Origin of the sequence: Bradyrhizobium sp. MOS003 (genome assembly GCF_003020125.1) — a bacterium.
In the GTDB taxonomy this organism is placed as follows: domain Bacteria; phylum Pseudomonadota; class Alphaproteobacteria; order Rhizobiales; family Xanthobacteraceae; genus Bradyrhizobium.
Window position 1 is genome coordinate 222,240 of record NZ_PYFW01000002.1, and the last position, 226,876, is coordinate 449,115.

Here is a 226,876-nt window from a genome sequence, read left to right on the forward strand (position 1 = left end):
AATCGCGATCGCGACATTGAGGGAGCGTACCGGGCCGACCGCGTGCGTATCAAAGACAACAAAAAGGCAAGAGGTCGAGACGGCATGTCCCTGCTCGAAGGCACTATCGATTCCAGAAGCCATCCGCTCGCGGTGGTCGAGGATATCGCTGCCAGCAACAACTGGCCGTTCGAACGCTCCGGCGAAGACGAACTCACCATTGTCTCGAAGGGACAATGGACCGACTACCAGATCTCCTTCACCTGGATGGGCGAGATCGAGGCGCTGCATCTGGCCTGCGCCTTCGACATGAAGATTCCGGTTGCGCGCCGGGGCGAGGTGCAGAAGCTCGTCGCTGCGGTCAACGAGCAATTGTGGGTCGGCCATTTCGACCTGTGGACCACCACCGGCATGATCATGCACCGCCAGGCCCTGGTTCTGCCGGGCGGCCTCACCGCCTCGACCGCGCAATGCGAAGCCATGCTCGCTGGCGCGATTCACGCCTGCGAGCGCTATTTCCCGGCGTTTCAGTTCGTGGTGTGGGCCGGCAAGACCACCGCGCAGGCCATGGACGCGGCGATGTTCGACACTGTGGGAGAGGCGTAAGGTCTCGCTCACCTCTCCGCCTCGTCCCGGACAAGCGCGGCGCAGATGCGGGACCCATACCGCGTGATTCCTCCTTGGGCACGCGACTTGTTGCCAACACCTTCATCCACTAGAACCGCCTGTGGTGATGGGTCCCCGCTCCCCGTGCGCGATCGCGCACTAGGCGGGGACGGCAGCGAACCTGTGGCAGTAGCGATGACGAACAAACCCCTCCAGAACATCACCGGCACCATCCTCCTCGCCGGCGCCGGCAAGATGGGCGGTGCGATGCTGACCGGATGGCTTACGGGTGGACTCGATCCGCGCCGCGTCGCCGTGGTCGATCCGCATATCTCGCCCGAGATCACCGCGCTTGCCCTCAAAGGCGTCGCGCTCAATCCCGACGCGACGACGGCCGGCCCGGTCGAGACGCTGGTCGTGGCGGTGAAACCGCAGATGTTCCGCGAGGCCGGCGCCAGTCTGAAGCAATTCGTCTCGGACAAGACATCGGTGGTGTCGATCATGGCGGGAACCACGATCGCATCGCTGCAGCAGGTCTGCGGCGGCGCCGTGGTGCGCGCGATGCCGAACACGCCGGCTGCGATCGGCCGCGGCATCACCGTCGCGGTCGCAGCCAACAACGTCAGCGCCGCGCAGCGCGCGGTGGCCGATGCGCTGCTGCGCGCCACCGGCTCGGTGGAATGGGTCGACGACGAGAACCTGATGGATGCGGTCACCGCCGTCTCCGGCTCCGGCCCGGCCTATGTGTTCCTGCTCGCCGAAGAGCTCGCCCGCGCTGGCGTCGAGGCCGGATTGCCCGAAGCACTGGCGACCAAGCTCGCACGCGAGACGGTCGCCGGCTCGGGCGAACTGCTGCACCAGTCGGAGCTGCCCTCGAGCACGCTGCGCCAGAACGTCACCTCGCCCGGCGGCACCACCGCAGCCGCACTCGGCGTGCTGATGGGCGAGCCGGGTCTGCGCGATCTGATGATCCGCGCGATTGCCGCGGCGACGCAGCGGTCGAAGGAATTGGCGAAGTAGGCAGAGCGCGCTTCGGACCCGGCCCCGGGAAGTCCGAATGCGAAGCGATCCTGGCTGTTGCCGACAGGGAGAGCGATCGTGAACCTCTACGCGAAACTTCTCGAACAGCAAGCCGGCGGTCGCCCCATCAGGATCGGACTGATCGGAGCGGGTAAATTCGGTGCGATGTACCTTCATCAGGTTCTGCGCACACCCGGCGTCCATCTGGTCGGAATTGCCGACCTGTCCCCGTCTCGCGCCCGCGAAAACCTGAACCGCGTCGGCTGGCGCCCCGAACAATACGCCGCGGCATCGCTCGAGGACGCCGTCAAGAATGGGACGACCTTCCTGACCGACGACTGGGAAGCGTTGATGACATGCGACGGCATCGAGGTGATCGCCGAATGTACCGGAAATCCCGTCGCGGCGGTCGAACACTGCCTTGGCGCCTTTGCCAACGGCAAGCCCGTCATCAACGTCACCGTCGAGGCCGACGCCTTCTGCGGACCGATCCTCGCGCAACGAGCAAGACGGGCCGGCGTGATCTACAGCCTCGCCTATGGCGATCAGCCGGCCCTCGCCTGCGACCTCGTCGATTGGGCAAGGGCCTGCGGTTTCCCGGTCGTGGCGGCCGGCCGCGGCCACAAATGGCTGCCGCATTATCGGGAGTCGACGCCCGAAACGGTCTGGGACCATTGGGGCCTCTCCGCCGAGCAAGCCGCGCGCGGCGGCATGAACCCGAAGATGTTCAACGCATTCCTCGACGGCTCCAAGCCGGCGATCGAATCCGCCGCGATCGCAAACGCCACCGGGCTGGAGGCGCCCTCGCAAGGCCTCGCATTCCCGCCGGGATCGGTCGACGACATCCCGACGCTGATGCGCCCCCGCTGCGAAGGCGGCATCCTGGAATCCAAGGGACAGGTCGAAGTCGTGTCCTGCCTGACGGCGGACGGCAAACCGATCCCCAACGACATCCGCAAGGGCGTCTGGGTCTGCTTCGAAGGCGACAGCGAGTACATCCGCAACTGCTTCCAGGAATATAGCGTCGTCACCGATCCGAGCGGCCGCTACATGAGCTCCTACAAGAAGTGGCATCTCATTGGTCTCGAGCTCGGAATTTCGGTCGCCTCGATCGCCCTGCGCAAGGAGGCGACGGGGGTCGCAACGACGTTCAACGCCGATGTTGCCGCGACAGCCAAGAAGGATATGCGCGCCGGAGATACGCTGGACGGTGAAGGCGGCTACACGGTCTTCGGCAAGCTGACGCCGGCGAGCACGTCGCTCGCAAAGGGCTATTTGCCGCTCGGGCTTGCTCACAATGTGCGATTGACCAGGGCAGTCGCAAAGGATTCCTGCATCACCTGGGCCGATGTGGCGATCGACGAGACGTTGCCCGCCGTGCGCATCCGAAGGGAGCAGGAAGCGTTCTATTCGTCGCAGGGAGCGCGCTAGAAGTGCCGTAGGGTGGGCAAAGCGAAGCGCGCCCACGATCTGTATCCATCAAAGAAGGAATGGTGGGCACGGCGCTTTGCGCCTTTGCCCACACTACGGCAGTTACGGCAGCACGTCCTTGGCTACGCCCCGAGCCGCTTGTTGAACATCTCGACATTGACAAGCCCGCGCGCGTGGCGGCCCTCGCCGAGCTTGCGCGTGCCCTCGAACGCCTCGACCTCGAAGCGGATGACGCGGCGTTCGACCGTGACGACCTTCGCGGCGGTCCGCACCGTCGCGCCGACGAGGGCGGCGGCGAGATGGCGGATGTCGACCTCGGTGCCGACGGTGACCCAGCCTGGCTGCAGCGCCGAGCGGATCGCATCGCCCGACGTCATCTCCATTTCCAGGATCATCATCGGCGTCGCATAGACGAAGGGCATGCCGGGCACGAAGTGCCCGACCGTGCGCTCCGCCGGGACCACCAGCGTGCGCTCGGCGCTCATGCCGATCGTGATGTAATCGCGTGCGTCCATGGTGCCTCAAACTGCGCTGTCGTCCCGGATCTGCGCTGACGCTTGTCCGGGACGACGGCGATGGTTGCCGCTCCAGCCGAGGCTACTTCTTCGCCGCCGCCGCGCGCTCCACAAAGGTCTTGCCGCCCTTCATCTTGTGGCGGAGCGGGGCTTCGTTGATCTGGATGACGACGGCATCGGCGTCGACTCCGAGATTCTTCACCAGCGCCTGGGTGATGTCGCGCATCATGCCGGCCTTCTGCTCGTCGGTGCGGCCTTCGGCCATGCTGACAGTAATCTCAGGCATTCTGTTCGCTCCCTCTTGTCTCTCCGTCGTGGCCGGGCTCGTCCCGGCCATCCACGGTCTTCGCTATCAAACAAGACGTGGATGCCCGGGACAAGCCCGGGCATGACGCTTGGCGGAATGGCTATCCCCACTTCACGTCATGGCGCGCCAGGACCTCGCGCACTTTCGCAACCAGATCGGCCTCACTGCACGAAAACTGCGCCGGGCGGCTCTCGCGCCATTCCTGGTTGGAGGCGATCGCGGCGGCCGCCTTGGCGCCCTCGACCAGATCCTTGATCTGCACCTCGCCGCGCGCCTTTTCATCCGAACCCTGGATGATGACGCAAGGCGAGTTGCGGCGGTCGGCATATTTGAGCTGGTTGCCCATGTTCTTGGGATTGCCGAGATAGAGCTCGGCGCGGATGCCGGCGGTCCGCAGGGACGCCACCATCTTCTGATAGTCGGCGACGCGGTCGCGGTCGAACACGGTGACGACGACGGGACCGAACTCCGGCTTGGTGTCGAGCTTGCCGAGCAGCGTCAGCGCCGCCTGCAGCCGCGACACGCCGATCGAGAAGCCGGTCGCCGGCACCGGCTCGCCGCGAAAGCGCGAGACGAGACCATCGTAACGCCCGCCACCGCCGACCGAGCCGAACCGCACCGGGCGGCCTTTCTCGTCCTTGGTCTCGAGCAGCAGTTCGACCTCGTAGACGGGGCCGGTGTAATATTCGAGGCCGCGCACAACGGAGGGATCGATCTTGATGCGGTCCGCATCGTAACCCGATGCTGCGACCAGCTTGGCAATTTCTTCCAGCTCGCTCACGCCAGCCTGACCGACCTCGCTCTTGGCGAGATAGGTTTCCGCGGCGGCAATGGCCTCTTTCCAATCGTCGCGCGGCTTGGTGATGGCGAGAACGACATCAGCCTCTGCCTCACTCAGATTGGCGCCTTTCGTGAAGTCGCCCTTGCCTTCTTCACCGCCATCCCATCGTCCGGGGCCGAGTAGTTTTCGCACTTCGTCAGCGGAAAACTTGTCGAGCTTGTCAATCGCGCGCAGCACGATCAGCCTGCGCGCCGCATTCTCCTCACCACCGAGTCCGATGGCTTCCAGAACGCCGTCGAGCACTTTTCGGTTGTTGACCTTCACGACGTAGGAGCCCCGCGCGACGCCAAGCGCCTCCATCGTGTCCGCGGCCATCATGCAGATCTCCGCATCCGCCGCCGGCGTCGCCGAGCCGACCGTGTCGGCGTCGAACTGCATGAACTGGCGGAAGCGGCCGGGGCCGGGCTTCTCGTTGCGGAAGACATAGCCGACGCGGTAGCTGCGATAGGGCAGGACCAGCGCGTCGGTGCCGTAACGCTCGCCGACATAGCGGGCGAGCGGCGCGGTCAAATCGTAGCGCAGGCTGATCCACTGCTCGTCGTCGTCCTGGAACGAGAACACGCCCTCGTTCGGGCGATCCTGGTCGGGCAGGAACTTGCCGAGCGCGTCGGTGTATTCCATCGCCGGCGTCTCCACCGGCTCGAAGCCGTAGAGCTCGTAGACGGCGCGGATTTTCTCCACCATCTCGCGCGTCGCCCGGATCGCTGAGGGGTCGCGATCCTCGAGCCCGCGCGGCAGGCGCGCCTTCAGTTTCTGGGGTTTTTTGGGTTTTTCGGCCATCCGCGGCGTTTACCAGCCGGGGCGCGAAGCGGCAACCGGGGTAACGCAGAACTCGTCATGGCCTGAGGGCTGAGCCCCGTGTCCCTACGGCTGCTCCATCCGCGCCCTTAGCGCGTCCGCGTCCGCTTTCGGCAGCGATTTCAGCGTCGGCTTGATGGTTTCGCCGCCGACGATCTTGCCGTTGCGCATGAACATCCAGTCCGAAATATCGGCCTCAGCGAACTTGACCGCGTCGCCGGCCCGCTTGCCGGGCAGGTCCCGCGGTTCGTTGGCGAACACGCCCGAATAGCCTCCGCCCGGCAGCTTCTTCACCTCGGCGATCCAAATGTGCTCGCCACCCTTGCGGGTCGAGAAGCGCACTTTGAGGGCGTGCCCGGTTTCCGTGGGCTTGGGCGATTCATAAGAGGCCCAGAAGGTGGGCAGCGTGCCGCGGGCGCGCGCGATCGCGGTGTTCATCTCCGGATCGGTGGTGCGCACGTCGACGATCGGCGAGCGGTCATCGGCTGCGACCTCGCGCGTCGGGCCGATGGTCAGGATGCCGAAAACGGAGATGCCGGTGATTGCGGCGAGAATGGCCCATTTCACGGGCTGGGGGAGTCTGGGTGCCATGATCGCGATGCCTCGATGTGTCGAGGCTTTGTCGCGCGGTCGCACAGGTGCGTTCATGAAAGCGACGGGCGATGCGTTGTTCCCCTCGCCCCTTGTGGGAGAGGGTGGCTCGCCGCGCCAGCGGCGAGACGGGTGAGGGGTTTTATCCACGAGTCCAACTCACATTTGAATTCGCGGAGACAACCCCTCATCCGGCGCTTCGCGCCACCTTCTCCCGCAAGGGGAGAAGGAAAGAGGCGATCAAAACACCTTGCGGATCCAGTTGTGGGGATCGTTGGTGCGGCCGTACTGGATGTCGACGAGCTGCTTGCGCAGGCCCATGGCGACGGGGCCGGCGGCGCCGCCGCTGATCTCGAAATCGCCGCTCACCGAGCGCACCTTGCCGATCGGCGAGATGACGGCGGCGGTGCCGCAAGCAAACGCTTCCTTCAGCCTGCCTGAGGCCGCATCCTTGCGCCACTGATCGAGCGAATACGGCTCCTCGCGCACGGTCTTTCCGGCATCGCGGGCCAGCGCGATGATGGAGTCGCGGGTGATGCCGGGCAGGATGGTGCCGAGCGGCGGCGTCGAGAGCGAACCGTCGTCGAACACGAAGAACACGTTCATGCCGCCGAGCTCCTCGATGTAGCGGCGCTCGATCGCATCGAGGAAGACGACCTGGTCGCAGCCGTGCTGGATCGCCTCGGCCTGGGCGCGGAGGCTCGCGGCATAATTGCCACCGCATTTGACGGCGCCGGTGCCGCCGACGGCAGCACGCGTGTAGTTCTCCGAAACCCAGATCGAGACCGGCGCGGGCCCGCCCTTGAAATAGGAGCCGACAGGCGAAGCGATCACCGCGAAGATGTATTCGGACGACGGCTTGACGCCGAGGAAGGTCTCGCTCGCGATCATGAAGGGCCGCAGGTAAAGGCTGCCCTCGCCGCCCGGCATCCAGGCGCGATCGATGCGCACGACCTGCTCGACCGCCTCGATGAAGACGTCCTCGGGGAGCTGCGCCATTGCCATGCGGTCGGCGGAGTCCTTGAAGCGCCGCGCATTGGCGTCGGGGCGGAACAGGTTCACGCCACCGTCGTCGCGCTTGTAGGCCTTGAGGCCCTCGAAAATCTCTTGGGCGTAGTGCAGGACCGCGCCGGCCGGGTCGAGCTGGAAGTTGGCGCGCGCCTCGATCTTCGCCTCATACCAGCCGCCCTTTGCCTGGTTGTAGCGCACGATCGCCATGTGATCGGTGAAGACCCGCCCGAAGCCGGGGTCCACTAGCTTGGCCACGCGGTCCTTCTCGGACGTCGGATGGGATGCGGGCTGGATATCGAATTTCATGCTCATGTCCTTGCCTCCCGCTGCCGGTGGCGGCGCCGTTCCGGCGCCGGCCTGCCCCTTTTCGGGCCCGGCTGGCTTGATTGGTTTTAGGCCGAACCACCGCCAGCCTTGTTACGGCCGGTTTCCGTGGCCAGCATGTCGGGCAGGACATGCTTTTGCGGAAGGCGGAAGTCCAGTATGTTTTGCCGAAACGCCGCTCGACAATCGCACGGTAAGATCTGATCCGGCCATCGTCGCCTGTCCGGCTCTCACCAGCCGCCCTTGCTTCGATGCCACCCCGCGCGAAACGATCTAAAATTTCGTGCTGGTCAATCGTTTTGTAACATTGAACCCAAGATACGTCAATATGACTGACATAAATTTCGCGACTTCCTCACACGACGCCGCCGAGCCTAGGCCGGCGGCAGACGACGGAGGCAATTTGCGCTGGGATATCATCGAGCTACTGTTCTTCGCCTATCGCGACTTCGTCGGCGACCCCGACCAGGAGCTGGAGGCTTTCGGCTTCGGCCGGGCCCATCACCGGGTCATGCATTTCGTCTACCGCTATCCCGGCCTCAAGGTCGCCGACCTGCTCGACGTCCTGCGCATCACCAAACAGTCGCTCGGCCGCGTGCTCAAACAGCTGCTGGACGAGGGCTACATCGTGCAGAAGACCGGCGACAATGACCGCCGCCAGCGCCTGCTCTACGCGACGCCGAAGGGCGAGGCGCTGGTACAGAAGCTCGCCGGGCTGCAGACCACGCGGATCACCAAGGCGCTCGCCGAGATGGCTCCGCAGGATGCGGAAACCGTCAAGCGCTTCCTGCGCGCAATGATCGATCGCGACGATCCGGACAAGGTGCTCGAGACGATCTTCGCTTCCGTCAACCACGACACCAAGGAGTGACCGTGCCGCTTGCAGCCACGCTCGCCCGCCCGCCGGCGCGCCCGGCCGATGACGCCCCGCATCTGTTGCTCGTCGACGACGACCGCCGCATCCGCGATCTGCTCTCGCGCTTCCTCGCCGGCGAGGGCTACCGCGTCACCACCGCCGCGAGTGCCGGCGATGCACGCTCGAAGCTGCTGGGTCTGCATTTCGACCTCTTGATCCTCGACGTGATGATGCCCGGCGAGACCGGCTTCGATCTCGCCCGCTTCATCCGGACGTCCTCCTCGGTGCCGATCGTGATGCTGACGGCGCGCCATGAAGCGGAGGCCCGCATCGAGGGGCTGCAGATCGGTGCCGACGACTACGTGGCGAAACCGTTCGAGCCGCGCGAGCTGGCGCTGCGCATCAACAACATCCTCAAGCGGGCCGCGCCGCCGCCGCAGGCCGCAGCGGTGGAGAAGATCGCCTTCGGGCCCTACATCTATCATCTCGATCGTGGTGAGTTGCGGCAGGGCGAGGAGGTCATCCACCTCACTGACCGCGAGCGCGAGATGCTGCGCATTCTCTCGGAGACCCCGGGCGAGACCGTGCCGCGCAGTGCGCTGACCGGCAACGGCAGCGTCAACGAGCGCGCCGTCGACGTGCAGATCAACCGCCTCAGGCGCAAGATCGAGACCGACCCCGCCAATCCGCTGTTCCTCCAGGCGGTGCGCGGCATCGGCTACCGCCTGGTGGCCTCGCCATAAATCAGTGAAGCCTGACCGATGAGCACGATCGACACCGGCCTGACGCTGCTCCGAAGCGCCGCCGGCCGCGTCTCCGCCGCCAACGGCTGGATGGGCAACGCGTTCAAGGGCTGGATGCCGACCGGCCTCTACGCCCGCGCGCTCCTCATCATGATCGTGCCGATGGTGGTGCTGCAATCGGTCGTCGCCTTCGTGTTCATGGAGCGACACTGGAACACGGTGACGCGCCGCCTGTCGGCCGCGGTGGTGCAGGACATCGCGGCGCTGATCGACGTCTACAAAGGCTATCCGCAGGACAAGGACCGCGACCAGATCCGCCGCATCGCCCAGCAGCGCCTCGGCCTCGTCGTCGACTTCCTGCCCCCCGGCGACATGCCGCCGCCGGGACCAAAGCCGTTCTTCTCACTGCTCGACCAGACGCTGTCGGTGCAACTCGGCCGCCAGATCGGACGCTCGTTCTGGATCGACACGGTCGGCCGCTCCAACCTCGTCGAGATCCGCATCCAGCTCGACGATGCCGTGATGCGCGTGTTCGCGCAGCGCAGCGCCGCCTACGCCTCCAACTCGGAAATATTCCTGTTCTGGATGGTCGGAACGTCGTCGATCCTGCTGATCGTCGCCGTGCTGTTCCTGCGCAACCAGATCAAGCCGATCCTGCGCCTTGCGGACGCCGCCGAAAGCTTCGGCAAGGGCCGCGAGGCGCCGAACTTCAGACCGCGCGGCGCGCGCGAGGTGCGGCGGGCGTCGGTTGCCTTCCTCGAGATGAAATCGCGCATCGAGCGCACCATGGAGCAGCGCACCGCGATGCTCGCCGGCGTCAGCCACGATCTGCGCACCATCCTGACCCGCTTCAAGCTCGAGCTGGCGCTGATCGGCGACAGCCCCGAACTCGACGGCATGCGCAAGGACGTCGACGAGATGTCGATGATGCTGGAGGATTACCTCGCCTTCGCTCGCGGTGATTCCGGCGAGCAGTCGCAGCCGACCGACATGGCGCAGGCGCTCGAGGAGCTGCGCGGCGACGCCGAGCGCCACGGCCATGCCGCGACCGTTGCGTTCAATGGACTGCCGGTGGTGACGGTGAAGCCGGCTTCATTCAAGCGCTGCCTCGCCAACCTCGTCACCAACGCGGCGCGCTACGGCAAGAACATTGCCATCACCGGCCAGCGCGATCACCGTTATTTGACCGTGACGGTCGACGACGACGGGCCTGGCATTCCCACCCATTTGCGCGAAGAAGTCTTCAAGCCGTTTCTGCGGCTGGACAACGCCCGCAACCAGGACGAAGGCGGCACCGGCCTCGGCCTGGCCATCGCCCGCGACATCGCCCGCTCGCATGGCGGCGACATCACGCTGGGCGACAGCCCGATGGGGGGATTGCGGGCGAGCGTGAGGATCCCGGTGTAGGTGCCGCAGCCCGGATGGAGCGTAGCGATCCGGGCCAAGATCCCACGATGACACCTACTTCGGCAGTAGCGCCTTCAGCTTGTCCATGTCGCGCACGTTCATCTTGAAGCCGCCGGGCATCACGATGTCGCCCGGCTTCTGCTCCGGCTTGCAGGCCCCAAGCCACTTCGCTTGGAGCGTCATGGTGCTATCGCGCCCGGCAGCGCCCGCGACGCCGCCTTTCGCGTGGGACGAGGTCTTCACGGTGTAGGCCGAATTGAAATCGCCGGTGATCTCGGCATGCGAGGTCGTGCTGACGCCGGCGACGCTGCACTCGGAATCGCTGACATAGCCGGTCGCGGTCTTCTTGATGTCCTGCTTGGAACAGATCTGCTTCGCCATCGGCGAGACGTTATTGTTCATCTCCTTGTCGACCGTCTCGTCGGTGCAGTGCTGCATGGTCATCTCGGGCATCGGCGAGCCCGTCGTGATCAGCTTCATTTCCCAAAGACCGGCCTTGCGCACCGGCAGGTCGTCGGCGCAGGCGCCGCCCGCCGACAGCACGATGCAAAGGGTCGAGCCGAGCAAAGCGAGTTTGCGCGTCATGCGAGAAGCTCCCGGCTGTGATTGCGGCGTTACGGCAACGCCTCAGTAGAGCGTGCGGATCGGCTGGTCGGCGGCGCCATAGGGTACCCAGCGGCAGGAGAACGAGATGTAACCGCCCTCATACGCCTGCACCGCCAGGAATTTCACGACCTTGCCATAGCGCGCGCAGTGATCGACCGCGGCCTGCCGGGCATCGACCTGGGTGGCCATCGAATAGGCGATGATGCCGCCGGTGTCGTTGCCCTTGAAAGGCGGCACATAGTCGGCGCGCGCCGACTGGCTCGCCATCATACCCGAGACAACCAGGCTGGCGAGAAGACCCGCGGCCGCAATGATTCGCATTCCCGTCACTCCAATTGGCTGGCGGCCAGTTTACGGTGCCGGGAGGGAAGTGAAAAGAACGGAAGCCCTGCCAACCCCGATGTTGTGGTCAACTCCTGGCGAAGTGTTGCCGCGCTGCACTTGACCTCCCCCGGCCTTCACGGCACCGTCCACCCTCAACTTCAGCTGTCCGGATTGACCATGCGCGCCTCCTCCCCGAAATCGCTCCGCTATGCCGCCGTGCTCGGCCTCGTGTTCGGGGCGATGTCGCTCGGCGAGGCCCGGGCCGCCAATCCGCTGGAGCTGAATTTCTGGCTGAGCGGGCCGCGCTATGACGGCGCCGTCGCCGATTGCGACAGGGCGCTGCCGACCATCGCCACCCAGTTCTGGGAAAAAGAAAGCACGTTCTGGAATTCCTCGTTGAAGATCACCGGCTTCTCGGCCGTTCGCGAGACCGCGTTCCGGCCCTGGCAATCCGACAACATTCCGCGCCGCTATTGCACCGCTGACGCCATGCTCAATGACGGCAAGGTACGCAAGGTGCATTACTCGCTCATCGAGGATGGCGGCTTCGCCGGCTACGGCAACGGTGTCGAATGGTGCGTGGTCGGGGTCGACCGCAACTGGGCCTACAATCCGGCCTGCCGCGCTGCCAAGCCCTGATCGGAACGCCCTGATCGGAAGACCCGATTCGGGTCGCTCGAGGCACTGAATAGCGGTCGCCCGAATTTTGTTCTTGAAATGTTCCTATCGCCTGCTAGGCTTCCTTGCACAGTCTAGTTGAGGGGCGCCGCCATGTTTCATTCCAGATTGCATTCGTTTTCCCGTCTCGTGATCTCCGTGACCCTGGCAGCCGGACTAGCCTTGTTCGCCGGCGGCGCAAACGCCCAGGACAAGCGGCAGAACGCGCCCGGCGAATTCGACTTCTATGTGCTGTCGCTGTCGTGGTCGCCCTCGTTCTGCGAGGAGGCGGCCGAGCGTGGCAGCCGCTCCCAGATCCAGTGCGGCGGACGGCCTTTTGCCTTCGTGGTGCATGGGCTGTGGCCGCAATACGAGAATGGCTTCCCGGAATATTGCCAGCGGCCCGCGCCGCGGCTGAACCGCAGCATCGTCTCCTCGATGCTCGATTTGATGCCGGCGCCGGGCCTGATCTTCAACGAGTGGGACAAGCACGGCACCTGCTCCGGCCTCGCCGACCGCAGCTATTTCGAGACGATCCGCAAGGCGCGCGCTGCGATCAAGATTCCGGTCGAATATCTCGATTTGTCGCAGGCCAAGACCGTGGCGCCGGCGGAGGTCGAGGAAGCCTTCATCAGGGCCAATCCGGGGCTGAGCAATTCCGCCGTCTCGGTTACCTGCAACCGGACGCGGCTGTCCGAGGTCCGTATCTGCCTCAGCAAGGACCTGCAATTCCGCGCCTGCGACGAGAACGAACGCCGCACCTGCCGCCGCGACCAGGTGACGATGCCGCCGATCAGGGGCGGATAAGTCGAGGCCTCCGCATCGGCAATCGGGGGCACGCGGAGCGCGAACCCGGAATGACAAGCCGTTACTTTCAGCGCGCGATGTCGTAACTCTGCGCCATGAACTACCACCACGCCTTCCACGCCGGCAGCTTCGCCGATGTCATCAAGCACATCGTGCTGGCGCGCATCATCACCTATCTGCAAGACAAGCCCGGGGCGTTCCGCGTCATCGACACCCATGCCGGCGCCGGCCTCTACGATCTCGACAGCGACGAGGCGCGCCGGGGCGGCGAATGGCTGACCGGCATCGCGCGGCTGATGCAGGCGCGCCTGTCGAACGAGAGCGCGGCGCTGGCCAAGCCCTATCTCGACATCGTCCGCGCCTTCAATCCGAAGGGTGAGCTCAAGGCCTATCCGGGCTCGCCGTTGATCGCGCGCGCCCTGCTCAGGCCGCAAGACCGCCTCGTCGCCTGCGAGATCGAGCCGAAGGCGCGGAAGGCGCTGATCGCCGTGCTGCGTCGCGACGAACAGGCCCGCGTGGTCGACCTCGACGGCTGGGTGGCGCTGCCGGCCTTCGTGCCACCGAAGGAGCGGCGCGGTGTCGTGCTGATCGATCCGCCCTTCGAGGCCAAGAACGAGTTCGAACGGCTGGGCGAAGCCTTCTCCGCAGCCTTCGCGAAATGGCCGACCGGCATCTATCTCATCTGGTATCCGGCCAAGAACCGGCGCGCTACCGACACCCTGACCCAAACCGTGGCGCGGCTCGCAGCTGCAGCAAAACCGCCGGGAAATTGTCTGCGTCTCGAGTTCAGCGTCGCGCCCCAGCTCGATGGCGGGGCTCTCGCCTCCACCGGGCTCCTGATCGTCAATCCGCCCTACACCCTGCAGGGCGAACTCAAGACGATCCTGCCCGAGCTGGAAATGCCGCTCGGCCAGGGCGGCGCTGCCAGATTCCGATTGGAGACACCGAGACCGTAACACTCCGGCATTCTTGGGAAAAATATGCAGGAGCGGTGGTCAATCTGCAGAGAACCGTATTATGCTGTTTCCGTGACCGGCTTTACGTTCCGCTTCCGCGAATGGTTGCGGCGGAGTGAAGGCCTAAGAAAGATCCGGCCGGACCGCCAGCGGTCCGCCCAAGGATGGCCAGCTCTCCCGGGCTTCGTAGCGCCCGGTCATGTCGTGACGTGAGTCTGCGTCGCGACGGAGGAGCAATGAGGGGGAGTTTCCCGATGGCCATGACGGGAACGGTCAAGTTTTTCAACGGCGAACGCGGCTACGGTTTCATCAAGCCTGACGACGGCGGCCGCGACGTCTTCGTGCATATTACCGCTGTGGAGCGGGCCGGACTGAAGGACCTTGCGGAAGGACAGCGCATTACTTTCGAAGTCGAACCGGACAAGAAGGGCAAGGGACCGAAGGCGGTCAATTTAGTGATCCTGTCCTAGCGGGCCTGACGCACGACATTCGGTGCATTACTCGGCGCAATAAATATCTGGCGAAAAAAAAATCCCGGCCGCGAGCGGCCGGGAGGTTGTCGTGCGGTATCTTCTTCTTCAGCTATCAGAAGTGATAGTTCACGCCTGCGCGCACAACGCTGGCGCTATAGCCGTTTGACACGCCTGTAATTGCGAACTGGCTCGACGACAGATCGATGTAGAGATATTCGAGCTTCGCGCTCCAGTTCGGAGCGAAGCCAACCTCTGCGCCGGCACCGATGGTCCAGCCGGCGGTGGTGTGCGACTCCGTCCAGCCGAACGTCTGTGCGCGCAGCTCTCCGAAAGCCAGGCCCGCGGTGCCGTAGAACATGATGTTGCTGAAGGCATAGCCGGCGCGACCGCGCAGGGTGCCGAACCAGGGATTGGAGAACTTCCACGGCGCAAAGGTGTCATCGGCACCGGCGGCCTGGATATCGCCCTCGACGCCGAACACCCATGGGCCGTTCTGGAAATTGTAGCCGGCCTGCACGCCGCCGACGAAACCGGCGGGCTTTGCGGGATTGTTGCTCACCGAGCCCCACTCATAACCGAGATTGGCGCCGAGATACGGGCCCGCCCAGCTATAGGCATTGAGCGGCTGGTTGACGGTATAGGGCGCGCGCTGACCGTAATTCATGTCGGCGGCCTCTGCCGAAGCTGTCCAGCCGGCCGCAACCAACGCGGCTGCGCCCACAACGAACCTCTTCATCACACACTCCCAACGCAACTGTCGCAACCGGTGCGAAGCCTGACGCCGCCGCGAGGCAAACTGCATGGTTACGGAACCACGACCTTTTCGCGTAAGATTTATCGAGAGTTTTAAGTTAAAGGGCTGTTAAGCCGGGTTACCGCGCTGTTAACAGGCTTAAGCAAGCGTTACCGGGAACTGCGCCGCCATCCTGTGCGCGCCGCGTTGCCGGAACTTCAAATCGGCCCCCCCAGCACTTAAATTCGCACCATGGTTCACGATTCCACCGACAACCCGGACGACCGCGCGCGCAAAGCCGTGCGTGGCACCGCACCGGACGTCCCGGCCGAGACGCCGCCCGACCTCGATCCCGCCACCAGCGGCGGCGACGACGAGGACGACGCGCGGCTGCCCGACATCCTCGAAGAGAGCGGCGCCGTCGGCGAAGGCACGCTGGCGACCGGCCACGAGGCGATCGAGCGCGCCGTCCGGCTCGCCCCCACCTCGCCCGGCGTCTATCGCATGCTCAATGCGAATGCCGACGTGCTCTATGTCGGCAAGGCCAAGAACGTCAAAAAACGCCTGTCCAATTATGCGCGCCAGAATGCGCCGCAGCCCGCCCGCATCCTGCGCATGATCGCGGCCACGGTGACCGTGGAGATCGTCTCGACCAACACCGAGACCGAGGCGCTGCTGCTGGAAGCCAACCTCATCAAGCAGTTGCGGCCGCGCTTCAACGTGCAGCTGCGTGACGACAAGTCGTTTCCCTATATCCTGATCACCGGCGACCATTGGGCGCCGCAGATCCTGAAACACCGCGGCGCGCAGAGCCGGCCCGGGCGCTATTTCGGTCCGTTCGCCTCCGCCGGCGCCGTCAACCGCACCATCACGGCGCTGCAGCGCGCCTTCCTGATCCGCTCCTGCACCGATTCCTTCTTCGAGAGCCGCACCAGGCCCTGCCTGCTCTACCAGATCCGCCGCTGCGCCGGCCCCTGCACCCGCGAGATCGACTTTCCCGGCTACACGACCCTGGTGCGCGAGGCGAGCGACTTCCTGTCCGGCAAGAGCCATGCGGTGAAGCAGGAACTCGCCGGCGAGATGGAGAAGGCCTCCGGTGAGCTCGAGTTCGAGCGCGCCGCGCTCTACCGCGATCGCCTCGCCGCTTTGTCGGCGATCCAGTCGCAGCAGGGCATCAATCCGCGCACGGTCGAGGAAGCCGACGTGTTCGCCATCCACCAGGAGGGCGGCTTCTCCTGCGTGGAGGTGTTCTTCTTCCGCACCGGCCAGAACTGGGGCAACCGCGCCTATTTTCCGCGCGCGGAAAAGACGTTCACCCCGGAAGAGGTGCTCGGCTCCTTCCTCGCTCAGTTCTACGACGACAAGCCGCCGCCCAGGAACATCCTGCTCTCGCACGAGATCGAGGAGAGCGAACTGCTCGCCAATGCGCTCTCGCTCAAGGCCGGCCACAAGATCGAGGTCACCACGCCCAAGCGTGGTGAGAAGAAGGAACTCGTCACCCATGCGCTGACCAATGCGCGCGAGGCGCTCGGCCGCAAGCTCGCGGATACCGCCACGCAAAGCCGCCTGCTCGACGCCATCGCGACGACGCTGGGCCTGCCGCATTCGCCCAAGCGCATCGAGGTCTACGACAACAGCCACATCCAGGGCACCAATGCGGTCGGTGCCATGATCGTCGCCGGCCCCGATGGTTTCGTGAAAAACCAGTACCGCAAGTTCAACATCAAGTCGGAAGGGATCACGCCGGGCGACGACTTCGCCATGATGCGCGAGGTGCTGGAGCGGCGCTTCAAGCGCCTGATCAACCCGCCCGAGGAGGGCGCGGCCAAGGAAAACATCAAGGCGAAGGACGATGATTTCCCGCAATGGCCCGACCTCGTCATCATCGATGGCGGCCGCGGCCAGCTCAATGCCGTCCGCGAGATCTTCGCAAATCTCGGCCTGACCCAGGTGTCGCTGATGTCGGTTGCCAAGGGGCCGGACCGGGATGCCGGCCGCGAAACCCTGTTCATGCCCGAACGCGAGGCCATCAAGCTGGAGCCGCGCGACCCCGTGCTCTATTTCATCCAGCGGCTGCGGGACGAGGCCCACCGTTTCGTCATCGGCTCGCACCGCAAGCTGCGCAAGAAGGACATCCGCGAGGCTGGCTTGCAGGAGATCCCGGGCATCGGCCCGTCCCGCAAACGTGCCTTGCTGCATCATTTCGGGACCTTGAAGGAGATCGAACGGGCTTCGATCGGCGATCTCGGCAAAGTTCCGGGAGTGAGCGCCGAGAGCGCCCGCAGGATTTTCGAGTATTTCCATCCCCAGCCGGGATGAACTAAAGGGGCTGTGGTCATATGGTCGTCGTATCCCGCCCCCCATCTTGCGGAGCGGAACGGTTGACCTTCAGGCACGAGCGGTATTGGTAGGACGGATGAACATCGCCACGACACGAGGGACGACCAGCCGCGCGATGTCCCTCCCGAACCTCCTGACCTATGGCCGGATCGCCGCGATCCCGGTCGTCGTCGGATGCATCTATGCGCAGTCGATTCTGGATCAGCCGCTCTGGCTGCGCTGGGTGGCAGTGGCCCTGTTCATCGCGGCCGCGGTCACCGATTACCTCGACGGCTATTACGCGCGGATCTGGAATCAGCAATCGGCGTTCGGCCGGATGCTCGACCCGATCGCCGACAAGCTGCTGGTCGCCTCGTGCCTGCTGATGCTGGCCGCCGACGGCATCATCCATGGCTGGTCATTGTGGGCCGCCATCGTGATCCTGTGCCGCGAAATCCTGGTCTCCGGCCTGCGCGAATACCTCGCCGCACTCCGCGTCAGCGTGCCCGTCACCAAGCTTGCGAAGTGGAAGACAACGGTCCAGCTCGTCGCGATCGGGTTCCTGCTCGCCGGGCCTGCCGGCGATGAGGTGGTACCCGTGGTTTCGATGATGGGCCTCGTGCTGCTATGGGCCTCGGCCATCGTGACCATCTACACCGGCTACGACTATTTCCGCGCCGGCATCCATCACCTCATCAAGGAGGACGAGGGATGAAGGTGAAATATTTCGCTTGGGTACGCGAGCGCGTCGGCAAGGCCGAGGAGACCATCGAGCCGCCGGCGAGCGTGCGCACCGTCGAGGAACTGATCGCATGGCTGTCCGGCCAAAGCGAGGCCTACGCCTACGCCTTCGAGAAGCCGAAGGTGATACGCACCGCGATCGACCACGCCCACGTAAAATCGGATGCCGCAATCGCCGGCGCCCGCGAGATCGCGTTCTTCCCGCCGATGACCGGCGGCTAGGCTCATGACCTCCTCTGTCAGCGTCTGCCCCGTCACCATCCGCATTCAGGAAGACGATTTCGACATCGCGCGCGAAATCGCGGTCCTGACCAAGAGCCGGACCGACATCGGGGCGGTCGTAAGCTTCTCCGGCATCTGCCGCGCCGACGATGACAGCGCCAAGGTCGCCGCGCTGACGCTCGAGCACTATCCCGGCATGGCCGAGGAAGAGATCAGGCGTCATACCGACGAAGCCGTTTCGCGCTGGCCGCTTAACGGCGTCACCGTGATCCACCGCGTCGGCCGCTTCATGCCGGGCCAGAACATCGTGCTGGTGCTGACCGCCTCGCAGCACCGCCAGGCCGCATTCCATGCGGCCGAGTTCCTGATGGACTATCTCAAGACCAGCGCGCCGTTCTGGAAGAAGGAAGAGAGCGACGCCGGCACGAACTGGGTCGAGGCCCACGCCCGCGACGACAAGGCCGCCGCGCGCTGGACCCGATCCTGATGGCAAAAGCAGCCAAAAAGACCGTACGCGGCCGCGCCGCGCCAAAGCTCGCCAAAGTCGGCCCGGGCGAACTTCTCACGCTTCTTGATTTCGTCCGCTATGCGGTGAGCCGCTTTGTCGAAGCCAAGCTCGCCTTTGCGCACGGCACGACCGATCCGATTGCCGAAGCGGCCTTCCTGGTGAGCGAAGCGCTGCATCTCAATCCCGAGCAGTTCGAGATATTCGCCAACGCACGCGTCACCGCGGCGGAAGGCAAGACCATCCTCGACCTCATCCATCAGCGCGTCACCACGCGCAAACCGGCCGCCTATCTCGTCAACAAGATCTACATGCGCGGCCTGCCCTTTTATGTCGACGAGCGCGTCATCGTTCCGCGCTCCTTCATCGGCGAACTGCTGGAGTCGCACTTCGGCGGCGACGGCGAGGCGGGCTCGCTGATCGACGATCCCACCGCGGTCGAACGCGTGCTCGATCTCTGCACGGGATCGGGATGCCTTGCCATCCTCGCCGCCCACCATTTCCCGAACGCTGCCATCGATGCCGTCGACATCTCCAAGGGCGCGCTCGAAGTCGCCACGCGAAATGTCGGCGAATACGGCCTCGAGGACCGGATCAGCCTCTATCGCGGCGACCTGTTCGCCCCGCTCGGCGATGCCAGATACGATCTGATCATCACGAACCCGCCTTACGTCGATGCGGAGGGCATGGCCGCGCTGCCGCCGGAATGCCGGGCCGAGCCGAAGCTCGCCTTCGACGGCGGCACCGACGGCCTCGACGTGGTCCGCCGCATCCTGGCCGAGGCACCCGATCATCTGACGCCGGATGGCGGGCTGATCTGCGAGATCGGCCGCGGCCGGGACCTGGTCGACGAGGCCTTTCCGGAACTGCCACTGCTCTGGCTCGACACCGAGGACTCCGAGGGCGAGGTGTTCTGGATCGCGGCCGCCGATCTGGCCTGATCCGCCACAACACCTTCCGCTCGGGCGGAACAAGTCAAATTCCGCCACGTTCATCCCCGACGAACTGTCTCGCTTTCGGAGGATGTCCAGATGCTCGCGCCATCGGGCGAATTGCTGCGCGCCGGCATGGCGCTGAAACTCAACCATCTCAAGCGCGCCGCCCAGTCCTATCTGCGTGACCGCACCAGCCAGGCCACTGGACGCGTAACGTCCTATATGGTCGCTGCCGGATTGTTCGCGGCGGCCGGGCTGTTTCTGATCGCGACCTTTTTCGTCGGCCTGATCGCCCTGTACCGCTGGGTTGCAATCACCCACGGACAGTTCTGGGGCTTTGGCGCCGTGGCGGCCGTGCTGCTGGTGCTGACCGCAGCCTGCGCCGGCGTGGCGATGGCGATGATGAAGCGGCCGACCAAGACGATCGTGCCGCTTGCCAGCCGGATGCGCGTTGCCATCGCGACGCCGCGGATTCCAAGCGGAACGGTCAAAGAAGCGGTGAAAGAGGTCGCAACCGCGATTCCGCTGGCGCCGCTCGCGCCTGGCGAACGCCGCCACGGCCGACCCGCCTGGCCCCCCAAGCGGCCCGTGCAGCTTGGCCTGATGCTCGCGGCGGTTGGGCTTGCGGGATTCACCGCGGTACGCCGCAGGCGGCACGGCCAAAGATTGGACGCCTGAAATGCCGGTGCGGCGCTCCGAGCAGTTCGACTCATGGCTCCTGGTAGCCGCCACAGCCGTCTTCGTGCTCACCGCAGAGCGCTATCTCCAGGATTCCGGCCTGATCCGTCCGGGACCTCCACCAGACCATCGCAATAACGAGGGCAATTCACCGGAAACTCACCCCGCAGGTGCGGCACTGCAGCCCCGTCGTGGCCGTCATGCTAAGAGCCCCTTCGCGATCCCCTGGGCGGGCTGGAAGGATATCTTCTGGCGCACCTATCAGCGCATCGACGATGATCGCCTGCTTGCGACAGCGGGTGGCGTCGTCTTTTTCGGGCTGCTCGCGATCTTCCCGGCAGTGACGGCGCTAGTCTCCTCATATGGCCTGTTCGCCGATCCCGCGACGATCAGCGCCAATCTGCAGACTCTGGCGACGATGCTGCCGCAAGGCTCGTTCCAGATCGTCGAGGACCAAGTCGCGCGCGTGGTGTCGAACGGCAATACCACCCTCGGTGCCACCTTTTTGCTCGGTCTTCTGCTTGCGATCTGGAGCGCCAATGCCGGCGTCAAGGCGATCTTCGACGCCCTCAATGTCGCCTATGAAGAGCGCGAGAAGCGCAGCTTCATCAAGCTCAACATGATGTCGCTGGCCTTTACGGTCGGCGCCATCGTGGCGCTGCTGGTGATGGTGGGGGTTGTCGTGGCCTTCCCGCTCGCGCTCAATCATCTCGGCATGGCGCCCGAAAGCAAACTGATCGTGGCGCTGGGACGATGGCCGCTGATGTTCCTCATCCTGCTCATGGCGCTCGCGGTGCTTTACCGCTTCGCGCCCAGTCGCGATGCGCCCCGCTGGCAATGGCTCAGCCTCGGCGCAGTCATCGCCGCCATCCTCTGGATTGCCGGGTCGGCGCTGCTATCCTGGTATCTCTCGGCCTTCGCCAATTATAACGCGACCTACGGCTCGCTCGGCGCGGCGATCGGCCTGATGACGTGGATGTGGATGTCGGCCATCGTCATCATGTTCGGCGCCGAACTGAATTCGGAGATCGAGCGGCAGACGCTCAGCGATACGACCACGGGGCAGCCCAAGCCGCTCGGCACCCGCGACGCCGTCTCCGCCGACACGGTCGGCGCCGCCGCGCCGGCCTGACCGCGTCCGAGAGCGGGGCGCTATCCCCTCGAATCAACAATGATGTTAAGGTCTCGCGGCTTGGGGGAGCACGAGGCGCGGCGGGTTCGCACGGCGACCCCTGTTTTCCCGGGTTAGGCAGTCAGCTCTTGAGGCATAACGCGCGGCATGATTCGCATTTCGACGATCTTCATCGCCATCTGCATGGTTCTGGTCGCGGCCTCGCTCGGGCTTGTGCTCTACGCCGTCGCCGGCATCAGCGGGACTGAATCCGGGATCGTGGCGCTGACCGCGCTGACCTTCCTGATCCTCTACAACGCGGTGTCGATGCGGCTGCGCGACCGCAACGACGTCGGCGGCCAGATCGCCGATCTGTCGCGCGGCACCGCCGACCTCGCCCGCCAGGTGGCTGAGTTCGGCCGCCGGCTGGCTGCAATCGAGGGACGCATCGCCTCGTCCAATTCGACCAACTCCGACCGGATCCAGTCGGTGGTCGGCGAGATCAACGAGCTCGGCGGATTGGTCAGGCAGCTCGCCACCACCGTGTCGACCCATGAGGATCTGTTGGCCGGCAATGCGCCGGCGCCCGCTCCCGTTCCCGCTTCGATCGCCAGACAGGAACCGGAAGCCCAGATCGACCTGATGACGGCGTTCGAGGAACAGCCCGTCGCCCCTCCCCCGCTTCCCTCAGCACCGCCGCCGCCGGTGGCGCAGCCGCGGCCCGGGCCGTCGATCCAGGCCCAGACCGCCCCCCCGGTCCAGACCGCCGGACGCAACCAGACTCAACTGCTGGCGACGCTGCGCAACGCGATCGACGAAAACCGCATCGACATCTTCCTGCAGCCGATGGTGACGCTGCCGCAGCGCAAGGTGCGGTTCTACGAAGCGGTGACGCGCCTGCGCGACGATCGCGACCAGCTGATCGCCGCCGAGGAGTTCATCAGCATCGCGGAAGCGTCGGGGCTGATCGGGCGCATCGACAACATGGTGATGCTGCGCTGTGTGCAGGTGCTGCGGCGCCTGATGGTGCGCAACAAGGACGTCGGCGTGTTCTGCAACGTCGCGGCGTCGACGCTCGGCAATTCCACCACCTTCGCGCAATGCCTCGACTTCCTCGAAGCCAACCGGGCGCTGGCGCCCTCACTGGTGCTGGAGTTCAAGCAATCGACCTTCCGCAATCTCGGCCCGGCCGAGACCGAGAACCTCGCCGCACTGGCCCAGCGCGGCTTCCGTTTCTCGATCGACCACGTCACGGATCTCAGGATCGAGCCGCGCGAGCTGGCCGACCGCGGCGTGCGCTTCATCAAGGTGCCGGCCACGCTGCTGCTCGACCCCAGGCAGGCCTCGACCTCGGACATCCATCCTTCCGACCTCTCCGACCTGCTCGGCCGCTTCGGCATCGACCTGATCGCGGAACGGATCGAAGGCGAGCGCGCGGTCGTGGACCTGCTCGACTATGACGTGCGGTTCGGCCAGGGCTTCCTGTTCGCGCCGCCCCGGCCATTGCGGCCGGAGGGGGCATCTGCTACCGGCGGGGCCGCGCCGCCCCAGGCGCAGGACATTCAGGGATCCAATGGCTCCGCTTCCCCCAGCCCAGGCGCGACATCTGCCGCAACCTCAGCCGCGCCTCCGGCACAACGCATCACCGGCAACGCGGCGCTCGCGCGCCGTATCTGATCGGCCGCGCGCATCATGACCACGCTGCATTTCGCCGAAAGCCTGCGCGAGCTCGTGGGCGGCGTCGATGTCGTGCTCAGCGACATCTGGGGCGTGGTTCACAACGGCCTCGAATCCTTCCCCGAAGCCTGCGAGGCGCTGCACACCTATCGCAGCCGCGGGGGTACGGTGATCCTGATCACCAACGCGCCGCGGCCGGCGGACAGCGTGCAGCGGCAATTGCGCAAGCTCGGCGTCGCCGACGAGACCTATGACGCCATCGTTTCATCCGGCGACCTGACCCGGCTCTATGTCGCCGAGCATCCCGGCCGCAAGATGTTCTGGCTCGGCCCCGAGCGCGACAACTCGATCTATCGCGGCCTCGATGCGAAAACCGCGCCGCTTGAGGAAGCCGACTACATCGTCTGCACCGGCCTCTACGACGACGAGACCGAAACGGCGGAAGACTATCGCGGCATGATGCTGAAGGCGCGCGAGCGCAAGCTGACGCTGGTCTGCGCCAACCCCGACATCGTGGTGGAACGCGGCGACCGGCTGATCTATTGCGCCGGCGCCATCGCGGAGCTCTACCGCGAGCTCGGCGGCGAAGTGATCTTCTACGGCAAGCCGCACCGCCCGATTTACGAACGCGCAATGGCGCTCGCCGGTGAACGCCAGGGCCATCCGATCGACCGGAAAAAAGTTCTGGCGATCGGCGATTCCGTCCGCACCGACTTAACCGGCGCGCGCGAATTCGGCATCGACTGCCTGTTCGTGACCCGCGGCATCCATGCCGAGGAATTCGAGGGCCTCGACCAGCTCGACCCGAACTCCGTGATGGAGCTGTTCGGCCACCCGCCGAAGGCGCTGATGCGCGAATTGAAGTGGTGATGGCGCAGCTTAGACCGACGCCAGCCTAGACGAATTGCTGAGCCCCAGTCGCCGCCATGGCCGGGCTTGTCCCGGCCATCCACGCCTTCCTTCTTCCATCCAAAAACGTGGATGCCCGGGACAAGCCCGGGCATGACGGTCTCGATGGAGAATTGTTGATCCGGCGAGGAGCGCGCTTACGCGCTCGCCATGTCCGGGAAGACCGCCTCGATCTTGGTCTTCAGCGTCGCCGCATTGAACGGCTTGACGATGTAGTTGTTCACGCCGGCCTTCTTGGCCGCGATCACGTTCTCGGTCTTGGATTCCGCCGTGATCATGATGAAGGGCGTGGTGGCGAGGTTCGGATCCGCGCGCACTTCGCGCAGCAGGTCGTAGCCCGTCATCGGCTCCATGTTCCAGTCGGAGATCACGAGCCCATACTTCTTGCCGCGCATCTTGTTCAGCGCTGCCGAACCATCGCTGGCATCATCGATGTTCTCGAAGCCAAGCTGCTTCAGCAGATTCCTGATGATACGGATCATGGTGCTGTAGTCATCCACCACCAAAACCGGCATCGACAAATCAACCGCCATCTCGACTCCCCCAACGCAAACCAGGAATATTACGATCAGACCTGCCCCGGCCCGAAGCCCCGGCAGTTCCACGCCCAAGGACTAGCACCAAGGCGTTAAACAGCGCGTTAATTGGGGACGCCCCCCAGGGACTGAAATCGCATTCGATGCGGCCGCCCCCTCCCGCTTGACTTCATCCAGCCGGTCGCGCCACGGTCCCGGCCGGTCCCGCCGGTTCGAGAATTCCCCTGATGGCTCCGCATTTTACCGTTATCCGCGACACCACGCCGGACTCCGCCATTCCCAGGGGGGCCGTGGTCGCCATGGGCAATTTCGACGGGGTTCATCTCGGCCACCGCGCCGTGATCGCCGCAGCCCTGGAAATGGGCCGAGCGCAAGGCCGACCCGCCCTGGCATTGACCTTCGAGCCGCATCCGCGGCGATTTTTCAGCCCCAATACTCCTCAATTCCGCCTGACGGACGAGCGGGCCAAGCTGCGGCTTCTGGCCGGCACCGGGCTTGCCGGCGCCGTGGTCATGAGCTTCGACAAGGCCCGTGCCGGAACCAGCGCGCAAGACTTCATTCACCATGACCTGATCGGGCGGCTCGGCGTCAGCGGGATCGCGGTCGGCTACGACTTCCATTTCGGCAAGGGACGGGTCGGCTCGCCGAGCCTTCTCGTCAACGAAGCGCCCCGGCTCGGCATCGAGGTCGATGTGCAGCCGCATGTCGACTTCGACGAGAGGCCGGTCTCCTCCAGCGCGATCCGGATGGCGCTCGCCGAAGGCCTGCTCGACGAGGCCACCACCATGCTGGGGGCGCCCTGGTTCGTCACCGGCGAGGTGATCCACGGCGAGAAGCGCGGCCGCGACCTCGGCTATCCCACCGCCAACATCCGCCTGGACGCCAATTGCGGGCTGAAGCACGGCATCTACGCGGTGCGTGTCGGCCGCGGGCCCGAGCGGCTCGAGGGGGTGGCAAGCTTCGGCCGCCGCCCGACCTTTGATAATGGCGCGCCCCTGCTCGAAATCTTCCTGTTCGACTTCAAGGGCGACCTCTATGGGCAGAATCTGGACTGCGCCTTCGTCGGCTTCATCCGCGAGGAGCTGAAATTCGAGGGTCTCGAGGCCCTGATCCGGCAGATGGACGACGATTCCGCCCGTGCCCGTGCCATCCTGTCCGCCGCACCGGACGCGTTTCCACGGCTCGGCATCGTCGATTGAGGGCCGAACCCGGCGTCCCCGAACCTTTGCGCTTCCCTTGGCCCCCTGCTATGGAGTGCCCATGTTTGCGCGGCGCATCATAGGGATTAGCGGCCCGGCTTCCGCCTGAGCTTTCGGCTCGGCGCAAGACCGGGATTTTGACGTTTCACCCCGCGATTCCGCATCGCCATCCGTTTCCCGCGCCATTCCGAGCCAGTCAGCCTCATGTCCGAAAAGCCGCAAAAGTCAGACGCCAAAGACTATTCCAAGACCCTGTTCCTGCCGCAGACCGAATTCCCGATGCGCGCCGGCCTGCCGCAGCGCGAGCCGGAGATCCTCAAGCGCTGGTACGAGATCGGCCTCTACGAGAAGCTGCGCCAGAGTGCGAAGGGCCGCGCCAAGTTCGTGCTGCATGACGGCCCGCCCTATGCCAACGGCAACATCCATATCGGCACGGCGCTGAACAAGATCCTGAAGGATCTCGTCACCAAGAGCCAGCAGATGCTCGGCTTCGATTCCAACTACGTGCCGGGTTGGGACTGCCACGGCCTGCCGATCGAGTGGAAGGTCGAGGAAGAACACTATCGCAAGAAGGGCAAGCAGAAGCCCGATTTCCGCGACTCGACCGCGATGATCGATTTCCGGAAGGAGTGCCGCGCCTACGCCACGCACTGGCTCGGCGTGCAACGCGAGGAGTTCAAACGCCTCGGCGTCATCGGCGACTGGGATCATCCCTACGCCACCATGAGCTACCCGGCCGAAGCCCAGATCGCGCGCGAGCTGATGAAGTTCGCCGCCAACGGCACGCTCTATCGCGGCTCCAAGCCGGTGATGTGGAGCGTGGTCGAGAAGACCGCGCTCGCCGAAGCCGAGGTGGAGTACGAGGACCACACCTCCGATACGGTGTGGGTGAAGTTTCCGGTCACCTCGCCCGCGCACGGTGCGCTTGCCACCGCGAGCGTCGTGATCTGGACCACCACGCCCTGGACGCTGCCGGGCAACCGCGCCATCTCGTTCTCGCCGAAGATCGCCTATAGCCTCTACAAGGTGACGGACGCGCCCGCCGACAATTGGACCAGGACCGGCGATCTCCTGATCCTTGCCGACGCGCTCGCCGAAGAGGTCTTCAAGCAGGCCCGCGTGACGACCTTCGAGAAGGTGCGCGACGTGCCCGGCGACACCATGGACGCCATCGAATGCGCCCATCCGCTGAAGGGCCTTGCCGGCGGCTACGACTTCGTCGTGCCGCTGCTGCCCGGTGACCACGTTACCGACGACACCGGCACCGGCTTCGTGCACACCGCGCCCGGCCATGGCCGCGAGGACTTCGATGTCTGGATGGGAGAGGCGCGCGATCTCGACGCGCGCGGCATCACGACGGCGATCCCCTACACCGTCGACGAGAACGGCGCCTACACCGATCATGCGCCGGGCTTTACCGGCAAGCGTGTCATCAACGACAAGGGCGAGAAGGGCGACGCCAACGAGGCCGTGATCAAGGCACTCGTCGAAAGAGGCATGCTGCTGGCGCGCGGCCGGCTCAAGCATCAATATCCGCACTCATGGCGCTCCAAGAAGCCGGTGATCTTCCGCAACACGCCGCAATGGTTCATCGCGATGGACAAGGACGTGGCGCAGGGAGGCACGGCGAAGAGCGGCGACACGCTGCGCGCCCGCGCGCTGCACGCGATCTCCGTGACTCAATGGGTGCCGCCGTCCGGCGAGAACCGCATCAACGGCATGATCGAGGCGCGGCCCGATTGGGTGATCTCGCGCCAGCGCGCCTGGGGCGTGCCGATCGCCGTGTTCGTGCGCGAGAAGGGCGACGGCTCCGCCGAGATCCTTCAGGACGAAGCCGTCAACAGCCGTATCGGCGAGGCCTTCGAGCAGGAAGGCGCCGACGCCTGGTACGCCAAAGGCGCGCGCGAGCGCTTCCTGGGCGCCCGCGCCAATGAAGACTGGCAGAAGGTCGACGACATTCTCGACGTCTGGTTCGATTCCGGCTCGACGCACGCCTTCGTGCTCGAAGACCCCGTGCATTTCCCGGGGCTGTCGGGCATCAAGCGCAAGGTCGACGGCGGCACCGATACGGTGATGTATCTGGAAGGCTCGGACCAGCATCGCGGCTGGTTCCACTCCTCGCTGCTGGAGAGCTGCGGCACCCGCGGTCGGGCTCCCTACGACATCGTGCTGACCCACGGCTTCACCCAGGCCGAGGACGGCCGCAAGATGTCGAAGTCGCTCGGCAACACCATCGAGCCGCAGTCGGTCATCAAGGAATCCGGTGCCGACATCCTCCGGCTCTGGGTCGCGTCCTGCGACTACACCGACGACCAGCGCATCGGTCCCGAAATCCTGAAGAACACCGTCGAGACCTACCGCAAGCTGCGCAACACCGTGCGCTGGATGCTCGGCACGCTGCATCATTACAAGCCGGCCGACGCGGTCGCGCCCGCCGAGATGCCCGAGCTCGAGCGGCTTATGCTGCACGAGCTCGCGATCCGCGCCGCCGCCATCGGCAAGGCCTATCAGGAGTTCGACTTCAAGTCGGTGGTCGCGATCCTGTCCGCTTTCCTGAACAGCGAGCTCTCGGCGTTCTATTTCGACATCCGCAAGGACACGCTCTATTGCGATCCACCGTCGTCGCCGACGCGCAAGGCGGCGCTGACGACAATCGACCTGTTGTGCGCCTCGGTCCTGAAATGGCTGGCGCCGGTCCTCAGCTTCACCGCGGAGGAAGGCTGGCGCATGTACCGGCCCGATGCCGAACCGTCGGTGCATCTGACGCTGTTCCCGACCGATCTCGAAGCCTTGCGCGACGACAAGCTCGCCGCGAAATGGGAGACGATCCGCAACGTCCGCCGCGTCGTCACCGGCGCGCTCGAGCTCGAACGGGCCGCCAAGAACATCGGCTCGTCGCTGGAGGCGTCACCGGTGATCTACGTCGCCGACCGGGACATGCTGATGACGCTGTTCGACGTCGACCTCGCCGAGATCTGCATCACCTCGAATTACGAGGTACGTGAGGGCGAGGCTCCGGCTTCGGCATTCCGGCTCGATGCCGTGCCCGGTGTCGCGGTTATCGTCGAGAAGGCGGTCGGCACCAAATGCGCCCGCTCCTGGAAGATCTCCCCGACGGTCGGCGAAGACGCTGAATACCCCGACGTCACCCCGCGCGACGCCAAGGCGCTGCGCGAATGGAAGGCGTTGGGGGTGGCGGTCTGATCCCCCGGCCATGACCCCGCTCCGCGCCGGCATCCTCGCGGCCCTGGTCACGCTGGTGGCCGACCAGGCCTCAAAGCTCTGGCTGCTGAACGTGTTCGACCTCGCCCGTCTCGGCGTGGTGAAGGTGACGCCGTTCTTCGACCTGGTGCTGGCCTGGAACATCGGCATCAGTTTCGGCTGGCTCCAGAACGACAGCCAGGCGGCGCAGCTGGCGCTGATGGCCGTCAAGGCCATCGCCGTGGTCGCGCTGGGGATCTGGATGGCCCGCTCGCACACCCGGCTTGCCACGGTCGCGCTGGGGCTGATCATCGGCGGGGCCATCGGCAACGGCATCGACCGCCTGGCCTATGGCGCGGTGGTCGATTTCGCCCTGCTCCACATCGAGATTGGCGGAAATACCTATAATTGGTATGTGTTTAACCTCGCGGACGTGGCCATCGTTGCTGGGGTGGCGGCGCTATTGTATGATTCCTTCCTGGGGGTACCCGCCGCAAAAGCGCCCTGATCCCGGCCGATACGGACCGGCAGGTGGAACCCGGCCTTTGCGAGGGTTTGCCGCATACGAGCGGCGATCTGACACAATATGGAACAGGTACTGTGATGCGCAGCTCGAAGACCAGCATGTCGATGGTTCGAGACCCCCGATCGGGGCTTTGGCGGGCGTTGAAATTGTCCGCGGTCGCGCTCGGCATCGGTCTCGTCATGTCGGCCGGCGCAGCCCGCGCCGGTGACGACGACGATGACGATGACGGGATGACCTTCGAAGAGAAGATCATCGACAATCTGATGTCCGGCATCGGCGCCAAGAGCATGGAGAAGAAGGGCATCGAATACCGCGAGCGCTCGCCGCTGGTCGTGCCGCCCAAGCTCGATCTGCCGCCGCCTGCGACCGAAGCCAAGGCTGCGCCGAACTGGCCCAAGGATCCCGAGGAGAAGCGCCGCAAGGAAGCCATCGCCGCGCGCAAGAAGGCGACCAAGGAAACGGAAAACTGGCAGGTCGCCCGGCCGCTGACGCCCGCCGAGATGAAGGCCGGCGAGGTCGCCGCAGCCCCCCGGACAAGCAACGACCCGATCCAGCCGGGCACCAACGGCAATCCGTCACTGAGCCCCGCCGAACTCGGCTTCTCCGGCGGTCTGTGGAATATGATGAAGGGCGTCGGCGGCAAAGGCGAGACCAAGCAATTCACCACCGAGCCTCCGCGCCAATCGCTGGTCGAGCCTCCGCCCGGCTATCAGACGCCGTCGCCGAGCTATGCCTATGGCGCCGGAGAGGACAAGTCGCGGCGGACCTATTTCGACATCATGTCGGGCAAGGACAAGGAACAATAGCGTTCCTGTCCTGCAGACGCGAAACCCCGCGCCGGCGATCATGTACGCCGGCCGAGGTGCATAAATTGCTGATCAGTAACTTGCCACCGCGTTGAGTTCTCTGCTTCGTGACGCGAAGCCTCAGCCGCACGGTGTAGCATGCCGTGCCTCCGAGCCGGACATCCGGACCTCGGTCTTTCCTAAAGGATCATGATGTCCGCAAACCGATCGGCTGCCTGTCTCCTTGCCGCGCTGCTTTCGACCAGTGTCCTGACATCAGGCGCGGCTCTTGCCCAGACCACGGTAACATCGGCCCCGCCCGCCAGCTTCACGCTCGGCAACGGCATGCAGGTCGTGGTGATCCCCGATCACCGCACGCCCGTCGTCACCGAGATGATCTGGTACAAGGTCGGTTCGGCCGACGAAACGCCGGGCAAGTCGGGCCTTGCCCACTTCCTCGAGCACCTGATGTTCAAGGGCACCTCGAAGCATCCGGTCGGCGAATTCTCGCAGACCGTGCTTCGCGTCGGCGGCAACGAGAATGCCTCGACCTCGGTCGACTACACCAACTATTACCAGCGCGTGCCGAAAGAGCAGCTGGCGACCATGATGGAGTTCGAGGCCGATCGCATGACCGGCCTCATCCTCAAGGACGAGAACGTGCTGCCCGAGCGCGACGTCGTGCTCGAAGAATACAACATGCGCGTCGCCAACAATCCGGACGCGCGGCTAAACGAGCAGATCATGGCCGCGCTCTATCTCAATCATCCCTACGGACGCCCCGTGATCGGCTGGCATCAGGAGATCGAGAAGCTCGATCGCGAGGACGCGCTCGCCTTCTACCGCCGCTTCTACGCGCCGAACAACGCGATCCTGGTGATCGCCGGCGACGTCGAGGCCGCCGACATCCGCCCGCTGGTCGAGCGCAATTTCGGCGCGATCCCGGCCCAGCCTGCGATCCCGGCACGGCGCGTCCGTCCGCAGGAGCCGGAGCCGGCCGCGCCGCGCACCGTCACGCTGGCCGACCCGCGCGTCGAGCAGCCGAGCATGCGGCGTTATTATCTGGTGCCCTCGGCGACCACGGCCGCGGCCGGTGAAAGCGCCGCCCTCGACGTGCTCGCACAGCTGATGGGCAGCGGCAGCAATTCCTATCTCTACCGCGCCCTCGTCGTCGACAAGCCGCTCGCAGTCTCTGCCAACGCCAGCTATTCGAGCATCTCGCTAGATCCGACCCAGTTCGCGGTCTCGGCCGCGCCGAAACCCGGCATCAGCTTCGCAGAGGTCGAGCAGGCGGTCGACGCCGTCATCGCCAATGTCGCGCAGAACCCGATCCGCGCAGAGGATCTGGAGCGGGTGAAGACCCAGCTGATCGCGGAAGCGATCTACGCCCAGGACAACCAGGCGGTGCTGGCACGCTGGTATGGCGGCGCGCTGACCACCGGCCTGTCGATCGAGGACATCAGGAGCTGGCCCGACCGCATCCGCGCGGTCACCGCCGAGCAGGTCCGCGCCGTCGCGCAGAAATGGCTCGAGAAGAAGCGCTCGGTGACGGGCTATCTGATCAAGGACACCAGTGCCGCCAAGCGCGAGGAGAAGCGTTCGTGACCTATCCCTTCCTTCGACGCGCTGCATTCTCCCTTGCCACCGGCGCTGCGCTTGCGCTCGCCTCGCTCTCGCCGTCACAGGCCGCCGCAAAGATCCAGCGTCTGGTTTCGCCCGGCGGCATCGAGGCCTGGTTCGTGCAGGACGCAACCGTGCCGCTGATCGCGATGGAATATTCCTTTGCCGGCGGCTCGGCCCAGGATCCCAAGGACAAGTCGGGCGTCGCCAACCTCGTCGGTGACCTCCTCGACGAAGGCTCCGGTGATCTCGATTCCAAGACCTTCCACGAGCGGCTCGACCGCCGCGCCATCGAGCTCTCCTTCAGCGCCACCCGCGACACCTTCCGCGGCAGCCTGCGCATGCTGCGCGACAACAAGGACGAGGCCTTCGACCTGCTGAGGAGTGCGCTGACCTCGCCGCATTTTGACACCGCCGACGTCGAGCGCATCCGCTCGCAGGTCATCTCGGGGCTGCGCCGCGAGACCACCAACCCGACCTCGCTGGCGAGCCGCAAATTCCTGGAGGTCGCCTTCGGCGATCATCCCTATGGCCGGCAGACCAACGGCACCCTCGACAGCGTGCCGACCATCACCGTTGCCGACATGAAGGACTATGTCGGCCGCGTGCTTGCGAAGGACGGATTGAAGATCGCTGTCGTCGGCGATGTCGACCCGGCGACGCTCGGCAAGCTGCTCGACCACACCTTCGGCAGCCTGCCCGCCAAAGCCAACCTCACGCCGGTCCCCGACGTCGAGGCTGCAAAGCCGCCGCAACGCGCCTTCGTGACTCTCGACGTGCCGCAGACCGTGATCACGTTCGGCGGCCCCGGGGTGAAGCGCAACGACCCGAACTTCATGGCGGCCTACGTCGTCAATCACATCCTCGGCGGCGGCGGATTGTCTTCGCGCCTTTATCACGAGGTGCGCGAGAAGCGCGGGCTGGCCTATTCGGTGTTCGAATCGCTGCTCTGGATGGAGCATTCGGCGATCTTCATCGGCAACACCGGCACGCGTGCCGATCGTGCCGGCGACACCATCGACGCCATCGACAAGGAAGTGCGCCGGATCGCGGAAGAAGGTCCGACCCAGAAGGAGCTGGACGAGGCCAAGTCCTACCTCAAGGGCTCGCAGATGCTGGCGCTCGACACCTCCTCCAAGCTGGCGCAGGCGCTGCTGCAGTATCAGCAGGACAGGCTGCCGATCGACTATATCGAGAAGCGCAACGCCATCGTCGATGCCGTCACGCTGGACGATGCCAAGGCCGCCGCCAAGCGCCTCTGGGGCCAGGGCCTCCTGACCGTCGTCGTCGGCCGCGCCCCGCAAGCCGCAGCGCAGCCAACCGCAGCAGCGCCGGCGACGAAGTCGAACTGACGTCCCTTTTCGAATGTTCTGAAATGGCCGGGCTCGCCCGGCCATTTGCGTTTCCACCAGGCACCATTGCCGAACGTGGATGTTCCGCGATATGTCCTGATGACACGAATGGTGCCACCATGCTGCGGATATCCCGCGATCTCGTCATCGACGAGGAAGACATCGAGATCGGCTTCGTCCGTGCCTCCGGCCCGGGCGGGCAGAACGTCAACAAATTGTCGACCGCGGCCCAACTGCGCTTCGACGCACGCAAGCTGACCTTGCCGGAAGATGCAGCGATCCGGCTCGCCCGCATCGCAGGCCAGCGCATGACCAAGGACGGCGTGATCGTGATCCACGCCCAGCGCTTCCGCACCCAGGAACGTAACCGGCAGGACGCCATCGACCGGCTCGTCGAGATCCTGACTGAGGCCATGGTGCGGCCGAAGCCGCGGCGCGCGACCAAGCCGACTTTCGGCTCCAAGCAACGCCGCCTCGAGGGCAAGAAGCGCCGCAGCGACGTCAAGGCCGGACGCGGCGGAGGCCGCAGTTTCGACGACTAGCCGCGTTCCCTCCGAACGGAGGCGATGCCGGTAGATGTGGGCAGCGCGGGCATGCCGCATGCAATTGCGCGTCATCGGGACTAAATTGAACGCCTGATCGCCCTTTCGAGTCCCCCCATGCCCGTCCGCCAGCTTCCAGAACAGGTCGTCAACCGCATCGCCGCCGGCGAGGTGGTCGAGCGTCCGGCGAGCGTGGTCAAGGAACTGGTCGAGAACGCCATCGATGCCGGCGCCAGCCGGATCGACGTCTTCACCGATGGCGGCGGCCGGCGGCGGATCGGCATCACCGATGACGGCGGCGGCATGACCGCGAAGGACTTGGCGCTCGCGGTCGAACGCCACGCCACCTCCAAGCTCGACGACGAGGATCTGCTCCAGATCCGCACGCTCGGATTCCGCGGCGAAGCGCTGCCCTCGATCGGCTCCGTGGCACGACTGTCGATTACGACGCGCCACGCCAGTGAGCCTCATGCCTGGGCGCTTACTGTCGAAGGCGGCGAGAAATCCGAGATCATGCCGGCGGCGCTGGCGCATGGCACCCGCGTCGAGGTCAACGATCTCTTCTACGCGACGCCGGCGCGGCTGAAATTCCTGAAGACCGACCGCACCGAAGCCGAGGCGATCCGCGAGGTGGTCAGGCGCCTCGCGATGGCGCGGCCCGATATCGCCTTCACGCTGGCCGGCGAGGAGCGCGCGCCGGTGACCTGGAGCGCCGCGTTGCCCGGCGCGGCCGGGCGGCTGACCCGGCTCGGCGATATCCTGGGCGCTGAGTTTCGCAGCCACGCTTTCGAGGTCCACGCCGAACGCGAGGGCGTGGTCGTCGCCGGCTATGCTGCGGCGCCTGCGCTGACCAAGGCCAACGCGCTCGGGCAATATCTCTTCGTCAACGGCCGCCCGGTCCGCGACAAGCTGATTCTCGGCGCCGTGCGTGGCGCCTATGCCGACTATCTGCCGCGCGACCGCCATCCGGTGCTGGCGCTGTTCGTCACGCTGGATCCACGCGAGGTCGACGCCAACGTCCATCCCGCCAAGACCGAGGTGCGATTCCGCAACGCCGGCCTCGTCCGCGCGCTGATCGTGCACGGACTGAAGGAAGGGCTCGCGCGCGAGGGCCGCCGCACAGCCGCCAACAGCGGCGAGAGCGCCCTGTCCGCGTTCCGGCCCGCCTTCACGCCGCGTCCCGCAAGCTGGGACTGGCGCGCTTCACCATCCGCGCCCGTTGCGCCGATGCCGTCGTTCGAGGGCGCCGCCGCGCCTGCCTTTGCCGAGCGTTCGCAGGCGGCCTTCGATGTCGGCGCGCCCAGCGCGGACGTGCGGATCGAGTCGCAGCCCATCAGCGATTTCGTCGACCGTCCGCTCGGCGCTGCGCGCACGCAGATCCACGAGACCTATATCGTCTCGCAGACGCGCGACGGCCTCATCATCGTCGACCAGCACGCCGCGCATGAGCGCATCGTCTATGAGCGGCTGAAGGCCTCGCTGGCGGCGAACGGCGTGCAGCGGCAGATCCTCTTGATCCCCGAGATCGTCGAGATGGACGAAGCCACGGTCGAGCGCCTGCTGGAGCGCAGCGAGGAGCTGGCGTCATTCGGCCTCGCCATTGAATCCTTCGGCCCCGGCGCGGTCGCGGTGCGCGAGACGCCCTCGCTGCTCGGCAAGACCAATGCGGGCGGCCTCCTGCGCGATCTCTCCGAGCACATGGCCGAGTGGGACGAGGCGCTGCCGCTGGAGCGCCGCCTGATGCACGTCGCGGCGACCATGGCCTGCCACGGCTCGGTGCGCGCCGGCCGCAGGCTGCGGCCGGAGGAGATGAACGCCCTGCTCCGCGAGATGGAGGACACCCCGAACTCCGGCCAGTGCAATCACGGCCGGCCGACCTATGTCGAGCTGAAGCTGAGCGACGTGGAGAAGCTGTTCGGGCGAAGGTGATCTTGTAGGGTGGATTAGCCGAAGGCGTAATCCACCACGTCTGTTTCCGCGGAAATCAAAGAGGTGGGTTACGCTTTCGCTAACCCACCCTACGATCTCTTCAAAAACACGAACTCCGTGTCGTCATACGCGCGCCGCTCCAATTCCTCGTAGCCTTCCGGCGTCACGAACTGCGCGGCCTTTGCCTCTTCCACCACGAGCAACGCGCCCGGGGTGAGCCAGCCGCCGTCGCGCAAGCTCGCGAGCGCCTTCTCGGCAAAGCCCTTGCCGTAGGGCGGATCGAGGAATGCCAGCGAGAACGGCTCGACGGGATGCGCGGGGCCGAGATCGGTGGCATCGCGGCGATAGACCTTGGTGACGCCGCCTAAGCCCAACGATTCCACATTGTTGCGCAGCAGCGCCCGGGCCTCCGCGCCGTTGTCGACGAACAGCGTGAACTTCGCGCCGCGTGACGACGCCTCGATGCCGAGCGCGCCGGTGCCGGCAAAGAGATCGAGCACGCGCGCGTCCGCAATCGGATCGTCATAGGCGTGCACGAGGATATTGAAGACGGATTCGCGCAGGCGGTCCGCGGTGGGGCGGATGTCGCGCGAGGACGGTGAAGCGAGATTGCGCCCCTTCAAGCGACCGCCGACGACGCGCATCACACGACTCCGTCATGCCCGGGCTTGTCCCGGGCATCCAAGTTTCTCAGCCTTGAACTCAAGCAAAACGTGGATGGCCGGGTCAAGCCCGGCCGTGACGACCTGTTGCGCGGTGTCGGCGTCGCTCCAGGCATTGAGCCTACTCGCCGTCCTTCGGCGTCAGGTCGCGCTTGCCGTGATAGCCGCGCTTGGGACGGCGCGGCGGGCCGTAGCCGGCGGCCTCGGCCTCGTTGCGCTCGCGCGCCTCCTCGCTGCCGGTGCGCTGCACCAGCACGCGGCGGCCCTTGCGGTCAGCGATCACGCCACGCTTGCTGGCGGGCTTCTTTTCGGCTGGCGCATCGTCGACGCGCGCGGATTTCGACGGCGTGTCGAACTGCGCACCCGACTTCTCGATGATCTTCTCGCCGAGCTGGTCGCGAAGCACGCGGGACTTGATCTCCTCGACCTGGCCTTCGGGCACCTCGCCGAGCTGGAACGGACCGTAGGAGACGCGGATCAGCCGGTTCACCTCGAGCCCGAGATGCGCGCAGACATTGCGCACCTCGCGGTTCTTGCCTTCGCGGATCGCGAACACCAGCCAGACATTGGCGCCCTGGTCGCGCTCCAGCGTCGCGTCGATCGGGCCGTATTTGACGCCCTCGATCTCGACGCCGTCCTTGAGCGCGTCGAGCTGCGCCTGGGTGACGTCGCCATGGGCGCGAACGCGATAGCGGCGCAGCCAGCCGGTGTCCGGCAGCTCGAGCGTGCGCGCCAGCCCGCCGTCATTGGTGAGCAGCAAGAGGCCCTCGGTGTTGAAATCGAGCCGGCCGACGCTGATCAGCCGCGGCAGGCCTTCCGGCAGATTGTCGAACACGGTCGGACGACCCTCGGGGTCGTCATGCGTGGTCATCAGCCCGCGCGGCTTGTGATAGAGGAACAGCCGCGTGCGCTCGCGCTCCGGCAACGGCTTGCCGTCGACCAGAACGACGTCGTTCTTGGTGATGTCGAGCGCGGGCGAGTTGATGACGCGACCGTTGACGGTGACACGGCCCTGCGTGACCATCTCCTCGGCATCGCGGCGCGAGGCCAGCCCCGCGCGGGCCAGCGCCTTGGCGATCCGTTCGCCGGCCTTCTTCGGCTTCGGCTCTTCCTCCCGGCGCGGGCGGCGATCGGAATCACGGTCGCGCTCGCGATAGGCGCCGCGGCCGCCGAAGGCGGGGCGCTTCTCGAAGATCCGGCTCTCGTCCTCGTTTTCACGGCGCGGACGATCGCCGAAACGGCCCTCGCTGCGCGGATGCTCGTGCCAGTCGGAACGGCCTTCCGAGCGCTCGCGCGGCCGGTTGAATGTCGGCCGGTCGCCGCCACGTCCGCCGCGGTCACCATCGCCGTCACGGCGGGGCCGGTCGAACTTCGGACGGTCGTCGCGGGGACGATCGAATTTGGGCCGCTCGCGGAACGGACGATCGCCTGACGGACGATCGTCGCGCGAACGCGAGAAGCGCGGACGATCATCACCGCCGCCGCCTTCGCGCTTCTGCCAGGGCTTGTCCCCGCCGCGGTCACGACCACCGAAATCCTTGCGCGGCCCGCGATCGCGATCCGGTGCGCCTCGCGAAAACTTTCGCTCGCCGTCGAACTTGCGCTCCGGACGGTCGCCGCGCGGCGCACGATCACCGCGGTCGAAATTCGGGCGGTCGCCGCGCGGCTTGAACGGGCGCTTCTCGCCATCACGCGAGGAGCGATCGGGTGCGCCGCGCGAGAATTTCCGCTCGCCGTCGAACTTGCGGTCCGGACGGTCGCCGCGCGGTGCGTAGGGCTTCTTGTCGCCGAACTTTCTGTCACCGGTCCGGCCGGCGGGGCGGGACTCGTCGCGATCCCGGCGCGGCGGACGGTCGTCGCGGCCATAGGACGGCCGATCACCGCGCGGCTTGAACGGGCGCTTCTCGCCGTCGCGCGAGGAGCGATCGGAGAAAGGCCGGTCGCCACGCGGCTTGAAGCTGCGCTCGCCGCGGCCTTCGCCGCCACGGTCGTCGCGCTTGAAGTTCGGCCGGTCGCTGAAATCGCGGCGCGGGGCATCGCCGTCCGCGCGGGGGCGGAACGGACGGCTGTCGCGGTCGCCACGGGGCGGGCGGGCGTCGCTCCTGCCCTCGGGGCCGCGCTTGGCGAACTTCTTCTCGGGGCCACGCGGCTTGCCGCTGCGGCCACCCTTGGGAGGGCCTCGCCGGCCGCGGGAATCGTTGTTTTTGTGGCTGTCGCGAGGCATGAATGATCTCACTCGAGGGGGTGGCCATTGGGCATTGTGCGCGCTCGTTGGGAGCCGCAAGCCCAGGCAAAACCGGTAAGCACTTCTGCTGAAGGCGCAGCTACTAGCAGGTTTCTTGCGATGATACGAGGCTTGAAAGCCCCCTCTTTCATGGATTTGGCGCTTCTGGCGGCCGAAAATGCCGGAAAAGCGGGCGAAGTTCCTATCGGCTGCGTGGTGGTCCGCAAGGACGAGGTCATTGCCACAGGCGCCAACCGGACGCTCACCGACCGCGACCCCACCGGCCATGCCGAAATCATAGCGCTGCGCGAGGCGGCGAAAAAGATCGGCAGCGAGCGCCTGGTGGACTGCGACCTCTACGTGACGCTGGAGCCCTGCACCATGTGTGCGGGCGCGATCTCGTTTGCAAGGGTGAGGCGGCTCTATTACGGCGCCGCCGACCCCAAGGGCGGCGCGGTCGAATCAGGCGTGCGCTTCTTCGCCGCGCCGACCTGCCACCACGCCCCGGACGTCTATTCCGGCGTCGGCGAGAGCGAGGCGGCGCGGCTGCTCAGGGAGTTCTTTCGGGAGCGGAGGTGATTGCTCCAAACTCCGCCGTCATGCCCCGCGCAGGCGGGGCATCCAGTACGCCGCGGCTTCTCGGATCAATCATCGCCGTCACGGAGTACTGGATCGTCCGCCTTCGCGGACGATGACAGCTGAGTGTTGGGCGCACAGCGGGGCATCAGCCCGTAAAGAACTCGCGCAGCGCTTTCGCGGTCACGTCCGGATTCTCCTCTGTGAGGAAGTGGCCGGAGTCCACCGGCATGCCCTCCACGTTGGTCGCCCATTGCTTCCACGTGTCGAGCGGCGTCGCGGCGGCCTGCGCGATGCCGGCGTTGCCCCACAGCGCCAGCATCGGGATCGTGATCTTCTTGCCGGCTTCGAAATCGGCCTTGTCGAGATCGTAGTCGAAATAGGCGCCGGCACGGTAATCCTCGCACATCGCGTGGATGCGGGCGGGATCGCGGAACGGGGCGAGGTAGTGTTCGAGCGCGCGCTTGTCGATCGCGTCCAGCGTCTTCGATTTGGTCTGGCTCGCCATCTTGAAGCGCAGGAAGAACTCGCCCTGCCCTGATATCAGCGTCTCCGGCAGCGGCGCGGGCTGGGCCAGGAAGGTCCAGTGATAGATCTTCAGCGCGTAGGCGCGGTTCATCCGTTCCCAGTAATCATAGGTCGGCAGGATATCGAGCACCGCGAGCTTCGACAGCCGGCCGGGATGGTCGAGCGCCAATCGATACGAGACGCGGCCGCCGCGGTCGTGGCCGGCCAGCGCGAAGTGGACGTGACCGAGCCGCTCCATCGCTTCCACCATCGCCTTGGCCATGGCGCGCTTGCTGTAGGGCATGTGCAGCGCATCGCTCTCGGGCATGTCGGACCAGCCATAGCCCGGCAGGTCGGCGATGATCAGCGTGAAGGCCTCCGCGAGCTCAGGCGCCACGCGGTGCCACATCACGTTGGTCTCGGAGAAGCCGTGCAACAGCAGCAGCGGTGGGCCCTTGCCGCCGACGCGGGCGAAGATGCGGCCGAACGAGGTATCGATCCATTCGGACGCAAAGCCCGGATAGAGGTCGGCGAGATCGGACATCTTGTTGCATCCTTGATGGGCTCAGGCGGGGTCGGCCCTCGACCCCAAAAGTGCGAAAACAACCCCATGCACAGTAGCTAAGTTCAACCCCTGCCTGCGTTTTTTTGGAGTGCCGACGGGCACGGCCGAAATGGCGCGCGCGAGCAAAAAAGCCTGTCAGCTCATGGTCTTGTCAGCTCTTGCCCTTCTCAGCCTCCACCGCCTGCCAGCCGATGTCGCGGCGGCAGAAGCCTTCGGGCCAGTTGATGCGGTCGACGGCCTGGTAGGCGCGGGCCTGCGCCTCGGTGACGGTCGCGCCCAGCGCGCAGACATTGAGCACGCGGCCGCCATTGGCGAGGATGGCGCCATCCTTCGCCACCGTGCCGGCGTGGAAGATCTCGACAGTGTCGACCTTCGCCGCGTCATCGAGCCCCTCGATCCGCGTGCCCTTCTGATAGTCGCCGGGATAGCCCTTCGCCGCCATCACCACGGTGATCGCGCTTTCCTTGTGCCAGCGCAGATCGAAATTCTTCAGCTGCCCGTCGCAGGCGGCGAGCAGCGCCGGTACGATGTCGCTCATCATGCGCAGCATCAGCACCTGGCATTCAGGGTCGCCGAAGCGGACGTTGAACTCGAACAGCTTTGGGCCCTGCGTCGTCAGCATGATGCCGGCATAGAGAATGCCGCGGAACGGCGTGCCGCGGCTCTTCATGCCGGCGACCGTCGGCAGGATGATCTTCGCCATGATCGCGTCATGGACCTGAGGCGTCACCAGCGGCGTCGGCGAATAGGCGCCCATGCCGCCGGTGTTCGGCCCGACATCGTGGTCGAACACGCGCTTATGGTCCTGCGCGGAGGCCAACGGAATCGCGGTCTCGCCGTCGCACAGCGCAAAGAAGCTGATCTCGCGGCCCGGCAGAAACTCCTCGATCACGACTTCGGCGCCAGCCTCGCCGAACGCGCCCTCGAACATCATGGCGATGGCGTCCTCGGCCTCGCGCACGGTCTTGGCGACCACGACGCCCTTGCCGGCGGCAAGGCCATCGGCCTTCACCACGATCGGCGCGCCCTGGCTCTGCACATAGGCGCGCGCATCATCGGCCTTGGTGAAGCGCTGGTAGGCGCCGGTGGGAATGCCGAACTCGGTGCACAGCGCCTTGGTGAATCCCTTGGAGCTTTCGAGCTGGGCGGGGATCTTGTCCGGCCCGAACGCCTTGATGCCGGCGGCCGTGAGGTCATCGACGATGCCGGCCGCCAGCGGCGTCTCCGGCCCGACCACAACGAGCTCGACCTTGTTCTGCTTGCAGAAGGCGATCACCGCCGCATGGTCCGCGACATCCAGCGCCACGCACTCCGCCTCGCGCGCGATGCCGGCATTGCCGGGCGCGCACCAGAGTTTGGTCACCAGGGGGGAGGCTGCGATCTTCCATGCGAGGGCATGTTCGCGGCCGCCGGAACCGAGCAGGAGAATGTGCATCGAGGGCTCAGAATGAGGGGTTTTGCTGGGGCGGAGGTCGCATGAATCGGGGTGGGTGTGAAGGGGTCTTGCCCCGAACTCCCCGTCATTCGGGTCGTGCGAAGCCCTTCTACCTTCTCTCCTTGTAGGATCAGGTACCGACCACTGACGGAATTCGCCGCACCGGTGAGGTTTACTGACGCCCAAATAGACAAGGCGCCCGGGTGGCTAACGCCAGGCGCCTACTTTGCTGGTTAGGCAAAGACCAGACCTAGCTAGGGTCTGGAGTGGGGGACCACCCCACAATGTCTATACTCTGCGTGCGGATGCCTCGTTTGGTGGCTGAGCTTATGACTATTCCCCCACGGGGATCCGAAAGCGATGTTTCGGGGCGCCAGTTATCTCAAGACCGTCCAGCAAAGCTCCCTGCGATACAAGCAATCATCAGGTTTACCGTTCCCGGCTCAGCCGGTTTATCGCAAGTGTAATTGCAACTAATGCGTTAGGCAAAACTAAGGCGGATTGGTGGCGAGACTTGGAGGAAATCCTAGGTTAGGACACGCACAAAACCGACTTGGTCGCTCGGAGATCGAGCGCATGCGCTCGCAGATAGGTCGGCAGCGCAAGGGAATCCTCCAGCTCGAGCGTGCCGGGATAGCTGACCTTCCCTGCGCCGCCAGCAGGAGTGAGAACCAAATGCTGAGCTAAAGGCCTGGCTCGTCCAGGAGAAGAATTGCATCCTCAGCGTGGCCGCCCCGCGTGTCTGCCGAAAAGACAGTATAAAATGAGAAGAACCAGCGGAAGCCGCCCCTACAAGCGATTGCGTATCTTCCACAAAAGCTCTTCGTGAGTACCGTACTTGACCTCCCGGCTCTTGACGCCGTTCCAGCCCGTAAGATGGGTTGAGCCCTTGCGAAACCCATCGCACTTGTTTCGTGGTAACGTCGCGTCATGACCGCGTACGCCGCAGCTTCGTACCTGGTGCTGTTTCTTCTTCACCGTCAATCTGGCGGAGCGGAGGCTGGCGTTGTTGACAGATCATGTCGAGGTATTGCGCGAAGCGTTTCGCGAAACGCGCCAGCGCCATCCGTTCACGATCGACGCCATCGTGGTGCTGCCTGACCACCTTCACACGGTGTGGACGTTACCGGAAGGCGATGCCGATTTTGCGATCCGCTGGCAGCTAATCAAATCCAACTTTTCGCGCGGTTTGGCGCGCAACGAGAGGATATCCCAAAGCCGCGCGGCCAAAGGTGAGCGGGGCATCTGGCAACGCAGATTTTGGGAGCATACCATTCGCGACGAAGGCGATTTCGTCCGGCATGTCAACTATGTTCATATCAATGCGGTCAAGCACGGGCTCGTCAATCGGGTGCGTGACTGGGCTTCCTCCTCGTTTCATCGCCACGTCAAGCTTGGCAATTACCCGGTCGATTGGGCCGGCGATCAGTCAGATGACGGCCGCGATTACGGTGAGCAGAGATAGAGAAGCGATGGGTTTCGCAAGGGCTCAACCCACCCTACGAGCTGATCGAGAGCGACAGACTAGCCCGGGCGACAGAAGCGGCTTTCAAGTAGCCGCTAATTGATTTTCGGAGGATACGGGCCGATGGCAATGATCTGAGGTTTATTGCCAAAGACGTACTCGCTAGCAGCCTTAACGGGGGTGCAGCTAGGCTCGATCTTGATGTGCCCAGCCAGACGCTCTTGGAAGTTTAGGATCTTCGCATGCTCCGCAGCGTATTCCTTAAAGACATCGGGATAGGCTTTGGCTCCCTCTTCAGGAAACACGCCGTCTAAAATATCATCGAACAGAGGCTTATAGTGGCCATGATCGACCCAATATCGATCTGGCTTCAATGCGGCGAGGGGCTCTGGGATCGACACCGGCGTCGCAGAGGTCCTCTCGTCTATCTCCTGCAGGCGCATAGCCAACGTCCGCAAGCTGACGCCGGTGAAATTCGTCGCAGGGATGTTGGCAAACCCTTTTCGAAGCTTCGTCGGATCGCTCGTCGTCGCGACCAAGTTGAAAACGTATCGATGGCGACGAGTAATTTCGTCCATCAGCTCGGCACGGTCCTTAATCAAGCCATTCGCGGCCTGGACGCAACTATTTTGAGCTGCGAATGCGGACCCGATCAAACCCAGCGCCCCTCCGAGCACGAAAAGGACAAGGGGTGTATTTAGGAAGGTCCAAGTTTTTCCGGAGCCCGGTCCGGCACTTTGCTCGTCACCCACACCTGCCTCCACCAGAGAACGCCCCAGCATACAAAAGCCGAGGCGTTTCGCTAGTAGGGTATCTGGTCACCCACTTTCTGGCTTTGCACCGCAGGCGTAGTCTCATCACACCATGGTCCTTTTGGAGGAGCCAATCCGCAGCCTGAGAGGCGTTGGATGCGATCGAGAAGATGGCCCGGCTGAACGTAGGATCTATCAAAAACAAAATGCATATCGGCGGCACAACTGCCCGTGGGATGGGTGGAGCGCTTGCGAAACCCATCGCGCTTGTTTCATGATGTGATCGCCTCATAACCGCATACCGCCGCAACTTCGTTCCGGGTGGGTGCTTCTTCTTCACCGTCAATCTGGCGGAGCGGAGGCTGGCGTTGCTGACGGATCATATCGAGGTGTTGCGGGCGGTGTTCCGCGAAACGCGCCAGCGCCATCCCTTGGAAGCATAAATACTGGCAGAAAATCGGTGTGACTTGAGCGAACCCAGGCATCTTCGACCGCATGAAATGGAGCTCGTTTCGACGATGTTAGAGCGCGCACCTGCGGGAGAGAGATTTCTGGCCGCGTTAGGGGCTTCTCTTGTCGAGGACATGCAAGACGGGGATATGGGGAGCTTAAGGTTTAGGCCTCCAGGCTCCTACGATCAGCGTTTCGGAAAACAAATCGCCGAAGCAGAGTTTACCGACTCAGATGGCGTACCTGTGAGCGTGACAATAAACCTCGATGACCGGGGCCATCTGTTCGAACTAGATATATGGAAAATGGACTTCTCGCCGTTGAAGCAATATCCGAGTGCCGGCGAGATTAAGGTCAAATAGCCCGAAGGATCGGTTGAACCCTTGCGTCGGCGGTGGAATGGATTCCGGGCTCGTCGCTTCGCGACGCCCCGGAATGACGGCGGAGGCTGGCGCTGGCTGGCGAAAATCCTTAAACGGGGGGTCTGACCCCACCATGCCGAATCGTCCGATGCCGCCCGCGGAACCCCATAACAACGCCTTCGAATTCACCGTCTCCGAGCTTTCCCAGTCCCTGAAGCGGACGGTGGAGGACACCTATGGCCATGTCCGGGTGCGCGGCGAGATCTCCGGCTTTCGCGGCGCCCATTCCTCCGGCCATTGCTATTTCGCGCTCAAGGACGAGAGCGCCAAGATCGAGGCGGTGATCTGGAAGGGCGTGCACGGGCGGATGCGCTTCAAGCCCCAGGAGGGGCTGGAGGTGATCGCGACCGGCAAGCTGACGACCTATCCGGGCTCCTCGAAATACCAGATCGTGATCGAGGCGCTGGAGCCGGCCGGCATCGGCGCGCTGATGGCGCTGATGGAGGAGCGCAAGAAGAAGCTCGCCGCCGAGGGCCTGTTCGACGAGGCGCGCAAGCAGCTGCTGCCCTGGCTGCCCGAGGTGATCGGCGTGGTGACGTCGCCCACGGGTGCGGTGATCCGCGACATCCTGCACCGGCTGGAGGACCGCTTTCCGCGCCGCGTGCTGGTGTGGCCGGTGAAGGTGCAGGGCGACGGCTCGGCCGAGCAGGTCGCGGCCGCGATCCGCGGCTTCAATGCGCTGCCGGAGGGCGGCAAGATTCCGCGGCCCGACGTGCTGATCGTCGCGCGCGGCGGCGGCTCGCTGGAGGACCTCTGGTCGTTCAACGAGGAGATCGTGGTGCGCGCCGCAGCCGAGAGCATGATCCCGCTGATCTCGGCGGTGGGGCACGAGACCGACATCACGCTGATCGATTTCGTCGCCGACAAGCGCGCGCCGACACCGACGGCCGCGGCCGAGATGGCGGTGCCGGTGCGCAGCGATCTCTTCGTCGAGGTCGCCGATCTCGGCCGCCGCACCCGCGCCTATTGGCAGCGTGCCCACGAAAGCCGCCGCAGCGAGTTGCGCGCCGCCGCGCGCGCGCTGCCCGCGGCCGGCGATCTGCTCGCCATTCCCAGGCAGCGGCTGGATTCGGCAGGCGCGTCCCTGCCCCGCTGTCTCAAGGCCAACACGCACGCGCATTTCCGCAGGTTTACCGCCGCGAGCTCGAAGCTGACGCTGCGGGTGCTGCACGGCCAGATCTCGCAGGCCGACCATCGGCTCACCGTGTGCGGCGAGCGGCTCGGGCTGTCCACGCGCTCGCTGCTGCGGCAACGGCGCGACCGGTTTGCCGGACTCGAAATTCGCCTGCGCGCCTCGAAGCTGTCCAACGCGCAGGCGCAGCGCAACGCCATTGCCCGCCAGCGCGAGCGCACCCATCGCCTCAGCGAACGCGCCGGCCGGGCGATCGTCACGCTGCTGCAGCGGCTGGAGGCCCGCGTCGACAACAGCGGCAAGCTGCTGTCGGCCCTGTCCTATCGCAGCGTGCTCGCGCGCGGCTTCGCGCTGGTGCGGGACGAAGCGGGACATCCGCTGCATGCGGCCGACAGCATCGGGCCGGGCGCACGCCTCGAGATCGAGTTCGCGGATGGGCGTGTGGGTGCCACCGCGGACGCGGATCGTGCAGCTCCAACGGCCAGGCGCGCGCCGTCGCAGCCGAAGCCGGCCGCGGCGGACGCAAAGCCGGCGCCCAAGCGCGTGGGCAAGCCGGTGGATCAGGGTACGTTGTTTTAGGCGCGATGGCGCTTCAATCTCGGTGTCATTCCCCGCGCAGGCGGGGGATCCAGTACCCCGCGGCATCTCGATGAATCACAACCGTCTCGGCGTGCTGGATCGCCCGGTCAAGCCGGGCGATGACGGTGAGCGTATAGAACCGCTGTCGCAATCTCGTCATTGCGAGGAGCTCGCGACAAAATTGCAGAGCAATTTTGCGCTGAAGCGACGAAGCAATCCAGAATCCCTCCGCAGAAAGACTCTGGATTGCTTCGCTGCGCTCGCAATGACGATGTGGAGACAGCCCGGCCTACCGACAAGACAATCCCGCGTCGATCGTGGTCCAGAAGCCGCAATGCTCCGGCGCGCGCTGGGGGGCGCCGGCGTGGGCCTCGTACAGGAAGATCGCGACGGTGAAGACGGCCAGTGCGGAGACGAGCGTGAGACGGTTGCGCATGAGGATTGCGTTTAATCGACATCGTGGTCGAACTAAGGCGCCGCTACCTGCTGAAACCCGCGCCGCGCGCGATCCGTCAATTCCCGGTCGGCCATCTCAGTCCGTGCAGGGCGGTGGTCAATGCGGGGCTGTCCCCGCCTGCCGTTGTTCCTGGGCGGCCCCGCTTGAAGCCCGAAGATAGTCGAATTACCGCGCCAGCCATTGCGCAACGTCCTTCTGCGACTCCGCGCGCGCCTCGGCGTCCGTGCCGAGATGGCCGTGCTCGGGCGCGGCGGGATCGTTGCTGCCGCCGGGTGCGTGCAGCTGCGTGTTGGCGCGGTCGAAATCGTGATCGGCGCCGGGATAGACCACGATGCGTGCGAGCGCGCTGCGGCCATGCGCGCCCTCGACCATCTGGCGGCAGGCCGGCGGCGAGGAGACGTCGTCATTGGCGCCGATCAGCACCAGGGTCGGCACCCGCGTGCTCCAGCCGAGACCGGCGGAGATCCGGCAGTCCGGATAGAACGCGATGGCCGCGCGGAAATCCGGCCCCGGATCGCGCGCTCCGCTTTGCGGTCGCACCGCCCAGAGCAGCGCGCTGGCGCCGTTGGCCCAGCCCATCAGGCTGACGCGGTTGCGCGCCACCCAACTCTGCTTCATCAGCCAGGCGTGCGAGGCCGCGATGTCGATGACGCGCTCACGCCGCGCCTTGACGTGCATCTCCTTGACGCGGCATTGCGGCCCGAGGTCGCGCGAGCCATAGCTGTCCGGCAACAGCACGGCATTGCCCGCCCGGAGCAGGCGCTCGGCCCAATCGCGGTAGCGCGGCAGCACGGGATCGGAATGGCCAGCGAGGCCGCCGCAGCCGTGCAGCGCGATCACCGCCGGAAACGGCCCCGCACCTTCAGGCTTGTAGAGCTGTGCATGCAGCACGCCCGACGCCAGCGGAATCTCGACCGGCTGCGGCGCCGGCGCGGCATGCGCGGCCGACACCAGCAGGGTCAGGAACAAGGCGGTCAATCGAAGGCGCATCGGTGTCTGCCACAGGAGATGCCTGATACAGCGATCCTTCGGCCACGCATTATCACGCTGAAACGGCGGCAAAACATCACAAACCGGTGGGTTTACCGGGCGGACAAGCCACCCTATCTATGCTACATCCCGTCCAACACATCGTGCCCTCCAGGGTTTCCCTTTGAAGTTTTCCTGGCAGCGGCCTTCCACGGAGACTTTCGACCGTGCTGAACAAGTTCGGCCCCTCAGGCCATGGCGAAGCGCAAGTGCAATATCTCGACGGCGACTTCCGCGTGATCTCGCCGGGGACCTTCGTGCGCTGCGCGATCACCGACGTGCGAATCCCGCTCGACGAGCTGAAGTACTGGAGCGTGGATCTGCAGGAAGCCTATTCCACGCCCGCCGCGGTGCTGCAGCGGCATTTTCCCGGCGCGCTGAAGCCGCAACCGTGATCCCGTAGACTGGGCAGTTTCATCGCATTCTCCTGATCGTCCGAAATGGATAGGAGTCTTGCGATGAATGTCGCCTGAATGACCCGCTGCCACAGGCCTACAACGCTCAGCCCCAAGAGCGCGACGAAGCATGGGATGGTGTGACGCGCACCGACGGTGTTCGCGCGCCTGATCCGCCAGCCGCGCATCCGCAATGATCTCGTTCGTGCCGCTGCGCGTTGCATCGGACAGCGCGCGCACCCCGAGGTTATTCAGTTCGCGCTGTGGTTGGATTCTTCATCGCAGTTCGGCGCCCTTAAGTTGTTCGACGAAGTCCGGGTGAAACAAAGGGCTGCTACAGTGCAGATTAGGTAACTGGCCCTGTTCTTTCATCGCACAGACGATCAAGTCAACCCAACAGCCATCGAGCATTGGAATTGGCGCGGTCTGTGAACGGGCTCATATCGAAGAGCCACCCGACGGGCTACGATCACCTTTAAATTTCGCGGTGGAATTTCTGGAATCGAAAGTCAATCCATGGGGGTGATCATGCCCGCCATTTTCGACCTGCTCTATCGTGAATATTGCCGCGCCCGTCTCGCTGAAATGCGCAAACAGCTTCTGATCACCGTTGAGCGCACTGAAGCCATCGCAGCAGATCATCGTTCCGCGACGCAAGCTGACGATGAGAGAACGGACGCACACCGCAAGACCGGTCACAGCATGCAGAATTGAAGCGGCTCCAAGGCCGGCGATCACTCCCGCGTAGCAGTGACCAAGCAACTGACACGGTTTGGGAGACCGCAATGAATACACCCGAATGCTACACCGTCGTCGTGGCCTGCATGTCGTGCCTGACCATCATCGGATTGATGGCTGCCGGCGCGTGGTGAGCATGCCCCCTCGCCTCGCCGCAGACATGATTCCGGCTTTGACATGAGTACAGCCGCCGCGTCGTCCGACAACGGCGGCTGCGCTTATGACCCGGAAATCAGCTTCCCGGCGGCGAATACGAAGGACGCAGCTTCGCCGCGTTCTGGCGGACCTGCTTGATCTCGTCCTGCGTGAACAACCGAACCAGCTTCACGTTCTGCAGCGTGCCGGCCGTCACGGTCAGGCCGGAAATGGCCGGAGCAGCGGTGGGATCAGGCACATCGAAAATCACGAGGACGCCGGGGCCGTCGGCCGCGACGCTGTACATCGAGACCAACTTTCCGCCGGCCGCTTCGATGAGCTTTCGAGCTGCCTCCTGGCGATTGGTCGCGGGATTTTCCAAAATGGCATTGAGAGCCGCGTGGCGTGTATTGTCCGGTGAGGCAAAAATGCATGGCAAGTTCTCCTCTGAACTGTTGGCAATAACCTCCGGGCCGTTCCGAACTGGTCGTGACGGCCGCTGCACTCGACGCGATGAAGATTCCTTGCCCGCCGTGGGCATGAACGCCGTCGATGATTTCCAGGAGTTCGGCACGTCCCGGTGACGGCTCTCATGCAAGGCTACATCAACTCCCGAACTCGCGGAAGAAGATTCGCCGGCAGCAACATTTCGCGTTTCGCGACTAGGGCAGCGACGTTGCCTCACGTTGCGAGATCAGCGCCCACTGAACCTTCGCTCGCGCGCTCTGTACAGATGATCGCTGATCAATTGCCGCAGCTTTGCCGGCTCATCGAACTCGAGCTGAACGGCGAACGGCACGATACCGTCAGGCACGCCTTCGCGGCCGCGCAGGCGCGCAAGGTCTTTTTCCGTCGTCACCGGCGTGAGCTGCTCGCGCTGCGCCTCCGCTGTGAGCGCTGCGATCTCGCCTTCCGAAAACATGTGGTGGTCGGCGAAGGCCCGCGCGCGCGCGACGTCGATCCCGCTCGCACGCAGGGTGCGGAAAAAACGCTCGGGATCGCCGATGCCGGCAAAGGCGAGAACGCGCTTGCCGAACAGCTGCGCGAGCGAGCCTGCATCCGGCTTCAGGCGCGCGCGCAACTCCGGCTTGTCGCGCCTGGCGAGCGCGGAGGCGACATCGTCGGCGGCATGGCCGTCGCCGATCAGCACCAGCGCATCGGTGCGCTCGAGCTGTGCCTTCAGCGGCGCGCGCAGGGGACCGGCGGGAAACACCTGGCCGTTGCCGAGACCGCGTTCGCTGTCGATCACGATCAGCGAGGCGTCCTTGAGCAGGCGCGAGTTCTGAAAGCCGTCGTCCATCAGGATGACGGTGGCGCCTTGCGACTTCGCCAGCGCAACGCCGTCGAGACGGTCGCGCGCAACGGCGACGGGCACGTCGCGCGCCATCATCAGCGGCTCGTCGCCGATGTCGGCCGCGGTGTGGCGTGTGCGGTCGACCATCACCGGACCCGTCAGGCGCCCGCCATAGCCGCGACTGAGCACGACAGGCGTTTCGCCGAGCTCGCGCAGCAGTCTGGTCAGTGCCAGCACGGTCGGCGTCTTGCCGGCGCCGCCGACGTGATAATTGCCGACGCAGATCACGGGGATGCCGGCGTCCGCGCCCTTGCGCAGCATGCGCCGTTCGGTGATCGCGCCGTAGAGCGCTCCGAGCGGCCATAACGCGTAGGACGGGAGGGAACGTGGCCGGTACCAGAAGGCCGGCTCACGCATTGGCGGCTCCCATCTCGATCCGCAACTGCAGCAGATAGGGTTCGAGCGCGGTCATGGTGCGGTTGAGCGCGCCGCCGAGATCCTCGACCACGCCTGAGCCTGCACGCTGCATCTTGTCGCGTACCGTCGGCTCGGCCAGCAGCAGGCCAAGCTGCTTGACCAGCGCCTCCTGCGTGTCGGCCTGGCGCGCACCGCCGCGCGCATCGAGCGCCTCGTAGACATCGGCGAAGTTGAAGACGTGCGGACCATGCACGATCGCGGCCCCGAGCTTGATCGCCTCGATCGGGTTCTGGCCGCCATGGCGGATCAGCGAGCCGCCCATGAATACGATTCCCGACAGCCGGTAGAACAGGCCGAGTTCGCCCATGGTGTCGGCGACATAGACGTCGGTGGTCGCGGTCGGCAGTTCCTCGCGCGAGCGCAATGCCGGCTTCAGGCCCGAGGCCGTGATCAGGCCCGCGATCGAGGAGCCGCGGTCGGGATGGCGCGGCACGATCACGGTGAGGAGCTGCGGGAAGAAACCGACGAGGCTGCGATGCGCCGCGACCAGCATCTCGTCCTCGCCCGGATGGGTCGAGGCCGCGACGATGATGGGGCGCCCGCGGGTCATCGCCATCAGCCGTTCGAGCTTGGCGGGATCGGCCGGCGGCGCGGGCACGTCGAGCTTGAGATTGCCCGTGGTGACGACGTCGCGGCCGCCAAGCGTGGAGAAGCGTTCGGCATCGGTCCTGGATTGCGCGAGGCAGATGTCGAAGCGCGACAGCAGCGCCGAGATGGTGCCCTGCATGCGGCGCCAGCGCGGGAACGAGCGCGGCGACATCCGCCCGTTGATCAGCACCATCGGCACCCGGCGCGTCGCGCCCGCCAGAATCAGGTTCGGCCACAGGTCGGATTCGATGAACAGCGCCAGCGACGGCTGCCAGTGATCGAGGAAGCGCGCGACATAGCGCGGCGAGTCATACGGCACGTATTGATGGATCACGTCGGGCGGGAACCGCTTTGCGACCACATTGGCCGAGGTGACGGTGCCCGAGGTGAGCAGGATGCGCAGATTGAGATCGCGCAGGCGCTCGATCAGCGCCGCCGCGGCCAGCACCTCGCCGACGCTGGCGCCGTGGATCCAGACCAGCGGACCATGCGGCCGCACGTCCCGGGACAGGCCGCGCCGCTCGCCGACGCGCGCGGGATCCTCCTTGCCCTGTTTCAGCCGCCGCCTGATCAGGGCGGGCGCAAGCGGCACCAGGCCGGACGCAAGGCGACGATACAGCCGCAGCGTCAGCGGCAGGGAGCCAGGCAACGACTTGGGCAACGACTTGGGCAACTTAGGCATCTTGAGGCCCAGGGCGGCCGAGTTGCGCATAGGCGCGGCGGGTCGCCTCGTTCAGCGTCTCTTCCAGCTCCAGCCGCAACGCTTCCATCATGGCGGCGTCGGCATCGGCGGGAACGTGGATTTCCTTGATGCCGACCAATGCGCCCCGCCCGAATGGAAGATTGATGGTGGTGCGGTCCCAGTTCTTGAGCCGGACGAAGCGGCTGGTCGCCATCGCGAAAGGCATGATCGGCCGCCCCGATTCCCGTGCCAGCATGATAATGCCGAGCCCGGCCACGCGCGAGCGCTTGGGGACATCGGCGGTCAGCGCGACATTACAACCGGCCTGGAGCGTGCGCACCATTTCCTTGAAGGCGCCGACCCCGCCCTTGCGGTGGAAAGCGCCGCCATGATCGCCGGAACCGCGGATGGTACCGATGCCGAGCCGCTCCGCGGCGATCGCATTGAACTCGCCGTCGCGGTGGCGGGAGATCAGCACCTTGGCGCGGTAGGAGGCCTTGTTCTGGTTCTTGATGAAGGGCGTGAGGAAATGCTGGCCGTGCCAGAACGCGAAGATCGCAGGGAGCTGCGGCTCAACCTGGGCATAGACGTCGGGCGGATCCAGCGTGAATTTGTTGGTCCGCCAGACCAGACGCAGATATTCGGCCGCCAGAACCCCGACGGCACGCTGAAACCAGCTGCTTCGCAGCGTATTGCGAAGCAGCTTTTTCAACGCGCCGGTTCTTGATTCGGGTCGAGCAGCCGGTGGAGATGGACGATGAAATAGCGCATCTGCGCATTGTCGACCGTGCTCTGCGCCTTGGCCCGCCAGGCGGCATGGGCGGTCGCATAGTTCGGATAGAGGCCGACGATCTCGACGTCGTCGAGATTCTTGAACGTGTTTTGCGTGAGATCGACGAGCTCGCCGCCGATGACGAGGTGAAGCAGTTGTTGCGGGGCACTATCTGGCATGAGTTCTGTTCCTAACGGGCTGCCCGGCAAAGCAGTGTTCGAGAAGCACGACGAAAAGCGCTTTAGGCCAAGGGACGGTTTCGAAAATGCGCGACAATGCCCGCATGACGATCGCGTCCCGCTGCCACCAGCACCCCGTGCGCCACTTCCCGGCGGTTATAGAGGATGGGTTCTCCGGAGAGGTCACTCATCCTACCATCGGCTTCCTGCACGATCAAATCTGCCGCCGCAAGGTCCCAATCATGGCTGTTGCCCCCCGCAAAGGCCGCATCCAGCGCGCCATGGGCGACCCGGCACAGCCGCAGTGCGAGCGAGCCGATTCGCGGATGCAGCTTGATCTCGCCGCCCGAGCTGTTGAGCCGCTCGACCATCGGCTTCGGGCCGGCGACACGGGAGAAGTCGAGCGTGGACCCGGGCGAAGCCTGCACGGCGGCGCCGTTGAGCGTGGTGCCCCGGCCGCGTGCGGCGAAGAAGAACTCGCCGCTCACAGGCGCGAACACCGCGGCCAGCACCGGCGCGGTATCCTGGACCAGCGCGACGCTGACGCACCAATCGTGGTGGCCGTTGAGGTAGTTGCGCGTGCCGTCGATGGGATCGACGATCCAGGTCAGCCGCCGCGACAGCCGCGTCGCATCGTCGGCGCTCTCCTCCGAGAGCCAGCCATAATCCGGCGTCGCGCCGCGCAGGCGCGTTTCGAGCAGGTCGTTGACGGCGATGTCGGCTTCGGACACCGGCGAGGACGCGCCCTTGGTCCATGTCTTCAATTCGGTGCGGAACATCGACTGCGCCAGCGCACCTGCTTCGCGCACCGTGTCCTGCAGCAGCGTCGCGTCGCGCGTCAGGATGGATTCGCCCGGGGCGTTCGCCTCAACGTCCGCCAAGCGTCAATCCCTCGATGCGCACCGTCGGCGCATTGATGCCGTAGCGGAACTCGAGATTGTTCGCGGGCTGCATCGACTTGAAGATCTCGAACAGATGGCCGGCGATCGTCACCTCGCTGACGGGATAGGTGATCTCGCCGTTCTCGATCCAGAAGCCGGAGGCGCCGCGGCTGTAATCGCCGGTGACGCCGTTCACGCCGGAGCCGATCAGATCGGTGACGTAGAAACCCTGCTGGATGTCGGCGATCAGCTCGGCGGGCGTCGGCGTGCCGGGCTCGAGATGCAGATTGTACGGCCCGGGCGAGGGCGACGACGAGACGCCGCGATGGGCGTGGCCGGTGGTGGCGAGGCCGAGCTCGCGCGCGGTGGCGCAGTCGAGCAGCCAGGTCGTCAGCACGCCCTCGTCGATCAGCGCGATCTTCTTCACGGCCACGCCCTCGGCGTCGAACGTCTGCGAGCGCAGGCCGCGCTTGCGCAGGGGATCGTCGATGATGCGGATGTTCTTCGCAAACAGCTGCTGGCCGAGCTTGTCCTTGAGGAAGCTTGTCTTGCGCGCGATCGAGGCGCCGTTGATGGCGCCGACGACGTGACCGACCAGCGAGCCCGCGACGCGCGGATCGAACACGACAGGCACCTTGCAGGTCTCGACCTTGCGCGGATTGGAGCGCGCCACGGTGCGCTCGCCGGCGGAACGGCCGACGATGCCTGGCGACAACAGGTCGGCACCGTGCGGCGCCGAGGTGAAGTCGTAATCGCGCTCCATGCCGGTGCCTTCGCCGGAGATGGCGGTGGCCGAGATGCCCTGGCTGGAGCGCAGGTAAGAACCGTGGAAGCCGGTCGAGGTGACCAGCACCATCCCGCCCATGCCCGCGGACGCCGAGGCGCCGCCGGATTTGGTGACGCCCTTCACCGCAAGCGCCGCAGCCTCGGCTTCGAGCGCGCGGCGCTCGAGCTCGGAGGTTGCGGGCACATCGGGATCGAGCAGATCGAGATCGGGGAAGTCGCGCGCGAGCAGCGACGGGTCCGCGAGGCCGACATATTTGTCGTCGGGCGCGACGCGCGCCATCGCGACCGCGCGTTCGGCAAGCTTGGTCACGGCATCGCCGCTGACGTCGTTGGTCGAGACCACCGCCTGGCGCTGGCCGACCAGCACGCGCAGGCCGACGTCGTCACCCTCGGAGCGCTCGGATTCCTCGACGCGTCCGTCGCGCACCTCGACGCCTTGCGAGACGCCGCGCACCGCGACCGCGTCGGCTGCATCCGCGCCGGCGCGCTTCGCCGCCTCCACCAGCCGCTGCGCCAGATCCGACAAAGCGGACTGGTCGAACAGGTCGCGGCTGGCCTGTGACCCCTTGTTAGACCCCTTGGAGGAATCCTTGGACGAAAGCATCGAGCTTGCGGATGGTGAAGAGTTCACGAACGAAATCCTGTTGGGGCGGGGGTTCGGGACCGGAACCCACAGATGTGCCCTGATCGCCCGGACTTCAAGCATTTTCAGCCTGCCAGAAGCTCAGATTCGCACCTTTGACGCAACGTCTCGTCAATCATGCGTGCCAAGGTCTTGTCAATCATGAGCCACAGTGACGGTGGGTTAACCAGCCTTTTTAAGCGGTTTCGGAAAGCCGCGCGCTAAGGTCCTCGCATCGACCGGGAACATAATCCCGGCGGGGAGAACTAAAGCCGTGAGGCGTCAAACAGCAACATGCGGGATCGCTCCCGCCGGGTCGAGCCGCTCTCTGCGGCTCGACCCCCTTTCCCTTCCGGTCCGCTTCGATGCGCACGATCCGCGCGCCGATGGATACACGAGGCAGATCGAGCTTCATCGCGAACGTGTCGTGCTTCGCCGTGCCGTTCGCGGCATGCGGATGGCGATCAACGTCCGCGTCAGCGATTTCACCGGCGTCGCGCTACGCGGCAATGACGAGGCGCAGGCCATCGTCCTCGTGCATCGCGATCCCTCGCTCTCCGTTCCGCTGCTCGTCGGCGCCGACGGCGACGAGCTCGTCGAGGCCTTGGCGATCTGGAGCGAGCTGTTCGCGCTTCCGCAGCTCGACGAAGGCGCGCGCAAGCCCGCCGCCCGCCGCCGCCGCGCCAATGCGATCCGCGCCCGCCGTCCGAAATTCCTGATGCGCCGCCGCATTGCGATGGCGCGGGAATTGTCGGTTCATCGCGAAGAACGCGAGATCATCGCGCGGAACTAAGTGTGATCCAGTAGGGTGGGCAAAGCGACAGCGTGCCCACGCCTTCTATCCATCATTGAGAGATCGTGGGCACGGCGCAAGTGTGCCTCTGCCCACCCTGCGAGACCTACGCCCGCATCACCGCGTCGGCGAGCAATCCCGCAAACAGCAACAGGCCAGCTTCCCTGTTCGACTTGAACAGGCGCAGACACAGCTCGGGATCCTCTATCCGCAAGCGCACGATCTGCGAGGCCAGGTGCACGGCGAAGGCGATCAGCCCGAGCCAGGCCGGCCAGCGTGCATCGGCGGAGGCGAGAGCGACGCCGATCAGCATCACAGCGAGCCCGTAGAACAGGACCAGCGCCTGGTGCGTATGTGCGCCGAACAGGCGCGCGGTGGACTTGATGCCGATCAGCGCGTCGTCCTCGGCGTCCTGATGCGCGTAGATCGTGTCGTAGCCGATCACCCATGAAATCGCGCCGGCGTAGAGCACCATCGCGGTGACGTCGATGCGTCCGAAGGTGACGGCAAATCCCATCAGGGCGCCCCAGGAGAACGCAAGGCCAAGCACGATCTGCGGCCACCAGGTGATCCGCTTCATGAAGGGATAGATCGCGACGATCAGGAGCGAGGCGATGCCGGTCAGGACCGCGAAGCGGTTGAATTGCAGCAATACGATGAGACCGGTCAGGGCCAGCGCGATCATGAAGGCCAGCGCCTGCTTCGTACTCACCTGTCCCGAGGGCAAAGGCCGCGAGCGGGTGCGCTCGACCTTGGCGTCGAGGTCGCGGTCGGTGATGTCGTTCCAGGCGCAGCCCGCCCCGCGCATCACGAAGGCGCCGATGAAGAACAGCACGATGGCGAGCGGCAGTCCGCGGACGTCATGCGCCATGCCGCTGGCGATGGCCGCCGACCACCAGCACGGCATCAACAGCAGCCAGGAGCCGATCGGACGATCGAAGCGGGACAAGCGCAAATAGGGCCGCGCCCATTGCGGCGCGCGCGTATCGACCCAGTTGCCGGTGGAATCGGCAACGCGGGCGGATGTATCGCTCATCGGGTCAGGACGTTGCCGTTGAGCGTGTCGAAGGTGCTGCCGCCCTTCTTGCCGGCATTGGCCTCAGGCGCCGAGCCCGCACCCAACACCTCGCTCAGCGACGGGCCGGCCGGACCGCGTGGCTGGTTCTGCATTTGCTGAGCGACGTTGCAGACCTTCGTCGCCATGGCCTCGGTGTTCTTGTGACCGGACTTCATCTGGTCGCCGATCTGCGGCGGGATTCCGCATTTGGCGGCGTGGGTCTCGATATACTTGATCATCTTGGTCTCGGCCTGGCTGAAATTGCGGATCAGCTTGCAGGCCTCGTCCGGGGGCGCGTGACGGTCGCTCGCGGCCTTGATCAGTTTGCCGCGCTTCTCGGCTTCCTCCCGCAGGGGAATGAAAGCCTTCATGCAGTCCTCGCCGGGGCCGCCCTGGGTCGGCGGGGCCGCGCTGAACGCGCCGGCGCCGCCGACGGGCGCGGCGCCGTTCACGGGAAAGGACGATTGCGGGGCCGTGCCGACCGAAGCGGTCGGCGCCGAGCCGTTCACGGGGGGAAACGCGGAACTGGTAGCAGCCTGGTTCGGCAGCGGCGCCGGGAAGGCGCTTTGCGCATAAGCGCCCGCGGCGCCCATGATAATCATAGGGATGGTGATCATGGCGGCAGTGATCGGAACCATCAAATGACGGATCATCAAGATAGTCTCTCCGGCAGGAGCTACGGGGTTCGGCGCCTTCCCAATTGAAGCGCAACCAGCGTGTTCGCGTTTTTACGATTCCCGCCGACGCTTAACAACCCGTTGAATAGGGCAAGAGCGCGGCGCGGGGACGCACCGTTTCGGCAATATTTACCCCCGGAATGGCTGCTTTCGGTTAAGAACGGCCCCAAAATCGGACCCTGAACGATGCCCTCCCACGATTTTCGCAGCCCCCGCCTATTCGTCGACGCTCCTCTGGCCCAAGACGCCAGGATCCCGCTCGACCGCGACCAGAGCAATTATCTCGGCAATGTGCTGCGACTTGCCGCCGGAGCCGAGGTTTTGGCCTTCAACGGCCAGGACGGCGAGTGGCAGGCCGCCATCGAAGGTCGCAAGCGGCCGGACGGCCTCGTGATCCTTCAGCAGACCCGGCCCCAGGACAGGCTGCCTGACGTCGCCTACGTTTTCGCCCCGCTCAAGCATGCCCGGCTCGACTACATGGTCCAGAAGGCCATCGAGATGGGCGCCGCCGCCCTGCACCCGGTCCTGACCCGGTTCACCCAGGCCTCCCGGGTCAACACCGAGCGGATGCGCGCCAATGTCGTCGAGGCGGCCGAGCAATGCGGCATCCTGAGCATCGCCAGCGTTGCCGAGCCGGTGCCACTGGAGCGGTATCTCGGTCAGCGGCCCGCCGATCGCCTGTTGATCTTCTGCGATGAGGCGGCGGAGGTGCAAAACCCCGTTCTGAGCCTGCAAAACGCCCGCAAAGCCGGACGAGGTATCGACGTGCTGATCGGCCCCGAAGGCGGCTTTGCCGAGGAAGAGCGGGCACTGCTGTTGCGGCAGCCGAAAATCCTGCGGCTGGCCCTGGGTCCCCGGATCATGCGGGCCGACACCGCCGCGGTGGCGGCGCTGGCGCTGGTGCAGGCCGTATTGGGCGATTGGGGCGGCGGAAGCGGCTAGATCGTTTCCCGCATCGCGCGGTGCAAGGTCTCAGACGGCAGTTCACCGAAAGCCGCCTTGTAGCTCGCCGCGAACTCGCCCAGATGCCAGAAACCGTGCGCAATCGCGCAGGCCTTCACACTGCGCCGTCCCGCACCGATTCGCAGTTGCTTGCGCACCGACCAGAGCCGGAGAATCCGGCCATAACGATGCGGGCTGATGCCGCAAATGGCCTGTGTCGCGCTCTGGAGCGTGCGGACGGACACCCCCACCTGCTCTGCGAGTTCAGGCGTCTTGTGCGAGATCGTCAGATCCTGCTGGATGAGCCGTTCCATCTCTGCGACGATGCGGCGATAGCCCTCCATCGCGGGCGACGCGGGTCCGCCTTTCGCGCTGGTGGTCAGCGCAGCTTCCATCGTGCTGAGCAACGATTGCTCGACGACGCTCAGCGATATCGGCCCGTTCAGGACGCCCGGATCATGCGCTGCGGTTTCCAGCGTGACTGAGACCAGACGGCGCAATGAGGCAAGCGCGTCCGATGTGGGGTTCACCAGGTGATAACCATCATCCAGTTGCGCCCAGGGTTCGCGGCGGGGCGGAGTGAAATACACGACGGCTATCAACCGGCCCTCCGGCTCATGGACCAGACAATCGGAATTGCCTTTCAGAATGATGATCGAACGACCAACCGATTGCCCGTTGATGCGGGCCGAGGTGACGTGATCCATCGGCAGCGCGACGGCGATGGCATTCGTCAGTTGATAGCCTCGCACGATCCGCGGAAAAGTCTTCACCAGAGACAGGGTCAGGGTCGGCAGGCTGAGCCGGGCGCGCATGATGGCCGTGGTCCCGACCGCCAGCGGCATGCTGGATGCGCCGGCATATCTCTCGGTCTCGCCGAAATGGTCGATGTCGTACGCCTGGAGCTCGAGGGCCGACGATGGCTTGAGCCCCTGGAAGGACATCGAGCGGTCCGCCGCCAGCGTTTGCGCTCCGTCGCGCGCAGTCTCGAAATGGCCCTGATCCATGTCGTGCCGCTTACTTTGCCTTCCTTGCAGACGTGGCCGCCCTGGACGCGCGCAGATCGTCCGGCCCGTTGATGCCGGCGCGCTTGAGATCGCGAAGCAGCTTCGTCAGCAGCAGCATGTTGGTCTTCTGCAGTTCATGGTTGTTTCCAAACCTGAATGCGTTCTGCTCGGTCACGATGAGTCCTGCTTCGGTCTCTTCGAGAATCTTCCGCCTCTTCAGCCCGGTCACGCGACGGCGAACCGTCTCGAGCGGCAGGCTGAGGAAGCGAGACAGTGCCGCGCGGGAGACCCCCTGCTTGATCACATCCGGCTCGACGTCGTGAATGCTGGAGAACTTCTCGTCCAACACCGGATCGTTCATCACGTGGATGACATTCGCGTTCAGGACCGCGTGAACGATGAGAAGGTCCAGCGGATCGAATTCATCGTAGTGCCGAAACAACTCACTCATCGAAAACAGCATATAGGCCAGCGTGTGTCGCGAGACCGTGCGGATGATGTCTGAAGCATTGCGCATGAATCGAATTCCAACATTCATGTTGTAGACGACGAACAGTGCGAACGGATCGTCCGCCATACCCAAAATGAGTATGCGACGACTTGCCAGCTGTTCTCAATTTCTCATTGTGAAGCTCGGCCTCGGCCGCAATCGCTCGCCGACGCGTTCGCGCCGCGCCATGACAGTCGGGCCTCGACATGCTGCGGAAGCGATGGCCGACAGGACGTTGGCGAACGATCGCGGGTTCAACGGTGCGATGACGGGGCGGGTCGAGGTGGCGCGCGATGGAAGGCGTGACGATGGACCATGATGTCGCATCCGACGCGAGGGCACGCGAAGAGCTGCGGCTCATCAGAGCGTTTCTCCGCCTCAGGGATCCCGGCCGAAGGCGAAGGATACTCGAGCTGGCGGAGAGGCTGGCGGAAGAAGCCGGGTCCGCTGCGACTGGACCGGCCGTGCCGGCGCATCATCCGTCGAGCCTGCTGGAGACGTCCCCCAGCCAAGCCGGATGATGCCGTCCAGCCCCGTTTCCAAGCACTGGCACGATGAGGTATTTAATTACCTCTTTTGGCGCGACGGCGAGTATCGGTTTTTAGCGGCTGACCGGCGGGCAAGGCTCGCTTCAAACTCGTTAAGCGATTGATCCTTTGGAGGTCGAAACCACTTTCGGGCCATGCTAAGGGCAGCGCAACTCGCTCGCCTCTCCTTGCCCTGCCCGGTTCCACCGGGACAATGGACCCAGTTATGACCGCGACTGCCACCTCAAATGCTGCCGGCTCCGCCGCCTGGGCGGATACGCTGCTGCTGTCGTTCGCGCAGGCCGGTTATGTCAGGGCCGAACCCGCCATCCTGCAGCCGGCCGAGCCGTTCCTGGACCTCTCCGGCGAGGACATCCGTAAGAGCCTGTACCTGACCACGGACCTCACGGGCGAAGAGCTCTGCCTGCGCCCGGACCTGACCATTCCCGTCGCGCGCGACTATCTCGCCTCCGGTCGTGCCGGCCAGCCGGCGGGGTTCAGCTATCTCGGCCCGGTGTTCCGCTACCGCAGCGGCCAGGCCAGCGAATTCCTGCAGGCGGGCATCGAATCGTTCGGCCGCCAGGACCGCGCCGCGGCCGACGCCGAGACGTTGGCGCTCGGGCTCGAAGCGACCGCGGCCTTCGGTGTCCGCGACGTCGAGATCCGCACCGGCGACGTGGGGCTGTTCAACGCGCTGCTTGATGCGCTGAACCTCTATCCGGTCTGGCGCCGCCGCCTGGTCAAGGATTTCAACCGCAAGATCAGCCTGGAGCAGGATCTGGAGAAGCTGGCGGCTGCGACCACCGCGAGCCCCAGCGAATATCAGGGCGTGCTCGCCGCACTCGCCGGCTCCGACCGCAAGGCCGCGCTCGCCTTCGTCACCGACCTGATGTCGATCGCCGGCACCACCAATGTCGGGGGCCGCACCACCGCCGAGATCGCCGATCGCTTCCTCGAGCAGTCGACGCTGAAGGGCGGCGCGCTGTCGCGCGAGGCGATTGCCGTGCTCAAGCGCTTCCTGACGATTGCAGGCAATCCGGACGATTCCATCGCCGAGCTGCGCGCGCTCACGGCCGACGCCAGGCTCGACCTCACGGCTGCGATCGACCAGTTCGAGAGCCGGGTCGGCTTCATGGCGGCGCGCGGCATCGACGTGAAGCAGACGCGCTTCTCGACCGCGTTCGGGCGCGGCCTCGACTATTACACCGGCTTCGAATTCGAGCTGCATCACCGCGGCAACGGCGCCGAGCCGCTGGTCGCCGGCGGCCGCTATGACGGGCTGATGACCCAGCTCGGATCGGCTGAACCGATCCCCGCGGTCGGCTTCTCCGTCTGGGTGGATGCGCTGACGAAGATCGGCCGCAAGGTGGGAGCTTAAGTCATGAGCGCGCCATTCGTCCTGGCCGTTCCCTCCAAGGGTCGCCTGCAGGAAAACACCGAGGCTTTCTTCGCCCGTGCCGGCCTCAAGCTGTCGAAGGCCGGCGGCGCCCGCGACTATCGCGGCACGCTTGCAGGCCTCGACAATGTCGAGGTCGCCTATCTCTCGGCCAGCGAGATCGCCTCGCAATTGTCGCGCGGGTTTGCCCATCTCGGCGTCACCGGGGAAGATCTGGTGCGCGAGAACATCGCGGACGCCGACAAGCGCGTGTCGCTGATCGATGGGCTTGGCTTCGGCTATGCCGACGTCGTGGTCGCGGTGCCGCAGGCCTGGATCGACGTTCGCACCATGGCCGATCTCGACGACGTCACCACCGGCTTCCGCGAGCAGCATCACATGCGGATGCGGGTCGCAACCAAGTTCGTCAACCTCACCCGCGCCTTCTTCCAGAGCCACGGCATCACCGATTACCGCATCGTCGAGAGTACCGGCGCGACCGAAGGCGCGCCGGCGGCCGGCAGCGCCGAGTTGATCGTCGACATCACCACCACGGGCGCGACGCTCGCTGCCAACGGCCTGCGGGTGCTCGACGACGGCGTGATCCTGCGCAGCCAGGCCAATCTCGTGGCGTCGAAGGATGCCGACTGGTCGCCGCAGGCGCGAGAGACCGCGCGAATCATCCTCGATCACATCGCAGCAAGGGCGCGGGCCAACAAATACCGCGAGGTCCGCACCCGCTTCCGGCAATGCGACGCCGCCCTGCTCGGCGAAGCCCACACCCGTTTCGGTGTCGTGGCACCGTTCGGCGGACCGACATCGTCAGGCATGCTGACACTGCACTGCCCGCCGGGGCAGCTCTATGCGCTGGCAAGCTTCCTGCGCGAGCACGGCGCCGAGACCGTCTCGGTGGTTTCGCTCGACTACGTGTTCGACCGGGAGAACCCGCTGTTCGCCAGGCTCGAGGCGTTCCTGCGGCAGTGAGCCTCAGGTCCGCCCGGCTTGACCGTTCAGCTTTGCGACAGCAAACGACAGCTACCATATGCTGTTGAGATGACTTCGAACGCCTCTGGGACTTGATGCGATGACGCTGGGCTCTGACGTTTCCGGCATGACGACCACCGCAGCCACCGCCGCGGCGAAGGGACTGTCGATCGTCGTCCCCGTCTACAACGAGGCGGCGGGCCTTGTCGGTCTGCATCAGCGCATCTGCGATCTCGCAAAGACCTTGCGGGAGCGCTATCGGCTGGCTTGCGAGGTCGTCTATGTCGACGACGGCAGCAAGGATGCGACGCTGGCGATCGCCCGCTCGCTGCCGGCCGACGCGATCGACGTCCAGGTGGTGTCGCTGTCGCGCAATTTCGGCAAGGAGGCGGCGCTGATGGCCGGCCTCGATCATGCCCGGCTCGGCGCCGTCATGTTCATGGACGGCGACGGCCAGCATCCGCCGGCCCTGATCGAACAGCTGGTGCGGCACTGGATCGACGACGGCTACGACGTCGTCTACACCGCCAAGGCGCATCGCGACAACGAGCCGTTCTTGCGCCGGATCGCCGTGCACGGCTTCTACGCGCTGATCAATTGGGGCGCACGGCAGAAGATCCCCGAGGACGCCGGCGACTTCCGCCTGTTGTCGCCGCGCGCGGTCACGGCGCTCAAGCAGCTGCCCGAGCGCAACCGGTTCTTCAAGGGTCTCGCCAGCTGGATCGGCTTCCGCCAGATCCGCGTCGATTATGAGCCTTCGGAGCGCGCCCATGGCGTCACCACCTTCAACGCCGCAAGCCTGCTCGGCCTGTCGATCGAGGGCCTGACCTCGTTTTCGGTGGCGCCCTTGCGCTTTGCCAGCCTGCTCGGCGTCATTCTCGCCGGCGGCGCCTTCCTGTTCGGCCTTTCGATCCTCTGGGAAGTGTTCACGACCGGCAAGCAGGTGCCCGGCTATCCCTCGCTCGTGATCGGACTGATGACGATCGGCGGCGTGCAGCTCATCATGATCGGCATCGTCGGCGAATATATCGGCAAGATCCTCTCCGAGATGAAGGCGCGCCCGATCTACTTCGTCGCCGAGCACAGTGAAAAGCACTTCGACGCCGACAAAGCGGACGACGCCGCGAAGAGGACGGCCGCCGAATGAGCGCGGCCGCGGGCCTGCGGCGGATCTGGCTCTGTGCCGACGATTACGGCATCAGCCCGGGCGTCAACCGCGCCATCCGCGACCTGATCGAACGCGGCCGCCTCAACGCCACCTCGGTGATGATGGTGGGCCCGGCGGTCGAGCGCAGTGAGATCGAAGCGCTGCAGGCATCCGCGAAGGTCAGCCCGCGCTGCGCGATCGGATTGCACGTGACGCTCTCGGCGCCGTTCCGCCCCCTCACCATGCATTTCCGGCCGCTCGACGGCGACATGTTCATGCCGTTTCCGAAGCTGCTGCGCGCAGGCGTCTTGCGACGGCTCGACCGCGAATTCTTCCGCAACGAGGTGAAGGCGCAGCTCGCCGCCTTCGCCGAAGCGTTCGGTCGGGTGCCCGACTTCGTCGACGGCCACCAGCATGTGCAGCTCTATCCGCAGGTGCGCGATGGCTTTGTCGATGCGGTCGCCGAAGTCGCACCAAACGCCTGGGTGCGCCAGGGCGGCCGCGACCTGCCGCTCAGGCAGCGCCTCGCCTCACCCAAGGCGATCGTGCTCGATGTTTTCAGCGCGCAATTCCGCCGCCGCGCCGGCAGCGCCGGCCTCAGCTTCAACCCCGGCTTCGCCGGCGCTTATGACTTCACGCGGGCGGCCGATTTCGGCGAACTGATGCGGCAATTCCTGGAAGGCTTGCCGGATGGCGGCCTCGTGATGTGCCACCCCGGCTTCGTCGACGATGTCCTCGCTGGCCTCGATCCGATGACGGACGTCCGCGAACGCGAGCACGCTTATTTGGCCGGAGACGCCTTCGCGCGTCTGCTGGCGGACAGCGGCGCCACGCTGGGATGAGACCTGCGGAAAGCAGGCCGCGAGGCAGCTTGTCGCATACCGAAATTTAATCCGGCCGGCACTGTTGGGGCCACAATGGAACCCTACATCTCCTGCGCGCTTGGTTTTGCGCGAAGGAGACAGATCATGACGCCGCAGGAACGCCAGCTCGTCGACGACCTTTTCGACCGGCTCTCGAAACTGGAAAATGCACCGCGCGATCCAGATGCGATCGCCGCGATCTCCGACGGGTTGCGCAAGGCGCCCGGCGCCGTCTATGCGCTGGTGCAGACCACGCTGCTGCAGGACGAAGCGCTGAAGCGCGCCCACAACCGCATCCAGGAGCTGGAAGCGGCCCACGCGCCCGAGCAGGCGCAGTCCGGCGGCTTCCTAGACACCATGCGCGACACGCTGTTCGGCGGAAACCCTTCGCGCGGCTCGGTTCCGAACGTGCCGCCGCGTGACGCGCGGCCGGTCTGGAACAGCGGCGGCGCGATGCAGCAGACCCAGCCGGGCTACGGCCAGCCGCCTTATGGACAGGCTTACGGCCAAGGTCCCGGTCAGGGCCCGGGTCCGGGATATGGCGCACCGCCGATGGGCGGTGGCGGCGGCTCGTTCCTCGGCACGGCGGCGGCAGCTGCCGCCGGCGTCGTCGGCGGCTCGCTGCTGCTCTCCAGCATCCGCGGCATGATGGGCGGATCGCATCAGCAGGCCTTCGGCGACACCAATGCCCTCGGCGACCGCGGCGCTGGTGGAAGTCCTTGGGGCGGCAGCGATCAGTCCGGCGGCTCGCTCGCTCGCGATGCCGGCCTCAACGACATCGGCTCAAACAGCGAGTCCCGCCAGGGCTTCTCCGACCAGGCGAACAACGATCATAACGACAACGATCAGAACTACGGCGACAACCACGACGACGGCAATATGGACGTGGCCGACGACAGCGATTTCGGCGGCGACGATGATGGCGGCAGCGATTACGCGTAAGGCTGCTGTGTCGCGCTACGAACAACAACGGCCGCCCAAGAGGCGGCCGTTTTCATTTCAGGGTCCTTGGTCATCGCCCTTCCTCCGCCCGTTGCGGAGAAAGTGAGCGGCGAACGCCCGGTTACATCACCACGACCTTGGTGCCGACATTGACGCGGCCATAGAGGTCGATGACGTCTTCGTTGCGCATGCGGATGCAGCCGGAGGAGACGTTGGTGCCGATGGTCCAGGGCTCGTTGGAGCCGTGGATGCGATAGAGCGTCGAGCCCAGATACATCGCGCGGGCGCCGAGCGGGTTCTCCGGACCGCCTTCCATATGCCGGGGCAAATCGGGGCGGCGCGCGATCATTTCGGCCGGCGGCGTCCAGTCCGGCCATTCGCGCTTGGCCGTGATCGATTTCACACCGGACCAGGTGAAGCCGGGACGCCCGACGCCGATGCCATAGCGCATCGCCCTGCCATTGCCCTCGACGAGATAGAGGAACTTGTTCGGGGTATCGACCACGATGGTGCCGGCACTTTCCTTGCCGCTATAGTCAACAGATTGTTTCTCGAACCTCGGATCGAACTGACGCTGCCGCGGGTCGGCCGCCTCCTGCTGAATCGCGCCTTGCTGATATCCACCCTGCTGCGGCACGCCGATCGGCGGCAAGCGGCGCTGGTCGTAATAGCCGGGCTGCTGTTGATAGACCGGCTGGTCAGGCGCGTAGGCCGGACCGCGGCCCGGACCGTCGCCGAACAGGAACTCGATGAAGCCGCCGCCCATGTTCGCATTCGAGGCGACGCGCACCGGCGCCGGCGGCACCTGCGGCTGGTAGAGCACCGCGGGCGGATCGTTCGGCACCGAATTGTCGAAGGCGCTGGCACTGTTTGCGCCGGCAATGAAGGTGCAAGCGCTGCCGAGCAGCGCAACAGACATTTTCTTGAACATCGACGTACTCTGTACTGTTTCGTCTAGATCACATGCGCCGTGGGGAGCTGATGGCTGATCGGCGTCCGCGACGTGGTCAATAAAAAGCAAAAGGCGTTTCGTTTGGTAAACGGAAGCCGCGTTTTGATTCACCACGTCGCGAGCGAGGGGCCAATTTGCCGATCAGCGTTTATTTTCGATGAACGCCGCACGGCCATGGTTAATCGCTTCTTTGCACGCCGTCGCCTGCAACCGCACAACAGTTCCGGCCGTGAACTTCGTGTTAAATCGCTTCTGCCTACAAAGACGCGTGAGTGAGGTGGGGGGAGTATCCTGATGGCTGTTCACCGCAAACGTTTTCGCGTCGAGGATATCGCTGGTGGCAGCGAGATGCCGAACTTTGACGTAACTGAAGAGGCAATCCCGATGCATAGCGAGATCATGGCGGAGCTGCGCGCGATCCGCGCACAGATGGCGAAGGGCAGCATGCCTGCGCCGTTGTCCGGCAGCGCAGCCATGGCGGCGATCGACGCCTCCACCGCCCACGAGCTCGCGGAAGCTCGGACCATGCTCGAGACCTATCGGGCCCAGATCGAGCAGTGCGAAAAGCTGAAGGTCGAGCTCGATCTGATCCATGACGCCATCGACCGCACCAAGCGCGAGATCGCGACGCTGCACGGCAAGAGCTTTGACGGCGGCGAAATGGCCAAGGTCAATGGCGAGCTCGGCGCGGTGGTCGGCGGCACCGAGCAGGCGACCCAACAGATCCTCGAAGCCGCGGAATCGATAGACCAGGCCGCCAGCGCAATGTCCAAGGTGGACTCGGTCGACCAGCAAAAGCGGCTCGCCGACGACATCCAGGAACGCGTCATCTCGATCTTCGAGGCCTGCAACTTCCAGGACCTGACCGGCCAGCGCATCAGCAAGGTCATGACCACGATGAAGTTCATCGAGCAGCACATCAACTCGATGATGGACATCTGGGGCGGCGTCGACGCGATCAAGGCCCACGTCGTTCCGCAGGCCGACAATCGCAGCGAGGACGACAAGCTCCTCAACGGCCCCAAGCTCGCCGGCGACGTCGGCCACGCCTCGCAGGACGACATCGACGCGCTGTTCGACTGAGCGGACGCGACAGACAGAAAAACAAAACGCCGGCCCTGGGGCCGGCGTTTTTTTGTTTCCGTCATTGCGAGGAGCGAAGCGACGAAGCAATCCGGTCTGGCTCCGGAGAGACAGTCTGGATTGCTTCGCTCCGCTCGCAATGACGAGTGGTTAGCCCAGTGCCCTGATCACGCCCGCGGCGCGCAGCGGACGTAGACCATGTTGCCGTAGCGGGTGGCGGCGTCCTTGTCGATGAAGCGGGTGATCAGGACGCGGCCGTCGAAGGAGACGATCTCGCGGTCCTGCTCGCCGGGCGTCGGGCCCGCCGGTCCGATGTAGTTCTTGCCGCTCGGCGAGCCCTTCAGCCGCAGTTCCTGCGGCGTTGCCTGGTCGGCCAGATGCATGATCACGCCGCCCGAGGAGCCGGCGGTGATCACGTAGGGATTTTTGCACTGGGACCGGGCGGCAGCCTCGGTGCGAGCGCGGTCGGCCGGGTTCTGGAACGATGCGAGGCCCCAGCGGCCGACGATCTCGTCGGCGCGAATGGTCGCAGGCATTTCCGGGCCGGTGCCGGGCTCGGCTTCGGGCGGCGGCGAGGACGACGAGAAGGACGGCAGGCTCATGCCGCCGCCGCAGGCGCCCAGCAGCAGCGCCAGACAAGAGGCGGCGGCCAGATTGGCAACCGTGCGCGCGTGAGCTGAACTGATCATGGCATTCCCCCGGACAAGACCATGGCCGCACCCCTCCTGCAGCCAAGCGTAAAAACGCTGCCGGAGCAATGACGTCCTTTGATACGCCGGCGCCCCGAACAAGTTTCCAATACCACCATCCTATATCCGCCTCACCAATCGCTTAACCACCTTTGCTTGACAGGATCGCGGCCAAGCCATATTTCCGGAACCACTATTAGCACTCGGAAAGCCCGATTGCTAAGCGCGCCGTTCGATCCCTGGGCTAGGGGATGGGCGGAAGCGCCGCCCACCCACTTCCACTACCTCCGAAGCGAGCCTCCAAAGGGAAACGTCATGGCTAAATCCAAATTTCGTCCGCTGCATGACCGTGTCGTGGTCAAACGTATCGACGCCGAGGAAAAGACCAAGGGCGGCATCATCATTCCGGACAGCGCCAAGGAAAAGCCGTCCCAGGGCGAAATCGTCGCCGTCGGCCCCGGCGGCCGTGACGAGGCGGGCAAGCTAACCCCGATCGATCTCAAGGTCGGCGACCGCGTGCTGTTCGGCAAATGGTCGGGCACCGAGGTCAAGATCGACAACGAAGACCTCCTGATCATGAAGGAGTCGGACATCATGGGCGTACTGGCCTAAGGCCACCCGTCTGAACAGCCGCTGAATGTCATGCCCGGATCGCCCGATCCGGGCATCCATCATTCCGCCGGCCACAACAAGACACATCACGAAACACGAAGGATTGCAGAAATGGCTGCCAAAGACGTCAAGTTTTCCGGAGACGCGCGCGATCGCATGCTGCGCGGCGTCGACATTCTCGCCAACGCCGTCAAGGTGACGCTCGGCCCGAAGGGCCGCAACGTCGTCATCGAGAAGTCGTTCGGCGCGCCCCGCATTACCAAGGACGGCGTCACCGTCGCCAAGGAGATCGAGCTCGAGGACAAGTTCGAGAACATGGGCGCGCAGATGCTGCGCGAGGTCGCCTCCAAGACCAACGACCTCGCCGGTGACGGCACCACCACCGCGACCGTACTGGCGCAGGCCATCGTGCGCGAAGGCGCCAAGGCGGTTGCCGCCGGCATGAACCCGATGGACCTCAAGCGCGGCATCGACAGCGCGGTCGCGGCCGTCATCAAGGACATCGAGAAGCGCGCCAAGCCCGTCGCCGCCTCATCCGAAGTCGCCCAGGTCGGCACCATTTCCGCCAACGGCGATGCCGCCATCGGCAAGATGATCGCCCAGGCGATGCAGAAGGTCGGGAACGAAGGCGTCATCACCGTCGAGGAGAACAAGTCGCTCGACACCGAGGTCGACATCGTCGAAGGCATGAAATTCGACCGCGGCTATCTCTCGCCCTACTTCGTCACCAACCCCGAGAAGATGACCGCCGAGCTCGAGGACGCCTACATCCTGCTGCACGAGAAGAAGCTCTCGGGCCTGCAGGCCATGCTGCCGGTGCTGGAAGCCGTGGTGCAGTCGGGCAAGCCGCTCGTCATCATCGCCGAGGACGTCGAGGGCGAGGCGCTGGCCACCCTGGTCGTCAACCGTCTCCGTGGTGGCCTGAAGGTGGCCGCGGTGAAGGCACCGGGCTTCGGCGATCGCCGCAAGGCCATGCTGGAAGACCTCGCGATCCTCACCGGCGGCCAGCTGATCTCCGAGGACCTCGGCATGAAGCTCGAGAACGTCACGGTGAAGATGCTGGGCCGCGCCGGCAAGGTGGTGATCGACAAGGAGAACACCACGATCGTCAAGGGCGCCGGCAAGAAGCCGGACATCGAGGCCCGCGTCGGCCAGATCAAGGCCCAGATCGAGGAAACCACCTCCGATTACGACCGTGAGAAGCTCCAGGAGCGCCTCGCCAAGCTCGCCGGCGGCGTCGCGGTGATCCGCGTCGGCGGCGCCACCGAGATCGAAGTCAAGGAGAAGAAGGACCGCGTCGAGGACGCGCTCAACGCCACCCGCGCCGCGGTGCAGGAAGGCATCGTCCCCGGCGGCGGCGTCGCGCTGCTCCGTGCCAAGAAGGCGGTGGGCCGTCTCACCAACGCCAATCCCGACGTCCAGGCCGGTATCAACATCGTGCTGAAGGCGTTGGAAGCTCCGATCCGCCAGATCGCCGAGAACGCGGGCGTGGAAGGCTCGATCGTCGTCGGCAAGATCCTGGAGAACAAGTCCGAGACCTTCGGCTTCGACGCCCAGAACGAGGATTATGTCGACATGGTCGAGAAGGGCATCATCGACCCCGCCAAGGTGGTCCGCACCGCGCTGCAGGACGCCTCCTCCGTGGCCGGCCTCCTGGTCACCACCGAAGCCATGGTCGCCGAGCTCCCGAAGGAAGCTGCGCCCGCGATGCCGGCCGGCGGCGGCATGGGCGGCTTCTAAACCTCCGTTCCATTGCAGTGTTGCGAAGGCCGCCTCCGGGCGGCCTTCTTTTTTGCCGACCCTGCCCCTCCGCTTTCCGATTCAACCGACGGCCGAAACCAACTACGGTGACGCGCCGATTCGAATTGTTTGGGCATGATCCTCCCGGAAAACCCGCTTCGCACTTTGCGCTAACGCGGCCCTCCGGGTTCGGATCATCCCCGTTCCGCGAGGATTTCATCGATGCGTGCGCTTCTGGTTTGTTCGACAGCCCTTTTTGCGGCTCTGCTTGCAGCTTCTCCGCAACCCGTTTCCGCCCAGATGAAGCTGTCGCCGAAGGCCACGACGCCCAGTGGTCCGGAGACACGCTATTTCACCTCGATCGACGGGCTGATGGACGGCAACGCCGACGTGATCCTGAAGGAGACGCGCCAGGGCAAGACGGTGACGGCTGCGGTGCTCGACGTCTGCTATCCCGTCGCCAAGAATTCCGACCGCAAGGACCGCTTCGTCGTCAACCTCCAGGTCGCGGGCCAGACCCTGACCGGCACCACGCAGAGCGTCGGCGAGAAGGCGCCCGTCAGTGTCAAGCTGCTGCGCAAGCAGAGCGGCGATACGTTCGAGTTTCGCGGCCAGATCAGCGTCGGCCAGGTGGTGACCGAGGTGACTTCGCCCGACAATTCCGATCTCAGCGAGAAGGAATTTCAGGACAACCAGACCTCCGACGACGGCATCACGCCGCAGCCGAAGGATTTCACCGACGTTTCGCCGGAAGCGATCGCGGTCAAGGTCAAGCTCGACGCCGCGACCGACTTCCTGAAGAGCCTGAAGGGCCAGGCGGTCGAGGTGACGCTGGCGAGCCTCACGGTCGGCTGCGATGCGCTGCGTGCGGGCGAGCAGACCATCAACATGTCGGTCGACCCCGAGCGCGCCGGCGCGCTACTGGCGAAGTTCAAGGCGATGCCGGGCGTCACCGCCGCGGGCTGGACCGCGGGCATGACCGAGATGGACCGCACCATCCGCTTCGCAGCAGCCGACTGGCGCGAGGGCGACAAGATCAGCAAGGACAAGCTCGCGGCCGCCGTTGCGAACGTTTTGAGCCGGACGCTGGCGGCAAAGCCGGTGTCGCAGAGCTTCAACCCCGCCACGGGCAAGCTCAAGCTGGTGTTCAAGCGGCCGAACCCGGATTTCCCCGCGCTCGATCTCACCGACACGATCGAGGTCGCAGGGCTCGTCTCGCCCGACAAGCCAGGCACGACCGACAAGCTCATGCTCTGGATCGGCAGCCCTGCGACGACGACCACTGACGAGAGCAGCGGCGCCAAGCTCAATCTCTCCGACGACGCCTCGGTCGACGAGGAAGGCGATCAGCCCGACGACAACGGTTCGATTGAAGCGCTCGCCAAGGAGCTGAAGGGGCAGCGCTGGGACGCCGACAAATCGGCGTGGAAGTAGGCTCTCCTGCCCTGGACGGAGCGCGAAGCGCTGCGAGCCGGGGCCCAGAGGCAGCAAGCGAAGTCGTCGAAAGATTTCTGGTCCCGGCTCTGCGCAGCAGCGTTACACGCTGCAGCGCGTCCGGGACACGAGAGCAGTGCTAGTTCCCCGTCGACCTGAAGCGCAGCGGCTTGGGGCCGATCAGCGTCAGCACGTCGCCCTGGCGCTTCCAGGTCTCGACGCTGCTCAGCGCTGCAACGAGTTCGTCGTCGGCCTGCGCTCTTGCCGTCGGGCAGTTGCGGTCCTGGATCTGGCCGGGGACGAAGATCACGGTGTTGCCGGCGACCGAGAACTGACCCTTTCCGCCCTTGCACCAGAGCTCCAGCACGACCTCGCCATGGTCGCCGATCTCGATGTTCGGAATTCGCTTCGAGCCTGCTTGCGGCAGCGCTTCCAGCGTCATCTCGGTGCCGAACGGAAAACCGTCCTCGGCACGCGCGACAATGGACATCGCGAGCATTGCAACCGCAGCACACACCAACCGCTTGAGCGAAACCATGAGACCTCTCGACCGACCTGATTTGCGGCACCTTCTATAAGACTGCGGGCTCATTGAGAAGGTTCGCTCGCACGCAAAAATCCCCGCGGAGACCTCCGCGGGGATTTGCATCGAAACCGGACGTGGCCTGTTACTTCAGCACCATCGCCGTGAACGGATAGACATAGGCCTGCAACGTCACGAGCACACCGACGAGACAGGCCAGCACGATCGAGTGCCAGAACACGAAGCGCAGGATCGTGCCCTCATGGCCGTACCAGTTGGTGGCCGTGGAGGCGACCACGATCGACTGTGCGTCGATCATCTTGCCCATCACACCGCCGGACGAGTTCGCGGCGGCCATCAGGATCGGCGATATGCCGAGCTGCTCGGAGGTGATCTTCTGCAAATTGCCGAACAGGATGTTCGACGACGTATCCGACCCCGTCAGCGCCACGCCAAGCCAGCCGAGCAGCGTGCCGAAGAAGGGATAGAGCACGCCGGTTGCGGCGAAGGCCAAACCAAGCGTCGCGTCGACGCCGGACAGGCGCGTCAGCGTGCCGATCGCCAGCATCGCTGAGATCGTGATCAGCGAGATCGCGCAGAGGCGGATGGTGCGGCCGTATTCGCTCACGAGCTTGCCGGGACCGACGCCCATCAGGAAGCCGGAGATGATCGCCGCGATCAGCATGCCGGTGCCGGTGAACGACAGATAGGTGAATCCGAATACCGCTCCCTCCGGCGTCGGCTTGGCCGCCACCGGCGGCATCTTGTTGATCATCTGGTGCAGCTCGGGAACGGGATAGTTCCAGACGAAGATCGAATTCGCCCAGGTCTTGAAGCCGCCATTGCCCCAGATCAGCATCACGATACAGACGATGATCCAAGGCAGCAGCGCGCTGAACAGCTCGCTCTGCGTCAGCGGCGTCTTGTCGAGCGGTTTTGCCGGGGCCATGGTGGAGGCCGATTCATCATTGCCGCGCAACGCCGGCGACAGCCAGAGCTGCTTCGGCTGCCAGACCTTCAGGAACAGGATCAGCGCGCCCATCGAGATCAGCGACGCGCCGATGTCGACGATCCAGGGATTGATGTAGTTCGAGATCACGAATTGCGGGATGGCGAACGACACGCCGGTGACCAGGATTGCCGGCCAGACGTCCTTCATGCCTTTCCATCCGGCAAAAGCCCATATCACCCAGAACGGCACGATCAGCGAGAAGAACGGCAGCTGCCGTCCAACCATCGCACCCAGGATGTAGGGATCGAACCCGGTAACCGAGGCAAGACCCTGGATCGGCGTACCCAGCGCGCCATAGGCGACCGGCGCGGTGTTGGCGATCAGCGACAGGCCAGACGCCGCAAGCGGCGAGAAGCCGAGGCCGATCAGCACGGCACCGGTGATGGCGACCGGCGTGCCGAAGCCGGAGGCGCCCTCGAAGAACGCGCCGAAGGAGAACGCGATCAGCAGCAATTGCAGCCGCCGATCCTCGGTGACGCCGCCGATGGCGCGCTTGAGCAATTCGAAGCGTCCCGTGCTCACCGTCACCTGGTAGAGGAAGATGACGTTGAGCACGATCCAGCCGATCGGGAAGAAGCCGGTCACGACGCCCAGCACCGATGCGCGAATCGACATGTTGGCCGGCATGGTGAAGACGAAAATCGTGATCAGATTGGCCACGATCACGGCGATGACCGCCGCGATATGCGCCTGGACGCGGCCGCTGGCGATCAGGACCAGCAGCGTGACGACGGGTACCGCCGCCGCAATCGTCGACAGCACTGGGCTGTGCAGCGGGTCATAGACTTGATTCCACATGGTCTTCCTCCCCCACGCATGTTTGTGGCAGACGGCCCGCGTGGAGAGCCGAGCTGCTTGACGCTGGAACGATAACCCCCGAGCTGGACGCGAATTTCTCGCGAATGCGGCGGTTCCCGTCCTGCTCACAAGCTCGCGAAATCGCAGAGCACCCCACCCCGCGCCGTCGAACCCCATGCTAGGGTTGCGGGGTGCGACAAGACAACGCAAATTGCAGCACTTGCGACTTTAGTCTAAGCGCGCCCATTTCCGCCATTGCCTCAAACCCTTGGCACAGGGCATTTGTGCACCCCCCTCAGGAGACAGAGCTCTGTGAAGAACATCAGCGCCACGCTCGCGATCGTCTGGCGAATCGCGATCCCCTATTTCCGGTCGGAGGACAAATGGGTCGGCCGCGGCCTGCTCGCCGTCGTCGTCGCGATGGAGCTGGTGCTGGTCGCGATCAACGTGCTCCTCAATCAGTGGCAAAACCGGTTCTACAGCGCCCTGCAGGCCTATGATCTGCCGGAATTCGTCAAGGAGGTCTGGATCTTCCTCGGCCTTGCCTTCACCTTCGTCGCACTGGCCGTCTACAAGCTCTACTTGAACCAGTGGCTCCAGATCCGCTGGCGGCAATGGCTGACGCAACACTATCTCGGCGAATGGCTCGACGGCGCCACGCATTACCGCATGCAGCTCAAGGGCGACGCCGCCGACAATCCGGACCAGCGTATCACCGAAGACGTCAAGAATTTCGTCGAACAGACGCTGACCATCGGCCTTGGCCTGTTGTCGTCGATCGTGACGCTGGCCTCGTTCGTCGTCATCCTCTGGGGCCTGTCCTACAAGGCACCTTTGTACATTTACGGCACCGATATCCTCGTCCCCGGTTTTCTGGTCTGGTGCGCACTGGCCTACGCGATCGTCGGTACGGCGCTGACGCACTGGATCGGCGCCCCGCTCATCAATCTGAATTTCGAGCAGCAACGCTTTGAAGCCGACTTCCGCTTCAACCTGATCCGCGTGCGCGAAAATTCCGAGCAGATCGCCCTGTTGAAAGGCGAGCACGCGGAACGGGGGCGTCTCCTGCACCGCTTCGGCTTCGTCATCGGCAATTGGTACGCGATCATGAGCCGGACCAAGCGCTTGACCGCGTTCACGGCAAGCTACGGCCAGGCTGCGACGATCTTCCCCTATGTGGTGGTGGCGCCGGCCTATTTCGCCAAGCGCATCCAGCTCGGCGACATGATGCAGACCGGCTCGGCGTTCGGCAGCGTGCAGGACGCGCTGTCCTTCTTCGTCACCGCCTATCGCTCGCTCGCAGAGTGGCGCGCGGTGATCGCCCGTCTCGATGGCTTCGAGATGTCGGTCGCCTCCGCCGCCTCCGGCACAGCGCTCGAACCGAGCATCGACGTCGCGCCGTCGAACGGCAAGGCCATCACGCTCGAGCAGTTGCTCGTGAAGCTGCCGAACGGCGCTCCCCTGGTCACAGCCGATGCCTTCACGATCCAGCCGTCGGAGCGGGTGCTGGTGACCGGCCCGTCGGGCTCGGGCAAGTCGACACTGTTCCGGGCCATTGCCGGCGTCTGGCCGTTCGGCACCGGCACGATCGCGATCCCGGAGACGGCAAAGCTGATGATGCTGCCGCAGCGGCCGTATTTCCCGATCGGCCCGCTCGGCGACGCCGTCATCTACCCGGCCGAGCACGGCTCCATCCCGCCCGAGAAGATCCGCGACGCGCTGATTGCCGTCGGCATGCCGCGGCTGGCGGCCCGGCTCGACGAGGACGGTCACTGGAACCGGACATTGTCGCTTGGCGAGCAGCAACGCCTGGGGCTTGCCCGTGCGCTGCTGCACGTGCCGGACTATCTCTTCCTCGACGAGGCGACTGCCTCGCTGGACGAGCCGTCCGAGGACCGGCTCTATCGGCTGCTGACGGAGAAGCTGCCTCAGGCCACCATCGTCTCGATCGGCCACCGCTCGACACTGGACGCCTTCCACACCCGCAAGGTGGCCCTGGTGGCGGACGGCGAAATCCACGCCCTCGGCAAAGCCGGCGAGCCGGCCGGGGCGGAGCCGACCACGGCGCGCTGAGGCTAGCCGGGGACGTCATTGCCGGCGAGCATCTCAGCTCTCTTGCCCCGGACGCTCGGCAGCGCTCCTTCAGCGGTGCGCTGCAGAGCCGGGGTCCATTCCGTCGATGGAAATCGATGTTGTTGAACTGGGTCCCGGTTCTGCACAGCAGCGCTGACGCGCCGCAGCGCGCCCGGGACACGAGAGTTGAGCGCGCGCTGCAGCCTGCCATCCCACAATTTGGGTCTCGGCCTCGCATTGCGCTGGTCACCCGGCACCAAAGTAAAAGGGGCGGCAGATTGCTCTGCCGCCCCCAAACAAGTCGTTCCGCGAGGAACTTACTTCAGGTTGGTCATAGCGGTCAGGTCGACCGACAGCTTGGCGACGCCAGCAGCGCTGCACCAGTTGGAGCCGAATGCAGTGGCCGCATTCGCACCGCCATTGATCGGCGTCACGAAGCCAGGGCTGGAGTTGGTGGCCGAGAAGTCGCTGGTGAAGGCATTGCAATTGCCCTTCGACAGATCCGTGTCGTAGTAGCGCAGGTCGAGGGTAAACACCTTGTAGGTGAAGCCGACACCGAGATTCCAGGTGTTGTAGCTCGGCTCCTTGATGCCGTTGGAATACAGGGGGTCACCCGCAATGCCGTAGAAGATGTCGGACGTGCCGAGCCACTGCCGGCCGAACTCACCCGATACGTACATGCCGATGCCGCTGGCACCGAACGTCGTGCTCGGCGCGGTCCACTTGGTGGTGATCGAGGCGTAGTTGCCCCAGGCGCCGATGTTGAGGAAGTTCGGCGAGTAATATTCGTTGAAGCCGACGACCCACTGGTCGTTCACGTTGATGGCCAACTTGGCATACACTTCGTAGAAGCTAGCGTCTTTCTTGGCGAAGTTGCCATTGATCGGAAGGCCGATCGCGCCTTGGGAGTTGTCGAGGCTCGTGCCGCAATTGCCCTGAGCGAGGGTGCCCTGCGAACCGAAGCAGCTTCCACCCGGATACAGGTAGCCCCAGATACCGAAGTCGAAGGCGAACATGCCGAAGGTCGGGCGGATACCGCCGTAGATGTCGACCTCAGCCGCGGCGCGGTTCGGGAAGGAGATGCTCGACGCGGACGTACCGACGTAGAGCTGGAGGTCCTTGTTGACGTTGTAGCGCGGCTCGAAATAGGCCGAGACCGACGGATTATGGTTCGACTGGGTGATACCGCGGAAGATGTAGTCGTTGGTGATACCGGCGCCGAAGGCGATATCCCAGGGGTCGAAGGCGGGCGGCGGCGGGGCCTTCAGTGCTTTGACTCGCATATCTGCCGCGAAAGCCGAACCCGTCGTCACCATTGCCAGCGCCGTTGCCAACAAAGCCAGTTTTTTCATTTCGATCCCCATCGCCAGTTCTTACCCAGTCGGATCCCGGAAGCCCCCCGGGGCAAACGACCTGTCTGCAAAATTGCGTTACCGCGACAATCTGGATTGAGGGGCGGTAACCGTGAAGCAAAAATCACGGGCATCTGCCGACTTTTTAGGCGTTTTGACGATTCCACGAAAGGTTGTCGGGCTGTGTGTCTTCTCGACCACATTATTTGCATTCCAAAGTGCGCGAAGAGACCGGGCAAGTACGGGAAGGCAGATAAGCGTGGCAGCCAAGCTACGAATCAGACGGCTTTCGGAGGTCCTGCGGCGATGCAGAAAGGCCGCAGCGTCACCGCAGCGGCCTTCCCTGTTGGCGATCGCGCTCGCTGGATGGGACCTAGCTTTGCCCCTCGGCGGGTGCGGCTTCCGCAGAAGACGAAGGCATCGCCCAGCTCGTCTCGGCGGCCGGCGCGGGAGCCGGAGTTGCCGCCGGCGCTGACGGCTTCGGCGCGGGAGCTGCCTTCGCCTTCTTCGGTGCCGCTTTCTTCGCGGCCTTCTTCGGTGCAGCCGACTTGGCCGCCTTCTTCACAGCCTTCTTCACAGCCTTCTTGGCGGCCTTCTTCGGCGCGGCCTTCTTCGAAGCTTTCTTGACAGATTTCTTGGTAGATTTTTTGGCAGATTTCTTCGCGGACTTCTTGGCTGCCTTCTTCGCGGATTTCTTTGCCGCTACAGCCTTCTTCGCCTTTTTGGCCGTCTTGCTTTTTTTCTTCTTCGCTTTCGCCATCGTGGTCCTCCTGTTGTCGACGAACAATGGTCGATCGGGCGTCGTTCCAGCGCCGCCTCCGGACGAAAGCTCGGGCTTGAAAGCTCAAACTTGCGCGTTCAATGCCGGTCGCGACCCGCCCGTAGCCCAATCGAGAAGCTCAATCGTGTGTACGACCGGAACTGACGTGCCACTGGCAATCTGCACCATGCAGCCGATATTGCCCGCGGCAATCATGTCCGGCTTGACGCTCGCGATGTTGGCGACCTTGCGATCGCGCAACCGGCCCGCAAGCTCGGGCTGGAGAATGTTGTAGGTCCCCGCCGAACCGCAACACAAATGGCTCTCCGGCACATCTTTCACCACGAATCCATTCTTGGAAAGCAATTCTTTCGGAAGCGTCGTGATTTTCTGCCCGTGCTGCAACGAACACGCTGAGTGATAGGCGACGACGATGTTGTCCTGTCGCGCAGTCGGCTCGAGTCCGAGGCCGGCGATGTATTCGGTGATGTCCTTGGCGAGCGCGGACACTTTCGCCGCGTCGGCGGCAAACGCCTTGTCCTCACGCAGCAGATAGCCGTAGTCCTTGATCACGGTGCCGCAACCCGAGGTCGTCACCAGGATCGCGTCGAGCCCCTCGCCGGCCGCTTCCCTTTGCCAGGCCGTGATGTTGGCGCGCGCCCGCGCCAATGCATCCTGATCGTTGCCGAGGTGATGGGTCAGCGCGCCGCAGCACTGCTCGTCCCGGACCAGGACGACCTCGATGCCGTGGCGGGTGAGGAGACTGATGGCGGCCTGGTTGATGCGCGGCGCCAGCACCTGCTGGGCGCAGCCTTGCAGCAGCGCGACCCGGCCGCGCTTCTTGCCGAGCGCCGCGAACACGCTACCCGGCAGCGCACCCCGCGGCGGCAGCCGGTTGGGCGCCAGCGCCAGCATCGCCTTGAGACGCTGGATCAGGCCGGGTGTCGCCGAGGGCCGCGGCGTCGGCAGCAACACGGCAAGCGGACGGGCGAGCCGCGCCAGCACCATGCTGATGCGAAAACGCTGTGGATCCGGCAGGACGAAGGCCAGCACCTGACGCAGCAGCCGCTCGGTCAGCGGCCGCTGATAGCGCTCTTCGATCCTGACCCGGGCCTGGTCGACGAGGTGCATGTAGTTCACCCCTGAGGGGCAGGTCGTCATGCAGGCCAGGCACGACAGGCAACGGTCGACATGCTTGACCACTTCGGCCGTCGGCGCCTGGTCCTTCTCCAGCATCTCCTTGATCAGATAGATCCGGCCGCGCGGGCTATCGAGCTCGTCGCCGAGCAGCACATAGGTCGGACAGGTCGCGGTGCAGAAGCCGCAATGGACGCAGGCGCGCAGGATCTTGTCGGCTTCCGCGATGTCGGGGTCGGCGAGCTGGGCGAGTGAGAATTCGGTCTTCATGCCACAGCGCCTCGGCTCAAGCGGCCCCGGTTGAGAACGGCCTTTGGATCGAAACTGGCGCGCACCCGCTCGCTCAAGGCGGCGACGCCTGATGCCTGCGGATGGAAGACGTCGACATTGCGCCTGACGTCCTCGGCCGCCCGGATCAGCGTGGCGTGGCCGCCGACGGCATTGGCACGCATCCGCACCGCCGGTGCATGCGCGTCGTCCTTTGGCGGCAGAGCCGCCCAGATCAGCCCGCCGCCCCAATCGTAGATCACGTCGCCTCCCGTCTCCTGCGCCAAAAGCGTGCCGAGCGCCGCGCCTGATGCCGGCGGGCAGACGATCCGCCAGACCGGCCGGGCGCCGAGCGCGCCGCCGGCCGCGAATGGCAGCACGTCGCGGATGGTTGCCCACAGCGCGGCCGATGCTGCGTCTTCGATGAAGGTCGCCGCTCCGAACGGCGCCAGCAATTCCCGCAGCGAGTTGGCGCGGTGGGCGGCCGAGGCCGTGATGCCTTCGAGCCGCAGCACGGTCAGCGCCTCGCTTTGGCCTGCGAGATCGCCGAGTCCGTCGGTCCCGGCCCGGACCGCCTGATACGGCAGGTGAGCCGCACCGGAAACGTCGAAGGGCGAGCCGAGCGCCGCGGTCATCGCCTTGTTGGCGGCGGCATCATCCAACCCGCGCAGCAGCAGCGTTCGCTCGGCCTCGGGCTTCGGCATCACCTTCAGCGTGACCTCGGTCATGACGGACAGCGTGCCCCAGGATCCCGCGAGCAGCTTGCAGAGGTCGTAGCCGGTGACGTTCTTCACCACCTTGCCGCCGGTCTTGAAACTGTCGCCGAAGCCGGAGACGGCATGCGCCCCAAGCAGGTGGTCGCGCGCCCCGCCTGCCCTGATGCGGCGCGGACCTGCAAGCCCGGCTGCGATCATGCCGCCGATGGTTCCGAGCGCCGGCGTGCCGAGCAGCGGCGCCGTATTCATCGGCTCGAAGGCAAATTGCTGGTTCTTGGCATCGATCAGCGACAGCACGTCGGCCACCGGCGCGCCGGCCTGGAGCGTGACGATCAGCTCGTTGGGCTCATAGGCGGTGACGGCATTGAGCGCAGAGAGGTCAAGCACGGCATTGGTCGCCATCGCGTGCCCGATGCCGCGCTTTGAGCCGTGACCGATGATCTCGAGCGGCTGCTCATTGGCAATCGCCGCGCGCACCACCTCTTCGACGTCTTTGGCGTCTCTGACTTTAAGCGTATCCACGACTGAGCCGGTATCCAAGTTGAGAGCGGAAAGCAAATTTGGGGCGTTGCGGCGAAGGCGCAGCGACCGACGCTAGAACCGTGGCAAATCCGGGAATGCCAGCTTGCCGGCATGCACATGCATGCGGCCGAGCTCGGCGCAGCGGTGCAGGGTCGGAAACACCTTTCCGGGATTGAGCAGGCCCTGCGAATCGAAGGCGCATTTCAGCCGCTGCTGCTGGTTGAGGTCTACTTCCGAAAACATCTCCGGCATCAGGTCGCGCTTCTCGATGCCGACGCCGTGCTCGCCGGTGAGCACGCCGCCGAACTCGACACAGGCGCGCAGGATGTCGGCGCCGAAGGCTTCCGCACGCTCGATCTCGCCGGGCTTGTTGGCATCGTAGAGGATGAGGGGGTGCAGATTGCCGTCGCCGGCGTGGAACACGTTGGCGCAGCCGAGCTGGTATTTTTCGCCGAGCTCGCGGATGCGCGCCAGCGCCTTCGGCAGCGCGCCACGGGGAATGGTGCCGTCCATGCAGAGATAGTCGGGCGAGATACGCCCGACCGCGGGGAACGCGGCCTTGCGGCCGGCCCAGAACAGATTGCGTTCGGCCTCCGAGGTCGAGATCTGGCAGGTGGTCGAGCCGCAGCCGTTCGCAATGGTCTCGACGCGCGTGATCAGCTCGTCGACCTCGATCTTGGGGCCATCGAGCTCGATGATGAGCAGCGCCTCGACATCGAGCGGATAGCCGGCATGGACGAAGGCTTCGGCGGCGTGGATCGCAGGCTTGTCCATCATCTCCATGCCGCCGGGGATGATGCCGGCGCCGATGATCCGCGCCACGCATTCGCCGGCGGCCTCGACCTCGGCGAAGCCGACCATCAGCGCGCGCGCCGTCTCCGGCTTCTGCAGGATGCGCACCGTGATCTCGGTGATGACGCCGAGCAGGCCTTCGGAGCCGGTGATGACGCCCATCAAATCGTAGCCGGCGTTCTCGCATCCCTTGCCGCCGATGCGCAGGATCTCGCCGCTCATCAGCACGATCTCGCATCCGAGCACGTTGTTGGTGGTCATGCCGTATTTGAGGCAGTGCACGCCGCCCGAATTCTCCGCGACATTGCCGCCGATCGAGCAGGCGATCTGCGAGGACGGGTCCGGCGCGTAGTAGAAGCCGGCATGCGCGACCGCCTGGCTGATGGCGAGATTGGTGACCCCGGGCTCGGTGACGACGACGCGGTTGTCGAAGTCGATCTCGCGGATGCGCTTGAACTTGCCGAGCCCGAGCAGCACGCCGTCCTCGAGCGGCAGCGCGCCGCCGGACAGCGAAGTTCCGGAGCCGCGCGGCACAACCTTGATGTTCTGCCCTGCACAATATTTCAGGATCAGCGAGATCTGCTCAGTCGTTTCGGGCAGTACCACGACCATCGGCGGCTGCCGATACGCCGTCAGCCCGTCGGACTCATAGGCGCGCATCTCGGCAGGCGTATCGATCACGCCCTCGCCGGGCACGATCGCGCGCAATGCAGCAACGATCTCGGCGCGGCGCGCGAGCACAGCCTGGTCGCTCGCAGGCATCATGATGGCCATATCAGATCCTTCATGGCATATTTTTCCGGCTCACGCCGCACGATCAATTTGTCTCGGCAAATCAATCACGTCCGCAGGGGTTTGGGTAGGCCATCCGAAAGTCGAATCGACCATCTTCCGCCAGTTCGCTCTGGGACAAGTCGGAAATGATGAAACCTGTCATGGTTTGGTGGCTTGTCCAAGCCGAGCAGGCCTGCCAAAACCGGCAGGTCGGGCGATTGCCGATCCGGCAAGAGACTGACAGCCCAGACCCACCAGGGAAGAGACGAAGAGCACCCGATGAAAAAACTGATTTTTGGCGCACTGACGATCCTCACCGCGATTGCCACCGCACCCGCCGCGATGGCGCAGGATGTCGCGGCCGGCAAGACATCGTTCAACAAATGCCTGGCCTGCCACGCGATCGGCGAAGGCGCCAAGAACAAGGTCGGCCCCGAGCTCAACGGCCTCAACGGCCGCAAGTCGGGCACGGTCGAGGGCTATAGCTACTCGGACGCGAACAAGAATTCCGGCATTACCTGGGACGAGGCCGTGTTCAAGGAATACATCAAGGACCCCAAGGCCAAGATCCCCGGCACCAAGATGGCGTTCGCCGGCATCAAGAACGAGACCGAGATCAACAATCTCTGGGCCTATGTGTCGCAGTTCGACAAGGACGGGAAGATCAAGCAGTAAGCACGTAGCAGACAGTCGCTGCAGCTTCGGTTCCGATCGAGTCGGGATCGAAGCTGCGGCTTTGTTTTGACGCCCTCTCCCAGAGCATCATTGCAATGCTCCCGTGCACATCCCAGGGACGGTGCCGTAGGGTGGGCAAAGGCGCATAGCGCCGTGCCCACGATCTCCATTCATAAGCAACAAAGACGTGGGCACGCTGCGCTTTGCCCACCCTACGAGGAAGGCCGGGTGCCGGCTGGCACCCGCGGTCCGCTGCGCGAAATGCACACGCAGAAAGAACCGCACAGCAGCATACAGGTGTCGCCGATCACTCGGCCTTCCCTGCGCGATGGCTGGACGGCTTATGCCGTGATCTCCCGGGAGCCGACCATTCCTTCTGGTCTCCCTCGCCCCGCGAATTTGGATGATGCAGTCTGCCCGGTTGGGCTCGCTCGCATCTTCGCGAAAGACTTGACCGTAGCAACGACGGCCAGGACCACACGGTTTTGCCGTACGCACGGCCCGCCATGTCGCAGCAGTATTCCCGGGCCCCGTCGACAGAGCCGGAAACTTACAACGAGACGAAGCCTGACAGCGCCGTCGTCCGCACGAAGCCTCGGGCTCACAGGGACTACCCGCCCTGCCCGCACCTCTCGTGCCGACGCTGCCGCGTCCACCGCAAGCCCGGCTCGCGAACATGACGACTTCACGTCGCCCCTCTTGGTGAGCCGGGATGAGCGACACATACGCCGAAACCGAATTTCGGTAAAGTGGAATATTTTCGCGCGCGTGGATTGACACGCGGCGACACAGGCACGGTGCCGTAGCCCGGGTGAGCGGAGCGATACCCGGGAGCGGTGCGGCCGGCACGGAGGCCCCGGATGTCGCTTCCGCCGTCGCTCTTCGAGCTGTGGCGGACAAGTCGCTCCATCCGGGCTACAGAGAAACGTCTAATCCGCCGCCGCCTGCGCCGGGGCTATCTTCCCGATCATCGTCCCGATTTCCGTCTTCACGAGTTCCGGCACGGCGTTCTGCACCATGTGGCCGAGATCGGGCAGCACGATCAGCTTCGTATGCGGCACCATCGCCGCGAACGGGCGCGCGTGGATGTTGGTCTTCACCGTCTTGTCGGGCTCGCCGGCGATGATCGTGACCGGCGCCGTGATCTCGCCGTACCGCGCGACTTGTGCCGTCACCGCCTGCTTCAGCGTCACCAGATCATAGGCATTGGCGATGAACTCGCGCGGGCGCAGCAGCAGCGGCGTCGCGGAATCCTGCACGAATCCGTCCGGCATCATCTGCGGCAGGAACACGCTGCGCGCACCGGGCTCGGCCAGAAAGTAGCCGAGCGGCAGGGTGATGGTGTAGGCGAGTAGCGGACCGATCACCGGCATTGCGATGATCTCGTTGTAGCGGCCGACGCCGCCGCGCCAGGGATGGGTAACGGGGGCGAGCATGACGAGACCGGCGACGCGGCCGGGATGATCGAGCGCAATCCGCGCGCCGAGCGCACCACTCCAGGAATGCACGACAAAGACCGCGCGATCGATTCCGAGCTTGCCAAGCGCATCATTGATCATCCGCGCCTGGATCTGCGGCGTGGAATCCTGCCGCCGCGCGCGCGTGCTCCAGCCATGGCCGGGACGGTCGACCAGAATGACGCGATGGTCCTTGGCGAGGAGGTCGCCGAGCGGGCGCCGCATCGCTTCGAGATTGGAGCTCGCACCGTGCAGCATCACGATCGGCAATCCTGCATCGCGGGGGCCGATATCGACGACGTGAAGCGTCGCGCCGTCGACCTCGACCATCCCGCCCTGCGGCGGAAAGGCGCGTTGCACGGCGACGATTCCAGCCTGCGTGACCAGCGCCAGCAGAACCAGCGCCGTCACGACTGACATCACGATCATGGAGGGAATCCGGGAGATCCTGGGCACAGGGCAGTTACGGCTCTCGCGGGCAACAGTTTCGCTCCGCCGGCTTTCCGTGCGTCCACAAAAAAGGCTGGGGCTGTGGATATGTGCATAATTGCAGAACGCGAAAACTCAATGGAATCAACAACATTCCGGGCGGACACGCAAGCCTCGTAACAGCTTCATGCAGCCGTCATCGCGGCTTCCTTATAATCGCCACGGTCGGTTCCGCCATCTAGACGCGGGTGGGCGCCGATCCTCCTCGCAGACCCCTGGGCGGACCTCAGGGGATACGGGAAAGACCGGCAGGATTTGTCCTGACTTGAACCGGAGGATTTTCGATGAGCTTCAGATCGAACGACACTGCGATCGACGAGATCGTGGCGAACTGCAACGGCGATCTGCGCGGTGCCGTGCGGGCGCTGCTGCTGATCAACGAGCACCTGGAAACGGAGCTGGCAAAGGCTTACGCCGCAGCCATCGATCGCGGCCTGGTCGAACGCGGCGGCAACGCCCTGCATTGAACGGCTCGACTAGTTCGTGCCGTCCTCTTCCTTTTCCTCGTCCGGCGTGGGCGCGGGACAGGCGCGGATGGTCGAGCGGGCAAGCTTGGCATCGGCCCTTGATTTGTAGGGACCGTCGCCGAACCAGATATCGCCGATGATGACCGGATTGCTGGTCACGATGTTGCATTTTCCGGTGGCGCGGTTGCCGACCACCCAGAACAGTCCGTCGGCGAGGCTCACCGTCCCCGATGCCAGCAGCAACACACCTGCAAAGATCGAACGCTTCATGGCTTTTGCTCCTGCCATGCAGGTAGGCCTGCGGCGGCGCCGGCAATAGTGCTCACGATGCCGCGCTTCCGATCGTGGTTAATCCGAAGCGGCCGCGTTCACTCAAGACATGATCGAGTTCGAGGCTAAATATCCCGGCCTTCGACCTTCTCGGTCAGCGATTTGACCTGGTCGGGGATCTTTTCGAGGTGCGGGTTGACGGCGAGCGCCTTGCGATAGGCATCAAGCGCGCGCTTCTCGTCGCCGACCTCCTGCATGATCATGCCGAGGCCTGCGAGCGCGCCGAAATGGCGCGGCTCCCGGATCAGCACCTGCTGGATATCGGCGAGCGAACGGCCGTAATCGTTCTGCATGTAGTAGAGCGTGGCGCGCCGGTTCCAGGCCTCGATGTAGTCGGGCCGGAGCTTGATGACGGAATCCAGAAGCTTGATCGCGACATCGATCTTCTTGGCATCGACTGCGGTCTTCGCCCGCGACATCAGCAAGGACGCGGTGTCGCTCGGGGTTTGCAGCCAGATTGCCCAGATCCGCGCCTCGACATGCTTGGCGCTGGCTTCATCGGGCGCCGCCTTCAACGCGCCGAACAGGAAATCGAGATTCTTGGTGCGATCGACCTTGGGCAGCTTGGCCGGCGCTTCCGGGAGCTTCTTCTGCTTGCCGGGCGGCGTCGGAGGATCAGCCTGCGCCAGCGCCGGAGCGAGGCCGGCTGTTCCCAGCACGAGGGCCAGATACAAAGTGCGCGCGAAAAGGAATCTCACTGCCATGGTCAAAGTGTAAACGCGTAAAGCCGCCGTTGCAAAGCAAAGGCGGCGTCAAACTCGTGTGAGCAGTGGTCTTCGGGGGCGCGCGAAAGGCCCCCGGCAGGGATCAGCCGTGAAGCTGATCAGCCTTGGCGAGCCTTGAAGCGGCGCTGCACCTTGTTGATCACATAGACCCGGCCCTTGCGGCGGACCAGGCGGTTGGCGCGATGGCGACCGCGCAGCGACTTCAGGGAGTTACGGACCTTCATGGCAGAATCCTGAACGTTCGAAAGGCCGTGTTCGGCACTACCGTTTCGGCACGCGCGAATGTGGCAAAATGAGATTTTTCCCGCCGGCGGACGACCGCCCGGGACGGGGCGGTTCTTAAGGCATCGCGGGAGGGGATGTCAATGTTAACTGGCCCGTTCCAACCCGGCAAAATCTCGAAAACAACCCCATCCACCGGAGAAGCGGCCGGACCGGCCCGATTAATCGCCAAGGACATCGGGGTCTTTCGACACGCCTTGCCAAGTTCGTTATATCATATAATCAATTCGGCAACCCGTCGGGAGGAAACCCATGCCGAAGCTGAAGCTGCCAGATATCGACAAAGTCGTCGCCATCGACATCCACACCCATGCCGAGGAGCCCTGCGGCTGCCATCCCGACGACGGCTATGACGACTTCCAGGCGCAGATGGCGGAGTACTTCAAGTCGCCGAACAAGCATCCGCCGACCGTGCCGGAGACCGCGGCCTATTACCGCTCCAAGAACATCGCCGCGGTAATCTTCCCGGTCGATGCCGAGCGCGAGACCGGCTTCCGCCGCTACAACAATTACGAGATGATCGAGGCCGCCTCCGACCATCTCGACGTCCTCATCCCGTTCGTCTCGATCGACCCGCACAAGGGCAAGCTCGGCGCGCGCGAGGCGCGCAAGCTGATCGAGGAATACGGCGTGCGCGGTTTCAAATTCCATCCGACCATGCAGGGCTTCTACGCCAATGACCGCATGGCCTATCCGCTCTACGAAGAGATCAACAATGGCGGCGCGGTCGCGCTGTTCCACACCGGCCAAACCGGTGTCGGCTCGGGAATGCCGGGCGGCATGGGGATGCGGCTGAAATATTCCAACCCGATGTACATGGACGACGTCGCGGCCGATTTCCCCGACCTCAAGATCATCCTCGCCCACCCCTCCTTCCCCTGGCAGGAAGAGGCGCTGTCGGTCGCGACCCACAAGCCCAACGTCTATATCGACCTCTCCGGCTGGTCGCCGAAATACTTCCCGCCGATCTTGGTGCGCTACATCAACTCGATCCTGCAGGACAAGATGCTGTTCGGCTCGGACTGGCCGGTGATCACGCCCGACCGCTGGCTGTCTGACTTCGCCAAGATCGAGATCCGCGACGAAATCCGGCCGAAGGTGCTCAAGGCCAACGCGAGGAAGCTGCTGGGGATCTAGCAACAGCATCTTCGTCGACTTGGAGGGCTTCGATCTCGAAGACCGAAGCCCTCTTGTTCGCTCGGAGCCTCAGATCTGAGCGAGGCCGCCGTCGACGAAAACCTCGCTTCCGGTCATGAAGCTGCTGTCCGACGACGCCAGGAACGCGGCGACCGCGCCCGTCTCCGACGGGGCCGCCACGCGGCCGAGCGGCGTCGTGCTGCCGAGCGCATCGAAGGCTTCCTCGCCGACGATCTCCAGTGCAAGCTCGGTCTTGGTCGGCCCCGGCGACAGCACGTTGACGCGGATGCCGGTGCCGCGCAGGTCCTGCGCCCAGCTGCGCGCCAGATTGCGAACCGCGGCCTTGGTCGCGCTGTAGATGCTGAATTGCGGCGTCCCCATCACCCCAGTGCTCGACCCGGTCAGGATGATCGACGCGCCTTTCGTCATCAGCGGCAGCGCCTTTTGCACGGTGAAGACCAATCCCTTCACGTTGACGTCGAAGATGTGATCGTAGTGCTCGGGCGTGATCTCGCCGAGCGGCGCAAACAGCCCGGTGCCGGCATTGGCGAACAGAATGTCGAGCGCGCCTCGTTCTTTCTTCACCGTCTCATAGAGACGGTCGAGGTCGGCCAGATCCGTCACCGAGCCCCTGATGGCGCGCGCCGAAGATCCAAGCTTCGCCACGGCGGCGTCGAGTTGCTCCTGCCGCCGGCCGAAGATGTAGACGAACGCGCCTTCGTCGATGAAGCGCTTCGCCGCTCCAAATCCGATGCCGGTTCCGCCGCCCGTCACCACTGCCGTCTTGCCTTGTAGTCTGCTCATGATGTGCTCCTTCACTGAGGTTGCACTGAGCTGGCGGCGTACCCACCTATCGACAAGTATGCACCTTTTGGTAAGTACCCAAAAAATGTCAGACACGACCTTCCCGCCTGCACAGGCGCCAACACCGGTCCAGAGCTGCACGCCGACTTTGCCCGGCTTCACTTGCGGCCTGGATGCAACCTTGCGGGTCATCGCCGGCAAGTGGAAGCCGCTGATCCTTTACTTCGTCGCCCAGGACGGCCCGACCCGCTACGGCGAGCTTCGCCGCGCCATCCGCGACGTCAGCGACAAGGTGCTGATCCAGCAGTTGAAGGAGCTGGAGGCCGACGGGCTCGTGAAGCGGACCGACTACAAGGAGGTGCCGCCGCGGGTGGACTACAGCCTCACCCCGTTGGGCCATAGCCTGGCCCAGGCTCTGGTGCCGCTCTGCACGTGGGGCACGGAGCACATGGCGGAGGTCAGCCAGGTCTTCGCAGAGCGGGCGACCTGGACGCGGCGAGAACGTGAGCCGATTGTCTAGACTGGAAGGACAGCCGATGAGCATCAACGCCGTCGTCTTCGACGCCTACGGAACGCTCTATGACATCCAGTCGGTCGCCGACATCACAGAGGATGCGTTTCCGGGCTATGGCGAGATCATCACGCAGGTCTGGCGCATCAAGCAGCTCGAATACAGCTGGTTACGCTCGCTGATGGGACGATACCAGGACTTCGCAGCGGTCACGCGCGACTCGCTCACCTATACGCTGCGCATGTTGGGACTTGCTTACGAGAGCGAGGCATTCGAGCGCGTGATCGAGAAATATCTGCACCTCGAACTCTATCCGGATGCGATGAGCGCGCTTGCAGCCCTGAAGCCGCGAAAACTCGCCATCCTCTCCAACGGCAGCCCGGACATGCTGAATGCACTCGTGCGCAATTCCGGCCTCGATCGTCTGCTCGATGCCACCATCAGCGTCGATGCGAAGAAGATCTTCAAGCCGAGCCCGGCAGCGTATGAGCTGATCGGCGAGGAGCTCGGCACCGCGCCTGATGAGGTCCTGTTCGTCTCGTCAAATCCCTGGGACGCGGCGGGGGCAAAGTCGTTTGGACTGAATGTCGCCTGGATCGAGCGGGTAACGCCCGAAGCCATGGCGCTGGCTTGCGTCGAGAGCGAACTCGTGGCACCGCTGACCCTGTTTAAGGCGATCCGCACCCAGATGGACGAGCTCGGCTTTGCGCCGGACCACCGCGTCCGTTCGCTGTCCGAGCTGCCGGGGATCGCTTAGCATCGCCGCCGCCCGCAAGTTTGAAAATGAGCTGACTGGAATGAGCCTGGAATCCGTTCGCGCCTTTTTCGCCGAGAAAGCCCCCGACATCTCCGTCATCGAATCCGAGGTCAGCTCGGCCACAGTGCCGCTGGCCGCGGAAGCCTATGGCGTCGAGCCCGGAATGATCGCCAAGACGCTGAGCTTGCGCGTCGGCGATCGCGTCATCCTGATCGTCGCAGCCGGCACCTCGCGGATGGACAACAAGAAGGTCAAGGCGCAGTTCGGCGGCAAGCCGAAGATGCTGGGGCTGGAGGAGGTCGCCGACATCACCGGACACGAGGTCGGCGGCGTCTGCCCGTTCGGCCTGAAGTCGCCGCTGCCGATCTACTGCGACGTGTCGTTGAAGGCGTTCGAGGTGGTGGTCCCGGCCGCGGGCTCGACCCACAGCGCGGTGCGCATCACGCCGGAGCGGATGGCCGAGCTCACCGCCGCCGAATGGGTCGACGTCTGCGAGGTCCGGCCGTAAGGCGGCACCGCATACGATCTCTGGTGCATTTGCCGCTCAGGGAGGCTAGCATGGCGCCGATGACCGACGACAAGGTGAAACGACGACTGACCACCGTGCTGTGCGCCGACGTCTACGGCTATTCGCGTCTGATGGAAGCGGACGAGACCGGAACACTGGAGACGCTCCGCCGCTACCGCACGGCCATCGCGCGATTGGTCGAGCGCCATGACGGCCGCATCGTGAATACCTGGGGCGATGCCGTCATCGCCGAGTTCGCCAGCGTCGTCGAGGCGGTGCAATGCGCCGTCGAGATTCAGCAGGAAATCGCAAGTCAGGCGTCGAACGCGCCGCAGGCGAGCCCGATGCAATTTCGCATCGGCATCAACCTCGGGGACGTCATGGTGGACGGCTCCGACATCTATGGCGACGGGGTCAATATCGCTTCGCGGCTGCAAGAGCTCGCTGAGCCCGGCGGCGTCGTGATCTCGAGCTCCGTCTACGATCAGGTGCACAACAAACTGTCCGTTGGCTTCGACTGCCTCGGCCAGCGTCCGATGAAGAACATTGCTCCCTTGACCAGTTATCGGCTGACCCTGGGCGGCCAGACCGCGGTGCCGGGAAGCTTCCCGATCGAGGCGAGTGCAGAGCGATCGCGCGCTCCGCGGATGGACGACAGGCGCGAGCCGTCTTCGGCGCCGAATGTCGTCTCGGATTGGCTCGCAAAGCTGCCTCGCCCGCTAGCAGCGGCCCTCACGGTGTCGGCCTTCCTGATTCTGATCAATCTTTTCACAGGCAGTAAGATCTGGTTCCATTGGCCGGTCGCAGCCATTCTGTTCGGTGTCGTCCTGCGGATGGCGCTTGGACATCGACCTGAATCGGACAGCAGGACGGAGCGCTGAACGAGGCGCACGTCCGCATCGTTGCGCCTGGAGCTCCGCATATTTTCGGGATCAAGCGCTCATCGGAGCTTAATCGTTGTCATCGTCATAGGGACGCGGCTGCGCTTGCGGAGGCGGCAACGCATCGTCGTAGCGCGGCGGCGGTGCGGCGCGATTGCGTGGTACCTGCTGCTGCGGCGGCATCTGGTTGTTGGACTGGAACACGGCGCGGCAGCCGCTCGATAGCTGCGGCGTATTCTGCCGCAGGCAGGCGGTGATCCGGCCGACGTCCGGAATCTGATTGCTGCAAAGACGCCAGACGTCAGGCGTGCAGGCCATCTGCTGTTCCATGGTCCCGCGATATTCTTCGGCGAATGCTGCGCCCGGCGCCACCATGCCACCGATCGCGAGCACGACACCCAGCGCAATTCGCTCTGTTCGCATGTCCCGATCCTTCTCGATTCCCGTCTTCGATTTCTCTGGATTCTCATCAGTCAATGAGGCGGGAGCCGGTTCTGGACCAACAAAAAAATGTGAAAACGGGCCTGGAACCTACACTACTCCACCTTGCCGATCTTCTTCACAGCCGCAATCAGCCGCGTGCTGTCGGTCGCGACGAATTGCGCGAAGGCCGGTGCATCCTGATAGGCGACGAGGCTGCCCGAGGTCTCGAAGGCCTTGAGCACGTCGGGACTCGTCATCACCTGCGCCATCGCCTCGCGCAGGCGGGCCGCGATCGGCGCGGGAAGAGAACTCTGTGCGAAGAGTCCGGCCCAGATGTACATCTCGACGTCCTTGTAGCCGAGTTCCTGGAAGGTCGGCACGTCGGGGAAGCTCGCGATGCGCTGTGCGCCGCAATTGCCGAGCACGCGCAGCTTGCCGTCGTCGACCTGCGGCTTCAACGTCCCCGGTGCGGCTGCGATCGCCTGCACGGTGCCGCTGAGCAACGCGGTCAGGGCCGGGCCGGCGCCGCGGAACGGCACGTGCAGCAATTTGATGTCCGCGCTGTTGGCAAACATCTCCATTGCCACATGCAGCGTGCCGTAAGGCCCCGACGAGCCGTAGGTGATCTGACCCGGGCGCTTCCTGGCATCCTCGACGAACTCCTGCGCCGTCTTCCATGGCGCAGAGGCCGGTACCGCCAGCAGCGTGGGATCGGCCAGCACGCGCGCGATCGGCATGAATTGCGAGACCTCGTAGGCGACGGGGCGGTCGAACAGCCGATCGGCCTCAGGCAGCACCGCGAGCGAGGACAGCGTCATCAGCAGCGTGTAGCCGTCGGGTTCGGCGCGTGCCGCCGCGGCATTGCCGACCGAGCCGCCGCCGCCTCCGGCCCGGTTGTCGACGATGACGGGCTTGCCCAGGATCCGCTCCAGCGCCATCGCGACGGGACGCGCTGCGAGGTCGGCCTGGCCGCCCGCCGGAAACGGCACGATCATCGTGATGTTGCGCACCGGATAGGTTTGCGCGAAGGCCGGACCTGGTAACGCAGCGCGCAGCAACGGCAATGCAGCAGCGGCGCGCAGGATATCGCGTCGGTCCATGGCAGCTCCCTCCCCCGATTTTTTCTTGGTTCGGCCCCAGCCTAGCGTGACGATCGGCAAGAACAAGACGTTAACGAAACGTTAGCCATGTTGCGCCCGCAGGCCGGAACGCCGCACCAAAGCCACCGTTGCCTTCCCAGATCCGCTGGTCAGGGAGTGTGCCATGGGAAAGCTTGCGACCATCGACGTAGCCCTCGACGAGATGCTGGTGAATCTCGCAGCGATTGTCCTACGGCTTTCAAAGCCCGAATTGACGCGAACCCCCGAAGCGCGGCGCGCCTTGGCGCAATCGGTCCATCAATACGCGGTGTGCGCGGCGCGTTCGACCGATCCGCGCGTGCACGAATTGAAATCGCAGCTGGAAGAGACGCTGAAGCCGAGCCTGCGCGTCGTTGCAAGAGACGGACTGAAGGTGTCGTAGTCCGGCCACGCCATTGCGAAGAGCGCGGGCTACGAAGCAATCCAGAATCCCTTGGCGGAGACAGTCTGGATTGCTTCGCTTCGCTCGCAATGACGGAGGTCGTTGAGGCCACTCGCTATGCCCCCTTCATCTTTCCGCGCGGCCGCCGCTTGCAGGTGCCCGGCAACTTCGCCGCGAGGAAATCGCCGAGCGCCTCGACGCGGGCGGGGCGCGGGCCGCCGGGCGGGGTCACGAGATGCACGGCGCCTTCGGCCTGTTTCCAGTCCTTCAGGATTACTTCGACCTCTCCCGAGGAGATGGCCTCGCCGACGATGAATTCCGGCAGCTCGGCAATGCCGAGGCCGGCGATCAGCGCCGGCATCACGGCTTCGCCGTTGTTGACGCGAAGCTGTCCGCCTGGACGCACGCTGGCCTGCTCGCCGGCCGAATTGGTGTAGTGCCAGACATTGGGCGTCGAGAGATAGGCGTAGCTGAAGCATTTGTGCTCGGCCAGATGCATCGGATGCGTCGGCCGTCCGTGCTTCTTCAGATAGGACGGCGCGGCCACGGTGAAGCGCGGCATGGTGAAGAGGCGTCGTGCGATCAGCGAGGAATCCGGCAGCCGCGCGATCCGCACCGCCATGTCAAAGCCCTCGCCGATCAGGTCGACGGTGGCGTCACTCAGATGCAGATCGACCGAGACTTCCGGATAGGTCTCGAAAAACTCCGGCAGCAGCTGCGCCACTGCCTTGATCCCGAACGTCATCGGCACGGCAAGCCGCACCAAGCCGCGGGGCGCGACCGATTGCGCCAGCGCCTCGTTCTCCGCGGCCTCGCCGTCGACGAGCAGGCGCGTGGCGCGTTCGGCGAGCTTGTGCCCGGCGTCGGTCAGCGCAAGCCGGCGGGAGGTGCGGTTGAATAGCCGCGCGCCGAGCCGCTCCTCCAGCCGCGTGACGGCCTTTGAGACCGTCGCCTTGGACATCGCCAGCTCGCTTGCCGCCCCCGCAAACGACCGTAATTCCACGACTTTTGCGAAAATCGCGAGCGCCTCGAAATCAGGGAGTTTTGCCATGGGAGCCGGTCCGTCAGGGGCTAATTGGGAAACAATGCGTTTCAACAGTTTCTATTTCTATACCACAGGCGGAGGCTTATCCAAGGGTCATCAGAAATTCAGGACTGGAGAAATCCAATGACCAAGAGGCTCTCAGGAAAGGTTGCTCTCGTCACCGGCGGCTCGCGCGGCATCGGCGCGGCCTCTGCCCGCGCCCTCGCCGATGAAGGCGCCGATGTCGCCATCAGCTATGTCGCCTCGCCCGACAAGGCCGAGGCCGTCGTCGCCGAGTTGAAGGCTCGGGGCATCAAAGCCCGTGCCTTCAAGGCCGACCAAGCGTCAGCCAAGGACGTCACCAAGCTGGTCAACGATGTTGCCAGGGAATTCGGCCATCTCGACATCCTCGTCAACAATGCCGGCGTCGCTGCTGGCGGTGCGACCGACGATGCCAATGCCGACACTGGCGCGCTGGAACGTCAGGATCAGGTCAACGTGCACGGCGTCATCGCCGCGATCCGCGCCGCTTCGCAGTTGATGAGTGAAGGCGGCCGCATCGTCACCGTCGGCTCGATGCTGGCCGACCGCGCCTCGTTCCCGGGTCTTGCCGACTACGTCGCGACCAAGGCGGCCGTCGTCGGCTACACCAAGGGCGCGGCGCGCGATCTCGGCCCGCGCGGCATCACCGTCAACGTCGTGCAGCCCGGCTCGATCAACACCGACATGAACCCGGATGACGACCGCGACTTCGCCGAAGCCCAGCGCAAGCAGCACGCGCTGCAGCGCTTCGGCCGTCCCGAGGAAGTCGCAGCCGGCATCGTGTTCCTCGCGAGCCCGGACGCCTCCTTCATCACCGGTACCGTTCTCAACGTCGATGGCGGCTTCGGCGCCTGAACGAGGTGCCAACCAACCACACAAGGATGACGCAAATGATCGAACTCAGACCTTTCGACAAACTCGGCGGCGCCGATCACGGCTGGCTCAAGGCCAAGCATCACTTCTCGTTCGCCAGCCATTATGATCCCGACAACATGGGCCACGGTGCCTTGCGGGTGTGGAACGACGACGAGATCGCACCCAACACCGGGTTTCCCGCCCATCCCCACGCCAACATGGAGATCATCACCTATGTGCGCGAGGGGGCGATCACCCATCAGGACAGCCTCGGCAATCAGGGCCGTACCGAAGCGGGCGACGTGCAGGTGATGAGCGCCGGCAGCGGCATTCGCCACTCCGAGTACAATCTGGAGCCGGGCAAGACCCGGATCTTCCAGATCTGGATCGAGCCAACGCTGCGCGGCGGACAGCCGACCTGGGGCTCGAAGCCGTTTCCGAAGGCCGATCGCTCCGGCAAGCTCGTCACCATCGCGAGCGGGATCGAAGGTGACACGGACGCGCTGCCTATCCGCGCCGATGCGCGGGTGCTCGCCACCACGCTGAAGGCCGGCGAGAGCGCCGAGTACGCGCCGCAGAAGTCGCGGCATCTCTACCTGGTGCCTGCGGCAGGCGCAGTCGAGATCAACGGCGTGCGCGTCAACGCCCGCGACGGCGCCGCAATTCGCGACGAAGATCGGCTGAAGATCACCGCGCTGGAAGATACGGAGCTCGTGCTCGTCGATGCGGCGTAAGCGCGACCCACACACAACCCGTCATGCCCGGGCTTGACCCGGGCATCCATCACCTTCGCAAGAAGCTTTTCCAAGCTTGATGGATTGCCGGGCAAGCCCGGCAATGACAGCAACTCAACCCATCACCAAACGGAGACCACCATGACCAAAGTTCTCGTCCTCTATTATTCCGCTTACGGCCACATCGAAGCGATGGCCAACGCCGTCGCCGAAGGCGCGCGCGAGGCCGGCGCCACCGTCGACATCAAGCGCGTGCCGGAGCTGGTGCCGGCCGAAGTCGCAAAAGCCTCCTATTACAAGGTCGATCAGGCCGCCCCTGTCGCTGCGATCGACGATCTCGCCAATTACGACGCGATCATCGTCGGCACCGGCACCCGCTTCGGCCGTATGGCCTCGCAGATGGCGAACTTCCTCGACCAGGCCGGCGGGCTCTGGGCCAAGGGCGCCCTGCACGGAAAGGTCGGCGGAGCCTTCACCTCGACCGCGACCCAGCACGGCGGCCAGGAGACGACGCTGTTCTCGATCATCACCAACCTGCTGCATTTCGGCATGGTCGTGGTCGGCATGAACTATGGCTTCGCCGGCCAGATGAAGCTCGACGAGGTCACGGGCGGCGCGCCCTACGGCGCCACCACGATCACCGGCGGCGACGGCAGCCGCCAGCCCAGCGCCAACGAGCTCGCCGGCGCGCGCTATCAGGGTCGCCAGATCGCGGAGACCGCCAAGAAGCTCCATGGCTAAAGTGCACGGCTGACGCGGGCGGCATTCCCGTTCGGGAGTGCCGCTTCAGCGTAGTCCCTTGCCCATGGCCCGCGCTGCAAGGGCTGCGGCCGCGGGATGGCGGCGCAGGCCCTGCGCGGCATGGTCGCGCCACGCAAAGGGAGCGCCGCGCCAGGACAGCGCGACGCTGACGTCGGTCAACGGCATCCTCTCGGCGCCGAAGCGCCGCTTGTAGTCCTGATTGCCGATGCTGAGGTCGAAACGCCGCACGCCCTCGGCATGCAGCGCCGCCATCGTGCGCTCGATGACGAGCAGCCCCGGCGAGCAGCTCGACCATGAAGTGCCGGCGTGGCTGATGCGGAGGAGGTAATAGGTCGCGCCGGATCTGACGCCGAACGCGGTGGCGACGGTCCCCTCGTCGCAGACGAGCGCCGTGACGACGGCATAGCCTTCCGCGACGCCGCGGCGGGCAACCTCGCGGTAAAACCGGGCATGGGCGTCGTCGTTGAGGACGAACCGCGAGCCGAGCTGGCGCATGCGCGCCTGCTGCTGCACATCCATGACGTCGAGGAGCTCATGCCCGCGCGCAAAGTCCGCGGCGATCTCGAACCGCGCGCCTTCGTGCCGGTCGAAGACGCGCCAGCAGCGCGGCATCTGCATGCGCTTGATCGAGGCCTGATAGTCCGCATAGTCATCGCCCATCAGCACGACATTGCCGTTCAGCGACGACGATCCGATCCGCCCCATCCCGACAAGCGGATTCGGCTTGCCGTTGACCTGGGCCGGCATCTTCCTGAGGCGAAGCAGGTCGAAGCGGTCCGGCAAGGCGCGCAACGCCTCGACCAGCGCCTCGCCGATCGCATCCGTGGCCGCCGCGTCCAACGCGGCATCGAGCGCCAGGATCGGCGCATTGTTGTCGGAGACGCCGAGATCGGCGAATTCGACGATGCGGATGCCGCGCCTGACATGGCTGACCATCGGCACCACCGCGATATCCTTGGCCGTAGTGGCATCCGAGATCACCGCGATCAGCGGCGCAAAATCGTGAAACGCCTGATACCAGGCATCGAGCCAGTAACGATGCTGGAATGCGGTGTGATGCCCGGCGCTCAGTCGCGGCGCAGCCTGCCGCCAGTCACGCACGAAATCGATCGCGATTTTCGACGTGCTGGACACGAGATCATCTGGTTGCTCGACGCTGAGGAACGTCATCTGCGGGGCATACGATTACGGACTGTTTCGAGATGGATTGGGTTTTGTCGCACACCACAAGAGACGTAACCGTTCAATCGTTAAGCCGATGCCACCATCGCGCCGGCTGCGACAAGCTGTCAGCGTTCCGGTCCATCTGCTCGACGCATTGGAACCTGGCAAGGAAGTGCAGGCCGGCCGCCGCGAGCGCAAACATGAACCAGATCGGGTTTTGCCGCTCGAGCAGGAAGGTCTCGGTCGCACCGTAATACAGGCCGAACAGCCATATGGTCAGGAACAGCTTTGCCAAAGCGCCGCTGCGGCTGTGGCCCTGGGCCGACTGGAAATTGCCGAGCGGCGCGAGCACGAAGACGAGGATCACGAGCAGCAGTCCCGGCAGACCGATGGTGACCGCGAGGTCGAGATAGCTGTTGTGGCTATGCGCCGCCGACGTCGCCCATTCGGCGCCCTGCGCCGTCTGCCGCGCCGTGACATCATCCCAGAAGGCCGCATAGCCGTGACCGATGATCGGCTTCTCGGCGACCGCGGCGAGTGCGAACTCCCAGATCGCGGAGCGGCCGGTGAAGGTCGGATCGAGCGGCAGCAGGCGCGTCATCGCGCCCAACGCAGGGCTCAAGACACTGCCGACCGTCAGCAGGTTCATCACGATCAGCGGCACGAAGCAGATGATGCGCTTCAGCCACAGGCTCGGCGTCACGTAGACCAGTGACGCCAGCGCGTAGACCGCAAGACACAGCACCGACGACGTCTTGCCGCCGGTGAAGATCAGGAAGATGCCGGCCAGCGCGGCGATCGCGGGTCCCATCACGAACGAGCCGACGGCGGTCAGGTAGACCCCGACATAGACCAGGATGGTCATCACGGGCGAGGCGATATTCTTGTGGCCGAAACTGCCGCGCCAGTCGCCGGCGAGCTGCGGCTCGCCGATATCGAGCGCGGTGTGGATCGAATAATGCGGCGCGAGGAAGACGCCGAGATAGCACAGCGCGAGCAGCACGAGCGCAGCTCCGCCCAGGCACAGATTGAAGCTGCGCTGCGTCGGCGGCAGCAATGGCAGCAGGACGGCGAGCGACGTTACGCTTGCGGCGAGCACGAAGCGCTGGATCGAGACGCCGCGGCTTTCGGAGAGGGCGATGTTGATCACCAGCCAGCCCACGAGGCAGAGGTGAAACGGCGTCACCAGGGTTCTCAGCGCGGGCGCATCCGTGGTGGCGACGAGCAGCACCGCGAACGCAGCGAGCAGCCCCCAGGCAACATAGGTCAGCGCCATTCGTCCGCCGACGACGGCGGCGGCATCGGGATTGCGCAGGTCCGGGAAGGGATCGAGCGTCACCAGCACCAGCAGCAGCGCTGCGACGGCGACGAGGCAGCGCGCCGCCTGCACGGCATTCAGCTCCGCCAGGCCGCTGCGGAAGGCGGCGCTGAGCGATCGGGCCTCGAGGTCGGTGATGTCGGCGGCGCTGCGGTTCATGGATCAAGACACTTGCTGACGCCGGTGAGGCGCCAGGCCCGGGCTCAACCCCGTTGAGAGTCCGTCGCCAGGCCTTTCGGACGCCTGCGCCGCCGGCCGCACGATGCTGCGCGCGATCTCGTAATATTGCAGCGCCCGTCGCTCCAACGTGAGACTGTCCAGAACGTAACCGCGCGGATCGAACGCGCCCGCGGCACACCCGTCCCAGAAGCTTTGCCAGCCCGCCTCGAATTCAGCGACGTCGGCGAACTTGGCGCCGCAGCGCTCATCCCAATACGGCACCGACGACACCGGCGCGAACTGTACGCGGTGCGGATAGTAATCGGGGTCCCGCCATGGGCCGCCCGGATCCCAGGCGAAAACAGGCACGCCGCACGACAAGGCCTGCTGATAGGCGATGCCCTGGCTCTCGTTCTGGCACAGGAAGATCATCGCGCGCGAACGCGCCAGCGCTTCCTGATAGTCTTCTTCCTTGTAGCTGCCATAGCGCAGCTCCGTGAACGAGCGGCCCTCTTTGCGCAGACGGGCGCGGACGGGTTCGATCAGCTCCGGCGCATAGCGCTCGCGATCCCAATGGACCTTGTCGTAGATCAGCAAATCGACCGCCTTCTGCGAGGCCTGCGACGGCGCCCACAGATCGGTGTCGATGCCGACCGGCCATGCCTCCGTTTCGGGCCAATAGGGCCGATACATATCGACGTACCAGGGGCCAGGCACCACGACCTTCTTCACCGGCAGGCGCTTGAACAGATCGGGATCGTCGAGCGGATGATTGTGGGCGGCAACGCCGAGCAGGATCGGGTTCTTCCACGCGAACTTGTCGAGCAGGAAGGTGCGGCCGATGATGCAGGCGAGCTCGTCGGGATGCTGCGCGATGTAGCCGTAATCGTTGACGCGGTAGCGGATGCCGAGCCGATCGAGTCCCGCACAGAGATTGAGGAACACGCGTAGCTGGCCACTCATGCGCGGCTCGCCGAGCAGCATGCGGCGCGCCATGCGCCGCAGATGCCGGTCGCCGGGAAACCAGCGGTCATCCTTGTCCTCGTAGAAGAGGTTGAGGATCATCGCATCGGGGTCGTGTTCGAACGTCTTGGCGGGCACTGGATCCATCCGCGGCAGCAGGTAGCGCATTCTCGCATGGGACCGGCTGTCGCACTCTTCCAAATTTACCTCAGGCTTAATGCCAGCGGCTTAACGCTAACTGACGAAACCCGCGCCGCGCACACGTTCGCGTCAACGATCCGACTGTAATGCGAGTATCATTCGCGGGCATGCCATGTTGCGATCGATCGCATCATCCGGTCAGCCGCATGCGCCCTGGTTAACAGACTCTTAAAGGCGAGCCGTGGCTCAGATCACCGCCGAAGACGTTCTCGATTTGCCGGCCACCACACGCCTGGTTCCGGCGGTTCGCCAGCCGCAGCCGTCGAGCTCGACCTGGTCGGTGTCCGTCATCATTCCCGCTAAGAACGTTGCGGCTTATGTCGGTGAAACCCTCGCCAGCGCTCTGGCGCAAGGCGAGGTGGGCGAAGTGATCGTCGTGGACGACGGATCGACCGACAACACCGCCGCCATCGTCCGCGGCATTCGCGATCCGCGGCTGCGCCTGATCACCAATGATTCCGCCGGCGTGTCGGCAGCGCGCAACCTCGGTGCGCGATATGCCCGCGGCGACTGGCTGCTCTTCCTCGATGCCGATGACCGCCTTCGCCCCGGCGCGGTGGCGGCGCTGCTGGCGGCCGCACGCGAGGCTCCGCGGGCGGTGCTCGTCTATGGCGATTACAACACGATCGACAGCGAAGGACACCAGATCGGCCGACGCGGCCTGCTGAAGGGGCGCCGGAAGCCGTCCGGCGACGTGCTGACGCGGCTCGCCGCCGGCAATTTCATCGTCAATGGCGGCATCGCGCTTGCGCGCGCCGAAGCTTTCCGGGCCATCGGCGGCTTCGATACGTCCTTGAGATATTGCGAGGATTGGCATTGCTGGTGCCGCCTTGCCGCGATCGGCGAATTCGAGTTTGCGCCAAAACTGCTGCTCGATTATCGCCTGCACACCGCCAACACCATGAACGCCGCGGTTCGGACGCCAAAGGATTTCTTCCCTGCCATCGCGCGGGTCTTCGACGACGGGCTGATCCTGGCACGCCTGCCCGAGGGCACGGCGGCCGGACTGCGCCTCGCTGCCGAACTTCATCTCATCACCTATTCGGCGATGCAGGCGGTTCGCTTCGGCCGATATCGCCAGGCGTTTGCCTATCTCGGAATGGTCGGCCGGCGCTCGCTCAAGGCGTTGCCGCGCGCCGCGGCCAGGACTGCCCTTGCCCGCTTCGGCATCTGATCGTCACGACACGATCTTCGAGGCCTCATAGGGCTTCGGCTCGATCCCGAACGCGGCAAGCATGGAGCCGAGCGCGACCATCAGGGGATGCACCGCGACGACGGCTTTCGACGACGGCAACAGGCCTGCAGAGCGGACCAGCGAGAGCGGCAGCCGCCCGAGCATCCGTAAGAACACCCGCGCACGCGCCGATGCGCTCTGCGCGGCCTTGTACTGCACGCGATAGTTGATCGCGCCGATGCGCAGGCCGCGCTTGGCGATCCAGCCGAGGCTGGTGCGGCTCTGCGGCACGGTCTCGGTGATGACCGCCTCCGCCGTCCAGTGGAACACCATGCCGGCATCCCGGCACCGCACGAAGAAATCGCAATCGCCACCGCCGAGGAAATTGAAGCGCAGGTCGAAGGCGGGGCGATCGAACCGCTCGAAGGCGGACCGCGTGATCAGACAATTGCCGCAGCCATAGATCAGCGGCACTGCGCCGGAATAGTCATAGGCGGGACAGAAGGCGGGGTGACGCGACAGCCAGGGCTTGCTGTCGTCGTCGAAGTCAGGCAGCACCGGACCGCCGACCACGTCGGCGCCGGTCGCCTCCGCGGTGCGAACCATCAGCTCGAGCCAGTCGGGTGAGGCGATCTCGTCGTCGTCGATCATCAGGAAGCGGGTCGCGGCAGGAAACAGCGCCTGCGCCGTCTCGAACGCAGCGTTGATCGCCTGGCAATTGCCCTGCCGCTTCTCGACGAGGCAGACGCCCTGCAGCCTGCCGACGGCCAGAAACTCTGCGGCAACCGGCGCGCTCTCGCGCTGCGCGGCATCGTTCTCGACCATGACGACGGCAAAGGAACGCGGGGTCCGCTGGTTCGCCAGCGATTCCAGCGTCAGCCGCAGATGCTGCGGACGGCGGAAACAGGGAATGCAGACCACGATACCGACCGACAGGTCGATGACCCCGGAGCTCGCCACGATCTCCCGGTTGGGATCGCGCACGGCATCCGAGATGCGCGTGGCGGACAGGTTTGTCGGGATCAATGTCATGACGTTCTCAATGTCCGAGATGTGTTGAAAAAGCCCTGCTTCAATCACGCATTCCCGTGACGGCACACCGCCGCGGGACATATTCGTCCCGGAATGAACAGCCGATCGATGGCGCGTGCCAAGACCTCGCGCCCGTTTCCCGGCCGTCCCAGGACAACATCATGCGCTTAACCGCTTTCGCCTGTTTCTCCCGCGAAACCATGTGCGCGTGGTACTGCAATTCGCGGTCCATGCGCCGATAAACACCCAACATGAACAATGCCGTAGTTAATGGCTATGCGCATTAACCCGACCGAAAGCACTGCGACCGGTGAGAGGGCGCGGCATCAGATTTGCTCTTCGGGCTCGCGAGTTTTTTCCTGTAAATTTGAATAGAACAAGCGCGGTCAGAAAATATGAACAAGCCAGCCACGATCGATTTTGCGACAGCCACGGCGATCCGGATCCCCGCGGCCGCCGCACCCGTCCAGGCGCTGCACGATCTCGTCCCCGGCGAAGCGCGCGACAGCCTGCTCGCCGTTCACGACGTGCTGCGGCGCGAACTGCCGCAAAGCCGGCTCGCCATCTATGAAGCCGGCGGCGGCTCCTGCAGCGTCCTGCCTCCGGAACTGCCTGGCCGCAGCAAGGTCACCGTCGTCGACATCGACGAGGACCAGGTCCGCAACAACACCTACGCGGATGAGGCGATCCTCGGCGACGTGCAGACCTATCGTTTCGCCCGCGAGACCTTCGATCTGGTGATCTGCTACAACGTGATCGAGCATCTGCCCCATGTCGACGCCGCGCTGCTGAACTTTCGCGATGCGCTCAAGCGCGGCGGGCTGATCCTGATCGGCGCGCCCAATCCCCGCTCGCTGTCCGGCATCGTCACCAAATATTCGCCGCACTGGTTTCACGTCTGGTTCTACCGGCACATCCGCGGCATCAAGGATGCCGGCCTGCCCGGCGAGCCGCCGTTTCCGACCTTCTTCCATCCGCTGGTGACGCTGCCCCGGCTCGAAGCCTTCGCGACCGCCAACGGGCTGGAGATGATCTACCGCCGTGAGGTCGAGAGCCCGCGCTATCCCGAGATGCGCCGGCGCAAGCCGCTGTTCGCGGCGCTCGTGGACGCCGGCGCGGCCGTGCTGAACACCATGTTGTCGCGTGGGACCGACGTCCGGCGCGGCGACTATCACGTCATCCTGCGGAAAAGCTGAGCACCATGACGCGCGCGCGGCCCATTGCAGAACAGGCGGAGCCTCGCGGCCATGCCGTGCGCGGTAACGAACCGTTAATCTCCCGGGAGCCCCGGCATCCCGGGCGTCACGAGGACGCGCGGCGAAGTGGCAAACGCTTAAACGCTTTGTTTGCCATTTCGTTGAATAGTCCCTCAATGAGTATGGTTAATTTTCCCTGTTGCGTTGATTGGGCACCTATATCCCGGGTGCATGGCGTAGAGCGAAGAGAAGCCCCTCAGCCTGCGGCACTTGGAATGAAAGCTGGGGATCATGCTTGACTATAGTCAGCCGATAGATCGGGCGAGACCCGAGCCCTCGCAACAGAAGTCTCAGGCCGGCTTCAACGTGCTGGAGCTCGCCAATTTGCTCTGGCGGCGCAAGATCGCGATTGCCGCGACTGCCCTGCTCGGCGCAACACTTGCCGTCACCATCGGCAAGAGCCTGACGCCGCGCTACACCGCCACCGCCCAGCTCTATGTCGATCCGCGCGAGCTTCAGCTCGTCGATCGTGAGCTCACACCGCGCGCGCAGGACGTCTCCGGCATGTCCATGGTGGTAGAGAGCCAGGCGCGGCTGATCACCTCCAACAGCGTGCTGCTCAAGGTGATCCAGCAGGCGGGTCTCGACAAGGACCCGGAATTCGGCGGCGGCGGTGACGGCCAGAGCCTGATGTCGTCGCTGTTCGGCCTGATCGGCCTGCAGCCGCGCGCGCCCTCCGCGGCGGACAACAAGGAAGTGCAGCTTGCAGCGCTCGAGGCGCTGAACCGGCACATCACGATCCGCAAGACCGAGAAGAGCTTCATCGTCGACATCGAGGTCTGGTCCACGGATCCGGCGAAGGCGGCGATGCTCGCCAACACGCTGACCAATGCCTACCTCGCCGAATCCCGCAACTCGCAGGCTTCGGCCGCACGGCGCGCCACCAACGATCTCTCCGGCCGCCTCAAGGAGCTGCGCGAGCGGCTGCGCAATGCCGAGACCACGCTCGCCACCTACAAGGCCCAGAACAATTTCGTCGGCACCCAGGACGCGCTGATCAGCGATCAGCAGCTCTCCGCCAGCAACCAGCGGCTTTCCGCGGCCCGCGCGGCGACGATGGATGCGCAGGCGCGGCTCGACCAGATCGAGGCGAGCCGCCGTACCGCTGCCGATGCCGGCGCGATCCCGGAAGCGCTGCAATCGCCGACGATCGCGAACCTGCGCGCGCAATATGCCGATGCGCGCAAGAAATACGCCGAGCAGGCCGGCGAACTCGGGCCGCGCCATCCGGCGCTGCGCCAGACCGAGAAGCAGGTCGAGGATCTCAAGCGCACCATCAGCGAGGAGATCGACCGCTTCGCCCAGTCCGCCAAGAACGATCTGACGCGCTCCCGCGACTACGAGGCCTCGCTCAACCGGGCCATGGAAGCGCAGAAGCGGCAGAGCGTGCAGCTCAGCCAGGCCGCCGTCCGCCTGCGCGAGCTCGAGCGCGAAGCCGATGCCAGCCGCGACGTCTACCAATCCTTCCTCAAGCGCTCGCGCGAGACCGAGGAGCAGGAGACGCTGAACACGTCGGCCGCCCGAATCATCGGCGAGGCGACGGTGCCGCAGCGGCGTTCGTTCCCGCCCGCCATGAGCATGTTCGCCATGATCGGCTTCATCTTCGGCGCGCTCGCAGCGTCGAGCTGGTTCGCCGCGGCCGAACTGCTGCTCGTCGGCGCGCCGGCGCCCGCACCGGCCAACCGTGAGCGCAAGCCGGCGCCGGAGAGGACGCACGCTCCCGAGGTTTTGCCGGCCCCGGAAGCGCCGCAGCCTCCCCGGGTTTCGCGACATGCGGAAGTGGCGCAGGACCTGCCCGAACTTGCCGCGCCGTCGCTGCAGCCTGCGATGGTCGAAAAGCCCCTGATCGAAAAGCCGCTGATCGCGCGCCTCCAGGAGGCCGACGTCATCCACACGCTTGGAGCCATTCTTGCCACCGGCGGCGGCGTCGACCTCACCCGGCTGGGCTGGCCGACGTTGCGGCCCGGCTTTCCCCTGACGAAACTGCTCAACACCTGGCGCGACATGCGCACTGCCGTGGCCCGGCGCGCCGGCGACAAGGCAATGCCGGTCATCGCGATCGTCGGTGCCGGCGAAATCAGCGGGCGCAGCGTGAGCGCGCTGAATTTCGCGCTCGCGGCGGCGCGCGACGGCGCCCGCGTGCTGATGATCGATGCCGACCATCAGGCGCACGCGCTCTCGAACAAGGTCAGCCGCCCCGGCAAGAGCGAGCCGAGCAGGCTCGGCTGGCTCTCGATCGGCAGCAAGGCCGCCCGCGAGATCAAGACCGTCAACGGCATTTCGGTGCTGCCGGTCGGCGAAAGTGACGCCGGCAAGGCCGCCGACGCGATCCGCAAGGCGATTGCGCAGGCGCGCGCCGCAGGCGGCTATGACCTCGTGATCCTCGACGGCCCCCCGATGCCGCTCTCGGCCGGCGGCCGCAAGCTACTCGACGACACCGACGCGCTGGTGGCAGTGCTGCCGACCAGCCTCGACATCAACGACAGCCTGGAAGAAATCCTGACCGCGCTGGGCCGCGCCGAGCGCAAGCTCGTCGGCGTCGTGCTGGACGAACTCACCCCGGCACTCCAGACGCGCCAGCGAGGCAGACAATATGCTTGAACGTCGCGTCAACATCGATGGACGGGCGGCAACGGTCGACGTGCCCCGCATCACCGTCGGCGGGCTTCGCATGGCCGCGATCGATCTGGAAGCGACCGCCGATTTCATGATCGAAGCGACTGATCCCGACAATCGCATCGGCCGCCCCTTGTTCCTGACCTCGGCCAATGGCGAGGTGCTGGCGCGCTGCTCGACCGAGCCGCAGACCGAGCGCCTGTTCCGCGCCGCTGACCTGATCAACGCCGACGGCCAGCCGCTGGTGGCGGCCTCCAGGCTGCAATCATGGTTTCCCCTGCCCGAGCGCGTCGCGACCACGGACCTGTTCCACGTCGTCGCGCGCAAGGCGGAAGCGGTCGGCCGTACCTTCTATCTGTTCGGCGCCAGCGAGGCCGAGAACATCGTGGCCGTCGAGAACGTCCAGAAGATGTATCCGGACCTCAAGATCGTCGGACACAGCCACGGCTATCTGCGCGGCGAGGCGCTGCGCGCCAAGGTCGAGGAGATCAACGCGCTGGCGCCGGACTATCTGTGGGTCGCGCTCGGCGTGCCCAACGAGCAGGCATTCGTGGAGGAATTCACGCCTTACCTGACCAATGTTGGCGTTATCAAGACATCGGGCGGCCTGTTCAACTTCCTGTCGGGCAGCCGTTCCCGCGCGCCGCGATGGATGCAGAAGATCGGACTCGAATGGGCCTGGCGTACCTTGCTCGAGCCGCGCCGCCTGTTCTGGCGCTATTTGACCACCAACCCCCGCGCGCTCTATCTTCTCTTCAGCCGTAATAAACCCCTCCGCTAAGAGAAGAAGACGACATGACCGACCGACCGACCGTCCTCGTCACCGGGGGCGCGGGCTATATTGGCTCGCATGCCTGCCGCGCATTGACCGCCGCCGGCTACCAGCCCGTCGTTTATGACAATCTCTCGACGGGTCATCGCAGCTTCGTTGCCGGCCCGCTGGTGACCGGCGATCTGCTCGACGGCCCGGCGCTGGCACGCGCCTTCGCCGACCATGAGATCACGGCGGTGATGCATTTCGCCGCGGCGAGCCTGGTCGGCGAGTCCATGACCGATCCGCAGAAATACTACATCAACAACGTGCAAGGCACCTTGTCGTTGTTGCAGGCGATGCGCAACGCAAACTGTCAGCGCATCGTGTTCTCCTCGACCGGCGCCGTCTACGGCAATGCCGATTCCAAGGAGCTGCCGGAAGACTTTCCCTGCATGCCCATCAATCCCTACGGCGCGTCGAAATTGATGATCGAGCGGATGCTCGCCGATTACCGCTCGGCCTACGGCTTCGGCGCGTTCTGCCTGCGCTATTTCAACGCCAGTGGCGCCGATCCGGCCGGCGGCATCGGCGAGCTGCGCGACAATGAAACCCACCTCATTCCCCGCGCCATGATGGCGCTGCAGGGCCATGTCGACTTCGCAGTGTTCGGCGACGACTACGACACGCCCGACGGAACCGCGATCCGCGACTATATCCACGTCACCGACCTCGCCGCGGCGCATGTCGCGGCCCTGAAGCTCCTGGAAGGCGGGCATGCCGGCGGCAGCTTCAATCTCGGTACCGGCTCCGGCTTTTCCGTGCGCCAGATCCTCGACGCCATCAGGCAGGAGACCGGCCGCGAGGTGCCGCACACCGTCAAGCCGCGCCGCGCCGGCGATCCGACCTATCTGGTCGCCGATCCCTCCGCGGCGCGAAAGGTGCTGAACTTCGTACCTGGCCATTCCGACCTGGCGACGATCATCCGCACCGCCTGGGCCTGGCACCAGAAGGCGCATCCGTTCAGGCAGCGCTAGCCGATCAAGGCGACCGTGTCTTGCTCCAGCGGCGGCGGACCGCACCCGCGGCCGTCAGACGACAGCGCGTTTCAACCGTGACGCCGCGGCTTCCGTGGCGGCAACGTCCAGCTCCGGCTGCAGCGGCGGGGCGACAGGCAGGACCATCGGCCGCAGCAGCTCGGCCATCTGCCTGGCCGGCAGCGGCTTCGAGATCAGGAAGCCCTGCATCTCGTCGCAGCCATGGGTTCGCAGGAACGCCTCCTGCTCGGCGTTCTCGACGCCTTCGGCGACGACGGTCATGCCGAGCGCCTTGCCCATGCTGATGATGGCCTGTGCGATCGCCTGGTCCTCGGAATCCTGCGGCAGGTCGCGCACGAAGGAGCGGTCGATCTTGATGGTGTCGATCGGGAAGTGCTTCATCAGCGACATCGACGAGTAGCCGGTGCCGAAATCGTCGATGGCGAGGCGGATGCCGCGACTCTGGATGGCATCGAGCACCTTGAGCGCGCGGCCGACATTGCGCATCATCATGCTCTCGGTGACTTCGAGCTGGAGCAGCACCGGGGACATGCCGCTGGCCGCCAGTGCCTCGTCGACGTCGTGCAACAGATGCTCGTCGGCGAACTGCCGCGGCGACAAATTGACCGCCATCGACAACGGCAACAAGCCGCGGCGCTGCCAGGCCATGGCCTGCGCGCAGGCTTCCCTCAGCACCCAGCGGCCGATCGGCACGATCAGGCCGGTCTCCTCCGCGAGCGGGATGAACTGAGCCGGCGAGATGTTGCCGAGATCGGGATGCGCCCAGCGCAGCAGGGCTTCCACGCCGGTGATCTGGCCGGTCGCCATGTCGACCTTGGGCTGGTAGTTCAGCGAGAACTGCTCGCGCTCCAGCGCGCGACGCAGCGCGCTCTCCAGCGACAGCCGCTCGATCGACTGCGTCGTCACTTCCTTGGAGAAGAAGCGGTAGCCGTTCTTGCCGTCCTCCTTGGCCAGGTACATCGCCATGTCGGCGTTCTTGGTCAAGGTCTGCGCATCGGAGCCGTTGGCCGGATACATCGCTATACCGATCGAGGCCGTGGTGTGGCACTCGTGTCCGGCCAGCTCCATGGGCTCGGCGAGTGCCGCGAGCAGCCCCGTCGCAATGCGCTGAACGTCGTCGATCTCGCCGCATCGGTCGAGGATGACCACGAACTCGTCACCGCCGAGCCGCGCCACCACGTCGCTTTCCCGCAACGCGCCGCGCAGGCGGTTGGCGACTTCGAGCAGGAGCAGGTCGCCGGCCTCATGGCCGAGCGAATCGTTGATGACCTTGAAGCGGTCGAGGTCGATGAACAGCACCGCAAAACGATGATCGTGACGCTCCGCCGTATCGATCGCCTCGCGCAAGAGCCCGTTGAAAGTCTCGCGGTTCGGAAGGTCGGTCAGGCTGTCGTGCGAGGCGAGATACTCGATCCGCTCGTCCGCCTCGTCCTTGGCGTCGGCGCGATCGAAATTCTCCATCGCAAAGGACACGTTGTCGGCAAGACGCTGCAGCAGCTCGACGAACTCGGTCGTGAAGGTGCCGGGCTCCGTCGACATGTAGATCATGACGCCGACGGGCTGATCGTGCGCGATGAGCGGAAATGCCGCGCCCGAGCGCGCCCCGTCGTCGCGGACGACCGCATGGAAGGCGCGGACGCGATCGTCGTTGAGATAGTCGTTGCTGATGCAGGGTTGTCGCGTGCGGAACGCCGTACCGCTCATCCCACGCCCTTCGGGCCGTTCGGGATCGACGGAGAGGCGAACGCTCCGCGTTGTATCGGCGGACGGGCCGGCGGCAGCGACGATTTCGAGCTGGTCCGTGCCGGCCCTGGCCAGCGCGATCGTGGTCGAGGTGAACTTGGCGCCGTTCGATGCCGCATGGCACACGAGATCGAACATCTCGGCGCGCGACTTCGCCCGCATGATCGCCTCGTTGGTTGCGCTCAGAGCCGCGAACATGCGCGTCAGGCGCTCCTTCTGCGCCTCGGTGCGGGCCTTTTCCTCGGCACGATCGAAATTGTCGAGGGCGAAGGAGACGTTTTCGGCAAGGCGCCCGAGCAGCTCGACCAGATCGGGCGTGAATGTGTTCGCTTCGGGTGCGAGGAAAAGCAGAATGCCGATCGGTTCCTGGCCCGCTTTCAGAAGCGGGAAGCATGCGGCGGCCCGCGTTCCATCCTCGATCGCCTTCGTCCGCCAGTGGGCCGATCGCGGCTCGTTCAGATAGTCGTTCATGACGCTGGGCCGGCGGGCACGGAGCGAAGTGCCGATGATCCCCTGGCCTTCGGGATGGTCGGCGGAAATGATGCAGGTCCGTCCGACCATTTGCTGCTGCAGCCGCCCCTTTACCGCGACGACGCGAACCAGCTCTTGTTCCTTGTCGATGATACCGATCGTGACCGACGCGAACACGTCACCGAGGACGGCCGCCCGGCACGCCGCCTCGAACAGGTCTTCGCGCGTCTTGGCGCGCATGATCGCTTCGTTGGTTGCGCTCAGCGCTTCGAACATTCCGCTCAGGCGGCTGCGCAGCTTGTTTGCGCGTGCCCTTTCCTCGGCGCGGTCGAAGCCCTCCAGCGCGAAGGCGACATTGGCCTGCAGCTTGCGCAGCAACTCGACGAATTCGGGTGTGAACGTGCCGCACTCCGGAGAGTTGAACAGGAACACGCCCTCGACCTGATCGCCGTTGAAGAGCGGCAAGGCCGCGGAGGACGCGATCCCGTTGCGGCGCGCGCTGGCGTGCCACGGCGCGATACGTTCATCGGCGAGCACGTCGTTGCTGACGGCCGGCCGGCGCGTACGGAACGCAGTGCCGGTCAACCCCCGCCCTTCCGGAACATCCTCGGAAATGGAGAACTTGAAGTTGCGAACCTGGTCGGCGTTCGGCCCGTAACAGGCGACGACGCGCAGCAGCTCGGCGTCGCGGTCGACCATGGCGATGTTGGCCGACGTGAACTTGGCGCCCTTTGCCGTCGCCTCGCAGACGAGATCGAACAGTTCGGCGCGCGACCGCGCGCGCAGGATCGCCTCGTTGGTGGCGCTCAGCGCGGCATACATGCGCGCGAGCCGCTCCTCCTCGGCCGCGATTTGAGCCTTCTCGGACTCTCGACCGAAATTGTCGAGGGCAAAACATACGTTTTCGGTGATCCGGAACATCAGCGCGACGACTTCTTCGTCCTTGGCCCACGAGCTGCTGATGAAAGACAGCATGACGCCGACGCTTTGCCCATGCTTGATCAGGGGAGCAGCCACACAGGCGACGACGCCACTGTTGACGTTGGCCTGCTCCCAGGGCGTGCCCTTGGTGCGGCGGGGCAGATCGTCCTCCAGGCATGGCTTTTGCGAGCGAAACACCTCACCTGAAATGCCGCGGCCATGGGGATTATCCGGATCGATGGAGTACCGGGCCTGAGCGACCAGCTCCAGATTCTTGCCCGTGCCGGCGACAGGTTTCAGCCAATCGGAATCCTGTTCCTTCAGCAGGACGTAGGTCGCGAGCGATTTCCCTCCGTGGACGGAGGCGTCGCATACGAGCTGATACAGCTCCTGCTCGGTCTTGGCGCGCAGAATGGCTTCGTTGGTGGCGCTGATGGCGCTGTACATGCGGTTGAGCCGCCGCACCGTCCGCTCGCTGGTCTGCCGCGCGGTCTCACGCGCGAAATTGTCCAGCGCATAGGAAATGTTGGCCGACATGCGCTCTAACAGCGACACCATCTGGTCGCTGAGCGAATTCGGATCGCTGCGGGTCACCAACAGCACGCCGACACATCTGCCGTCGCAGATCAGTGGCAGCGCAGCGGCCGCGCCTATGCCAGCCGCAGCCGCCCCCTCGCGCCACGCCAGCGAGCGCGGATCGTTCAGATAATCGTTGCTGATGCACAGCTTCTGATCGCGAAACGCCTCGCCCCCGACGCCAGAGCCTTCAGGCGTGCCGGCCTCCGTCGTGATCAGGATGGAGCGCAGTCGCGGAATGTCGTCGCCGCAGCCGGCCGCAAAACGAAGCCGTCCGCGCTCCTGTCCCACCAGGAACACGGCAACGGCCAAGAAATCCCCACTCGAAAACCCGGCGTCGCAGACCTTCTGGTACAGCTCATCCGGCGATTTCGCGTAGAGGATCGCTTCGTTAATGGCGCTCAACGCCGCAAAGGTGCGCGCGAGTGTCGTCGACACGATCTTTAGCTCCCGGGCATTTCTGCCTATTTGTCCCGGGTGACCTTATGACGGCCATCGCCTAAGTGGTCGTTATTGCGCACCGCAAACAATCGATCAAAGTGAACGAGCTGCGAACGACCCCGGCAAAACCATCGAAAATACCGCCGCACGGGACGAATCCTCAGCGAGAGGCGCAACCTCTTTACGAATTTGCAGCCCTGTATTGGTTTGCGAGAGATTGATATCGCCGCTGCGCTTTGAGACGATGGCCTCCAACAAGTGCCCGCCAAGGGCAAGGACCCGGGGAACGCCATGCCGATCGTCACGGCCGATCGCCTCACGCGCGTCAGCGCCGCGCTGCTCCGCGCCGCCGGAGCCTCCGAGGAAGAAGCCGACGCCGTCGCGGTCGGCTGCGTCAATGCCAATCTGGCAGGCCATGATTCCCACGGCGTGATCGCCGTTCCCACCTATATCGACCGCATCAAGGCCGGCCACATCGTTCCCGGTGCCAAATGGACCGTGGTCCAGGAATCGCCGACCACGACCGTGATCGACGGCCACTGGGGCTTTGGTTTCCACGTCAACGCCAAGGCGATGGCGCTGACGATCGAGAAAGCCAGGACGGCAAATGTCGCGGCCTGCACCGTGTTCCGGCAAAGCCATGTCGGCCGCCTCGCCGCCTACCCCTTGATGGCGATGCGCGCAGGCATGATCGGGATTGCCACGGCGGATTCCGGGCGCTCGCCGAAACATGTCGCCCCGTTCGGCGGCAAGGAGGCGCGGCTCGGCACCAACCCGATCTCAATCGCGGTGCCGTCCGATCTCGACACGCCGTTCTATCTGGATATGGCGACCTCGGCGGTGGCGGCCGGCAAGATCCAGCTCGCGGTCGCGCGCGGCGAGGAGATTCCGACGGGCTGGATCATCGATGCCGACGGACGGCACACCACTGACCCGACGCAATACCGCAAGGGCGGCGCGCTGCTGCCGCTCGGCGGCACCGAGGGCTACAAGGGGAGCGGTCTTGCGGCCATGGTCGAGGTGCTCTGCGGCCTGCTCACCGGACTCGGCTTCGGCGTCGAGCCGACGGGGCGGCACAACGACGGATGCTTCATGGCGGTGTTCAACGTCGCCGCCTTCCGGCCGCTGCAGGAGTTCAAGCGCGAGGTCACGGAGTTCGCGCATTATCTGAAATCGACGCCGCCGTCCGAAGGCAGCAAGGGCGTGTTCTATCCCGGCGAGATCGAAGGCCTGCGCGAGCAGCAGCGCCTGCGCGACGGCATCGAGATCGAGGATGCCACCTGGGAAAAGCTGCGCGCCCTGGCGCGCGAGTATAGGCTCGACACAGTCCTCGCTCTGGCCTGACGGCACAGGAGAACAGCGGCATGACGAGACAGATGGTCCTGGTCGGCTTCCTCCAGGCGCAGAACTGCACCAACCTGCCGAGCTCCTGGCGGCATCCGGACTCGCGCGCCGATTCGATGTCGGCGGACTATTATCAGGAGATCGCCAGGATTCTCGAAGCCGGCAAGTTTCACATGGCGTTCTTTGACGACCGGCTGGCGATGCCGGACCGCTACGGCAACGACCACGCCCACACCGTCGAATACGGCATCCGCTGCGTGAAGATGGATCCGTTGATCGTGCTGACCACGATGGGCATGGTGACCGACAAGCTCGGGCTCGGCGCGACCTGCTCGACCACCTATTACGAGCCGTTCGACGTCGCGCGCCGCTTCGCGACGCTCGATCTGATGTCGGGGGGACGCGCGGGCTGGAACGTCGTCACCTCGCTCAATGACGGTGAAGCGCTCAACATGGGGCGCGACTCTCACCCAGAACACGATTCCCGCTACGACAAGGCCGACGAGTTCATGGAGGTCGTGCTCGGTCATTGGGACACCTGGGAGGACGGCGCCCTCATCATGGACAAGCAAAGCGGCCGCTTTGCCGATCCCGCCAAGGTGAAGCGGCTCGATCACAAGGGACCGGCTTTCAAGTCGCGCGGGCCGTTCACCGTGCCGCGTTCGCAGCAAGGCCATCCCGTGATCATCCAGGCCGGGGCATCGGGCCGAGGCCAGCGCTTTGCCGGGCGATGGGGCGAGGTGATCTTCACCGCCGCGCGCAACCTTCAGGGCGCCAAGGACGGCTACGCGTCCGTGCGCAACGAGGCCGCCAAGGCTGGTCGCGATCCCGATGAGATGTTCCTCTGCAATTTGACGACGCCGGTCTGTGCCGCGACCAAAGCCGAAGCCGAGGACAAGATGGCGCTGATCAACAAGCTGCCGCTGCAGATCGACGCGCTGTCGTTGCTGGCCGAAGCGCTCAATTACGACTTCGCCTCCAAGGATCTCGACGAGCCTCTGACGACGGACGAGTTGAAGAGCATGCAGGGAATCCTGGGCATCCGCGATGGCGTGCTGAAGAATTCGGGCAAGAGCAATCCGAGCGCGCGCGACTTCGTCACCTTCTCCGGCCGCGGCCAGGTGCAGGACGCCATGGTCGGCGGCCCCAAGGAGATCGCGGACAAGCTCGAGGAAATGTTCGTCGAGCGCGGCTGCGACGGCTTTGTCATCGCCGCGACCTATGTGCCCGGCTCCTACGCTGATTTCGTGCAGCATATCGTGCCGGAGCTGCAGCGCCGCGGACTGTTCCAGAAGGACTATCGCGGCAAGACATTGCGGGAAAACCTTGGGCTCAAGCGACCGGCGGCCGGCGCCTGGAAAGTGCAGCCGCGCGATGCCGCGGAATGATGGCGGGTACATGACATGCGCTGGTTGAAATTCACGGAGACAAGCAAGTCCTCGTGGGGAATTATCGAGGGCGACAAGGTCATCGCGGTCGACGGCGATCCCTTCGGCGAATGGCAACGCAGCTCGCGCACGCATCCGCTTGGCGACGTCAGGATCGAGCTGCCGCTGATCCCGCGCACCTTCTATTGCGTCGGGCTGAATTACCTCAAGCACCTGAAAGAAGCCGCCGACAAGGCCGGCACGGTGCCGGCCGTGCCCGACCGCCCGGAGATCGGCTATCGCGCCCAGAACGCTCTGATCGCGCATGGCGAGGACGTGGTGATCCCGTCCTTTGCGACGGAGAAGATCCACTATGAGGGAGAGCTCGTCGTCGTCATCGGCAAGAAGGTGAAGCACCTCACCGCAGAGAACGCGATGGATTGCGTGTTCGGCTACACCATCGGCAACGACGTCAGCGAGCGCAGCTGGCAAAAGGCCGACCGCAGCCTGTGGCGCTCGAAGAACGCCGACACGTTCAAGCCGATGGGGCCGTGGATCGAGACCGAAGCCGATCTCGACAAGATGGAAACGATCGTCCGGGTCAATGGCCAGGAGAGCCGCCGACATGATCTTCGGGGTGGTGCCGTTCCTGATCGAGCTGACGAAGTATTTTACGCTGTGGCCGGGCGACGTGATCTGGATGGGCACGGACGGTGCCTCGCCCGACATCAAGCATGGCGACGTCGTGGAGATCGAGATCACGGGGGTCGGGACGTTGCGGAACAGGTTCGTGCGGGAGGGACGGTAGCTCTCGTAGGGTGGGCAAAGCGAAGCGTGCCCACCACCTCTTTCGATCATTGAGAGATGGTGGGCACGGCGCAAAAAGCGCCTTTGCCCACCCTACGGTATCTCTCTCATCTCAAAACGGCAGCGCCACGCTCGACTTGATCTCCTTCAGCACCACGTTGCTGCGGACGTAGCGGATGCCGGGGATGCGGAACATGAACTCGTCCAAAAATCGATTGTAGGCCGCCATGTCCTGCACGACGACGCGCAAATGATAATCGGCGTCGCCCGTGGTCGCAAAGCACTCCAGCACCTCGCGCCGCTTCGTCACCCGCGCGACGAATTCGTCGACGAATTTGGCGTCGTGCCGCTCCAGCGAGACGTGGAGGACGGCCGACATCGCAAAGCCCGCCTGCTCGCGCGCGACCAGCGCCGCGTAGCCCTGGATGATGCCGGCGTCCTCCAGCGCGCGCACTCTGCGCCAGCAGGCCGAAGTGGACATGCCGACCGCGTCCGCCAGTTGCTGATTGGTGGCACGGCCATCCTTCTGGAGATGAGCGAGAATGCGCACGTCCTGGTCTTCAATCATGGAAACTCCCGATCTGATAAATATCTACCAAAAGAGACCACAATATGCAAAATCCTACCGATATCGTCTTCGATGCCGGATGAATAGGTAAGACCTACCAGCGGCCCGGGCATAACCTTGCGTCATTCGGCAGGATGCCGCGCGAGGTCCGCCATGGACGCCGTTCCGTCACTCGACACGTACGAACTCTCCGACCGCTACGATCGCGAGGAGGGCCGCGTCTTCCTCACGGGAACGCAGGCCATCGTCCGCATCGCGCTCGATCAGGTCAGGCGCGACCGGGCCCATGGCCTCAACACCGCCGGTTTCATCTCGGGCTATCGCGGCTCGCCGCTCGGCGGCATCGACCTCGAGCTCTGGCGCATCCAGGAGCGGCTGACGCGGGACCGCGTGGAATTCCTCCCCGCAGTGAATGAGGACCTCGCCGCGACCGCGGTGCTCGGCTCGCAGCAGGTCGAGACGCAAGGAGATCGCGAGGTCGATGGCGTGTTCGGGCTCTGGTACGGCAAGGGGCCCGGGGTCGATCGTTCCGGCGATGCGCTCAAGCACGGCAATGCCTACGGCTCCTCCCCGCATGGCGGCGTGCTGGTGGTCGCCGGCGACGACCATGGCTGCGTTTCCTCCTCGATGCCGCATCAGTCCGACGTCGCCTTCATGAGCTGGTTCATGCCGACGCTGCATCCCGCGAGCGTCAGCGAGTATCTGGAATTCGGCGAATATGGCTATGCGCTGAGCCGCTTCTCCGGCATGTGGGTCGGCTTCAAGGCGATCTCGGAGATCGTCGAGTCCGGCGCCTCGGTCGCGCTGCGCGCGCCGCGCGTCTTCCGCACACCGGACTTCACGGCGCCGCCGGGAGGCCTGCACTACCGCTGGCCGGATTTGCCGGGCCCGCAAATCGAGGAGCGCCTGGAGGCGAAGAAGCACGCGGTCTACGCCTTCGCAAAGGCCAATCCGATCGACCGCCGCATCTACGACGTTCCGGATGCGACCTACGGCATCGTCACCACCGGCAAGGCCCATCTCGATTTGATGGAGGCGTTGCGGCTGATGGGTCTCGATGAGGCCGCCTGCCGCAGCATCGGCATCGATATCTACAAGGTCGGCATGGTCTGGCCGCTGGCGCTGCATGACGCCATGGATTTCGTGAGGGGCAAGCGCGAGATCCTCGTGGTCGAGGAGAAGCGCGGCATCATCGAGAGCCAGTTCAAGGAGTATTTTTACGATTATCCCGGCAGCAAACCCGAGCGCATGGTCGGCAAGCACGACGAAACCGGCGCAAGGCTGATTTCCTGGATCGGCGAGCTGTCGCCCCGCGCGCTAGCTGGCGTGCTGGCGCGCCGGCTTGATCCGATGTTTCCAGGCCTCAATCTCGCCGCACGCGCGGCCGCGTTGATGCCGGAGGCCGCACGCACCATCAACGTATCGGGCGCAACGCGCACGCCCTATTTCTGCTCAGGCTGCCCGCACAACACATCGACGAAGGTGCCTGAAGGCTCCAAGGCGCTGGCCGGCATCGGTTGCCACTTCATGGCAAGCTGGATGGACCGCGAGACCTCGTCGCTGATCCAGATGGGCGGCGAAGGCGTAAACTGGGCGGCGTCGTCGAAATTCACCGGCCGCAAGCACGTCTTCCAGAATCTCGGCGAAGGCACCTACTACCATTCCGGCTCGATGGCGATCCGGCAGGCGATCGCGGCCAAGGCCAATATCACCTACAAGATCCTGTTCAACGATGCCGTCGCGATGACAGGTGGGCAGCCGGTCGACGGTCCCATCAGCGTGCAGGCCATCGCCCACAGCGTCCGTGCCGAGGGCGTGAGGCGCATTGCGCTGGTGTCGGACGATCCCGCACAGTTCTCGCCTGCTGATTTGCCAGCCGGCGTCACCCTTCATCCGCGCGAGGAGATGGATGCCGTACAGCGCGAGCTGCGCAATATCCCGGGAGTCTCGGTCCTGATCTATCAGCAGACCTGCGCCACGGAGAAGCGACGCCGGCGCAAGCGCGGGCAGATGGCCGACCCCAAGCGCTTCGCTTATATCAACGATCTCGTCTGCGAAGGCTGCGGCGACTGCTCGGTCGAGTCAAACTGCCTCAGCGTCGAACCGAAAGAGACGCCGTTCGGCCGCAAGCGTCAGATCAATCTGTCGGCTTGCAACAAGGATTTTTCCTGCCTCAACGGCTTCTGCCCAAGCTTCGTCACCGTCGAGGGCGCCACGCGCCGGAAGAAGGGCGCAAGCCAGATCGACGCGATCGGCCGTGCGGCGACGCTTGCCCTGCCCGCTCCCGCAACGCTCGACCGGCCCTACGACCTGCTGGTGACCGGCGTCGGCGGCACCGGCGTGATCACCGTTGGCGCGCTGATCGGCATGGCCGCGCATCTGGACCATCGCGGAGTCTCGGTGCTCGACTTCACCGGCTTTGCGCAGAAGTTCGGGCCCGTGCTGAGCTACATCCGCCTCGCCTCGAGCCCCGAGGCGCTGCATCAGGTCCGGATCGACCAGGGCGCGGCCGATGCGCTGATCGGCTGCGATCTCGTCGTCAGCTCCTCGCCAAAGGCATCCGGTACCTACCGCCGCGACACGCGCGCTGCCGTCAACACCGCGGAGATGCCAACCGGCGACGTCGTCCGCTTCCGCGACGCCGATCTCGCCTCCCCCGCCCGCCTGCGCGCGATCGGCCAGGTCATCGGCGAGGGCAATCTCGGTACCATCGATGCCAACGCGCTGGCCGAACGGCTGCTCGGGGATGCCGTCTACGCCAATATCATCATGCTCGGCTTTGCCTGGCAGCGCGGGTTGGTCCCCATCTCGCTTGCCGCGCTGCTGCGCGCGATCGAGCTCAACGGCGTCGCGGTCGAGCGCAACAGGCAGGCCTTTGCCTGGGGCCGGATCGCGGCCGCCAATCCCCACCTCTTGAAAACGGACGACGCGCCCAAGGCCGAAGCGCTCGACCAGCTCATCGACCGTCGCGCCGACTTCCTGACCGCCTATCAAGATTCCGCCTATGCCGCACGCTACCGAACGACAGTCGCAAAAGTCCGCAATGCCGAAGCTGTCCTGAGCAGCGAGGCTCTGACCGAAGCGGTCGCGCGCGCCCTGTTCAAGCTGATGGCCTACAAGGACGAATACGAGGTGGCACGGCTGCACATGCAGAGCGGATTCCTCGACGAGCTGAAACGCGAATTCGAGGACGGCTTCAGCGTCCGGTACCACCTCGCACCGCCATTCCTGCCATCGCAGCGCGATGCACGCGGGCGGCCGCGCAAGCGCGCCTTCGGCCAATGGATCCAGATGCCGCTCGCCATGCTCGCGCGGCTGAAGGGATTACGCGGAACGCCGATCGATCCGTTCGGCTACGCCCGGGAACGGCGGACCGAGCGCGAACTGATCACATGGTATGAAGCTCTGATCGAACGGCTGCTCGGCGAGCTCGGTACGGCGCGTCTTCCGGATCTCGTCGCGATTGCCAAGGCGCCGATGGAGGTCCGCGGTTATGGCCCGGTCAAGGACGCCGCGATCGGGAAGACGAAGGCCGAGGTCGAGCGCTTGTTTGGCGAACTCCACACGTCGTCGCCGCCAAAGATGCGCGCCGCCGGTTGACGCGGAGCCGGCGAGGCTTCAGCCTCCATGCTCGGGAGGGCGCCCTGATGGCTGCCCGCCAAGAGAGTGACGCATCATGGATTTCGACCAATTGACCCTGGGCCGGGCCGCAGCCGGCCTCCGCGCCGGGACCGTCACGAGTATGGCCCTCACGACGGAGGCTCTTGCCCGCGCCAAGGCCAACGCCGATCTCAATGCCTTCATCACCCTGGACGAGGCCGGCGCCCTGAAGGCCGCCGCGGCATTCGACGCCAAGGGCGACAAGGACAAGCCGCTCGGCGGCGTGCCCATCGCGATCAAGGACAACATCGAAGTCGCGGGACTGCCTTGTAGCGCCGGCACGCCCGCCCTCAGAGACTACATTCCAAGGGCCGATGCGCCGGTCGTGGCAAAGCTGCGCGCGGCGGGCGCGATCATCATCGGCAAGACCAGCATGCACGAGCTGGCCTTCGGCATCTCCGGCTACAACACCGCGTTCAGGACCGGCGCCGAGTTCGGCGTGCGCAACGCCTATGACCGCACCCTGATCGCCGGCGGCTCCTCGTCCGGGACCGGCGCTGCGATCGGCGCGCGGATCGTCGCAGGCGGGCTCGGCACCGACACCGGCGGATCGGTGCGCGTGCCCGCCGCACTGAACGGATGTGCCTCGCTGCGCCCGACCGTCGGCCGCTATCCGCAACAAGGCATCGCCCCGATCTCGCATACCCGCGACACCGCGGGGCCGATGGCCGCGACCATGGCCGATGTCGCGCTGCTCGATCGCGTGATCACAGATGGCGCGGCGGTCGCACCGGCCGATCTGAAGCAGGTGCGGATCGGCATCGTGAGGACGATGTTGACCAATCTCGACGTCGACACCGACACCGCCTTCCAGGCCGCCATCGTGCGGCTGAAGGCACAGGGCATCACGGTCGTTGAGGTCGAGATGCCGAAGCTCGCCGAGCTCAACGGCCAGGTCGGCTTTCCCGTCGCGCTGTATGAAGCCTATGACGACATGGTCGGATATCTCGCCCACACCGGCACAGGCCTCACCATCGAAGCGCTGGCGATGGAGATTGCCAGCCCCGACGTGAAGGGTACCTATGACGGCCTGGTGATCCCGCGCAAACTGCCGGGTCCGGACGATACGCTGCTCGATGCCGGGCCGATCTACGACGCGGCGGTCAAGACCGCGCGACCGGCGCTACAGGCGCTCTACAGCAAGATCTTTGCTGACAACCGGCTCGACGCCATCGCCTTCCCGACCACGCCCCGCGTTGCGATCCCCTCCAATCCCGAGTCCAGCACGCTCGAGAATTTCGCTCTTTTCATCCAGAACACCGACCCCGGCAGCAACGCCGGCATCCCTGGAATCCAGATCCCGATCGCGCTCGGCGCCAGCAGCAAACTGCCGATCGGGCTCGAGCTGGATGGCCCCGCAGGGAGCGATCGTCGCCTGCTCGCGATCGGCATCGCGCTCGACGATCTATTCGGCCGATTGCCGGCGCCGACGCGCTAGCCGCTGGAGCAGGGTGGAGGCCGAGGCCCCGATCCCGGTATTTCGATCGGGGTGGGCGCACCTTCCTTGTCGCCGTCGAACACGATCAGGACACGCAGTCCGGTTGACGTCTTGTCCAGCAGCAGGATCCCCTCCGGCTTGCGCTTCGGATCAAACGGCAAGTCCTTCAACAGCTCGACGGATTCTGATGCGCCGTCCCACGCGTAAACGGCGTATGATCCGGGTCCATCCGCCACCGGACCTGCGAGGACGAGAATGCGGTCCCCGAAGGATGCGAGGTCGCGCACGCCACGACCGTCGCCGAGCGGCAGCTGGTAAAGGTGGTGGTCCAAACTCTTTGTATTGCCAAACAGGGAAGCTACCTCCACCGACAGAACGACGGCGCATTTGCCGTTCAGCACGGGGCCTCGGAATCCTGCGAGCAGCGTCCGATCGTCCTTGATCGCCACTCCCTCGATGGTCAGGCCGTTCTTCTCCAGCCGGACATCCATGAAGTCGCGAAGAGCAGGTTCGGCCGCGATGACCTCTCGCAATTGCGCCGTACGCTCGAGCCCCGACGCATTGCCATCTGCCCCCGTCGTGCGGAATCGGACGATCTGGCTGCTTGCGGCGATCTTCGCTCGAATCTTATCGGCATGTTTCTCGGGATCGAGCTTGTGGTCCTTGTCCCGCGGATGGCCGTGCGAGCCGATGACGTAATAATACCCGTAGTCCCCTTTGGAGAAGGCGACTCCCTCGCCATCGAGCTCCAGCGCTTTGTCGTTGAACGTGTTGTCGATCAATTTGACCGGGCTGCCGGCGACAAGCTTGCCGTCGGTCAGCTCGATGAATTGAGCGTCCTGGAGGTTGTCGTCGATGACGAGGCACGAACGGGGAAATCCGTCCGCGGTTGTGCAGGCGATGCCGCTGACGTCCTTGGACTTGTCTCCGTCCTCGCCGATCAGTCTGTTCTTGACCGGCCACGCATCGTCGCTGGCAGCAAAAGAAGGCTGCACACCGCTCGCCGCCGTGAAGCCGAGCAGCAAGATCGCAAGCCATCCCGTTCTGGCGAGGGTCATCGAAGCCTCCTTCAGCTGCAGTCGGGCCAGATATGGTCAAGCCGTCCAGCTTCACCGCGATATGATGCCGCCAATCCCCTGCGAAGCGGGCACGCCATCGAACGTTGATCGGCCTGCCGCCTGTCGATGCGTCAGAGATGGAAGAGCAAGAGATCGAAAAGCAAGAGATGGAGAAACAAGAGATGGAGAAGCAGAAGCCGAAAAGCCGGCTTGAACGAAACGTCACATCGAAGAAACGGGATCGGGCCGAACCATCTCGGTCCAAAATAGATCACTCATAATCTTAGGTTGCATTGTTCCAGATACCCAGCTGATGTCAACTCACTTTCTGGCGGACATGGCGCCGTCGGCGAGAGGTCTCATGAATACGGATTGATCAGCTTTTGCTGCTCGGCGCTGTGCTGCGCGAGCAGGTCGATGAAGGTCCTGACCTTCGCCGACAGATGATGACGGTGCGGATAGACGGCGTTCATGGAGAGCTCGATCGTCCGCAATTCAGGTAACAGGCGCACGAGGTGGCCGGCTTCGAGGTCGTCCTGAATGAGAAATCCCGCCATCAGACAGATTGCGGCCCCCTCCAGTGCGACCTTGCGCAGCGCTTCCCCGCTATTGGTGACGAAGCTGCCCGAGATGCGTACGGAGGCGGGTGTGCCTTTGCGATCGAGGAAGCGCCATTCATCGCCGAACGGATAGTTCAAGTGCCGGCCACAATTATGCGCGGCGAGCTCGTCGAGCTTCTGCACCCGGCCGTGCTTCTCGAGATAATCGTGCGAGCAGCACAGCACGTGACGCCAGGTGGCGAGGCTGCGGACGATCAGGCTCGAATCCGGCGGCGAGGTCATGCGCAGGGCGACGTCGTAGCCTTCCTCGATGAGATCGACGTCAGCCTCGCCCATGCGCAGATCGACCTTGAGCTCCGAATAGGTCGACAGCAGCTTTGCCACCACAGGCGCGACGAACTGCACCATATGCGTGGCGACGTGGATGCGCAGCGTGCCGCGGGGCACCGACTGCAATTCGCTGGCGATATCGTCGGCCTGTTCGAGATCGGCCAGGATCTGGGTCGAACGGTCGTAATAGGCCTTGCCGATTTCGGTGAGGCTCACCTTCCGCGTGGTGCGGTTGAGCAGGCGCACACCGAGCCGATCCTCCAGCGCCTGCACATGGTTGCTCACCATGGTCGTCGACATGTTGAGCCGGCGCGCGGCGGCGGAAAAGCCGCCGTTCTCGACGACGTGGATGAAGGCGGTGAGGCTGGTAAAGCGATCCATGGCTCGGATTATCCACTCCTGATGGATAATGCTTCAACTTATTCCACGATTATCACAAGGGCCGCGACGGCACATCTTACCGGCACCCCACAAGGCACCTTCCAACGGTCCGCCTGGGGATTTCCGAGGATGCCATGTCGAACGCCACTTATGTCACTGAAACAAATACAAAAATCGGCCTGCGCCCATCCCGGCAGGCAATTGGGCGTGCAGCTATCGGGCTGGCGCTGGCGCTCGGCGTCGCGACGTCCGCCGACTATGGCTACGACTATTTGAAAACAGGCCGCTACCTCGAGACAACCGACGACGCCTATGTGAAGGCCGACTCCACGATCATCGCCCCGAAAGTCTCCGGTTACATCGCCAAGGTGCTGGTCAGCGACAACGAAAAGGTGAAAGCGGGCCAGGCGCTGGCAAAGATCGATGATCGGGACTTCAGGGCGGCGCTCGACCAGGCCAAAGCCGACGTCGCCGCCGGCGAGGCCTCGGTGCGCAACATCGATGCCCAGATCGAACTGCAGCAGCCGATCATCGAGCAGAGCACGGCCGATGTCGCTGCCGCCGACGCCAATTTGAAATTCGCGCAGGAAGAGCGCGCCCGCTACGACGACCTCATGAAGACCGGCTCCGGCACGATCCAGCGCGCCCAGCAGACCGACGCGGCGCTGCGCGCAAGCAGCGCGCAATTGCAGCACGCGAAATTTGGCCTGCTGGCCGCGCAGCGCAAGATCGACGTGCTCACCACCCAGCGCGCCCAGGCCGCGGCCCAGTTCGAACGGGCCCGCGCAGTCGCGCAGCAGGCGGCGCTGAACCTGTCCTATACCGAGATCACCGCGCCGGTCGACGGCACCGTCGGCGCCCGCTCACTGCGGGTCGGCCAATACGTTCAGGCCGGCACGCAATTGATGGCGGTGGTGCCGCTCGACGCGGTCTATGTCGTCGCCAACTTCAAGGAGACCCGGCTCACACATGTGCGGCCGGGTCAGCCGGTCGAGTTGCATGTCGACAGTTTTCACAATCGCACGCTGCGCGGCCATGTCGACAGCCTGTCGCCGGCGAGCGGGCTTGAGTTCGCGCTGCTGCCGCCCGACAATGCCACCGGCAATTTCACCAAGATCGTGCAAAGGGTCCCGGTGAAGATCGTGCTCGACGACCACAGCCTCACCGGCCTGCTGCGCCCCGGCATGTCGGCGGTGCCGACGGTCGACACCAAGCAGGCGGTGCTGGCCGAGCGCGAGACGGCGAAGCGGCTGGCGGACAACACGTCCCGCCACAACGGCGGCTGAAGCCATGAGCACGCTCCAACCCACTGTTGACGCCGCCACGCGTCTTCCAGCGCCCGCTGCGTCAGCCGCGCCGGCGATATCCGCAAAGACCTGGGTCGCGGTGATCGGTGCAACGCTCGGCGCCTTCATGGCGGTGCTGAACATCCAGATCGTCAACGCTTCGCTCGCCGACATCCAGGGAGCGATCGGCGCTGGCATCGACGACGGCGGCTGGATCTCGACCTCCTATCTGATCGCGGAGATCGTGGTGATCCCGCTCTCCGGCTGGCTGGCGCAGGTGTTCTCGATCCGGATCTATCTTCTGACCAACGCGGTCCTGTTCCTAATTCTCTCGGCGGCCTGCGCGCTTGCGCAGGATCTGTCGCAGATGATCGTGTTGCGCGCCGTGCAGGGATTTACCGGCGGCGTGCTGATTCCGATGGCGTTCACGCTGATCATCACGCTGCTGCCGCGCGCAAAACAGCCGGTCGGCCTCGCGCTGTTCGCACTGTCGGCGACGTTCGCGCCCGCGATCGGCCCAACCATCGGCGGCTATCTCACCGAGAATTTTGGCTGGGAATACATCTTCTACGTCAACCTCATCCCCGGCGCGGTGATGGTCGGCATGCTCTGGTACGCGCTCGACGCCAAGCCGATGAAGCTGGCGCTGCTGCGCGAGGGCGACTGGGCCGGCATCGTCACCATGGCGATCGGCCTCTCCGCGCTCCAGACCGTGCTGGAGGAAGGCAACAAGGACGACTGGTTGGGCTCGCCTTTCATCGTCAAGCTCAGCGTGATCGCGGCCGTCGCGCTGACTGCCTTCCTGATCATCGAGCTCACGGTGAAGAAGCCGCTGCTGAACCTGCGCCTGCTGGGCCGCCGCAATTTCGGCTTCGGCATGCTCGCCAATTTCCTGCTCGGCATCGCGCTGTACGGCTCGGTCTTCATCCTGCCGCAATATCTGTCACGCATCCAGGGCTACAATTCCGAGCAGATCGGCATGGTGCTGGCCTGGACCGGATTGCCGCAGCTCCTGCTGATTCCGCTGGTGCCGCGTCTGATGCAGAAGTTCGATGCGCGGATCATCATCGGCGTCGGTTTCGTGCTGTTCGCGGCTTCCAACTTCATGAACATCCATATGACCAACGACTACGCCGCCGACCAGCTGCTGTGGCCCAACGTCGTCCGCGCCGTCGGGCAGGCGCTGGTGATGGCGCCGCTGTCGGCGGTCGCGACGGCGGGCATCGAAGCGGAGAACGCGGGCTCGGCCTCCGGCCTGTTCAACATGATGCGCAATCTCGGCGGCGCCGTCGGCATCGCGCTGCTCCAGACCGTGCTGACCAAGCGCGAGCAGTATCACTCCAACGTGCTGACGCAGTCGGTCTCGGTGTTCGAGCAGGCCACCCGCACCCGGCTGGAACAGCTGACGCAATATTTCGTCAATCACGGCATCCTCGACCGTGCGGACGCGGCGCATCGCGCCTACGTCGCGATTGGCCATACCGTGCAGAAGCAGGCCTATATCTTCGCCTTCAGCGACACGTTTTATCTGCTCGGCGTGGCGCTGATCGTAGCGCTCGCCGCGGTCCTGTTCCTGAAGAAGCCCGGCCAGACCTCAGCCGGTGGCGCTCACTAACCTCACCCCCGCAAGCAAGGAGAACGACCATGAAGCCCCGCATGAATTTCTACCAGGCCGCACCCGACACGATGAAAGCGCTGATGGCGCTGGAGACGCAGATCCAGTCCACGGGACTGGAGAAATCGCTGATCGAGCTCGTCAAGATCCGCGCGTCGCAGATCAACGGCTGCGCCTTCTGCATCAACATGCACACCGAGGACGCCCGCAAGCGCGGCGAGACCGAGCAGCGCATCTATTTGCTCAATGCCTGGCGCGAGTCCCCGCTCTACACCGACCGCGAACGCGCCGCTCTGGCCTGGACGGAATCGGTCACGCTGATTTCCGAGACGCATGCGCCCGATGACGTCTACGAGCAGGTTCGTGCGCAGTTCTCCGAGGAAGAGACGGTGAACCTGACTATGCTGATCGGCGCCATCAACGCCTGGAACAGGATAGCGATCGCGTTTCGAGCGGTCCATCCCGTGAAGGTGAAGGCGTCGGCGGCGTGAGGGACGGCGCGCACCCCTCAAGGGTTGTCTTGTAGGGGGGCAAAGCGACGCGTGCCCACGTTCTTCCAACATGCGAGAGAGGACGTGGGCACGGCGCAAGGGCGCCTTTGCCCACCCTACGGCAGCGAAGTGCGCGGCTCAGACCGCCGTCGCCCTGGCGAACTCCACATAGATCTCGCGCAGGCGTGTCGCCATCGGGCCGGGCTTGCCGTCGCCGATCTTCTTGCCGTCGACGGCCACCACCGGCTGGACGAATGAGGATGCGCTCGTGATGAATGCTTCCTTGGCGGCGTGCGCTTCGGCGACCGTGAAGGAACGCTCCTCGACGCGGAGCTGACGTTCCTCGGCGAGCGCGATCACGGCCTTGCGGGTGCAGCCCGGCAGGATCGCGTTGGAGTTCTGGCGGGTGACGATGACATCGTCCTGGGTCAGGATGAACGCGGTGGACGAGCCGCCCTCGGTGACATAGCCATCCTGCAGCATCCAGGCCTCGCCGGCGCCGGCCTCGGCCGCGGCCTGCTTCGCCAGCACCTGCGCGAGCAGTGCGACGCTCTTGATGTCGCGCCGCTCCCAGCGGATGTCGGGCACGGTGATCACGTTGATGCCGGTCTTTGCGACCGGAGTGTTGATGATGTCCTTCTCCGAGGTGAACATCACCAGGCTCGATTTCACGTCAGCCTTGGGGAACGGGAAGTCGCGGCCCTTGTCGGCGCCGCGGGTCACCTGGAGATAAACCAGGCCGTTCGCGACCTTGTTGCGCGCGATCAATTCCTTCTGAATCTCGGTGATGCGCTCGAGCGTCTCCGGCAGCTTCAGCTTGATCTCGCCGACCGATCGCTCCAGCCGCGCCAGATGCGAGGCATTGTCGACCAGCTTGCCGTCGAGCACGGCCGAGACCTCATAGATGCCGTCGGCGAACAGGAAGCCGCGGTCGAGCACCGAGATTTTGGCGTCCGAGAGCGGGACGAATGAGCCGTTGACGTAGGCGATCGGGTCCAAGGCAGGTCTCCTGGAGGAAGGAAAACTTGCTCGTCCCTATACGGGATTTGTTAGTGCCACGAAACCCTCAACCCGTCATTCCGGGGCGGCGCACAGCGACGAGCCCGGAATCCATAGCCACCAGCCGGGGTTATGGATTCCGGGCCTGCGCCTTCGGCGCATCCCGGAATGACGGCGGGAATTAATGCGACAAGATCTTCGACAAGAACTTCTGTGCGCGGTCGCTGCGCGGCTTGCCGAAGAAGTCCTCCTTCGGCGCGTCCTCGACGATCTCGCCGCGGTCCATGAAGATCACGCGGTTGGCAACCTTGCGGGCGAAGCCCATCTCGTGGGTGACAACCATCATGGTCATGCCCTCATGGGCGAGGTCGACCATGACGTCGAGCACCTCGCTGACCATTTCCGGGTCGAGTGCCGAGGTCGGCTCGTCGAACAGCATGACGATCGGATCCATCGCAAGCGCACGCGCGATCGCAACACGCTGCTGCTGGCCGCCGGACAGGTTCGCGGGATATTTTTGCGCCTGTTCCTTGAGGCCGACGCGCTCCAGCAGCTGCATGCCTTTCGCCATCGCCTTGTCGCGCGACCGGTCGAGCACCTTCTGCTGCGCGAGGCAGAGATTGTCGATGATCTTCAGATGCGGGAACAGCTCGAAGTGCTGGAATACCATGCCGACGCGCGAGCGCAGCTTGGGCAGATTGGTCTTGGGATCGTTGACCTTGGTGCCGTCGACGCTGATGTCGCCGCTCTGGAACGGCTCCAGCGCATTGACGCATTTGATCAGCGTCGACTTGCCCGAGCCCGAGGGGCCGCAGACCACCACGACCTCACCCTTGGTGACGCTGGTTGTGCAATCGGTCAGCACCTGGAAGCTCGGGCTGTACCATTTGTTGACGTGACTGATTTCGATCATGACCGACACGCTCTATCGAATGATGGCGATGCGCGCCTGAAGGCGACGGACGCCGAAGGACGCGACACAGGAGATGGTGAAGTAGACGATCGCTGCGAACAGGTACATTTCGACGAGGCGCCCGTCGCGCTGCGCGACCTTGCTCGCCGCGCCCAGGAAGTCCGTGATCGAGAGGACGTAAACCAGCGAAGTGTCCTGGAACAGAACGATGGTCTGCGTGATCAGCACCGGCAGCATGTTGCGGAAGGCTTGCGGCAACACGACGTAGCGCATGGTCTGGGCGTAAGTCAGCCCAAGCGCGCTGGCCGCGGCCGGCTGGCCGCGCGAGATCGATTGGATACCTGCGCGCATGATCTCGGAGAAGTATGCCGCCTCGAACATGATGAAGGTGATGAGCGAGGATGCGAAGGCGCCGACGCTGATCGGGCGCGATGCGCCGGTCACCCATTGCCCGATATAGGGCACCAGGAAGTAGAACCAGAAGATGACCAGCACCAGCGGCAGCGAGCGCATGAAGTCGACATAGACGCCGGCAACGCGGCCAAGGATCTTGAAGCCGGAGAGCCGCATCAGGGCCAGCGCCGTGCCGAAGACGAGGCCGCCGAGGGCCGCGAGCGCCGTCAGTGTCAGCGTGAACGTCATGCCCTCAAAGAACAGATAGGGCAGCGCACGGCGAATGACGTCGAAATCGAGGTTGGAAAACATTGCGCTATTTCCCCGTGATGTAGCCGGGGATCGCGACCCAGCGTTCGAGGAAGCGCATCGCAGTCACGACGACGACATTGACGAGAAGGTAGAGGATCGTCGCGGCGGTGAAGGCTTCGAACACCTGGAACGAAAATTCCTGCATCGAGCGCGCCTGCCCTGTCAGCTCGAGCAGACCGATGGTGATCGCGACCGCCGTGTTCTTGATGGTGTTGAGGAATTCGGAGGTGAGCGGCGGCAGGATGATGCGGAACGCCATCGGCAGCAGCACGTAGCGATAGGCCTGCACGGTGGTGAGGCCAAGCGCAGTGGCCGCCATCTTCTGCCCTCGCGGCAGCGAACCGATACCGGCCTGCAGCTGAACGGCCACGCGGGCCGACATGAAGAAGCCGATGCCGATCGCGGCCGTCCAGAACGGCGCGTTCGGGAGTTGCTTCATCCAGGTGCCCGCAGCCTTGGGCAGCAGCTCCGGCAGCACGAAGAACCACAGGAACAGCTGCACGAGCAGCGGCATGTTGCGGAAGAATTCGACATAGGCAAAGCCGAACCAGTTCGCCCCTTTCGACGGCAGCGTTCGCATGACGCCGACGAGCGAGCCGGTGATCAGCGCGATGACCCAGGCTAGCGCCCCGGTCTTCAGAGTCAGCACCAGGCCCGACAGCAGCATGTCGAGATAGGTGCCGGTCCCCATCGGGTTCGGCTGGAAGAAGATTCCCCAGTTCCAGTTGTAGTTCACGTGTCCCCCGCGCGAACGCGCCACTGATCAAGATTGTCCCGGCGCCTATGCAAATGTCCGGCCACCCCTGTGTCAAGAGTGGCCGGACATGATCCCGATCGAAAGATCGAGGTTGTATCTTACTTGTAGTCGTCCGGGTTCGGCGAGTCCGAGGGCTTCGCGAACTCGTTCTTCAGCTCGGCCGAGATCGGCGTATTGAGGTTGAGGCCCTTCGGCGGGATCTTCTGGGTGAACCACTTGTCGTAGATCTTCTGGGCTTCGCCGGACGTATAGAGCGCAGCGGTCGCCGCATCGACCACCTTCTTGAAGGCGGCGTCGTCCTTGCGCAGCATGATGCCGTAGGGCTCGGGCTTGGAGAAGGCGTCCTTGGAGACGACGTAGTCATCCGGCGACTTCGAGCCGGCCACGAGGCTCGCGAGCAGGATGTCGTCCATGACGAAGGCGACCGCGCGATCGGTCTCGACCATCAGGAAGGCTTCGGCGTGGTCCTTGGCGGGAATGATGTTGGCGCCGAGGCTTTTCGCGACATTGGCCTCGGTGAGCTGCTTGATGTTGGTGGTGCCGGCGGTCGAGACCACGGTCTTGCCCTTGAGGTCGTCGATCGACTTCAGTCCGCTCGACTTCTTGAAGACGTAGCGGCTGGCGGTCAGGAAGTGGGTGTTGGTGAAGGCTACCTGCTTCTGGCGCTCGGCGTTGTTGGTGGTCGAGCCGCATTCGAGGTCGATGGTGCCGTTGGCCATCAGCGGGATGCGGGTCGCCGACGTCACCGGGTTGAGCTTGACCTCGAGCTTGTCGAGCTTGAGCTCCTTCTTCACGGCATCGACGATCTTGTAGCAGATGTCCATCGCAAACCCGACGGGCTTCTGGTTGTCGTCGAGATAGGAGAACGGGATCGAGGAGTCGCGGAAGCCCAGCGTGATGGCGCCGGTGTCCTTGATGTTCTTCAGCGTGCCGGTCAGCTCCTGGGCTCCGGCCTGGCTGACGGCGAAAGTCGCGGCGAGCGCGAGGCCGATGCTACGGAAATGTTTCACTTTTTTGGTCCCCTTTCAGGATTGTGCAGCGGGATGCAAGCACAAAATGGATCGGATTAGAATGTGACTTTCGGCGGGATCGCAGCTCAGGTTAACGGCCGCGGGAGTTCTCCCAAATCCCAGAACAGCCCGGCCATCACCGTCAAGGCTTCTTCCGTCAATGGCAGCAGGATGTGCTCATTGGGCGCATGCTGGGAGCAGCCGGGATAGGAGTGCGGGACCCAGATCGTCGGCAGACCCAGGATCTCGGAGAACACGTCGTTGGGCAGCGAGCCGCCGAAGTTCGGCAGCACCGCCGGCGGCTTGCCGGTGGTCTCTTTCACCGAATCCGCCGCCCATTTGATCCAGGGGCTGTCGAAGTCGGTCCGCGAGGCGGCAAAGCTCTGCGCCGCCCGCACCTCGACCATCGGAAAGCCCTTCTGGACAAGATGCGCGCGGATCGCCTCGATCAGGCCGCCGACCTCGGTGCCGACCACGAAACGCAGTTGCAGCACGGCATTGGCATGGCCCGGAATGGCGTTGGCCGGCTTCTCGATATTGCCCGACGACATCGCCAGAACTTCCAGCGTATTCCAGGCATAGAGCCGTTCGGCCGCCGACAGCCCCTCCTCGCCCCAGTTCTCCGCCAGCGCCGGCTCGTCCTCGGTCGGGACCACCTGCACGTCGGCGAGATAGGAGCGGATCTGGTTGGTGAGGCGCGGCGGCTTCAGCGCGTCGAGCTGAAGCCGGCCGTGGCCATCGACCAGCGTGGAGATCGCGTTGACTAAAATGGTTGCGGGGTTGGCCAGTACGCCGCCCCAATTGCCGGAATGATGGCCGCCATCGCGCAGGTTCACATCGAGATGAATGCGGATGCCGCCGCGGCATCCCAGGAACAGCGTCGGGCGGTCGGCGGACAAACGGGGCCCGTCGGAGGCCATGAACAGATCGGCCTTGAGCGCGTCGCGATTGAGGTCGCAGACCTTGCCGAGATCGGGCGAGCCGATCTCCTCGCCCATCTCGATGATGAACTTGGCGTTGAAACCGAGCTTGCCGCCACGGGCGTCGCGCACCGCGCGGAGTGCCGCCATGTTGATGCTGTGCTGGCCCTTGTTGTCGGCGGTGCCGCGGCCATACAGCCGGTTGCCCGCAACCGTCGTGCGCCAGGGATCGCGGCCCTCGCGCCACTCGCCCTCCATGCCGTCGACGACGTCGCCATGGCCGTAGATCAGCACGGTCGGTGCTGAGGTGCTTTCGAGATGCTCGGCGAACAGGAACGGCGCCTTGCCGCTGGGGGACTCGACGATGCGGCTGGTGAAATCCAGCGCGGCAAAGGACGGGATCATCTCCTGTTCCAGATAGGCGCGCAGCTCGGCGCCACGCGACGGATTCTGGCTTTCGGTCTGATAAGCGACGCGGCGGTCGAGTTCAGCGAGGAACGCGCCGGATTTGAAGTCGTCCCGGGCGCGGGCGATGGCGTCGGCTCTGGTCATTGCTATTCGTCTTCAAGGTCTCGAGGCGGGCGAACCTAGCGGGCTACACTGGCCGTCGAAAGTGGCGGGGACTTGGATAGTTCTTTTAGTTCTCTTGTAGTTCTCTTGGGATTTCGTTCTTGCTCTCTTGAGATTGGCTTGCCAAAGGGCGGCAGCCCGCTGATTTTGGCCTTGCCAAGCGCAGCTTATATGCAAGAACTTCGCCAAGTTCGGGCGCACATTTACCATTGGAAGAGCGCTCGGTATAGAGCGCCGGGGAACGATCATGGCCAAGCAGATCAGGCTCAACGCCTTTGCGATGAATTGCGTCGCGCACCAGTCGCCGGGCCTGTGGACCCATCCACGCGACCGCACCGCCGAGTATAACCGCCTGCCCTACTGGATCGATCTCGCCAAGACGCTGGAGCGCGGCCGTTTCGACGGCTTGTTCCTGGCCGACGTGCTCGGGGTCTACGACGTCTATGGCAACAGCCCCGACGCGGCCTTGCGCAACGCGGCGCAGACGCCGTCGAACGAGCCGCTGCTGCTGCTCTCGGCAATGGCCGCGGTGACGAAAAACCTCGGCTTCGGCGTGACCAGCAATCTCTCCTTCGAACCGCCCTATCCGTTCGCGCGGCGGATGTCGACGCTGGACCATCTCACCGAAGGACGGATCGGCTGGAACGTCGTCACCGGCTATCTCGACAGCGCAGCGCGAGGTGCCGGCAAGGACAAGCAGACCGGCCACGACGACCGCTACGACATCGCGGACGAATACATGGAGGTCGTCTACAAGCTCTGGGAAGGGAGCTGGGAGGACGACGCCGTGCTGCGCGACCGCAAGCGCGGCATCTTCACCGATCCGAGCAAGGTTCACCGCATCAATCACGAGAGCGCGAACTACCGCATCAACAACACTATCCATCTCAGCGAGCCGTCGCCGCAACGAACGCCAGTGCTCTACCAGGCCGGCACCTCGCCGCGCGGCCGGCAGTTCGCGGCCAAGCATGCCGAATGCGTTTTCATGTCGGGACCGTCGGCCAAGATCATCGCGCCGCGCGTCTCGGCGATCCGCCAGGAGGCCGCCGCACTCGGTCGCGATCCCGCGGAAATCCTGATGTTCAACATGATGACGATCATCCTCGGCAACACCGAAGCCGAAGCGGCGGCGAAATATGCCGACTACCGCTCGCATATCAATCCGGAAGGCGCGCTGGCGCTGATGTCGGGTTGGACCGGCATCGACTTCTCCGGCTACGAGCTCGACCAGCAGGTGCGCCACGTCCAGAACGATGCCGGTCGCAGCGCGCTCGACAACGTCACCCGCGGCGATCCGGACCGGGTCTGGACCGTGCGCGACGTCATCGAGCATGTCGGCATCGGCGGCGCCGGCCCTGTCGTGGTCGGCACGCCGGAGATGGTCGCGGACAAGATCGAGGATTGGTTCGAGAAGACCGATGTCGACGGGCTCAACGTGGCCTTCGCCGTCTCGCCCGGCGATTTCGAGGATATCGCCGACATGCTGGTGCCGGAGCTGACGAAGCGCGGGCGATACAAGCCGGAATATGCCAAGGGCACGCTGCGCGAGAAGCTGTTCGGCGACGGCCGCGCAAGGCTCAATGCGCCGCATCCGGCCGCGGGGTATCGGGTGGGGAAGAAGGGGTAGATCCCCCCGTCATTGCGAGCGAAGCAATCCAGAATCCCTCCGCGGGGACAGTCTGGGGTGCTTCGTCGCAAGTGCTCCTCGCAATGACGGTGGAAGCAGCGACCTACACCTTCCCGTCCACCATCACCTCGATCAGCTTCGTGCCCGGCCGGTTGAACGCCGACGCCAGCGTTGCCTTCAATTCGCGTGGATCGCTCACCTTGATCGCCTCGCAGCCCAGCGCCCTGGCGACGCCGGCGAAATCCACGGGCGGATCGATAAAATCCATGCCGACGTAATTGTCGTCGCCATGGAAGGCGAGCAGGCGCTGCTTGATGATGCGGTAGCCGCCATTGTTGGCGATGACGACGTTGAGCGGCAGCTTGTGATGTGCCGCGGTCCACAGCGACTGGATCGAATACATCGCGCTGCCGTCGCCCGAGAAGCACACCACGGGACGATCCGGATTGGCGATGCTCGCGCCAACCGAGGCCGGCAGGCCCCAGCCGATGCCGCCGGAGGCAAGCCCGTGATAGCCGTAGCGATCGCGATGTGGTCGCAGCGCCGTCACCTGGCGGCTGGAGGTGAGACCCTCGTCAACGAGGATCGCGTTGTCGGGCATGGCCTCGACCATCTGCAGCACCAGATAGTCCGGATCGATCGGGCTGCGACCGGCGCTCTTGCCGATCTGCTCGACCAGCGCTGCGCGGCGCGCGGTCCAATTCTGCGGCGCCAATGCGGCGAGGCGCTGCTTGGCGCGGCTTGCGAGCGCGGCACCACCCATCTCCTTCAGCACGGGGATCAGCGCGCGCAGCGTCTCCTTCAGGTCCGCCTTCAGCGCGATCTCGGCGCCATAGTTCTTGGCGATCTCCCAATCGACCAGACCAATCTGCACGATGCCGAGTCCGTCCGGCAGCGCATCGACCTCGCTGTAGACAGACATCCGCAAGGGATCGCCGCCGAGCGCAATCAGGAGGTCGTAGGGCGCCAGCGTATCGCGCGCCACCTTCTGCACGCGTGCCAGCGTGCCGACGAAGCTCGGGTTCTCCGAGAGGAAGTGCGAACCGTAGGGTGTCGAGGACTGGTAGGCGGCAGCTCCAAGCAACTCGGCGAGTTCGGCCGCCTCCTTCAGCGCGTCGCTCTTCACCACCTCGTCCATGGTGACGATGACGGGGCGCTCGGCCTTCAGCAGCCGCGCGGCAAAGGCCTTCAGTGCCTCGTCCGATGGTTTCGTGCGCGCGTCGATGCGGGTGGAGCGGCCGAGATCGATGCCGGCTTCGCTGTTCAGGATGTCGCCGGGCAGCGAGATGAACACCGGACCGGTCGGCGGCGTGGTCGCGATCTTGGCGGCACGGCGCACGATGCGCGGCAAATCCTCCAGCCGCGTCACCTCCACAGCCCATTTCACCAGCGGCTCGGCCATTCGCACCAGCGGGCCGTAGAGCACCGGTTCCATCAGGCCGTGGCCCTGCTCCTGCTGGCCGGCGGTGAGGATCATCGGCGTGCCCGTGAAATGGGCGTTGTAGAGCGAGCCCATGGCATTGCCGAGGCCGGGCGCGACATGGACGTTGCAGGCGACCAGCTTGCCGGAGGCGCGGCTGTAGCCGTCGGCGATCGCGACCACCAGGCTCTCCTGCATCGCCATCACATAGGTGAGATCGGGATGGTCCTTCAGCGCATGCATGATCGGCAGCTCGGTGGTGCCGGGGTTGCCGAACAGATGCGTGATGCCCTCGTCCTTGAGCAGCGCGAGAAAGGCGGAGCGGCCGGTGATCTTGTTCTTCATGTTTCCTCCAGGAGCGGACGTTGCCGCAAGGACGGAAGGCATGATGGACGAAGTCGGAGGCGACGCGCAAGGAAGCGCGCTCATGGCTGCGTTGCGTGGGCGCGCAAACTGCGCTCTCGTGTCCCGGACGCGACGCAGCGCCATAGCGCGTCGAAGACGCGCGCGAACGCGCTTACGGCGATGCGGCGCAGAGCCGGGAGCCAGCTATCCCCCGGGTTTGACACAACATGGGCCCCGGCTCAGCAGTGCGGCACTGCGCGCCGCGCTGCGTCCGGGCACGAGAGTGGGGTTACATCTCGTCCCGTCCCATTTCGAACGGATCCTCGCCACGCGCCCGTTTCTTCTTTTTCGAGCGTTGCCAGACCACGCCCGGAAAGCCTTTCAGCGGCACCAGGGGCTCGCCGGTATAGGCCCATTCCTGCAGCTCCTCGATCGCGATGTGATAGAGCGGCTGGCGGCCGGTGCGCTCTTTGAACAGCGCACGGGGAATGTTGACCATGTGCGGGCCGCGCGGACGTTCATAGGCAATCGGCGTGCCACACTGCGAGCAGAAGCTGCGCGTGGTCTTGGTCGCCTTGTCCTCGTAGCGAGTGAGAGCAGTCTTGCCGGATGTGATGCGAAATCGCTTTTTCCAGCTGCCGACATAGGTGGCGTAGGCGGCACCATGAGCGCGGCGGCTGGCAGCCGAATGATCGTGCCAGGCCCAGCGCGCGGGCACGTCGATCTCGAAGGTGACCTTGCCGCAGAGGCATTGCCCGGTGGCGATCCCTGCGGCGGTGGCGGCTTTGGCCATTGTCTGTCCCCGTCGTCATTGTGGGGACAACAATACATGATTGTCATTCCGGGGCGCGACGAAGTCGCGAGCTAATAGTGCGCAATTGCGCACCTGAGAATCCATCACGCAGCAAACCAGGACGTGAAATGGATTACGGGCTCGACGCTTCGCGTCGCCTCGGAATGACGGAGGGACCTACGCCGGCGCGAGCTCGTCATAAACGGGATAGTCCGTATACCCCTTCTCCTCGCCGCCGTAGAACGTCGCACGATTGTACGGCGTGATCGGATAGTCGTGCTGCAGGCGGCTCGGCAGATCGGGATTGGAGATGAAGATCCGGCCGAAGGCGATGATGTCGGCGTGGCCGTCGGCGATCGCCGCGTTCGCGGTCTCGCCGGTGAAGCCGCCGGCGGTCATCAGCACGCCGCTGTAGAGCGGACGGAACAGCACCATCGCCGACGGCACGTTCTGCCAGTTGACCTCGGCGCGACCGGAACCACTCGAGCGCGGCTCGATGAAATGCAGATAGGCGAGGCTGAGCTTGTCGAGCGCCTTCACCACGTGGGTGTAGAGCGGCATCGGATCGGGCTCGCCGGAATCATTGGCGATGCCGTAGGGCGACAGCCGTACGGCGACGCGGTTCGCACCCCATACGTCGATCGCGGCTTGCGTGACTTCGAGCAGCAGCCGGGCGCGGTTCTCGATCGAACCGCCATATTGATCGGCGCGCTGATTGCTGCGCGATTGCAGGAATTGCTCGAGCAGATAGCCGTTGGCGCCGTGGATTTCGACACCGTCGAAACCGGCGGCAAGTGCGTTCTTCGCGCCCTGCCTGAAGGCCTCGACGATACCCTTCACTTCATCCGTCTCCAGCGCGCGCGGCGTCTCGTAGTCCGAGATCTTGCCGTCGGCGGTCATCGCCTTCATGCCCTCGGCCTTGATCGCGATGGCCGAGGCCGAAACCGGCAACTCACCGCCGTGAAAGGAGGAATGCGAGACGCGGCCGACATGCCAGAGCTGGAGGAAGATGATGCCGCCCTTGGCGTGCACGGCCTCCGTCACCTTGCGCCAGCCGGCAATCTGCGCTTCCGAATAGATGCCCGGCGTCGCCGGATTGCCACGGCCGTGCGAGAGCACCGGCGAGGCTTCGGCGATGAGCAGGCCGCCCTTCGTCGCGCGCTGGCCGTAATATTCGGCGTTGAGCGGCCGCGGCGCAAAGCTCTCGCGTTCGGCCCGCATGCGCGTCAGCGGCGCCATCGCGACGCGATGCGCAAGCTTGTACGGACCGACCTGCAACGGCTTGAACAACGCTTCGAATTTCATGTGATCCCCGGAATGATCGATGAGAGAGCGCGGATCATATGAGAAAGAGCGGCAGCCCGGAAGCCGCCTGGGTGGATGGCTGGCCAGCCTAAAGCTGCGACAGACGCAAAAAAGCCCCGGGCCTGGCCCGGGGCTTGCTGTCCATCCAGAACGGCGGATCAGTATTTTGCGACGACCGGACCGGGACCGAACTTGTAGTTCAGGCCGACCCGCGCGATGTGACCGGTGAAATCCGCGGTTGCGTCGAGGCCGCGCGCCGGGCCCGGAGTGAACGGGAACAGCGGATTGAAGATGGTGTATTTCTCGCTGCCGAGATCATAATAGAGATATTCGAGCTTGACGCTCCAGTTCGACGCAAAGTGATACTCGCCGCCACCGCCGACGGCCCAGCCCACGCGCCAGCTTTCCGACGTCCCCGCACTACAGATCACGTTGAGGCAGGGCGTGCCGGCCGCAAGCGTGGGATCCACGATCGAGGTCGACGCCTTGACGTGTCCATAGGCAAGACCGCCGGTCGCGTAGAGCATCAAGTCGGGTGTCACGATGGCACCGATCCGGCCGCGCACGGTCCCCAACCAGTCGACCTTCTGCTCTTGCCTGGTCATGATGTCCGGGAAAACCGGCAGGGTTCGGGAGACCGTCGAGCTGCCCTTGATTCCGGCAGCAGCGATATCGGCTTCGACGCCCCACACCAGGGAGCCTGTCTGCAAATTGTAGCCGGCCTGCACGCCGCCCAGCACACCGCGGGGGTTCGTTGCCAGCGAGGGCGGGATGAGGCCGCCGGCGAGGGCCACGTCGAGCACACCCGCAGTGAAGACTGGATCGTGCGGCGCGAGCTTGATCGCATCATCGCTCCAGCCATAGCCGACATTCACGCCGGCGTAGAAGCCCGACCAGTTGTAGGCGACCGGCAATTGCGGCGCCTTGTAGAGCGGCGCACGTGCGGCCATATCGGCTGCGAACGCGGGCTGCGCCGCGGCGACGCCCAGAGCCGCGAGCATGATCGAAGCGAAACGGAGCATTCCTGATATCCCAACCCGAACCTTGACGTTGACCAGCACTAACCGGCCGACGTTCGAAATGGGATAACAATCCTTGCGAGATCGCGGACGACGGCCGTTTCGAAATCGCTTGTAGCGTCCGGGCAACAACTTGTGGTCGTCGCAAGCAGACTCTCGTCGCCGCAAGCAAACGAGTCGCTGAAGCCCGGACGCGATGGCGCGTCAGGCCGTCTTGATCCAGACGGACTTCACGTTGAGATACTCCTCGACATGCTGCTTGCCGGACTCGCGGCCGTAACCGCTCATCTTGTAGCCGCCGAAGGGCACGGCCGGGTCCATCGCCTGGTAGCAGTTCACCCACACCGAGCCGGCACGCAGCGACTTTGCAACCGCATGCGCCTTGCTGACGTCGCGCGTCCACAGTCCAGAGCCGAGGCCAAAGGTGGTGTTGTTGGCTCGCTTGACCAGCTCGTCCATGTCCTTGAACGCGATCGCGGAGATGACGGGGCCGAAAATCTCCTCCTGCGCGATGCGCATGTTGTCCTGCACGCCCGCAAACACGGTCGGCGAGACGAAGAAGCCCTTCGACAGCGCGCCTTCGGTGACGCGGCCGCCGCCGGCGAGCGCCTTCGCGCCTTCCTTCTGGCCGATGTCGAGATAGCTGGTGACGCGCTCGAGCTGCTGCTCGGACACCAGCGGACCGATCTGGGTGTTGGGATCGAGGCCGTTGCCGATCTGCAGCTTCTTGCCGAACTCGGCGACGCGGCCGACGAACTCCTCGTAGATCGACTGCTCGACGAACAGCCGCGTGCCGGCGCTGCAGATCTGGCCCGAATTGGCGAACACTGCCATCGCCGCACCCGGCACCGCGGCGTCGAGATCGGCATCCGCGAACACGATGTCCGGCGACTTGCCGCCGAGCTCGAGCGAGACACGCTTGAGGTTGCCGGCGGACGCACGGATGATCGACTGTCCCGTGACGTGCGAGCCGGTGAAGGCGACCTTGTCGACGTCGTGGTGCGAGGCGAGCGCGGCGCCTGCGGTCTCGCCATAGCCGGGCACGACGTTGATGACGCCGGGCGGAATGCCTGCCTCCATCGCCAGTTCCGCGATGCGCAGCGAGGTCAGCGGCGCCTCTTCGGCGGGCTTGAGCACCACGGTGCAGCCGGTCGCGATCGCCGGTCCGATCTTCCAGATCGTCGCGGTGAGCGGGCCGTTCCAGGGGATGATGGCGCCGACGACGCCGATCGGCTCCTTCAGCGTGTAGGAGAAGATCTCGCCGGGCAGCGAGTTCTCGATGGTCTCGCCGTGGATCGCCGTGGTCTGGCCGGCATAATAGCGCAGCATGCCGACGGCGCGCAGGCGATAGGCGCGGGTGCGGCTGAGCGGCGCACCCATGTCGAGCGTGTCGAGCTGCGACAATTCGTCGAAATTCTTCTCGACGAGGTCGGCGAGCTTGAGCAGCAGATTCTGCCGCTCGAACGGTTTGACCTTGCTCCAGGGTCCCTCGAAGGCGCGGCGGGCCGCGGCGACCGCACGATCGATGTCTTCCTTGTCGCCCTCGGCGACGGTTGCGAGCAATTCGCCGGTGGCAGGGTTGTGAGTCTCGAAGCGCTTGCCTGAGGCGGCATCGATCCATTTGCCGTCGATCAGCATCTGCTTGTAGGACCCGTTGGCGAACGGATGACGCGTGATCGGAATAGCCTGCGACACAGCCATGGCTGCACTCCCTGTCAGGTGTTTGATTGGTTCGATCTGGGCAGGATCGTTGGACTGGAGGATACAGCCGCGCCGGATAGGCGTAAAGGCAGCGTCGAACGAAGACCTCCCATGCCGACTTGTGCAGGGCCGGACTGCTGCCATGTTATAGCTCGACCGAGAGTTCTTGCCCGGAGACCATCCATGCCACATCCCGCCATCGCCAAAGACAATGTCGCCGTGATCACAGGCGGCGCATCCGGAATCGGGCTGGCCGCCGCGGCTGCCTTCGCGCGCGCCGGCATGAAAGTGTGCATCGCGGATGTCGACCGCGAACGGCTGGCGGACGCCGCGAAAAAACTGTCATCCGTCACGTCTGCCACAAACGTGATGACCTCGCTCGTCGATGTCAGCAGCGCGGAGAGCGTGAGGGAACTGGAACGCGACGTGAGCGCGCAGTTCGGCGGAACGGACCTGCTGATGAACAACGCCGGCATCCAGCCGGGCAGCACGCTGTTCGGCGAACCCGACAATTGGCAGCGCATCATCGCCGTCAACATGTGGGGCATCATCAACGGCTCGCGCATCTTCGCGCCCAACATGATCGCGCGCGGCAGATGCGGCCTCATCGTCAACACCGGCTCGAAGCAGGGCATCACCACACCGCCGGGCGACCCCGCCTACAATGTCTCCAAGGCCGGCGTGAAGGCATTTACCGAAGCGCTGCAGCACGAGCTGCGCAACACGAAAGACTGTCGCCTCACGGCACATTTGCTGATCCCCGGCTTCGTCTTCACCGGCCTCACCGCGAAGGGGCGCACCGAAAAGCCGGCCGGCGCCTGGACGCCGGAGCAGACGGTCGATTTCATGCTGGCGCGGCTGGAGGCCGGCGATTTCTACATCCTGTGCCCGGACAACGACGTGCCGCGCGCGCTCGACGTAAAGCGCATCCAATGGGCCGCAGGCGACATCGTCGAGAACCGCCCGCCGCTGTCGCGCTGGCACCCGGATTATGCGGATGCGTTCAAGAGATTTGTGGAGGGTGGCTAGGACGCACTCTCTCGCTCCCTCGCCCCGTTCTTAAGGGAAGAGGTTGGGATGGCGGGAACAGTCGTGAACGACTACAATGTCTCTTGCTGGTGTCCGCAATTCTTGCAAGCGAACTTGACCCGGGTCTGGCCTTTTTCCGCCTGGACCCGATTCGGCGCGCCGCACTTGCCGCAGACGGCCTCGATGCGGGTCGCGCCCTGCTTGACGACGATGGTCTTCTTTTCCATCGATTCGCGGATCAGGCGCTCGGCCTCCTCACGCAGCGATTGTTTCGACAAAGCTCGTCTCCGCCTCTGGAAAGCGCGAGAGCCATATCGCACCTGCGTTCGAAGTACAATGCGGGATGCGGATCGGAAGGCCCGATCCGAACGTCATTCCGGGCGGACGCGAGAGCCGCGGCGCGTCGCTCCGCGGCCCTCTTGCTCGTCGTCCGGATTGACGCAAGGCACATTTCTCAAGCCGCCTTGGAAACCTCCATCAGCAGCCGTTCGGCCTTGGCATCCTCGATGCGGTTCACCAGCCGGCTGCTCTCGTGATTGTCGCGCACGGTCTTGGTCAAGGTGATGCAGGTCTGGATCAGCATGACGATGCCCATGGTGAGGTAGCCCTTCATCCAGAAGTCGATCGGCAGGAAGAAGATACCGATCGCGATGAGGAACGCGGAGGCTGCGAAGGACGCATAGGTGAAGGTCACCCAGGCGCTGCTATGGGGTTGGCCGTTCTGGTTCATGATGGTCTCCTGTTGGTCGAACGATGATGGGGTTGGGATCAGGCGGTCGGCGCGCGCTTGGACTTCAACCGGACCAGCACGTCGTCTGCAGTTGTCTTCAGCCGTGGGCCAAAACCCTGCTCGGCGAGTCTCTCGGCGGCGGCGAGCGGTCCGGTGGCCGCATCGAGCTCGACCAGCGCATCATCGGCGGCCTGGGTTTCCATCTGCCGCTCGCGCAGGCGCCGCAGGGTGCTCTCCGCCTCCGGCAGCGTGGATTCGTAAGGACGTGCCGCCTCGATGCCGCTGCGGCGAAGCGAGCGCACCGCCTCCGAGGCTCGGGCGACGCGGCGGCCGCGATCGAGCTCGGTGATGCGGGCCTGCGCGGTTGCGACGTGCCGCTTCAACCTGATGATCTCGGTCGCGAACAAGGCGCGGGCCGTCATCGCCGCATCGCGGTCGGCCTCCAGGCCTGCGATGGCGTCGGCGGCGTCCCTGGCGAGATCCTCGCGGCCGCCGTCGAGCGCCGCAACCGCGCGCGTCTCGAGATCGGCGATGCGGGCGACGGTCGCTTCGAGCTTGCGGCCCTCCTGCTGGTCCTGCGCGATCGCCAGCGCCAGCGTCCGCTTGCTGCGCTCGACGGCGGCGGCCGCATCGCGCATCTGCTGGTCGAGAATGAGGAGGGCCGTCCGGTCCTCGAGCTCCTCGCCGGCGGCGGCTACGCTGCCCCGGAAGAGTGTTACGACGGTCTTGAACATCTGCTGCTCCCTGTTTATGAGCGTTGCTCACAGACCGTTTGTAGCAACAACCCTGAACATTGTTCAATACAAATTTGAGCAACGCTCAAAATTTGATAAATGCATGTCTAAACCCTTACAACGTCGAGAGAAACTTCGAGCCGACCTCATCCTGGCGGCGGAGCGAATCATCGCCGAGCGTGGCTTATCGGGGCTAAAAACCCGCGATCTCGCCCGCGAGATCGGCTGTGCCAATGGTGCGGTCTATAATCTCGTGGCCGATATGGACGAGCTGATCCTGCGGGTGGGCTCGCGCACGCTGCGCCGGCTCGACGAGGCGCTGAGCGCGGCGGAAAGCGCGGGCGCCCCCTTGCCGCAGGAGACGCTGGTCCGCATCGCCCTCGCCTATTGCGATTTCGCGGCGGAGAATCTCCAGCTCTGGCGCGCGCTGTTCGAGCACCGCATGGAGGCCGACAAGGTCGTTCCCGACTGGTCCGTCGATGACCAGATGCGGTTGTTCCGCCACATCTATCAGCCGTTGGTCTCGCTGTTTCCAAAACGCGGCCCGGAAGAGCTTGAAATCACCGCGCGCAGCCTGTTCTCCGCGGTGCATGGCATGGTGGCGCTGGGATTGGAGCAGAAGCTGGTCGCGGTGCCGCTGCCGGCGCTGCGCAAGGAAATCGCAGGCCTCGTGCGCGCGATGATTGACGGACTGATCGCGCCAGCCGGACAGAACCGCGCAGCAGCGGGATCGTAGGATCTCGCGGGCATCAACGAACGCGACCCGCTCTGCGTCGCCCAATCTGAATCTCGACGAGAACTAGGAACGATCATTCCGAGGGCCTGTTGACGCGCATAGTTTCCCTCAGAGCGCGAGCCCTCCCATGTATCACCATGTCAAGAAACTGATGTTCACCGTGCGTGTCGACGAACCCGATCCGCGCTTTGGCAATATGCTGCTCGAGCAGTTCGGCGGCGCCAATGGGGAACTCGCGGCGGCGATGCAATATTCGATTCAAGGTTTGAATTGCGAGGATCCCGACCGCAAGGATCTCCTGATGGATATCGGCACCGAAGAGCTCAGCCATCTCGAAGTCGTCGGTTGTCTCGCGCGCATGCATCTTGCGCCCTCGAAGAACGACCGCCAGGCAGCAGAAGCCGATCCGCTGATTGCGATCGCCGGCGGCGGCGGCGTCAATCTGTTCAATTCACAAGGCAATCCCTGGACCGCCGACTATCTCAAGATCACCGGCGAGCTGGACGTCGATCTCCGCAGCAACATCGCCGCCGAGGCGCGCGCGAAGATCGTCTATGAACGGCTGATCAATTTCTGCGACGATTCGGGCAGCAAGGACGCGCTCCAGTTCCTAATGACGCGAGAGATCACTCATATGAAGGCGTTCGCGCGCGCGCTCGAAAGCCTGTCGAAGCCGGCCTTCACCATCGGCAGACTCGCGCCGACGCCCGGCCTCGTGAACCAGTACTTCAACGACTCCACCGGCAGTGGCGACCACGGCGAAATCGACACCCGCGGTCCCTGGAACGAGGGTGAGGACTGGGTATTCACGGAATCGCCTGCTCTGCAGTCCGCCGATGCCGGCGCCGGCACATCCATCGTGGCGGAGAGCTCATCGCCCGTGGACGAGACGGGCCTGACCGAACTCCTCCTCCATGAACTGCGCGACATTCTCCATGCCGAGAAGCAGTTGACCAAGGCGCTTCCCAAGATGGCGCAGACCGCCCGCTTCGACCAGCTGCGGGAATTGTTCGAACTGCATCTGGCCGAGACCGAGAATCAGATCGAGCGCATCAACGAATGCTTCGAGCTGCTTGGGGAGACCGCACGCGCCAAGCCCTGCAAGGGCATGATGGGCCTCATCGAGGAAGGCCAGGAGGTCATGAAGGAAGCCGCAGACAAGGAAGACGCTGCCGCCGATCTCTCACTGATTTCTGCGGCTCAACGCGTCGAGCATTACGAGATGTCCGGCTACACCACCGCGCGCAATCTGGCGCAGCAGCTCCGGCATAGTGCGGTGGTCGCGCTGCTCTCCAAATCCCTCGCCGAGGAAGAAAATGCCGATCTCCTCCTCAATCAGGTCGCGCGATCGCTGATGTCGGTTGCGAAGATGCCTGCCGCAGTTGAGCAGGCCGAATAGGAAGCGCCTGGCGCAACGCACAGACAATGCCGCCTCGCGCCGTCGCGCGGGGCGGTTGGCCACGGATACGGTACGCTGGTTCGTGCCCGGTGGCACACACCTTGCCTCTCGATGCCGGATGATTGCCGGACAGGAGGCCCCCATGAGCCGTTCACCCTTCCATATGAGCCGACGCAGCGTGATTGGCGGCGTGGGTGCCGCCGGCATCAGTGCCGTCGCTCCGCCCCTCGCCTGGGCGCAGGGACGTAGCGAGACGCTGCTGGTGGTGCAGGAGCTGGGTCCGAACTCGCTGGACATGCAGGGCGTCGGCTCCAACCAGACCGTGAACGGGCTATCGTGGAATTGCTACGACCGCCTGCTTTCCTACGCTTCCAGAACGCTGCCGGACGGAACGCTGTCGTATGATCGCGAGAAGCTCGCACCCGAACTGGCCGAGAGCTGGGAGGTCGCAGCCGACGGCATGTCCTGCACCTTCAATCTTCGCAAGGACGCGAAATTCCACGACGGCACGCCGGTCACCGCCAAGGATGTCAAATGGTCGTTCGACCGTGCAGTGAAGGTCGGCGGCTTCCCCACCTTCCAGATGTCGGCGGGATCGCTGGAGAAGCCCGAGCAGTTCGTGGTCGTCGACGATCAGACCTTCCGCATCGACTATGTCCGCAAGGACAAGATGCTGCTGTTCAACGTCGCCGTGGTCGTACCCTTCATCATCAACTCGGAACTGGCGAAGAAGAATGCTAGTCCGGAAGACCCCTGGGCATTGACGTGGCTCAGGAACAACGAGGCCGGCGGCGGCGCCTACAGGATCGAAAGCTGGAAGCCCGGCAGCGAGACCGTGCTGACGCGTTTCGACGACTGGAAGAGCGGACCCTTGCCGAAGATCAGGCGCGTGATCGCACGCGACGTTCCCTCCGGCGGGACGCGCCGCGCCATGCTGGAGCGAGGCGATGCCGACTTGTCGAGCGGCTTTGCGCCGCGCGATTTCGACCAGCTCATTCGGGAAGGCAAGGTCAAGGTATCGGGCGTGCCGATTCCCAATGCGCTCTGGTACGTTGCTCTGAATACCGCAAAGCCGCCGTTCGACAATATGAAGCTGCGCCAGGCCATCCCCTGGGCGATGCCGTATGAGCAGATCCAGAGCAGCGCGTTCTTCGGCCGTGCCGTTCCGATGTACGGAGGAGCGGCAGAGGTCTCAAAGCCGGTCTGGCCGCAGCCGTTTCCCTATGCCACTGACCTGGACAAGGCCAAGGCCTTGATGAAGGAAGCAGGCTTCGAGTCCGGCCTGGAGACGACCCTGTCGCTCGACACAGGCACCGCGACCGTCGGCGAACCCACGGCGATCCTGATCCAGGAGAGCCTCGCCAAGATCGGCATCAAGGCATCAATCGAAAAAATCCCGGGCGCAAACTGGCGCACGACGCTGAACAAGAAGGAGCTGCCGCTAGCGCTCAACCGGTTCAGCGGCTGGCTCGACTATCCCGAATATTACTTCTACTGGAATTTCCACGGCAACAATTCGATCTTCAACATCTCCTCCTACCAAAACAAGGAGATGGACGCGCTGATCGAAAAGGCCCGCTTCACCGCTGATACGGCCGAGTACGACAAGGCGGTTAAGGATTTCATCGCGCTCTGCATTCGCGACGTGCCGGTCGTTCCGCTCAACCAGCCGATCCACGACGTCGCCATGCAGACGAGCATCGCCGGCTACGAGTTCTGGTTTCACCGCGAGCCGGACTACCGTCAATTTTCGAAGGGCTAATGCCGCTCGACGACGCGGCGCACATCTGACGCCGCCCGCGCCTGCTCGATCGGAAAACCTCGCGTCAGCCGGGCCTCGCTCGCGCGCAGCGCCGCTGCATCCAGCATGCCTTTCCGCGAGCCTTCCAGGGCGCAGGCGAAGACGCGGTAGAATTGCGCGCCATCATAGGCGACCAGCAGCAGATCGACGCCGGCATCGATCGCCTCGACCACGGCCTTGCAGACGTCGTGCTGGTAGATCGCACCCATCACGAGGTCGTCGGTCATCACCACGCCCTGATAGCCCCATTTGCCACGGATGATGCCATCGACCACGCGCTTGGAGTGCGAGGCGGCGCGTTCGGGGTCGACCGCGGTAAGCGTGACATGGCCGACCATCAGTGCGCTGCGCGAATGCGACAGTACCTCGCGGAACGGAAGCCAGTCGGTTGCTTCCAACTCCCCAACCGGCGCGTCGAGATTGGCGCTGAAATGATGCGTGTCGGTGCGGATGCGGCCGATGCCCGGAAAATGCTTGAGCGTGGCACCGACGCCGGATTCTTCCAGCCCGCGCACATAGGCGCTCGCGATCGTGCCGACGACGGCCGGATCGGTTGCGATTGCGCGCTGGCCGATCAGCGTGTGGAAATCGAGGCGGTTGCGCCGCGCCGGCGGCTTGAGGTCGAGCACCGGCGCGAGATTGAGATTGACGCCGAGGCCCGCAAGCTCTCGCCCGTGGATACGACCGAACTCTTCAGCCTTGGCTTGCTGGTCGTCGGGAGCAAGACCGGCGAGCGTCGCCAGCGCCGGCACCTTGGTCAGCGGCGGCGCCAGATGCCCGACGATGCCGCCTTCCTGGTCGGCGGCCACGACCAGCGGCGGCAGGCCCGCCGCGCGCCTGATATCCTGGAGCGCTGCGATCTCGGTCCGCAGTGCCGCGACGCTCCGGCCCCGGATGTTGTGCCGGGTCACATAGACGCCGCCGATCAATCCCTGCTCGGCCAGCCGTGCGACCTCGAGAAACGAGGAATAGCCAACCATGAAATGAGGCCCGAGCTGGCGCGCCTCGGCGGCACTTGCGCCGAGGACGTCGTGCTTGCGCAGCTCGAACTTCAGATGCGCGGCGGACATCAGGACCGGCGGCAGGCACCAGAGCGTAACCAGCAGCTTGCCCGCGATGGTCCGCCAACGCCGTCTGCGCAGCAGGAGGAGAACAATCACGATGCTTGCGACGACAAGCGCGATGTTTCCGGCGCCGCGCAACGGGACCAGATAGGGATCGTTCTTGTTCGCGGCCGCGAATGCGACGGCGGGCGCGGCAAGCCAGAGGAGAATGAGACCGATACGACGGAGGAATTGCATGATGCGTCACGCGCTGGGAGGGGCGAATGCTTCGCACCTATCAAAGCAACTCACGCCGGACGAGAGGCAAAAGCGCGCCTGCACGAAAACTGCAAAAGACTCCTGAAGCCTTGCAGACGATGATCCCGGCTTCTGCACAAGCACCGTTCAGACTTCGTGATGCCACCCATCACGAAAGGTCTCTTCGGATATGACAAGCCTGGCTTCGACGATCGCAAGGGAAATCAAGCCGATCGGTCACGCCTCGATCCCCGCCAAGATCGGCCTCGCGCTGGTGCTGGCCGCACTCGCCGACTGGCTGTTCTACGGGCAGCGGATCGGGCTCTCGCTGACGCTTTTTGCGATCGCGCTCGCCGGCGTGTCGGCGCTCTGCAATCGTGACGCCCTGGACTTGCGTCGCGCCCTGATCGGCTCGGCCGTCCTCGTCGCTGGTCTCGTGCCAATTATCGAGGAGCTCAACACGCTCTCGTTTCTGATCCTGATCGCGTCGCTCGCGATTGCGTTGCTGCTCGTGACCAATTCGGAAACGACCGGGCTCGCCGACCGCGCCCGCGCGTTGCGTAACTTCGTCCTGTTTGGACCCTTCCGGTTCTTCCTCGATGCGCCCCAGGCGTTCAACGCGTCGGCGCTGACCCGCGGCATCGCGCGCTGGCTGCTCCCTGCGGCACTCAGCACGGTCTTCGTCGCGCTGTTCGCCGCGGCCAATCCGGTGATCGAGCAATGGGTGTACCTGCTCAATCCGAAGCTCATTCTCCAATATGTCAGCGTCCCCCGCCTGCTGTTCTGGGCCTTGATGCTGGCGCTGGCCTGGCCGTTCATCCATGTGCGCTGGCGGCGCAAGACGATCGTCACCACCGCCGTCACGGACGGACCTGTGCCGCCGCCGCTCCCGCCGCTGGTCTCGGTGGAGTTTCTTGGTCCCACCACCATCCTGCGCTCGCTGATCCTGTTCAATTTGCTGTTCGCGGCACAGTGCTTTCTCGACGGGATCTATCTCTGGGGCCATGTGGCGCTGCCGGAAAATCTGACTTATGCGGGCTACGCACATCGCGGTGCCTATCCGCTGATCGTGACCGCCCTGCTCGCCGCGGCCTTCGTGCTGGTGGCGATGCGCCCGGGCGGGCCGGCCGAAAACTCGAAGGTGATCCGGCCGCTGGTCTATCTCTGGGTCGGGCAGAACGTGCTGCTCGTCGCCTCCTCCATCCTCCGCCTCGACCTCTACGTCGACATCTACATGCTGACCTACTGGCGAATCGCTGCCTTCATCTGGATGGGCCTTGTCGCGCTCGGACTGGTCCTGATCGTCGCCCGCATCGCCCTCAGCCGGTCCAACCAATGGCTCGTCGGCGTCAATCTGACCGCGCTGGCGATCGTGCTCTACGGCTGCTCGCTGGTGAACTTCGATGCCTTCATTGCCGACTATAATGTGGCTCACAGCAAGGAAGCTTCGGGCAAAGGCTTGCAGCTCGACACCAATTATCTTCTCTCGCTCGGGCCGCAGGCCCTGCCCGCGATCGACAAGGCGATCGAACTCCTGGCCAAAACCAAGGAGAGCGATCTTTCGGCGCGAGGCTACTGCCTTGTGTCGCGCCGCGACCGCCTTGTAGAACAGCAGCGCCAGGATCTGGCGTGGCGGAGCTGGAGCTTTCGGAGCTGGCGGCTGCAGCGCAGGCTGGATGCGCTGGCGAAAGATCAGTCCGGCAACCCGCCGGCAGGGTGAGCGGAGAGTTTCTTGGCGCATCGCATTCTCATCGTCGACGACGAAGGCCATATCCGAGAGGTCATCCGCGTCGCCCTGAGGAAGGCCGGCATGGACGTGATCGAGGCGCGCGACGGCAAGGAGGCGCTCGCCCGCTTTGCCGCCGACAGGCCCGACCTGATCGTGCTCGACATCGGCATGCCCGAGTTCGACGGCCTCGATGTCTGCCGCGAGATCCGCAAGAATTCCGACGTGCCGATCCTGTTCCTGTCGGCGCGCGACGAGGAGATCGACCGCATCCTCGGCCTCGAGATCGGCGGCGACGACTACGTGACAAAGCCGTTCAGCCCGCGCGAGCTGGTGGCGCGGGTCAATGTCATCCTGCGCCGGCTCAGCCCGCGCAATGGCGAGGCCAAGGCGGGTCCGGCCGCGCTGTCGCAAGGAGGCCTGTTGCTCGATCCCGAGCAGCATGTCGCGACCTTCTCAGGCACGCCGCTGAAGCTGACCGCGATCGAGTTCGGCATCCTGCGCGCGTTCCTGGCCCGGCCGACTTCGGTGTTCAACCGCGAGCAGCTGATGCGGGCGGCCTATCAGCTCAACATCCAGGTCTCCGACCGCACCATCGACAGCCACATCCGCAACATCCGCGCCAAGCTCGCGGCGCTGAATTGCGACAACGTCATCGAGACCATCCACGGCGTCGGATTCAAGCTCGGGCGCTGCGAGAAGGCGGCATGAGCGCGGCACCAGAAAAATGGCGGCCGTCGCTGGGGCTCGTCATCTTTGCGGTGCTGACGACCGTTGGCGTGCTGCCATTGGTCGGCCTGTTCTTCTTCCGCCTCTACGACAACCAGTTGATCCGCCAGACCCAGGCCGAGCTGATTGCGCAAAGCCGCGTGCTCGCGACGATTTATGCACAGGAGGTCACCGCCAGGCTCGACGGCGGGCTGACGCTCGGCGCCGAGGTGCCGCCGAACGTGCTGCCAGACCCCGGCGACCAGGTCACGCCGATCCGCCCCGCGCTCGACCTCACGGCCAACGATCTGCTGCGGCGGCGACCGGATGCGCAGGCCGCACCTCATCCCGCGCAGGCGGCCTATGTCGAGATCGGCGCAAGGCTGACGCCGATCATTCGCGAGACCCAGAAGGTGACGCTGGCGGGCTTTCGCATCCTTGATCCGCAAGGCGTCGTGATCGCCGGGCGGCAGGAGGTCGGCCAGTCGCTCGCCCATATCGAAGAGGTCGCCGACGCGCTGCACGGGCAATATCGCGCCACCTTGCGCAACCGCGTGCCGGACAAGCCGCCGCCGCCGATCTATTCCTTCAGCCGCGGCCTCGGCGTGCATGTGTTCTCGGCGATGCCCGTCATCGTCAACAATCGCGTCGCCGGCGTGATCTACACCACGCGGACACCCAGCAACATCTTCGACCATCTCTACCAGGAGCGGGGCAAGTTCGTGCTGGCGGGGCTCGCCGTCATCCTCGGCACCATCGCGATCGGCCTGGTGTTCTCGCGCACCATCACGCTGCCGATGCGCGAGCTGATCGACCGCGCAGCGCGGATCGGCCGTGGCGACCGCGAGGCATTCCAGCCGCTCCGGCACTACGGCACGCGTGAGTTCGCCCAGCTCTCGCACAGCTTCCTCGGCATGGCCGAGCAGCTTGCGCGTCGCTCCGACTATATCGCGACCTTCTCGGCCCATTTGACCCACGAGCTGAGATCGCCGCTGACCTCGATCAAGGGCGCGGCCGAGCTGCTGCAGGATTCATATCAAGGCAAGTCCGAGGGGCTGACGCCGGCCGAGCAGAAGACGTTCATCGCCAACATCCTGTCCGACACGAAGCGGCTGGAAGCCATGACGCAGCGGTTGCGTGAGCTCGCCCGCGCCGAAAGCCTGCCGCAGAACGAGCGCACCGAACTGGCGCCCGTGATCGCCGACCTCAAGAACCGGTTTCCGGCGAGTTCAATCGAGGCCGGCGGCAGCCTGGACCGGGCCATCGGCATGTCCAGCGAAAAGGCGCTGATCGTGCTGTCGCATCTCGCCGACAACGCGATGCGGCACAAGGCCGGGACAATCAGGCTGGAGGCCGTCGACGAGCGCACGACCCTGCGTCTGACGGTAAGTAATGACGGCGAACCGATCTCGGCACCGAACCGCGACAGGATTTTTGATGCGTTCTTCACCACCCGCCGCGACCAGGGCGGCACCGGGATGGGACTTGCGATCGCGCGCGCGGTGATGGCGAGCCATGGCGGCTCGATCAGGCTCAAGCCGACCGACGCGGGGGCGGCCTTCGAACTCCAATTCCCGATCGCCTAGATCGCGAACACCCAGGCGGCGACGATCGTGCCGATGGTGACGAGACCAGCGATGGTCCAGCCTGCGGCATATTCCAGCTCAGGATGACCGGTCGCCCGCATGATCTCTGCCGGATCGGCCATATGCTTCTCTGCCATGACAGCCTCGCACGTTTTTCTCCGCGTCATATGTAAGTCGCTTGGGGCTACAAAAGGTTCCGTCACGGAAATGCGAGGAATGACGCAGCTTGGCTTGTTCGCCGTCCCTGACGAAGGTCCCGCCGGCCTTCGCTACACGGACAATTTTATCGAATCCGCCGTCGAGCAATCCTTGATCGGCCGCATCGCAGCATTGCCGCTCGAGCGCTTCCAGTTCGGGGCGTTCGAGGGCAACCGCCGGGTGGCTTCGTTCGGCTATCGCTATGACTACACGCTGCAGCGGCTCGCGGAGGCGGAGCCGATCCCGGACTGGCTCATGCCGATGGCACGTCAGGCCGAGGTCTGGGCGGAGCTGCCGGAAGCCAGCGTCCGGCAGGTGCTCTGCACCGAGTATGAGGCCGGCGTCGGCATCGGCTGGCACCGCGACAAGCCGCACTTCGACAAGATCCTCGGCCTGTCGCTCGGCTCGGCCTGCAAATTCCGCTTCCGCCGCCGCAGCGGCGACAAATGGCAGCGCCACACGCTCGAGGCCCGGCCGCGCTCGCTGTACATGATGGAGGGCGAGGCGCGCTCACAATGGGAGCACAGTATCCCGCCGGTCGAGGCCCGTCGTTACTCCATCACGTTCCGGACGATGAAGCAGGCGTAACGGGGCCGACAAGCAAAAAATGCGAAAACAACCCCATGCAAAGTAGAACGCCCGTTTTGCCCGAGGCGCGGCCACGCCGCGCAAGGTTTTGACACATCGGTGCAAAACCGCCGCCTCGCGCAATCTCGCAGGCTTGCCGTCTTGCCTTCCGAATCCGGTTGCATGCTAGATTGGCACGCATTCCACGGCAGGAGGGAAGCATGGCCGACAACCGGGCAAAGCGCGGCGGGACCGATCGGGCGCTGATTGCGCTCACAGAAAAATATGAAGTCGCCTACTGGTCGAAGAAGTTCAAGGTGACCCCGGCCAAGCTGAAATACGCCGTCAAGAAGGTCGGCCGTTCCGCCAAAAAAGTCGAGGCGTATATCAAGCTTCAGAAGCACCGAGCCTCCGACAAGAGCCGGATCGCGCTGAGCGAGGCCTATGAGGTCCGCTACTGGTCGAAGAAATTCAAGATCACTCCGGCCAAGCTGAAGGCCGCCGTCACTGCTGCCGGCCATTCCGCAAAGAAGGTCGGGGCCTATCTCGCCGCCCAGAAGGCGGCAAAGAAGGCCAAGACGACCAAGAAGACAACCAAAAGGGTGGCCAAGCGCAAGAAGGCGGCCTGAGATTTCCGGTCCATGGAGACAAGCATGCGGTCCGGTCGATTTATCTTCAGCTGCACCCTCGCTCTTGCGAGCCTGTCCGGCATCGCCGGGGCCTCCGGCGCCACGCCGGCAAAAGTCTCGGGCGCGACGGCGCTGGCGCTCGCGGGCGTGATCGCGCCGCTGTCACCGGATCTGTCGGGCGCCGAGAAGAAGGCGGTTGCTATGCTGTTCGCCGGTGGCAGCAACGTTCCCTACAAAAAGGCGATCGTAGTCACCGCTGACAGGATCGTCTGCCGTACCGGCAATGTCGATATCACCGTTCGCAATTGCGAAGTGACCTTCGGCAAGAAAACGAGGACCGTGAACGGCTCCACCGCCAACGAGATCTTCGCCACCGAGGCGTTGGCCGGCATCCCGCCGGACGGAGCCGCGGGATCGAACTTCGAGAGCCTGACCCGGCTGAGCTGCACGATTGATCCCAACGCGATCAGGCGCAAGGACGGCAGCGGAGCGGACTGCACGTTCCAGCCGGGAAACTGAGCTTGGCTTGGTTTGGCTTGAAGCGAAGTTCGGCGGACGAACCAAAGGCGCCGCGAAATCGCCTCAAGGCGAACGAATAAGGCGAATTGAAAAGACAGGCCAAACCTGCGAACCAATATGAGGGGCGCAAGGCCGGCATCGAAATGAAGAATTACCTCGCTTTTTTCCTGTTTCTGACCCTCACGACCGCCTCCGCACATGGCCCTGTGCCGGCGCGGTTGACGGCGCCCTCCAACCTCGTTCGGACAGGCCTGACCGATTCCGACACCACGGCTGGCGGTACCGCGCGGCTGTGCGAGCAGGTCACCTTCTCCCGAGGCCTGCGCTACGGCGAGAGCGAGGCCAACGTGCTCGACGTCGCCACCAGTACGACCAAGGCGGATACGCCGCGGCCGGTGCTGGTGTTCGTGGCCGGCGACACCTTCACCGGCGACCGCGCCGCGCCCGAGCTGTCGCGCCAGATCCAGGACCAGGTCATGTGCTTTGCCGCCCGCAACGAGATGATCGGGGTGCGCGTCAATTATCGCCTGGCTCCCGGCGCGACCTGGCCGATGGGAGCAACCGACGTGGCCGCAGCGCTGTCCTGGGTTCACGGCAATATCGACCTGTTCAACGGCGATGCCCGCGAGATCGTCGCGATCGGCTACGGCGCCGGCGCGTTCCACGTCGCAACCCTGCTGGCGCATCCCGAGCTCCAGGCCGACCGCGCCGATGTCGCTGCCGTCGTGCTGGTGTCCGGCATCTACCGCGCCGGCAAGGACGCCAGCGACAGCGAGAAGGCCTATCTCGGCGTCGACGCCAGTAAGTACAACACCCGCTCGGTCTTTCCCGGCATCCTCAATGTCGATGTGCCGATCGTGCTGGCCTGGGCCGCGGACGATTCCGCCGGTGTCGTGGCGCAGGGCGAGACCCTGAAGAAGACCCTCTGCGGCGCCGGCCACTGTCCGCGCGCGTCGCTGCTGCGCAGCCGCGACGGCATCGCGAGCGCCTTCGGCCTCGACGGCTCCGGCGACAGTCTTGCCGAGCCGACCATGCTGCTGGTGAAGCAGCTGGAGGCGCGGGGGCTGCCGTAGCGGCGGCGGCCTCCGAGGATCGTTAGCCGAAACTGTAGGGTAACTGCGCTAGATTGCCTGCTTTCGCGCGTGGCGATGGCATATGATCGGCTGCTTCGGCAAGCTGAGGACTCTATATGTTGGCCCCTTCCGAAATATCATCAACGTCGGAGCAAGAACGGACTATTTCGATATTCAGATTGGGGATGCGTTTGTTGCCCAATTTCGTGAGCTCAAGACGGGACCGAACAAAAGAACTAGCATCGGAATTCAGCGGCTAATTGATGACGTAAAACGAATATTTGAATTCGACAGCCTTGCTATCGACCCTTCGCACGACAACCAATCGCTACATATTACAGTCAATGGTAAGCCCTTCAAGCAACACGAACTTGGATCCGGTTTGTCGCAATTTATCATCGTTCTAGCAAATGCTGCGATAAGGCAAAGGATGTAAGCCCTCGCTGGGGGAAGGCCCAAAACTGGCAGCTTGTTCCCGCATCAGCTGTCGAAATCGATCATACCGATCTCGGACAGTTTATTGATGAAATTTAGCGTATCCTCCGCAGCTGGGACAGCCTCGCCGAGCCGACATTGCTGCTGGTGCATCAGCTGCGAAAGGGCTGCCGTAGCGACACTGTTATCGGCGCTGCGCCTGGTATTCCAACCTTTGTTGAGCCAACCCTCTGCACCTCCGGAAGAGGGGAAGAAAGTCCTCACGCCGGCTTCAGCGCAGCCAGCGCGTTCTCCAGCAGCGAGCGCACGCGGGCCGCATCGCCGGATTTCACCACGGCCGGATCGAGATAAAGCTCGAGGCCCGGCGCGCGTTCGGTGATCACGCCGCTGCGCTCGGCCGCCGCGTCGTTCAGCGCGTCGACGGAATAGGGAATCACCTCGCGGCTGATGCCCTTCATGGTGATCGCGGGCAGCGCGTGGGCGCGGACGATGTCGCTGACCAGCGCGAAGGTCTCGTAGCTCAGCACGATGCCGCCGGGTTCGGCGATCGATTGCAGGCGCGCGGCGAGGTTCGCCTCCGCACCGATGATGGTGTAGTCCATGCGGTCGCTGCTGCCGAAATTGCCGACATTGCAATAGCCGGAATTGATGCCCATGCGCGAGCGGAACGGCTGCTCGATGCCGGACGCCCGCCATTTCGCGTTGAGCTCGCCGAGACGCTGCTGCATGCGCCAGGCCATCTGCAGGCAGGCCTGCGCATCGGCGCGATCGCCCCTGGTCTCGGGATCGCCGAAGAAAATCAGCATGGCATCGCCGATGAATTTGTCGACGGTGCCGCCGAATTCATGGGCGATCGCGGACATCTCGGTGAAATATTCGTTGAGGAGCTGGGTCAATTGCTCCGGCTGCAGCCGCTCGGCGGTCGCCGTGAAATTCTGGATGTCGGAGAAGAAAATGGTGAGTTTCTTGCGCTCGGTGTGGATGGTGACGTCCTTCTGGCCGGAGAAGATGCTCTTGTAGACCTGGGGCGGGATGTAGCGCGAGATCTTCATCGACAGCGACGCCAGGAAGTCGTTGGCGGATTCGAGCTCCTTGTTCATGCCCTTGATGCGGCTCGCCTGACGACGCTGGAGCGAAAGGAACGACAGGCCGCTGCCCGCCGCGATCAGGAAATAGGCCAGCAGGAACTTGAACGAGAAGATGTTGGCGGCGATCGGCTGCGCGATGATCACCTCCTGGATGCCTCTGACGTCGCCGACCTTCCAGTCCTTTTTCGGGCTCTCAGGATGGCTGTTGTGACAGCTCACGCAGGCCGGGCCCATCGTGACGGGGGCGACGAGGCGGACCTTGTCGTTGAACAGCGAGGTCTCGGTCTCCACGATCTTCTGCTCGGGATCTTTCCGCAGCGCATCGAGCGCATCCTTCTCGAACTTGTCGAGCTGGTGCGGAGCGCGGTTCTGGAACGGGAAATCGGAGACGAAGCGATAGGTGATGTTCTCCTGCTGCGCGCCGATCACCCGTCCGAGTTCCAGCGACAGCGTCGCCGGGATCGGGATCGCACCGGGGACGGATTCGTAATTGTGCACGACCTTGGTGGTGCCATCGGGGTTGGCCAGCACGCGCCCGACCACGTTGGAGGCGTAATAGCTGCGCACGCTGGTGATGACCGAATTGAGATCGACCGCCTGCCGCCGCAGCGCCGTCTTGCTCAGCTCGGCCAGGTCCAGCCACACCGCGAGCGGCAAAGCGAGCAGGAGGAATGCGATCACGATGCCCGTGAGCAGGCCGCTCTTGCGCTGTTCTTCGGAGATCTCTCGTTTCACTCTGCGGCTCCGTTGTGAGCGATTTGTCGCACATCGCGCGGAATATGCGACAAGGAATGCGGCGGCACAGAGCCAATAAACGACGGCCGGCGCAACCCCATTCTATGGTGGTCGGGCGAGACGGCTTTTCGTTTGATCACGGATGCTTAAGATCGGGGCCGACCTGCATCCGCCCCGCCGGGAGAAACCCATGACCGAGACCATCCGCATCAAGCGCTTCAACGCCCGGCCCGTGATCGTGCCGATGAACCTGCCGCTGCAGACCTCGACGGGCTCAGTCGCCAGGGCGCCGCTGGTACTGATCGACTGCGAAACCGACCAGGGCGCGGTCGGGCACGCCTATCTGTTCTCGATCACGCCGTCGGCGTTGAAACCGCTGACGGCGATGGTCACGGAAATGTCAGAGCTGCTCGCCGGCGACGAGCTGCTGCCGTTCGAGATCGAACGCAAGCTGACCCAGCGCTTCACCCTGCTCGGCCTCGCCGGCCTGCAGCGGCTGGCGCAATCCGGCATCGACATGGCCGCCTGGGACGCGCTGGCATGCGCCAAGGGCCTGCCGCTGGCCCGGCTGCTCGGCGGCGCGCCGAAGCCCGTCAGGGCGTACAATTCGAAGGGTCTCGGCATCATGCCGGCGGGGGCCGCGGTCGAGGAGGCGCAGAAGCTGCTGGCCGAAGGATTCCAGGCCGCCAAGATCCGCGTCGGCCGGTCCGATGCGCGCGAGGACCTCGCCGTCGTCCGCGCCGTGCGCAAGGCCGTCGGCGATCATGTGACGCTGATGTGCGACTACAACCAGGCGCTGACGGTCAGCGAGGCGATCCGCCGGGGCGAGATGCTCGACGACGAGGGCCTCACCTGGATCGAGGAACCGATCCGCCACGACGACTACGCCGGCAACGCCCGCATCGCGGATGCGCTGCGCACGCCCGTCCAGATCGGCGAGAATTTCGACAGCGCGTTCTCGATGCAGACAGCGCTCTCCGCTGAAGCCTGCGATTACGTGATGCCCGACGTGCAGCGCATCGGCGGCGTCACCGGCTGGATGCGCGCCGCCGCGCTCGCCCATGCCGCCGGCATCGAGATGTCGACGCATCTGTTCTCGGAAGTCAGTGCGCATCTGCTTTGCGTGACGCCGACGGCGCATTGGCTGGAATATGTCGATTGGGCCGACGCGGTGCTGTCGACGCGGCTGACGATCAAGGACGGCTTTGCGCTGCCGAACGAGGAGCCCGGCAACGGGATTGCGTGGGACGAGGCGGCGGTCACCAGATATCTCGTGACGTAAAGCGCCTGCTACGACCGAACGGCGGCGATCATGCTCAGCTCGACCGGAGCGTCCCGCGGCAACTCGGCGACGCCGACGGACGTGCGCGTGTGACGACCGCGCTCGCCGAGGCATTCGATCAGCCGATCGGAGGCACCGTTCATGACCTGCGACTGCTGGGTGAATCCGGGCGCTGAAGCAACGTAACCAACGAGTTGCAGGACCTGGACGATCCTGTCCTCGCCGCCTGTTGAATGGTTGATGGCGGAAATGCAGAGATCGGCACAGAGCGCAGCAGCTTCTTGCGCGGACGCGACATCGACGCCTGCTCCGACCTTGCCCACGTACAGCAGCTCTTCGCCGCGACGTGGCAGCTGGCCGCTGACATACGCGAGTCCGCCATGGATGATGACCGGCAAATAGTTTCCGCCGGGCTTGTTCACGCTGCTCATCTCGGTCACCTGTCTTCTTTGCTCTTTGCGATGGTGGACGGCCGGACAGTGGCAGGCGGGGAGTCGCTGATCAAGACTGCGCATTGCACGGCGGTGGCGTGCGCTATAACGATCCTCCATGACCACATGGCGCCCGCATCCCCACATCCGTGTCGTCGCGATCGGCCTGCACTGGCGCGACGGGCGGCTGCTCGCAGCCGAGGTGCGCGACGATACGGGCCGGATCAAGGGCGTGCGCCCGCTCGGCGGCGAAATCGAGTTCGGCGAGAGCTGGCAGGCGGCTCTCATCCGGGAGTTCGACGAGGAGCTCGGAATCGACGTCAGCATCACGAGCGAGCCGCTGGTGATGGAGAACATCTTCGTGCACGAAGGCGCGACCGGCCACGAGGTGATGTTCATCGTGGAGATCGCATTCCCGGATGGTGCGTTCGCCGGCCAGGACCGCATCGACTTCCGCGAGGACAATGGTGAAGAGATCATCGCGCGCTGGTTCGACCTCGCCGATCTCGACGCCGAGGGTGGACCGTGCCTCTATCCGACCGGATTGAAGGGCGTGCTACTCAAAGGCAAGGACAGGTGAGGGTTTCGACCTTCGAGCTGCGCCTGACACGCTTGAGAGGATTGGATCGTGGCTTGCCGAGCCGTAGCTCGCGGCGGCAGCCCGCCTGCGCCCCCTATGGGGCTGGCTCAACTTATTCGATTGTAAGGACTAAGACGCACCAATCCGTCTTCGCTCTGCGATCTACGCCGGACACGCTTCGCCGCCATTAGTTGGGCTGTGCCACGCGAAGCCGTAGGCGAAGCGTGGTGGGCGCGACAGGGATCGAACCTGTGACCCCTACCATGTCAAGGTAGTGCTCTCCCGCTGAGCTACGCGCCCTAATAGTCCACTTGCGTCGGGTGGGGTCCCTATAACGGACGAGGGGACCCTGTGCAAGGACGGAACAAGGCCGATTTAGGCGGCCAGCATCTTGTTCACTTCGCTGACCAATTCGCGCAGATGCACGGGCTTGGACAGCACCTTGGCGTTCTTGGGGGCGTCCGAATCCGAGTTCAGGGCGACCGCGGCGAAGCCGGTGATGAACATGATCTTGATGTCAGGATCGAGTTCCGAGGCCCGGCGGGCAAGCTCGATCCCGTCCATCTCCGGCATCACGATGTCGGTGAGCAGCATCTCGAACGGCTCTTCCCGCAGCCGTTGATAGGCGGCCATGCCGTTGTCATGGGACGAGACCTGAAAACCGGCGTTTTCCAGCGCCTTGACCAGGAAACGGCGCATGTCGTTGTCGTCTTCGGCGAGCAGGATCTTTGGCATGGCAGGAATCGTCGCATCCCCAGAGGATATCAGCAGAGATCACTAAGCCCGACAGTGGGTAAATTTGGGGTGAAAATCTTTACCCTGAGCCGGCCGCGCTGCCAGACTCTTGTGAACCGGAAAACCGCTCGAAGCAATCTAGCCACGCCGGCCCATCCCCGCCTCCCTGCCCAAACGGTTAAGACGTGTTCCAATGACCATCACATCTTTTCGCTTGGCAGAATGGTTGCGATTCCCGACAATGACGACACATAAGAGCCGCTCGATCGGCCGAATCGATGCGGTCTGGACACTGCCAGATCCCGGCGCGAAGGGACGAAGCCTGAGAAGATGACCCGGTTTGACGGCGAGATGTCGCCAGCCTTCGAGATCTTTGAGCCCGCGCAATGGCGCGCGCCCGTCATCTTCAACTCGCCCCATTCCGGCTCGACCTATCCGGACGAATTCCTCGCGGCGTCCAGGATCGACCTGCCGACGCTGCGGCGGTCCGAAGATTCCTTCATGGACGAGCTGATCGGCCATCTCAGCGAGCGCGGCTTTCCGACCGTGCGGGTCAACTTTCCCCGCTCCTATGTCGACGTCAACCGCGAGCCCTATGAGCTCGATCCCCGCATGTTCAGCGGACGGCTGCCGAGCTTTGCCAATACCCGCTCGATGCGGGTCGCCGGCGGCCTCGGCACCATTCCGCGCGTGGTCGGCGATGGCCAGGAGATCTACCGCGAGCGCCTTCTGGTCGACGATGCGCTGGGGCGGATCGAGACGCTGTACAAGCCCTACCACCGCGCGCTGCGCCGGCTGATCAACAAGGTGCACCAGATTTTCGGCACCGTGGTGCTGGTCGACTGCCATTCGATGCCTTCGGTCGGCGTGAGCAGGGACGAGCCGCGCCGGCCTGACATCGTGATCGGCGACCGCTACGGCACGAGCTGCACCCCGCTGCTGCCCGACCGGGTCGAGGAGACCATGACCGGGCTCGGCTATTCGATCGGCCGCAACAAGCCCTATGCCGGCGGCTTTATCACCGAGCATTACGGCAATCCCGCGAGCGGCCTGCACGCGGTGCAACTCGAGCTCAACCGCGCGATCTACATGGATGAGCGGCGGCGCGAGCGGGGTGCGCGCTTTGCGCAAGTGGCGTCCGACTTCGGCGTTCTCGCCGACGTGCTGGCGACCACGATTCCGTTCGGCGACCTCGGCCCGTTCCAGGCCGCGGCGGAATAGTCGGCCGGCTTTTCTTCGTCAGCTCGTGTTGTGTTCGACCGGCACGAACGCGCCTTCGCTCCGCTTTCGCGGCGCACTTCGAAACGAAAACACTGCCGGAAAAAATAGAAAACCTGCGCCAAGAAAAAAGGGCCGCTTCTTATGAAGAAGCGGCCCAAGTCTAGGGAGGAAACGCCCAAGGAGGGCAGCGGTAACGCAAAGCGCTACCGCACCGCAACAATATGCGACCGCGCCGCACAAAGTGCAAGGGCTTTTGAGCCGTTTCCCATGCAATAAGCACATGGCTCAATTGCTCCCACGGAAACCCAGATTCAGTTTCTTTGATCAGGAAATTCAATGGGTTGATAATCATTTGCATACGAACAAGGCATAGTCGGAACTAAGTTTTCAACTCTGTGATCGATATTTGGCCAGCAGATGACTTCGATGGGGCAGCGAGCTTCGGCATCCAAAATACCAGGGTGCAAATTCAAGACAGCGCTGCACGCGGGCTGCGAATTGAGCTAGGCAATAGGAAGCTTCATTCCACTTTCGCTTTGAGGATTCGGCCTGTGACGGTGATCGACTTCTCCGCCTTCATCGGACGGCTCGCCACCGCCTCCGGCGAAACCATCCTGCCGTTCTTCCGCACCTCGCTGTCGATCGACGACAAGAGCAAGACCCGGGAATTCGATCCGGTCACCGAGGCCGATCGCGCCGCGGAGGCGGTGATGCGGCGGCTGATCAAGGCCAACTTTCCCCAGCACGGCATCGTCGGCGAGGAATTCGGCAACGAGCGCGAAGACGCCGACTATGTCTGGGTGCTCGACCCCATCGACGGCACCAAATCTTTCATCGGCGGCTTTCCGATCTGGGGGACGCTGATCGCACTGCTGCACAAAGGTGTGCCGGTGTACGGCATGATGCACCAGCCCTTCATCGGCGAGCGTTTCTCGGGCGACAATGGTTCGGCCATTTACAATGGCCCGTCCGGCGAGCGCCGGCTCCAGGTCCGCCGCTGCGCCTCGCTTTCGGAGGCCACGACCTACACCACCAGCCCGCTGCTGATGAACGAGCGCGATCGCGCCATTTTCAGCCGCATCGAGCAGGGCGCGCGCCTGTCGCGCTATGGCGGCGACTGCTATTCCTATTGCATGCTGGCGGCAGGCCATGTCGACCTCGTGGTCGAGACCGAGCTCAAGCCTTACGATATCGCGGCGCTGATCCCGATCGTGACCGGCGCCGGCGGCGTCGTCACCACTTGGGAAGGCCAGCCGGCCCAGGGCGGCGGCCGCATCGTCGCGGCCGGCGACGCCAGGGTTCACGAAGAAGCACTGAAGCTGCTCAACGGCTAATGAGCGGGGAGCCTGCATGAAAAGTCGCCGCACGCTCCTCCTCGCATTCCTTCTTCTGCTTCCGACGCTGGCATCCGCGCAGAATTTTCCCAGCAAGCCGATCAAGCTGATCGTGCCGTTCCCGGCCGGCGGGCCCAACGACATCATCGCGCGTGTGATCGGCCAGCGCATGTCGGAGCTGTCAGGCCAGCCGGTGCTGATCGACAATCGCGGCGGCCAGGGCGGCGTGCTCGGCACCGACGCCGTCGCCAAGGCCGCCCCCGACGGTTACACCATCGCGATTTCCAGCGCCGGCGCGCTTGCGATCAGCCCGAGCGTGGAGAAAGTGCCTACGACACCTTGAGCGATCTCACGTCGGTGACGCTGGTCGCGACCGTGCCGGAAATGCTCGTGGTCGCCACCAATTTGCCGGCGAAGGACATCGGCGAGCTGATTGCGCTGGCCAAGGCGCAGCCCGGAAAGCTCAACTTCGCCTCCTCCGGCCCCGGCAGCCTGCCGCATCTGGCCGGCGAATTGTTCAAGCTGACGGCCAGGATCGACATCGTGCACGTGCCCTATCGCGGCGCTGCTCCCGCGGTGAACGATCTGCTCGGCCAGCAGGTGCAGATGACGTTCCTCGATCTCCCGGTACTGCTGCCGCAGGTCAAGGCCGGCGCCTTGCGGCCGATCGCGATTGGCTCGGCCGCGCGCGCGCCGACGGCACCCGATGTGCCGACTCTCTCGGAAGCCGGCTTTCCCGATCTGCGCGTCGAGAACTGGTACGGCATGGTCGCGCCGAAGGGCACGCCGAACGAGATCGTCACCGCGCTGCATGCTCTCGCCACCAAGGCCATGGCGGATCCGGCGGTGAAGGAGAAGCTCGCAGCGCAAGGCGCGACGCTGGTCGGCGACGAGCCGGAGCATTTTCGCGCATTCATCGCGGACGAGACGAAGAAGTGGGCCAAGGTGATCAAGGACGCGGGCGTCGAGACGGCGAAGTAGCGCCCTCTCTTACCCTCCCCTGGAGGCGGTGAGATACGCGATCCTCACCCTCACACCGCCTCCGCCCTCAAATGCTCAACCAGCATTTTGGCCGGCCGCGGCAGCGCCTTGAAGCTGCGTGCGCAGATCACGAGGCGGCGGTTGGCGAAGGCATCGCGCAGGCGGACGATGGCGAGCGGCATCAGCTTCGCGCAGCGGCGGGCGGCGGCTTCGGGAACGAGGGCAACGCCGACATCGGCGGCGACCATCTGGCAGATAGCGTCGAAATCGCGCAAGCGCGCGCGGAAATGCGGGCGCATGCCGAGCCTCGCCGCGTGCTTCGAAATATGCATCTGGAGCGCGGTGGCACTGGTCAGGCCGACGAAGTCGCAACTCCCCGCTTCCTGGAAATCGATCTGGCGGCGGCCGGCGAACGGGCCGCGTTTCGACGTCACCAGCGCCAGGCGATCCTCGCTGAACAGGAAGCGCTCGATGTGGTCGGGCAGTGCGTGCTCGGCGGCGAAGCCGAGATCGGCGGCTCCGGCCGTGATTGCGGCAGCGATGTCGGTGCTCTCGCGCTCCTCGATGTCGACTGCGACATCGCGATGCTCGCGCAGGAAGCCGGCCAGCGCCTTCGGCAGATGCTCCGACAGGCCCGAGGTGTTGGCGAGGAAGTGCACGCTGGCGCGCACGCCCGAGGCAAAGCCGGCGAGATCGCCGCGCATGGCGTCGATCTGATGAATCACGAGCCGCGCATGGTCGAGCAGGCTCTCCCCGGCCGCGGTCAGTTCGACGCCGCGCCGTCCGCGCTTGAGCAGTGCGACGCCAAGCGCGTCCTCCAGCCCCTTGATGCGCGCGCTGGCCGAAGCCAGCGCCAGGTGCGACCGCTCCGCGCCGCGGGTGATGCTGCGCTGGTCGGCAACCGCGATGAAGAGCTGGAGGTCGACGAGGTCGAAACGCATGGCAGGTCTCCGCAGACTTCGTCTCAAACGAAGGCTTACTCCGTAACCTCCAGATTGTGCGCCGACGCGGCTTCGGTCAATGTGCGGCGATGATCGACCCGCTTCTCATTATTATCGCCGCCGTCTTCCTCGTCGCCGGATTCGTTAAGGGCGTGGTCGGCCTCGGCCTGCCGACGGTGTCCATGGGCCTGCTCGCGGTGAGCATGACCCCCAGCCGGGCGATCGCCATCGTCATCGTGCCCGCCATCGTCACCAACATCTGGCAGACCTTCGTCGGCCCTTATCTGCGTGACATCCTGAGGCGGCTGTGGCCGCTGATGATCGGCACCGTGATCGGCTGCTGGCTCAATGCCGGCGCCCTGACCGGCCCGCATGCCCGTTACGGCACGATCGTGCTCGGCGTCCTGCTGGTGATCTACGCCATCATCGGGTTGAACAAACTCCAGTTCCACGTCGCGCCCAGGAACGAGAAATGGGTCGGCGGCGTGGTCGGTGTCGTCACCGGCGTGATCTCGGCCTCGACAGGCGTGCAGGTCATCCCCTCGATGCCGTTCATGCAGGCGATCGGCATGGAGAAGGACGAACTGGTGCAGGCGCTCGGCGTGTTCTTCACGACAGCGACGCTGGCGCTCGCCTTCAACCTCACCGCCAGCGGATTGCTGACGCCGGCCAATGCCGTGCCCGGCGCCGTCGGCATGGCCATGGCCTTTGCCGGCATGTTCATCGGCCAATCGGTTCGCGCACGAATGCCGGCCGAAGCATTCCGCCGCTGGTTCCTGATCGCGATGATCCTGCTCGGTCTCTATCTCGCCGGCAGCGCGCTGGCGAAGGAGTTTGCGTAGAGCGTTTGCAGGGCGACTTACACGACCCCAGCTCCCATCATTCGTTCGAATGAGCCTACCGCGTCTCCATCATGGCGACGCGGATGCCGAGATAGATGAAGAGGCAGCCCAAGCCGCGGTTGACCCAGGCGATCGCGCCTTCGGACTCGCGCAGGCGGTGGGCGGCTTTGGCCGCGAACGCGGCCAGCACCAGGCACCACAGCGTCCCTGTAAAGATGAAGATCAGGCCGAGCGCCAGGAAGGCGAGCGGCTTGTGCGGGGAATCGGCTGCGACGAATTGCGGCAGGAAGGCCAGGAAGAACAGCGCGACCTTGGGATTGAGCGCGTTGGTGAAGACCCCCTGGAGGAAGATCCGCCGCAGCGAGCTCCGCACCGGCTCGTCGAGCGCCGCCGCCAGCACCGGGCGTGACCACAGCATCTGAAGCCCGGTGACCACGAGATAGGCCGCGCCGACCAGCTTCAGGATCGAGAAGGCGGTCGACGAGGCCATCAGCAGGGCCGAAAGGCCGATCGCAGCGGCCGCGACATGGACAAAACAGCCACAACTGATGCCGAATGCGGCCGCGGCTCCGCCCCGCCAGCCCATCTGCATGCTGCGGCCGATGACGTAGACGGAATCAGGCCCTGGCGTGATGTTGAGCAGCACGCCAGACAGGATGAAGAGCCAGATTTCGTGAATGCCCAGCATGCGAGGTGCCTCTGCCGCCGCCCGGACGGTCAGTTCCGCTTAGTCGGTTCACCCCTCCCCGTCCACCATCGGGATTGCGGAGGATTTACCTCGAATTTGCAAGGCGGATCATACTTCCGCTCGGCCGCATCTGCTTTATAAAGGCTGGTTCTTGGAAATGCGGGATTCGAGGCGACCACCACGCTGGGGTCGGTTTGCCTTCCCTTGGAGCTCCGGACTATGGAAAGACGTCTGGCTGCCATCGTCTGCGCCGATGTCGCCGGCTATTCGCGCATGATGGGCAGCGACGAGGCCGGCACCCATGCTGCCTTCAAGGCCCATCGCAGCGCGATCCATCCCATCATCCTCAATCATGGCGGCCGCGTCGTGAAGAACACCGGCGACGGCTTCCTGCTGGAGTTTCCCTCGATCGTCGGCGCCACCGAGGCCGCCATCGCGATGCAGACGCTGATGGCGGAGCGTAACCGCCATCTGCCGGCCGACCGCACCATGCAGTTTCGCCTCGGCATCCACATGGGCGACGTCATCGCGGACGAGGACGAAGTGTTCGGTGACGATGTCAACATTGCCGTCCGCCTGGAATCGGTGGCGAGCCCCGGCGGCTTTGCGATCTCGGCCAAGGCCTACAAGGAGGCGAGCAAGCATCTCACCGTGCCGCTGGTCGATGCCGGCAATCATCGCTTCAAGAACATCAAGGATCCGGTCGGGGTATGGACCTGGACAGCCGAGGGTGCGCCGGCGCTGGCGCCCGAGTTTCGGGAGGCGTCCGCCCTCTCGCAACAGTACCGCACCGCGATCGTCGGCGTGCTGCCCTTCGCCAATCTCAGCGATGCCCAGGACGAGTATTTCTCCGACGGCCTCACCGAGGATCTGATCCACGCGCTGTCGCTGCAATCCTTCTATCGCGTGCTGAGCCGCAACTCGACCTTCGCCTTCAAGGGCACGAACACCAGCACCCGCCTGATCGCACGCGAGATCGACGCCACTTATCTGGTCCAGGGTTCGGTGCGGCGCGCCGGAGCCAAGATCCGCGTCACCGCCGAGCTGATCGCGCCGGAGACCGGTGAGCAGCTCTGGACCGGCCGCTACGACCGCGACATCGGCGACTTCTTCGCGATGCAGGACGAGATCACGACCAATCTGTCCGCCGCCATCGCCACCGAGATCGTCCGGGCGGAAGCCTCGGCGCCCGCGCGGCTCTCGACGGACGTCACCGCCTGGGATCGCTTCCTCAAGGGACTGTCGCATTACTACCGGCAGACCAAGGAGGACCTGACTGCCGCCGTCGACCTGTTCCGGGAAGCCATCAGGGTCGATCCCAAACTGTCGATCGCGCACGCCTATCTCGCCACGATCCAGATCCAGAGCATCCAGTTCGGCTGGGTCAAGGGCACGCGCGAGATGTGGGCCGAGGCGATGAACCTCGCTGAGACCAGCGTCCGGCTCGATCCGCGCTCGTCCTTTACGTTCTCGATCCTGTCCTGGGCACATGCCATGGAGGGGCATTACGAGGCGGGGATGGACGCGGCCAAGCGCGCAGTCGCGCTCAATCCCTACGACATGGGAGCGCGCGGCGTGCTCGGCATCTGCCATTTCGTCATCGGCGAGCACCGGGAGGCGATCGAGCTGTTCTCGATGGCCGCGCAGCGCGACAACAGCGACCCGCGTTACCAATGGGCGGCGCTGAACGCCTTCAGTCATTATCTGTTGCGCCAATATGACGCGACGCTGTCATGGGCGCGCGAGCAGCTCTACATCAACCCGAACCACATGCAGGCGCTGGCGATCCGCGCCGCGGCCCTGGCACAATTGGGGCGGACCGCCGAGGCGAGCGAGGCGACCGAAGTGCTGATGGGCAACTACCCAACCCTCAATGTCGATCGTCACTTGCGCAACTTCCACTGGAAACGGCCCGAGGATCTCGCCCACTATCGCGAAGGGCTGCTGAAGGCCGGCGTGCCGCTCGCCAAGCTGACCCTGATTCAGAGCGACGTCAAACGCGCCGCCGAGTCCTGACGGGCAGGCCGCGGGCCCCCCGCAGCCATTTCCTCAGGTCTTTGGCCAGACCTGCCTGCTCTTGTTGACGGGACAGTGAATTGGGCCACACTTCGCCACACGCTGAAGTAGTATAAGCAGCTGTCGGTTTGTTAGGACTTTCCGCGCTTGATCGGCGCCTCATTTCACGATTCGCTGTTTTCAGGATTTTGGGCCATGCATGACCCCGCTTCGAAGCCGCCGCTCGACCCCTCGATCCAGGTCTCGCCGAACAATCCCTGCCCATTTCTGCGCGGCCTCGTCGGCGAGGGCTTTGTCGAGGGCGGCACTGTCCCGCTCGGCAAGCTGTCGGAGACGATCGCGAACGCGACCGGCGAAACCGGGCTGAAGAAGGCGTCTGCCCGGCTCCAGGTCCGCGGCGTGGCGCTCATCGCCAACGGTCTCGGTCACATCCTCAAAAGCATCTTTTCGGGCGCACAGCTCGATGCGCTGCGCGGCGGCCCGCTGGACAAGCGCGGTGCCGGCTCGCGCATCCTCGGCGTCGACGGCAAGGTCAACGAGGACGAGATCGCGCGGTTCGCGAGTTTCGGCCGGACGTACACCGATCCGAACGGCGGCTCCGAGCCGGGCCTCAACGCCTCGGAAATCGCGATCTTCATGCGCGACAACCTCAAGCGCGCCGGCAGTGCCGCGCGCTGGTACTACCCGCTGCTGATGAAGTTCGAATGGCCAATCCTCCTGAAGATCATCGGCAAGGGCACAGGCGAGGATCGCTATCTCAGCGTTGCCGACGTCCGCACGTTGTTCAACGAGCGGCAACTCCCCGCGCGGATCAACCAGCGGCTCGTATCGCAACCGATACTGTCGACCTGCCAGCGCGTGGTGCGGGGTGCCCTCAAGCTTGCGGCCCTGATGATCGCCATCGGCCTCGTTACCCTCGTCGCGGTGGCCGAATTCCCCAATCAGGTTCGTGCCGTGCTGCCGCAGAAGGGAATTCTCGTAAATCTCTTGCCGCCGCCCTTGCCCGCGGTCCCGGAGACAAAGGCCGCCTTCTGGCTCGAACAGAACTGGTCGCTGAAGGACCGGCACTGGTTCCATCACGCCAGCCAGGGCACCGCGACCTTCCCGGTGCCCTATGAATGGTTCATGGCGCTGGAGCAGCCGCGCCTCCATCTGTTCTCGAAGCCGGGCATGATCAAGGAGAGCGCCTATCTCGAACGCTTCGGCTTCATCCCGAGCCCGCAATCGATCCAGACCGACACCACGACACTGCGCCGCTTCGGTTACGCCAATGTCTACGAGACGACGCAGGCGCCGGACTGGTCGAGCAGATGGACGCCGGCGGAGAACGTCGACGGCCTGCCGGTCGGCTTCGCACGGATGACCGGCGTCGTCGATCCCGCCACCGGGCGTCGCGAGGAGGACAAGATCGGGCTGACCTGCGCGGCCTGTCACACCGGCCAGATCCATTATCAGGGCGTGGACGTGCGCTTCGACGGCGGCCCGGCCATGACCGACCTGAAGAAGCTCGAGCTCTCGACCGGCCTGTCGATCGCCTACACCCTCTATGTCCCGTTCCGTTTCCAGCGCTTTGCCGATCGCGTGCTCGGCCCCGATGCCAGCAAAACGGACCGCGCTGCGCTCAAGCAGAAGCTCAGCGCGATCGGCACGTTCCTGATCGACTGGGCGAAAACCCAGCAAAAGACGGTTGAAAGCAAGAAGACTTGGAACGGCAGGCAGCAGCAGGACACGGAGGAAGGGTTCGGCCGCCTCGACGCGCTCAATCGCATCGGCAACCAGGTCTTCTCCCAGGATCTCGCGCTGAGCGGGATCAAGGGATTCGAGAAGAACCTGCACGCCCAGGACGCACCGGTCAGCTACCCCGCGATCTGGACCGTGCCCTGGTTCAAATTCGCCCAATACGACGCCTCGATCGAGCAGCCGTTGATCCGCAACGCCGGCGAAGCGCTCGGCGTGACCGCGCTGCTCAACCTGTCCGACGCTTATCCGGAGGAACGGCTGTGGCGGTCCTCCGTGAACATCAGGACACTCGGCTGGATCGAGGACATGCTGAGAGGCCCCGATCCGTTCAAGCCCGCCGATCCTTCCGCCGGCCCGAAGTTCGGCGGCCTGCTCGCGCCGAAATGGCCTTCGCAGATCCTCGGCGATGCATGGCGGTTGAAGCCCGATCGCGTCGAGCGCGGCCGCGCCATCTACGCCGAGATGTGCTCCGGGTGCCACCTTCCGGCCATGGACACCCCAGCCTTCTGGTCATCGAAGCATTGGGAGCCGAACGGCGACAGCAAGGTGCTGAACGCGGTCACGATTCCCCTCAAGGAGATCAACACCGATCCCGAACAATCCCTCGTTCTCAGCAACAGGATCGTCGACGTGCCCGGCTTCCTGAAGGTGAATACGGCGGACCTCCAGACATGGTGGCAGTGCGACATCCCGACCGCGAGCAAATCGCCCAATGAGATGGTCTACGCGCTCGGCCTCATGACGGTGGTCGACCTCGTCGCCCGCAAATGGATGGACGACGAGAAGGTCCCGGACGCCGAACGGGCGAAAATATGGAATCTCGCGCGCAAGAATTGTCTCAATCCGGCGCCCGACCCGCGCTATCGCGCGCGGCCATTGAACGGCATCTGGGCAACGGCGCCTTACCTGCACAACGGTTCGGTACCTTCGCTGTATTGGTTGCTGAAGCCGGCGAGCGAGCGCCCGACCCAATTCTGCATGGGCCGCCGCGACTATGATCCCGTGACCGTCGGCTTTGCGGTGACCGCGAATGAGACGTGCAAGACGGGCGAAACGCAGTTCTCGGCGGGGTCGGAGAAGGACCCGATCCAGGGCAACAGCGTGCTCGGCCATTCCTTCGAGCGCAAGGAAGGCGAACCGAAGCGCGACGGCGTGATCGGCCGCATGTTCAAGGACGATGCCGAGCGCTACGATCTGATCGAATATCTGAAGACGTTGTAGATGATCTAACTCGCCCCGCTTGCGGGGAGAGGGAGAACACCCCCTCACTTGAACAGCGGCGTGCCCGGCACGAAGGCGTCGAAGGCGGCCCAGAATTGTGAGCGGTAGCGGTCCTGCTCCTGGAGGATCTCATGCTTGGCGCCGGCGATCACGAGGTGGGAGCCGGCGCGCAGATGATAGGCGAACTCCTCGATCGCCGCGGTCGAGACCACGGCGTCGTTGGACGCCGCCAGCATCAGGATCGGCTGGCGGATCTGCGAGGGGTAGTTCACGCGCTTGAAGGTGTGCATCGCGCGGAAGGCGGTATCGGCCCAGGCAACGGTCGGCGACGCCAGCCCGAGCGTCGGATCCTCCTCCAGGATCGCGGCATTGCGCGCGTAGCGCACCGGATCGCTGGTCACGGGATTGTTGATGAAGGGATCGAGCCCGGTGAGGCGGTCGCTGCCGCCGGGGACATAACGGCCGCCCTGCCCGAGCAGGCGCATGGTCTTGAGCAGCGCACGCACCGGAAGCGAGGTGGTGCGGCCGGGCAGGTCGATCATCGGCGCCGACAACACCATGCGGTCGAACCAGCGCTTGCCCGCATGCGCCACCCGCAGCATCACCGTGCCGCCCATGGAGTGGGCCAGCGCGAAGAACGGCGGCGGGCAATCGGGCAGCACGACCTGCTGCACGAAGGCCTCGACGTCGACCTCGAAATCGGAGAAATCGCGCACATAGCCCTTACGCGGGTCGCGCAGGCGGCGGGAGGAATGACCCTGCCCGCGCCAGTCGATCATCGCCACCGCAAAGCCGCGGTCGCGCAGATCGCGCACGGTCTCGAAATATTTCTCGATCTGCTCGCTGCGGCCGGTGAAGACGCAGACCGTGCCCTTGCGGTTCGCCGGCGGCGCCCAGCGCGCAAAGCGCAGCTCGGCACCATCGGGCGTCTTGATGGTACCGCTGACGACGTCTTCGGGGACGGGATTGGACGGGATCGAGACCAGCGTCATTGGGGGGCAGAAGGCTGCAAATCAAGGGGCGGGAGCGCCGAAAAGGCGCCATTACCGCCCTCTTGAACGCCGTCTCGTTTCACCCATATCACTTTCGTGCAGGCCGCTACCAGTGTTTCGGAACCGGAACATCAGGCTGCACACAGACGAAAGCCCGGCCCGATTGGCGGGCGGGTTACCCAACAGTCGCTCAAATGGAGGACTTGACCATGCGTAGCTACGACCTCACCCCGTTCTATCGTTCCACCGTCGGCTTCGACCGCCTCTTCAGCCTGCTCGACCAGGCCGGTTCGGATGGCAGCCCCGGTTATCCCCCCTACAACATCGAGCGTACCGGCGAGAACGCCTACCGCATCACCGTTGCGGTCTCTGGCTTTGCCAAGGACGAGCTCTCCATCGTCGCGAAGGAAAACACGCTGACGATCAAGGGCGAGAAAGTCGCCAACGAGAACAGCAAGGCCGAAGTGCTCTACCGCGGCATCGCCGCGCGGGCCTTCGAGCGCGCCTTCCAGCTCGCCGACTTCGTGCAGGTGAAGGACGCCTCGCTTGAGAACGGTCTGCTTCACGTCGACCTCGTCCGTGAGATTCCAGAGGCAAAGAAGCCGCGCCAGATTGCGATCAATACCGGTGCGCAAGGCGCACAGGTGATCGAGAGCTCGGCCGCGCAAGTCGCCGCTTAATCGCACACGCCACTCCAGGTTACGAGAACGCCCCGGTGCCCCGGGGCGTTTTTATTTTGCGCCGCATCACAGAGCGGTGAGGACGCGTAACTTCGTCGCCGCGCGCTCCGTCCTTTGGACATCGCATCAGAAGAAGACGGAGAACGATCATGACACTTTGGCGCAGCCTTTTCGTCGCCGCGAGCCTGCTGACGGCCCCCATCAGTTTTGCCCATGCGCAGACGCCGCAAACGGTGAAGGCGAAAAACGTCGTGCTGGTGCACGGTGCCTGGGCCGACGGGTCGAGCTGGTCGGAGGTGATCCCGATCCTCCAGGCCGCAGGCCTGCATGTCACCGCCGTGCAGAATCCGCTGTCGTCGCTCGCGGACTCGGTCGAGGCGACCAAGCGCGCGCTGGCCGAGCAGGACGGGCCGACCGTGCTGGTCGCGCATTCCTGGGCCGGCACCGTGATCAGCCAGGTCGGCACCGATCCAAAAGTGACTGGCCTCGTCTATGTCGCCGCCCGCGCGCCCGATGCGAACGAGGATTTCGTCGCGCTGTCGAAGCAATTTCCGACCGGCCCGGTGCGCGCCGGCGTCGTCGAGCGCGACGGTTACACCAAGCTCTCGGAAGATGCCTTCCTGAAATACTTCGCCAATGGCGTGAAGCCCGAGCAGGCCAAGGAGCTCTACGCCGTGCAATGGCCGACCGCGGCCTCGATCTTCGCCGGCCGCACCACGGAAGCGGCGTGGCATTCGAAGCCAAGCTGGTACGCGGTGTCGAAGAACGACTACACCATCAATCCCGATTTCGAACGCTTCCTCGCCAAGCGCATGAACGCGACCACCGTCGAGCTCGATGCCGGCCACCTCTCGCTGGTATCGCATCCGAAGGAAATCGCGAATTTGATCCTGGACGCGGCGGGATATCCGCGGAGCTGAGCATCAATCGCCGCCCTGCAAGAAGCGCTCGATATCTTCGGGCGCTTTTTTGGGTTCAGATCTAATCCAGCCCCTGTGCCGCAGGCATCTCCTGCGTGGGCAGGATCGCCGGAGCAGGCTTGGCCTGTCCGACAGTTGACGCAGCGGCCTCGGCCGGCTTGGCCGCCGCCGTAGCGGCCTGCTGCACAGGTTGTGCTGTCGGTGCTTGGGCCTGCTGAGCCACAGGCTCGGCCGGCTTGGCTGCGACTGGCGTCTGCCCGCGCTGCGGGGCGGCCCTCGGCAGCGGAACGGTGCGGCTGGCCACGTGCGGGATCAAGGCCGGCGGGCGAGGCGGGCCGGCGCGGATCACGGTCGGCGGCGGCAGCGCGCTTTGCGGGCCATAGGATCCGATTGCGGGCTCCTTGACGGCGGGGGCCATGCCGTAGGCGTCGGCGGCCGGCATGAAACGGATGATCCGCCCGTCGCGCGCATCGATGACCAGCCGGCCGTCATCGCCGCGACGGTCGATCACCGCGATGGTGTAGACGCTGCCGCGCAGGCGCGGGATGCCGAGCGGCGAAAAGCCGTTTTCGCGCAAGACCGCATAGACTTCGGTCGATGGCAGCAGCGCCGGGCCGCGCTCGTCGTAGCCATAGCTGTAACCGTAGCCCTGTCCGTAACGCGGCGGCATTGGTGGGGCGGCTTCGGGCGGCGCGTAGGGTCCGTCAAAATCCGACACCGCGATCACCGCCCCTCTCGCGATACCGTTCGCGGGAACTTGCGCCAAAACCTGCCCGTGCCCGGCACTGATGGCGAGCACCAGCGTGGCGGCAGCCACACACCCTGTGAAAAACTTCATGGTCGACACGCTCCTGTCAGGCCCCCGAAGGCGTCGCGCTCTTTCGCTTCTTGTGGCGTGGCGCACCTTTCGAAGGGTTGATCCGAAGCTTCATTCGGGATTTCGGCGCCCACAGGGCCGGATCTGGGCGCGTTTGCTTCAAAACAGGGGCTGCGCAACTTTCGGAAAGCGATTGATTGACATATCGGGAATCGGGACTTCCGCGCGCTTGTGTGATAGACAAAAATTTGGCAAGGTGGCGGTTAGGACAGGAAGACTGTCTCAATTTTGCTTGCGGTTCCGGCATAGGGATTGCAACGAAAGTCGGTGCTTTCGAGCGCCATAAGGCAACAGGCAAAGCCGTTCTCGGGGACGAAGAACGCCTAGGCCTGAATTTAAGAAAATGCGGCTCGCAGCGGACGAGCGGTGACCCAGAGGCGGGTGCCGCGGACCGCCCAAGGTGCGCCGAAGGTGGCGGTGAGGCAGCTTGCCGCATGGAGAGGATTGGAACAATGAACGGGTCGCAATTCGAGAGCGCAAGCATCGTGGCAGAACAACTGTCGGCGACGGTCGCTTCGAAAACGACTGATCCGATCACCGCACCGATTCAGGAACACAATTCGCGCCCGCCAGCCGTTGGCCTCTACGATCCGAGTCTGGAGAAGGATTCCTGCGGCGTCGGCTTCATCGCCAATATCAAGGGCAAGAAGTCCCACGAGATCGTGGCGGACGCGCTGAGCATCCTCTGCAACCTCGAGCACCGTGGCGCCGTCGGCGCGGACCCGCGTGCCGGCGACGGCGCCGGCATCCTGGTGCAGATCCCGCACGCCTTCTTCAGCCGCAAGGCCGGAGAGCTCGGCTTCGCGCTGCCGGCGCCCGGCGAATATGCCATCGGCGCGCTGTTCATGCCGCGCGACACCGCATGGCGCAACGTCATCAAGAGCATCATCGCCGACCAGATCAAGGAAGAGGGCCTGACCCTGCTCGGCTGGCGCGACGTGCCGACCGACAATTCCTCGCTCGGCGTCACCGTGAAGCCGACCGAGCCCGCCTGCATGCAGGTGTTCATCGGCCGCAACGGGACCGCCAAGACCGAGGACGATTTCGAGCGCCGGCTCTACATCCTGCGCAAGTCGATCTCGCAGGCGATCTACCAGCGTCGCGACCGCGGGCTTGCAGGCTATTACCCCTGCTCGATGTCCTGCCGCACCGTGATCTACAAGGGCATGTTCCTCGCCGACCAGCTCGGCAAGTACTATCCCGACCTGCACGAGGCGGACTTCGAGAGCGCGCTGGCGCTGGTTCACCAGCGCTTCTCGACGAACACCTTCCCGGCCTGGTCGCTGGCGCATCCCTATCGCATGATCGCGCATAACGGCGAGATCAACACGCTGCGCGGCAACACCAACTGGATGGCGGCGCGCCAGGCCTCCGTCAGTTCCGAGCTCTACGGCAAGGACATCAACCGGCTCTGGCCGATCTCCTACGAGGGACAGTCGGACACCGCCTGCTTCGACAACGCGCTCGAATTCCTGGTGCAGGGCGGCTACTCGCTGCCGCACGCCGTCATGATGATGATTCCGGAGGCGTGGGCCGGCAATCCGCTGATGGACGAGAAGCGTCGCGCCTTCTACGAATATCACGCAGCCCTGATGGAGCCGTGGGACGGCCCCGCCGCGATCGCCTTCACCGACGGCCGTCAGATCGGCGCCACGCTCGACCGCAACGGACTGCGGCCGGCGCGCTATCTCGTCACCAGGGACGACCGCATCGTGATGGCGTCCGAAATGGGCGTGCTGACGATCCCCGAGGACCAGATCATCACCAAGTGGCGGCTGCAGCCCGGCAAGATGCTGCTGGTCGACCTCGAACAGGGCCGTCTTATTCCCGACGACGAGATCAAGGCCGAGCTCGCCAAGAGCCACCCCTACAAGGAATGGCTGGAGCGAACCCAGATCGTGCTGGAAGAGCTGCCGAAGGTTCCGACCACAGGCGTGCGATCCAACCTGTCGCTGCTCGATCGCCAGCAGGCGTTCGGCTACAGCCAGGAAGACATCGCGATCCTGATGACGCCGATGGCGGCCACGGGTGAGGAAGCCGCCGGCTCGATGGGCAACGACACGCCGATCTCGGCGCTGTCGGACAAGGCCAAGCCGCTGTTCACCTACTTCAAGCAGAACTTCGCGCAGGTCACCAATCCGCCGATCGATCCGATCCGCGAAGAGCTGGTGATGAGCCTCGTCTCCATCATCGGGCCGCGACCGAACCTGTTCGACCTGCAGGGCATGGCCACGACCAAGCGTCTCGAAGCGCGCCAGCCGATCCTGACCGATGCGGACCTCGAAAAGATCCGTTCGATCTCGGACGTCGCCGACACCCACTTCAAGTCGCGTACGCTCGACACGACATTCCACGCCGGCCTCGGCGCGGCCGGCATGGACCAGGTGCTGGATGAGCTCTGCGCGCGCGCCGAAAGCGCGGTGCGCGAGGGCGTCAACATCATCATCCTGTCCGACCGCATGGTCGGCACCGACCGCGTGCCGATCCCGTCGCTGCTGGCCTGCGCCGCCGTGCATCATCACTTGATCCGCACCGGCTTGCGCACCTCGGTCGGCCTCGTCGTCGAATCCGGCGAGCCGCGCGAAGTGCACCACTTCGCCTGCCTTGCCGGCTATGGCGCCGAGGCGATCAATCCATACCTCGCGTTCGAAACCATCATCGCGATGAAGGACCGCCTGCCCGGCTCGCTCGACGACTACGAGATCGTCAAGCGCTACATCAAGTCGATCGGCAAGGGTCTTTTGAAGGTGATGTCCAAGATGGGCATCTCGACCTATCAATCCTATTGCGGCGCGCAGATCTTCGACGCGGTCGGTCTCAAGGCCGAGTTCGTCGGAAAATTCTTCGCCGGCACGCATACCCGCGTCGAGGGCGTGGGCCTCGGCGAGATCGCCGAGGAGGCGGTGCGCCGCCATGCCGACGCGTTCGGCGAGGCGCTGGTCTACAAGAGCGCGCTCGATGTCGGCGGCGAATATGCCTATCGCAGCCGCGGCGAGGACCATGCCTGGACCGCCGAGTCGGTCGGGCTGCTGCAGCACGCCGCGCGCGGCAATTCGCTGGAGCGCTACCGCGCCTTCGCCAAGATCCTCAACGAGCAGTCGGAGCGTCTGCTGACGCTGCGCGGCCTGTTCCGGATCAAGAACGCCGACGAGGAGAAGCGCAAGCCGATCCCGCTCGACCAGGTCGAGCCGGCCAAGGACATCGTCAAGCGTTTCGCCACCGGCGCGATGAGCTTCGGCTCGATCTCGCGCGAGGCGCACACCACGCTCGCGATCGCCATGAACCGGATCGGCGGCAAGTCGAACACCGGCGAAGGCGGCGAGGAAGCCGACCGCTTCAAGCCGCTGCCGAACGGCGACAGCATGCGCTCGGCGATCAAGCAGGTCGCCTCGGGCCGCTTCGGCGTCACCACGGAGTATCTCGTCAACTCCGACATGATGCAGATCAAGATGGCGCAGGGCGCCAAGCCCGGCGAAGGCGGCCAGCTGCCCGGCCACAAGGTCGACGCGACCATCGCCAAGGTTCGGCACTCGACGCCGGGCGTCGGCCTGATCTCGCCGCCGCCGCATCACGATATCTATTCGATCGAGGACCTCGCGCAGCTCATCTACGACCTCAAGAACGTCAACCCGACGGGCGACGTCTCGGTCAAGCTCGTCTCCGAGATCGGCGTCGGCACGGTCGCGGCTGGTGTCGCCAAGGCGCGTGCGGACCATGTCACCATCGCGGGCTTCGAAGGCGGCACCGGCGCTTCGCCGCTGACTTCGATCAAGCACGCGGGATCGCCGTGGGAGATCGGCCTCGCCGAAACCCACCAGACGCTGGTGCGCGAGCGGCTGCGCAGCCGCATCGTGGTCCAGGTCGACGGCGGCTTCCGCACCGGCCGTGACGTCGTGATCGGCGCGCTGCTCGGGGCCGACGAGTTCGGCTTCGCCACCGCGCCGCTGATTGCGGCCGGCTGCATCATGATGCGCAAGTGTCATCTCAACACCTGCCCGGTCGGCGTCGCGACCCAGGATCCCGTGCTGCGCAAGCGCTTCACCGGCCAGCCCGAGCACGTCATCAACTACTTCTTCTTCGTCGCCGAGGAAGTCCGCGAGATCATGGCCTCGCTCGGCTTCCGCAGCTTCAACGAGATGATCGGCCAGGTTCAGCTGCTCGACCAGACCAAGCTGGTCGCGCACTGGAAGGCCAAGGGGCTCGACTTCTCGAAGCTGTTCGTCAAGCAGAAGGAAGAGAAGGGCCAGAAGATCTATCACTCCGAGCGCCAGAACCATCATCTGGAAGCCGTGCTCGACCGCACGCTGATCGAGCAGGCCAGGCCTGCGCTCGACCGCGGCGCGCCGGTGAAGATCGAGGCCAAGATCAACAGCACCAACCGCTCCGCGGGTGCGATGCTGTCCGGCGCGGTCGCCAAGATCTACGGCCATGCCGGCCTGCCGCACGACACCATCCATGTCGGCCTCAAGGGCACCGCGGGCCAGGCCTTCGGCGCCTGGCTTGCCCACGGCGTCACCTTCGAACTCGAGGGTGAAGGCAACGACTATGTCGGCAAGGGCCTTTCGGGCGGCAAGATCATCGTCAAGCCGCCTGCCAACAGCAGCATCGTGCCGGAAGAAAGCATCATCGTCGGCAACACCGTGATGTATGGCGCGATCCAGGGCGAATGCTACTTCCGCGGCATCGCCGGCGAACGCTTCGCCGTGCGAAACTCGGGCGCGGTGGCCGTGGTCGAGGGCGCGGGCGATCATTGCTGCGAATACATGACCGGCGGCATCGTGGTCGTGCTCGGCAAGACCGGGCGCAACTTCGCGGCCGGCATGTCGGGCGGCATCGCCTATGTGCTCGACGAGGCCGGCGATTTCGACCGTCTCTGCAACTTGGCGATGGTCGAGCTGGAGCCGGTGCTGTCGGAGGAGATGATCAACGCCGACACTTATCACGCCTCCGGCGACCTCGAGGCGCACGGCCGGGTCGACGTGTTCAAGAACCTGCTCGCCTCCGACGTCGAGCGGTTGCACGTGCTGATCTCGCGCCACGCCAAAGCCACCGGCTCCAAGCGCGCCGCCGACATCCTGGTCAATTGGAAGGAATGGCTTCCCAAATTCCGCAAGGTGATGCCGGTCGAGTACCGGCGCGCGCTGCGCGAAATGGCCGCCAACGCGGACGCCGAGCCGAAAATCGCGATCGGGGCGTAAGACATCACACCCCGTCATTGCGAGCGCAGCGAAGCAATCCAGACTTTCTTCCTTGATGCAGACTGGATTGCTTCGTCGCTTCGCTCCTCGCAATGACGACGAGAACAAGCAAGACGAATTTAAGCGGCAGGGACTTCGGGTTTAATGGGCAAGATCACGGGTTTTCTCGAAATCGAACGGCATGACCGCAAGTACACCCCGGTCGCCGAGCGCGTGAAGCATTACAAAGAGTTCGTCGTTCCCTTGACCGAAAAGGAAACGCGCGACCAGGCCGCGCGCTGCATGAATTGCGGCATTCCCTATTGCCACGGCACCGGTTCGGTCGCGCCGGGCACGCCCGGCTGCCCGGTCAACAACCAGATCCCCGACTGGAACGACCTCGTCTACCAGGGCAATTGGGAAGAAGCCTCGCGCAACCTGCACTCGACCAACAACTTCCCGGAGTTCACGGGACGTATCTGTCCGGCGCCGTGCGAAGCGTCCTGCACGCTCAACATCGACGACAACCCTGTCACCATCAAGACCATCGAATGCGCGATCGTCGACCGCGCCTGGGACAATGGCTGGCTGAAGCCCGAGATCGCAGCCCACAAGACCGGCAAGAAGGTCGCCGTGATCGGCTCGGGCCCGGCCGGCATGGCCTGCGCCCAGCAGTTGGCGCGCGCCGGTCACGACGTGCACCTGTTCGAGAAATACGCCAAGGCCGGCGGCCTGCTGCGTTACGGCATTCCCGACTTCAAGATGGAGAAGGGCGTCATCGACCGCCGTGTGGCGCAGATGGAAGGCGAAGGCGTCACCTTCCACTACAACAGCCATGTCGGCACTGAGGGCAATGTCGATCCCCGCGAGATGCTCAACGAGTACGACGCGGTCGCGCTGACCGGCGGCGCGGAAGCCCCCCGCGACCTGCCGATTCCCGGCCGCGAACTGTCAGGCATCCACTACGCCATGGACTTCCTGCCGCAGCAGAACCGCCGCGTCTCCGAGGAGCCCCTGAACGGCGTCCAGGAGATCCTGGCCGGCGGCAAGCACGTCGTCGTCATCGGCGGCGGCGACACCGGAAGCGACTGCATCGGCACCTCGCTGCGCCAGGGTGCGCTGTCGGTGACCCAGCTCGAGATCATGCCCGCCCCGCCCGAGCGCGAGAACAAGGGCCTGACCTGGCCGAACTGGCCGTTGAAGATGCGGACGTCCTCCAGCCAGGCCGAAGGAGCGATCCGCGAATTCGCCGTGCTGACGCAGAAGTTCTCGGGCGAGAACGGCCAAGTCAAAAAGCTGCACTGCGTGCACGTCGACGACAAGTTCAAGCCGATTGCCGGCACCGAGTTCGAGCTCGATGCCGATCTCGTCCTCCTCGCGATGGGCTTCGTGCATCCCGTGCACGAGGGCCTGCTCAAGCAGCTCGCGGTCGAGCTCGACGCCCGCGGCAACGTCAAGGCCAACACGCTGGACTACCAGACCTCCCGCCCGAACGTGTTTTCGGCCGGCGACATGCGTCGCGGCCAGTCGCTAGTGGTCTGGGCCATCCGCGAGGGCCGGCTGTGTGCGAGGTCGATCGATACGTTCCTGATGGGGAAGACGGATCTGCCGCGGTAGGTCGTCATTTCGGGGCGCGCGAAGCGCGAGCCCGGAATCCATTCATCCACAAGCCCCGACGCCCGATGGATCCGGGTTCGCGCCAATTGGCGCGCCCCGGAATGAGGCTCTGAGAGAGCTGCGCCTTCACGCCTCGTCTCATGCGGCGTGCAAGGAAGCCGCCTCAATTCTGCAGCCTCACCCCCACCAGCATCACCGTCCCCTGCGAGCTCGAGCCCGGCTGGTTTGAATCCAGGATGTCGTGGCGCACCGTGCCCTTCACCCAGATGTTGCGGTTGAGCTTGTAGATCAGGTTGCCTTCGAGCGAGTAGGTCTTGTCGTTGCGGTTCTGGCCCTGGTAGTCGTACGTGCCGTAGGTGAACTTGCCGACCGCGGTCAGCCAGCGGCGGAAGTCGTGATCGACTTCGGCGGCGTAGGTGCGCACCAGGACGCCGGATGAGCCGGGGATGGTGGTCTCGGCGATCTGCGTGTCGGTGAAGAATTTCACCGTGGTGAGACCGCTCGCGTTCCAGATCAGCGAGCCCGAGGTCAGGAAGCCGGCGAGCTGGCTGAGGCGCGGGTCGGTATAGTTGCGCGCGGAATAGCCGACCGAGATTTCGCCGATGAGGATGCGCGAGAACTCGAAGGACGTACCGGCCTTGGCGTAGCCGCCGTTCGAATCGCGGAAGAAGCCGTTGCGATCAGCGGCCTGGTCGTGAACGCGGGTGTCACCCTGGATCTCGACGAACGGCTTCAGGCCCGGCTTGAGGTCGTAGGAGAAGCGGCCGATGCCGCCATACTGATTGAAGTCGCGGTCGCCGTTGCCAAAGGTCGTGCCGTCGGTGAGCTTGGAATCCGTGTAGGCGGTGCGATCGACAGTGGCGCCGGCGGCGACCTGGAAGCGGTTGAAGGTCTGGTCGAAGCCCACAGTGGTGCCGTAGGCGGCGTAGACGGGATATCTCTGCAGGCCGGCCTGCACGTTCGGGCTGCCGGGATTGTCGGTGGCGAGCCGCAGGCGCAGCTGCGAGGTCAGCTTGAGATCGCGGCTGACGTCGAGCCGGCCATCGACGTGGCCGGTGAAGTCGGGGCGATCGGCTTCGACCGGCGAAGGCGAAGCAAAGCCGTCGATCGTCGCCGGCATGTTTTGGGTGTAGCCGGAAAACGAGCCGCGCAGGTCAGCCACCAGCGCGTGGCGCTCCCAGTCCGAGGCCACGAGGAGATCCGGAGCGACGACATAGACCGGGGAGCCGACCGGCTTGTTCAGACGCGTGGGATTGGTGTCGTAGCCGGTGGAGAGCTCGAGCCCACCCTTGATCAGGAAACTGCCCGCGTAGTCGCCGACGGCGCCGAACGGATCGTCATCCGCCTTGAGGCGACGGCGCAGCGGCTGTCCGGGGACGGTGCCCGCCATCGCCGCCGGCACCGGCGCCTTGTTGGCGGAGGCAGAGGGCGGCGGGGCAATCTTCGGCAGGCCGAGCGTCGGCGGCGGCGGCGCCGTGGTCGGCGCCGGCGAGCCGGGACCGGCGGCGCGCTTCGGCTTCGGCTGGCCCGGATAGAGCTTGGGCTGCGTCCGCTTGCGGTTGAGCGAATCGTAGCCGGAACTGCTCGCGCCGGTGGCGGCAGGCAGGCCGTAAGTCGGGACCTGACCGATGCGCGAGTTCGCCGGCTTCTCGCGGGCCTTGCGCGGATCGGCATTGGGATCCGGCAGCGCCGGCAACGTATCCGACGGCGCCTGCGGCACGCCCGCCGTGCGGCGCGTCGGCAGCGTGTCAGGCGAGGCGAAGCCGCCGCGGTTGGGATTGAACAGGTCGGGCGTGAGGCTTTGGGCGGCCGCGGGCGCACTCCCCAGGGCGGTCAGCGCAAAGCACGGCAAAGCCGCACGCAGGAATAGCGCGCGTTTGCTCCGGCCCATGCCTGGAGACGACCCCACGATGGAAGAACTCCAACGAAATCAAACACTTTCGGGATGACCTCCGCCGGCTGGCGGAAACCATCGTTAATGGAGTTAAAACAATTATGGTTAACGACCGGTTGAGGGCTCTGGCGCGCTCGTCGCCTCGGCCGCCGCGGCGTGCTAATGAGGCGCCGACCGGGCGAACGCCCACTCCTCCCTGGACCAGAACATGCCGAGTTCGAAACCGCTGATGACCGCATCATCCGGCCCCATCCCCGACAGCGTCGAATCCGCGCTCCGCACGCTGGAGACGGAGAGCGGCGGCATCAACGCACTCGCCGCCGCCCTGCGCGGCCCGCTGGGCGCGACATTCGCGAAAGCCGTCGATCTGATCCGCAACGCCAAGGGCCGCGTCATCGTCACCGGGCTCGGCAAGTCAGGCCATATGGGGCGCAAGATCGCGGCGACGCTGGCCTCGACCGGCACGCCGGCGTTCTTCGTGCACGCCGCCGAGGCCGGCCACGGCGATCTCGGCATGATCACCACCGACGACGTCATCATGGCGTTGTCCTGGTCCGGCGAGCAGCCGGAGATGAAGAATCTCGTGAACTACTCGGCGCGCTTTGCGATTCCCATGATCGCGGTGACGTCGAACGCGGCCTCCTCGCTGGGACAGGCTGCCGACCTCGTGATCGAACTGCCAAAGGCGCGCGAGGCCTGCCCGCACAATCTGGCGCCGACCACCTCGACCCTGATGCAGGCCGCGATCGGCGATGCACTCGCGATCGCGCTGCTCGAAGGCCGCGGCTTCACCGCGTTGGAGTTCGCGCATTTCCACCCCGGCGGCAAACTCGGCGCGATGCTGAAATTTGTGCGCGACTACATGCGCACGGGGGCGGAGATCCCGCTCAAGCCGCTCGGCACCAAAATGTCAGATGCGGTGATGGAGATGTCGGCCAAGGGCCTCGGCTGCGTCTGCATCGTCAACGACGCCAATGAGGTCGCGGGCATCATCACCGACGGCGATTTGCGCCGCCACATGCGTCCCGACCTGCTGACGGCGTCGGTCGACGACATCATGACGAAGCAGCCGAAAACGGTGCCACCCTCGATGCTCGCCACCGAGATGATCGAGGTGCTGAACACACGCAAGATCACGACGCTGGTCGTGACCGACGCCGGCAAGGTGGTGGGCATCGTGCATCTGCACGATCTGCTGCGCGCGGGCGTGGCTTAGGTCTCTCCACCGTCATTGCGAGGAGCGAAGCGACGAAGCAATCCAGCGTCGCTCCGCAGAGACACTCTGGATTGCTTCGCTACGCTCGCAATGACGGCGGTTAGAGCGGCGCCGGAAACCGCGCCGCCGTCTCCTCCAGCGGCAATCGCAGCCCGTTCGCCAGATACGACACCGTGCGGTAGAAGCCGCACAGCAGCATGATCTCCAGTATCTGCGCCTCGTCGTAATGCGCCGACAGCGCGGCAAACTCTTCATCGCTCAACGTCGCGCGATGATGCAGCGCATCGACCGCTGCGATCAGCGCCTGCTCGCCCGGTGACCAACATGACGACGCGGCATCACCCTGCACTGTGGCATGCACCTCGTCTTCGGTGAGCTTCGCCGGCCCGGCAAAGGCCGCGACATGCACGCCCCATTCATACTCGCATCGGTTCAGCGCGCAGGTGCGGTCGATGACGATCTCGCGCTGGCGCAGGGACAGCGGGCCGGGGTCGAGCAGGCCGCCGGCCCGAAGCTTGTCCCAGGCACGGCCGTGGCCCGCGATCACCCGGAACAGCAGCAGCGGCGGCGCGCCGCGCATGATGCGGTCGAACTGCGCCTGGATCTCCGGGGGATAAGGCGGGGTGAGTGGGGCAATGCGGGGCGTGGATCGGGACATTGGCCGCCTCCTTTGCTACCTTTATTGTAGCAATATGCTACACTATCTGTAGCACGACGCAAGGGGAGACGATGGCAAAGCAGGCGGCATCAGAGCGCGTCCGCGGCTCACGCAGCGGACGGCCGGTCATGGCGCTGCTGGACCTGCTCGGCCGGCGCTGGAGCCTTCGAATATTGTGGGAGTTACGCGGCGAGCCCCTCACCTCCCGCGCATTGCGCACCGCTTGCGACGAGGCCTCACCGACGGTGCTGCAGGCGCGACTGACGGAGTTGCGCGAGGCGGGGTTCGTGGAGCTGGGCGATGGCGGAGGCTATGGGCTGACCGCACTCGGGCGGGAGTTGTGCGAGATGGTCATGCCACTGAACCGGTTTGCGGAGAGGTGGAAGAAGTAAGCGTTCGAGAAGCAGCCAAGCGCGCTAGCTTCCTTCTCCCTTGCGGGAGAAGGTGGCGCGAAGCGCCGGATGAGGGGTATCTCTCCGCAAACTCAGTTTGGCATTTGAGGAGAGATACCCCTCACCCGTCTCGCCGCGAGCCACCCTCCCCCACAAATGGGGAGGGAAAAAAGCTACGCCGCCGCCACGGTCAGGTTCGCGCCGTCCACCTGCACAACCTTCACCCGCGTTCCCGCCGGTGTATCCGGACCTGCGACGCGCCACACCGTATCGCCGATGCGCATGGTGCCGTTACCGTCGACGATCGGCTTCTCCAGCGTGAATTCGCGGCCGAGCAGCGCATCGGCGCGCTTGTTGAGGAAGGGGCTGGCGCTTGCATCCGACTTCGGTCGCGCAAGGCGGCGCCATATCGGCACGGCGGCGGCGGCAAACAGCGCGAACATCACGAGCTGGATCTGCCACGATAGGGCGACGGTGAACGAGATCAGGCCGACGAGCAGCGCGGCGAGCCCGAGCCAGAACAGGAAGATACCCGGCGCCAGCACCTCCAGCGCCATCAGGACGAAGCCGAAGATCAGCCAGTTCCAGGTGCCGAGCGTTACGAACATGTCGGTCATGACACGACCTTCTATCATGGTGCATGCCCCTGTCGAAGGGACATGCGCCGGTGACTATCCCTGCCGCGGCGGCACCGCCGGCGGCGTGCCGCCTGACGGCACCGAGCTCGGACGGCGGGCGGCGGCGGAGGCCGCGCTTTCGCCGAATGTTGCCTTGGCGATCTCGCCGATGCCGGCGAGCGAGCCCAGCATGCTCATCGCCTCGACCGGAAGCATGATGACTTTCTGGTTCGGCGAGTCGGCCAGCTGCCCGAACGCCTTGATGTATTTGTCGGCGATGAAGTAATTCAGCGCCGCCACGTCGCCCTTGGAAATCGCTTCGCTGACCATCTGGGTCGCCTTGGCCTCGGCCTCGGCAGACCGCTCGCGGGCTTCGGCATCGCGGAACGCGGCTTCCTTGCGGCCTTCGGCCTGGAGGATCTGACCCTGCTTGGCGCCCTCGGCGCGCAGGATCTCGGACTGGCGCTGGCCTTCGGCGGCGAGAATGTCGGCGCGCTTGACGCGCTCGGCCTTCATCTGCCGGCCCATGGCTTCGACGAGGTCGGCCGGCGGCACGATGTCCTTGATCTCGATGCGGTTGACTTTCAGGCCCCAGGGCGAGACCGCGGCATCGACCACGCGCAGCAGGCGCTCGTTGATCTCGTCGCGGTGCGACAGCACCTGATCGAGATCCATCGAGCCCATCACGGAACGGATGTTCGTCATGGTCAGGACGGTGACGGCCTGGGTCAGGTTGGAGACCTCGTAGCTCGCTTTGGCGGCATCAAACACCTGGTAGAAAGCGACGCCGTCCACCGTCACGGTGGCGTTGTCCTTGGTGATGACCTCCTGCTCCGGGATGTCGATCACCTGCTCCATCATGTTGATCTTGCGTCCGACGCGATCGAAATAGGGCACGATCAGGTTGAGCCCAGGGCTCAGCGTCTGCGTGTATTTGCCGAACCGCTCGATGGTCCAGTCATAGCCCTGCGGCACCGTCTTCACGCCGGCGACCAGCGTGACGATGACGAGCAACACCAGAACAATCGCGAAAATGTCGAAACCGCTCATATTTCCTCCAAGGCAGGGAAACGACCTTCCCGCGCCGTATGTTGGTCGGTATCGCAACCCTACCGGTTCAGCGGTCGCAATTCACGTCGGTATCGGCTCAATTCTGCACAAGTCGTCCAGGCAGGGAATAGTCACGATATGTATTTGCGAGGGGCCCTTGAAAGCTTGCAGGCGTAAGCCTAGCGGCGGAAATTAACGAATCCGAATCGGCTCGTTGGACGATGTCATTCGATGACGTCATTCGCGAGGGCGATGAGGCCCGGGTGAACTGTCACGCCGGACTCCCTGGCGGTCTTGAGGTTGACCGCGAGCTCGAACTTGGTGGGGTTCTGCACTGGCAGGTCGGCTGGCCTCGCGCCCTTCAGGATACGATCGATATAGTCCGCGGCACGGCGGAGCTGCTCGGCGCTGTCGGTGCTGTAGGACATCAGCCCACCCTCATCGACGAAGGTGCGGCTCCAGAACACCGCGGGCCCGCGCGCCTGCGCGATTGCGGCCAGGAGCTGGCCGCGATTGGCCATGGTGAAGAAGTCCGGCAGGATCAAGAAGCCGCCGTCCCGCCGCGAAGCCAGCACGGCGATGGAAGCCGCGTCATGTACCGGCGCGGGCTCGACCGCCACATGGAGCGCCCGCGCCGCGTCCTCGATGGTGCGCAGCATCAGGGGCGCGAACGGCGCGGTGGCGGGATTGTAGACGACGACAACGCGGGACGGTTTCGGGGTGACCTGCGTCAGCATCTCCAGCCATTTGCCGGCCAGCGGGCCGTCATAATCGGTGAAACCTGTGACGTTGCCGCCGGGATGCGCGAGGTTGTCGACAAAGCCCTGGCTGACGGGATCGGTGACGACGGCGAACACGATCGGGATCGTCATGGTGCGCCGGCGCAGCTCCTCGACCGAGGGCGTGCCGAGCGCGAGCAGGACGTCTGGCTTAAGCGCGATCAGCTCGTCGGCGAGCTGCGCGATGCGCTCGCGGTCGCCGCCACCGCTGCGCCAGTCGATCTCGAGGTTGTCGCGCTTTTTCCAGCCAAGGCCGGCGAGCGCCTCGGCCAGGCGGGCCTGGCCGATCACGTCATCGGAGGCAATGACGGAGAGCACGCCGAGCCGGCGTGCGGTGCCCGGCTGCTGCGCCAGGACCGGGACCGGCAGCGCCGCGATCGTCCCAAGAAGCGCCACACACTCACGGCGGTTCACGGGATGCCCATCAGATCCAGCCCTGGAGCTCGCGCAGCACGAGGGTGCGGATCACGTTCATGCCGGGGTCGCTGTCGTTGAGGCAGGGGATCGCGGAAAACTGCTCACCGCCATTGTGCTCGAAGATCTCGGCATTCTCCTGCGCGATCTCCTCCAGCGTTTCCAGGCAGTCGGAGGAAAACCCCGGCGTCACCACCGCAAGGCGACGCACGCCTTCCTTCGCGAGCCGCTCCATGGTCTTGTCGGTGTAGGGCTGCAGCCACTCGTCGAAGCCGAAGCGCGACTGGAAGGTCAAGAGCAGCCTGGTCTCGTCCATGCCGAGCCGACGGCGCAGCGCCGCCGTGGTGGCGATGCAGTGACTCTGATAGGGATCGCCCTTCTCGACATAGGATTTCGGCATGCCGTGGAACGACGCCACGATCAGCTCCGGCTTGAAGGACAGCGTCGAAAGATGCGTCTCGATCGAGATCGCGAGCGCGTCGATATAGGCCTCGTCTTCGTAATAAGGCGGCGTGACGCGGAGCGTTGGCTGGTTCCGCAGGCTGGCAAGCACGCGGAAGACCTCGTCGCAGACCGTTGCCGAGGTCGAGGCCGAATATTGCGGATACAGGGGAACGGTGAGGATGCGCTCGCAGCCCTTGGCGATCAATCCGTCGATGCCGGCCTTGATCGACGGATTGCCGTAGCGCATCGCCCAATCCACCACGACGTGAGCGCGGTCCGACAGCGCCGCGGCGAGCTTGTCGCTCTGCGAGCGCGTGATGGTCTTCAGCGGGGATTCGTTCTTCTCGGTGTTCCAGATCTTGAGATAGTCGCGCGCCTTGGCCCGCGGCCGGGTGTTCAGGATGATCCCATTGAGCACCACCTTCCAGATCAGCCCCTGGTCCTCGATCACCCGGGCGTCGGAGAGGAATTCCTTGAGATAGACCCGCACGCCCCGGGCGTCGGCCGTATCGGGCGTACCGAGATTCACCAGCAGCACGCCGACGCGCGGCAAGGCGGATTGGGCGGCCGGTCTCGCGGCCTCGATGGGAACGACACTGGTCATGGCTCTGTGGGTCGCGCGTTGGCCCGAACTTGTCAAGATGAGGCCGGTTTCGTTAGGGTTGCACCCAGGCTGGGGAGGAAAGATGACACTCGCGGAATGGTGCGTCTTCGGAGCGCTGCTGCTCTATCTATCTACGATCGCCGCGATCAAATGGATCAGGTTTCGGCGCTTCGATAATGCCCGGCCGCGCGACCCCGCCTTCTACGAGGACGCGCTCTCGCAGCGCGCGCTCGGCGCGCACCAGAACGGCATCGAGACCTTCCCGTTCTTCGCCTTCGCGGTACTTCTCGCCGAATACCGGGACTCGCCGCAGCGGCTGATCGACGAACTCGCGGCGCTGTTCCTCATCGTCCGCCTCGCCTATGTGCTGACCTATCTCGGCAACCGCCCGACGCTGCGCTCGATCCTCTGGACCATCGGCTTTGCGATCAATCTCGGGATCTTCTTCATGCCGGCGCTGAAGCGGTTCTTGCCGGTGTGAGCCCCGCGGGGCACGAGTGTGCCTAGAAACACGTCGTCCGTTCAGCCGCGATGTAGCCCAACAAGAGACCTGTTCCGAACAGCAACACGACTCCCGCGGCCGCGAATTCGATGCCGCGCATGAACAGCGCACCGCCGCCGTCGCGTCCTGCGCTGAGGCGGGCGGCGATGTCCTTGGCGGAGACGGCGACGACCGCGATGGCCGCGACCGTGATCGCGGTGCCGAGCCCCATCAGCAAGGTCGCGGCGATGCCGGCCCAGAACAGGCCCTGGGCCAGCGCGAACACCAGCACGAGGATCGCGCCCGAGCAGGGGCGGATGCCGACGGTGAGGATCGCGGCGAACCCGCGCCGCCAGCCGCCGGGGCCGGCGAGCTCGCTCGGCGTGGGGCCATGGGAATGGCCGCAATGTTCGTCATGGACGTGGTCATGCCCGTGATGGGCTTGGGCGTGCGCATGATCATGATCGTGCCGGCGATGATCATGTCCGTGATCGTGATGATCGTGGGCATCATGATGGTGGTGATGACCGTGAGCATGATCGTGCGGCACGCCGGCGAGCGCCGGCACCGGCTGGGCCGCTTGCAGCGCCCTGATGAACATGCGGCCCTTGACCCACACCAGCCGCAGGCCGAACAGCGCAATCAGGCCATAGCTCGCGATCTCGATCACGCCTTCCGCCTTGCACATGGTCTTGGCGGTCGCATTCAGCACCCAGGCCGAAATGCCGACGATCAGGATCGCCACCAGGGACTGCATCAGCGCCGAGGCGAACGACAGCGCAATGCCGCGCCGCGCGGTCTCGCGGTTGGCGACGAGGTAGGAGGCGATCACCGCCTTGCCGTGACCGGGACCGGCAGCGTGGAAGATGCCGTAGGCAAAGGAGATGAAGAGCAGCGTCCACACCGCCGAGCCGTCGGACTTCGCGGCGCGGATGGTCGACGACATCTGGCGATAGAATTCCGACTGTTTTGCCAAGAGCCAGCCGATGATTCCGCTGGCCTCGGGTTCGGCCGCTTGCGCCGGCTTCGGCGCGCCGAACGGATTTTGAGCGAGGACATCGTGAAGCGCGGCATCGGCCACCGACAGCACGGCGACAAGCGCGGCGCAGGCAAGAAGCCCGCGGGCCAGCGGGGAGAGCTTTGGCTTCAAGGGCAATCCACCGTGATCTTGTTGGCGAACATCATGCCGAAATTGCTGTTCTCGCCGTTCAGGAACGTCTGCTCATTGAGCTTCTGGGCCGTGGCCGAGCCGTCGCTGGGGCGATCGAGCTTCATCTGGCAGCCGGCGGGCGCACCGACCAGCTTGACCGGATTGTCCTTGGCCATCTGGAAGTCGATGAAGTAGGAGCGGTCGAACACTTCGAGCACCAGTTGCTTCGGCTTGACCGGGTTCTTCAGCGGCAGCGTGAAGTGCAGGGTCAGGACCGTATCCTTGTAGTCGAGGAAATAGTCGACCGGCTCCTGGAAACGCTCCTTCTTGCCGTCGGCTCGCGCAAAGGTGAAGTAGGCGTATTCCTTCAGCGACTCGACATTGGTCTGCGCCAGCGGCCCGAGCTCCTCGCGGGTATAGGAGCCCTTGGTCTTGCTCTCGAGCCCCTGCACCGCATAGGCCGAGAACATGTCGTCAAACGTCCAGGCGTGGCGGACGCCGGTGATCGAGCCGTCGGCAGCGTAGAGCAGCTCGCTGGTCGCGGTGATCCAGACATGCGGATGGGCATGCGCAGTGCCGGCCGCGAGCGACAGGCCTACGGCGAGCAGCAAGCCGAACAGGGCGCGCATGCCCATCAGGCGGCCTTCGCGTCGTCGAGCAGGCCGCGGCGCCGCAGCAGCGCGTCGGGCTCCGGCGGGCGGCCGCGGAAGGCCTCATAGGCGGCTTCCGGATCGAGCGATCCGCCACTCGAATAGATGTCGTCATGCAGACGCTTGGCGACGGCGGGATCGAAGATGTCGCCGGCCTCCTCGAACGCGCCGAAGGCGTCGGCGTCCATCACCTCCGACCACATGTAGCTGTAATAGCCGGCGGCATAGTGGTCGCCGGTGAAGATGTGGCCGAACTGGGTCGGACGGTGGCGCAGCGCGATCTCCTCGGGCATGCCGATCTTCTCCAACTCGCGTCTCTCGAAGGCGCGGACATCCTGCGCGGCGGCGGCCGGCTGGGTGTGGAATTCGAGATCGACCAGCGCCGAGGAGACGAACTCGACCGTGGCAAAGCTCTGGTTGAATTTTCGTGCGGCCAGGAAGCGCTGCAACAGCTCGTCGGGCAGCGGCTCGCCGGTCTGGTAGTGACGGGCGAATTTCTGCAGCACCTCGGGCCGCTCCTGCCAGTGCTCGTAGAGCTGCGACGGCAGCTCGACGAAGTCGGTGAACACGGACGTGCCCGACAGCGACGGATAGGTCACGTTGGAGAGCATGCCGTGCAGGCCATGGCCGAACTCGTGGAACAGGGTGCGGGCATCGTCGGGCGACAGCAGCGAAGGCTCGCCGCCGGCGCCCTTGGCGAAATTGCAGATGTTGAGAACCAGCGGCGCGACCTCGCCGTCGAGCTTCTGCTGATCGCGCAGCGAGGTCATCCAGGCGCCGGAGCGCTTCGACGGCCGGGCGAAGTAGTCGCCGTAGAACAGCGCCTTGTGCTTGCCGTCCGGCCCCTTCATCTCCCAGACCCGGACGTCGGGATGCCAGACTGGAACGTCCTTGCGTTCATCGAAAGTGACGCCGAACAGGCGCGTGGCGCAGTCGAAGGCGGCGGCGATCATGTTGTCGAGCGAAAGATACGGCTTGATCGCGGAATCGTCGAAATTGGCGCGCTGAAGGCGTAGCTTTTCGGCGTAGAAGCGCCAGTCCCAGGGGGCGAGCTTGAAATTGCCGCCCTCTTCCGCGATCAGCGCCTGCATATCGTCGCGGTCGGCAAGCGCCCGCGCCCGCGCCGGCTTCCAGACCCGCTCCAAGAGGCTCCGCACCGCGTCCGGCGTCTTGGCCATGGAGTCCTCCAGCCGGTAAGCGGCGAAGGTTGTATAGCCCAGCAGCTTGGCGCTCTCTTCGCGCAGCTTCAGGACCTCGACGATGGTTCCATTGTTGTCGTTGGCATTGCCGTTGTCGCCTCGCGCGGTGAAAGCCTTGTAGACCTTCTCGCGCAGATCACGCCGGGCGGAGCTCTTCAGGAACTGTTCGACCGAGGAGCGGGACAGCGTGACGATGGCCTTGCCTTCCATGCCGCGCTCTTCTGCCGCAGCCTTGGCGCTGGCGACGAAGCTCTCCGGCAGGCCCTGGCGGTCGGCCTCCCCCAGCTCCATGACCCAGTCCTGCTCGTCGCCGAGCAGATGATGGCTGAAGCTGGTGCCGAGCTGGGCGAGCCTCTCGTTGATCTCGGCCATCCGCGTCTTGGCCTCATCGGAGAGGCCGGCGCCGGCGCGGTGGAAACGGGTATAGGTGCGCTCCAGCAGGCGAAGCTGCTCTGAAGACAGATCGAGATTGGCGCGATTCTCGTGCAGCTGGGCGATGCGGCCGAACAGCACGGCGTTCATCATGATCGGATTCCAGTGCCTTGCCATCCGCAGCGAGACCTCCTTGTCGATCTCCAGGATGGCCGGGTTGGAATGCGCCGACACGAGGTCGTAGAACACGGCCGCCACCTTGCTCAGCAGCTTGCCCGAGCGCTCCAGCGCCGTGATGGTGTTGGCGAAGTCGGGCGCAGCCGGATCGTTGGTGATCGCCGCGATCTCGGCGGAATGGTCGGCGAAGGCCTGCTCGAAGGCCGGCAGGAAGTGCTCCGGCTCGATCTCGTCGAAGGGCGGGGTCGCAAACGGCGTCACCCAGGCCTTCAGCAGCGGGTTGGTCTCGGAGTCGGTAATTTGGCGGGGTTCTGACATCACAAGTCCCAATTTCATGGCTCAATTGTTGCGGCCAGCTATAGCACGCGATGGGGCTTTTTTGGGCCATTTGCCCTTGCCCCCGGCCGCCTTTTCGAGGAGATTGCGGCCCTCGACAGACCCTGGACCCCTGAGCTCATGAACGCGCCTTCCTCCTCTTCCCGTCAGATCGTCTGGCCAAGCGTCATCACCGTCATCAGCGCCGCCATCCTGATCGGCGCCGAGGTGTTCGGCGCGGCGTTCGCCGGCGGCTGGGCGCTCGCGATCCTGTTCGGGCTCGGCGATCAGGGCACGCACATCCTGCAGGCCGTTCTGTTCGCGCTCGGCGTGCTCGTGATGACCGCATTCATCCGCGCAGCTCAGCGCGTCGAGCCCTTCACGAAGCGCGGCTGAATTTGCTCGCGCGAGTAACGCGCACTGAGCTCAAAAACTTAACGCCCGTTCATCTTCCGCGTCGCGCGCGCAACACTGCGCAAGCAGATGTTAGGCAATTCTGTTCTCAGCCTAAAAAAATTCTTGCGAAGCAGAGTCAAAACGCTTATGTGCGCTCTTGCCCAATTTCGCACGTGCCTGTGGTCGTGTGTCAGTCGGTAGGTATCCGGACAAGAGGCCGGACAGCCGCCAAGGGGTGAAGAAGCCGAGGGGCTCTTCGGAAGTGCGGAAGTCAAAGACCGAAGGTCGCAAGACCTGAAGGTTGGAAGGCGAAGCAAACCCGGAGCGTCCAGCATCTCTCTCAAGAGATGCCTTGTCGAAGGTGACTTCACTTTTTGCAACCGTGACTGGCAGCCGGAGGCGAACCGGCGCACCCCGCTCTCAACGGGGGACGCGACTTAAAGCAACGACGGATCGGGCTTTTTTGGTCTCTACCGGCATTCCAACGCCGGCGCGGGCTACTGAAAAGGCTTGTCCTTCATTGCCAGGTGTGCGGGCGGGAAATTCCCAACCAATCCACGGCAGCACAGTCTGATTTGAGTCTTTGGCTCGTCGCGCCTCCATCGCGCGATCTGGCCGGGGCGCTTATCCGACGACATTTTTTGAACGGATCCCCGTCGCTGGGCCGTTTGGGAGAGTGCTATGACCGAACGTATTCAGGAATTCCTGCGCAACCGCCGCAGCGAGGGCCAGGACACCGAGCCTTGCCTCGTGGTCGACCTCGAAGTCGTGCGCGACAATTACCAGACCTTTGCCAAGGCGCTGCCCGACAGCCGTGTGTTCTATGCCGTCAAGGCGAACCCGGCGCCGGAAGTGCTGTCGCTGCTCGCGTCCATGGGCTCCTGCTTCGACACCGCGACGGTCGCCGAGATCGAGATGGCGCTGGCCGCGGGTGCGACGCCCGACCGCATCTCTTTCGGCAACACGATCAAGAAGGAGCGCGACATCGCGCGCGCCTTCGCGCTCGGCATTCGCCTGTTCGCTGTCGATTGCACCGCCGAAGTCGAGAAGATCGGCCGGGCCGCTCCCGGCGCGAAGGTGTTCTGCCGTATCCTCTATGACTGCGCCGGCGCCGAGTGGCCGCTGTCGCGCAAGTTCGGCTGCGACCCGGAAATGGCCGTCGAGGTGCTCGACGCTGCCAAGCGCCTGGGCCTGGAGCCGTGCGGCATCTCCTTCCATGTCGGCTCGCAGCAGCGCAAGGTGAAGGCGTGGGACCGTGCGCTGGCGATGGCCTCGCAGGTGTTCCGTGACTGCGCCGAGCGCGGCATCAACCTGACCATGGTCAACATGGGCGGCGGCTTCCCGACCAAGTACCTGAAGGACGTGCCGCCGGTGGTGACCTACGGCCGGTCGATCTTCCGCGCGCTGCGCAAGCACTTCGGCAACCAGATTCCGGAGACCATCATCGAGCCGGGCCGCGGCATGGTGGGCAACGCCGGCATCATCGAATCCGAGGTCGTGCTCATCTCGAAGAAGAGCGACGAGGACGAGGTGCGCTGGGTGTACCTCGACATCGGCAAGTTCGGCGGTCTCGCCGAGACGATGGACGAGTCGATCCGCTATGCCATCCGCACCCGTCACGACGGCGCGGACATGACGCCGTGCGTGCTCGCAGGCCCGACCTGCGACAGCGCCGACGTGCTGTACGAGAAGAGCCCGTATCCGCTCCCGGTCACGCTCGAGATCGGCGACAAGGTGCTGATCGAAGGCACCGGGGCCTATACGTCGACCTACTCGGCGGTGGCGTTCAACGGCATCCCGCCGCTGAGGACGTACCACATCTGATCCCCGCCTCCTCCTCTGAGGCCTGACGAACCCGGGAGCCGGCTTGCCGGCTCCTCCCCTGACATTGCCATTCTGATGACGCTTGAGCCCGCGCGCCGGTGGCGCACGGATTCAAGCGGGGACTGACGCGCCATGACTGCTCCTCGGAAGCCACAGATCGCCCTCACCTCGAAAGCTGCTCCGTTCGTGATCCGCGCGGAGCGTGCTGCCGACGTCGCTGTGCGTGAAGCGCTGCTCGATGCCTGCTTTGGCGAGAACCGCCACGGCCGCACCTGCCAGCGCCTGCGCGACGGTCGCGCACCTGCCGCGGGGCTTGCCCTGTCGGCGGTGCGCGAGGGCAACCTCGTGGGAACCGTGCGGCTGTGGCACGTCAGCGCCGGAGGCAGGCCCGCTCTGGTCCTCGGACCGCTGGCGGTGGATCCTGCCTGCCGCGAGCTCGGGATCGGCGCCGCGCTGATGCATCAAGCGCTGGCCGCCGCCCGGGCGCGCGGGCATGAAGCCGTCATCCTGCTCGGCGACGCCCCCTATTATGCCCGCTTCGGCTTCTCGGACGAGAAGACGGCTGAGCTCTCGCTGCCCGGCCCCTTCGAACGCGACCGTCTGCTTGCGATCGAATTCACCGGCGGCGCGCTCGACGGCGCCGAGGGGATGATTGTGCCGACCGGCGCGCCGCTGTCCAAACGGAGGTCGGTTCGTCCCCTCCAGGCGCGCGCGGCCTGAGGGATTGCCATGATGGCGACGACCGAGCCGCGTAAAGCGGCAATGGCTAGTTGCGCCCGGACTGACGCCCGTTCTTTCGGGGTTGCGTGAGCCCCGGAAACGCCCTTTAACCCCGCGAAACACCCCCTTCAGTCGAGGTCCAAAACATGTCCCGTCGCCTGATCTCCACCGGCTCTCCGCTAGAGAAGACCGTCGGCTACAGCCGCGCCGTGATCGACGGCGAGTTCGCCTTCGTGGCGGGCACCACCGGCTATGACTACACGACGATGACGATGCCATCAGACGTCACGAGCCAGTCACGCAACTGCTTCAAGACCATCGCAGCCGCCCTGAAGGAGGGCGGATTCGAGATGGCCGATATTGTCCGCGCGACCTACTACGTCACCGACGCCAGCACCATAGACGCTCACTTCGCTGTCTGTGGCGAGGTCCTGGGTGACATCAGGCCGGCGGCGACGTTGCTGGTCGTCAGCGCCCTCGCCAAGCCCGAGATGAAAGTCGAGATCGAAGTCACCGCCAAGCGCCGCGGCGTCTAAAGCGCCGCAGCGCCTGATCCATCCCCTCGCCATTGTTTGCCAGCACGTTCCGGAGAACCATCCCATGAGCCCCGCCTCGCAGATCTACGCGAAGATCACCGGTCCCATCGTCATGGTCGGCTTCGGCTCCATCGGCAAGGGCACGCTGCCCCTGATCGAGCGGCACCTCGACTACGACAAGTCGCGCGTCACCGTGATCGATCCCAAGGACGAGGGCCGCAAGGCGCATTGCGAGAAGCAGAATGTGCGCTTCATCCAGAAGGGCGTGACAAAAGACAATTATCGCGAGTTGCTGACGCCGCTGCTCACCGAAGGCGGCGGCCAGGGCTTTTGCGTCAATCTCTCGGTCGATACCGGCTCGACCGACATCATGGAGCTCTGCAACGAGCTCGGCGCGCTCTATATCGACACCGTCAACGAGCCCTGGCTCGGCTTCTATTTCGATGCCTCCAAGGGCCCGGAGGCGCGCTCCAACTACGCGCTTCGCGAAGCGACGCTGGCCGCCAAGCGCGCACGCCCCGCGGGCTCGACGACGGCCGTCTCCTGCTGCGGCGCCAATCCCGGCATGGTCTCCTTCTTCGTCAAGCAGGCGCTGCTCAATGTCGCCGCTGACCTCAAGCTCAACGCCCCCAAGCCCAAGACCAAGGCCGAATGGGCGGATCTGATGCGGCAGGCCGGCATCAAGGGCATCCACATCGCCGAACGTGACACCCAGCGCTCCAAGAGGCCGAAGGAGCCCGACGTCTTCGTCAACACCTGGTCGGTGGAAGGTTTCCTGTCGGAAGGCGTGCAGCCGTCCGAACTCGGCTGGGGCACCCACGAGAAATGGATGCCCGAGAATGCGCGGACCCACGAAGCCGGCTGCGGCGCAGCCATCTATCTGATGCAGCCCGGCGCCAACACGCGCGTGCGGACCTGGTGCCCGACCCGCGGCGCGCAATATGGCTTCCTCGTCACCCACAACGAGTCGATCTCGATCGCCGACTATTTCACCGTGCGCGACGCCTCGGGCAATGCGGTCTACCGGCCGACCTGCCACTATGCCTATCATCCGGCCGACGATGCCGTTCTGTCGCTGCACGAAATGTTCGGCCGCGCCGCCAAGATGCAGGAGAAGCACCACATCCTCGACGAGAACGAGATTGTCGACGGCATCGACGAGCTCGGCGTGCTGCTGTTCGGCCACGACAACAATGCCTATTGGTACGGCTCGCAGCTCTCCATCGAAGAAACCCGCAAGCTCGCGCCCTATCAGAACGCCACCGGCCTGCAGGTGACCTCCGCCGTACTCGGCGGCATGGTATGGGCGCTGGAGAACCCGAACGAGGGCATCGTCGAAGCCGACGAGATGGATTTCGATCGCCTGCTGGAAATCCAGCTGCCCTATCTCGGCCCGGTGAAGGGTTTTTACACCGACTGGACGCCGCTGACGGACCGGCCGGGCCTATTCCCGGAGGATATCGACACCAGCGATCCCTGGCAGTTCAGGAATATCTTGGTGCGGTAATCACCGCCGTCATGCCCGGGCTTGTCCTCGGGCATCCACTCGACTCGCGGCACGCCAAAAACATTGATGGCCGGGACAAGCCCGGCCAAGACGCTGCTAGCGCGAACTCCCTACTTCTTCTCGATCGGCGGCGCGATCTTCTCGGCCGGCGCCGGAGGCAATGCCGGCTTCGCCGCGCCCTGCGTCTGCGGATCGGGACGCGCCGGTTCTGGAGCCGGCGTGGTCGGCCGGTCGCCGCCGGGCTTGGCTTCGGCAGGCTTGTTCTGATCGTCGGACGGTGTGCCCTGGAGCGGCTGCGTAGCCTGCGCTAGCTCCACGCGACCTTCAGCGCGGATCTGCGCGATCGATACCCCTGATATCACGACGCCGGCCGCAAGCATCGAGCAGGCGATCATGAAGTCGAGTTTCAGTCTGCGCTTGTCATTGCCGAGCATGTCGATCACCGCCTTTGTCCGCGATATCAACGAAGTCGCCGGGCCGCGGTTCCGTAACAGCTCAAGCGGGAACCGCCCGTTCGCGCGCCAAAACGCCGCGCTCAGTCCGAGGTGCTGACTTCCCAGGTGGCGTGGCGTACGCCCGGCAGGTGCTGGAGAGCGGTTGCAGCCGCGTTCAGCTCGTTCGGATCGACCGCCGTTGCGACCAGCTTGGCCACGATCTCCAGATTGTCTTCGCCGATCTCGACGACTTCGATATCGGCCACCGGATATTTCGCAGCCTCCAGCTTTTCGACGAGACGATCACGCATATCGGGGAGCGCCTCGGTGGCGACCGCGAGCTTGAAGTAATAGGTCGCCTCGGAGGCCTTCTCGTTCAGCGGGATGCGGTTGATGGCGTTGACCAGCGGACGCAGCATGGTGTTGCCAGCGATGACGAACACGGTCAGCGCAGCCGCCTGCGCGACCATGTCGGCGCCGGCGCAGGAGCCGACCGCAGCCGAGGCCCACAGCGTCGCCGCGGTGTTGAGCCCGCGCACGTCCATGCCTTGCTTCATGATGACGCCGGCGCCGAGGAAGCCGATGCCGGATACGACATAGGAGATCACCCGGACCGCGCCATCGGAGCCCGTCAGATGCATGGCGAGATCGACGAAGGCGGCCGCGCCGACCGCGACCAGCACATTGGTGCGCAGGCCCGCGGTGCGCTGCCGGTATTGCCGCTCGGCGCCGATCAGCGTGCCCAGCACGAAGGCCGTCAACAGGCTGACCAGCGTGTCGGCGAAATCGGCGAACTGGAACGTCGTCAGAAACCGCATGGTCCCCCTATACGGTCAGAACGATGACAGATTAAAGCTCCAGCAGCCCGCCGTCCCCGTTTTCATCCGCAAACGCCAGCAGGGTGCCCTTGGCGTTCCAGGCGAGCGCGGCGACGGGCGGCGTGCCGTTGCGGCGCACCAGGATTTCGGCGCCGTCCTCCAGCCGCACCATCAGCACGGTGCCGTCGCTGTAGCCGGCGGCGAAGATGTCGTTCTTCGGATGACAAGCGACCACGGACACGCGCGCCTGCAGCGGCGCCAGCATCGCGGGCTCCTTGCCCATCGGGCCGTCCTTGCTGGCGAACGGCCAGACGATGACGGTGTCTGCGCCCGAGGTCGCGAGCCCCTTGCCGCCCGCGCTCCAGGACATCGAACGGACGCGGCCGGGATAGCCGGTCATGCGCATGTGCCTGTTATCGGCGAGGCGCCAGCCGTGCAGCGCCGACTCGTGCATCGTGGTGACCAGGAATTTGTTGTCCGGGCTGAAGGTGACGCCGAGATGCGAGCCGGCCCAGGGCAGGAATTCAGCCGAGTCCGCCATGTTGGGAAACCACAGCGTCGCGCCGTTGTAATGCGCGATCGCGAGGCGCAGCCCCTTGGGCGCGAACGCGAGGCCGCCGACGGTCGAGGGCACCTCGAGCGACTTCTCTTCGTTCTTGCCACTCTTGACGAAAGCGAACTTCCCGGCCGACCAGGCATAGGCACCGTCGGGATGCAGCGCCACCGCGTCGATCCAGCGCCGCTTCGGGTCGGTCGCGAGCAGCGTCACCTCCCCCTTGGCGTCGAGCGCGACGACCTTGCCGTCGTCGCCGCCCATCACGAGGCGCTTGCCGTCGCAGGCGGTGGAGAGAATACCGCCACTGTGAACAGCGACCGTGCTGATCTCGCCCTTGTCATCGACGAACGCGACGTTCTCCTCGCCGCCGACGAAGACGGCGCGATCTCCGAGGAAATGCGCCGAGGTCACGCCCATGCCGAGCGCAACGGGCTTGACGCGATCGGTGACGGAGACGATCGAGGCGGAATCGGGGGCCGGCGTAAACTCTTTCATCACGAGACGATGCAGCTCTCGAAACCCTCGCGGATGGCCTTCTCCGGCAATTCGCGGCCGATGAAGACGAGGCGGCTCTGGCGCGGCTCGCCATCCTTCCACTTCCGCTGATGGTCGCCCTCCAGCATCATGTGGACGCCCTGGAAGACGTAGCGGTCATCGTCGTCGTGGAAGGAGAGGATCCCCTTGGAGCGCAGGATCTTGCCGCCCTCGACCTGCACCAGGTTCTGCAGCCAGGGCATGAACACGTTCGGATCAAGCGGCTTGTCGGTCTTGAGCGACAGCGACTGCATGTCCTCGTCGTGATAGTGCTTCAGACCGTGGCCGTGATCATGGTGGTGATGATGGTCGTGGCCGTGATGATCATGGTCGTGGTCATGATCGTCGGCCTCGAGGAAATCCGGTTCGATCTCGAGGATGCGGTCGAGGTCGAAGGCACCGCGGTCGAGCACGTCGGCCAGGGCCACCGAGCAGCGCTCGGTGCGGTGGAGTTTCGCATAGGGGTTGATGGCGCGGATGCGGGCCTCGACCTCGGCGAGCTCGCCCTTGCTGACGAGATCGGTCTTGTTCAGCACGATGACGTCGGCGAAGGCGATCTGGTTCTTGGCCTCGGGCGCGTCCTTGAGCCGGTCGGACAGCCATTTGGCGTCGGCCACCGTGACCACGGCATCAAGCCGCGCATTCTTCTGCACGTCCTCGTCGACGAAGAAGGTCTGGGCGACCGGCGCCGGATCGGCGAGGCCGGTGGTCTCGACGATGATGGCGTCGAACTTGCCCTTGCGCTTCATCAGGCCGTCCATGATGCGGACGAGGTCCCCGCGCACGGTGCAGCAGATGCAGCCGTTGTTCATCTCGAACACTTCCTCGTCGGCGCCGATGATGAGGTCGTTGTCGATGCCGATCTCGCCAAATTCGTTGACGATCACGGCGTATTTCTTGCCGTGGTTCTCCGACAGGATGCGGTTGAGGAGCGTGGTCTTGCCGGCACCGAGATAGCCGGTCAGGACGGTCACGGGAATTTTCTGGGACGCTTCAGACATAACAACTCCGACATCGGGCTTTTTCGCGCGACGCGAGGCGGGGTGGCCCCTGCCCTAGTGGTCAAGCGCGCTGGTCAGGGCCTTTATATTGTGCCTGACCATATCAATGTAAGTGGGTGCAGGCCCCTTTTCGCCCGTCAAACCGTCCGAAATCAGGGTCCCCCCGACTTTTGAGCCGGTCTCCGCCGCGATCCGCCGGATCAGCCGGTCATCGCTGATATTTTCCAGGAACACGGCCGGTATTTTTTGGGCCTTGATCTGGCCTATGATGGCCGCGATGTCCCGGGCGCTCGGCTCGGTTTCCGTGGAGACCCCCAAGGGGGCGATGAACCGGACACCGTATTCGGCGGAAAAATAGCCGAAGGCGTCATGGGTCGAGATCACCTTGCGCCGGTCCGGGGGGATCCTGGCCACGGCCTCGCGGACCTCGCGGTCGAGGGTTTCGAGCTTTTCCAGATAGGCTTTTGCCTGGGCCCGGAAGAACTCCGCATCATCAGGGGCGGCCACGGCCAGCGCCTTGGCGATATCGGTCGCGTAGACCTTGGCGTTGGGGACGGACTGCCAGGCATGGGGATCGGCGGCCGCGCCGAGCTTCAGCGGCGTGATACCGGCGCTCGCGGTGACGACTGTTGCCTTGCTGCCGGAGGATTGCACGAGGCGCGGCAGCCAGCCTTCGAGACCGAGCCCGTTGACGACGACAAGCTTCGCATCAGCGATCCGCTTCGCATCGCTCGGCGCTGGCGTGTAGACGTGGACGTCGCTGTCGGGGCTGACCAGCGTCGTGACGTTGACCCGGTCGCCGCCGATGGTGCGGACGAAGTCGCCGAGGATCGAGAAGCTCGCGACGACGTTGAGCCGCTCCGCGGCGCGCAGCGGCGAGGCAGCCAGCAACAGCACACAAAGCAGGATGAGCCGCATCGCCGTCACGCTTCCAGATGCCGGCCGGGAAACAGCTGCCGGACGATGCCGCCGACGCGGCCGAACAGCACGGAGACGATGTAGAGCATGGTCGCCACCAGGATGATCGCAGGGCCCGAGGGCACGCGGGTCTGGAACGACAGCACGAGGCCGGCATAGCCCGAGATCGCAGCCGCGACCACCGCGATGCAGATCATAACGGTGAGATCACGCGACCAGAACCGCGCGATACCCGCCGGCAGGATCATCAGGCCGACCGCGAGCAGCGTGCCGAGCGCCTGAAAGCCGTTGACGAGGTTGACCACGACCAGCGCCAGGAAGGCGAGATGCGCGGGACCTCCGGCGCGGCTCACAGTGCGCAAAAACAAGGGATCGACACTCTCGATCACCAGCGGGCGGTAGATCACCGCAAGCACCAGCAGCGTCACCGTGGCGTTGAAGGCCACCACCAGCAGCGTCTGGTCGTCCATCGCGAGGATGTTGCCGAACAAGACATGGAGCAGGTCGATGTTGGTGCCCTTGATCGAGACGATGGTGACGCCGAGCGCCAGCGAGGCCAGATAGAAGGTTGCGAGCGAGGCGTCCTCCTTCAGCCCGGTCGAGCGCGCGACCACGCCGGCGAGGATCGCAACCGCAAAGCCGGCGATCAGGCCGCCCGCCGTCATCGCGAACAGATTGAGGCCGGAAAGCAGGAAGCCGACGGCGGCGCCCGGCAGGATCGCATGCGCCATGGCATCGCCAACGAGGCTCATCCGCCGTAGCATCAGGAAGACGCCGATCGGCGCTCCCGCCAGAGACAGCGCGATCACGGCGGCTAGCGCGCGCCGCATGAACTCGAATTCGGTGAACGGGCCGATCAGCGCGTCATAGAGCATCGGTGATCACGCCGCCCGCGAGCTGATATCGTCGCCTGCGCAGGCCGCGGCGGTGTCGTCGAACGCCTCGCACATCCGCATCGCCACCAGCAGGTTTTCCGGCGTCAGCACTTCCGCGGTCGGGCCCCACGCGACGGGGCCGCGCGCCAGCACCAGCGTCTCGCTGAAATGGTTGCGTACCATCTCCATGTCGTGCAGCGCGGCCAGCACGGTGCGGCCCTCGCCGTGCCAGTGCTTCACCAGCGCGAGCAGGTCGGTCGTGGTCTTGCTGTCGATGGCGTTGAAGGGCTCGTCCAGCACGATGAGCGAAGCGTCCTGCAACAGCACGCGCGCGAACAGCACGCGCTGCATCTGGCCGCCCGACAGCGTGCCGATCGGGCGGTTCTCGAAACCGTTGAGGCCAACGGCGCCGATCGCGCCCAGGATCTTCCCGCGCGCGGCCTTGCCGATGCCGCCGAACAGGCCGGTCCCGCGCCACAGCCCGGTGCCGACGAAGTCGAACACCGAGATCGGGAAGCTGCGGTCGATCTCCGCGCTCTGCGGCAGATAGGCGATATCGCGGGAGTCGAGCCCGCCGAGATGAATGCTGCCGTCGAGCGGCCGGAGGATGCCGACGATGCCGCGCAGCAGGGTCGACTTGCCGGCGCCGTTCGGCCCGATCACGGCGACCAGCGCGCCCCGCGCGACCTCGCCGTTGAGATGATGCACGGCCGGGTGCCGATCGTAGCCGAGCGTGACATTGTTGAAATGCAGTGCTGCCACGGTCACCTCATCGCCAGCAAGACCACGCCCCAGAGCACGGCACAGACGGCGAGCGCCGCGGCGAGGCGTGCGGCCATGGTCATGCGCAGGATCGACCAGTGCGCCGTTTGGGCGGGATGCGGGGAGGCAGCGTCGTGGACATGGGCGTGGCTGTGGTCGTGCCCGTGTGCATGCACGTGGCCGTGGGAGTGGCCGTCGGCATGGTCATGATGATGGGTGTGAGACGCGGCGGGAACCATGCCAAAGACGTTATATTATAACATTACCCCTGTCCACGCCGGGCTCAGGGCTTCCCGATCACCATCGCGATGGCGGCCGCCACGAACGGAAATGGCCGACACCGCACAGCGGAACCAGACGAAACGGGCCGGCATGAACGGGATTTCCCACAAGATCACCCGCTGGAAGGCAAACAGGGCCCAGGCGACGACATAGGCGACCACCTGCGGCACCCCGCCACCCGACTTCAGTGCCACAGTGCCGATGGAGAAGCCGATCACGGGTCCGCCGGGCGTGGCCGCGCCGGCGATCACGGCGGTCGCGACACCCAGCCAGCCACTGTCCGGGCCGAGCCAGCCGGTGATCACCTCCTGCGGGATGATGGCGGCGATGTAGCCGGAGCCGATCACCCCGAGCGCGATCCGCGGCACGATGTTGATGAAATCCATCGAGCCTTCGCGCAGCGAGGCCTTGAACACCGGAGGTCCGCGGCGAAAGGCGATCAGGCCGACGCCGAACACCGAACCCCACAGCAGGATGTCGATGAAAAGCGCGGCGCTCAAGTCTCGTTGTCCTTCGGCTCGGGCTGCGGATACAGCCGGACATAGACGAAGCGGCCGAGCGCGCCGGCGAGCACCGGCAACGGCAGCGAGATCAGAATCCGCCACAGCGTGAAATCGGTGCCCATGATCGGGATTTCCCAGGCCACCGCCCGGCCATAGCCGATCAGGGTCCAGCTCACGACCATGGCGATGGTGGCGCCGAAATCGGCGCCGACCGCGAGCAGCGCGCTCGCCACGGGATAAGCGGTGAAGGGCCCGCCCGGCAGGATCGCGCCGAAGGCGGTGCCGATCAGAAGTCCCTTCAGGCCGGATTTCGGCCCGAGCGCGCGCGAGACTTTTTCGTGCGGCAGGATGCCTGAGAACAGTGAAAGATCGTGAGTGAGAATGTCGAGAACGCCGTCGGTGCCGTCACGCCGCCAGACCAGCGCCGCGCTCACCGCGACCAGCGCTGCGATGACGATGGTTGACCAGCCGATCGGCTTGCGGACCCGGCCGGGCCGCGGCTCGGACTCCGCGTCCTCGGCAGGCGCCGGGTTCTTCGGGGAATGTTCTGACAACGGGCTCGGGTCGGATCGAGGGTGATGCCCGTCCTGATTAAGGGCGGCGTCCGTTCGATGCAAACGGTACCATCACAGGCTGATGCGCGTACCGTGCAGGACTCGTTCAATCAATTCCGCACAGCAAAAGGGCGGCCGCGCATGCGACCGCCCTTTATGTCATTCCAGGGCGGCGAAGCCGAACCCGGAATCCATGTATCCGCTCGGGCTGACGCCCGATAGATTCCGGGCTCGCGCTTCGCGCGTCCCGGAATGACGCTTACGCCTTCTCGAACAGGGACTCGACGTATTCCCAGTTCACGAGGTTCTCGACGAACGCCTTGAGATAATCGGGGCGGCGGTTGCGGTAGTCGATGTAGTAGGAGTGCTCCCAGACGTCGCAGCCGAGAATCGGGGTGGCGCCGTGCACCAGCGGATTCTCGCCGTTCGGGGTCTTGGAGATCTCGAGCTTGCCGTTCTTGACCTGGAGCCAGCACCAGCCGGAGCCGAACTGGCCGACGCCGGCCGCCTGGAAGTCTGTCTTGAACTTCTCGAAGCCGCCGAGGTCCTCGTTTATTTTCTTCTCAATCTTGCCCGGCAGCTTGGTGCCGCCGCCATTGGGCTTCATCCAGCTCCAGAAGTGGATGTGGTTGTAGTGCTGGCCGGCATTGTTGAACACCGCGGGGTTCTTGCCGAACGAGCCCTTGACGATCTCTTCAAGGGACTTGCCTTCCCATTCGGTGCCCTTGAGCGCGTTGTTGCCGTTGGTGACGTAGGCCTGATGATGCTTGTCGTGGTGGAATTCCAACGTCTCCTTCGACATGAACTGGCCGAGGGCGTCATAGGCGTAAGGGAGGGGGGGCAGCGTGAAGGTCATGGGATGTTGTCCGCGACTGATGGGGAACTGGCTTAACGGGGACTCTTATAGAAGGTTCCGGCGCCGTTAAATACCGCCAATTTGCGAAAAGGCGCGATGGGACGGCTTGGCCGGATTGCACAACTTCGCCGCACAGAGCGGCGATCAACCCAAGCCGGTCAGCCGGCGCAAAATCTCATTGCCTTTGAAGCGGTTATGACAGAACGAATGGACCGCGCAGCCGCGTTGCGAGAGACAGAGCCATGAGCATCGAGATCGACATTCTGAACGGCGACGCCTCGTGGCGAATCGCGGAGCCGCTGCATCAGGCGGTCTGGGGTCCGCAACAGATTGCGAACAAGCCCTGGGCCCACGTCAAATGGGCCAATGCCGATTTGCGCGTGCTGATCGAGACGCCCGAGGACGGCCTCGTCTGCCATGTCGGCATCTATTTCCGCACCGTCACCTGGAATGGGCAGAAGGTCCATATCGGCGGCATCGGCGGGGTCTGCACCCGCGAAGACCGGCGCGGCCGCGGCTATGCGACCGTGGCGATCGACGCGGCGGTTCATACCATGCGCGCCAACGAGGCGGTCCGCTTCGCGCTGTTGTTCTGCGAACCCCACAATTTCTCGTTCTACCAGACCCGGAGCTGGCTGCCCTTCAACGGGGAGGTCTACTGCGAACAGCCGGAGGGGCGAATCCGTTTCACCGACATGGCGCCCTTTGTCTTCAACATCGTCCGCGCGCCGACGCTGGGCACCATCGACCTATGCGGCCTGCCCTGGTGAGCCCTGCGTGAGCGAGGGCTGCGCGGGCCGCCTCATGCCCTATAATATGTCGGTCATCATCCAATATTCCGCCCGGTGAACATGACGATCGACGCCCCCTTAGACGCCGTCCCGCCGCTTGCGCCGGTCGCCTCCCCGATCGCCAGCCTGCTGAGCGCGCCGATCCTGCCGACGCTGCTTCGGCTCGCGATCCCCAACATGATCGCGATGGTCGGCAGCACTTTGGTTGCGATCGCCGAGACCTCCTATATCGGCCGGCTCGGCACCATTCCGCTGGCCGCGATCGCGCTGGTGTTTCCGTTCGCGATGCTGACGCAGATGATGAGCGCCGGCGCGATGGGCGGCGGCGTCTCGTCCGCGATCAGCCGCGCGCTCGGCGCCGGGGATCGCGACCGCGCCGCGACGCTGGCGCTGCATGCCGCCATCATCGGCCTCTGCGGCGGGCTGTTCTTCACGGTGATGATGCTCGCCTTCGGCCGCTCGTTCTTCGCGCTGCTCGGCGGACGCGATCGCGTGCTCGAGGAAGCCAGCGGCTATTCCCAGGTGCTGTTCTCCGGCGCGGTCGCGATCTGGCTCGTCAACACGCTGGCCTCGGTGATCCGCGGCACCGGCGACATGCGCCTGCCCTCGATGACACTGATCGGGGCGAGCGTGCTGCAGATCGCGCTCGGCGGCACGCTGGGGCTCGGCCTGTTCGGCGTGAAGGCGTTCGGCATGCCGGGCGTCGCCAGCGGCCAGCTGATCGCGTTCACCTGCGCCGCGATCTTCTTCCTCTGGTATCTCGCGTCCGGCCGCAGCCGGCTGCCGCTGAATCTTCGCGCATTTCATTTCGAGCGCGGGATGTTCCTGGACATCCTCAAGGTTGGTGCGGTGGCCTGCCTATCGCCGCTCCAGACCGTGCTTACCATTCTGATCTTCACCAAGATCCTCGCGACTTTCGGCACCGAGATGCTGGCCGGCTACGGTATCGGCTCGCGGTTGGAATTCTTGCTGATCCCAATCACCTTCGCCTTCGGCATCGCCTCGGTGCCGATGGTCGGCATGGCGATGGGCGCCGGACAAGTGAAGCGCGCCCGGCGTGTAGCCTGGACCGCCGCTGCAGCTTCCGGATTGACGGTCGGTCTGATCGGGCTCGCTGTCGCGCTCGCTCCATCGCTGTGGGTCGCACTCTTTACGCGCGATCCCGGCGTCACCGCCGCCGCGCACAGCTATTTCCACTGGGCCGGCCCGACCTTCGTGTTCTTCGGCATCGGCGTATCGCTCTACTTCTCCTCGCAAGGCGCCGCGCGCGTCGGCGGCCCCGTGCTCGCTTCCACCGCACGGCTTCTGATCGTCGCCATCGGCGGCGTAATCCTGATGACGGCGCAGGCGCCGGCCTGGACCTTGTTCGCGCTGGTCGGCGGCGCCATGGCGGTGTTCGGCCTGTCGACTGCGGCCTCGGTCGCCTTCGCGCGCTGGGACAAATGATCGCAGGTCAATGAACGCAGGCAAAGGAACGCAGGAATGTGATTCCTGCCGGCGTTGCACTATCCCGCCGGGCTGCTATGGAGGCGCTCCATTTTCGAGGCCTTCTCCATGACGTCCAGATTCGCCGCTCTCATCATCCTTCTCGCTGCGCTGCTCGGCGCGCCGGCCGCGCATGCGCAGAGCGCCGATGGGACTTGGCTGACCCAGGCGGGCGATGCGCGCGTCAAGATCAGCAAGTGTGGCGGCGGTATCTGCGGCGTCGTCGCCTGGCTGCGAGAGCCCTACGATACCGCGACCGGCCAGCCCGCCACCGACAGCAAGAATCCCAATCGCGAGCTCGCCCGACGCCCGATGATCGGCTTGCCGCTGTTCAGCGGCATGCAGCCGTCCGGTCCGAACAAATGGTCCGGCCAGATTTACAATGCCGACGACGGCAGCACCTATGCCAGCAGCATCTCCGTGACCGGAGCGGATTCGCTGCGGGTCGAAGGCTGCGTCGGCGCGCTCTGCGGCGGCGAGACCTGGACGCGGGCCGGGCGCTGAGTTCGATTCACTCTCGTGCCCCGGACGCAGCGCAGCACGTAGTTATGCGCTGCAGAGCCGGGGCCCATTGCTGTGTGGGTCCCGGCTCTGCGCAGCGTCACTGCGTTCCGCGGCGCGTCCGGGACACGAGAATGTTTCACGCCATCATCGCCTTCAGCGCCGTCGCGGCCGAGGCATAGCCGCCTCGTGCGCCGTCGATGAAATGGACATGATCGCTGCGCAGCACCGACGGCGTGAAGCAGGTCATCATGGCGGCGTCCTGCTGATGGAGGCCGTAGCGCACGATACCCTCGCGCGCAGCTGCCGCCAGACGATCGCTCAACGCGCGTTCGAGCTGCGGCGTGCAGTCGAGGATCATGCGCAGGCCATCGTCATATTTCCTGAAGTCCGAATTCTCGACCACCTGCCGTTTATAGACATTCGGCACGAAGCCGCCGACGTTGAGGTTGAAGCGCATGACCAGATAGATGAACATGGTGTAGGCCAGCACGGTGGCGCGGCGCGCGAGCAGCGGACCACCGCGCCTGGTGCGGGCTTCGTATTCCAGCCCCTGCGGCGGCCATTTCAGCGGCGGTCCCTGCGACGGCACCGGGCGCGCGCCGTCCGGGCTGCGTTCGACGAGATGAACGATGTCCTCGATCACCTTGCGGAAGGCATGCGGGTCGGCGCCGCGCGCCGGCATCACCAGAACCGACAGGATCAGCCCACGCGAGGCCGGCATCACCTCGAAGCGGCAGGACAGGCCCGAGAGATCGGGCTGCGTGCCTGCCGGGGCTTCCGGCACGGCAAACTCGCCGCGTTTCATCGCGGCATCGGCGAAGGCGAACCCGCCGCCCGAGAACATTGCATAGGACAGGTTCGCGGACGGCCCGAAGCGCGCGACGCGCACGTCGAGGCCCTGCGCGCGGATGGCGCTGACCGGCACCAGCGCGACGCGCATCGTCAGATCGAGATCTTCCCGCACCCAGGTCGCGGTTGCCGCCAGCGCCTCGCGCGCGGATTCGAGATCGCCTGGCGCAACCGCAAAGCTGGCGCCGTCGCCGCCGAACACGAAGGGGAATTCGCGGCCTGCCAATGCATTCGTCACAGCCGCAATCACGGCGGCGCCGGCCATGTTCACCGCCTTGTAGCGCTGCGCCGCGATCGCCTTGGTGGAATCGACGATGTCGGCAACGCCGATGCTCCAGTCGTCCGGCAGCGGCGCATAGAGCGCCGGATCCATCAGGCTGGTGAAGCCGCGGAAGACCGGAATGCCGCCATAGAAGGATTCGCCTGAGGTCATCCGGGATGCCGTATGGTTGGAATGCAAAACAAATACGTAGCGGGATCGATCCGGGTCGCCGGCCGCGGGCTTCTGTAATCATTGGCCGAAACGGGCCAGGACAACAAGATGCGGCAACGACAGGACGCGGCCGCGTTGCAATGCCGCAGCGTGTCATTGATCGGCATCAAGCGACCGGCCGGGAAGAGCGGCTATCGTCCTCAACTCCAAGGGTTGCATGGGATGATCGAGGTGTCCGACTTCGGCAACAACGACTCCGCCTCTCCGGTCCGCCGGCGCACGGGCATCGACCCGATCAGCGCGGTGAAGATGCCCGAAAAACTGACGGCAGCCGTCGATGCCTGGGCTGAGTCACATCAGCTGACCCGCTCGGATGCAATCTGTCAGCTGATCGAGCTGGGTCTGAAGACGGCGCCCTCGGTCCTCTCCTTGGCGCACCCGATCGCATCGGACGCCACCAGGATCGAAGAGATCGCAGTCCACGAGATCAAGGCGCTGCTCGATCCGGCATTGCCGGCCGACGAACGCGAGCGCCGCATCCGCCGCCTCACCGAAGGGCCGCCGGAATTTTCACACGAGCGAATCGACCTGCCGAAGGACCCGCCGAAGCACCGGACGTGAGATAGCTAGTGCAGCTTCTCGTCCTGGCGCTTGCGCAAGCTATCGAGAGCCGCATCGTGGCAGCCGACCAGGCGTACGAATTGCTGCGGATACATTTCGTGGCCGTGATCACCGGAATTCTGATGCGTCATCGGCGGGCAACGGACGTCGTCCGGCTTGCCGCGCGATTGCTCCGTCCGGCCCTGACCTGAAGCGGTTACGTTGGGCATGGTCATGGACTGCTCCCTGTCGATTAGGGCAGATCGATTGACGTAACCCAATCGATTGCGGGGCATCTTATGACCAAATCCGGCTGAGTGTCATTGTGCCGGATCAATTCAATTGTGGCGGCGGGGTTCCGCTTACGCCGTGTTTCCCGCATCGATGGTGAAGACGGTCCCGGTGACGTTGCGACCGCCCTCTCCCAGGAGATATTCCACCATGCGCGCAACGTCGTCTGTCTCCGGCAGGCGGCGCAGCGCGCTGCGGCCGGCGATGCGCTTGCGCGCCTCGTCGGACAGGCTGTGCGTGAGCTCGGTGTCGATGAAGCCCGGCGCGATCGCGTTCACGGTGATGCCGAGCTTGCCGACCTCCCGCGCCAGCGAGCGGGTGAAGCCGGTGGCAGCCGCCTTGGTCGCGCCGTAGACGGACAAGCCGTTGTAGCCGGTGGTCGCGATGATCGAGGAGATGTTGATGATGCGGCCGGCGCCGTCGGCCATCATCTGCCGCGCGACGTATTTGGTGAGGATGATCGGCGACAGCACGTTGAGCTGCACCAGCGCCTCGATCTCGGAATTGTGCATGGTGGCAAGCAGGCCTTCGGTGCCGAGGCCGGCATTGTTGACGAGGCCGTAGGTCGGGCCGAATTCGTCGCGCACGAGTTTTGCGAACGCCGGAATGGCGTCGATCACGGCAAGATCGCAGGCGCGGAAATGCAGGCGCCCGCTCGACTCGGCAATCGCCGCCTTGAGCTCGTCGCTCTCGCGCCGCGCCGCCGCGATCACGTTGTAGCCGGCGCCGACCAGACGTCTGCCGATCGCAAGACCGATGCCGCGGCTGCCGCCGGTGACGAGGACATTATGCATCGGTGCGCGCCAGTTTTCCGGCCGGGGTGACGTCGAGCGTCTCGACGAAGCGGATCACCGCCGGCACTTTGTGAGACGCGAGCTGCGCGCGGCACTGATCGAGGATCTGCTCGCGGATCTCCTTCGCGCAGGCGGGATCGGTGCCCTCGGCGAGAATCACGTCGGCGACGACGATGCCGCCGGTGATCGGGCTCTTGCGCGATTTGGCCCGCGACATCCGCACGTCGGAATGGCGATTGATGACCGCTTCGATCTCTTCGGGATGGACCTTCAGCCCGCCGATATTGATGATGCCGCCGCGGCGGCCCACGAAATAGTAGCGATCGCCGCGCAGCTCGACGATGTCGCCGCTGTCGACAAATCCATCGCCATCGGTGAGCGCGGCGGCATTGCGGCCGACATAGGCATGTGCGGTACGCGTCGAACGGATACGGAGCGAACCGTCGACCACTTTCATCTCGACGCCATTGCGATTGCCGAGATAGTCGGCCGGAAAGCCTTCCAGCCCGTCATTGACGGCAAAACCGACACCGGCTTCGGTCGAGGCATAGGCATGACCGACGGAGGAATTGGGGAATGACGCCTTCAGCCCGTCGAGTACCGCCTGGTCGGCGATTTCGCCGGAGAGGCGGACATAGCCCGGTGTGAACTGCGCGGCCGAACCGCTCATCAGGAGCTTGCGCCAGTGCGAGGGGGTGCCGGAGATGTGCGAGACCCCGCGCGCCTTCAGCCGCGCGACGTGATCGCCGAGCGCCTCGTGCGGGTCGGACAGCACCATCGAGCCGCCGGAAAGGACGGCGCGGAGGAATATCTGCAGGCCGCCATAGCGGCGGATGTCGTAGAACGTCGCCCAGACCGGCGCTGGTCCCCGTGCGGGGCCTTCGGCAACGATCGCACCGGTCAGCGCGTCCAGCGTGTGGCCGACGATCTTAGGCACGCCTGAGGTGCCTGAGGTGAGCATCAGCCATTCCGTCGCGCGTTCGGTCTTGGCCGGCGCGGTGGCTTCGAGCGGCAATTGCGCGGTGACGATGAGCGGGACGCCTGTGCCGGCCCAGCGATCTGGCTCGTCGGTGAAGACGGCGTCGATTCCGGCATCGGCGATCAACGCATCCAGATGCGCCGGATTCAGGTCGGGCGGGCACAGCAGCATGCGACGGGCGATGCCGTCGAGCTCGATCATCGCGAGGCCCGACCGCAGCTGATCGGACAATTTGAGCAGCACGGAGCGGCCGGACAATTCGCGCAGGCGGCCGCCCAGGACCGTCTGCGACAGGATATCGGTCAGCGACACGCAGACGTTCGCGTCGGACAGCGTACGGCCGGTCAGCTCCGCGCCGAGATGGTCGCGAAGCGCGAAGATCTCACGCGGGGACATTTTCGTAGGCCCGCACGAAATCGCCCACCGTGGCGGGAAACGCTGCGTCCTCGGAAATGGTGAAGGGATCGACGCCGGTCTCGTCCTCGAGACGCGCGACCAGAATGGCGAAGGCGAGCGAGTCGAAACCCGTCTCGTGCAGCGACAGATCGTCCGAGAGTGCGGGAAGCGTGACGTGCTGCTCTTTGGCGATCTGCTGGATCGCCTCGATGACCTTAGACCTTACCGACATGGCTGGCTCGCTTTATTATCGTTGGTGTTGCGGCGGCTCTTGCTGGCCGCCTCCCCATGGGGCGCTTGTTTACCCGAGAGAAGTAAATGGCTTCTTGGACAATTCAGATAAAATTGGACCTATCTGCGGATTTTTGGCGAGATCTACAGCCTGATCGAGCCGTCCACGATCCGCCCATGGGCCTCCGTATCCAACGCCACATAGGCCGCGGACTTCGGGTCTGCCATGAATAGCGGATCGGACATCGCGGCAGGATCGAAGCCTTCCCGTGCGAGGTCGCCCTTCTTCTGCTTGAACGTCTCGGTCGCATCGATCTCGCTGGAGATGCGGATGAAGACCGGGCGCGCATAGGCCGGCAGGCGTTGCGCCAGATATGCGGGCAATGCCGCGATGTCGAAGCCCTCATTGACGACGATCGCGCTCATGCCGGCGCGGCCGTCCGCCCCGGGAATGCTGACGCCGTAGGTGGTGGCGTCGACCACGCCGGTAAAGTCGCGCATCGCGTCGTTCACCTCCGAGGTCGCGACGTTCTCGCCCTTCCAGCGGAAGGTGTCACCGATCCGATCGACGAAATGGAAAAAGCCCTTGTCGTCGATCCGCATCAGGTCGCCGGTACGGAACCAGGCATCGCCCCACGCGAAGACATCGCGTAGAACCTTCTTCTGGGTCTCGCCTGCATCGGTGTAGCCCTCGAAGCGGCCGCCGCCTTCATCGGCGGTACCGATGCGGCCGATGGCCTCGCCAGCCTCACCGCGGGCGCAGGCGAGGCAAAACCCCTCTTCGTTGCGCAGCGGCACGCCACTGTCGGGGTCGAGCCTGACGAGATTTGCCGGAAAGCGATGCGCCAGCAGCGGCGGGATGCGGCCGATCGCGCCCGGCTGTCCCTCGACGTTGAACAGCGAGAAATTGCCTTCCGTCGCCGCATAGAATTCGAGGATACGCGGAATGGCAAAGCGCGCCTGAAAGTCTTCCCAGATGTCGCCGCGCAGGCCGTTGCCGCAGACGAGGCGGAGACGATGCCGGTTCTCATATTCCGAGGGTGCCGCCTTGAGCAGATAACGGCAGAGCTCGCCGATATATTGAAACAGCGTGCAGTCATGCCGCACGATGTCGGACCAGAAATGCGAGGCCGAGAATTTCTCCGCGATCACCACCGAGCCGCCGGCGGCGAGCATGCTGCACGGCGCGACGATGCCGCCGACCGAGTGGAACAGCGGCAGGCAATCGTAGAGCCGGTCTTGCGGGCTCGCGCCTGTGAGACCGGCGAACCAGAAGCCCCAATTGAGAATGCGGCGGTGGCTGATGCTGGCGGCTTTCGGCAGGCCTGTCGTGCCCGAGGTGTAGATCAGCAGCGCACGGTCGTCGATGGTGACGTCACCGCGTTCCTCTGGCGACATGGGAGCATCGTCCAGCGCCGCGAGGGCGACGTCGATGGCGCGCTCGCTGCGGGCATCGCCATGGGTCCAGACCTTGGCCTGCGTCTTCAAATGCGGCGTTGCAGTCTCCAGCATCTCCGTCAGCTCATGCGCCACGATGATATGCGAGGGCTTTGCGACATCGAGGCAATGCGCGAGCGAGGGTCCAACCAGCTTGGTGTTGAGCAGCGCGGCCACGCCGCCGATCCGGCTGATGCCGAGCCATGCCGCGACATAATCGATGCCGTTCGGCATGATCAAGGCGACCGTATCGCCCTTGGCAACGCCGGCCGAGCGCGCCCAGCGCGCGTAGCGGTTGATGCGCTTCGACAGGCCTTCGTAGTCGAGACTTGCGTCGTCCGTGACCAGCGCGACGCGGTCGGGCTGGCGCTGTGCCCAATCGTCGATGACGTCGGCGAACAGACGTCCCGGCAGCGTCTCGATGCGCGCGGTGAGCTCGATGGCCTTCAGCCAGATCTTTGAAGCCGAAGGCGCACGCGCGGCTTTCGAGCGCTCGATGATACTGGTCGTCATACCGTTCATGCTTTCGGGGCTGTCTGCTCTCTTCCCAAGCTTAGCCCGCGCGCTTTGCCCAGGTGTTAAGAGACAGGGTAAAACCCGGTTAGTACGCGATTAACTCTAGCGATCCTTTACCAAGCCGGCGGGATCGGCGTGCGCGGTTGCGTGATTTTTGCGATAGCAAGGCGAGAATGGGATGCAGACCATGATCGCCAGACGACATTTCCTTCAGACCGCCGCCAGTGCCGCAGCCGCGCTCGCCGCGCCGCGCGCTTTTGCCCTCGGCAACCCCTCCTATCCCTCGCACAGCGTGAAATGGGTGGTGCCTTATGCGCCGGGCGGCGCCACCGACGTGCTGTCGCGGCTACTCTGCCAGCGTCTGTCCGAACGGCTCGGCCAGACCTTCGTGGTCGAGAACAAGCCGGGTGCCGGCAGCAATATCGGGACGCAGGCCGTGATCACCTCGGCACCCGACGGCTACACGCTGCTGCTGACTTCGACCGCGAACGCGATCAACGCCTCGTTCGATCCGGCGCTGCCGTATGATTTCGCCAAGAGCATCGCGCCGGTCGCCGGCGTCGCGCGAATTCCGCTGGTGCTGGTCGTCAACAACGACCTGCCGGTCAAGACCGTCGCCGACTTCATCGGCTACGCCAGGGCCAATTCCGGCAAGATATCGATCGCCTCCTCGGGCATCGGCACCTCGCTGCACCTCTCGGGCGAATTGTTCAAGTCGATGGCCGGCGTGCAGTTCACTCACGTCCCCTATCGCGGCTCGGCACCGGGCCTGACTGACGTGATGAGCGGCCAGATCCAGGGCATGTTCGACAATGTCACCTCGTCCTTCGAGCTGGTGCGCGCCGGCAAATTGCGCGCGCTCGGCATCACCACGCGCGAGCGCTCCGAGATCCTGCCCGACGTGCCTCCCATCTCCGACACGCTGCCCGGCTATGAGACGAGCTCGTTCTACGGCGTCGGCGCCCCGCACGACACGCCGCGCGAGATCGTCGACCTGCTCAATCGCGAGATCGACGCCGCGCTGTCCGATCCCGCCATCAAGGCCCGCATCGCCGAACTCGGAGCTGTCCCGCTGCACGGCACCGCCAATGAGTTCGGCGGCATGCTGACCGACGAGACCGGTCGCTGGCGCAAGGTCGTGGAGCTATCGGGGATCAGGAAGGAATAGCGTCTCCCGTAGCGCAGACCACGCGCGATTGCTCAGCAGCGCGCAGCCTCAATCCGCCGTGAATTCGAGATTGAACCGGATCGGATTGATCGGCTTCGTGACGAATCCGACCGTCTTGCCGTTCAAGCCGGCGAACGGGCCGGATGCGAACTTGACGATTCCCTTGCCCAAGGATTCGACCCCCACGAGCTTGCCGTCTTTCATCACGGCTTGGGCGGAGCCTTCGGTCAGCTGTGTCACGAGGCGTCCGCCGGGAATGCGGTGCACGCCGCCCCCGATCACCATCGTCGCCTTGGTGCCCTCCCACTCGACGACATTCGACGCGGAATAGACCGCGCCCTTCAGCAATCCCTCGACGCCGACGCAGACATAATCCTGCGCCACCAGATTGTGATCGGGACGGTCGCCAATCGGCTCCTGGGTGAAAAAGCCGGCAAGGCTGCATTCGTAACGCGCGATCACGTCCGCGCGGGCGGGCTGGAAAGCGATCATGACAAGGGTCGAGCCAATGAGCGCCGTAAGGGTGCACCTGTTCATGGAAATCTCCTCGCGTCGTGCGCCCGATCTGAAGGCCGGCATGATGCCGGACTCCTGACGTCGGGCTGCGCGCCGAAAGTGTCCGGGAACGCAGCTGCACGCGTTGACCTGGCTCAACCTTCGTGGCCGACGGGAAGCTCGAGGGCTAGCGGCCGCGCGTCTTGGGGAAATGGTACGATGCCGGCACGTGGGCCGGATAATACGGGTTGAGATCGCAGATCGCGGAACGGCCGGAGGCCGTGGCGCGGCACTGCGGTATCGAGGTGAAGGAGCAGTCGTACCACTCCCCGCCTCCCCCATTCGCACCTGAGTAAACGTGCATGCAGACGGGGTACCGCGGATCGAAGGTCTGCGCATGCGAGGACGCGGGCGTGAGCAGCGTGCCGGCGATGATGATCAGGCCGAACGAGAAGCGCATGAACAATTTTCCGATACCCTGCATCGCGGGCGTTAATGCTGCTTCTTGTGACGCCGGCGCGGCTGCTGCGGCGGCTGGTCGAAGCGGTAGTAGGGGTTGACGTCGCAGCTTGCCGAACGGCCCGACGCGGTCGCACGGCACTGCGGCAGCGAGGTGAAGGAGCAGTCGAAATAGTCGCCGCCGCCACCGCCGAAGCCGCCGGGCGTGTAGACGTGCATGCACACGGGGTAGTTCGGATCGTAGGTCTGGGCGCTGGCATCTGCCGCGACGAACAGCGCGGCAATCGCGGTGAGAGTCAGAATCGGCAAGCGCATGGACTTCATCCTCGAATCGACGGCCCGGCTGATGCCGACGGCCTGCTATGGCATAACACGAGGCCGGCGGCGACTGTTCCTGGGACAGATGACGGCAAGGTGAGTGCTTGGACCGCGGCGCTAGGTGCCGAGGCCCTGCAACACCAGCCGGTTCAGCCTCGCCGCAAACGCGGCCGGATCCTCCGGCAGTTCACCGTCCAGGATCTGCGCCTGCTCGAGCAGGAGCAGGCTGAGATCGTCGACCGCCTTCGAGCCGGCTTGCGCCTTGGTGATCGCGCCCACCATCGGATGGCGCAGATTGATCTCCAGGATCGGCTTGGTCTTCATGCCGCGGTTCTGCTGCGACAGGATGCGCTCGAGTTCGCGGCTCGGGCCCTGGCTGTCGGCGACGAGGCAGGAGGCCGAGCTGGTGAGGCGCGTTGAGGCCTTGACGTCGCTGACACGCTCGCCGAGCGCGGCCTTGATAACGGCGATGGTGGCCGCTTCGTCGGCCTCCGGCTCGTCCTTCTTTGCCTCGTCGGGGTCGTCGACGCGCGGAATCAGGTCGAGATTGAGATCGCCCTGGCTCAGCGACTTCAGCGGCTTGCCGTCGAACTCCGACGGCATCGAGGTCCAGAACGCATCGACCGGATCGGACAGCAGCAGCACCTCGATGCCGCGCGCGGTCGCAGCCTCCAGCCGCGGATTGGATTTCAGCCGTTCGATGCTGTCGCCGACGAGATAATAGATCTCGGTCTGGTTCGGCTTGAAATCGGCGATAACCTGCTTCAGCGACCGTTTCTCGCCCGATGTCGTCGTGAAGCGCGACAGTGCCAGCAGCTTTTCGCGGCGCTCGAAATCCTCATAGATGCCTTCCTTGAGCACCGCGCCGAAGGCGTCCCAGATCTTTGCAAAATTCTCCGGATCCTTCTCGGCCAGGCTTTCGAGCTCCGACACGACGCGGGTCGCCACGGCTTTGCGGATCTGCGCCAGCTGCGGATTGTTCTGCAACATCTCGCGGGAGATGTTGAGCGGGAGGTCCTCGCTGTCGACGACGCCGCGGATGAAGCGCAAATATCCCGGGAGCAGATCGGCATCGTCCGTGATGAAGACGCGGCGGACGTAGAGCTTCACCCGGCCCTTGCGGTTCGGCTCGAACAGGTCGAACGGCTTCGTCGAGGGCGCGAACAGCAAAACGGCGTAAGAGTAGCGGCCCTCGGCGCGGTAGTGCAGCGTCATCGCGGGATCGTCGAAGGCGGATGCGATCTGCTGATAGGCCTTCTTGTAGTCGTCCGCCGTCAGCTCGGATTTCGAACGTTGCCACAACGCGCTCGCCGAATTGATCTGACGCGGCTCGCCTTCTTCCGGCACCAGCTCGATCGGGAACAGGATGTTGTCGGAATAGGCACCGATGATGCGCTCGATCTCGAAAGCCTCGAGATATTTCTTGGCGTCGTCTTTCAGATGCAGGACGATCTCGGAGCCGCGCGTCACCCGCGCCGCTTCCTCGTCGCTCGCACGTGCGATCTCGAAGCCGGAGCCGCCGGAGGACGTCCAGGTCCAGACATCGCTCTCGCCGGCGCGGCGGCTGACCACGACGATCTTCTCTGCGACCATGAAGGCGGAATAGAAGCCGACGCCGAACTGGCCGATCAGGCCGAGGCCGTCCTTGGCCTCCTTCAGCTTGGACACGAACGCCTTCGTACCGGAGCGGGCGATGGTGCCGAGATGGTCGATCAGCTCCTGCCGCTCCATGCCGATGCCGTTGTCGGCGATCGTGAGCGTCCCGGCCGCCTTGTTCGGGATGATGCGGATTTTGAGCGCGTCGCCCTCGCCGAGCAGGGAAGGATTTGCAATCGCTTCGTAGCGCAGCTTGTCGCAGGCGTCCGAGGCGTTTGAAACGAGCTCGCGCAGAAAGATGTCCGTCTCCGAATAGACGGAGTGCACCATGAGGTGCAGAAGCTCGGAAACCTCGGCCTGGAAGGGCTGCGTATGCGCAGCCGTGTCTGACGTCGTCATGCGTTTACCCGGTCAAGAATAAGGAGGAACCCGGGGTATAACGCGATCGGAGATGGGATCAAGAGGACGTGAACGGTCCCCCTTCCGGCGGACGAGCGGATTGCCCATGGAGGGCCATGCGGATCAGGTCACGCAGCGGCCGGGCTGGAGCAATTTGGCCACTTCGGTCAGGGAGCTGACCATCGGCTCGCAGGCGATGGTCGGCTTGTTTCGGCCCTGCTTCTGCAGCGTGAGCGGCGGCTTGGCGCTGCCGGTCTCGATGACTGCGGGGACCCGGAGCAGCACTGACGTAGAGGGAAGGTCGTTCAGCCGCATGGAGACGGTGCGGGTGGGAACGCCCTGCTTGATGTCGGCGAGCCGGTCGGACTTTCCGGAGCGGTTGATATTGTGGCCGGGCTGATCGGCTTTGTCGGCGACCGTCTTCCAACGGTCGGCCAGATCGTGGCCGGAGGCCAGTTGCGCAGCCCCGAGCGCGAATGTAATCGCGGCGGCCCCGAAAATTGCTTTGTAAATCTGTGACATGGCTGTCGATCCCTCGCCCCATGGCGATCGGGGGAACAACGCCGGTGAAGGATCAGGGGTTCTCAGTGGTTACGATCACTTAACCGTGTCCTATATCCGGGACAGCGTGCGCAAAATATTTCGCACGGCGTGGAACGTCTCGCGCAGGCGGGAGTCGTCTCAACAGCCGGCTATTCCCCCCTGCCCCATAAGCCGGCGACGTAGGGCGCGACTGTGGTGATGCCAGTCGCGCCCTGCTTTTTTCTAAGTTACATCAATGCCTTAGAAGAGCTTTTTGCACCCAACCCCACCTTCTACCCCACCCGCAAATTTCCCAGCTTGGCACTGCGTTGTGGAGAACCACTAGGCGGGCCGAATTCTTGGCGATAGTCTTTCCTGACTCGCGGGCGGCGACTCCACCTTTGCAAGTAGAGCCGCCGCCTTCCGGGGAGCCATTGGAGCGGGAGCCGGTGTCATCGTGCGGACGGCATGGCTTCCGCTCCTAGCGCTCACATCGTCGCGAAGCCGTTACGAATCGCCGTGAGCACATGCCCGGTAGTGTCAACATGCCGGGTAAGACTCGCAACGCACATCCGCCTGCAATGCCCCGCTTTGTGGAATCTGTGGACGGGGTGTGCATAGCCCGCCGCGCGCCTTGACGGACTGCGCGCGGTCAACGCGTACGCGAACGGCAGGACCGTCTTTAAGACAGTGGCGCGCTCCACCACCGCCCGTCCGACAGGTTGGGCGCGACACAATCGGGGAAACTTCCGCGAGCGATCTTGCAACCGTAGGTCTCAGGCCCGACAATCGCGATTTATTGCCGGGGGACATTGATGACTTTGGTTGAGACGGGCTTCAGCGAAACGGACGAGCGGCCCGCATTTCTCTTCGACCTGCGCGGACGGGTGCGAAACCTTAGCCTGCCAGCATCCCCTGCAAACGCGTTAATTCCACTATTCGAAGCCATTTCGAACTCCCTTCATGCCGTTGAAGCCCGTTATGGGGACAACTTCCCAGACGCTGGAGAAATTGAAATCGAGGTTTTACGATCAGGGCAGCAAGAAGACGCGGCTGTTGTCGGCTTCGTGGTCCGTGACAATGGAATTGGGTTGTCCGACGCCAACATGAAGTCTTTCCGCACGTCGGATTCGCCCTACAAAATATCCAAGGGCGGGAAGGGCGTCGGTCGGCTTACGTGGTTGAAAACTTTCGGAGACTGTGAAATCCGGAGTTGGTTCGAGCGCGACGGCAAGCCTATGCAACGGTCCTTCAGCTTTTCTCTGAAACAAGAGAACCCCATCGCAAGACACACTGTAACAGTCGCCCCTCACAGCTTCAAATACGGAACAGAGGTAAAACTCGCTCCGTTTCTCAGTCCATACGATGCGCATTGCCCCAAGCGCACCGGGACGATAGCGGCAAAGGTCGTGGGCCATTTCTTGAGTTATTTCGCGGTGGGCAAGCTACCTCGCATCACCCTATCCGACGCCGAGACAATCGACCTGAGAGCATTCTACACGGAGAATCAGAGTCGCAACGATGTTGAACCAGTGTCTCTCCCGCTGCCTCTTGGCCTGGACGAGCACTCCGAATTTGAGATCTTTCACGTCCTCTTGAAGAAGCAACTGCGTTTCCACGATAGCGGCGGATTGCATTGGCTTTTTCAAGCGGGGAACGGGCGCGTTGCTAAGCAAGAGCCCATCGATAGCCAACTAGGATTAAAATACGTCGGTGAAGATCGCGACTGCGTCTATGTCGGCCTCGTTGTGGGCAAATACCTTGACGCGCATGTTAACCAAGAGCGTACCGGCTTCACCTTCGGCGACGAAGGCGGAAAGCTGATTCACAAGGCCGCTGTGGATTCTGCTAAGCGGTTTCTATCTGAGTACATCGTTGAAATTCGAACTCGCCAGATGGAGACGACAGACAGATTAATCCGAGCAAATCCGCAATTTCTCCCCTTCCGCGACTCACTTGGCGACTTCGTAGAAAACAATCTGAGCCTCGGAACGCAAGGTGAGGAAGACATTTTCTTGGAGTTAAGTCGGCGGAAGCTACGCGCAAAGCGGAAACTCGACAGCGAAATCACTTCACTGAAGAATGATGGAGTGCAACAGCTAGAGCAAGATATCCAGCGCATCACCAAGGCCCTCAACAACGAGAAGAAAAGCTCCCTCGCTGAATACGTGGTGCGCCGCAAAGAAATATTGGAGCTCCTAGATTCATCCCTTGCATTCGCTGATCAAGAAAAGCAACGGTACTACAAAGAAGAATACATCCACGAACTCATTGTGCCGATACGCTCAAGCTCAGAAGAGCTCGATTACAATCAGCACAATCTATGGATTTTGGACGACCGCCTCGCCTTCTATACGTTCTTCCGTTCGGATAAGCCGTTCAAGACATATGTAGATGGCTCCGACAGCACCAAAGAACCCGATGTTGCGATCGTCTTCGAACGCGCTCTTGCATTCCAGCGGGAAGGCCGTGACGAGCCAATCGTAATTGTTGAGTTCAAGCGTCCCGGCCGCGATGACTACGATGGCAACAGCAGTCCGGTTGCTCAAGTATTGGACTACGTGGACGTTTTCAGGTCGGGGACCGCTGTCAAAGATCGCGCGGGGAAAATCATTAAGCCGATTGACCTATCTACCCGGTTCATTTGCTTTGTAGTTGCCGATTTTACAGAGACCTTAAAGAAGGTTATTCGAACTTCAGTCGCCAACAACCCGACGGCGGACGGCCAGGGGTTCTTCGGCTACTCGCGCGAACACAATGCCACCGTAGAAGTCGTGCCCTATGACAAGGTGCTGCACGATGCGAGAGTGCGCAACGAAGCGTTCTTCTCCCGCCTCGGTCTCTTGTAAGCGCTGCGTACCAACAGCGCAGCCTGTGATCCGGTCAGGTCGAGTTGGGAAACCGGCTAACTGATGGTTTGCGTCTATGAAGCCGGGCCTGCGGCGCGCGCCCGATCTTGCTTGCGGCCGCGCGCCGCTTTCTTCTTGGCCTTCTTCGCCATACCTCAGTCCTCCGTCGCCGCG

General features: G+C 64.6%; 210 protein-coding genes, 1 tRNA gene and 4 pseudogenes. 107 read left to right on the forward strand and 108 right to left on the reverse strand.

Translation table 11 applies throughout. The annotated features are described in order from the left end of the window. The first annotated feature begins 84 nt into the window (after positions 1-84). The 3 genes from C7G42_RS11480 (at position 85) to C7G42_RS11490 (ending at position 3,036) form a co-directional block, all read left to right on the forward strand. The gene (locus C7G42_RS11480; RefSeq protein WP_106949108.1) at positions 85-585 is read left to right on the forward strand and encodes a type III secretion system chaperone family protein; all 501 of its coding nucleotides are present in this window, start codon (positions 85-87) and stop codon (positions 583-585) included. Positions 586-780: 195 nt separating this feature from the next. After that, positions 781-1,605 (forward strand): pyrroline-5-carboxylate reductase, encoded by an 825-nt coding sequence (gene proC, locus C7G42_RS11485; protein ID WP_106949109.1) that lies wholly within the window; start codon positions 781-783, stop codon positions 1,603-1,605. Positions 1,606-1,683: 78 nt separating this feature from the next. Then, a complete protein-coding gene (locus tag C7G42_RS11490; protein WP_106949110.1) occupies positions 1,684-3,036 on the forward strand; it encodes an NAD(P)H-dependent oxidoreductase in 1,353 nt (450 codons plus the stop codon). Between the two features lie 122 nt (positions 3,037-3,158). On the opposite strand, the gene C7G42_RS11495 is transcribed toward C7G42_RS11490, so the two are convergent. From C7G42_RS11495 to C7G42_RS11515, 5 genes are all read right to left on the reverse strand, one after another. Further along, complete coding sequence (locus tag C7G42_RS11495; protein WP_106949111.1) at positions 3,159-3,551, reverse strand: thioesterase family protein; 393 nt, start codon at positions 3,549-3,551, stop codon at positions 3,159-3,161. An 82-nt stretch (positions 3,552-3,633) separates the two neighbouring features. Next, a complete protein-coding gene (locus tag C7G42_RS11500; protein ID WP_008144861.1) occupies positions 3,634-3,837 on the reverse strand; it encodes a tautomerase family protein in 204 nt (67 codons plus the stop codon). A gap of 121 nt (positions 3,838-3,958) precedes the next feature. Beyond that, positions 3,959-5,479, reverse strand: a complete 1,521-nt coding sequence (hisS, locus tag C7G42_RS11505) for a histidine--tRNA ligase (protein WP_106949112.1) — start codon at positions 5,477-5,479, stop codon at positions 3,959-3,961. Between the two features lie 84 nt (positions 5,480-5,563). Continuing rightward, positions 5,564-6,088, reverse strand: a complete 525-nt coding sequence (locus C7G42_RS11510; RefSeq protein WP_106949686.1) for a YegJ family protein — start codon at positions 6,086-6,088, stop codon at positions 5,564-5,566. A 240-nt stretch (positions 6,089-6,328) separates the two neighbouring features. Beyond that, complete coding sequence (locus C7G42_RS11515; protein WP_106949113.1) at positions 6,329-7,411, reverse strand: branched-chain amino acid aminotransferase; 1,083 nt, start codon at positions 7,409-7,411, stop codon at positions 6,329-6,331. A 340-nt stretch (positions 7,412-7,751) separates the two neighbouring features. On the opposite strand from C7G42_RS11515, the gene C7G42_RS11520 reads away from it, so the two are divergent. From C7G42_RS11520 to C7G42_RS11530, 3 genes are read left to right on the forward strand one after another with little or no spacing between them, the layout of a single operon-like run. Next, complete coding sequence (locus C7G42_RS11520; protein WP_245427657.1) at positions 7,752-8,294, forward strand: MarR family winged helix-turn-helix transcriptional regulator; 543 nt, start codon at positions 7,752-7,754, stop codon at positions 8,292-8,294. Continuing rightward, positions 8,291-9,022, forward strand: coding sequence for a response regulator (locus C7G42_RS11525; protein ID WP_106949115.1), 732 nt, complete (start codon positions 8,291-8,293; stop codon positions 9,020-9,022). Before C7G42_RS11520 ends, C7G42_RS11525 begins: the two co-directional genes overlap by 4 nt. Before the next feature lie 18 nt (positions 9,023-9,040). Further along, on the forward strand, positions 9,041-10,429 hold the full coding sequence (locus C7G42_RS11530) for an ATP-binding protein (protein WP_106949116.1): 1,389 nt from the start codon (positions 9,041-9,043) through the stop codon (positions 10,427-10,429). Positions 10,430-10,483: 54 nt separating this feature from the next. Here C7G42_RS11530 and C7G42_RS11535 read toward each other — a convergent pair whose 3' ends face one another. Both C7G42_RS11535 and C7G42_RS11540 read right to left on the reverse strand, forming a co-directional pair. Continuing rightward, on the reverse strand, positions 10,484-11,014 hold the full coding sequence (locus C7G42_RS11535) for a DUF3617 domain-containing protein (RefSeq protein WP_106949117.1): 531 nt from the start codon (positions 11,012-11,014) through the stop codon (positions 10,484-10,486). Between the two features lie 42 nt (positions 11,015-11,056). After that, complete coding sequence (locus C7G42_RS11540) at positions 11,057-11,356, reverse strand: hypothetical protein (protein ID WP_038947472.1); 300 nt, start codon at positions 11,354-11,356, stop codon at positions 11,057-11,059. A gap of 180 nt (positions 11,357-11,536) precedes the next feature. Here C7G42_RS11540 and C7G42_RS11545 point away from each other — a divergent pair, with 180 nt between their 5' ends. The 4 genes from C7G42_RS11545 to C7G42_RS11560 all read left to right on the forward strand — a co-directional run bounded on the left by C7G42_RS11545 (position 11,537) and on the right by C7G42_RS11560 (position 14,249). Beyond that, positions 11,537-11,998: a hypothetical protein gene (locus C7G42_RS11545; protein ID WP_106949118.1), complete on the forward strand. Its 462-nt coding sequence runs from the start codon at positions 11,537-11,539 to the stop codon at positions 11,996-11,998. A gap of 132 nt (positions 11,999-12,130) precedes the next feature. Next, a complete protein-coding gene (locus tag C7G42_RS11550; RefSeq protein ID WP_106949119.1) occupies positions 12,131-12,823 on the forward strand; it encodes a ribonuclease T2 family protein in 693 nt (230 codons plus the stop codon). Positions 12,824-12,918: 95 nt separating this feature from the next. Continuing rightward, positions 12,919-13,779, forward strand: a complete 861-nt coding sequence (locus tag C7G42_RS11555) for a 23S rRNA (adenine(2030)-N(6))-methyltransferase RlmJ (protein ID WP_106949120.1) — start codon at positions 12,919-12,921, stop codon at positions 13,777-13,779. Between the two features lie 254 nt (positions 13,780-14,033). Next, positions 14,034-14,249 carry a cold-shock protein gene (locus C7G42_RS11560; protein WP_008544396.1) on the forward strand — a complete coding sequence of 72 codons (216 nt, stop codon included), beginning with the start codon at positions 14,034-14,036 and terminating at the stop codon, positions 14,247-14,249. A gap of 115 nt (positions 14,250-14,364) precedes the next feature. Here C7G42_RS11560 and C7G42_RS11565 read toward each other — a convergent pair whose 3' ends face one another. After that, positions 14,365-14,988 carry an outer membrane protein gene (locus C7G42_RS11565; protein ID WP_199580847.1) on the reverse strand — a complete coding sequence of 208 codons (624 nt, stop codon included), beginning with the start codon at positions 14,986-14,988 and terminating at the stop codon, positions 14,365-14,367. 249 nt (positions 14,989-15,237) lie between these two features. On the opposite strand from C7G42_RS11565, the gene uvrC reads away from it, so the two are divergent. The 9 genes from uvrC (at position 15,238) to C7G42_RS11610 (ending at position 24,043) form a co-directional block, all read left to right on the forward strand. Beyond that, positions 15,238-17,304, forward strand: coding sequence for an excinuclease ABC subunit UvrC (gene uvrC / locus C7G42_RS11570; RefSeq protein ID WP_106949122.1), 2,067 nt, complete (start codon positions 15,238-15,240; stop codon positions 17,302-17,304). A gap of 97 nt (positions 17,305-17,401) precedes the next feature. After that, entirely contained in the window at positions 17,402-18,019 is a 618-nt protein-coding gene (pgsA, locus tag C7G42_RS11575) for a CDP-diacylglycerol--glycerol-3-phosphate 3-phosphatidyltransferase (protein ID WP_094895001.1), read from the forward strand. Next, positions 18,016-18,267, forward strand: a complete 252-nt coding sequence (gene moaD, locus C7G42_RS11580) for a molybdopterin converting factor subunit 1 (protein WP_027575806.1) — start codon at positions 18,016-18,018, stop codon at positions 18,265-18,267. The genes pgsA and moaD overlap by 4 nt, the downstream gene beginning before the upstream one ends. A gap of 4 nt (positions 18,268-18,271) precedes the next feature. Beyond that, positions 18,272-18,754, forward strand: coding sequence for a molybdenum cofactor biosynthesis protein MoaE (locus C7G42_RS11585; RefSeq protein ID WP_106949123.1), 483 nt, complete (start codon positions 18,272-18,274; stop codon positions 18,752-18,754). Next, the gene (prmB, locus tag C7G42_RS11590) at positions 18,754-19,713 is read left to right on the forward strand and encodes a 50S ribosomal protein L3 N(5)-glutamine methyltransferase (protein WP_106949124.1); all 960 of its coding nucleotides are present in this window, start codon (positions 18,754-18,756) and stop codon (positions 19,711-19,713) included. Before C7G42_RS11585 ends, prmB begins: the two co-directional genes overlap by 1 nt. A gap of 90 nt (positions 19,714-19,803) precedes the next feature. Then, positions 19,804-20,385 (forward strand): phage holin family protein, encoded by a 582-nt coding sequence (locus C7G42_RS11595; protein ID WP_106949125.1) that lies wholly within the window; start codon positions 19,804-19,806, stop codon positions 20,383-20,385. Position 20,386: 1 nt separating this feature from the next. Next, the gene (locus C7G42_RS11600; RefSeq protein ID WP_106949126.1) at positions 20,387-21,517 is read left to right on the forward strand and encodes a YihY/virulence factor BrkB family protein; all 1,131 of its coding nucleotides are present in this window, start codon (positions 20,387-20,389) and stop codon (positions 21,515-21,517) included. Positions 21,518-21,664: 147 nt separating this feature from the next. Beyond that, complete coding sequence (locus tag C7G42_RS11605) at positions 21,665-23,173, forward strand: EAL domain-containing protein (RefSeq protein WP_106949127.1); 1,509 nt, start codon at positions 21,665-21,667, stop codon at positions 23,171-23,173. Positions 23,174-23,188: 15 nt separating this feature from the next. Continuing rightward, positions 23,189-24,043, forward strand: coding sequence for a TIGR01459 family HAD-type hydrolase (locus C7G42_RS11610; protein ID WP_106949128.1), 855 nt, complete (start codon positions 23,189-23,191; stop codon positions 24,041-24,043). A 176-nt stretch (positions 24,044-24,219) separates the two neighbouring features. Here the strand turns inward: C7G42_RS11610 and C7G42_RS11615 are convergent, their stop codons facing one another. Next, entirely contained in the window at positions 24,220-24,615 is a 396-nt protein-coding gene (locus tag C7G42_RS11615) for a response regulator (RefSeq protein ID WP_008567674.1), read from the reverse strand. Positions 24,616-24,845: 230 nt separating this feature from the next. Here C7G42_RS11615 and C7G42_RS11620 point away from each other — a divergent pair, with 230 nt between their 5' ends. The 8 genes from C7G42_RS11620 (at position 24,846) to mutL (ending at position 35,772) form a co-directional block, all read left to right on the forward strand. Further along, complete coding sequence (locus C7G42_RS11620) at positions 24,846-25,817, forward strand: bifunctional riboflavin kinase/FAD synthetase (RefSeq protein WP_106949129.1); 972 nt, start codon at positions 24,846-24,848, stop codon at positions 25,815-25,817. A gap of 204 nt (positions 25,818-26,021) precedes the next feature. Further along, positions 26,022-29,021 (forward strand): isoleucine--tRNA ligase, encoded by a 3,000-nt coding sequence (gene ileS / locus C7G42_RS11625; RefSeq protein WP_106949130.1) that lies wholly within the window; start codon positions 26,022-26,024, stop codon positions 29,019-29,021. A 10-nt stretch (positions 29,022-29,031) separates the two neighbouring features. Next, positions 29,032-29,526 (forward strand): signal peptidase II, encoded by a 495-nt coding sequence (lspA, locus tag C7G42_RS11630; protein ID WP_106949131.1) that lies wholly within the window; start codon positions 29,032-29,034, stop codon positions 29,524-29,526. A gap of 95 nt (positions 29,527-29,621) precedes the next feature. Then, the gene (locus tag C7G42_RS11635; RefSeq protein WP_199580848.1) at positions 29,622-30,350 is read left to right on the forward strand and encodes a hypothetical protein; all 729 of its coding nucleotides are present in this window, start codon (positions 29,622-29,624) and stop codon (positions 30,348-30,350) included. A gap of 189 nt (positions 30,351-30,539) precedes the next feature. Then, a complete protein-coding gene (locus C7G42_RS11640; protein ID WP_502694200.1) occupies positions 30,540-31,934 on the forward strand; it encodes a M16 family metallopeptidase in 1,395 nt (464 codons plus the stop codon). Next, on the forward strand, positions 31,931-33,301 hold the full coding sequence (locus C7G42_RS11645; RefSeq protein ID WP_199580849.1) for a M16 family metallopeptidase: 1,371 nt from the start codon (positions 31,931-31,933) through the stop codon (positions 33,299-33,301). The genes C7G42_RS11640 and C7G42_RS11645 overlap by 4 nt, the downstream gene beginning before the upstream one ends. Before the next feature lie 119 nt (positions 33,302-33,420). After that, complete coding sequence (gene arfB, locus C7G42_RS11650; protein WP_106949134.1) at positions 33,421-33,843, forward strand: alternative ribosome rescue aminoacyl-tRNA hydrolase ArfB; 423 nt, start codon at positions 33,421-33,423, stop codon at positions 33,841-33,843. A 117-nt stretch (positions 33,844-33,960) separates the two neighbouring features. Continuing rightward, the gene (mutL, locus tag C7G42_RS11655; protein ID WP_106949135.1) at positions 33,961-35,772 is read left to right on the forward strand and encodes a DNA mismatch repair endonuclease MutL; all 1,812 of its coding nucleotides are present in this window, start codon (positions 33,961-33,963) and stop codon (positions 35,770-35,772) included. An 89-nt stretch (positions 35,773-35,861) separates the two neighbouring features. On the opposite strand, the gene rsmD is transcribed toward mutL, so the two are convergent. Both rsmD and C7G42_RS11665 read right to left on the reverse strand, forming a co-directional pair. Further along, positions 35,862-36,416 carry a 16S rRNA (guanine(966)-N(2))-methyltransferase RsmD gene (gene rsmD, locus C7G42_RS11660; protein WP_106949136.1) on the reverse strand — a complete coding sequence of 185 codons (555 nt, stop codon included), beginning with the start codon at positions 36,414-36,416 and terminating at the stop codon, positions 35,862-35,864. Between the two features lie 139 nt (positions 36,417-36,555). After that, positions 36,556-38,658 (reverse strand): pseudouridine synthase, encoded by a 2,103-nt coding sequence (locus tag C7G42_RS11665; RefSeq protein ID WP_199580850.1) that lies wholly within the window; start codon positions 38,656-38,658, stop codon positions 36,556-36,558. A gap of 120 nt (positions 38,659-38,778) precedes the next feature. Here C7G42_RS11665 and C7G42_RS11670 point away from each other — a divergent pair, with 120 nt between their 5' ends. Further along, a complete protein-coding gene (locus C7G42_RS11670) occupies positions 38,779-39,237 on the forward strand; it encodes a nucleoside deaminase (RefSeq protein ID WP_106949138.1) in 459 nt (152 codons plus the stop codon). Positions 39,238-39,382: 145 nt separating this feature from the next. Here C7G42_RS11670 and C7G42_RS11675 read toward each other — a convergent pair whose 3' ends face one another. Together C7G42_RS11675 and purD are read right to left on the reverse strand one after the other, a co-directional pair. Next, entirely contained in the window at positions 39,383-40,285 is a 903-nt protein-coding gene (locus C7G42_RS11675; protein WP_106949139.1) for an alpha/beta fold hydrolase, read from the reverse strand. Positions 40,286-40,457: 172 nt separating this feature from the next. Beyond that, complete coding sequence (purD, locus tag C7G42_RS11680; RefSeq protein WP_106949140.1) at positions 40,458-41,741, reverse strand: phosphoribosylamine--glycine ligase; 1,284 nt, start codon at positions 41,739-41,741, stop codon at positions 40,458-40,460. 914 nt (positions 41,742-42,655) lie between these two features. Between purD and C7G42_RS11690 the strand changes: the two are divergent. After that, a pseudogene (locus tag C7G42_RS11690) lies at positions 42,656-43,206 on the forward strand (REP-associated tyrosine transposase). Between the two features lie 95 nt (positions 43,207-43,301). Here the strand turns inward: C7G42_RS11690 and C7G42_RS11695 are convergent. Further along, the gene (locus tag C7G42_RS11695; RefSeq protein WP_147250242.1) at positions 43,302-43,958 is read right to left on the reverse strand and encodes a hypothetical protein; all 657 of its coding nucleotides are present in this window, start codon (positions 43,956-43,958) and stop codon (positions 43,302-43,304) included. A 272-nt stretch (positions 43,959-44,230) separates the two neighbouring features. After that, positions 44,231-44,455, reverse strand: a complete 225-nt coding sequence (locus C7G42_RS36230) for a hypothetical protein (RefSeq protein WP_158537584.1) — start codon at positions 44,453-44,455, stop codon at positions 44,231-44,233. Positions 44,456-44,458: 3 nt separating this feature from the next. Here C7G42_RS36230 and C7G42_RS11705 point away from each other — a divergent pair, with 3 nt between their 5' ends. Next, a complete protein-coding gene (locus C7G42_RS11705; RefSeq protein WP_106949144.1) occupies positions 44,459-44,770 on the forward strand; it encodes a DUF6984 family protein in 312 nt (103 codons plus the stop codon). Between the two features lie 148 nt (positions 44,771-44,918). Beyond that, positions 44,919-46,541 (forward strand): exodeoxyribonuclease VII large subunit, encoded by a 1,623-nt coding sequence (gene xseA / locus C7G42_RS11710; RefSeq protein ID WP_199580908.1) that lies wholly within the window; start codon positions 44,919-44,921, stop codon positions 46,539-46,541. A 289-nt stretch (positions 46,542-46,830) separates the two neighbouring features. Here the strand turns inward: xseA and C7G42_RS11720 are convergent, their stop codons facing one another. Both C7G42_RS11720 and C7G42_RS11725 read right to left on the reverse strand, forming a co-directional pair. After that, entirely contained in the window at positions 46,831-46,977 is a 147-nt protein-coding gene (locus tag C7G42_RS11720) for a hypothetical protein (protein WP_106949147.1), read from the reverse strand. Between the two features lie 186 nt (positions 46,978-47,163). Then, positions 47,164-47,988 (reverse strand): dienelactone hydrolase family protein, encoded by an 825-nt coding sequence (locus C7G42_RS11725; RefSeq protein ID WP_106949148.1) that lies wholly within the window; start codon positions 47,986-47,988, stop codon positions 47,164-47,166. 206 nt (positions 47,989-48,194) lie between these two features. Between C7G42_RS11725 and C7G42_RS11730 the strand changes: the two genes are divergently transcribed. Both C7G42_RS11730 and C7G42_RS11740 read left to right on the forward strand, forming a co-directional pair. Then, entirely contained in the window at positions 48,195-48,422 is a 228-nt protein-coding gene (locus tag C7G42_RS11730; protein WP_106949149.1) for a DUF2093 domain-containing protein, read from the forward strand. Between the two features lie 528 nt (positions 48,423-48,950). Continuing rightward, positions 48,951-49,136 carry a hypothetical protein gene (locus C7G42_RS11740; RefSeq protein WP_245427663.1) on the forward strand — a complete coding sequence of 62 codons (186 nt, stop codon included), beginning with the start codon at positions 48,951-48,953 and terminating at the stop codon, positions 49,134-49,136. A gap of 256 nt (positions 49,137-49,392) precedes the next feature. On the opposite strand, the gene C7G42_RS11745 is transcribed toward C7G42_RS11740, so the two are convergent. The 7 genes from C7G42_RS11745 to C7G42_RS11775 form a co-directional block, all read right to left on the reverse strand. After that, the gene (locus tag C7G42_RS11745; RefSeq protein ID WP_245427666.1) at positions 49,393-49,893 is read right to left on the reverse strand and encodes a GYD domain-containing protein; all 501 of its coding nucleotides are present in this window, start codon (positions 49,891-49,893) and stop codon (positions 49,393-49,395) included. A gap of 96 nt (positions 49,894-49,989) precedes the next feature. After that, positions 49,990-51,006, reverse strand: a complete 1,017-nt coding sequence (gene lpxK / locus C7G42_RS11750) for a tetraacyldisaccharide 4'-kinase (protein ID WP_106949152.1) — start codon at positions 51,004-51,006, stop codon at positions 49,990-49,992. Beyond that, the gene (locus tag C7G42_RS11755; RefSeq protein ID WP_106949153.1) at positions 50,999-52,366 is read right to left on the reverse strand and encodes a 3-deoxy-D-manno-octulosonic acid transferase; all 1,368 of its coding nucleotides are present in this window, start codon (positions 52,364-52,366) and stop codon (positions 50,999-51,001) included. The genes lpxK and C7G42_RS11755 overlap by 8 nt, the downstream gene beginning before the upstream one ends. Beyond that, complete coding sequence (locus C7G42_RS11760) at positions 52,329-53,048, reverse strand: lysophospholipid acyltransferase family protein (RefSeq protein WP_106949154.1); 720 nt, start codon at positions 53,046-53,048, stop codon at positions 52,329-52,331. Before C7G42_RS11760 ends, C7G42_RS11755 begins: the two co-directional genes overlap by 38 nt. Further along, positions 53,045-53,287, reverse strand: a complete 243-nt coding sequence (locus tag C7G42_RS11765; protein WP_063197361.1) for a DUF4170 domain-containing protein — start codon at positions 53,285-53,287, stop codon at positions 53,045-53,047. Before C7G42_RS11765 ends, C7G42_RS11760 begins: the two co-directional genes overlap by 4 nt. Positions 53,288-53,349: 62 nt before the next feature. Next, entirely contained in the window at positions 53,350-54,168 is an 819-nt protein-coding gene (locus tag C7G42_RS11770; RefSeq protein WP_106949155.1) for a 3'(2'),5'-bisphosphate nucleotidase CysQ, read from the reverse strand. Continuing rightward, a complete protein-coding gene (locus C7G42_RS11775) occupies positions 54,155-55,558 on the reverse strand; it encodes a TldD/PmbA family protein (RefSeq protein ID WP_199580909.1) in 1,404 nt (467 codons plus the stop codon). Before C7G42_RS11775 ends, C7G42_RS11770 begins: the two co-directional genes overlap by 14 nt. 292 nt (positions 55,559-55,850) lie before the next feature. Between C7G42_RS11775 and C7G42_RS11780 the strand changes: the two genes are divergently transcribed. Beyond that, positions 55,851-56,369, forward strand: coding sequence for a DUF6101 family protein (locus C7G42_RS11780; RefSeq protein ID WP_106949157.1), 519 nt, complete (start codon positions 55,851-55,853; stop codon positions 56,367-56,369). Positions 56,370-56,475: 106 nt separating this feature from the next. Here the strand turns inward: C7G42_RS11780 and ubiA are convergent, their stop codons facing one another. Further along, complete coding sequence (gene ubiA, locus C7G42_RS11785; protein ID WP_106949158.1) at positions 56,476-57,405, reverse strand: 4-hydroxybenzoate octaprenyltransferase; 930 nt, start codon at positions 57,403-57,405, stop codon at positions 56,476-56,478. After that, complete coding sequence (locus C7G42_RS11790; protein ID WP_106949159.1) at positions 57,402-58,079, reverse strand: hypothetical protein; 678 nt, start codon at positions 58,077-58,079, stop codon at positions 57,402-57,404. The genes ubiA and C7G42_RS11790 overlap by 4 nt, the downstream gene beginning before the upstream one ends. A gap of 210 nt (positions 58,080-58,289) precedes the next feature. On the opposite strand from C7G42_RS11790, the gene C7G42_RS11795 reads away from it, so the two are divergent. Beyond that, on the forward strand, positions 58,290-59,045 hold the full coding sequence (locus C7G42_RS11795) for a 16S rRNA (uracil(1498)-N(3))-methyltransferase (protein ID WP_106949160.1): 756 nt from the start codon (positions 58,290-58,292) through the stop codon (positions 59,043-59,045). Here C7G42_RS11795 and C7G42_RS11800 read toward each other — a convergent pair. After that, entirely contained in the window at positions 59,042-60,052 is a 1,011-nt protein-coding gene (locus C7G42_RS11800; protein ID WP_106949161.1) for a helix-turn-helix domain-containing protein, read from the reverse strand. The two genes, C7G42_RS11795 and C7G42_RS11800, sit on opposite strands and share 4 nt — an antisense overlap. 10 nt (positions 60,053-60,062) lie before the next feature. Beyond that, a complete protein-coding gene (locus C7G42_RS11805; protein ID WP_245427669.1) occupies positions 60,063-60,629 on the reverse strand; it encodes a hypothetical protein in 567 nt (188 codons plus the stop codon). Positions 60,630-61,295: 666 nt separating this feature from the next. Here C7G42_RS11805 and C7G42_RS11815 point away from each other — a divergent pair. The 5 genes from C7G42_RS11815 (at position 61,296) to C7G42_RS11835 (ending at position 66,380) form a co-directional block, all read left to right on the forward strand. Continuing rightward, complete coding sequence (locus C7G42_RS11815) at positions 61,296-62,447, forward strand: ATP phosphoribosyltransferase regulatory subunit (RefSeq protein WP_106949163.1); 1,152 nt, start codon at positions 61,296-61,298, stop codon at positions 62,445-62,447. Positions 62,448-62,450: 3 nt separating this feature from the next. Next, complete coding sequence (gene hisG / locus C7G42_RS11820; protein WP_106949164.1) at positions 62,451-63,428, forward strand: ATP phosphoribosyltransferase; 978 nt, start codon at positions 62,451-62,453, stop codon at positions 63,426-63,428. A 100-nt stretch (positions 63,429-63,528) separates the two neighbouring features. Then, positions 63,529-64,575 carry a glycosyltransferase family 2 protein gene (locus tag C7G42_RS11825; RefSeq protein ID WP_106949165.1) on the forward strand — a complete coding sequence of 349 codons (1,047 nt, stop codon included), beginning with the start codon at positions 63,529-63,531 and terminating at the stop codon, positions 64,573-64,575. After that, the gene (locus C7G42_RS11830) at positions 64,572-65,417 is read left to right on the forward strand and encodes a ChbG/HpnK family deacetylase (protein ID WP_106949166.1); all 846 of its coding nucleotides are present in this window, start codon (positions 64,572-64,574) and stop codon (positions 65,415-65,417) included. Before C7G42_RS11825 ends, C7G42_RS11830 begins: the two co-directional genes overlap by 4 nt. A 126-nt stretch (positions 65,418-65,543) precedes the next feature. Further along, the gene (locus C7G42_RS11835) at positions 65,544-66,380 is read left to right on the forward strand and encodes a DUF2076 domain-containing protein (protein WP_106949689.1); all 837 of its coding nucleotides are present in this window, start codon (positions 65,544-65,546) and stop codon (positions 66,378-66,380) included. A 121-nt stretch (positions 66,381-66,501) separates the two neighbouring features. On the opposite strand, the gene C7G42_RS11840 is transcribed toward C7G42_RS11835, so the two are convergent. After that, complete coding sequence (locus C7G42_RS11840; RefSeq protein WP_199580851.1) at positions 66,502-67,311, reverse strand: L,D-transpeptidase family protein; 810 nt, start codon at positions 67,309-67,311, stop codon at positions 66,502-66,504. Positions 67,312-67,626: 315 nt separating this feature from the next. Between C7G42_RS11840 and C7G42_RS11845 the strand changes: the two genes are divergently transcribed. Continuing rightward, positions 67,627-68,415, forward strand: coding sequence for a protein phosphatase CheZ (locus C7G42_RS11845; RefSeq protein ID WP_106949168.1), 789 nt, complete (start codon positions 67,627-67,629; stop codon positions 68,413-68,415). A 167-nt stretch (positions 68,416-68,582) separates the two neighbouring features. Here the strand turns inward: C7G42_RS11845 and C7G42_RS11850 are convergent, their stop codons facing one another. Continuing rightward, on the reverse strand, positions 68,583-69,104 hold the full coding sequence (locus tag C7G42_RS11850; protein WP_199580852.1) for a hypothetical protein: 522 nt from the start codon (positions 69,102-69,104) through the stop codon (positions 68,583-68,585). Positions 69,105-69,419: 315 nt separating this feature from the next. On the opposite strand from C7G42_RS11850, the gene C7G42_RS11855 reads away from it, so the two are divergent. The 3 genes from C7G42_RS11855 (at position 69,420) to C7G42_RS11865 (ending at position 72,890) form a co-directional block, all read left to right on the forward strand. Further along, positions 69,420-69,716 carry a co-chaperone GroES gene (locus tag C7G42_RS11855; RefSeq protein WP_106949170.1) on the forward strand — a complete coding sequence of 99 codons (297 nt, stop codon included), beginning with the start codon at positions 69,420-69,422 and terminating at the stop codon, positions 69,714-69,716. Between the two features lie 111 nt (positions 69,717-69,827). Continuing rightward, positions 69,828-71,456 (forward strand): chaperonin GroEL, encoded by a 1,629-nt coding sequence (groL, locus tag C7G42_RS11860; RefSeq protein WP_106949171.1) that lies wholly within the window; start codon positions 69,828-69,830, stop codon positions 71,454-71,456. Positions 71,457-71,678: 222 nt separating this feature from the next. After that, the gene (locus C7G42_RS11865; RefSeq protein ID WP_106949172.1) at positions 71,679-72,890 is read left to right on the forward strand and encodes a hypothetical protein; all 1,212 of its coding nucleotides are present in this window, start codon (positions 71,679-71,681) and stop codon (positions 72,888-72,890) included. A gap of 139 nt (positions 72,891-73,029) precedes the next feature. On the opposite strand, the gene C7G42_RS11870 is transcribed toward C7G42_RS11865, so the two are convergent. Further along, on the reverse strand, positions 73,030-73,428 hold the full coding sequence (locus C7G42_RS11870) for an META domain-containing protein (RefSeq protein WP_199580853.1): 399 nt from the start codon (positions 73,426-73,428) through the stop codon (positions 73,030-73,032). Positions 73,429-73,558: 130 nt separating this feature from the next. Continuing rightward, positions 73,559-75,223 (reverse strand): L-lactate permease, encoded by a 1,665-nt coding sequence (locus C7G42_RS11875; RefSeq protein WP_106949174.1) that lies wholly within the window; start codon positions 75,221-75,223, stop codon positions 73,559-73,561. 312 nt (positions 75,224-75,535) lie between these two features. Between C7G42_RS11875 and C7G42_RS11880 the strand changes: the two genes are divergently transcribed. Beyond that, positions 75,536-77,296 (forward strand): ABC transporter ATP-binding protein/permease, encoded by a 1,761-nt coding sequence (locus C7G42_RS11880; protein ID WP_106949175.1) that lies wholly within the window; start codon positions 75,536-75,538, stop codon positions 77,294-77,296. 317 nt (positions 77,297-77,613) lie between these two features. On the opposite strand, the gene C7G42_RS11885 is transcribed toward C7G42_RS11880, so the two are convergent. The 5 genes from C7G42_RS11885 to C7G42_RS11905 all read right to left on the reverse strand — a co-directional run bounded on the left by C7G42_RS11885 (position 77,614) and on the right by C7G42_RS11905 (position 83,616). Continuing rightward, positions 77,614-78,648 (reverse strand): TorF family putative porin, encoded by a 1,035-nt coding sequence (locus C7G42_RS11885; RefSeq protein ID WP_106949690.1) that lies wholly within the window; start codon positions 78,646-78,648, stop codon positions 77,614-77,616. Positions 78,649-78,926: 278 nt separating this feature from the next. Then, positions 78,927-79,496: a hypothetical protein gene (locus C7G42_RS11890; RefSeq protein WP_199580854.1), complete on the reverse strand. Its 570-nt coding sequence runs from the start codon at positions 79,494-79,496 to the stop codon at positions 78,927-78,929. Further along, positions 79,493-80,815 (reverse strand): glycolate oxidase subunit GlcF, encoded by a 1,323-nt coding sequence (glcF, locus tag C7G42_RS11895; protein ID WP_106949177.1) that lies wholly within the window; start codon positions 80,813-80,815, stop codon positions 79,493-79,495. Before glcF ends, C7G42_RS11890 begins: the two co-directional genes overlap by 4 nt. Then, on the reverse strand, positions 80,812-82,050 hold the full coding sequence (locus C7G42_RS11900) for an FAD-binding protein (RefSeq protein WP_106949691.1): 1,239 nt from the start codon (positions 82,048-82,050) through the stop codon (positions 80,812-80,814). Before C7G42_RS11900 ends, glcF begins: the two co-directional genes overlap by 4 nt. Before the next feature lie 72 nt (positions 82,051-82,122). After that, positions 82,123-83,616, reverse strand: coding sequence for an FAD-linked oxidase C-terminal domain-containing protein (locus C7G42_RS11905; RefSeq protein WP_106949178.1), 1,494 nt, complete (start codon positions 83,614-83,616; stop codon positions 82,123-82,125). Positions 83,617-83,895: 279 nt separating this feature from the next. On the opposite strand from C7G42_RS11905, the gene cycA reads away from it, so the two are divergent. Then, positions 83,896-84,291: a cytochrome c-550 CycA gene (cycA, locus tag C7G42_RS11910; protein WP_106949179.1), complete on the forward strand. Its 396-nt coding sequence runs from the start codon at positions 83,896-83,898 to the stop codon at positions 84,289-84,291. A gap of 929 nt (positions 84,292-85,220) precedes the next feature. On the opposite strand, the gene C7G42_RS11920 is transcribed toward cycA, so the two are convergent. Next, complete coding sequence (locus tag C7G42_RS11920; RefSeq protein WP_199580855.1) at positions 85,221-86,177, reverse strand: alpha/beta fold hydrolase; 957 nt, start codon at positions 86,175-86,177, stop codon at positions 85,221-85,223. A gap of 344 nt (positions 86,178-86,521) precedes the next feature. Here C7G42_RS11920 and C7G42_RS11925 point away from each other — a divergent pair, with 344 nt between their 5' ends. Next, the gene (locus tag C7G42_RS11925) at positions 86,522-86,704 is read left to right on the forward strand and encodes a hypothetical protein (protein WP_106949182.1); all 183 of its coding nucleotides are present in this window, start codon (positions 86,522-86,524) and stop codon (positions 86,702-86,704) included. Between the two features lie 9 nt (positions 86,705-86,713). On the opposite strand, the gene C7G42_RS11930 is transcribed toward C7G42_RS11925, so the two are convergent. The 3 genes from C7G42_RS11930 to ykgO all read right to left on the reverse strand — a co-directional run bounded on the left by C7G42_RS11930 (position 86,714) and on the right by ykgO (position 87,983). Next, entirely contained in the window at positions 86,714-86,974 is a 261-nt protein-coding gene (locus C7G42_RS11930) for a hypothetical protein (RefSeq protein ID WP_106949692.1), read from the reverse strand. A 125-nt stretch (positions 86,975-87,099) separates the two neighbouring features. Further along, a complete protein-coding gene (locus C7G42_RS11935) occupies positions 87,100-87,738 on the reverse strand; it encodes a tetratricopeptide repeat protein (RefSeq protein ID WP_106949183.1) in 639 nt (212 codons plus the stop codon). A 119-nt stretch (positions 87,739-87,857) separates the two neighbouring features. Then, positions 87,858-87,983: a type B 50S ribosomal protein L36 gene (ykgO, locus tag C7G42_RS11940; RefSeq protein ID WP_006611362.1), complete on the reverse strand. Its 126-nt coding sequence runs from the start codon at positions 87,981-87,983 to the stop codon at positions 87,858-87,860. A 310-nt stretch (positions 87,984-88,293) separates the two neighbouring features. Here ykgO and C7G42_RS11945 point away from each other — a divergent pair, with 310 nt between their 5' ends. Next, a complete protein-coding gene (locus C7G42_RS11945) occupies positions 88,294-89,178 on the forward strand; it encodes an amidohydrolase family protein (protein ID WP_097657474.1) in 885 nt (294 codons plus the stop codon). Between the two features lie 69 nt (positions 89,179-89,247). Here C7G42_RS11945 and C7G42_RS11950 read toward each other — a convergent pair whose 3' ends face one another. Next, the gene (locus C7G42_RS11950; protein WP_106949693.1) at positions 89,248-89,982 is read right to left on the reverse strand and encodes an SDR family NAD(P)-dependent oxidoreductase; all 735 of its coding nucleotides are present in this window, start codon (positions 89,980-89,982) and stop codon (positions 89,248-89,250) included. Positions 89,983-90,130: 148 nt separating this feature from the next. On the opposite strand from C7G42_RS11950, the gene C7G42_RS11955 reads away from it, so the two are divergent. The 4 genes from C7G42_RS11955 to C7G42_RS11970 are packed head-to-tail and all read left to right on the forward strand — an operon-like array spanning position 90,131 to position 92,639. Then, positions 90,131-90,502, forward strand: a complete 372-nt coding sequence (locus C7G42_RS11955) for a winged helix-turn-helix transcriptional regulator (RefSeq protein ID WP_199580910.1) — start codon at positions 90,131-90,133, stop codon at positions 90,500-90,502. A 16-nt stretch (positions 90,503-90,518) separates the two neighbouring features. Then, positions 90,519-91,250: a haloacid dehalogenase type II gene (locus C7G42_RS11960; protein ID WP_106949184.1), complete on the forward strand. Its 732-nt coding sequence runs from the start codon at positions 90,519-90,521 to the stop codon at positions 91,248-91,250. 40 nt (positions 91,251-91,290) lie between these two features. Next, positions 91,291-91,758: a YbaK/EbsC family protein gene (locus C7G42_RS11965; protein ID WP_106949185.1), complete on the forward strand. Its 468-nt coding sequence runs from the start codon at positions 91,291-91,293 to the stop codon at positions 91,756-91,758. A 59-nt stretch (positions 91,759-91,817) separates the two neighbouring features. Continuing rightward, positions 91,818-92,639: an adenylate/guanylate cyclase domain-containing protein gene (locus C7G42_RS11970; RefSeq protein ID WP_106949695.1), complete on the forward strand. Its 822-nt coding sequence runs from the start codon at positions 91,818-91,820 to the stop codon at positions 92,637-92,639. 69 nt (positions 92,640-92,708) lie between these two features. On the opposite strand, the gene C7G42_RS11975 is transcribed toward C7G42_RS11970, so the two are convergent. Beyond that, positions 92,709-93,062 (reverse strand): hypothetical protein, encoded by a 354-nt coding sequence (locus tag C7G42_RS11975; protein WP_106949696.1) that lies wholly within the window; start codon positions 93,060-93,062, stop codon positions 92,709-92,711. Between the two features lie 113 nt (positions 93,063-93,175). Further along, the gene (locus C7G42_RS11980) at positions 93,176-94,162 is read right to left on the reverse strand and encodes a tripartite tricarboxylate transporter substrate binding protein (RefSeq protein WP_106949186.1); all 987 of its coding nucleotides are present in this window, start codon (positions 94,160-94,162) and stop codon (positions 93,176-93,178) included. Positions 94,163-94,325: 163 nt separating this feature from the next. Here C7G42_RS11980 and C7G42_RS11985 point away from each other — a divergent pair, with 163 nt between their 5' ends. After that, complete coding sequence (locus C7G42_RS11985; RefSeq protein WP_106949187.1) at positions 94,326-94,583, forward strand: hypothetical protein; 258 nt, start codon at positions 94,326-94,328, stop codon at positions 94,581-94,583. 115 nt (positions 94,584-94,698) lie between these two features. On the opposite strand, the gene C7G42_RS11990 is transcribed toward C7G42_RS11985, so the two are convergent. Next, a complete protein-coding gene (locus tag C7G42_RS11990; RefSeq protein WP_106949188.1) occupies positions 94,699-95,634 on the reverse strand; it encodes a LysR family transcriptional regulator in 936 nt (311 codons plus the stop codon). Positions 95,635-95,751: 117 nt separating this feature from the next. On the opposite strand from C7G42_RS11990, the gene C7G42_RS11995 reads away from it, so the two are divergent. From C7G42_RS11995 to wrbA, 3 genes are all read left to right on the forward strand, one after another. Next, a complete protein-coding gene (locus C7G42_RS11995; RefSeq protein WP_106949189.1) occupies positions 95,752-96,504 on the forward strand; it encodes an SDR family NAD(P)-dependent oxidoreductase in 753 nt (250 codons plus the stop codon). Positions 96,505-96,539: 35 nt separating this feature from the next. Then, a complete protein-coding gene (locus C7G42_RS12000; RefSeq protein WP_106949190.1) occupies positions 96,540-97,238 on the forward strand; it encodes a pirin family protein in 699 nt (232 codons plus the stop codon). A gap of 141 nt (positions 97,239-97,379) precedes the next feature. Continuing rightward, positions 97,380-97,979 carry an NAD(P)H:quinone oxidoreductase gene (gene wrbA, locus C7G42_RS12005; RefSeq protein WP_106949697.1) on the forward strand — a complete coding sequence of 200 codons (600 nt, stop codon included), beginning with the start codon at positions 97,380-97,382 and terminating at the stop codon, positions 97,977-97,979. Between the two features lie 45 nt (positions 97,980-98,024). Here wrbA and C7G42_RS35270 read toward each other — a convergent pair whose 3' ends face one another. The 3 genes from C7G42_RS35270 to C7G42_RS12020 form a co-directional block, all read right to left on the reverse strand. Then, a complete protein-coding gene (locus C7G42_RS35270) occupies positions 98,025-99,170 on the reverse strand; it encodes a GNAT family N-acetyltransferase (protein ID WP_199580856.1) in 1,146 nt (381 codons plus the stop codon). Positions 99,171-99,243: 73 nt separating this feature from the next. Continuing rightward, complete coding sequence (locus C7G42_RS12015; protein WP_106949191.1) at positions 99,244-100,641, reverse strand: O-antigen ligase family protein; 1,398 nt, start codon at positions 100,639-100,641, stop codon at positions 99,244-99,246. Between the two features lie 3 nt (positions 100,642-100,644). Continuing rightward, positions 100,645-101,742 carry a glycosyltransferase gene (locus tag C7G42_RS12020; protein WP_106949699.1) on the reverse strand — a complete coding sequence of 366 codons (1,098 nt, stop codon included), beginning with the start codon at positions 101,740-101,742 and terminating at the stop codon, positions 100,645-100,647. A 244-nt stretch (positions 101,743-101,986) separates the two neighbouring features. Here C7G42_RS12020 and C7G42_RS12025 point away from each other — a divergent pair, with 244 nt between their 5' ends. Next, a complete protein-coding gene (locus tag C7G42_RS12025; RefSeq protein WP_199580857.1) occupies positions 101,987-102,979 on the forward strand; it encodes a glycosyltransferase in 993 nt (330 codons plus the stop codon). 3 nt (positions 102,980-102,982) lie between these two features. Here the strand turns inward: C7G42_RS12025 and C7G42_RS12030 are convergent, their stop codons facing one another. After that, complete coding sequence (locus C7G42_RS12030; protein ID WP_106949192.1) at positions 102,983-104,011, reverse strand: glycosyltransferase family 2 protein; 1,029 nt, start codon at positions 104,009-104,011, stop codon at positions 102,983-102,985. Between the two features lie 395 nt (positions 104,012-104,406). Between C7G42_RS12030 and C7G42_RS12040 the strand changes: the two genes are divergently transcribed. From C7G42_RS12040 to galE, 4 genes are all read left to right on the forward strand, one after another. Further along, entirely contained in the window at positions 104,407-105,207 is an 801-nt protein-coding gene (locus tag C7G42_RS12040) for a class I SAM-dependent methyltransferase (RefSeq protein ID WP_106949194.1), read from the forward strand. Between the two features lie 291 nt (positions 105,208-105,498). Further along, positions 105,499-107,868 (forward strand): exopolysaccharide transport family protein, encoded by a 2,370-nt coding sequence (locus C7G42_RS12045; protein ID WP_106949195.1) that lies wholly within the window; start codon positions 105,499-105,501, stop codon positions 107,866-107,868. Continuing rightward, complete coding sequence (locus C7G42_RS12050; protein WP_106949196.1) at positions 107,861-108,664, forward strand: WecB/TagA/CpsF family glycosyltransferase; 804 nt, start codon at positions 107,861-107,863, stop codon at positions 108,662-108,664. The genes C7G42_RS12045 and C7G42_RS12050 overlap by 8 nt, the downstream gene beginning before the upstream one ends. Before the next feature lie 14 nt (positions 108,665-108,678). Further along, the gene (gene galE, locus C7G42_RS12055) at positions 108,679-109,671 is read left to right on the forward strand and encodes a UDP-glucose 4-epimerase GalE (protein ID WP_106949197.1); all 993 of its coding nucleotides are present in this window, start codon (positions 108,679-108,681) and stop codon (positions 109,669-109,671) included. Positions 109,672-109,725: 54 nt separating this feature from the next. On the opposite strand, the gene C7G42_RS12060 is transcribed toward galE, so the two are convergent. Then, entirely contained in the window at positions 109,726-113,841 is a 4,116-nt protein-coding gene (locus C7G42_RS12060) for a bifunctional diguanylate cyclase/phosphodiesterase (RefSeq protein ID WP_106949198.1), read from the reverse strand. Between the two features lie 294 nt (positions 113,842-114,135). Here C7G42_RS12060 and C7G42_RS12065 point away from each other — a divergent pair, with 294 nt between their 5' ends. The 3 genes and pseudogenes from C7G42_RS12065 (at position 114,136) to C7G42_RS12075 (ending at position 117,363) form a co-directional block, all read left to right on the forward strand. Continuing rightward, a complete protein-coding gene (locus C7G42_RS12065; protein WP_106949701.1) occupies positions 114,136-115,188 on the forward strand; it encodes an Ldh family oxidoreductase in 1,053 nt (350 codons plus the stop codon). Between the two features lie 20 nt (positions 115,189-115,208). Continuing rightward, positions 115,209-116,576: an LLM class flavin-dependent oxidoreductase gene (locus C7G42_RS12070; protein ID WP_106949199.1), complete on the forward strand. Its 1,368-nt coding sequence runs from the start codon at positions 115,209-115,211 to the stop codon at positions 116,574-116,576. Between the two features lie 15 nt (positions 116,577-116,591). Continuing rightward, positions 116,592-117,363: pseudogene (locus tag C7G42_RS12075) on the forward strand (fumarylacetoacetate hydrolase family protein). 111 nt (positions 117,364-117,474) lie between these two features. Here the strand turns inward: C7G42_RS12075 and C7G42_RS12080 are convergent. Next, positions 117,475-117,930: an Lrp/AsnC family transcriptional regulator gene (locus C7G42_RS12080; protein WP_106949200.1), complete on the reverse strand. Its 456-nt coding sequence runs from the start codon at positions 117,928-117,930 to the stop codon at positions 117,475-117,477. A gap of 153 nt (positions 117,931-118,083) precedes the next feature. Here C7G42_RS12080 and C7G42_RS12085 point away from each other — a divergent pair, with 153 nt between their 5' ends. Then, a complete protein-coding gene (locus C7G42_RS12085) occupies positions 118,084-121,530 on the forward strand; it encodes an indolepyruvate ferredoxin oxidoreductase family protein (RefSeq protein WP_106949201.1) in 3,447 nt (1,148 codons plus the stop codon). A gap of 76 nt (positions 121,531-121,606) precedes the next feature. After that, entirely contained in the window at positions 121,607-123,028 is a 1,422-nt protein-coding gene (gene iaaH, locus C7G42_RS12090) for an indoleacetamide hydrolase (RefSeq protein WP_106949202.1), read from the forward strand. Here iaaH and C7G42_RS12095 read toward each other — a convergent pair. Both C7G42_RS12095 and C7G42_RS12100 read right to left on the reverse strand, forming a co-directional pair. Further along, entirely contained in the window at positions 123,025-124,086 is a 1,062-nt protein-coding gene (locus C7G42_RS12095; protein ID WP_106949203.1) for a DUF3616 domain-containing protein, read from the reverse strand. The genes iaaH and C7G42_RS12095 overlap by 4 nt on opposite strands. 359 nt (positions 124,087-124,445) lie before the next feature. Next, positions 124,446-125,357, reverse strand: coding sequence for a LysR family transcriptional regulator (locus tag C7G42_RS12100; RefSeq protein ID WP_106949204.1), 912 nt, complete (start codon positions 125,355-125,357; stop codon positions 124,446-124,448). A 134-nt stretch (positions 125,358-125,491) separates the two neighbouring features. Between C7G42_RS12100 and C7G42_RS12105 the strand changes: the two genes are divergently transcribed. The 3 genes from C7G42_RS12105 to C7G42_RS12115 are packed head-to-tail and all read left to right on the forward strand — an operon-like array spanning position 125,492 to position 128,749. Continuing rightward, positions 125,492-126,643: an HlyD family secretion protein gene (locus C7G42_RS12105; protein WP_106949205.1), complete on the forward strand. Its 1,152-nt coding sequence runs from the start codon at positions 125,492-125,494 to the stop codon at positions 126,641-126,643. 4 nt (positions 126,644-126,647) lie between these two features. After that, positions 126,648-128,258: an MDR family MFS transporter gene (locus C7G42_RS12110; RefSeq protein ID WP_106949206.1), complete on the forward strand. Its 1,611-nt coding sequence runs from the start codon at positions 126,648-126,650 to the stop codon at positions 128,256-128,258. Positions 128,259-128,287: 29 nt separating this feature from the next. Beyond that, the gene (locus C7G42_RS12115; RefSeq protein WP_106949207.1) at positions 128,288-128,749 is read left to right on the forward strand and encodes a carboxymuconolactone decarboxylase family protein; all 462 of its coding nucleotides are present in this window, start codon (positions 128,288-128,290) and stop codon (positions 128,747-128,749) included. A 138-nt stretch (positions 128,750-128,887) separates the two neighbouring features. Here the strand turns inward: C7G42_RS12115 and C7G42_RS12120 are convergent, their stop codons facing one another. The 6 genes from C7G42_RS12120 to C7G42_RS12145 form a co-directional block, all read right to left on the reverse strand. Beyond that, positions 128,888-129,748: a D-amino-acid transaminase gene (locus C7G42_RS12120; RefSeq protein ID WP_106949208.1), complete on the reverse strand. Its 861-nt coding sequence runs from the start codon at positions 129,746-129,748 to the stop codon at positions 128,888-128,890. A 181-nt stretch (positions 129,749-129,929) separates the two neighbouring features. Further along, entirely contained in the window at positions 129,930-130,661 is a 732-nt protein-coding gene (locus tag C7G42_RS12125) for an amino acid ABC transporter ATP-binding protein (RefSeq protein WP_106949209.1), read from the reverse strand. Between the two features lie 12 nt (positions 130,662-130,673). Then, positions 130,674-131,366: an amino acid ABC transporter permease gene (locus C7G42_RS12130; RefSeq protein ID WP_106949210.1), complete on the reverse strand. Its 693-nt coding sequence runs from the start codon at positions 131,364-131,366 to the stop codon at positions 130,674-130,676. A gap of 4 nt (positions 131,367-131,370) precedes the next feature. Continuing rightward, entirely contained in the window at positions 131,371-132,102 is a 732-nt protein-coding gene (locus C7G42_RS12135) for an amino acid ABC transporter permease (RefSeq protein ID WP_106949211.1), read from the reverse strand. A gap of 119 nt (positions 132,103-132,221) precedes the next feature. Then, on the reverse strand, positions 132,222-133,133 hold the full coding sequence (locus tag C7G42_RS12140; protein ID WP_106949212.1) for an amino acid ABC transporter substrate-binding protein: 912 nt from the start codon (positions 133,131-133,133) through the stop codon (positions 132,222-132,224). Positions 133,134-133,219: 86 nt separating this feature from the next. After that, complete coding sequence (locus C7G42_RS12145; RefSeq protein WP_106949213.1) at positions 133,220-134,605, reverse strand: M20 family metallopeptidase; 1,386 nt, start codon at positions 134,603-134,605, stop codon at positions 133,220-133,222. A 265-nt stretch (positions 134,606-134,870) separates the two neighbouring features. Between C7G42_RS12145 and C7G42_RS12150 the strand changes: the two genes are divergently transcribed. Further along, positions 134,871-136,250 carry an LLM class flavin-dependent oxidoreductase gene (locus C7G42_RS12150; protein ID WP_106949214.1) on the forward strand — a complete coding sequence of 460 codons (1,380 nt, stop codon included), beginning with the start codon at positions 134,871-134,873 and terminating at the stop codon, positions 136,248-136,250. A 103-nt stretch (positions 136,251-136,353) separates the two neighbouring features. Here C7G42_RS12150 and C7G42_RS12155 read toward each other — a convergent pair whose 3' ends face one another. The 5 genes from C7G42_RS12155 to C7G42_RS12175 all read right to left on the reverse strand — a co-directional run bounded on the left by C7G42_RS12155 (position 136,354) and on the right by C7G42_RS12175 (position 142,833). Next, complete coding sequence (locus C7G42_RS12155; protein ID WP_106949215.1) at positions 136,354-138,015, reverse strand: thiamine pyrophosphate-binding protein; 1,662 nt, start codon at positions 138,013-138,015, stop codon at positions 136,354-136,356. Positions 138,016-138,304: 289 nt separating this feature from the next. Then, positions 138,305-138,808 (reverse strand): GFA family protein, encoded by a 504-nt coding sequence (locus tag C7G42_RS12160; RefSeq protein ID WP_106949216.1) that lies wholly within the window; start codon positions 138,806-138,808, stop codon positions 138,305-138,307. A 177-nt stretch (positions 138,809-138,985) separates the two neighbouring features. Continuing rightward, the gene (locus C7G42_RS12165; protein ID WP_106949217.1) at positions 138,986-140,113 is read right to left on the reverse strand and encodes an alkene reductase; all 1,128 of its coding nucleotides are present in this window, start codon (positions 140,111-140,113) and stop codon (positions 138,986-138,988) included. A 158-nt stretch (positions 140,114-140,271) separates the two neighbouring features. Beyond that, positions 140,272-141,135 carry an outer membrane protein gene (locus tag C7G42_RS12170; protein WP_106949218.1) on the reverse strand — a complete coding sequence of 288 codons (864 nt, stop codon included), beginning with the start codon at positions 141,133-141,135 and terminating at the stop codon, positions 140,272-140,274. Between the two features lie 201 nt (positions 141,136-141,336). Beyond that, on the reverse strand, positions 141,337-142,833 hold the full coding sequence (locus tag C7G42_RS12175; protein ID WP_199580858.1) for an aldehyde dehydrogenase family protein: 1,497 nt from the start codon (positions 142,831-142,833) through the stop codon (positions 141,337-141,339). Positions 142,834-143,016: 183 nt separating this feature from the next. Here C7G42_RS12175 and C7G42_RS12180 point away from each other — a divergent pair, with 183 nt between their 5' ends. Next, positions 143,017-143,862, forward strand: coding sequence for an SDR family NAD(P)-dependent oxidoreductase (locus C7G42_RS12180; protein ID WP_106949220.1), 846 nt, complete (start codon positions 143,017-143,019; stop codon positions 143,860-143,862). 71 nt (positions 143,863-143,933) lie between these two features. Here the strand turns inward: C7G42_RS12180 and C7G42_RS12185 are convergent, their stop codons facing one another. The 3 genes from C7G42_RS12185 to C7G42_RS12195 all read right to left on the reverse strand — a co-directional run bounded on the left by C7G42_RS12185 (position 143,934) and on the right by C7G42_RS12195 (position 145,326). After that, complete coding sequence (locus C7G42_RS12185) at positions 143,934-144,140, reverse strand: hypothetical protein (RefSeq protein WP_008145196.1); 207 nt, start codon at positions 144,138-144,140, stop codon at positions 143,934-143,936. A 176-nt stretch (positions 144,141-144,316) separates the two neighbouring features. Next, on the reverse strand, positions 144,317-144,592 hold the full coding sequence (locus C7G42_RS12190; RefSeq protein ID WP_091966026.1) for a YiaA/YiaB family inner membrane protein: 276 nt from the start codon (positions 144,590-144,592) through the stop codon (positions 144,317-144,319). 38 nt (positions 144,593-144,630) lie between these two features. Continuing rightward, positions 144,631-145,326, reverse strand: a complete 696-nt coding sequence (locus C7G42_RS12195) for a PspA/IM30 family protein (protein ID WP_106949221.1) — start codon at positions 145,324-145,326, stop codon at positions 144,631-144,633. A gap of 103 nt (positions 145,327-145,429) precedes the next feature. On the opposite strand from C7G42_RS12195, the gene C7G42_RS12200 reads away from it, so the two are divergent. From C7G42_RS12200 to C7G42_RS12210, 3 genes are all read left to right on the forward strand, one after another. Continuing rightward, positions 145,430-146,062 carry a TetR/AcrR family transcriptional regulator gene (locus C7G42_RS12200; RefSeq protein ID WP_106949222.1) on the forward strand — a complete coding sequence of 211 codons (633 nt, stop codon included), beginning with the start codon at positions 145,430-145,432 and terminating at the stop codon, positions 146,060-146,062. A gap of 127 nt (positions 146,063-146,189) precedes the next feature. Further along, positions 146,190-147,461 carry a DUF892 family protein gene (locus C7G42_RS12205; RefSeq protein WP_106949223.1) on the forward strand — a complete coding sequence of 424 codons (1,272 nt, stop codon included), beginning with the start codon at positions 146,190-146,192 and terminating at the stop codon, positions 147,459-147,461. A gap of 142 nt (positions 147,462-147,603) precedes the next feature. Next, positions 147,604-149,223, forward strand: a complete 1,620-nt coding sequence (locus C7G42_RS12210; RefSeq protein WP_106949224.1) for an ABC transporter substrate-binding protein — start codon at positions 147,604-147,606, stop codon at positions 149,221-149,223. Here the strand turns inward: C7G42_RS12210 and C7G42_RS12215 are convergent. Beyond that, complete coding sequence (locus C7G42_RS12215; RefSeq protein WP_106949225.1) at positions 149,220-150,563, reverse strand: glycoside hydrolase family 3 N-terminal domain-containing protein; 1,344 nt, start codon at positions 150,561-150,563, stop codon at positions 149,220-149,222. The genes C7G42_RS12210 and C7G42_RS12215 overlap by 4 nt on opposite strands. A gap of 190 nt (positions 150,564-150,753) precedes the next feature. On the opposite strand from C7G42_RS12215, the gene C7G42_RS12220 reads away from it, so the two are divergent. From C7G42_RS12220 to C7G42_RS12230, 3 genes are read left to right on the forward strand one after another with little or no spacing between them, the layout of a single operon-like run. Beyond that, positions 150,754-152,283 carry a DUF4153 domain-containing protein gene (locus tag C7G42_RS12220; protein ID WP_106949226.1) on the forward strand — a complete coding sequence of 510 codons (1,530 nt, stop codon included), beginning with the start codon at positions 150,754-150,756 and terminating at the stop codon, positions 152,281-152,283. A 12-nt stretch (positions 152,284-152,295) separates the two neighbouring features. Further along, entirely contained in the window at positions 152,296-153,000 is a 705-nt protein-coding gene (locus C7G42_RS12225) for a response regulator transcription factor (RefSeq protein WP_106949227.1), read from the forward strand. After that, positions 152,997-154,583 carry an ATP-binding protein gene (locus C7G42_RS12230; RefSeq protein ID WP_106949228.1) on the forward strand — a complete coding sequence of 529 codons (1,587 nt, stop codon included), beginning with the start codon at positions 152,997-152,999 and terminating at the stop codon, positions 154,581-154,583. The genes C7G42_RS12225 and C7G42_RS12230 overlap by 4 nt, the downstream gene beginning before the upstream one ends. On the opposite strand, the gene C7G42_RS35275 is transcribed toward C7G42_RS12230, so the two are convergent. Then, on the reverse strand, positions 154,580-154,720 hold the full coding sequence (locus C7G42_RS35275; RefSeq protein WP_199580859.1) for a hypothetical protein: 141 nt from the start codon (positions 154,718-154,720) through the stop codon (positions 154,580-154,582). The genes C7G42_RS12230 and C7G42_RS35275 overlap by 4 nt on opposite strands. Before the next feature lie 79 nt (positions 154,721-154,799). Between C7G42_RS35275 and C7G42_RS12235 the strand changes: the two genes are divergently transcribed. The 4 genes from C7G42_RS12235 (at position 154,800) to C7G42_RS12250 (ending at position 157,569) form a co-directional block, all read left to right on the forward strand. Further along, positions 154,800-155,369 (forward strand): alpha-ketoglutarate-dependent dioxygenase AlkB, encoded by a 570-nt coding sequence (locus C7G42_RS12235; protein ID WP_106949229.1) that lies wholly within the window; start codon positions 154,800-154,802, stop codon positions 155,367-155,369. A gap of 200 nt (positions 155,370-155,569) precedes the next feature. Beyond that, positions 155,570-155,977, forward strand: coding sequence for a DUF3606 domain-containing protein (locus C7G42_RS12240; RefSeq protein ID WP_106949230.1), 408 nt, complete (start codon positions 155,570-155,572; stop codon positions 155,975-155,977). Between the two features lie 24 nt (positions 155,978-156,001). Then, the gene (locus C7G42_RS12245; protein WP_106949702.1) at positions 156,002-156,496 is read left to right on the forward strand and encodes a hypothetical protein; all 495 of its coding nucleotides are present in this window, start codon (positions 156,002-156,004) and stop codon (positions 156,494-156,496) included. Between the two features lie 143 nt (positions 156,497-156,639). Continuing rightward, positions 156,640-157,569, forward strand: coding sequence for an alpha/beta hydrolase (locus C7G42_RS12250; RefSeq protein WP_106949703.1), 930 nt, complete (start codon positions 156,640-156,642; stop codon positions 157,567-157,569). Positions 157,570-158,264: 695 nt separating this feature from the next. Here C7G42_RS12250 and C7G42_RS12260 read toward each other — a convergent pair. Beyond that, positions 158,265-159,827 carry an adenylate/guanylate cyclase domain-containing protein gene (locus C7G42_RS12260; RefSeq protein ID WP_106949232.1) on the reverse strand — a complete coding sequence of 521 codons (1,563 nt, stop codon included), beginning with the start codon at positions 159,825-159,827 and terminating at the stop codon, positions 158,265-158,267. Positions 159,828-160,017: 190 nt separating this feature from the next. On the opposite strand from C7G42_RS12260, the gene C7G42_RS12265 reads away from it, so the two are divergent. Next, positions 160,018-161,109, forward strand: a complete 1,092-nt coding sequence (locus C7G42_RS12265; RefSeq protein WP_106949704.1) for an enolase C-terminal domain-like protein — start codon at positions 160,018-160,020, stop codon at positions 161,107-161,109. Between the two features lie 8 nt (positions 161,110-161,117). Here the strand turns inward: C7G42_RS12265 and C7G42_RS12270 are convergent, their stop codons facing one another. Continuing rightward, complete coding sequence (locus C7G42_RS12270) at positions 161,118-161,540, reverse strand: RidA family protein (protein WP_106949705.1); 423 nt, start codon at positions 161,538-161,540, stop codon at positions 161,118-161,120. Positions 161,541-161,658: 118 nt separating this feature from the next. Here C7G42_RS12270 and C7G42_RS12275 point away from each other — a divergent pair, with 118 nt between their 5' ends. Then, complete coding sequence (locus tag C7G42_RS12275; protein WP_106949233.1) at positions 161,659-162,120, forward strand: NUDIX hydrolase; 462 nt, start codon at positions 161,659-161,661, stop codon at positions 162,118-162,120. 225 nt (positions 162,121-162,345) lie between these two features. Here the strand turns inward: C7G42_RS12275 and C7G42_RS12280 are convergent. Both C7G42_RS12280 and cpdR read right to left on the reverse strand, forming a co-directional pair. Then, positions 162,346-162,420, reverse strand: a tRNA-Val gene (locus C7G42_RS12280). A gap of 75 nt (positions 162,421-162,495) precedes the next feature. After that, positions 162,496-162,855, reverse strand: a complete 360-nt coding sequence (gene cpdR, locus C7G42_RS12285; RefSeq protein ID WP_007597092.1) for a cell cycle two-component system response regulator CpdR — start codon at positions 162,853-162,855, stop codon at positions 162,496-162,498. 330 nt (positions 162,856-163,185) lie between these two features. Between cpdR and C7G42_RS12295 the strand changes: the two genes are divergently transcribed. From C7G42_RS12295 to C7G42_RS12305, 3 genes and pseudogenes are all read left to right on the forward strand, one after another. Continuing rightward, positions 163,186-164,076 carry an N-formylglutamate amidohydrolase gene (locus C7G42_RS12295; RefSeq protein WP_106949235.1) on the forward strand — a complete coding sequence of 297 codons (891 nt, stop codon included), beginning with the start codon at positions 163,186-163,188 and terminating at the stop codon, positions 164,074-164,076. A gap of 551 nt (positions 164,077-164,627) precedes the next feature. Then, positions 164,628-165,410, forward strand: coding sequence for a histidinol-phosphatase (gene hisN / locus C7G42_RS12300; protein WP_106949236.1), 783 nt, complete (start codon positions 164,628-164,630; stop codon positions 165,408-165,410). Between the two features lie 16 nt (positions 165,411-165,426). Next, positions 165,427-166,391: pseudogene (locus tag C7G42_RS12305) on the forward strand (Bug family tripartite tricarboxylate transporter substrate binding protein). 50 nt (positions 166,392-166,441) lie between these two features. Here the strand turns inward: C7G42_RS12305 and C7G42_RS12310 are convergent. Beyond that, on the reverse strand, positions 166,442-167,332 hold the full coding sequence (locus tag C7G42_RS12310) for a LysR substrate-binding domain-containing protein (RefSeq protein ID WP_106949237.1): 891 nt from the start codon (positions 167,330-167,332) through the stop codon (positions 166,442-166,444). Positions 167,333-167,421: 89 nt separating this feature from the next. Between C7G42_RS12310 and C7G42_RS12315 the strand changes: the two genes are divergently transcribed. Then, positions 167,422-168,174, forward strand: coding sequence for a sulfite exporter TauE/SafE family protein (locus tag C7G42_RS12315; RefSeq protein ID WP_106949238.1), 753 nt, complete (start codon positions 167,422-167,424; stop codon positions 168,172-168,174). A gap of 55 nt (positions 168,175-168,229) precedes the next feature. Here the strand turns inward: C7G42_RS12315 and C7G42_RS12320 are convergent, their stop codons facing one another. Further along, positions 168,230-168,862 carry a LysE family translocator gene (locus C7G42_RS12320; RefSeq protein WP_106949239.1) on the reverse strand — a complete coding sequence of 211 codons (633 nt, stop codon included), beginning with the start codon at positions 168,860-168,862 and terminating at the stop codon, positions 168,230-168,232. A gap of 219 nt (positions 168,863-169,081) precedes the next feature. Here C7G42_RS12320 and C7G42_RS12325 point away from each other — a divergent pair, with 219 nt between their 5' ends. Together C7G42_RS12325 and C7G42_RS12330 are read left to right on the forward strand one after the other, a co-directional pair. Beyond that, the gene (locus C7G42_RS12325) at positions 169,082-170,878 is read left to right on the forward strand and encodes an adenylate/guanylate cyclase domain-containing protein (protein WP_106949240.1); all 1,797 of its coding nucleotides are present in this window, start codon (positions 169,082-169,084) and stop codon (positions 170,876-170,878) included. A 195-nt stretch (positions 170,879-171,073) separates the two neighbouring features. After that, entirely contained in the window at positions 171,074-173,839 is a 2,766-nt protein-coding gene (locus C7G42_RS12330; RefSeq protein WP_106949241.1) for a c-type cytochrome, read from the forward strand. 44 nt (positions 173,840-173,883) lie between these two features. Here the strand turns inward: C7G42_RS12330 and C7G42_RS12335 are convergent, their stop codons facing one another. Then, a complete protein-coding gene (locus tag C7G42_RS12335) occupies positions 173,884-174,831 on the reverse strand; it encodes an alpha/beta fold hydrolase (protein WP_106949242.1) in 948 nt (315 codons plus the stop codon). A 209-nt stretch (positions 174,832-175,040) separates the two neighbouring features. On the opposite strand from C7G42_RS12335, the gene C7G42_RS12340 reads away from it, so the two are divergent. Both C7G42_RS12340 and C7G42_RS12345 read left to right on the forward strand, forming a co-directional pair. Next, a complete protein-coding gene (locus tag C7G42_RS12340; RefSeq protein WP_199580860.1) occupies positions 175,041-175,511 on the forward strand; it encodes an Hsp20 family protein in 471 nt (156 codons plus the stop codon). A gap of 149 nt (positions 175,512-175,660) precedes the next feature. Next, positions 175,661-176,431 carry an alpha/beta fold hydrolase gene (locus C7G42_RS12345; RefSeq protein ID WP_106949244.1) on the forward strand — a complete coding sequence of 257 codons (771 nt, stop codon included), beginning with the start codon at positions 175,661-175,663 and terminating at the stop codon, positions 176,429-176,431. A gap of 61 nt (positions 176,432-176,492) precedes the next feature. Here the strand turns inward: C7G42_RS12345 and C7G42_RS12350 are convergent, their stop codons facing one another. After that, positions 176,493-177,269: a hypothetical protein gene (locus C7G42_RS12350; RefSeq protein ID WP_106949245.1), complete on the reverse strand. Its 777-nt coding sequence runs from the start codon at positions 177,267-177,269 to the stop codon at positions 176,493-176,495. Between the two features lie 491 nt (positions 177,270-177,760). Here C7G42_RS12350 and gltB point away from each other — a divergent pair, with 491 nt between their 5' ends. After that, the gene (gltB, locus tag C7G42_RS12355) at positions 177,761-182,506 is read left to right on the forward strand and encodes a glutamate synthase large subunit (RefSeq protein ID WP_106949246.1); all 4,746 of its coding nucleotides are present in this window, start codon (positions 177,761-177,763) and stop codon (positions 182,504-182,506) included. A 144-nt stretch (positions 182,507-182,650) separates the two neighbouring features. Next, positions 182,651-184,102, forward strand: a complete 1,452-nt coding sequence (locus tag C7G42_RS12360; protein WP_106949247.1) for a glutamate synthase subunit beta — start codon at positions 182,651-182,653, stop codon at positions 184,100-184,102. A 163-nt stretch (positions 184,103-184,265) separates the two neighbouring features. Here the strand turns inward: C7G42_RS12360 and C7G42_RS12365 are convergent, their stop codons facing one another. After that, the gene (locus C7G42_RS12365; protein ID WP_106949248.1) at positions 184,266-186,011 is read right to left on the reverse strand and encodes an outer membrane beta-barrel protein; all 1,746 of its coding nucleotides are present in this window, start codon (positions 186,009-186,011) and stop codon (positions 184,266-184,268) included. A gap of 193 nt (positions 186,012-186,204) precedes the next feature. Here C7G42_RS12365 and C7G42_RS12370 point away from each other — a divergent pair, with 193 nt between their 5' ends. After that, entirely contained in the window at positions 186,205-187,212 is a 1,008-nt protein-coding gene (locus C7G42_RS12370) for a KpsF/GutQ family sugar-phosphate isomerase (protein WP_199580861.1), read from the forward strand. Between the two features lie 100 nt (positions 187,213-187,312). On the opposite strand, the gene C7G42_RS12375 is transcribed toward C7G42_RS12370, so the two are convergent. Then, a complete protein-coding gene (locus C7G42_RS12375; protein ID WP_106949250.1) occupies positions 187,313-187,870 on the reverse strand; it encodes a carboxymuconolactone decarboxylase family protein in 558 nt (185 codons plus the stop codon). Between the two features lie 71 nt (positions 187,871-187,941). Between C7G42_RS12375 and C7G42_RS12380 the strand changes: the two genes are divergently transcribed. After that, entirely contained in the window at positions 187,942-188,262 is a 321-nt protein-coding gene (locus tag C7G42_RS12380) for a winged helix-turn-helix transcriptional regulator (RefSeq protein WP_106949706.1), read from the forward strand. Between the two features lie 173 nt (positions 188,263-188,435). Here C7G42_RS12380 and C7G42_RS12385 read toward each other — a convergent pair whose 3' ends face one another. The 4 genes from C7G42_RS12385 to hemH all read right to left on the reverse strand — a co-directional run bounded on the left by C7G42_RS12385 (position 188,436) and on the right by hemH (position 192,170). After that, entirely contained in the window at positions 188,436-188,879 is a 444-nt protein-coding gene (locus tag C7G42_RS12385) for an NfeD family protein (RefSeq protein ID WP_106949251.1), read from the reverse strand. A 54-nt stretch (positions 188,880-188,933) separates the two neighbouring features. Further along, the gene (locus C7G42_RS12390; RefSeq protein WP_106949252.1) at positions 188,934-189,929 is read right to left on the reverse strand and encodes an SPFH domain-containing protein; all 996 of its coding nucleotides are present in this window, start codon (positions 189,927-189,929) and stop codon (positions 188,934-188,936) included. 224 nt (positions 189,930-190,153) lie between these two features. Beyond that, a complete protein-coding gene (locus tag C7G42_RS12395) occupies positions 190,154-191,122 on the reverse strand; it encodes an ABC transporter substrate-binding protein (RefSeq protein WP_106949253.1) in 969 nt (322 codons plus the stop codon). 10 nt (positions 191,123-191,132) lie between these two features. Further along, the gene (gene hemH / locus C7G42_RS12400; protein ID WP_106949254.1) at positions 191,133-192,170 is read right to left on the reverse strand and encodes a ferrochelatase; all 1,038 of its coding nucleotides are present in this window, start codon (positions 192,168-192,170) and stop codon (positions 191,133-191,135) included. 82 nt (positions 192,171-192,252) lie between these two features. On the opposite strand from hemH, the gene C7G42_RS12405 reads away from it, so the two are divergent. Next, positions 192,253-192,651, forward strand: a complete 399-nt coding sequence (locus C7G42_RS12405; protein ID WP_106949255.1) for an MAPEG family protein — start codon at positions 192,253-192,255, stop codon at positions 192,649-192,651. A gap of 22 nt (positions 192,652-192,673) precedes the next feature. On the opposite strand, the gene C7G42_RS12410 is transcribed toward C7G42_RS12405, so the two are convergent. Genes C7G42_RS12410 through C7G42_RS12420 form a run of 3 tightly spaced genes read right to left on the reverse strand, consistent with a single transcriptional unit; the run spans position 192,674 to position 196,517 of the window. Beyond that, complete coding sequence (locus C7G42_RS12410) at positions 192,674-193,801, reverse strand: nickel/cobalt transporter (protein ID WP_199580862.1); 1,128 nt, start codon at positions 193,799-193,801, stop codon at positions 192,674-192,676. Further along, the gene (locus C7G42_RS12415; RefSeq protein ID WP_106949257.1) at positions 193,798-194,436 is read right to left on the reverse strand and encodes a DUF1007 family protein; all 639 of its coding nucleotides are present in this window, start codon (positions 194,434-194,436) and stop codon (positions 193,798-193,800) included. Before C7G42_RS12415 ends, C7G42_RS12410 begins: the two co-directional genes overlap by 4 nt. After that, entirely contained in the window at positions 194,436-196,517 is a 2,082-nt protein-coding gene (locus tag C7G42_RS12420) for a M3 family metallopeptidase (RefSeq protein WP_106949258.1), read from the reverse strand. The genes C7G42_RS12415 and C7G42_RS12420 overlap by 1 nt, the downstream gene beginning before the upstream one ends. Before the next feature lie 138 nt (positions 196,518-196,655). Here C7G42_RS12420 and C7G42_RS12425 point away from each other — a divergent pair, with 138 nt between their 5' ends. From C7G42_RS12425 to C7G42_RS12450, 5 genes are all read left to right on the forward strand, one after another. Next, complete coding sequence (locus tag C7G42_RS12425) at positions 196,656-196,910, forward strand: hypothetical protein (RefSeq protein ID WP_106949259.1); 255 nt, start codon at positions 196,656-196,658, stop codon at positions 196,908-196,910. Between the two features lie 681 nt (positions 196,911-197,591). Further along, complete coding sequence (locus tag C7G42_RS12435) at positions 197,592-198,734, forward strand: type III PLP-dependent enzyme (protein WP_106949260.1); 1,143 nt, start codon at positions 197,592-197,594, stop codon at positions 198,732-198,734. Positions 198,735-198,866: 132 nt separating this feature from the next. Continuing rightward, a complete protein-coding gene (locus C7G42_RS12440) occupies positions 198,867-199,454 on the forward strand; it encodes a GNAT family N-acetyltransferase (RefSeq protein ID WP_106949261.1) in 588 nt (195 codons plus the stop codon). A gap of 146 nt (positions 199,455-199,600) precedes the next feature. After that, on the forward strand, positions 199,601-199,990 hold the full coding sequence (locus tag C7G42_RS12445; RefSeq protein WP_106949262.1) for a RidA family protein: 390 nt from the start codon (positions 199,601-199,603) through the stop codon (positions 199,988-199,990). Positions 199,991-200,054: 64 nt separating this feature from the next. Then, positions 200,055-201,497 carry a homospermidine synthase gene (locus C7G42_RS12450; RefSeq protein WP_106949263.1) on the forward strand — a complete coding sequence of 481 codons (1,443 nt, stop codon included), beginning with the start codon at positions 200,055-200,057 and terminating at the stop codon, positions 201,495-201,497. Between the two features lie 110 nt (positions 201,498-201,607). On the opposite strand, the gene C7G42_RS35280 is transcribed toward C7G42_RS12450, so the two are convergent. From C7G42_RS35280 to C7G42_RS12505, 11 genes and pseudogenes are all read right to left on the reverse strand, one after another. Continuing rightward, positions 201,608-201,931, reverse strand: coding sequence for a hypothetical protein (locus C7G42_RS35280; protein WP_199580911.1), 324 nt, complete (start codon positions 201,929-201,931; stop codon positions 201,608-201,610). 101 nt (positions 201,932-202,032) lie between these two features. Next, a complete protein-coding gene (locus C7G42_RS12460) occupies positions 202,033-202,749 on the reverse strand; it encodes an MgtC/SapB family protein (protein ID WP_106949265.1) in 717 nt (238 codons plus the stop codon). 31 nt (positions 202,750-202,780) lie between these two features. Continuing rightward, the gene (locus C7G42_RS12465) at positions 202,781-203,800 is read right to left on the reverse strand and encodes a WD40 repeat domain-containing protein (RefSeq protein WP_199580863.1); all 1,020 of its coding nucleotides are present in this window, start codon (positions 203,798-203,800) and stop codon (positions 202,781-202,783) included. Continuing rightward, entirely contained in the window at positions 203,800-204,840 is a 1,041-nt protein-coding gene (locus C7G42_RS12470) for a CobW family GTP-binding protein (protein ID WP_106949267.1), read from the reverse strand. The genes C7G42_RS12465 and C7G42_RS12470 overlap by 1 nt, the downstream gene beginning before the upstream one ends. A 54-nt stretch (positions 204,841-204,894) precedes the next feature. Then, positions 204,895-205,758 (reverse strand): metal ABC transporter substrate-binding protein, encoded by an 864-nt coding sequence (locus C7G42_RS12475; RefSeq protein WP_199580864.1) that lies wholly within the window; start codon positions 205,756-205,758, stop codon positions 204,895-204,897. Positions 205,759-205,763: 5 nt separating this feature from the next. Then, complete coding sequence (locus tag C7G42_RS12480) at positions 205,764-206,633, reverse strand: metal ABC transporter permease (RefSeq protein ID WP_106949269.1); 870 nt, start codon at positions 206,631-206,633, stop codon at positions 205,764-205,766. Positions 206,634-206,639: 6 nt separating this feature from the next. Continuing rightward, the gene (locus tag C7G42_RS12485; RefSeq protein WP_199580865.1) at positions 206,640-207,395 is read right to left on the reverse strand and encodes a metal ABC transporter ATP-binding protein; all 756 of its coding nucleotides are present in this window, start codon (positions 207,393-207,395) and stop codon (positions 206,640-206,642) included. A 2-nt stretch (positions 207,396-207,397) separates the two neighbouring features. Then, positions 207,398-207,634, reverse strand: coding sequence for a hypothetical protein (locus C7G42_RS35765; RefSeq protein ID WP_106949271.1), 237 nt, complete (start codon positions 207,632-207,634; stop codon positions 207,398-207,400). Between the two features lie 44 nt (positions 207,635-207,678). Continuing rightward, positions 207,679-208,177: pseudogene (locus C7G42_RS12495) on the reverse strand (hypothetical protein). Next, positions 208,174-208,734 (reverse strand): permease, encoded by a 561-nt coding sequence (locus tag C7G42_RS12500; protein ID WP_106949272.1) that lies wholly within the window; start codon positions 208,732-208,734, stop codon positions 208,174-208,176. Before C7G42_RS12500 ends, C7G42_RS12495 begins: the two are co-directional and overlap by 4 nt. Positions 208,735-208,993: 259 nt before the next feature. Continuing rightward, a complete protein-coding gene (locus C7G42_RS12505) occupies positions 208,994-209,590 on the reverse strand; it encodes a superoxide dismutase (protein WP_028139981.1) in 597 nt (198 codons plus the stop codon). 242 nt (positions 209,591-209,832) lie between these two features. Here C7G42_RS12505 and C7G42_RS12510 point away from each other — a divergent pair, with 242 nt between their 5' ends. The 3 genes from C7G42_RS12510 to C7G42_RS12520 all read left to right on the forward strand — a co-directional run bounded on the left by C7G42_RS12510 (position 209,833) and on the right by C7G42_RS12520 (position 212,370). Next, complete coding sequence (locus tag C7G42_RS12510) at positions 209,833-210,360, forward strand: GNAT family N-acetyltransferase (RefSeq protein ID WP_106949273.1); 528 nt, start codon at positions 209,833-209,835, stop codon at positions 210,358-210,360. Between the two features lie 81 nt (positions 210,361-210,441). Beyond that, complete coding sequence (locus tag C7G42_RS12515; protein ID WP_199580866.1) at positions 210,442-211,827, forward strand: MATE family efflux transporter; 1,386 nt, start codon at positions 210,442-210,444, stop codon at positions 211,825-211,827. 108 nt (positions 211,828-211,935) lie between these two features. Further along, positions 211,936-212,370, forward strand: coding sequence for a DUF2147 domain-containing protein (locus C7G42_RS12520; RefSeq protein WP_106949707.1), 435 nt, complete (start codon positions 211,936-211,938; stop codon positions 212,368-212,370). 136 nt (positions 212,371-212,506) lie between these two features. On the opposite strand, the gene C7G42_RS12525 is transcribed toward C7G42_RS12520, so the two are convergent. Next, positions 212,507-213,652, reverse strand: a complete 1,146-nt coding sequence (locus C7G42_RS12525) for a DUF3095 domain-containing protein (RefSeq protein WP_106949275.1) — start codon at positions 213,650-213,652, stop codon at positions 212,507-212,509. Positions 213,653-213,874: 222 nt separating this feature from the next. Here C7G42_RS12525 and C7G42_RS12530 point away from each other — a divergent pair, with 222 nt between their 5' ends. Continuing rightward, complete coding sequence (locus C7G42_RS12530) at positions 213,875-214,273, forward strand: hypothetical protein (RefSeq protein WP_106949708.1); 399 nt, start codon at positions 213,875-213,877, stop codon at positions 214,271-214,273. Positions 214,274-214,278: 5 nt separating this feature from the next. Here the strand turns inward: C7G42_RS12530 and C7G42_RS12535 are convergent, their stop codons facing one another. The 5 genes from C7G42_RS12535 to C7G42_RS12555 all read right to left on the reverse strand — a co-directional run bounded on the left by C7G42_RS12535 (position 214,279) and on the right by C7G42_RS12555 (position 218,902). Next, positions 214,279-214,488 (reverse strand): hypothetical protein, encoded by a 210-nt coding sequence (locus C7G42_RS12535; protein ID WP_106949276.1) that lies wholly within the window; start codon positions 214,486-214,488, stop codon positions 214,279-214,281. A 126-nt stretch (positions 214,489-214,614) separates the two neighbouring features. Then, complete coding sequence (locus tag C7G42_RS12540; RefSeq protein WP_106949277.1) at positions 214,615-215,337, reverse strand: SDR family NAD(P)-dependent oxidoreductase; 723 nt, start codon at positions 215,335-215,337, stop codon at positions 214,615-214,617. Beyond that, positions 215,330-216,712 (reverse strand): class I adenylate-forming enzyme family protein, encoded by a 1,383-nt coding sequence (locus tag C7G42_RS12545; protein WP_199580867.1) that lies wholly within the window; start codon positions 216,710-216,712, stop codon positions 215,330-215,332. Before C7G42_RS12545 ends, C7G42_RS12540 begins: the two co-directional genes overlap by 8 nt. Beyond that, the gene (locus C7G42_RS12550) at positions 216,699-216,944 is read right to left on the reverse strand and encodes an acyl carrier protein (RefSeq protein ID WP_015688794.1); all 246 of its coding nucleotides are present in this window, start codon (positions 216,942-216,944) and stop codon (positions 216,699-216,701) included. The genes C7G42_RS12545 and C7G42_RS12550 overlap by 14 nt, the downstream gene beginning before the upstream one ends. 143 nt (positions 216,945-217,087) lie before the next feature. Continuing rightward, complete coding sequence (locus C7G42_RS12555; protein ID WP_106949279.1) at positions 217,088-218,902, reverse strand: long-chain-acyl-CoA synthetase; 1,815 nt, start codon at positions 218,900-218,902, stop codon at positions 217,088-217,090. Between the two features lie 181 nt (positions 218,903-219,083). Between C7G42_RS12555 and C7G42_RS12560 the strand changes: the two genes are divergently transcribed. After that, positions 219,084-220,064, forward strand: a complete 981-nt coding sequence (locus C7G42_RS12560; RefSeq protein ID WP_106949709.1) for a Bug family tripartite tricarboxylate transporter substrate binding protein — start codon at positions 219,084-219,086, stop codon at positions 220,062-220,064. 48 nt (positions 220,065-220,112) lie between these two features. Here the strand turns inward: C7G42_RS12560 and C7G42_RS12565 are convergent, their stop codons facing one another. The 5 genes from C7G42_RS12565 to C7G42_RS12585 all read right to left on the reverse strand — a co-directional run bounded on the left by C7G42_RS12565 (position 220,113) and on the right by C7G42_RS12585 (position 223,853). After that, the gene (locus tag C7G42_RS12565; protein ID WP_106949280.1) at positions 220,113-220,601 is read right to left on the reverse strand and encodes a hypothetical protein; all 489 of its coding nucleotides are present in this window, start codon (positions 220,599-220,601) and stop codon (positions 220,113-220,115) included. 145 nt (positions 220,602-220,746) lie between these two features. Next, positions 220,747-221,019 carry a DUF3551 domain-containing protein gene (locus tag C7G42_RS12570; protein WP_106949711.1) on the reverse strand — a complete coding sequence of 91 codons (273 nt, stop codon included), beginning with the start codon at positions 221,017-221,019 and terminating at the stop codon, positions 220,747-220,749. A 32-nt stretch (positions 221,020-221,051) separates the two neighbouring features. Then, positions 221,052-221,333, reverse strand: coding sequence for a DUF3551 domain-containing protein (locus C7G42_RS12575; RefSeq protein ID WP_106949710.1), 282 nt, complete (start codon positions 221,331-221,333; stop codon positions 221,052-221,054). 120 nt (positions 221,334-221,453) lie between these two features. Next, a complete protein-coding gene (htpG, locus tag C7G42_RS12580) occupies positions 221,454-223,331 on the reverse strand; it encodes a molecular chaperone HtpG (protein ID WP_106949281.1) in 1,878 nt (625 codons plus the stop codon). A 123-nt stretch (positions 223,332-223,454) separates the two neighbouring features. Continuing rightward, positions 223,455-223,853, reverse strand: coding sequence for a hypothetical protein (locus tag C7G42_RS12585; RefSeq protein ID WP_106949282.1), 399 nt, complete (start codon positions 223,851-223,853; stop codon positions 223,455-223,457). An 815-nt stretch (positions 223,854-224,668) separates the two neighbouring features. On the opposite strand from C7G42_RS12585, the gene C7G42_RS12590 reads away from it, so the two are divergent. Next, positions 224,669-226,702, forward strand: coding sequence for an ATP-binding protein (locus C7G42_RS12590; RefSeq protein ID WP_106949283.1), 2,034 nt, complete (start codon positions 224,669-224,671; stop codon positions 226,700-226,702). Positions 226,703-226,876: the final 174 nt, after the last annotated feature.

Coding starts and splice junctions, on each gene's coding strand:
- C7G42_RS11480 (WP_106949108.1), top strand. CDS start 85: ATGTCCCTGCTCGAAGGCACTATCGATTCCAGAAGCCATCCGCTCGCG.
- proC (WP_106949109.1), top strand. CDS start 781: ATGACGAACAAACCCCTCCAGAACATCACCGGCACCATCCTCCTCGCC.
- C7G42_RS11495 (WP_106949111.1), bottom strand. CDS start 3,551: ATGGACGCACGCGATTACATCACGATCGGCATGAGCGCCGAGCGCACG.
- C7G42_RS11500 (WP_008144861.1), bottom strand. CDS start 3,837: ATGCCTGAGATTACTGTCAGCATGGCCGAAGGCCGCACCGACGAGCAG.
- hisS (WP_106949112.1), bottom strand. CDS start 5,479: ATGGCCGAAAAACCCAAAAAACCCCAGAAACTGAAGGCGCGCCTGCCG.
- C7G42_RS11510 (WP_106949686.1), bottom strand. CDS start 6,088: ATGGCACCCAGACTCCCCCAGCCCGTGAAATGGGCCATTCTCGCCGCA.
- C7G42_RS11515 (WP_106949113.1), bottom strand. CDS start 7,411: ATGAGCATGAAATTCGATATCCAGCCCGCATCCCATCCGACGTCCGAG.
- C7G42_RS11520 (WP_245427657.1), top strand. CDS start 7,752: ATGACTGACATAAATTTCGCGACTTCCTCACACGACGCCGCCGAGCCT.
- C7G42_RS11530 (WP_106949116.1), top strand. CDS start 9,041: ATGAGCACGATCGACACCGGCCTGACGCTGCTCCGAAGCGCCGCCGGC.
- C7G42_RS11535 (WP_106949117.1), bottom strand. CDS start 11,014: ATGACGCGCAAACTCGCTTTGCTCGGCTCGACCCTTTGCATCGTGCTG.
- C7G42_RS11540 (WP_038947472.1), bottom strand. CDS start 11,356: ATGCGAATCATTGCGGCCGCGGGTCTTCTCGCCAGCCTGGTTGTCTCG.
- C7G42_RS11545 (WP_106949118.1), top strand. CDS start 11,537: ATGCGCGCCTCCTCCCCGAAATCGCTCCGCTATGCCGCCGTGCTCGGC.
- C7G42_RS11550 (WP_106949119.1), top strand. CDS start 12,131: ATGTTTCATTCCAGATTGCATTCGTTTTCCCGTCTCGTGATCTCCGTG.
- C7G42_RS11555 (WP_106949120.1), top strand. CDS start 12,919: ATGAACTACCACCACGCCTTCCACGCCGGCAGCTTCGCCGATGTCATC.
- C7G42_RS11560 (WP_008544396.1), top strand. CDS start 14,034: ATGGCCATGACGGGAACGGTCAAGTTTTTCAACGGCGAACGCGGCTAC.
- C7G42_RS11565 (WP_199580847.1), bottom strand. CDS start 14,988: ATGAAGAGGTTCGTTGTGGGCGCAGCCGCGTTGGTTGCGGCCGGCTGG.
- uvrC (WP_106949122.1), top strand. CDS start 15,238: ATGGTTCACGATTCCACCGACAACCCGGACGACCGCGCGCGCAAAGCC.
- pgsA (WP_094895001.1), top strand. CDS start 17,402: ATGAACATCGCCACGACACGAGGGACGACCAGCCGCGCGATGTCCCTC.
- moaD (WP_027575806.1), top strand. CDS start 18,016: ATGAAGGTGAAATATTTCGCTTGGGTACGCGAGCGCGTCGGCAAGGCC.
- C7G42_RS11585 (WP_106949123.1), top strand. CDS start 18,272: ATGACCTCCTCTGTCAGCGTCTGCCCCGTCACCATCCGCATTCAGGAA.
- prmB (WP_106949124.1), top strand. CDS start 18,754: ATGGCAAAAGCAGCCAAAAAGACCGTACGCGGCCGCGCCGCGCCAAAG.
- C7G42_RS11595 (WP_106949125.1), top strand. CDS start 19,804: ATGCTCGCGCCATCGGGCGAATTGCTGCGCGCCGGCATGGCGCTGAAA.
- C7G42_RS11600 (WP_106949126.1), top strand. CDS start 20,387: ATGCCGGTGCGGCGCTCCGAGCAGTTCGACTCATGGCTCCTGGTAGCC.
- C7G42_RS11605 (WP_106949127.1), top strand. CDS start 21,665: ATGATTCGCATTTCGACGATCTTCATCGCCATCTGCATGGTTCTGGTC.
- C7G42_RS11610 (WP_106949128.1), top strand. CDS start 23,189: ATGACCACGCTGCATTTCGCCGAAAGCCTGCGCGAGCTCGTGGGCGGC.
- C7G42_RS11615 (WP_008567674.1), bottom strand. CDS start 24,615: ATGGCGGTTGATTTGTCGATGCCGGTTTTGGTGGTGGATGACTACAGC.
- C7G42_RS11620 (WP_106949129.1), top strand. CDS start 24,846: ATGGCTCCGCATTTTACCGTTATCCGCGACACCACGCCGGACTCCGCC.
- ileS (WP_106949130.1), top strand. CDS start 26,022: ATGTCCGAAAAGCCGCAAAAGTCAGACGCCAAAGACTATTCCAAGACC.
- lspA (WP_106949131.1), top strand. CDS start 29,032: ATGACCCCGCTCCGCGCCGGCATCCTCGCGGCCCTGGTCACGCTGGTG.
- C7G42_RS11635 (WP_199580848.1), top strand. CDS start 29,622: ATGCGCAGCTCGAAGACCAGCATGTCGATGGTTCGAGACCCCCGATCG.
- C7G42_RS11640 (WP_502694200.1), top strand. CDS start 30,540: ATGATGTCCGCAAACCGATCGGCTGCCTGTCTCCTTGCCGCGCTGCTT.
- arfB (WP_106949134.1), top strand. CDS start 33,421: ATGCTGCGGATATCCCGCGATCTCGTCATCGACGAGGAAGACATCGAG.
- mutL (WP_106949135.1), top strand. CDS start 33,961: ATGCCCGTCCGCCAGCTTCCAGAACAGGTCGTCAACCGCATCGCCGCC.
- rsmD (WP_106949136.1), bottom strand. CDS start 36,416: ATGCGCGTCGTCGGCGGTCGCTTGAAGGGGCGCAATCTCGCTTCACCG.
- C7G42_RS11665 (WP_199580850.1), bottom strand. CDS start 38,658: ATGCCTCGCGACAGCCACAAAAACAACGATTCCCGCGGCCGGCGAGGC.
- C7G42_RS11670 (WP_106949138.1), top strand. CDS start 38,779: ATGATACGAGGCTTGAAAGCCCCCTCTTTCATGGATTTGGCGCTTCTG.
- C7G42_RS11675 (WP_106949139.1), bottom strand. CDS start 40,285: ATGTCCGATCTCGCCGACCTCTATCCGGGCTTTGCGTCCGAATGGATC.
- purD (WP_106949140.1), bottom strand. CDS start 41,741: ATGCACATTCTCCTGCTCGGTTCCGGCGGCCGCGAACATGCCCTCGCA.
- C7G42_RS36230 (WP_158537584.1), bottom strand. CDS start 44,455: ATGCGGTCGAAGATGCCTGGGTTCGCTCAAGTCACACCGATTTTCTGC.
- C7G42_RS11705 (WP_106949144.1), top strand. CDS start 44,459: ATGGAGCTCGTTTCGACGATGTTAGAGCGCGCACCTGCGGGAGAGAGA.
- xseA (WP_199580908.1), top strand. CDS start 44,919: ATGCCGCCCGCGGAACCCCATAACAACGCCTTCGAATTCACCGTCTCC.
- C7G42_RS11720 (WP_106949147.1), bottom strand. CDS start 46,977: ATGCGCAACCGTCTCACGCTCGTCTCCGCACTGGCCGTCTTCACCGTC.
- C7G42_RS11725 (WP_106949148.1), bottom strand. CDS start 47,988: ATGCGCCTTCGATTGACCGCCTTGTTCCTGACCCTGCTGGTGTCGGCC.
- C7G42_RS11740 (WP_245427663.1), top strand. CDS start 48,951: ATGCCCGCCATTTTCGACCTGCTCTATCGTGAATATTGCCGCGCCCGT.
- lpxK (WP_106949152.1), bottom strand. CDS start 51,006: ATGCGTGAGCCGGCCTTCTGGTACCGGCCACGTTCCCTCCCGTCCTAC.
- C7G42_RS11755 (WP_106949153.1), bottom strand. CDS start 52,366: ATGCGCAACTCGGCCGCCCTGGGCCTCAAGATGCCTAAGTTGCCCAAG.
- C7G42_RS11765 (WP_063197361.1), bottom strand. CDS start 53,287: ATGCCAGATAGTGCCCCGCAACAACTGCTTCACCTCGTCATCGGCGGC.
- C7G42_RS11775 (WP_199580909.1), bottom strand. CDS start 55,558: ATGCTTTCGTCCAAGGATTCCTCCAAGGGGTCTAACAAGGGGTCACAG.
- ubiA (WP_106949158.1), bottom strand. CDS start 57,405: ATGAGCGATACATCCGCCCGCGTTGCCGATTCCACCGGCAACTGGGTC.
- C7G42_RS11790 (WP_106949159.1), bottom strand. CDS start 58,079: ATGATCCGTCATTTGATGGTTCCGATCACTGCCGCCATGATCACCATC.
- C7G42_RS11795 (WP_106949160.1), top strand. CDS start 58,290: ATGCCCTCCCACGATTTTCGCAGCCCCCGCCTATTCGTCGACGCTCCT.
- C7G42_RS11800 (WP_106949161.1), bottom strand. CDS start 60,052: ATGGATCAGGGCCATTTCGAGACTGCGCGCGACGGAGCGCAAACGCTG.
- C7G42_RS11805 (WP_245427669.1), bottom strand. CDS start 60,629: ATGGCGGACGATCCGTTCGCACTGTTCGTCGTCTACAACATGAATGTT.
- C7G42_RS11815 (WP_106949163.1), top strand. CDS start 61,296: ATGACCGCGACTGCCACCTCAAATGCTGCCGGCTCCGCCGCCTGGGCG.
- hisG (WP_106949164.1), top strand. CDS start 62,451: ATGAGCGCGCCATTCGTCCTGGCCGTTCCCTCCAAGGGTCGCCTGCAG.
- C7G42_RS11825 (WP_106949165.1), top strand. CDS start 63,529: ATGACGCTGGGCTCTGACGTTTCCGGCATGACGACCACCGCAGCCACC.
- C7G42_RS11830 (WP_106949166.1), top strand. CDS start 64,572: ATGAGCGCGGCCGCGGGCCTGCGGCGGATCTGGCTCTGTGCCGACGAT.
- C7G42_RS11835 (WP_106949689.1), top strand. CDS start 65,544: ATGACGCCGCAGGAACGCCAGCTCGTCGACGACCTTTTCGACCGGCTC.
- C7G42_RS11840 (WP_199580851.1), bottom strand. CDS start 67,311: ATGTTCAAGAAAATGTCTGTTGCGCTGCTCGGCAGCGCTTGCACCTTC.
- C7G42_RS11845 (WP_106949168.1), top strand. CDS start 67,627: ATGGCTGTTCACCGCAAACGTTTTCGCGTCGAGGATATCGCTGGTGGC.
- C7G42_RS11850 (WP_199580852.1), bottom strand. CDS start 69,104: ATGATCAGTTCAGCTCACGCGCGCACGGTTGCCAATCTGGCCGCCGCC.
- C7G42_RS11855 (WP_106949170.1), top strand. CDS start 69,420: ATGGCTAAATCCAAATTTCGTCCGCTGCATGACCGTGTCGTGGTCAAA.
- groL (WP_106949171.1), top strand. CDS start 69,828: ATGGCTGCCAAAGACGTCAAGTTTTCCGGAGACGCGCGCGATCGCATG.
- C7G42_RS11865 (WP_106949172.1), top strand. CDS start 71,679: ATGCGTGCGCTTCTGGTTTGTTCGACAGCCCTTTTTGCGGCTCTGCTT.
- C7G42_RS11870 (WP_199580853.1), bottom strand. CDS start 73,428: ATGGTTTCGCTCAAGCGGTTGGTGTGTGCTGCGGTTGCAATGCTCGCG.
- C7G42_RS11875 (WP_106949174.1), bottom strand. CDS start 75,223: ATGTGGAATCAAGTCTATGACCCGCTGCACAGCCCAGTGCTGTCGACG.
- C7G42_RS11885 (WP_106949690.1), bottom strand. CDS start 78,648: ATGAAAAAACTGGCTTTGTTGGCAACGGCGCTGGCAATGGTGACGACG.
- glcF (WP_106949177.1), bottom strand. CDS start 80,815: ATGAAGACCGAATTCTCACTCGCCCAGCTCGCCGACCCCGACATCGCG.
- C7G42_RS11905 (WP_106949178.1), bottom strand. CDS start 83,616: ATGGCCATCATGATGCCTGCGAGCGACCAGGCTGTGCTCGCGCGCCGC.
- cycA (WP_106949179.1), top strand. CDS start 83,896: ATGAAAAAACTGATTTTTGGCGCACTGACGATCCTCACCGCGATTGCC.
- C7G42_RS11920 (WP_199580855.1), bottom strand. CDS start 86,177: ATGATCGTGATGTCAGTCGTGACGGCGCTGGTTCTGCTGGCGCTGGTC.
- C7G42_RS11925 (WP_106949182.1), top strand. CDS start 86,522: ATGAGCTTCAGATCGAACGACACTGCGATCGACGAGATCGTGGCGAAC.
- C7G42_RS11930 (WP_106949692.1), bottom strand. CDS start 86,974: ATGAAGCGTTCGATCTTTGCAGGTGTGTTGCTGCTGGCATCGGGGACG.
- C7G42_RS11935 (WP_106949183.1), bottom strand. CDS start 87,738: ATGGCAGTGAGATTCCTTTTCGCGCGCACTTTGTATCTGGCCCTCGTG.
- ykgO (WP_006611362.1), bottom strand. CDS start 87,983: ATGAAGGTCCGTAACTCCCTGAAGTCGCTGCGCGGTCGCCATCGCGCC.
- C7G42_RS11945 (WP_097657474.1), top strand. CDS start 88,294: ATGCCGAAGCTGAAGCTGCCAGATATCGACAAAGTCGTCGCCATCGAC.
- C7G42_RS11950 (WP_106949693.1), bottom strand. CDS start 89,982: ATGAGCAGACTACAAGGCAAGACGGCAGTGGTGACGGGCGGCGGAACC.
- C7G42_RS11960 (WP_106949184.1), top strand. CDS start 90,519: ATGAGCATCAACGCCGTCGTCTTCGACGCCTACGGAACGCTCTATGAC.
- C7G42_RS11965 (WP_106949185.1), top strand. CDS start 91,291: ATGAGCCTGGAATCCGTTCGCGCCTTTTTCGCCGAGAAAGCCCCCGAC.
- C7G42_RS11970 (WP_106949695.1), top strand. CDS start 91,818: ATGACCGACGACAAGGTGAAACGACGACTGACCACCGTGCTGTGCGCC.
- C7G42_RS11975 (WP_106949696.1), bottom strand. CDS start 93,062: ATGCGAACAGAGCGAATTGCGCTGGGTGTCGTGCTCGCGATCGGTGGC.
- C7G42_RS11980 (WP_106949186.1), bottom strand. CDS start 94,162: ATGGACCGACGCGATATCCTGCGCGCCGCTGCTGCATTGCCGTTGCTG.
- C7G42_RS11985 (WP_106949187.1), top strand. CDS start 94,326: ATGGGAAAGCTTGCGACCATCGACGTAGCCCTCGACGAGATGCTGGTG.
- C7G42_RS11990 (WP_106949188.1), bottom strand. CDS start 95,634: ATGGCAAAACTCCCTGATTTCGAGGCGCTCGCGATTTTCGCAAAAGTC.
- C7G42_RS11995 (WP_106949189.1), top strand. CDS start 95,752: ATGACCAAGAGGCTCTCAGGAAAGGTTGCTCTCGTCACCGGCGGCTCG.
- C7G42_RS12000 (WP_106949190.1), top strand. CDS start 96,540: ATGATCGAACTCAGACCTTTCGACAAACTCGGCGGCGCCGATCACGGC.
- wrbA (WP_106949697.1), top strand. CDS start 97,380: ATGACCAAAGTTCTCGTCCTCTATTATTCCGCTTACGGCCACATCGAA.
- C7G42_RS35270 (WP_199580856.1), bottom strand. CDS start 99,170: ATGACGTTCCTCAGCGTCGAGCAACCAGATGATCTCGTGTCCAGCACG.
- C7G42_RS12015 (WP_106949191.1), bottom strand. CDS start 100,641: ATGAACCGCAGCGCCGCCGACATCACCGACCTCGAGGCCCGATCGCTC.
- C7G42_RS12030 (WP_106949192.1), bottom strand. CDS start 104,011: ATGACATTGATCCCGACAAACCTGTCCGCCACGCGCATCTCGGATGCC.
- C7G42_RS12040 (WP_106949194.1), top strand. CDS start 104,407: ATGAACAAGCCAGCCACGATCGATTTTGCGACAGCCACGGCGATCCGG.
- C7G42_RS12045 (WP_106949195.1), top strand. CDS start 105,499: ATGCTTGACTATAGTCAGCCGATAGATCGGGCGAGACCCGAGCCCTCG.
- C7G42_RS12050 (WP_106949196.1), top strand. CDS start 107,861: ATGCTTGAACGTCGCGTCAACATCGATGGACGGGCGGCAACGGTCGAC.
- galE (WP_106949197.1), top strand. CDS start 108,679: ATGACCGACCGACCGACCGTCCTCGTCACCGGGGGCGCGGGCTATATT.
- C7G42_RS12065 (WP_106949701.1), top strand. CDS start 114,136: ATGCCGATCGTCACGGCCGATCGCCTCACGCGCGTCAGCGCCGCGCTG.
- C7G42_RS12070 (WP_106949199.1), top strand. CDS start 115,209: ATGACGAGACAGATGGTCCTGGTCGGCTTCCTCCAGGCGCAGAACTGC.
- C7G42_RS12080 (WP_106949200.1), bottom strand. CDS start 117,930: ATGATTGAAGACCAGGACGTGCGCATTCTCGCTCATCTCCAGAAGGAT.
- C7G42_RS12085 (WP_106949201.1), top strand. CDS start 118,084: ATGGACGCCGTTCCGTCACTCGACACGTACGAACTCTCCGACCGCTAC.
- iaaH (WP_106949202.1), top strand. CDS start 121,607: ATGGATTTCGACCAATTGACCCTGGGCCGGGCCGCAGCCGGCCTCCGC.
- C7G42_RS12095 (WP_106949203.1), bottom strand. CDS start 124,086: ATGACCCTCGCCAGAACGGGATGGCTTGCGATCTTGCTGCTCGGCTTC.
- C7G42_RS12100 (WP_106949204.1), bottom strand. CDS start 125,357: ATGGATCGCTTTACCAGCCTCACCGCCTTCATCCACGTCGTCGAGAAC.
- C7G42_RS12105 (WP_106949205.1), top strand. CDS start 125,492: ATGTCGAACGCCACTTATGTCACTGAAACAAATACAAAAATCGGCCTG.
- C7G42_RS12110 (WP_106949206.1), top strand. CDS start 126,648: ATGAGCACGCTCCAACCCACTGTTGACGCCGCCACGCGTCTTCCAGCG.
- C7G42_RS12115 (WP_106949207.1), top strand. CDS start 128,288: ATGAAGCCCCGCATGAATTTCTACCAGGCCGCACCCGACACGATGAAA.
- C7G42_RS12125 (WP_106949209.1), bottom strand. CDS start 130,661: ATGATCGAAATCAGTCACGTCAACAAATGGTACAGCCCGAGCTTCCAG.
- C7G42_RS12130 (WP_106949210.1), bottom strand. CDS start 131,366: ATGTTTTCCAACCTCGATTTCGACGTCATTCGCCGTGCGCTGCCCTAT.
- C7G42_RS12145 (WP_106949213.1), bottom strand. CDS start 134,605: ATGACCAGAGCCGACGCCATCGCCCGCGCCCGGGACGACTTCAAATCC.
- C7G42_RS12150 (WP_106949214.1), top strand. CDS start 134,871: ATGGCCAAGCAGATCAGGCTCAACGCCTTTGCGATGAATTGCGTCGCG.
- C7G42_RS12155 (WP_106949215.1), bottom strand. CDS start 138,015: ATGAAGAACAAGATCACCGGCCGCTCCGCCTTTCTCGCGCTGCTCAAG.
- C7G42_RS12160 (WP_106949216.1), bottom strand. CDS start 138,808: ATGGCCAAAGCCGCCACCGCCGCAGGGATCGCCACCGGGCAATGCCTC.
- C7G42_RS12165 (WP_106949217.1), bottom strand. CDS start 140,113: ATGAAATTCGAAGCGTTGTTCAAGCCGTTGCAGGTCGGTCCGTACAAG.
- C7G42_RS12170 (WP_106949218.1), bottom strand. CDS start 141,135: ATGCTCCGTTTCGCTTCGATCATGCTCGCGGCTCTGGGCGTCGCCGCG.
- C7G42_RS12175 (WP_199580858.1), bottom strand. CDS start 142,833: ATGGCTGTGTCGCAGGCTATTCCGATCACGCGTCATCCGTTCGCCAAC.
- C7G42_RS12180 (WP_106949220.1), top strand. CDS start 143,017: ATGCCACATCCCGCCATCGCCAAAGACAATGTCGCCGTGATCACAGGC.
- C7G42_RS12190 (WP_091966026.1), bottom strand. CDS start 144,592: ATGAACCAGAACGGCCAACCCCATAGCAGCGCCTGGGTGACCTTCACC.
- C7G42_RS12195 (WP_106949221.1), bottom strand. CDS start 145,326: ATGTTCAAGACCGTCGTAACACTCTTCCGGGGCAGCGTAGCCGCCGCC.
- C7G42_RS12200 (WP_106949222.1), top strand. CDS start 145,430: ATGTCTAAACCCTTACAACGTCGAGAGAAACTTCGAGCCGACCTCATC.
- C7G42_RS12205 (WP_106949223.1), top strand. CDS start 146,190: ATGTATCACCATGTCAAGAAACTGATGTTCACCGTGCGTGTCGACGAA.
- C7G42_RS12210 (WP_106949224.1), top strand. CDS start 147,604: ATGAGCCGTTCACCCTTCCATATGAGCCGACGCAGCGTGATTGGCGGC.
- C7G42_RS12215 (WP_106949225.1), bottom strand. CDS start 150,563: ATGCAATTCCTCCGTCGTATCGGTCTCATTCTCCTCTGGCTTGCCGCG.
- C7G42_RS12220 (WP_106949226.1), top strand. CDS start 150,754: ATGACAAGCCTGGCTTCGACGATCGCAAGGGAAATCAAGCCGATCGGT.
- C7G42_RS12230 (WP_106949228.1), top strand. CDS start 152,997: ATGAGCGCGGCACCAGAAAAATGGCGGCCGTCGCTGGGGCTCGTCATC.
- C7G42_RS35275 (WP_199580859.1), bottom strand. CDS start 154,720: ATGGCAGAGAAGCATATGGCCGATCCGGCAGAGATCATGCGGGCGACC.
- C7G42_RS12235 (WP_106949229.1), top strand. CDS start 154,800: ATGACGCAGCTTGGCTTGTTCGCCGTCCCTGACGAAGGTCCCGCCGGC.
- C7G42_RS12240 (WP_106949230.1), top strand. CDS start 155,570: ATGGCCGACAACCGGGCAAAGCGCGGCGGGACCGATCGGGCGCTGATT.
- C7G42_RS12245 (WP_106949702.1), top strand. CDS start 156,002: ATGCGGTCCGGTCGATTTATCTTCAGCTGCACCCTCGCTCTTGCGAGC.
- C7G42_RS12250 (WP_106949703.1), top strand. CDS start 156,640: ATGAAGAATTACCTCGCTTTTTTCCTGTTTCTGACCCTCACGACCGCC.
- C7G42_RS12265 (WP_106949704.1), top strand. CDS start 160,018: ATGACCGAGACCATCCGCATCAAGCGCTTCAACGCCCGGCCCGTGATC.
- C7G42_RS12270 (WP_106949705.1), bottom strand. CDS start 161,540: ATGAGCAGCGTGAACAAGCCCGGCGGAAACTATTTGCCGGTCATCATC.
- C7G42_RS12275 (WP_106949233.1), top strand. CDS start 161,659: ATGACCACATGGCGCCCGCATCCCCACATCCGTGTCGTCGCGATCGGC.
- cpdR (WP_007597092.1), bottom strand. CDS start 162,855: ATGCCAAAGATCCTGCTCGCCGAAGACGACAACGACATGCGCCGTTTC.
- C7G42_RS12295 (WP_106949235.1), top strand. CDS start 163,186: ATGACCCGGTTTGACGGCGAGATGTCGCCAGCCTTCGAGATCTTTGAG.
- C7G42_RS12310 (WP_106949237.1), bottom strand. CDS start 167,332: ATGCGTTTCGACCTCGTCGACCTCCAGCTCTTCATCGCGGTTGCCGAC.
- C7G42_RS12315 (WP_106949238.1), top strand. CDS start 167,422: ATGATCGACCCGCTTCTCATTATTATCGCCGCCGTCTTCCTCGTCGCC.
- C7G42_RS12320 (WP_106949239.1), bottom strand. CDS start 168,862: ATGCTGGGCATTCACGAAATCTGGCTCTTCATCCTGTCTGGCGTGCTG.
- C7G42_RS12325 (WP_106949240.1), top strand. CDS start 169,082: ATGGAAAGACGTCTGGCTGCCATCGTCTGCGCCGATGTCGCCGGCTAT.
- C7G42_RS12330 (WP_106949241.1), top strand. CDS start 171,074: ATGCATGACCCCGCTTCGAAGCCGCCGCTCGACCCCTCGATCCAGGTC.
- C7G42_RS12335 (WP_106949242.1), bottom strand. CDS start 174,831: ATGACGCTGGTCTCGATCCCGTCCAATCCCGTCCCCGAAGACGTCGTC.
- C7G42_RS12340 (WP_199580860.1), top strand. CDS start 175,041: ATGCGTAGCTACGACCTCACCCCGTTCTATCGTTCCACCGTCGGCTTC.
- C7G42_RS12345 (WP_106949244.1), top strand. CDS start 175,661: ATGACACTTTGGCGCAGCCTTTTCGTCGCCGCGAGCCTGCTGACGGCC.
- C7G42_RS12350 (WP_106949245.1), bottom strand. CDS start 177,269: ATGAAGTTTTTCACAGGGTGTGTGGCTGCCGCCACGCTGGTGCTCGCC.
- gltB (WP_106949246.1), top strand. CDS start 177,761: ATGAACGGGTCGCAATTCGAGAGCGCAAGCATCGTGGCAGAACAACTG.
- C7G42_RS12360 (WP_106949247.1), top strand. CDS start 182,651: ATGGGCAAGATCACGGGTTTTCTCGAAATCGAACGGCATGACCGCAAG.
- C7G42_RS12370 (WP_199580861.1), top strand. CDS start 186,205: ATGCCGAGTTCGAAACCGCTGATGACCGCATCATCCGGCCCCATCCCC.
- C7G42_RS12375 (WP_106949250.1), bottom strand. CDS start 187,870: ATGTCCCGATCCACGCCCCGCATTGCCCCACTCACCCCGCCTTATCCC.
- C7G42_RS12380 (WP_106949706.1), top strand. CDS start 187,942: ATGGCAAAGCAGGCGGCATCAGAGCGCGTCCGCGGCTCACGCAGCGGA.
- C7G42_RS12385 (WP_106949251.1), bottom strand. CDS start 188,879: ATGACCGACATGTTCGTAACGCTCGGCACCTGGAACTGGCTGATCTTC.
- C7G42_RS12390 (WP_106949252.1), bottom strand. CDS start 189,929: ATGAGCGGTTTCGACATTTTCGCGATTGTTCTGGTGTTGCTCGTCATC.
- hemH (WP_106949254.1), bottom strand. CDS start 192,170: ATGACCAGTGTCGTTCCCATCGAGGCCGCGAGACCGGCCGCCCAATCC.
- C7G42_RS12405 (WP_106949255.1), top strand. CDS start 192,253: ATGACACTCGCGGAATGGTGCGTCTTCGGAGCGCTGCTGCTCTATCTA.
- C7G42_RS12415 (WP_106949257.1), bottom strand. CDS start 194,436: ATGGGCATGCGCGCCCTGTTCGGCTTGCTGCTCGCCGTAGGCCTGTCG.
- C7G42_RS12420 (WP_106949258.1), bottom strand. CDS start 196,517: ATGTCAGAACCCCGCCAAATTACCGACTCCGAGACCAACCCGCTGCTG.
- C7G42_RS12425 (WP_106949259.1), top strand. CDS start 196,656: ATGAACGCGCCTTCCTCCTCTTCCCGTCAGATCGTCTGGCCAAGCGTC.
- C7G42_RS12435 (WP_106949260.1), top strand. CDS start 197,592: ATGACCGAACGTATTCAGGAATTCCTGCGCAACCGCCGCAGCGAGGGC.
- C7G42_RS12440 (WP_106949261.1), top strand. CDS start 198,867: ATGACTGCTCCTCGGAAGCCACAGATCGCCCTCACCTCGAAAGCTGCT.
- C7G42_RS12445 (WP_106949262.1), top strand. CDS start 199,601: ATGTCCCGTCGCCTGATCTCCACCGGCTCTCCGCTAGAGAAGACCGTC.
- C7G42_RS12450 (WP_106949263.1), top strand. CDS start 200,055: ATGAGCCCCGCCTCGCAGATCTACGCGAAGATCACCGGTCCCATCGTC.
- C7G42_RS35280 (WP_199580911.1), bottom strand. CDS start 201,931: ATGCTCGGCAATGACAAGCGCAGACTGAAACTCGACTTCATGATCGCC.
- C7G42_RS12460 (WP_106949265.1), bottom strand. CDS start 202,749: ATGCGGTTTCTGACGACGTTCCAGTTCGCCGATTTCGCCGACACGCTG.
- C7G42_RS12465 (WP_199580863.1), bottom strand. CDS start 203,800: ATGAAAGAGTTTACGCCGGCCCCCGATTCCGCCTCGATCGTCTCCGTC.
- C7G42_RS12470 (WP_106949267.1), bottom strand. CDS start 204,840: ATGTCTGAAGCGTCCCAGAAAATTCCCGTGACCGTCCTGACCGGCTAT.
- C7G42_RS12475 (WP_199580864.1), bottom strand. CDS start 205,758: ATGCGGCTCATCCTGCTTTGTGTGCTGTTGCTGGCTGCCTCGCCGCTG.
- C7G42_RS12480 (WP_106949269.1), bottom strand. CDS start 206,633: ATGCTCTATGACGCGCTGATCGGCCCGTTCACCGAATTCGAGTTCATG.
- C7G42_RS35765 (WP_106949271.1), bottom strand. CDS start 207,634: ATGGTTCCCGCCGCGTCTCACACCCATCATCATGACCATGCCGACGGC.
- C7G42_RS12505 (WP_028139981.1), bottom strand. CDS start 209,590: ATGACCTTCACGCTGCCCCCCCTCCCTTACGCCTATGACGCCCTCGGC.
- C7G42_RS12510 (WP_106949273.1), top strand. CDS start 209,833: ATGAGCATCGAGATCGACATTCTGAACGGCGACGCCTCGTGGCGAATC.
- C7G42_RS12515 (WP_199580866.1), top strand. CDS start 210,442: ATGACGATCGACGCCCCCTTAGACGCCGTCCCGCCGCTTGCGCCGGTC.
- C7G42_RS12520 (WP_106949707.1), top strand. CDS start 211,936: ATGACGTCCAGATTCGCCGCTCTCATCATCCTTCTCGCTGCGCTGCTC.
- C7G42_RS12525 (WP_106949275.1), bottom strand. CDS start 213,652: ATGACCTCAGGCGAATCCTTCTATGGCGGCATTCCGGTCTTCCGCGGC.
- C7G42_RS12530 (WP_106949708.1), top strand. CDS start 213,875: ATGATCGAGGTGTCCGACTTCGGCAACAACGACTCCGCCTCTCCGGTC.
- C7G42_RS12535 (WP_106949276.1), bottom strand. CDS start 214,488: ATGACCATGCCCAACGTAACCGCTTCAGGTCAGGGCCGGACGGAGCAA.
- C7G42_RS12540 (WP_106949277.1), bottom strand. CDS start 215,337: ATGCATAATGTCCTCGTCACCGGCGGCAGCCGCGGCATCGGTCTTGCG.
- C7G42_RS12545 (WP_199580867.1), bottom strand. CDS start 216,712: ATGTCCCCGCGTGAGATCTTCGCGCTTCGCGACCATCTCGGCGCGGAG.
- C7G42_RS12550 (WP_015688794.1), bottom strand. CDS start 216,944: ATGTCGGTAAGGTCTAAGGTCATCGAGGCGATCCAGCAGATCGCCAAA.
- C7G42_RS12555 (WP_106949279.1), bottom strand. CDS start 218,902: ATGAACGGTATGACGACCAGTATCATCGAGCGCTCGAAAGCCGCGCGT.
- C7G42_RS12560 (WP_106949709.1), top strand. CDS start 219,084: ATGATCGCCAGACGACATTTCCTTCAGACCGCCGCCAGTGCCGCAGCC.
- C7G42_RS12565 (WP_106949280.1), bottom strand. CDS start 220,601: ATGAACAGGTGCACCCTTACGGCGCTCATTGGCTCGACCCTTGTCATG.
- C7G42_RS12570 (WP_106949711.1), bottom strand. CDS start 221,019: ATGCGCTTCTCGTTCGGCCTGATCATCATCGCCGGCACGCTGCTCACG.
- C7G42_RS12575 (WP_106949710.1), bottom strand. CDS start 221,333: ATGCGCTTGCCGATTCTGACTCTCACCGCGATTGCCGCGCTGTTCGTC.
- htpG (WP_106949281.1), bottom strand. CDS start 223,331: ATGACGACGTCAGACACGGCTGCGCATACGCAGCCCTTCCAGGCCGAG.
- C7G42_RS12585 (WP_106949282.1), bottom strand. CDS start 223,853: ATGTCACAGATTTACAAAGCAATTTTCGGGGCCGCCGCGATTACATTC.
- C7G42_RS12590 (WP_106949283.1), top strand. CDS start 224,669: ATGACTTTGGTTGAGACGGGCTTCAGCGAAACGGACGAGCGGCCCGCA.